General features: G+C 65.5%; 209 protein-coding genes and 3 pseudogenes (2 of these 212 cut by a window edge). 110 read left to right on the forward strand and 102 right to left on the reverse strand.

What is annotated here, in order from left to right; all coding sequences use genetic code 11:
* From AC1DHL_RS01185 to AC1DHL_RS01215, 7 genes are all read left to right on the forward strand, one after another.
* On the forward strand, positions 1–166 hold the end of the coding sequence (locus AC1DHL_RS01185; RefSeq protein WP_478159942.1) for a nuclear transport factor 2 family protein. Its footprint begins 236 nt before the window's first position; 166 of the gene's 402 nt are visible here — the last part of the coding sequence; its start codon lies beyond the left edge, outside the window; it ends in the stop codon at positions 164–166.
* Between the two features lie 15 nt (positions 167–181).
* On the forward strand, positions 182–1,600 hold the full coding sequence (locus AC1DHL_RS01190; RefSeq protein WP_478159944.1) for an NAD(P)/FAD-dependent oxidoreductase: 1,419 nt from the start codon (positions 182–184) through the stop codon (positions 1,598–1,600).
* Positions 1,601–1,612: 12 nt separating this feature from the next.
* Positions 1,613–3,052, forward strand: coding sequence for an amino acid permease (locus tag AC1DHL_RS01195; RefSeq protein ID WP_478159946.1), 1,440 nt, complete (start codon positions 1,613–1,615; stop codon positions 3,050–3,052).
* A gap of 168 nt (positions 3,053–3,220) precedes the next feature.
* Positions 3,221–5,044: a sulfoacetaldehyde acetyltransferase gene (gene xsc / locus AC1DHL_RS01200; RefSeq protein ID WP_478159948.1), complete on the forward strand. Its 1,824-nt coding sequence runs from the start codon at positions 3,221–3,223 to the stop codon at positions 5,042–5,044.
* A 30-nt stretch (positions 5,045–5,074) separates the two neighbouring features.
* Positions 5,075–6,082 (forward strand): bifunctional enoyl-CoA hydratase/phosphate acetyltransferase, encoded by a 1,008-nt coding sequence (locus AC1DHL_RS01205; protein ID WP_478159950.1) that lies wholly within the window; start codon positions 5,075–5,077, stop codon positions 6,080–6,082.
* Positions 6,079–7,059 (forward strand): AAA family ATPase, encoded by a 981-nt coding sequence (locus AC1DHL_RS01210; RefSeq protein WP_478159952.1) that lies wholly within the window; start codon positions 6,079–6,081, stop codon positions 7,057–7,059. The genes AC1DHL_RS01205 and AC1DHL_RS01210 overlap by 4 nt, the downstream gene beginning before the upstream one ends.
* The gene (locus tag AC1DHL_RS01215; protein ID WP_478159954.1) at positions 7,013–8,782 is read left to right on the forward strand and encodes a cobaltochelatase CobT-related protein; all 1,770 of its coding nucleotides are present in this window, start codon (positions 7,013–7,015) and stop codon (positions 8,780–8,782) included. Before AC1DHL_RS01210 ends, AC1DHL_RS01215 begins: the two co-directional genes overlap by 47 nt.
* A 3-nt stretch (positions 8,783–8,785) precedes the next feature.
* Here the strand turns inward: AC1DHL_RS01215 and pdxR are convergent, their stop codons facing one another.
* Positions 8,786–10,285, reverse strand: coding sequence for a MocR-like pyridoxine biosynthesis transcription factor PdxR (gene pdxR / locus AC1DHL_RS01220; RefSeq protein WP_478159955.1), 1,500 nt, complete (start codon positions 10,283–10,285; stop codon positions 8,786–8,788).
* A gap of 127 nt (positions 10,286–10,412) precedes the next feature.
* Between pdxR and tauA the strand changes: the two genes are divergently transcribed.
* From tauA to AC1DHL_RS01240, 4 genes are read left to right on the forward strand one after another with little or no spacing between them, the layout of a single operon-like run.
* Positions 10,413–11,444, forward strand: a complete 1,032-nt coding sequence (gene tauA / locus AC1DHL_RS01225) for a taurine ABC transporter substrate-binding protein (RefSeq protein WP_478096323.1) — start codon at positions 10,413–10,415, stop codon at positions 11,442–11,444.
* Positions 11,445–11,474: 30 nt separating this feature from the next.
* Positions 11,475–12,290, forward strand: a complete 816-nt coding sequence (locus AC1DHL_RS01230; protein WP_478160393.1) for a taurine ABC transporter ATP-binding protein — start codon at positions 11,475–11,477, stop codon at positions 12,288–12,290.
* A complete protein-coding gene (locus AC1DHL_RS01235; protein ID WP_478159957.1) occupies positions 12,283–13,149 on the forward strand; it encodes an ABC transporter permease subunit in 867 nt (288 codons plus the stop codon). The genes AC1DHL_RS01230 and AC1DHL_RS01235 overlap by 8 nt, the downstream gene beginning before the upstream one ends.
* Before the next feature lie 28 nt (positions 13,150–13,177).
* Complete coding sequence (locus AC1DHL_RS01240; protein WP_478159959.1) at positions 13,178–13,948, forward strand: TSUP family transporter; 771 nt, start codon at positions 13,178–13,180, stop codon at positions 13,946–13,948.
* Between the two features lie 134 nt (positions 13,949–14,082).
* Here the strand turns inward: AC1DHL_RS01240 and AC1DHL_RS01245 are convergent, their stop codons facing one another.
* The 3 genes from AC1DHL_RS01245 to AC1DHL_RS01255 form a co-directional block, all read right to left on the reverse strand.
* The gene (locus AC1DHL_RS01245; protein WP_478159961.1) at positions 14,083–14,964 is read right to left on the reverse strand and encodes a class I SAM-dependent methyltransferase; all 882 of its coding nucleotides are present in this window, start codon (positions 14,962–14,964) and stop codon (positions 14,083–14,085) included.
* Between the two features lie 86 nt (positions 14,965–15,050).
* Positions 15,051–19,088 carry a Pls/PosA family non-ribosomal peptide synthetase gene (locus tag AC1DHL_RS01250; protein ID WP_478159963.1) on the reverse strand — a complete coding sequence of 1,346 codons (4,038 nt, stop codon included), beginning with the start codon at positions 19,086–19,088 and terminating at the stop codon, positions 15,051–15,053.
* A 123-nt stretch (positions 19,089–19,211) separates the two neighbouring features.
* Positions 19,212–20,582, reverse strand: coding sequence for a hypothetical protein (locus AC1DHL_RS01255; protein ID WP_478159965.1), 1,371 nt, complete (start codon positions 20,580–20,582; stop codon positions 19,212–19,214).
* A gap of 697 nt (positions 20,583–21,279) precedes the next feature.
* On the opposite strand from AC1DHL_RS01255, the gene AC1DHL_RS01260 reads away from it, so the two are divergent.
* Both AC1DHL_RS01260 and AC1DHL_RS01265 read left to right on the forward strand, forming a co-directional pair.
* Positions 21,280–22,404 (forward strand): ParA family protein, encoded by a 1,125-nt coding sequence (locus tag AC1DHL_RS01260; RefSeq protein ID WP_478159967.1) that lies wholly within the window; start codon positions 21,280–21,282, stop codon positions 22,402–22,404.
* Between the two features lies 1 nt (position 22,405).
* Entirely contained in the window at positions 22,406–23,455 is a 1,050-nt protein-coding gene (locus AC1DHL_RS01265; protein WP_478096308.1) for a ParB/RepB/Spo0J family partition protein, read from the forward strand.
* 179 nt (positions 23,456–23,634) lie between these two features.
* Here AC1DHL_RS01265 and AC1DHL_RS01270 read toward each other — a convergent pair whose 3' ends face one another.
* Positions 23,635–24,429 (reverse strand): hypothetical protein, encoded by a 795-nt coding sequence (locus AC1DHL_RS01270; protein WP_478159969.1) that lies wholly within the window; start codon positions 24,427–24,429, stop codon positions 23,635–23,637.
* A 612-nt stretch (positions 24,430–25,041) separates the two neighbouring features.
* Here AC1DHL_RS01270 and AC1DHL_RS01275 point away from each other — a divergent pair.
* The 4 genes from AC1DHL_RS01275 (at position 25,042) to AC1DHL_RS01290 (ending at position 28,860) form a co-directional block, all read left to right on the forward strand.
* Positions 25,042–25,269, forward strand: coding sequence for a hypothetical protein (locus AC1DHL_RS01275; protein ID WP_478159970.1), 228 nt, complete (start codon positions 25,042–25,044; stop codon positions 25,267–25,269).
* 224 nt (positions 25,270–25,493) lie between these two features.
* The gene (locus tag AC1DHL_RS01280) at positions 25,494–25,769 is read left to right on the forward strand and encodes an antitoxin (protein ID WP_478159972.1); all 276 of its coding nucleotides are present in this window, start codon (positions 25,494–25,496) and stop codon (positions 25,767–25,769) included.
* Positions 25,766–26,182, forward strand: a complete 417-nt coding sequence (locus AC1DHL_RS01285; RefSeq protein WP_478159974.1) for a type II toxin-antitoxin system VapC family toxin — start codon at positions 25,766–25,768, stop codon at positions 26,180–26,182. Before AC1DHL_RS01280 ends, AC1DHL_RS01285 begins: the two co-directional genes overlap by 4 nt.
* A 440-nt stretch (positions 26,183–26,622) precedes the next feature.
* Positions 26,623–28,860, forward strand: a complete 2,238-nt coding sequence (locus AC1DHL_RS01290) for an NADP-dependent isocitrate dehydrogenase (RefSeq protein WP_478159976.1) — start codon at positions 26,623–26,625, stop codon at positions 28,858–28,860.
* Positions 28,861–28,897: 37 nt separating this feature from the next.
* Here AC1DHL_RS01290 and AC1DHL_RS01295 read toward each other — a convergent pair whose 3' ends face one another.
* Both AC1DHL_RS01295 and AC1DHL_RS01300 read right to left on the reverse strand, forming a co-directional pair.
* Entirely contained in the window at positions 28,898–29,503 is a 606-nt protein-coding gene (locus tag AC1DHL_RS01295) for a methyltransferase (protein ID WP_478159978.1), read from the reverse strand.
* A gap of 35 nt (positions 29,504–29,538) precedes the next feature.
* On the reverse strand, positions 29,539–30,549 hold the full coding sequence (locus tag AC1DHL_RS01300; RefSeq protein WP_478159980.1) for a GlxA family transcriptional regulator: 1,011 nt from the start codon (positions 30,547–30,549) through the stop codon (positions 29,539–29,541).
* Between the two features lie 85 nt (positions 30,550–30,634).
* Between AC1DHL_RS01300 and AC1DHL_RS01305 the strand changes: the two genes are divergently transcribed.
* Positions 30,635–31,624 (forward strand): fatty acid desaturase, encoded by a 990-nt coding sequence (locus AC1DHL_RS01305; RefSeq protein WP_478159982.1) that lies wholly within the window; start codon positions 30,635–30,637, stop codon positions 31,622–31,624.
* Positions 31,625–31,633: 9 nt separating this feature from the next.
* On the opposite strand, the gene AC1DHL_RS01310 is transcribed toward AC1DHL_RS01305, so the two are convergent.
* From AC1DHL_RS01310 to AC1DHL_RS01330, 5 genes are all read right to left on the reverse strand, one after another.
* Positions 31,634–32,959 (reverse strand): adenylate/guanylate cyclase domain-containing protein, encoded by a 1,326-nt coding sequence (locus AC1DHL_RS01310; protein ID WP_478159984.1) that lies wholly within the window; start codon positions 32,957–32,959, stop codon positions 31,634–31,636.
* A 109-nt stretch (positions 32,960–33,068) separates the two neighbouring features.
* Positions 33,069–33,392 (reverse strand): hypothetical protein, encoded by a 324-nt coding sequence (locus tag AC1DHL_RS01315; RefSeq protein WP_478159986.1) that lies wholly within the window; start codon positions 33,390–33,392, stop codon positions 33,069–33,071.
* Positions 33,393–33,503: 111 nt separating this feature from the next.
* On the reverse strand, positions 33,504–33,743 hold the full coding sequence (locus AC1DHL_RS01320; RefSeq protein ID WP_478159988.1) for a hypothetical protein: 240 nt from the start codon (positions 33,741–33,743) through the stop codon (positions 33,504–33,506).
* Positions 33,744–33,921: 178 nt separating this feature from the next.
* Positions 33,922–35,016: an AbrB family transcriptional regulator gene (locus AC1DHL_RS01325; RefSeq protein WP_478159990.1), complete on the reverse strand. Its 1,095-nt coding sequence runs from the start codon at positions 35,014–35,016 to the stop codon at positions 33,922–33,924.
* Positions 35,017–35,025: 9 nt separating this feature from the next.
* Positions 35,026–35,586 carry a hydrolase gene (locus AC1DHL_RS01330; protein WP_478159992.1) on the reverse strand — a complete coding sequence of 187 codons (561 nt, stop codon included), beginning with the start codon at positions 35,584–35,586 and terminating at the stop codon, positions 35,026–35,028.
* A gap of 89 nt (positions 35,587–35,675) precedes the next feature.
* Between AC1DHL_RS01330 and AC1DHL_RS01335 the strand changes: the two genes are divergently transcribed.
* From AC1DHL_RS01335 to AC1DHL_RS01350, 4 genes are all read left to right on the forward strand, one after another.
* Positions 35,676–36,290 (forward strand): TetR family transcriptional regulator, encoded by a 615-nt coding sequence (locus AC1DHL_RS01335; RefSeq protein WP_478159994.1) that lies wholly within the window; start codon positions 35,676–35,678, stop codon positions 36,288–36,290.
* A 157-nt stretch (positions 36,291–36,447) separates the two neighbouring features.
* Complete coding sequence (locus tag AC1DHL_RS01340) at positions 36,448–37,434, forward strand: tripartite tricarboxylate transporter substrate binding protein (protein WP_478160395.1); 987 nt, start codon at positions 36,448–36,450, stop codon at positions 37,432–37,434.
* Between the two features lie 28 nt (positions 37,435–37,462).
* On the forward strand, positions 37,463–37,936 hold the full coding sequence (locus AC1DHL_RS01345) for a tripartite tricarboxylate transporter TctB family protein (RefSeq protein WP_478096282.1): 474 nt from the start codon (positions 37,463–37,465) through the stop codon (positions 37,934–37,936).
* Positions 37,937–37,969: 33 nt separating this feature from the next.
* The gene (locus AC1DHL_RS01350) at positions 37,970–39,469 is read left to right on the forward strand and encodes a tripartite tricarboxylate transporter permease (protein WP_478096280.1); all 1,500 of its coding nucleotides are present in this window, start codon (positions 37,970–37,972) and stop codon (positions 39,467–39,469) included.
* 11 nt (positions 39,470–39,480) lie between these two features.
* Here the strand turns inward: AC1DHL_RS01350 and gcvA are convergent, their stop codons facing one another.
* The gene (gene gcvA, locus AC1DHL_RS01355) at positions 39,481–40,377 is read right to left on the reverse strand and encodes a transcriptional regulator GcvA (RefSeq protein ID WP_478159996.1); all 897 of its coding nucleotides are present in this window, start codon (positions 40,375–40,377) and stop codon (positions 39,481–39,483) included.
* Between the two features lie 100 nt (positions 40,378–40,477).
* Between gcvA and AC1DHL_RS01360 the strand changes: the two genes are divergently transcribed.
* The 4 genes from AC1DHL_RS01360 to leuB are packed head-to-tail and all read left to right on the forward strand — an operon-like array spanning position 40,478 to position 44,667.
* Complete coding sequence (locus tag AC1DHL_RS01360) at positions 40,478–41,467, forward strand: Bug family tripartite tricarboxylate transporter substrate binding protein (RefSeq protein WP_478159998.1); 990 nt, start codon at positions 40,478–40,480, stop codon at positions 41,465–41,467.
* A 36-nt stretch (positions 41,468–41,503) separates the two neighbouring features.
* On the forward strand, positions 41,504–42,922 hold the full coding sequence (gene leuC, locus AC1DHL_RS01365; RefSeq protein WP_478160000.1) for a 3-isopropylmalate dehydratase large subunit: 1,419 nt from the start codon (positions 41,504–41,506) through the stop codon (positions 42,920–42,922).
* A 21-nt stretch (positions 42,923–42,943) separates the two neighbouring features.
* On the forward strand, positions 42,944–43,546 hold the full coding sequence (leuD, locus tag AC1DHL_RS01370; protein ID WP_478160002.1) for a 3-isopropylmalate dehydratase small subunit: 603 nt from the start codon (positions 42,944–42,946) through the stop codon (positions 43,544–43,546).
* Positions 43,547–43,569: 23 nt separating this feature from the next.
* Entirely contained in the window at positions 43,570–44,667 is a 1,098-nt protein-coding gene (leuB, locus tag AC1DHL_RS01375) for a 3-isopropylmalate dehydrogenase (RefSeq protein WP_478160004.1), read from the forward strand.
* A gap of 32 nt (positions 44,668–44,699) precedes the next feature.
* Here the strand turns inward: leuB and AC1DHL_RS01380 are convergent, their stop codons facing one another.
* From AC1DHL_RS01380 to AC1DHL_RS01405, 6 genes are all read right to left on the reverse strand, one after another.
* Positions 44,700–45,617 carry an alpha/beta fold hydrolase gene (locus AC1DHL_RS01380; protein ID WP_478160006.1) on the reverse strand — a complete coding sequence of 306 codons (918 nt, stop codon included), beginning with the start codon at positions 45,615–45,617 and terminating at the stop codon, positions 44,700–44,702.
* A gap of 104 nt (positions 45,618–45,721) precedes the next feature.
* Complete coding sequence (locus AC1DHL_RS01385; RefSeq protein ID WP_478160008.1) at positions 45,722–47,251, reverse strand: TolC family protein; 1,530 nt, start codon at positions 47,249–47,251, stop codon at positions 45,722–45,724.
* Positions 47,238–49,130, reverse strand: a complete 1,893-nt coding sequence (locus AC1DHL_RS01390; RefSeq protein ID WP_478160010.1) for an FUSC family protein — start codon at positions 49,128–49,130, stop codon at positions 47,238–47,240. The genes AC1DHL_RS01385 and AC1DHL_RS01390 overlap by 14 nt, the downstream gene beginning before the upstream one ends.
* A gap of 94 nt (positions 49,131–49,224) precedes the next feature.
* A complete protein-coding gene (gene mdtN, locus AC1DHL_RS01395) occupies positions 49,225–50,274 on the reverse strand; it encodes a multidrug transporter subunit MdtN (RefSeq protein WP_478160012.1) in 1,050 nt (349 codons plus the stop codon).
* A 5-nt stretch (positions 50,275–50,279) separates the two neighbouring features.
* Positions 50,280–50,567, reverse strand: coding sequence for a YtcA family lipoprotein (locus AC1DHL_RS01400; RefSeq protein ID WP_478160014.1), 288 nt, complete (start codon positions 50,565–50,567; stop codon positions 50,280–50,282).
* Positions 50,568–50,702: 135 nt separating this feature from the next.
* A complete protein-coding gene (locus AC1DHL_RS01405; protein ID WP_478160016.1) occupies positions 50,703–51,194 on the reverse strand; it encodes an Lrp/AsnC family transcriptional regulator in 492 nt (163 codons plus the stop codon).
* A 64-nt stretch (positions 51,195–51,258) separates the two neighbouring features.
* Here AC1DHL_RS01405 and ilvB point away from each other — a divergent pair, with 64 nt between their 5' ends.
* The 5 genes from ilvB (at position 51,259) to AC1DHL_RS01430 (ending at position 56,372) form a co-directional block, all read left to right on the forward strand.
* Positions 51,259–53,046 (forward strand): biosynthetic-type acetolactate synthase large subunit, encoded by a 1,788-nt coding sequence (gene ilvB, locus AC1DHL_RS01410; protein ID WP_478160018.1) that lies wholly within the window; start codon positions 51,259–51,261, stop codon positions 53,044–53,046.
* Positions 53,047–53,139: 93 nt separating this feature from the next.
* Complete coding sequence (locus tag AC1DHL_RS01415) at positions 53,140–53,724, forward strand: acyloxyacyl hydrolase (RefSeq protein ID WP_478160020.1); 585 nt, start codon at positions 53,140–53,142, stop codon at positions 53,722–53,724.
* Between the two features lie 108 nt (positions 53,725–53,832).
* Positions 53,833–55,230 (forward strand): tetratricopeptide repeat protein, encoded by a 1,398-nt coding sequence (locus tag AC1DHL_RS01420; RefSeq protein ID WP_478160022.1) that lies wholly within the window; start codon positions 53,833–53,835, stop codon positions 55,228–55,230.
* A gap of 1 nt (position 55,231) precedes the next feature.
* Positions 55,232–55,522: a hypothetical protein gene (locus tag AC1DHL_RS01425; protein WP_478096254.1), complete on the forward strand. Its 291-nt coding sequence runs from the start codon at positions 55,232–55,234 to the stop codon at positions 55,520–55,522.
* Complete coding sequence (locus tag AC1DHL_RS01430; RefSeq protein ID WP_478160024.1) at positions 55,494–56,372, forward strand: alpha/beta fold hydrolase; 879 nt, start codon at positions 55,494–55,496, stop codon at positions 56,370–56,372. Before AC1DHL_RS01425 ends, AC1DHL_RS01430 begins: the two co-directional genes overlap by 29 nt.
* Here the strand turns inward: AC1DHL_RS01430 and AC1DHL_RS01435 are convergent.
* Positions 56,332–57,258, reverse strand: a complete 927-nt coding sequence (locus AC1DHL_RS01435) for a LysR family transcriptional regulator (protein ID WP_478160026.1) — start codon at positions 57,256–57,258, stop codon at positions 56,332–56,334. The two genes, AC1DHL_RS01430 and AC1DHL_RS01435, sit on opposite strands and share 41 nt — an antisense overlap.
* Positions 57,259–57,373: 115 nt before the next feature.
* Here AC1DHL_RS01435 and AC1DHL_RS01440 point away from each other — a divergent pair, with 115 nt between their 5' ends.
* The 5 genes from AC1DHL_RS01440 to AC1DHL_RS01460 all read left to right on the forward strand — a co-directional run bounded on the left by AC1DHL_RS01440 (position 57,374) and on the right by AC1DHL_RS01460 (position 64,920).
* Positions 57,374–59,236 (forward strand): arylsulfatase, encoded by a 1,863-nt coding sequence (locus AC1DHL_RS01440; protein WP_478160028.1) that lies wholly within the window; start codon positions 57,374–57,376, stop codon positions 59,234–59,236.
* Between the two features lie 8 nt (positions 59,237–59,244).
* On the forward strand, positions 59,245–61,557 hold the full coding sequence (locus AC1DHL_RS01445; RefSeq protein WP_478160030.1) for a tetratricopeptide repeat protein: 2,313 nt from the start codon (positions 59,245–59,247) through the stop codon (positions 61,555–61,557).
* A gap of 213 nt (positions 61,558–61,770) precedes the next feature.
* Positions 61,771–62,718: a DUF2628 domain-containing protein gene (locus AC1DHL_RS01450; RefSeq protein WP_478160032.1), complete on the forward strand. Its 948-nt coding sequence runs from the start codon at positions 61,771–61,773 to the stop codon at positions 62,716–62,718.
* A 60-nt stretch (positions 62,719–62,778) separates the two neighbouring features.
* Positions 62,779–63,537: an META domain-containing protein gene (locus tag AC1DHL_RS01455; RefSeq protein ID WP_478160034.1), complete on the forward strand. Its 759-nt coding sequence runs from the start codon at positions 62,779–62,781 to the stop codon at positions 63,535–63,537.
* A 108-nt stretch (positions 63,538–63,645) separates the two neighbouring features.
* Positions 63,646–64,920, forward strand: a complete 1,275-nt coding sequence (locus tag AC1DHL_RS01460) for a cytochrome P450 (RefSeq protein ID WP_478160036.1) — start codon at positions 63,646–63,648, stop codon at positions 64,918–64,920.
* Between the two features lie 18 nt (positions 64,921–64,938).
* Here AC1DHL_RS01460 and AC1DHL_RS01465 read toward each other — a convergent pair whose 3' ends face one another.
* On the reverse strand, positions 64,939–65,622 hold the full coding sequence (locus AC1DHL_RS01465; RefSeq protein WP_478160038.1) for a TetR-like C-terminal domain-containing protein: 684 nt from the start codon (positions 65,620–65,622) through the stop codon (positions 64,939–64,941).
* A 119-nt stretch (positions 65,623–65,741) separates the two neighbouring features.
* On the opposite strand from AC1DHL_RS01465, the gene AC1DHL_RS01470 reads away from it, so the two are divergent.
* Genes AC1DHL_RS01470 through AC1DHL_RS01480 form a run of 3 tightly spaced genes read left to right on the forward strand, consistent with a single transcriptional unit; the run spans position 65,742 to position 69,278 of the window.
* Entirely contained in the window at positions 65,742–67,181 is a 1,440-nt protein-coding gene (locus AC1DHL_RS01470; RefSeq protein ID WP_478160040.1) for a carotenoid oxygenase family protein, read from the forward strand.
* Between the two features lie 27 nt (positions 67,182–67,208).
* A complete protein-coding gene (locus AC1DHL_RS01475) occupies positions 67,209–67,769 on the forward strand; it encodes a hypothetical protein (protein WP_478160042.1) in 561 nt (186 codons plus the stop codon).
* 33 nt (positions 67,770–67,802) lie between these two features.
* Entirely contained in the window at positions 67,803–69,278 is a 1,476-nt protein-coding gene (locus AC1DHL_RS01480) for a cytochrome P450 (protein WP_478160044.1), read from the forward strand.
* Positions 69,279–69,293: 15 nt separating this feature from the next.
* Here the strand turns inward: AC1DHL_RS01480 and AC1DHL_RS01485 are convergent, their stop codons facing one another.
* Entirely contained in the window at positions 69,294–69,764 is a 471-nt protein-coding gene (locus AC1DHL_RS01485; protein WP_478160046.1) for a MarR family winged helix-turn-helix transcriptional regulator, read from the reverse strand.
* 106 nt (positions 69,765–69,870) lie between these two features.
* Between AC1DHL_RS01485 and AC1DHL_RS01490 the strand changes: the two genes are divergently transcribed.
* Positions 69,871–71,070 carry a 3-hydroxybenzoate 6-monooxygenase gene (locus tag AC1DHL_RS01490; RefSeq protein WP_478160048.1) on the forward strand — a complete coding sequence of 400 codons (1,200 nt, stop codon included), beginning with the start codon at positions 69,871–69,873 and terminating at the stop codon, positions 71,068–71,070.
* Positions 71,071–71,121: 51 nt separating this feature from the next.
* Positions 71,122–72,468 carry an MFS transporter gene (locus AC1DHL_RS01495; RefSeq protein WP_478160050.1) on the forward strand — a complete coding sequence of 449 codons (1,347 nt, stop codon included), beginning with the start codon at positions 71,122–71,124 and terminating at the stop codon, positions 72,466–72,468.
* Between the two features lie 22 nt (positions 72,469–72,490).
* On the opposite strand, the gene AC1DHL_RS01500 is transcribed toward AC1DHL_RS01495, so the two are convergent.
* The 3 genes from AC1DHL_RS01500 to AC1DHL_RS01510 form a co-directional block, all read right to left on the reverse strand.
* The gene (locus AC1DHL_RS01500; protein ID WP_478160052.1) at positions 72,491–73,153 is read right to left on the reverse strand and encodes an ATPase; all 663 of its coding nucleotides are present in this window, start codon (positions 73,151–73,153) and stop codon (positions 72,491–72,493) included.
* Between the two features lie 11 nt (positions 73,154–73,164).
* A complete protein-coding gene (locus tag AC1DHL_RS01505) occupies positions 73,165–73,539 on the reverse strand; it encodes a hypothetical protein (RefSeq protein WP_478096231.1) in 375 nt (124 codons plus the stop codon).
* A 69-nt stretch (positions 73,540–73,608) separates the two neighbouring features.
* Entirely contained in the window at positions 73,609–74,220 is a 612-nt protein-coding gene (locus AC1DHL_RS01510) for a LysE family translocator (protein ID WP_478160054.1), read from the reverse strand.
* A 246-nt stretch (positions 74,221–74,466) separates the two neighbouring features.
* Between AC1DHL_RS01510 and AC1DHL_RS01515 the strand changes: the two genes are divergently transcribed.
* Positions 74,467–74,763 (forward strand): hypothetical protein, encoded by a 297-nt coding sequence (locus tag AC1DHL_RS01515; RefSeq protein WP_478160056.1) that lies wholly within the window; start codon positions 74,467–74,469, stop codon positions 74,761–74,763.
* Here AC1DHL_RS01515 and AC1DHL_RS01520 read toward each other — a convergent pair.
* The 24 genes from AC1DHL_RS01520 to AC1DHL_RS01635 form a co-directional block, all read right to left on the reverse strand.
* Entirely contained in the window at positions 74,760–75,605 is an 846-nt protein-coding gene (locus AC1DHL_RS01520) for an amidohydrolase family protein (RefSeq protein ID WP_478160058.1), read from the reverse strand. The two genes, AC1DHL_RS01515 and AC1DHL_RS01520, sit on opposite strands and share 4 nt — an antisense overlap.
* Positions 75,606–75,619: 14 nt before the next feature.
* Positions 75,620–77,041, reverse strand: a complete 1,422-nt coding sequence (locus AC1DHL_RS01525; protein WP_478160060.1) for an MFS transporter — start codon at positions 77,039–77,041, stop codon at positions 75,620–75,622.
* Between the two features lie 50 nt (positions 77,042–77,091).
* Positions 77,092–77,526 carry a c-type cytochrome gene (locus AC1DHL_RS01530; RefSeq protein ID WP_478160062.1) on the reverse strand — a complete coding sequence of 145 codons (435 nt, stop codon included), beginning with the start codon at positions 77,524–77,526 and terminating at the stop codon, positions 77,092–77,094.
* Positions 77,527–77,536: 10 nt separating this feature from the next.
* Positions 77,537–77,938 carry a hypothetical protein gene (locus AC1DHL_RS01535; protein ID WP_478160064.1) on the reverse strand — a complete coding sequence of 134 codons (402 nt, stop codon included), beginning with the start codon at positions 77,936–77,938 and terminating at the stop codon, positions 77,537–77,539.
* 209 nt (positions 77,939–78,147) lie between these two features.
* Positions 78,148–79,074 carry an ATP-grasp domain-containing protein gene (locus AC1DHL_RS01540; RefSeq protein ID WP_478160066.1) on the reverse strand — a complete coding sequence of 309 codons (927 nt, stop codon included), beginning with the start codon at positions 79,072–79,074 and terminating at the stop codon, positions 78,148–78,150.
* 58 nt (positions 79,075–79,132) lie between these two features.
* Positions 79,133–79,837 carry a hypothetical protein gene (locus AC1DHL_RS01545; protein ID WP_478160068.1) on the reverse strand — a complete coding sequence of 235 codons (705 nt, stop codon included), beginning with the start codon at positions 79,835–79,837 and terminating at the stop codon, positions 79,133–79,135.
* Positions 79,830–82,769 (reverse strand): DUF6519 domain-containing protein, encoded by a 2,940-nt coding sequence (locus AC1DHL_RS01550; protein WP_478160070.1) that lies wholly within the window; start codon positions 82,767–82,769, stop codon positions 79,830–79,832. The genes AC1DHL_RS01545 and AC1DHL_RS01550 overlap by 8 nt, the downstream gene beginning before the upstream one ends.
* Before the next feature lie 19 nt (positions 82,770–82,788).
* Complete coding sequence (locus AC1DHL_RS01555; protein WP_478160072.1) at positions 82,789–84,771, reverse strand: hypothetical protein; 1,983 nt, start codon at positions 84,769–84,771, stop codon at positions 82,789–82,791.
* Positions 84,768–87,575: a putative baseplate assembly protein gene (locus AC1DHL_RS01560; RefSeq protein WP_478160073.1), complete on the reverse strand. Its 2,808-nt coding sequence runs from the start codon at positions 87,573–87,575 to the stop codon at positions 84,768–84,770. Before AC1DHL_RS01560 ends, AC1DHL_RS01555 begins: the two co-directional genes overlap by 4 nt.
* Complete coding sequence (locus tag AC1DHL_RS01565; RefSeq protein WP_478160075.1) at positions 87,572–90,040, reverse strand: putative baseplate assembly protein; 2,469 nt, start codon at positions 90,038–90,040, stop codon at positions 87,572–87,574. Before AC1DHL_RS01565 ends, AC1DHL_RS01560 begins: the two co-directional genes overlap by 4 nt.
* A gap of 350 nt (positions 90,041–90,390) precedes the next feature.
* Positions 90,391–90,750, reverse strand: coding sequence for a GPW/gp25 family protein (locus tag AC1DHL_RS01570; RefSeq protein WP_184527087.1), 360 nt, complete (start codon positions 90,748–90,750; stop codon positions 90,391–90,393).
* Positions 90,750–91,070: a hypothetical protein gene (locus tag AC1DHL_RS01575; protein WP_478096209.1), complete on the reverse strand. Its 321-nt coding sequence runs from the start codon at positions 91,068–91,070 to the stop codon at positions 90,750–90,752. Before AC1DHL_RS01575 ends, AC1DHL_RS01570 begins: the two co-directional genes overlap by 1 nt.
* Positions 91,070–91,567, reverse strand: coding sequence for a phage baseplate assembly protein V (locus tag AC1DHL_RS01580; protein WP_478160078.1), 498 nt, complete (start codon positions 91,565–91,567; stop codon positions 91,070–91,072). The genes AC1DHL_RS01575 and AC1DHL_RS01580 overlap by 1 nt, the downstream gene beginning before the upstream one ends.
* Positions 91,568–91,628: 61 nt before the next feature.
* Positions 91,629–92,765 carry a hypothetical protein gene (locus AC1DHL_RS01585; RefSeq protein WP_478160080.1) on the reverse strand — a complete coding sequence of 379 codons (1,137 nt, stop codon included), beginning with the start codon at positions 92,763–92,765 and terminating at the stop codon, positions 91,629–91,631.
* Between the two features lie 2 nt (positions 92,766–92,767).
* Positions 92,768–93,055: a LysM domain-containing protein gene (locus AC1DHL_RS01590; protein WP_478160082.1), complete on the reverse strand. Its 288-nt coding sequence runs from the start codon at positions 93,053–93,055 to the stop codon at positions 92,768–92,770.
* Positions 93,056–93,058: 3 nt separating this feature from the next.
* Entirely contained in the window at positions 93,059–93,730 is a 672-nt protein-coding gene (locus tag AC1DHL_RS01595) for a hypothetical protein (protein WP_478160084.1), read from the reverse strand.
* Positions 93,727–93,951 carry a hypothetical protein gene (locus AC1DHL_RS01600; RefSeq protein ID WP_478096201.1) on the reverse strand — a complete coding sequence of 75 codons (225 nt, stop codon included), beginning with the start codon at positions 93,949–93,951 and terminating at the stop codon, positions 93,727–93,729. Before AC1DHL_RS01600 ends, AC1DHL_RS01595 begins: the two co-directional genes overlap by 4 nt.
* Entirely contained in the window at positions 93,948–95,936 is a 1,989-nt protein-coding gene (locus AC1DHL_RS01605; RefSeq protein ID WP_478160086.1) for an ATP-binding protein, read from the reverse strand. The genes AC1DHL_RS01600 and AC1DHL_RS01605 overlap by 4 nt, the downstream gene beginning before the upstream one ends.
* Positions 95,933–97,150 (reverse strand): Pvc16 family protein, encoded by a 1,218-nt coding sequence (locus AC1DHL_RS01610; RefSeq protein ID WP_478160088.1) that lies wholly within the window; start codon positions 97,148–97,150, stop codon positions 95,933–95,935. Before AC1DHL_RS01610 ends, AC1DHL_RS01605 begins: the two co-directional genes overlap by 4 nt.
* Positions 97,147–97,932 (reverse strand): hypothetical protein, encoded by a 786-nt coding sequence (locus AC1DHL_RS01615; protein WP_478160090.1) that lies wholly within the window; start codon positions 97,930–97,932, stop codon positions 97,147–97,149. Before AC1DHL_RS01615 ends, AC1DHL_RS01610 begins: the two co-directional genes overlap by 4 nt.
* Positions 97,929–98,669, reverse strand: coding sequence for a hypothetical protein (locus tag AC1DHL_RS01620; protein ID WP_478160092.1), 741 nt, complete (start codon positions 98,667–98,669; stop codon positions 97,929–97,931). Before AC1DHL_RS01620 ends, AC1DHL_RS01615 begins: the two co-directional genes overlap by 4 nt.
* Before the next feature lie 30 nt (positions 98,670–98,699).
* Complete coding sequence (locus AC1DHL_RS01625) at positions 98,700–99,218, reverse strand: phage tail protein (protein ID WP_478096193.1); 519 nt, start codon at positions 99,216–99,218, stop codon at positions 98,700–98,702.
* Positions 99,219–99,228: 10 nt separating this feature from the next.
* Positions 99,229–100,782, reverse strand: coding sequence for a phage tail sheath family protein (locus AC1DHL_RS01630; RefSeq protein WP_478096191.1), 1,554 nt, complete (start codon positions 100,780–100,782; stop codon positions 99,229–99,231).
* Between the two features lie 123 nt (positions 100,783–100,905).
* Positions 100,906–102,351, reverse strand: a complete 1,446-nt coding sequence (locus tag AC1DHL_RS01635; RefSeq protein ID WP_478096189.1) for an eCIS core domain-containing protein — start codon at positions 102,349–102,351, stop codon at positions 100,906–100,908.
* A gap of 354 nt (positions 102,352–102,705) precedes the next feature.
* Between AC1DHL_RS01635 and AC1DHL_RS01640 the strand changes: the two genes are divergently transcribed.
* Positions 102,706–104,424, forward strand: a complete 1,719-nt coding sequence (locus tag AC1DHL_RS01640) for an eCIS core domain-containing protein (RefSeq protein ID WP_478160094.1) — start codon at positions 102,706–102,708, stop codon at positions 104,422–104,424.
* 5 nt (positions 104,425–104,429) lie between these two features.
* Here the strand turns inward: AC1DHL_RS01640 and AC1DHL_RS01645 are convergent, their stop codons facing one another.
* The gene (locus tag AC1DHL_RS01645) at positions 104,430–107,444 is read right to left on the reverse strand and encodes an adenylate/guanylate cyclase domain-containing protein (protein WP_478160096.1); all 3,015 of its coding nucleotides are present in this window, start codon (positions 107,442–107,444) and stop codon (positions 104,430–104,432) included.
* Between the two features lie 290 nt (positions 107,445–107,734).
* Here AC1DHL_RS01645 and AC1DHL_RS01650 point away from each other — a divergent pair, with 290 nt between their 5' ends.
* Positions 107,735–109,489: a winged helix-turn-helix domain-containing protein gene (locus AC1DHL_RS01650; RefSeq protein ID WP_478160098.1), complete on the forward strand. Its 1,755-nt coding sequence runs from the start codon at positions 107,735–107,737 to the stop codon at positions 109,487–109,489.
* A 253-nt stretch (positions 109,490–109,742) separates the two neighbouring features.
* Here AC1DHL_RS01650 and AC1DHL_RS01655 read toward each other — a convergent pair whose 3' ends face one another.
* Both AC1DHL_RS01655 and aspA read right to left on the reverse strand, forming a co-directional pair.
* Entirely contained in the window at positions 109,743–111,185 is a 1,443-nt protein-coding gene (locus AC1DHL_RS01655) for a cytochrome P450 (RefSeq protein ID WP_478160100.1), read from the reverse strand.
* Between the two features lie 7 nt (positions 111,186–111,192).
* Positions 111,193–112,614, reverse strand: coding sequence for an aspartate ammonia-lyase (gene aspA / locus AC1DHL_RS01660; RefSeq protein WP_478160102.1), 1,422 nt, complete (start codon positions 112,612–112,614; stop codon positions 111,193–111,195).
* Between the two features lie 120 nt (positions 112,615–112,734).
* Between aspA and AC1DHL_RS01665 the strand changes: the two genes are divergently transcribed.
* Positions 112,735–113,436, forward strand: coding sequence for a nitroreductase (locus AC1DHL_RS01665; RefSeq protein ID WP_478160104.1), 702 nt, complete (start codon positions 112,735–112,737; stop codon positions 113,434–113,436).
* A 6-nt stretch (positions 113,437–113,442) separates the two neighbouring features.
* Here AC1DHL_RS01665 and AC1DHL_RS01670 read toward each other — a convergent pair whose 3' ends face one another.
* The 3 genes from AC1DHL_RS01670 to AC1DHL_RS01680 form a co-directional block, all read right to left on the reverse strand.
* The gene (locus tag AC1DHL_RS01670; RefSeq protein WP_478160106.1) at positions 113,443–114,357 is read right to left on the reverse strand and encodes an ornithine cyclodeaminase family protein; all 915 of its coding nucleotides are present in this window, start codon (positions 114,355–114,357) and stop codon (positions 113,443–113,445) included.
* Between the two features lie 107 nt (positions 114,358–114,464).
* Positions 114,465–115,076 carry a M23 family metallopeptidase gene (locus tag AC1DHL_RS01675; RefSeq protein ID WP_478160108.1) on the reverse strand — a complete coding sequence of 204 codons (612 nt, stop codon included), beginning with the start codon at positions 115,074–115,076 and terminating at the stop codon, positions 114,465–114,467.
* Positions 115,077–115,471: 395 nt separating this feature from the next.
* Positions 115,472–116,656, reverse strand: a complete 1,185-nt coding sequence (locus AC1DHL_RS01680; RefSeq protein ID WP_478160110.1) for an amylo-alpha-1,6-glucosidase — start codon at positions 116,654–116,656, stop codon at positions 115,472–115,474.
* Between the two features lie 215 nt (positions 116,657–116,871).
* Here AC1DHL_RS01680 and AC1DHL_RS01685 point away from each other — a divergent pair, with 215 nt between their 5' ends.
* On the forward strand, positions 116,872–117,960 hold the full coding sequence (locus AC1DHL_RS01685) for a lipocalin family protein (protein WP_478160112.1): 1,089 nt from the start codon (positions 116,872–116,874) through the stop codon (positions 117,958–117,960).
* A 140-nt stretch (positions 117,961–118,100) separates the two neighbouring features.
* Positions 118,101–118,385: an ATP-binding protein gene (locus AC1DHL_RS01690; protein ID WP_478160114.1), complete on the forward strand. Its 285-nt coding sequence runs from the start codon at positions 118,101–118,103 to the stop codon at positions 118,383–118,385.
* 20 nt (positions 118,386–118,405) lie between these two features.
* Here the strand turns inward: AC1DHL_RS01690 and AC1DHL_RS01695 are convergent, their stop codons facing one another.
* Complete coding sequence (locus AC1DHL_RS01695) at positions 118,406–119,137, reverse strand: oxygen-binding di-iron domain-containing protein (RefSeq protein ID WP_478160116.1); 732 nt, start codon at positions 119,135–119,137, stop codon at positions 118,406–118,408.
* 143 nt (positions 119,138–119,280) lie between these two features.
* Here AC1DHL_RS01695 and AC1DHL_RS01700 point away from each other — a divergent pair, with 143 nt between their 5' ends.
* Complete coding sequence (locus AC1DHL_RS01700; RefSeq protein ID WP_478160118.1) at positions 119,281–120,213, forward strand: nucleoside hydrolase; 933 nt, start codon at positions 119,281–119,283, stop codon at positions 120,211–120,213.
* On the opposite strand, the gene AC1DHL_RS01705 is transcribed toward AC1DHL_RS01700, so the two are convergent.
* The 6 genes from AC1DHL_RS01705 to AC1DHL_RS01730 form a co-directional block, all read right to left on the reverse strand.
* A complete protein-coding gene (locus AC1DHL_RS01705; protein ID WP_478160120.1) occupies positions 120,214–120,909 on the reverse strand; it encodes a phosphoribosyltransferase in 696 nt (231 codons plus the stop codon). It lies immediately after the preceding gene.
* 7 nt (positions 120,910–120,916) lie between these two features.
* Positions 120,917–121,750: an ATP-binding cassette domain-containing protein gene (locus AC1DHL_RS01710; protein ID WP_478160122.1), complete on the reverse strand. Its 834-nt coding sequence runs from the start codon at positions 121,748–121,750 to the stop codon at positions 120,917–120,919.
* Entirely contained in the window at positions 121,747–122,760 is a 1,014-nt protein-coding gene (locus AC1DHL_RS01715; RefSeq protein ID WP_478160124.1) for an ABC transporter ATP-binding protein, read from the reverse strand. Before AC1DHL_RS01715 ends, AC1DHL_RS01710 begins: the two co-directional genes overlap by 4 nt.
* An 82-nt stretch (positions 122,761–122,842) precedes the next feature.
* On the reverse strand, positions 122,843–123,727 hold the full coding sequence (locus AC1DHL_RS01720; RefSeq protein WP_478160126.1) for an ABC transporter permease: 885 nt from the start codon (positions 123,725–123,727) through the stop codon (positions 122,843–122,845).
* Positions 123,724–124,701: an ABC transporter permease gene (locus tag AC1DHL_RS01725; protein ID WP_478160128.1), complete on the reverse strand. Its 978-nt coding sequence runs from the start codon at positions 124,699–124,701 to the stop codon at positions 123,724–123,726. Before AC1DHL_RS01725 ends, AC1DHL_RS01720 begins: the two co-directional genes overlap by 4 nt.
* A gap of 10 nt (positions 124,702–124,711) precedes the next feature.
* Positions 124,712–126,316, reverse strand: coding sequence for an ABC transporter substrate-binding protein (locus tag AC1DHL_RS01730; protein WP_478096163.1), 1,605 nt, complete (start codon positions 126,314–126,316; stop codon positions 124,712–124,714).
* A gap of 117 nt (positions 126,317–126,433) precedes the next feature.
* Between AC1DHL_RS01730 and AC1DHL_RS01735 the strand changes: the two genes are divergently transcribed.
* From AC1DHL_RS01735 to AC1DHL_RS01775, 9 genes and pseudogenes are all read left to right on the forward strand, one after another.
* Entirely contained in the window at positions 126,434–127,618 is a 1,185-nt protein-coding gene (locus AC1DHL_RS01735; RefSeq protein WP_478160130.1) for a M20 aminoacylase family protein, read from the forward strand.
* A gap of 53 nt (positions 127,619–127,671) precedes the next feature.
* Positions 127,672–128,097 (forward strand): annotated as a pseudogene (locus AC1DHL_RS01740) (cupin domain-containing protein).
* A gap of 57 nt (positions 128,098–128,154) precedes the next feature.
* A complete protein-coding gene (locus AC1DHL_RS01745) occupies positions 128,155–128,706 on the forward strand; it encodes a hypothetical protein (RefSeq protein ID WP_478160132.1) in 552 nt (183 codons plus the stop codon).
* 232 nt (positions 128,707–128,938) lie between these two features.
* Positions 128,939–129,415, forward strand: coding sequence for a type IV pilin protein (locus AC1DHL_RS01750; RefSeq protein WP_478160134.1), 477 nt, complete (start codon positions 128,939–128,941; stop codon positions 129,413–129,415).
* Positions 129,412–129,996, forward strand: coding sequence for a pilus assembly FimT family protein (locus AC1DHL_RS01755; protein ID WP_478160136.1), 585 nt, complete (start codon positions 129,412–129,414; stop codon positions 129,994–129,996). Before AC1DHL_RS01750 ends, AC1DHL_RS01755 begins: the two co-directional genes overlap by 4 nt.
* A gap of 3 nt (positions 129,997–129,999) precedes the next feature.
* The gene (gene pilV, locus AC1DHL_RS01760) at positions 130,000–130,431 is read left to right on the forward strand and encodes a type IV pilus modification protein PilV (protein ID WP_478160138.1); all 432 of its coding nucleotides are present in this window, start codon (positions 130,000–130,002) and stop codon (positions 130,429–130,431) included.
* Positions 130,428–131,609 carry a PilW family protein gene (locus tag AC1DHL_RS01765; protein ID WP_478160140.1) on the forward strand — a complete coding sequence of 394 codons (1,182 nt, stop codon included), beginning with the start codon at positions 130,428–130,430 and terminating at the stop codon, positions 131,607–131,609. The genes pilV and AC1DHL_RS01765 overlap by 4 nt, the downstream gene beginning before the upstream one ends.
* Complete coding sequence (locus AC1DHL_RS01770) at positions 131,606–132,259, forward strand: pilus assembly PilX family protein (protein ID WP_478160142.1); 654 nt, start codon at positions 131,606–131,608, stop codon at positions 132,257–132,259. Before AC1DHL_RS01765 ends, AC1DHL_RS01770 begins: the two co-directional genes overlap by 4 nt.
* A gap of 12 nt (positions 132,260–132,271) precedes the next feature.
* A complete protein-coding gene (locus tag AC1DHL_RS01775) occupies positions 132,272–136,420 on the forward strand; it encodes a PilC/PilY family type IV pilus protein (RefSeq protein WP_478160144.1) in 4,149 nt (1,382 codons plus the stop codon).
* A gap of 844 nt (positions 136,421–137,264) precedes the next feature.
* Here AC1DHL_RS01775 and AC1DHL_RS01780 read toward each other — a convergent pair.
* Genes AC1DHL_RS01780 through AC1DHL_RS01800 form a run of 5 tightly spaced genes read right to left on the reverse strand, consistent with a single transcriptional unit; the run spans position 137,265 to position 142,287 of the window.
* The gene (locus AC1DHL_RS01780; RefSeq protein ID WP_478160146.1) at positions 137,265–138,002 is read right to left on the reverse strand and encodes an amino acid ABC transporter ATP-binding protein; all 738 of its coding nucleotides are present in this window, start codon (positions 138,000–138,002) and stop codon (positions 137,265–137,267) included.
* 28 nt (positions 138,003–138,030) lie between these two features.
* Positions 138,031–139,146 carry an amino acid ABC transporter permease gene (locus AC1DHL_RS01785; RefSeq protein WP_478160148.1) on the reverse strand — a complete coding sequence of 372 codons (1,116 nt, stop codon included), beginning with the start codon at positions 139,144–139,146 and terminating at the stop codon, positions 138,031–138,033.
* Entirely contained in the window at positions 139,143–140,090 is a 948-nt protein-coding gene (locus tag AC1DHL_RS01790; protein ID WP_478160150.1) for an ABC transporter permease subunit, read from the reverse strand. The genes AC1DHL_RS01785 and AC1DHL_RS01790 overlap by 4 nt, the downstream gene beginning before the upstream one ends.
* 10 nt (positions 140,091–140,100) lie before the next feature.
* Complete coding sequence (locus AC1DHL_RS01795) at positions 140,101–141,150, reverse strand: amino acid ABC transporter substrate-binding protein (RefSeq protein ID WP_478160152.1); 1,050 nt, start codon at positions 141,148–141,150, stop codon at positions 140,101–140,103.
* Positions 141,151–141,186: 36 nt separating this feature from the next.
* Entirely contained in the window at positions 141,187–142,287 is a 1,101-nt protein-coding gene (locus tag AC1DHL_RS01800; RefSeq protein WP_478096145.1) for an aminotransferase class V-fold PLP-dependent enzyme, read from the reverse strand.
* A gap of 140 nt (positions 142,288–142,427) precedes the next feature.
* Between AC1DHL_RS01800 and AC1DHL_RS01805 the strand changes: the two genes are divergently transcribed.
* On the forward strand, positions 142,428–143,177 hold the full coding sequence (locus AC1DHL_RS01805) for a helix-turn-helix transcriptional regulator (RefSeq protein ID WP_478096143.1): 750 nt from the start codon (positions 142,428–142,430) through the stop codon (positions 143,175–143,177).
* Positions 143,178–143,194: 17 nt separating this feature from the next.
* Here the strand turns inward: AC1DHL_RS01805 and AC1DHL_RS01810 are convergent, their stop codons facing one another.
* Positions 143,195–143,758 carry a hypothetical protein gene (locus AC1DHL_RS01810; RefSeq protein WP_478160154.1) on the reverse strand — a complete coding sequence of 188 codons (564 nt, stop codon included), beginning with the start codon at positions 143,756–143,758 and terminating at the stop codon, positions 143,195–143,197.
* A 151-nt stretch (positions 143,759–143,909) separates the two neighbouring features.
* Between AC1DHL_RS01810 and AC1DHL_RS01815 the strand changes: the two genes are divergently transcribed.
* The 3 genes from AC1DHL_RS01815 (at position 143,910) to AC1DHL_RS01825 (ending at position 146,750) form a co-directional block, all read left to right on the forward strand.
* Entirely contained in the window at positions 143,910–144,833 is a 924-nt protein-coding gene (locus AC1DHL_RS01815) for a LysR family transcriptional regulator (protein ID WP_478160156.1), read from the forward strand.
* A 689-nt stretch (positions 144,834–145,522) separates the two neighbouring features.
* Complete coding sequence (locus tag AC1DHL_RS01820; protein WP_478160158.1) at positions 145,523–145,906, forward strand: hypothetical protein; 384 nt, start codon at positions 145,523–145,525, stop codon at positions 145,904–145,906.
* A gap of 82 nt (positions 145,907–145,988) precedes the next feature.
* Positions 145,989–146,750, forward strand: a complete 762-nt coding sequence (locus tag AC1DHL_RS01825) for a phosphatase PAP2 family protein (RefSeq protein ID WP_478160160.1) — start codon at positions 145,989–145,991, stop codon at positions 146,748–146,750.
* A gap of 44 nt (positions 146,751–146,794) precedes the next feature.
* On the opposite strand, the gene AC1DHL_RS01830 is transcribed toward AC1DHL_RS01825, so the two are convergent.
* Positions 146,795–149,839: an FAD-binding and (Fe-S)-binding domain-containing protein gene (locus AC1DHL_RS01830; RefSeq protein WP_478160162.1), complete on the reverse strand. Its 3,045-nt coding sequence runs from the start codon at positions 149,837–149,839 to the stop codon at positions 146,795–146,797.
* Between the two features lie 10 nt (positions 149,840–149,849).
* On the reverse strand, positions 149,850–150,545 hold the full coding sequence (locus AC1DHL_RS01835) for a GntR family transcriptional regulator (RefSeq protein WP_478160164.1): 696 nt from the start codon (positions 150,543–150,545) through the stop codon (positions 149,850–149,852).
* Between the two features lie 124 nt (positions 150,546–150,669).
* On the opposite strand from AC1DHL_RS01835, the gene AC1DHL_RS01840 reads away from it, so the two are divergent.
* The 7 genes from AC1DHL_RS01840 to AC1DHL_RS01870 all read left to right on the forward strand — a co-directional run bounded on the left by AC1DHL_RS01840 (position 150,670) and on the right by AC1DHL_RS01870 (position 158,659).
* Positions 150,670–151,911 (forward strand): pyridoxal-phosphate-dependent aminotransferase family protein, encoded by a 1,242-nt coding sequence (locus AC1DHL_RS01840; protein ID WP_478160166.1) that lies wholly within the window; start codon positions 150,670–150,672, stop codon positions 151,909–151,911.
* Positions 151,912–151,945: 34 nt separating this feature from the next.
* On the forward strand, positions 151,946–152,923 hold the full coding sequence (locus AC1DHL_RS01845) for a Bug family tripartite tricarboxylate transporter substrate binding protein (RefSeq protein WP_478160168.1): 978 nt from the start codon (positions 151,946–151,948) through the stop codon (positions 152,921–152,923).
* A 236-nt stretch (positions 152,924–153,159) separates the two neighbouring features.
* The gene (locus tag AC1DHL_RS01850) at positions 153,160–154,203 is read left to right on the forward strand and encodes a FecR family protein (RefSeq protein WP_478160169.1); all 1,044 of its coding nucleotides are present in this window, start codon (positions 153,160–153,162) and stop codon (positions 154,201–154,203) included.
* A gap of 58 nt (positions 154,204–154,261) precedes the next feature.
* Positions 154,262–155,134 carry a c-type heme family protein gene (locus AC1DHL_RS01855; protein ID WP_478096130.1) on the forward strand — a complete coding sequence of 291 codons (873 nt, stop codon included), beginning with the start codon at positions 154,262–154,264 and terminating at the stop codon, positions 155,132–155,134.
* A 14-nt stretch (positions 155,135–155,148) separates the two neighbouring features.
* Positions 155,149–156,648, forward strand: coding sequence for a serine/threonine-protein kinase (locus AC1DHL_RS01860; RefSeq protein WP_478160171.1), 1,500 nt, complete (start codon positions 155,149–155,151; stop codon positions 156,646–156,648).
* 17 nt (positions 156,649–156,665) lie between these two features.
* Positions 156,666–157,937: a type VI secretion system-associated FHA domain protein TagH gene (gene tagH, locus AC1DHL_RS01865; RefSeq protein ID WP_478160173.1), complete on the forward strand. Its 1,272-nt coding sequence runs from the start codon at positions 156,666–156,668 to the stop codon at positions 157,935–157,937.
* Positions 157,919–158,659 carry a PP2C family protein-serine/threonine phosphatase gene (locus tag AC1DHL_RS01870; RefSeq protein WP_478160175.1) on the forward strand — a complete coding sequence of 247 codons (741 nt, stop codon included), beginning with the start codon at positions 157,919–157,921 and terminating at the stop codon, positions 158,657–158,659. Before tagH ends, AC1DHL_RS01870 begins: the two co-directional genes overlap by 19 nt.
* Here the strand turns inward: AC1DHL_RS01870 and tagF are convergent.
* The 10 genes from tagF to AC1DHL_RS01920 form a co-directional block, all read right to left on the reverse strand.
* Entirely contained in the window at positions 158,623–159,210 is a 588-nt protein-coding gene (gene tagF, locus AC1DHL_RS01875) for a type VI secretion system-associated protein TagF (RefSeq protein WP_478160177.1), read from the reverse strand. The two genes, AC1DHL_RS01870 and tagF, sit on opposite strands and share 37 nt — an antisense overlap.
* The gene (tssM, locus tag AC1DHL_RS01880) at positions 159,204–162,527 is read right to left on the reverse strand and encodes a type VI secretion system membrane subunit TssM (RefSeq protein ID WP_478160179.1); all 3,324 of its coding nucleotides are present in this window, start codon (positions 162,525–162,527) and stop codon (positions 159,204–159,206) included. Before tssM ends, tagF begins: the two co-directional genes overlap by 7 nt.
* Positions 162,524–163,651, reverse strand: a complete 1,128-nt coding sequence (locus tag AC1DHL_RS01885) for a DotU/TssL family secretion system protein (RefSeq protein WP_478160181.1) — start codon at positions 163,649–163,651, stop codon at positions 162,524–162,526. Before AC1DHL_RS01885 ends, tssM begins: the two co-directional genes overlap by 4 nt.
* A complete protein-coding gene (gene tssJ / locus AC1DHL_RS01890) occupies positions 163,648–164,850 on the reverse strand; it encodes a type VI secretion system lipoprotein TssJ (protein WP_478160183.1) in 1,203 nt (400 codons plus the stop codon). Before tssJ ends, AC1DHL_RS01885 begins: the two co-directional genes overlap by 4 nt.
* A 149-nt stretch (positions 164,851–164,999) precedes the next feature.
* On the reverse strand, positions 165,000–165,608 hold the full coding sequence (locus AC1DHL_RS01895; protein ID WP_478160185.1) for an OmpA family protein: 609 nt from the start codon (positions 165,606–165,608) through the stop codon (positions 165,000–165,002).
* A 62-nt stretch (positions 165,609–165,670) separates the two neighbouring features.
* Positions 165,671–166,405: a GIN domain-containing protein gene (locus AC1DHL_RS01900; RefSeq protein ID WP_478096115.1), complete on the reverse strand. Its 735-nt coding sequence runs from the start codon at positions 166,403–166,405 to the stop codon at positions 165,671–165,673.
* 31 nt (positions 166,406–166,436) lie between these two features.
* Complete coding sequence (locus AC1DHL_RS01905) at positions 166,437–166,853, reverse strand: hypothetical protein (protein ID WP_478096114.1); 417 nt, start codon at positions 166,851–166,853, stop codon at positions 166,437–166,439.
* Positions 166,837–168,498, reverse strand: coding sequence for a DUF4384 domain-containing protein (locus tag AC1DHL_RS01910; protein ID WP_478160187.1), 1,662 nt, complete (start codon positions 168,496–168,498; stop codon positions 166,837–166,839). The genes AC1DHL_RS01905 and AC1DHL_RS01910 overlap by 17 nt, the downstream gene beginning before the upstream one ends.
* 27 nt (positions 168,499–168,525) lie before the next feature.
* Positions 168,526–168,849 (reverse strand): hypothetical protein, encoded by a 324-nt coding sequence (locus AC1DHL_RS01915; protein ID WP_478096110.1) that lies wholly within the window; start codon positions 168,847–168,849, stop codon positions 168,526–168,528.
* A gap of 75 nt (positions 168,850–168,924) precedes the next feature.
* Positions 168,925–169,497: a hypothetical protein gene (locus AC1DHL_RS01920; protein ID WP_478096108.1), complete on the reverse strand. Its 573-nt coding sequence runs from the start codon at positions 169,495–169,497 to the stop codon at positions 168,925–168,927.
* A gap of 140 nt (positions 169,498–169,637) precedes the next feature.
* Between AC1DHL_RS01920 and AC1DHL_RS01925 the strand changes: the two genes are divergently transcribed.
* Positions 169,638–170,597 carry an alpha/beta fold hydrolase gene (locus AC1DHL_RS01925; protein WP_478160189.1) on the forward strand — a complete coding sequence of 320 codons (960 nt, stop codon included), beginning with the start codon at positions 169,638–169,640 and terminating at the stop codon, positions 170,595–170,597.
* A gap of 5 nt (positions 170,598–170,602) precedes the next feature.
* On the opposite strand, the gene AC1DHL_RS01930 is transcribed toward AC1DHL_RS01925, so the two are convergent.
* From AC1DHL_RS01930 to AC1DHL_RS01945, 4 genes are all read right to left on the reverse strand, one after another.
* Complete coding sequence (locus AC1DHL_RS01930; RefSeq protein WP_478160191.1) at positions 170,603–171,442, reverse strand: caspase family protein; 840 nt, start codon at positions 171,440–171,442, stop codon at positions 170,603–170,605.
* A 5-nt stretch (positions 171,443–171,447) separates the two neighbouring features.
* Positions 171,448–172,065: an anti-sigma factor gene (locus tag AC1DHL_RS01935; RefSeq protein ID WP_478160192.1), complete on the reverse strand. Its 618-nt coding sequence runs from the start codon at positions 172,063–172,065 to the stop codon at positions 171,448–171,450.
* A gap of 283 nt (positions 172,066–172,348) precedes the next feature.
* Entirely contained in the window at positions 172,349–172,945 is a 597-nt protein-coding gene (locus AC1DHL_RS01940; protein ID WP_478160194.1) for an RNA polymerase sigma factor, read from the reverse strand.
* Positions 172,946–173,033: 88 nt separating this feature from the next.
* Positions 173,034–173,582: a DUF3455 domain-containing protein gene (locus AC1DHL_RS01945; protein WP_478160196.1), complete on the reverse strand. Its 549-nt coding sequence runs from the start codon at positions 173,580–173,582 to the stop codon at positions 173,034–173,036.
* A gap of 191 nt (positions 173,583–173,773) precedes the next feature.
* Between AC1DHL_RS01945 and AC1DHL_RS01950 the strand changes: the two genes are divergently transcribed.
* Positions 173,774–174,007, forward strand: coding sequence for a hypothetical protein (locus tag AC1DHL_RS01950; RefSeq protein ID WP_478160198.1), 234 nt, complete (start codon positions 173,774–173,776; stop codon positions 174,005–174,007).
* Positions 174,008–174,102: 95 nt separating this feature from the next.
* Here AC1DHL_RS01950 and AC1DHL_RS01955 read toward each other — a convergent pair whose 3' ends face one another.
* Genes AC1DHL_RS01955 through AC1DHL_RS01965 form a run of 3 tightly spaced genes read right to left on the reverse strand, consistent with a single transcriptional unit; the run spans position 174,103 to position 176,088 of the window.
* Positions 174,103–175,101 (reverse strand): aldo/keto reductase, encoded by a 999-nt coding sequence (locus tag AC1DHL_RS01955; RefSeq protein ID WP_478102361.1) that lies wholly within the window; start codon positions 175,099–175,101, stop codon positions 174,103–174,105.
* Positions 175,102–175,113: 12 nt separating this feature from the next.
* Positions 175,114–175,626, reverse strand: a complete 513-nt coding sequence (locus AC1DHL_RS01960; RefSeq protein ID WP_478160200.1) for a 2,4'-dihydroxyacetophenone dioxygenase family protein — start codon at positions 175,624–175,626, stop codon at positions 175,114–175,116.
* A gap of 18 nt (positions 175,627–175,644) precedes the next feature.
* A complete protein-coding gene (locus AC1DHL_RS01965) occupies positions 175,645–176,088 on the reverse strand; it encodes an ester cyclase (protein WP_478102357.1) in 444 nt (147 codons plus the stop codon).
* 303 nt (positions 176,089–176,391) lie between these two features.
* Here AC1DHL_RS01965 and AC1DHL_RS01970 point away from each other — a divergent pair, with 303 nt between their 5' ends.
* From AC1DHL_RS01970 to AC1DHL_RS01990, 5 genes are all read left to right on the forward strand, one after another.
* Complete coding sequence (locus AC1DHL_RS01970; protein WP_478102356.1) at positions 176,392–177,468, forward strand: LacI family DNA-binding transcriptional regulator; 1,077 nt, start codon at positions 176,392–176,394, stop codon at positions 177,466–177,468.
* A gap of 76 nt (positions 177,469–177,544) precedes the next feature.
* Entirely contained in the window at positions 177,545–178,084 is a 540-nt protein-coding gene (locus AC1DHL_RS01975; RefSeq protein WP_478160202.1) for a VOC family protein, read from the forward strand.
* Positions 178,085–178,089: 5 nt separating this feature from the next.
* Positions 178,090–179,109 (forward strand): quinone oxidoreductase family protein, encoded by a 1,020-nt coding sequence (locus tag AC1DHL_RS01980; RefSeq protein WP_478160204.1) that lies wholly within the window; start codon positions 178,090–178,092, stop codon positions 179,107–179,109.
* A 42-nt stretch (positions 179,110–179,151) separates the two neighbouring features.
* Positions 179,152–180,123, forward strand: a complete 972-nt coding sequence (locus AC1DHL_RS01985; protein WP_478102350.1) for a Bug family tripartite tricarboxylate transporter substrate binding protein — start codon at positions 179,152–179,154, stop codon at positions 180,121–180,123.
* 15 nt (positions 180,124–180,138) lie between these two features.
* Positions 180,139–180,918 carry an SDR family NAD(P)-dependent oxidoreductase gene (locus AC1DHL_RS01990; RefSeq protein WP_478160206.1) on the forward strand — a complete coding sequence of 260 codons (780 nt, stop codon included), beginning with the start codon at positions 180,139–180,141 and terminating at the stop codon, positions 180,916–180,918.
* A gap of 376 nt (positions 180,919–181,294) precedes the next feature.
* Here the strand turns inward: AC1DHL_RS01990 and AC1DHL_RS01995 are convergent, their stop codons facing one another.
* On the reverse strand, positions 181,295–181,534 hold the full coding sequence (locus tag AC1DHL_RS01995) for a hypothetical protein (RefSeq protein ID WP_478102346.1): 240 nt from the start codon (positions 181,532–181,534) through the stop codon (positions 181,295–181,297).
* Positions 181,535–181,675: 141 nt separating this feature from the next.
* Complete coding sequence (locus AC1DHL_RS02000; protein WP_478160208.1) at positions 181,676–181,870, reverse strand: LysR substrate-binding domain-containing protein; 195 nt, start codon at positions 181,868–181,870, stop codon at positions 181,676–181,678.
* Between AC1DHL_RS02000 and AC1DHL_RS02005 the strand changes: the two genes are divergently transcribed.
* Positions 181,869–182,036 (forward strand): hypothetical protein, encoded by a 168-nt coding sequence (locus tag AC1DHL_RS02005; protein WP_478102342.1) that lies wholly within the window; start codon positions 181,869–181,871, stop codon positions 182,034–182,036. The genes AC1DHL_RS02000 and AC1DHL_RS02005 overlap by 2 nt on opposite strands.
* A gap of 57 nt (positions 182,037–182,093) precedes the next feature.
* Here AC1DHL_RS02005 and AC1DHL_RS02010 read toward each other — a convergent pair whose 3' ends face one another.
* Positions 182,094–182,639 carry a hypothetical protein gene (locus AC1DHL_RS02010; protein WP_478160210.1) on the reverse strand — a complete coding sequence of 182 codons (546 nt, stop codon included), beginning with the start codon at positions 182,637–182,639 and terminating at the stop codon, positions 182,094–182,096.
* 164 nt (positions 182,640–182,803) lie between these two features.
* Complete coding sequence (locus AC1DHL_RS02015; RefSeq protein WP_478160212.1) at positions 182,804–184,486, reverse strand: sulfatase-like hydrolase/transferase; 1,683 nt, start codon at positions 184,484–184,486, stop codon at positions 182,804–182,806.
* A 268-nt stretch (positions 184,487–184,754) separates the two neighbouring features.
* On the opposite strand from AC1DHL_RS02015, the pseudogene AC1DHL_RS02020 reads away from it, so the two are divergent.
* Positions 184,755–184,981: pseudogene (locus AC1DHL_RS02020) on the forward strand (flavodoxin domain-containing protein); the annotation flags it as partial.
* Positions 184,982–185,008: 27 nt separating this feature from the next.
* Here the strand turns inward: AC1DHL_RS02020 and AC1DHL_RS02025 are convergent.
* The 4 genes from AC1DHL_RS02025 to AC1DHL_RS02040 all read right to left on the reverse strand — a co-directional run bounded on the left by AC1DHL_RS02025 (position 185,009) and on the right by AC1DHL_RS02040 (position 187,182).
* Positions 185,009–185,422 (reverse strand): GFA family protein, encoded by a 414-nt coding sequence (locus AC1DHL_RS02025; RefSeq protein WP_478160214.1) that lies wholly within the window; start codon positions 185,420–185,422, stop codon positions 185,009–185,011.
* A 40-nt stretch (positions 185,423–185,462) separates the two neighbouring features.
* Positions 185,463–185,927, reverse strand: a complete 465-nt coding sequence (locus tag AC1DHL_RS02030; protein ID WP_478160216.1) for an SRPBCC family protein — start codon at positions 185,925–185,927, stop codon at positions 185,463–185,465.
* The gene (locus AC1DHL_RS02035) at positions 185,924–186,250 is read right to left on the reverse strand and encodes an ArsR/SmtB family transcription factor (protein ID WP_478160218.1); all 327 of its coding nucleotides are present in this window, start codon (positions 186,248–186,250) and stop codon (positions 185,924–185,926) included. The genes AC1DHL_RS02030 and AC1DHL_RS02035 overlap by 4 nt, the downstream gene beginning before the upstream one ends.
* Before the next feature lie 92 nt (positions 186,251–186,342).
* Entirely contained in the window at positions 186,343–187,182 is an 840-nt protein-coding gene (locus tag AC1DHL_RS02040) for an MFS transporter (RefSeq protein WP_478160220.1), read from the reverse strand.
* On the opposite strand from AC1DHL_RS02040, the gene AC1DHL_RS02045 reads away from it, so the two are divergent.
* Both AC1DHL_RS02045 and AC1DHL_RS02050 read left to right on the forward strand, forming a co-directional pair.
* Positions 187,181–187,510, forward strand: a complete 330-nt coding sequence (locus AC1DHL_RS02045; protein WP_478102314.1) for a DoxX family protein — start codon at positions 187,181–187,183, stop codon at positions 187,508–187,510. The genes AC1DHL_RS02040 and AC1DHL_RS02045 overlap by 2 nt on opposite strands.
* Positions 187,511–187,611: 101 nt before the next feature.
* Entirely contained in the window at positions 187,612–188,592 is a 981-nt protein-coding gene (locus tag AC1DHL_RS02050) for a quinone oxidoreductase family protein (RefSeq protein WP_478160222.1), read from the forward strand.
* 19 nt (positions 188,593–188,611) lie between these two features.
* Here AC1DHL_RS02050 and AC1DHL_RS02055 read toward each other — a convergent pair whose 3' ends face one another.
* Entirely contained in the window at positions 188,612–190,327 is a 1,716-nt protein-coding gene (locus AC1DHL_RS02055; protein WP_478160224.1) for a carboxylesterase/lipase family protein, read from the reverse strand.
* Between the two features lie 120 nt (positions 190,328–190,447).
* The gene (locus tag AC1DHL_RS02060; protein ID WP_478160226.1) at positions 190,448–191,371 is read right to left on the reverse strand and encodes a LysR substrate-binding domain-containing protein; all 924 of its coding nucleotides are present in this window, start codon (positions 191,369–191,371) and stop codon (positions 190,448–190,450) included.
* Between the two features lie 207 nt (positions 191,372–191,578).
* Between AC1DHL_RS02060 and AC1DHL_RS02065 the strand changes: the two genes are divergently transcribed.
* The 3 genes from AC1DHL_RS02065 to AC1DHL_RS02075 are packed head-to-tail and all read left to right on the forward strand — an operon-like array spanning position 191,579 to position 193,593.
* Positions 191,579–191,836 carry a hypothetical protein gene (locus AC1DHL_RS02065; protein WP_478160228.1) on the forward strand — a complete coding sequence of 86 codons (258 nt, stop codon included), beginning with the start codon at positions 191,579–191,581 and terminating at the stop codon, positions 191,834–191,836.
* Entirely contained in the window at positions 191,787–192,749 is a 963-nt protein-coding gene (locus AC1DHL_RS02070; protein WP_478160397.1) for a PDR/VanB family oxidoreductase, read from the forward strand. Before AC1DHL_RS02065 ends, AC1DHL_RS02070 begins: the two co-directional genes overlap by 50 nt.
* Positions 192,750–192,771: 22 nt before the next feature.
* Entirely contained in the window at positions 192,772–193,593 is an 822-nt protein-coding gene (locus AC1DHL_RS02075; RefSeq protein ID WP_478160230.1) for an SDR family NAD(P)-dependent oxidoreductase, read from the forward strand.
* Here the strand turns inward: AC1DHL_RS02075 and AC1DHL_RS02080 are convergent.
* Positions 193,590–194,126 (reverse strand): MarR family winged helix-turn-helix transcriptional regulator, encoded by a 537-nt coding sequence (locus AC1DHL_RS02080; protein WP_478160232.1) that lies wholly within the window; start codon positions 194,124–194,126, stop codon positions 193,590–193,592. The genes AC1DHL_RS02075 and AC1DHL_RS02080 overlap by 4 nt on opposite strands.
* A gap of 296 nt (positions 194,127–194,422) precedes the next feature.
* Here AC1DHL_RS02080 and AC1DHL_RS02085 point away from each other — a divergent pair, with 296 nt between their 5' ends.
* The 13 genes from AC1DHL_RS02085 to AC1DHL_RS02145 all read left to right on the forward strand — a co-directional run bounded on the left by AC1DHL_RS02085 (position 194,423) and on the right by AC1DHL_RS02145 (position 206,915).
* Complete coding sequence (locus AC1DHL_RS02085; RefSeq protein WP_478160234.1) at positions 194,423–195,598, forward strand: ABC transporter substrate-binding protein; 1,176 nt, start codon at positions 194,423–194,425, stop codon at positions 195,596–195,598.
* A 37-nt stretch (positions 195,599–195,635) separates the two neighbouring features.
* On the forward strand, positions 195,636–196,505 hold the full coding sequence (locus AC1DHL_RS02090; protein WP_478102256.1) for a branched-chain amino acid ABC transporter permease: 870 nt from the start codon (positions 195,636–195,638) through the stop codon (positions 196,503–196,505).
* Positions 196,506–196,509: 4 nt separating this feature from the next.
* Positions 196,510–197,496, forward strand: coding sequence for a branched-chain amino acid ABC transporter permease (locus AC1DHL_RS02095; protein WP_478160236.1), 987 nt, complete (start codon positions 196,510–196,512; stop codon positions 197,494–197,496).
* Entirely contained in the window at positions 197,493–198,281 is a 789-nt protein-coding gene (locus tag AC1DHL_RS02100; protein WP_478160238.1) for an ABC transporter ATP-binding protein, read from the forward strand. Before AC1DHL_RS02095 ends, AC1DHL_RS02100 begins: the two co-directional genes overlap by 4 nt.
* Positions 198,274–198,969: an ABC transporter ATP-binding protein gene (locus tag AC1DHL_RS02105; RefSeq protein WP_478160240.1), complete on the forward strand. Its 696-nt coding sequence runs from the start codon at positions 198,274–198,276 to the stop codon at positions 198,967–198,969. The genes AC1DHL_RS02100 and AC1DHL_RS02105 overlap by 8 nt, the downstream gene beginning before the upstream one ends.
* 17 nt (positions 198,970–198,986) lie before the next feature.
* Positions 198,987–199,742, forward strand: coding sequence for an SDR family NAD(P)-dependent oxidoreductase (locus AC1DHL_RS02110; RefSeq protein WP_478160242.1), 756 nt, complete (start codon positions 198,987–198,989; stop codon positions 199,740–199,742).
* A 9-nt stretch (positions 199,743–199,751) separates the two neighbouring features.
* On the forward strand, positions 199,752–201,047 hold the full coding sequence (locus AC1DHL_RS02115) for a Rieske 2Fe-2S domain-containing protein (protein ID WP_478160244.1): 1,296 nt from the start codon (positions 199,752–199,754) through the stop codon (positions 201,045–201,047).
* The gene (locus tag AC1DHL_RS02120; RefSeq protein WP_478160246.1) at positions 201,044–201,499 is read left to right on the forward strand and encodes a bacteriohemerythrin; all 456 of its coding nucleotides are present in this window, start codon (positions 201,044–201,046) and stop codon (positions 201,497–201,499) included. The genes AC1DHL_RS02115 and AC1DHL_RS02120 overlap by 4 nt, the downstream gene beginning before the upstream one ends.
* Before the next feature lie 72 nt (positions 201,500–201,571).
* Positions 201,572–202,870: a Rieske 2Fe-2S domain-containing protein gene (locus AC1DHL_RS02125; protein WP_478160248.1), complete on the forward strand. Its 1,299-nt coding sequence runs from the start codon at positions 201,572–201,574 to the stop codon at positions 202,868–202,870.
* Between the two features lie 30 nt (positions 202,871–202,900).
* Positions 202,901–204,169 carry a Rieske 2Fe-2S domain-containing protein gene (locus AC1DHL_RS02130; protein WP_478102243.1) on the forward strand — a complete coding sequence of 423 codons (1,269 nt, stop codon included), beginning with the start codon at positions 202,901–202,903 and terminating at the stop codon, positions 204,167–204,169.
* Positions 204,170–205,003, forward strand: coding sequence for an SDR family NAD(P)-dependent oxidoreductase (locus tag AC1DHL_RS02135; RefSeq protein WP_478160250.1), 834 nt, complete (start codon positions 204,170–204,172; stop codon positions 205,001–205,003). It abuts the gene before it with no gap.
* Positions 205,000–205,998, forward strand: coding sequence for a TIM barrel protein (locus tag AC1DHL_RS02140; RefSeq protein WP_478160252.1), 999 nt, complete (start codon positions 205,000–205,002; stop codon positions 205,996–205,998). Before AC1DHL_RS02135 ends, AC1DHL_RS02140 begins: the two co-directional genes overlap by 4 nt.
* Before the next feature lie 23 nt (positions 205,999–206,021).
* A complete protein-coding gene (locus AC1DHL_RS02145; protein WP_478160254.1) occupies positions 206,022–206,915 on the forward strand; it encodes an alpha/beta hydrolase in 894 nt (297 codons plus the stop codon).
* A 29-nt stretch (positions 206,916–206,944) separates the two neighbouring features.
* Here the strand turns inward: AC1DHL_RS02145 and AC1DHL_RS02150 are convergent.
* Together AC1DHL_RS02150 and mhpA are read right to left on the reverse strand one after the other, a co-directional pair.
* Positions 206,945–207,228 (reverse strand): annotated as a pseudogene (locus AC1DHL_RS02150) (aldehyde dehydrogenase family protein); the annotation flags it as partial.
* On the reverse strand, positions 207,176–208,894 hold the full coding sequence (gene mhpA / locus AC1DHL_RS02155; RefSeq protein ID WP_478160256.1) for a bifunctional 3-(3-hydroxy-phenyl)propionate/3-hydroxycinnamic acid hydroxylase MhpA: 1,719 nt from the start codon (positions 208,892–208,894) through the stop codon (positions 207,176–207,178). The pseudogene AC1DHL_RS02150 and the gene mhpA, both read right to left, overlap by 53 nt.
* A gap of 36 nt (positions 208,895–208,930) precedes the next feature.
* Here mhpA and AC1DHL_RS02160 point away from each other — a divergent pair, with 36 nt between their 5' ends.
* Entirely contained in the window at positions 208,931–210,040 is a 1,110-nt protein-coding gene (locus tag AC1DHL_RS02160) for an alcohol dehydrogenase catalytic domain-containing protein (protein ID WP_478102234.1), read from the forward strand.
* Positions 210,041–210,054: 14 nt separating this feature from the next.
* Positions 210,055–210,600, forward strand: a complete 546-nt coding sequence (locus tag AC1DHL_RS02165; RefSeq protein ID WP_478102232.1) for a cupin domain-containing protein — start codon at positions 210,055–210,057, stop codon at positions 210,598–210,600.
* Between the two features lie 33 nt (positions 210,601–210,633).
* Here the strand turns inward: AC1DHL_RS02165 and AC1DHL_RS02170 are convergent, their stop codons facing one another.
* Positions 210,634–211,221, reverse strand: a complete 588-nt coding sequence (locus tag AC1DHL_RS02170; protein WP_478160258.1) for an NADPH-dependent FMN reductase — start codon at positions 211,219–211,221, stop codon at positions 210,634–210,636.
* 25 nt (positions 211,222–211,246) lie between these two features.
* Between AC1DHL_RS02170 and AC1DHL_RS02175 the strand changes: the two genes are divergently transcribed.
* The 6 genes from AC1DHL_RS02175 to AC1DHL_RS02200 all read left to right on the forward strand — a co-directional run bounded on the left by AC1DHL_RS02175 (position 211,247) and on the right by AC1DHL_RS02200 (position 216,140).
* Positions 211,247–211,960 carry a GntR family transcriptional regulator gene (locus AC1DHL_RS02175; RefSeq protein WP_478102377.1) on the forward strand — a complete coding sequence of 238 codons (714 nt, stop codon included), beginning with the start codon at positions 211,247–211,249 and terminating at the stop codon, positions 211,958–211,960.
* A 79-nt stretch (positions 211,961–212,039) separates the two neighbouring features.
* Entirely contained in the window at positions 212,040–212,606 is a 567-nt protein-coding gene (locus AC1DHL_RS02180; protein ID WP_478160399.1) for a VOC family protein, read from the forward strand.
* Positions 212,607–212,653: 47 nt separating this feature from the next.
* The gene (locus tag AC1DHL_RS02185) at positions 212,654–213,517 is read left to right on the forward strand and encodes a fumarylacetoacetate hydrolase family protein (RefSeq protein WP_478102228.1); all 864 of its coding nucleotides are present in this window, start codon (positions 212,654–212,656) and stop codon (positions 213,515–213,517) included.
* Between the two features lie 65 nt (positions 213,518–213,582).
* Positions 213,583–214,548 (forward strand): Bug family tripartite tricarboxylate transporter substrate binding protein, encoded by a 966-nt coding sequence (locus tag AC1DHL_RS02190; RefSeq protein WP_478160259.1) that lies wholly within the window; start codon positions 213,583–213,585, stop codon positions 214,546–214,548.
* 6 nt (positions 214,549–214,554) lie between these two features.
* Positions 214,555–215,133 carry an amino acid synthesis family protein gene (locus AC1DHL_RS02195; protein WP_478102224.1) on the forward strand — a complete coding sequence of 193 codons (579 nt, stop codon included), beginning with the start codon at positions 214,555–214,557 and terminating at the stop codon, positions 215,131–215,133.
* Positions 215,134–215,420: 287 nt separating this feature from the next.
* The gene (locus AC1DHL_RS02200) at positions 215,421–216,140 is read left to right on the forward strand and encodes an IS6 family transposase (RefSeq protein ID WP_478160261.1); all 720 of its coding nucleotides are present in this window, start codon (positions 215,421–215,423) and stop codon (positions 216,138–216,140) included.
* 78 nt (positions 216,141–216,218) lie between these two features.
* Here AC1DHL_RS02200 and AC1DHL_RS02205 read toward each other — a convergent pair whose 3' ends face one another.
* A complete protein-coding gene (locus AC1DHL_RS02205; RefSeq protein ID WP_478102220.1) occupies positions 216,219–217,001 on the reverse strand; it encodes a fumarylacetoacetate hydrolase family protein in 783 nt (260 codons plus the stop codon).
* 238 nt (positions 217,002–217,239) lie between these two features.
* Between AC1DHL_RS02205 and AC1DHL_RS02210 the strand changes: the two genes are divergently transcribed.
* The 7 genes from AC1DHL_RS02210 to AC1DHL_RS02240 all read left to right on the forward strand — a co-directional run.
* Entirely contained in the window at positions 217,240–218,088 is an 849-nt protein-coding gene (locus AC1DHL_RS02210; protein ID WP_478160263.1) for a branched-chain amino acid ABC transporter permease, read from the forward strand.
* Positions 218,079–219,818, forward strand: a complete 1,740-nt coding sequence (locus tag AC1DHL_RS02215; RefSeq protein WP_478102216.1) for a branched-chain amino acid ABC transporter ATP-binding protein/permease — start codon at positions 218,079–218,081, stop codon at positions 219,816–219,818. The genes AC1DHL_RS02210 and AC1DHL_RS02215 overlap by 10 nt, the downstream gene beginning before the upstream one ends.
* Positions 219,808–220,515: an ABC transporter ATP-binding protein gene (locus AC1DHL_RS02220; RefSeq protein ID WP_478160265.1), complete on the forward strand. Its 708-nt coding sequence runs from the start codon at positions 219,808–219,810 to the stop codon at positions 220,513–220,515. The genes AC1DHL_RS02215 and AC1DHL_RS02220 overlap by 11 nt, the downstream gene beginning before the upstream one ends.
* 19 nt (positions 220,516–220,534) lie before the next feature.
* A complete protein-coding gene (locus AC1DHL_RS02225; RefSeq protein ID WP_478160267.1) occupies positions 220,535–221,080 on the forward strand; it encodes a cupin domain-containing protein in 546 nt (181 codons plus the stop codon).
* A gap of 24 nt (positions 221,081–221,104) precedes the next feature.
* On the forward strand, positions 221,105–222,397 hold the full coding sequence (eno, locus tag AC1DHL_RS02230) for a phosphopyruvate hydratase (protein ID WP_478102210.1): 1,293 nt from the start codon (positions 221,105–221,107) through the stop codon (positions 222,395–222,397).
* A gap of 26 nt (positions 222,398–222,423) precedes the next feature.
* Positions 222,424–222,981, forward strand: a complete 558-nt coding sequence (locus tag AC1DHL_RS02235; protein WP_478102208.1) for an NADPH-dependent FMN reductase — start codon at positions 222,424–222,426, stop codon at positions 222,979–222,981.
* A 101-nt stretch (positions 222,982–223,082) separates the two neighbouring features.
* A protein-coding gene (locus AC1DHL_RS02240) for a VOC family protein (protein WP_478102206.1) crosses the window boundary here: on the forward strand, positions 223,083–223,940 show its 5' portion. It continues 153 nt past the right edge of the window; 858 of the gene's 1,011 nt are visible here — the first part of the coding sequence; it begins with the start codon at positions 223,083–223,085; the stop codon falls past the right edge of the window.

Below are 223,940 nucleotides of genomic sequence, written 5' to 3' on the forward strand. Positions count from 1 at the left end.
TTTCGTCTGCGGCGACCGAGGCGTGTCGGAATCCACCTTCCGCGGTACCAAGGCGGATGGCTCGCGCATCGAGGCGCGCATGGTCGACGTCTTCACTTTCCGCGATGGCCGCATCGCCGTGAAGAACGCCTATCGCAAGGATCGCCCGGCCGTACCGGCCGTGTGATCGCTGGAGTTCATCATGGAAATGAGCGCCCGGCACCTCTCGCCTCTCACCCCCTACGACCCGCAGTACGACCCGCTGGTGGCATCGAACCCGGGCCGGGGACGCAACTACGCGCCGACCTACTGGGTCGGCACGGCCGGCACGCCGCCGCCGGACGATGGCCCCATCCTGGGCGACGCTGACGCCGACGTGGTCATCGTCGGCTCGGGATTCACCGGCCTCGCCACTGCCCTCTTCCTGGCGCGCGAGCACGGTATTCGCGCAACGGTGCTGGAAGCCAACCAGAGCATCTGGGGCTGCACCAGCCGCAACGGCGGCCAGGGCCAGAACGCCAGCGGGCGGTTGTACCGCTCGCAATGGATCGAGCGCTGGGGCAAGCCAACGGCGCTCAAGCTCGACGCGGAGATCCGCGAAGGCTTCGAGACCTTCAAGAGCCTGGTGGCCCAGGTGCCCTGCGACGCCCAGTCCGGCGGCCACTTCTACGTGGCGCACCGCGAACACAAGATGGAGTTCCTGCGCAACGAGGCCAAGGTGATGCGCGAGGTGTTCGGCTACGACACGCGCATGCTCAGCGCCGAGGAATTGCGCGCCAGCTACTTCAACGAAGCCGAGGCTTGCGGCGCCATGCTCGAACCCGACGGCGTCGGTGTGCATCCGCTCAAGCTCGCGCACGGCTACCTGCGCATGGCGCGTGCCCTGGGCGTCAAGGTGCATCCGGCCAGTCCGGTGATCGGCATGGAAACGCGCAACGGCGTTCATTTTCTGAAGACGCCCACCGGCACCGTGCGCGCCCGCGCCGTCGGCCTCGCGACCGGCGGCTACACGAGCAACGGCCTGCACAAGAGCCTGGACTCGAAGATCATGCCGATCCTGTCGAACTCGCTGGTGACGCGTCCGCTCACGCCCGAGGAACTGGAAGCGACCAACTTCCGCACCACGACCTTCATCACGGACACGCGCACGCTGCGCTTCTACTACCGCAAGCTGCCCGACAACCGTGTGCAGATCGGCAGCCGCAGCGCCATCACCGGTGCGGACGCGCCCGATCCCCGCCACATGCAGATGCTCGTGTCCGGCTTGCATCGCAAGTTCCCGGCCTTGAAGGGCATCGACATCGACTACTCCTGGTGGGGCTGGGTGGATGTGAGCCACGACATGATGCCGCGCGTGATGCAGCCCGATCCGAAGGAAAGCGTGTTCTACGCACTGGGCTACGGCGGAAACGGCGTGAGCTTTTCCGCCCACGCCGGCCGTCGAATGGCCGAGCGCATCGCCGGCAAAAAGAGCAAAGTATTCGAGTTGCCGATCTACAACTCGCCGCTGCCCTATCCCAATGTGCTCAACCTGGTCGAGTCGCGCGCCTTTGCACCGTTTCGCCGGCTTGGCCAGCGCGCGCTCTACCACTGGTACCACGCACGCGACGAGCGGCGGTAGCAGGAGACATTGATGCAAGCGCACAAGGATCCGAAGTCTTCCTCGGGGCTGCAGTGCAGCCTCAAGCAAAGACACATGACGATGATCGCCCTGGGTGGCGTCATCGGAGCCGGCCTGTTCGTCGGCAGTTCCGTGGTCATCCAGTCGGCGGGCCCGGCCGCCATCCTCTCGTTCCTGATCACCGGCGGACTCGTTGTGCTGGTCATGCGGATGCTGGGCGAAATGGCGGTCGCCATGCCGGCCGTCGGCTCTTTCTACGAGTACGCGCGGCTCGCCTTTTCCGACCGGCCGTCGGGCGGCGCGCTGGCGGCCTTTCTCACCGGTTGGATGTACTGGTATTTCTGGGTGATCGTGGTGGCAGTGGAGACCGTGGCCGGCGCCAAGCTGCTCTCCTTCTGGCTGCCGGACGTGCCGCAGTGGATGCTGGGGCTGGGCCTGATCGTGCTGCTCACGATGACCAACCTGGCCTCTGTGAAGTCCTACGGCGAGTTCGAATTCTGGTTCGCCTCGATCAAGGTCGCGGCCATCATCGTGTTCCTCTTCCTGGGTACGCTCTTCGTGCTGGGGATGTGGCCCACGAATGTGACAGGCACCGTGTCGCCCGGCCTCTTCAACTTCACGGCGCACGGCGGCTTTGCGCCCAACGGCATCGTGCCGATCCTCACCGGTGCGGTGGCGGCCACGGGCTTCTACTTCGGCGCGGAGATCGTGACGATTGCGGCCGCCGAAGCGGCTGAGCCCGAGAAGGCCGTCGCCAAGGCCACCCATTCGGTGATCACCCGCGTGCTGGTCTTCTACGTCGGCTCGATCCTGCTGGTGGTCGCCATCGTGCCGTGGAACTCGCCTGCGATGGCGACGCCATATGTCAGCGCACTGGCCGCCATGGGCATCCCCGGCGCAGCAACGGTGATGAACGCCATCGTGCTCACGGCCGTGCTCTCGGCGCTGAACTGCGGCCTCTATGCCTCGTCGCGCATGCTGTTCGCACTGACCAAGCGCGGCGATGCGCCCAAGGCCTTGACCAAGCTGAGCCGCAACGGCGTGCCGGTGCGCGCCATCCTGGTGGGCACGGTGTTCGGCTACGCCTCCGTCGTCATGTCGTATGTGTCGCCCGACCGCGTCTTCCAGTTCCTGGTCGACTCCTACGGCACCGTGGCCATCTTCGTCTACGTGCTGATTGCCGTCTCGCAATTGCGCCTGCGTGCCAGGCTGGAGCGTGAGAGCCCGGAGCGGCTGCGTGTGCGGATGTGGTGCTACCCCTATCTGACCTGGGTCGCCATCGTCGGCATGGTCGGCATCGTGGTGGCGATGGCCTTCATTCCCGAGCAGCGCCAGCCCTTGCTGCTGGGTGTCGCCAGCCTGGGCGTGCTCCTTGTCGCCTACGGCGTGCGAGCCGTGTTCTGCCGCCGCCCCGCGGCGGCCGTGCCGATCGTCCCAGCGCTCGAGCGCTGAAACGCCCGGGGCCGACCCCGGCCTTGGCTCCATCGAAGGTTGCGCCCTGGCTCCACAGCGCCAGGGGAGGCCTCCCTAGCATCCAAGAACCAACCCGCGCTTCCCTTTCCTGGCGCGTCAGGCGCCGCTTTTCCCCAACCGACCCCGAGACCCATTGGAGACTTCAACATGACCAAGCAAGCACCCCGTGTCGACATCCGCAACGTTGCTGTCGGCCCCCAGAAGATGACGCCCTCCGAGGCCTTCGTCGAGACGATGGTCGCCAACGGCGTGACCGACATGTTCGGCATCATGGGCTCGGCCTTCATGGATGCGATGGACATCTTCGCGCCAGCCGGCATCCGCCTGATTCCCGTCGTGCACGAGCAAGGCGCCGGCCACATGGCCGACGGCTATGCCCGCGTCAGCGGCCGCCACGGCATGGTCATCGGCCAGAACGGCCCCGGCATCAGCAATTGCGTGACGGCCATCGCCGCGGCCTACTGGGCGCACAGCCCGGTCGTGATCGTCACGCCCGAAACCGGCACCATGGGCATGGGCCTCGGCGGCTTCCAGGAATGCAACCAGCTGCCGATGTTCCAGGAGTTCACCAAGTACCAGGGGCACGTGACGCACCCGGCGCGCATGGCCGAATACACCGGTCGCTGCTTCGACCGCGCCATGTCCGAGATGGGCCCGACGCAACTCAACATTCCGCGCGACTACTTCTATGGCGAGATCACCGCCGAGATCCCGAAGCCCCAGCGCCTGGACCGCGGCCCCGGCGGCGAGAAGACCTTGAATGAGGCGGCCGAGCTGCTGGCCACCGCCAAGTTCCCCGTCATCATTTCCGGTGGCGGCGTGGTGATGGCCGATGCCGTCGAAGAGTGCAAGGCCCTGGCCGAGCGCCTGGGCGCGCCGGTGGTCAACAGCTACCTGCACAACGACTCCTTCCCCGCGAGCCATCCGCTGTGGTGCGGCCCGCTGGGCTACCAGGGCTCCAAGGCTGCGATGAAGCTCATCGCGCAGGCTGACGTGGTGGTGGCGCTCGGATCGCGCCTGGGCCCCTTCGGCACGCTACCGCAGCACGGCATGGACTACTGGCCCAAGACCGCGAAAATCATCCAGATCGACGCGGACAACAAGATGCTCGGGCTGGTCAAGAAGATCTCCGTGGGCATCTGCGGCGACGCCAAGGCCGCGGCCATTGCGCTGACCGAGCGGCTCGCGGACAAGACCCTGGCCTGCGACGCCACCAAGGCCCAACGCGCCGACAGGATCGCCAGCGAAAAGGCCGCGTGGGAAAAGGAACTCGACGCGTGGACCCATGAGAAGGACGCCTTCAGCCTCGACATGATCGAGGAACAGAAGAAGGAAAAGACGCCCTTCGGCGGCAACTACCTGCACCCGCGCCAGGTGCTGCGCGAGCTGGAGAAGGCCATGCCCAAGGATGTGATGGTGTCCACCGACATCGGCAACATCAACTCGGTGGCCAACAGCTACCTGCGTTTCGAAAAGCCGCGCAGCTTCTTCGCCGCCATGAGCTTCGGCAACTGCGGATACGCCTTCCCGACCATCATCGGCGCCAAGGTGGCCGCGCCGCATCGGCCAGCGGTGTCCTATGCCGGTGACGGCGCCTGGGGCATGAGCCTGATGGAAACCATGACCTGCGTGCGCCACGACATCCCGGTGACGGCCGTCGTGTTCCACAACCGCCAGTGGGGCGCGGAGAAGAAGAACCAGGTCGACTTCTACAACCGCCGCTTCGTGGCGGGCGAGCTCGAGAACCAGAGCTTCGCGGAAATTGCCCGGGCCATGGGCGCCGAGGGCATCACCGTCGACAAGCTGGAAGACGTGGGCCCGGCGCTCAAGAAGGCCATCGACATGCAGATGAACGAAGGCAAGACGTGCATCGTCGAGATCATGTGCACGCGCGAACTGGGCGACCCATTCCGTCGCGATGCCCTGGCCAAGCCGGTGCGCCTGCTCGAGAAGTACAAGGACTACGTCTGACGCCGCAGGCACGCCCCAACGAAGCCCAAGATGTTCAATTCCTTCCTTCTGGACAGCGCAGCCGAGCCATTGGCCACATCGGCCACCGCGCCTGCCCATCCGCATCTTGCGGCGCTCGTCGCGCAGGCACGTGAACGCGGCCCCATCGCGGTGGCGGTGGCCTACCCCTGCGACGTGGCGTCGATCGAAGCGGCGCATGCTGCCGCGCAGGCCGGGCTGATCGAACCGGTGCTGGTGGGCCCGCGCACCCGCATCGAGGCCGCCGCCGCCAAGGCCGGTGTTTCGATCGCCGGCTACGCGCTGCAGGACACCCCCGACGATCCGAACGCGGCCGCCACTCGGGCCGCGCACCTGTGCCGCGACGGCCGTGCGGCGGCGCTCATGAAGGGCGCGCTGCACACCGACGAACTCCTCGGCGCGGCCGTCAGCCGCGATGCGGGGTTGCGCTCCGGCCGCCGCGCAAGCCATGTGTTCGTGATGGATGTGCCGGGCCTCGCGCGCCCGCTCCTCATGACGGACTGCGTGGTCAACATCGCGCCCGCGCTGATGGACAAGCGCGACATCGCCCAGAACGCCATCGACCTCGCCGTCGCGCTCGGCATCGAGGTGCCGCGCGTGGCGATCCTGTCGGCCGTGGAGACCGTGAACCCCGCCATCCCGGGCACCATCGACGCGGCGGCGCTTTGCAAGATGGCCGATCGCGGCCAGATCCGTGGTGGCCTGGTCGACGGGCCCCTCGCGTTCGACAACGCGATTTCGCTGGAGTCGGCGCGCAACAAGGGCATCGCGTCGCAGGTGGCCGGCCGACCCGACGTGCTGCTGGTGCCAAGCCTCGAGGCCGGCAACATGATCTACAAGGAACTCGTCTACCTGGCCGGCGCCGAATGCGCGGGCCTGGTGCTGGGCATGCGCGTTCCCATCATTCTCACCAGCCGCTCGGATTCCGTGGCCAGCCGCGTCGCCTCGTGCGCGCTGGCGGTGTTGACGAGCCGTGAGTCGGCGCCCAGTCGGCTGGCCTCGATGGAGCAAGCCGCATGACCGAACCGAGCGCCGCCCGACCCGACCGAATGATCTCCGTGCGCGAGGTGTTCGGCATCGACACCGATCTGCGCGTGCCGGCCTTTGCCGAGGGCGAAGATCACGTGCCCGAGATCGACCGCGCCTACCGCTTCAACCCCGACGTCACGCTGGCGCTGCTTGCCGGCTTTTCGCGCGACCGGCGCGTGATGGTGCAGGGGTTGCATGGCACGGGCAAGTCCAGCCACATCGAGCAGGTGGCGGCGCGCCTGAACTGGCCGTGCGTGCGCGTCAACCTCGACGGTCATGTGAGCCGGCTGGACCTGGTCGGCAAGGACGCGGTCGTGCTGCGCGACGGACAGCAAGTCACCGAGTTCCAGGAAGGCATCGTGCCATGGGCCTTGCAGCGCCCGGTGGCGCTCATCTTCGACGAGTACGACGCGGGCCGGCCCGAAGTGATGTTCGTCATCCAGCGTATCCTGGAGCGCGACGGAAAGCTGACGCTGATGGACCAGAACCGCGTCATCAGTCCGCATCCGGGCTTTCGGCTCTTTGCCACGGCCAACACGGTGGGGCTGGGCAACCTGAGTGGCCTCTATCACGGCGCGCAACGACTCAACCACGCGCAGATCGATCGCTGGAACATCGTCGCGACGCTGAACTACCTGCCGCGCGCCGAAGAGATCGCCATCGTCCAAGCGCGCGTGCCGAAGTTTGCCGACGCCACCGGCCGCAAGCTCATCGATTCGATGGTGGCCGTGGCCGATCTCACGCGCAAGGGATTTGCCGCGGGCGACCTCTCGACGCTGATGTCGCCGCGCACCGTCATCACGTGGGCGGAAAACATCGAGATCTTCCGCGACCCGGCGCTGGCGTTCCGGCTGTCCTTCGTCAACAAGTGCGATGAGGCAGAGCGTGCCATCGTGGCCGAGTATTTCCAGCGCTGCTTCGATGGCGAGCTTGACGAGTCGCACCAGCTTGCGATTCAGACGGGATGATCCGGTGAGCGGGACGCGGGCGGCGGCTCGGCACCAGCAGAAGGTCGATGAACTCTGTGCGGCATCGATACGGGCAGTGAGCGGCGACGCGGCATTGCACTTTCGCGGACGTCGGCTGTTTCGTGGGAACAAGGCGTTGCCTGTGCATGCGGCGCACCTGCATCCCTCGCCCGAACACGACGACTTCGGATCCTTCCGTGGCGCTGCGGACGGCATGGCGCTGCGCCTCGCGTTGTCCGATGCCGTCTTGCACAAGCACCTGTGTCCCGTCGACGCGGTCGCGCGGATGGTGTTCGAACTGCTGGAGCAGATTCGCGTGGAGGCGATGGCGCCCGTGGACATGCCGGGCCTTGTGCGCAACCTGCGGCACCGCCATGAGCAGTGGGCGCTGGCCTATCACCAGAGCGGCCTGACAGAGACGGCCAAGGGCATTCTGATCTACACGGTGGCACAGGTCTGCCGTGCCCGCGTGACGGCACAACCCGTGGTCGACGCCACCGAAAGCGTGATCGAGACCACGCGCATGGCCTTGGCGCCGCTGCTGGGCCATGACCTCGCGGGCCTTCGCCGTCATCGTGCCGATCAGGCCGCCTATGCGCAGCATGCGCTGGCCATCGCCCATGCGGTCGCGCAGGCCATCCATGAAGCCCGTGCCACCGACGAAGACAACGAAGCATCCGACCTCGATGGCGAAAAGGACGAGCGCAAACTCTTCGGCCTCTGGATGGACTTCGAAGGCGAACCCGACGACGGCGTGACGGCGGCGAGCAGCGGCCGCAGCCGCGTGCTCGAGGAAGCCGACGACGGCTACTGCGTCTTCACCACCGCCTACGACGTCGAAGTGAGGGCAGCGACGCTGGTGCGCGCCGCGCTCTTGAAGGAATACCGGGCGCGACTCGATCGCCGCATCGCGGCCCAGGGACTCAACGTTGCGCGGCTGGTACGCCAAATCAAGACCGTGCTTGCCGTCGACTCACGCAACGAATGGGAAGGCTCGCAGGAAGAAGGCAGCATCGACGGCCGGCGGTTGTCGCAACTCGTCGCATCGCCGACCGAGCGGCGCCTGTTCCGCATCGAGCGTCAGGAACCGGCGACCGATTGCGTGGTGAGCTTCCTCATCGACTGCTCGGGCTCGATGAGGCAGCACGTCGAAACGGTGGCCATGTTGGTCGACGTCTTCGCGCGAGCCCTCGAACAAGCGGGCGTCTCCAGCGAGGTGCTCGGCTTCACCACCGGCGCGTGGAACGGCGGCCGCGCACTGCGCGATTGGCAGCGTGCGCGCCGACCCGCGCATCCGGGCCGGCTCAACGAGGCATGCCACATGGTCTTCAAGGACGCCGGCACGCCGTGGCGCCGTGCGCGGCCCGAGATCGCCGCGCTGCTGAAGTCCGACCTTTTCCGCGAAGGAATCGATGGTGAAGCGGTCGACTGGGCATGTGCGCGATGGCAAGGCCGCAGCGAGGGGCGGCGCCTCCTGATCGTGATCTCCGACGGCAGCCCGATGGACAGCGCGACCCACTTGGCCAACGACGCGCACTATCTCGATCACCATCTGGTCGAAGTGGTCACCCGGCATGAGAAGCAGGGCGACACGGAGATCTACGGCGTGGGCGTGGGGCTGGACCTGAGCCCTTACTATCGCCGCAGCCTGGTGATCGACACGGCTGCCGCGCTGCGCAATGAAGTGTTCAGCGAAATCGTCGCCATGATCGCGCGGCGTTGAGTTTCAGCGCCTGTGCTCGAAGCCGCGCACCAGTTCGGCCAGCAGCTTGACCCCCGGTTCGATGGCCGCCGGAACGATGGACGAGTAACCCATCCGAAAGTGTTGCCGGGGCGGCGGGTCGGCCATGAAGAACACCTCACCCGGCTCGATCAGCACGCCTCGCTCGCGCGACTGCGCGGCCAGTTCCGAGGCATCGAAGCGCTGCGGCAAGGAGACCCAGCAGGAACCGCCGCCCGAGGCCGGCATCACCGTGCATTGGGGCATGTACCGGGCGAGCGCCGCGCGCAGCAGGTCGGAGCGCTCACGTTGCGCCGTGGCGAGTCGTCGCTGCAGCGCGTCGTAGTGCCCCAGCGATAGAAACAGGGCGAACGCGCGCTGGATCAGGGCGGGAGGATGGCGCAGCATCAACCGGCGCAGTGCGCGCAGTTCGGCGATCAGTTCCGCCGGGCCGACCACGTAGCCCATGCGCAGACCGGGTGCCAGCGTCTTCGACAGGCTGCCCACATAAATGACGCGGTTGCTGCGGTCCAGGCTCTTGAGCGCGGGAATCGGCTCGCCGTCGAAGCGGTTCTCGCTCTCGTAGTCGTCCTCGATGATGATGAAGTCGGCGTCGTCGGCCATCTTCAGCAAGGCCTCGCGGCGCGCCAGCGGCATCGTCACCGTGCTGGGGCACTGGTGGTTGGGCGTGGCGTAGACGAAATCAAGGTCGCGCAGCGCTTCCGTCACCGGCAGCCCTTCCGCATCAACCGCCAGCGGCTTCAGCGCCGATGTGCGGCTCGCGAAGATGTTGCGCGCATCGGGGTAGCCGGGTTCCTCCATGCCCACGCGCGTGCCTTCGCGCACCAGCAGGTCGGCAATCATGTAGAGCGCGTGCTGCGCGCCGACCGTGATGACGATCTCGTCGGCCGACGCCCACACGCCGCGCCGGGGCAGCACGCGCGTGCGAATCTGCTGCACCAGCGATTCGTCGTCGCGCGAGATCTGGTCAGGCGCCCAGTCGCGGATGTCCAGCACGCTCAGGCTCTTGATGCAGCACTCGCGCCAGTCGGCCGTGGGAAAGAGCGCGGCGTCGAACTGGCCGTACAGAAAGGGATGCGGGTACTTCTGCCAATCCGAGGGCTTGACGATGCTGCGCTGCCGCGAAGGACGCAGCCGGAAGCGCCCGGCCCAGTCCGTCGCCTGGGTCTCGTCCTGCGCAGGCCGTGCACGCAAGCCGAGCCGGGCGGCCACCATGTCGGTGTTCACGAAATGGCCGCTGCGCTGGCGCGATACCAGGTAGCCCTCGTCCGCCAGTTGCTGGTAGGCCAGCACCACCGTGTTGCGCGCAACGCCAAGCTGCTCGGCCATCTCCCGGCTCGATGGGATCGGCACGCCGGCGGGCACCTGCCCGTCGAGGATCGACGCCACCAGCATCTCGCGGATCTGCCCCTGCAGGCTCATGTTTTCGCGCGCCGAGCGTTGCAGCAACTGCTTCCACATGACGTCTTTCAGGTGTTGTGTCATTCGTTCGCCCCATTTCGTTCAAGGGTGCATGGTGCCTTGGTATCAGCGATTAAGCGCATCTGGCACCACTGGCCGCAAGCCCTGGTGAAGACACTGCCGTTGACCCCTCACCACAACGGAGACATCGATGCGAACCCTCAAGCAACTTTTCAGCCGGTGCGCCCTCGCCATCGGCATGGTATCGGCCGTGGGCGGCGCCGGCCCTGCGCTCGCGCAAACCCGCGAAGTGACCGTCGCCTACCAGCAGATCGCCGGCCCGATGATCGTGGCCATGACCAGCGGCACGATCGAGAAATCGACCGGCTACAAGATCAACTGGCGGCAGTTCGAATCGGGCGCCAAGGTGGCCACCGCCATGGCTTCGGGCGACGTGCAGATCGGCGTCATCGGCTCCAGTCCGCTGGCGGCGGCCGTGAGCCGCGGGCTGGACCTGCAGCTCTTCTGGATCCTCGACGACATCAACGAGGCCGAGGCACTGGTCGTGCGGAACGGCTCGGGCATCGACAAGCCCGCTGACCTCAAGGGCAAGAAGCTGGGCGTGCCCTTTGTGTCGACGACGCATTTCCACACCATGTTTGCGCTGGAGCAATGGGGACTCAAGCCCAGCGACGTGCAATTGCTCAACATGCAGCCCAACCAGGTCGCGGCGGCCTGGGAGCGCGGCGACATCGACGCGGCCTTCGTGTGGGACCCGGCGCTGGCGCGAATCAAGCAGACGGGCAAGGTGCTCATCACCTCGGGTGAGCTGAGCAAGAAGGGCAAGGCCACCTTCGACGGCATGGCCGTGAGCCGTCCCTTCGCCGAGGCGAATGCCGACTTCATGGCGAAGTTCGTCAAGGCCGTGGCCGATGCGGACGCAGCCTACCGCGCCAATCCGGCCGCGTGGGGCCCTGACTCGGCGCCCGCCAAGGCGATTGCCGGCAAGATCGGCGGCGATGCCAAGGCGAGCGCCGACGCGCTCAAGCTCTACGCCTATCCGAGCGCGGAGCAACAAGCGTCGCCCGCGTGGCTCGGCGGCGGACAGGCTGGCGGTGCCGCCAAGGCCCTGAAGGCGACGGCGGACTTCCTGCTCGAACAAAAGCGCATCGACGCGGTGTCCGGCGACTACAGCAAGTTCGTCACCGCGAAGTACGCCGAAGCGGCGCTGCGGCTCAAGTAAGCGGACACCGCAAGGAGACATCCCATGGCAATGGAACGACTCCAGGTCAAGGACGTGAGCGTCACCTACCCGGGGCGCACGCGCACCGAGCAGGTTCACGCGCTCGACCACATCGACCTGACCATCAACCGCGGTGATTTCGTCGTGGCGCTCGGCGCATCGGGCTGCGGCAAGACCACGCTCCTCAGCCTGATGGCGGGCTTCATCTCGGCGTCGAGCGGAGATCTGCTCCTGGGCGGCAAGGCGATTCAGGGGCCGGGTTCCGACCGCGGCGTGGTCTTCCAGAAGCATGCGCTGCTGCCCTGGCTCAGCGTGATGGAGAACACCGAATTCGGGCTCAAGCTGCAGGGCGTGCCCAAGGCCGAGCGGCGCGACCGGGCTGCGCGCAATCTTGCGCTCGTGGGCCTGCAGGACTTCCACAAGCACATGATCTACCAGCTCTCGGGCGGCATGCAGCAACGCGTGGGCATTGCACGCGCGCTGACGTGCAACCCGGCCATGCTGCTGATGGACGAGCCGATGGCTGCCCTCGATGCGCTGACGCGCGAGACCATCCAGGAACTGTTGCTGGACGTGTGGCAGAAGACGCAAAAGATGTTCTTCTTCATCACGCACAGCGTGGAAGAGGCGCTGTTCCTCGCCAGCCACCTGATCGTGATGTCGCCGCGTCCCGGTCGCATCACGCACCGCTACGAACTCGACTTCAACAAGCGCTTCCTGCAAACGCGAGATGCGCGGGCCGTGAAGTCCAGCCCTGATTTCATCCAGATGCGCGAGACAGTGCTCGGCATCATCTACGGCGACGAACGTGCCGGCGAAGCACACAAGGAGTTGAGCCATGTCTGACATTGCCATCAAGGCGCCGCACGGCGGCAGCTTCATCACGCGCACTTTTGCCAAGCGTTCGGTGCGCCCGGGCGAGCAGTTCGGTGCACCGGGACAAGGCCGGGCCGGCGCCATCGCCACGGGCACGGTGATCGTCACGCTCGCCCTGTGGGTGCTCGTCACCAACATGGGCTGGGTCAAGCCACTCTTCCTGCCGTCGCCGCAGGCGGTGTTCGCGAAGTTCATCCAGGTGGCGGCCGAGGGTTTTGCGGGCGCCACCCTGTTCGAGCACACATGGACGAGCCTGTACCGCGTGTTCGGTGCCTTCTCGCTGGCCTGTCTCACCGCGATCCCGATCGGCGTGATGATGGGCGTGAGCCGGGTCGCGCGCGGCATCTTCGATCCGCTGATCGAGTTCTACCGGCCGCTGCCGCCGCTGGCTTACCTGCCGATGGTCATCATCTGGTTCGGCATCGGCGAGTTCTCCAAGCTCTACCTGATCTTCCTGGCCATCTTCGCGCCGTTGGCGATTGCCGCGCGCTCCGGCGTGCGCTCGGTATCCACCGAGCAGATCCACGCGGCCTACTCGATGGGCGCGACGCGTTCGCAAGTGATCTGGCATGTGATCCTGAAGTCGGCCTTGCCCGAAATCTTCACCGGCATGCGCATCGGCATCGGCGTGGGGTGGACCACGCTGGTGGCGGGCGAGATGGTGGCTTCGAACCGCGGGCTGGGCTTCATGGTGCTCAACGCGGCGGAGTTCCTGGCAAGCGACGTGGTCATCATGGGAATCATCGTGATCGGCCTGTTTGCCTTCAGCTTCGACGCGCTGATGCGTCATCTCGAAAAGGTGCTGGTGCCCTGGAAGGGCAAGGTGTAGGGCAACCCGGGCGCCCCGGAGCAGCAGCATGGACACGATGCAGGTGGTGGTGTTCCTGGCGTGCGTGGGCGTTGCGACCTGCGCACAGGCGCTCACGGGCTTTGCCTTCGGCTTGATCCTGCTGGGGCTTGTCGGGGTGCTTCAACTCGCGCCCCTGGCCGATGCGGCCAACGTTGCCAGCGTGCTGACCCTGGTGCAGGCTTCGGTTGTGCTCAGGGGATCGCGCAAGTCCATCGACCTGGCGACACTGCGCGACACGGCGGTGGGCAGCGGCATCGGCGTGGTGATCGGGGTGTTCCTGCTGGGCTGGCTCAGCGGCAATGTCGTGCTGCTGTTGCGCGTGCTGCTCGGGATCACGATCCTCGCCTGCGCCACGGTTCTCGTGGTGCGTTCGGCGCCCCTGCGCGAGCGTTCGTCGCGCGCGAGCTTTCGTGGGTTTGGCCTGGCGTCCGGGTTGATGAGCGGGCTTTTTTCAAGTGCCGGTCCGCCGCTCGTGTACCAGTTCTATCGGCAACCCATGAATCCACTCGCCGTGCGGCAGACGCTCGTCATGATCTTCGCCTTCAATGCGCTGCTACGCCTGGCGCTGACGGTGCCGACGGGCCAGTTCAGCATTCATGCGGCTGGGCTCAGCCTGTTGGCGATGCCCGTGGTGCTGGGACTGACCTGGCTCATGAAGCGGCACCCGCCTGACTGGTCACCGCGTACCGTGCGCGGGCTGGTGTGTACGCTGCTGGTGCTGGCCGGGCTCAGCCTGGTCGTGCCGGTTGCTGCGATCTATGCGCGCAGCCTGAGCTGAATTCGCGGAAGCGTGGACAAGCGCCCTCGTATGCCACGGCCACACCGCGCGCTCGTGCGGCGGCGAAGATCTCGGTACCTTGCACCGCCAGCAGCGCCTTGTTCGCGCCTGGAATTCTTTTCGTGCCGATGCGCTCAGGGCTTGACGAACTTGAGCACGAACTCGTCCTTGGGTTGCGGCGGCTCCGGCGTGTTGCGGTCACGCGGGTCCGAAGGATTGCGCATGAAGTTGCCTTCGGCCGCGAGCTTGAACCCGGCCCGCTCGACCTCGGCGCGCAGGAACGCCTCCTCGATGCGGTGAAGCGTTCCCGATTCGGAGATGCCCGTGCCCGGTCGCCCCGAATGGTCCGCGATGACATACATGCCGCCCGGCTTCAGCGCGGCGAACACCGCGCGGTTCACGGCGACGCGGTCGACGCCAAGATGGCCGAAGTCGTGATAGTTGAACATCAGCGTGACAAGGTCGAGGCAGTTCGATGCGCATTCGGGCGGCGCCGGATCCTCGAAGGGCCGCACGACAGCGATGATGTTGCCCGCGTTCGGATTCTTCGCGCGTTCGGCCAGCGCGACGGGCGATGGCCGCGGGCCGGTGGCGGGACGAGCGGGAGCCGGAGCGCCCATCGGCGTTGGCGCCGCGGCGCCTTCCGGCTGCGCAGGCCGGCTCGTCCCCGGGCGCGGCGGGCTCTGCCCGTAGACGCGGCCCGCCGGGCCGGTCGCGCGTGCGATCAACTCTGTCGTGTAGCCGCCGGCTGCGCTCACATCGAGAGCCACCATGCCCGGACGCACGCCAATGAATGCCAACATCTCTTGCGGCTTGCGCCGCACGTCGTTCACACGGTCGGCTTCGCTGCGATCCGGGCTCGTGACGATTTCTGCATTGCGGGCGGGCGGCAGCACGGGCGCCTCGGGTGCGCGCGGGCCCGGGGCCGTGCATGCGGCGAGCGTCAGCGTGATGCCGGCAGCAATGGCTGCGCGCGCAGCCCATCGACGGAGAAAAACGATTCGGCGGATAGGCATGGGTCGGCCTCGCTGGCAACTGGATGATGGACTGCGTCCCGCGCGAAAAGCGCAGACGCCCGGTCGCCAGTCTATGCGCGCACCGCTCAGGCCGGCGCCGCGGGATTTCCGCTCCAGCGTGTCGCCGGCGGAATGCTCTCCCCTTTCATGACCAGCGTCATGGGCCCAAGTTGCGCCCCGTCGTTCACGGTCGCGCCGTACAGCACGATGCTGCGCGGCCCGACGTTCACCCGCGCGCCGATGTTCACGTGATGGATCTTCATCACGCGGTCCTCGAACAGATGGGTCTGCGGACAGGTCATTGCATTGAGCTCGCTGTAGTCGCCGATGCGCACGCAGTCGAACTCCGTGAAGTCGGTGGTGTCCAGATACACGCCGCGGCCGATGCGCGCACCCAGCAGATTGAAGGCGATCGGCAGCCAGGGCGTGCCGCGCAGGTAGTGCATGAAGTTAGGCACTGCGAGGCCTTCGTACAGGTTCGTCGCGGCTTCGGAGAGCCAGACGAAGGGCGTCCACATCGGCACCGCGAGCGGCCGGTAGCGCCGCAGGAAGAGCCACTTGAAGATCGCCACGAACACGAAGGTGGACAGGCCGAAGATCAATCCGTCGATGGTGAGATACCAGACCACCGAGCCCCAGTGTTCGGCCGCCGCCGAGGGCATCACCGCGAGCACGATGCTGTAGCCCGCCGCGATCACCATGGCGTGCGGCGCGACGATGCGAAAGGCCTCGACGATGCCGCGCCCCACGCGGCGCATCAGCGAAGGATTGAAGGTCAGCGATTCGGGGTGACCGGTGACAACTTCACGCGCCGGCAAGCGCAAGGCGGGCGAGCCGATCCAGGTGTCCCCGCTGCGAATCGCCCCCGGATCGGGCGCGCGACCGAGCACGCCGATCAGCACGTTCTCGGGCAAGGTCGTGCCGTCGGGAAGGTAGGCCCCGTTGCCGACGAAGCTACGCCGCGAAATGACGGTAGGCCGCATCGACATCCAGCCGCCGTCGATCTCCTCGTCGCCCAGCAGCACTGCATCGGCGATGAAGGTATCGTCGCCGAGCGTGAGCATGTCGGGCACCACGCCGAGCGCGGTCGATATCTCCGCGTTGCGGCCCACCTTGGCCCCCAGCAAGCGGTACCACATCGGCGCGAAAAGCGTCGCGTAGACGCCATGCAGCACCTGCAGGCTCGATTCCTGGATCTGGTTGACCAGCCATTTGCCGCAGTAGACATTGCTGTGCACAGGCCAGCTGCCGCTCTTCAGCCGCGGCAGCACGCTCCAGCGGATGCCCGCGGAGATCAGGGCCGTGAGCACGATCATCACCGCGCCCGCCGGCAGCGCCAGCACGAAGTACTTGAACAACTGCATTACGGTGGAGCTGGTTTCGAGCCAGGGGAACCGTTCGGTGTCGTCCAGCACGTCGATCAGCATGAAGGTCGGGAACACCGGCAGGAAGAACAAGGCCGCCACCAGCATGGCGCCGCCGAGGAAGAACACCCCCTCGCCTGCGAGCCGGCGTTTGCTGACCGGCGGGCGTGGCCGCAGCGTGGCGGTGTCGAAGGCACCCGTGTCGCGCGCCGGCGAGCCGCTCCAGATGCGCCCGGCCGGCACTGCCTGGCCGTCGCTGAGCGCCGACTGGCCGTCGAGGTGGCCCCAGTTCCCGACACGTGTGTTGCCTTCGAGTACAGCGTAGGAACCGATGTGGGCCTCTGCGCCGATTTCGATGCGACCGATGAGCAGTTCGCCACGCTGCACGCGCACGTTCTCGAAGTTCACCGCGTTGCCGATGCTTGCGCCGTCACCGACCGTGAACAGATCGGGTGCGCGCAGTTTGATCGAGCCGATGCTCACGTCGCTGCCGATGCGCGCGCCCAGCGCGCGCAGCCACCAGGCGTGCAGCGAGGAACCGCTGATGAAGTAGGTCGGCGCCGCATCGACCAGCCGATCGGCCAGCCACCAGCGGAAATAGGTCAGGCCCCAAAGCGGATAGCGGCCAGGCGCCAGCCGGCCCGCGATCAGCCACTTGCCGGCGATCGCCAGCACGAATTCGAGCAAGGTCGCCACGAGGAACACGACCATCGACATCGCGACCGCATACGGGATCGAATCCCCTGCCCCACCGGTGTAGAAGTGATAGGTGAAGAACGGCGCGAGCCACTGCATCATGCGGATGGCCACCAGCGCCGGGATCGCCGCGGCCTGCGCGAGCCCGCAGCGCCAGCGGCGCCACGCCGAAGGCGGCGTCCAGTCGGGCACCGGCGTCGCCTGCCGGGCGCCACAGGCATCCAGTGCGGCGGCGATGCCGCCCACCGTGCGGCGCTGATAGATCTCGCGCACCGTGATCTGGGCGAACCGCGGGTCGGCGCGCAGCAAGGACGCGAGCCGCGCCGCCAACAGCGAATGGCCGCCGAGTTCGTCGAAGAAGTCCGAAGCGCGCCGGATCGCGAGGCCGGGAAAGAGTCCGGCCAGGGCCGCGAACAACACGATCTCGGCCGGCGTCTCCGGGACATCCGATCCTTCGGACGGACCGGTCGCCTCGGCCAGCGGGCACGACTTGAGCGTCTTTCGGTCGATCTTGCCGGAACTCAGGCGCGGCATCTGCGGCAGCACCTCGAAGCGGCCGGGCACCATGTAGGGCGGGAGCCGAGCGCCAAGCGCGGAGCGCAATGAAGACGCCGATACGCCAGCAGAGCCCTCGGCCACCAGAAAGGCGATCAACTGGTCGACACCCTCGACCTGGCGCAGCACCACGGCTGCAGTGCCGACGCCCGGCTGCTGCGCCAGCACGGCCTCGATCTCGCCGAGTTCGACCCGAAAGCCACGAATCTTGATCTGGTCGTCGGTGCGCCCGAAGCACTGCACGCGCCCGGCTTCGTCGATGCGCGCAAGATCGCCGGTGCGGTAGAGTCGATCGTCGTGCGTGCCGCTCGACCACGGGTTGCGAAGGAATTTCTCGGCCGTCAGATCGGGCCGCCCGAGGTAGCCCGACGCGACGCCGGGGCCGGTAATGCACAGTTCGCCGACCTCGCCGCACGGCAGCAGTCTGAGGCCCTGCTCGACATCGGGCGCGATGACCAGCAGCGCGTAGTTGGGCAACGGCCGGCCGATGGTCACGGTCTCGCCCGCTTGCAGCTCGGCCATGCTGGCCGACACGGTCGCCTCGGTCGGGCCGTAGCTGTTGAAGACCTGCCGGCCGGCAACCGCCCAGCGTTCAACCAGCGATGTGGGGCACATTTCGCCGCCGAGGTTGATCAGGCGCAGCCCCGGCACATCGCGATCGAAAAGGGCCAGCAGCGTCGGCACGGCGTGCAACACGCTGATGCGCTGTTCGATCAGCGCCTTCGGCAGTGCTTCGGGATCGGATGCGATGGCCTTCGGTGCGATCCACAGCGTGGCGCCGACCAGATAGCTCAGCCAGATCTCTTCGAAAGACATGTCGAAGGCGGCCGAGAAGCCCTGGTAGACGCGGTCGTCCTCCCGCACACCCAGCACGGCGTTCTCGCTGCGAAGGAAGTGGCAGATGCTGCGCTGGGTGATGGCGATGCCCTTGGGCTTGCCGGTCGACCCGGAGGTGTAGATCACGTAGGCAGGGTGATCGGGCAGCGCGCCTTCGCGGCGGCGCAGCGGCGCTTCGGGGTCGCCACCCAGGAGCGCCTCGGCAGTCCAGAGGGTCCGCTCGATCGCCAACCGCCGCAGTCCGAGCGCTGCACATCCGACGACGCCGATGGCATCCGCATCGTCCAGGCACGCGGCAACGCGTTCGGGCGGTGTATCGGCATCGAACGGAAGCCAGGCAGCACCCGTCTTGGCGATGGCGAGCTGCATGACCAGGAGCTCGATGCCGCGCGGCAGCCACAGACCGACGATGTGACCCGGGCGAGCGCCGGCTTCGATCAGTTTCGAAGCGGCCCGATTCGCCTGCGCATCCAGTTCGCCGTAACCGATCTCGCGCTCGCCGAAGATCAGCGCGGTCTGGGCGGGAACCCTTTCGGCGGTGGCCTCGAACAGGTCGGCGAGGATTTCAGATTGAAGCAGGTCCGGCCGGTCAGGGCCGTGAATGATGTCAGGGGAGTCGGAGGGGGCGGCGGGGGCGGCGGGAGAATTGGTGTCGGGGTTCGGGCGAAACATCGGCAGTGCGGGGTTGGCAGCGCGGCAATCAGCAGCCGGCGACCGAACCCGCGATTGTCGTCCGGGCGCGGCCGGGACGCAGTCCTGTCCGGCGCAGATACATCTGATACCTATGACAACGCGTCACGCGTCGAATAGTTGACGGTCGACCTTCCAGTCAGGGCCGTAGGTCGCATCCGCATAGGCATACACGACGGCCGAGCCCAGCATTCCGTGGAGAACATCGCCCTGGGCGGCGCGCCGGCTGATGACCGCCGTCAGCGCGCCCTTGCGGGCCAGGTCCTGCAGGGCCAGGTCCACCCAGCGTTTCAATTGGGCAGGCTCCAGGGCAGCGACCTCCCTCTTCATGGCCTGGATCTGCTCGCGAAGCCAGGCGGCGTTGTCCACGTTCGGGGTCACTGGCGCGACGGGGGGAACGTCTGCGGGCGGCGCGTGCTGGCCGACCGGCGCAGCGGTCGGCCGAGGACCTTCGGTCGCGCTGTCTTGCACAGGCTCGTTGCGCAGCAATGAACGAAGGTAGGAGAAGGCGTTCTCGATCGTCCGCAACGACTTGTTGGCGGCGCGCCGCTCGAGCACCTCGATCTGCGAGCGCACGCGCTCGTCGCCGAACTCCTTGATGAGGCCTTCGAGCTTGATTTCGCGAATGCCGAGCGTCTCGGCGCGTAGCACCAGGGTGGCATCGACCGGCTCGCCCGCAAGCGGCCGGGGCGCCGCTGCCTGGCGCTTCTTGCGCACCGCGAACTGCACTTCGGTGATCACCCTGCCCTGCTTGTGTTCGATGAGATCGATGTCGAGGTCCGTCTCGGCGTTGATCTCCACGATCGCGTCCTTGACGCGCTCGTTCTTGAACTTTCGCCATTCGCGGCGGTCGGGACCCGGTCCGTTGCTCAGGGCATCGACCCACCAGTTCACGGGCTTGCGGCTGGTCACGCCGCTCGGATTCTCGCGATAGCGCGCACAGATCTCGTAGAGCGCGACCGCCGTGTAGGAGCCCAGCTTGGCCAGGACGTCGAGGTCGATCCTGGCCCAGCGCTGCGGCTCCCTGAGCGCCGCCATGATCGTCGGCGGATAGGACCAGCTCACCCAGTTTTCGCCGCGGCGCTGTTCCAGCGCCACTTCGGACAGCATGGAGAACCCGCGCCACTTGACGCCGTCACCGGGTGCGGTCGACTCCCAGTCGACTTCCAGGCTGCGCATCTCGATCAAGTATTTCTTCGCCGCGGTGCGTTCGCTGCCGCTGGAGCCGGTGGTCCTCAGGATGGCGGCGAGCGGCGCCTCGAACATGAAGTCGGCTGCAGGCATGGCCGGCAAGGCGACAAGTCGCGTCTGGGCGACCTGGAGCAACGCGCTATAGATACGCCGGCCAGTGAGGGTCACGCGCGCCGAGCGCGGCATCATCACGATCATCTCGTGCGGCTTGCGCAGTTCGAGGACCTCGTCCACGCCGGGGCCGATGGCCGGCTTGTCGACGGGGTTTGCGGCGGGCGTGCTCATGAGGGCTCGATCTTATGTCCAAGGTCGTTTGGACACAAGGCCGCCACGTGGAGCGAAGGGACGGCGATGAAAAGCTGGACAGTTTGGCCTCGTCGATCCCACGACGGCCGATTAAATGCTGGACGCTTCGCGGTTGAGGCATGCGGCGACAGCTTCAGCGCGGCGATCAAAACCCGGACATATGCACCGAAAGCGCTATTTCGGCGCCCTTCCAAGGCCCCCAAGACCCGATGAAATCCTGGACAGTTGCCTTATTTGCACCGCGAGGGTGCGGATCGAGCGCTGTGGATAACCTTTTGTCCGGCCCGATGAGGATGCGGACATCCGGCGATGGAAAGCTGGACGGATGCGATGGAAACCCGGACACAAGCGATGGAAGACTGGACATTCGAGATCGAGTTTGCCTTATAACTTATTGATTTCATTGAAGAAAATTCAATTCCTCGGCGGCTTAATCTCTTGAATGTATTCAAGATCCTCTCTTAATCTCGGAGGATTTCTGATCAAAAAGAGATCCCCAGGCGCCGATGGAGAGGACGGTTTTTGCAGTGTCGACTGAATTCTTCGTTTTTTGCGGAGTGATGGGCATAATCGCAAGACCGCAAAACTTTCAGGGTACACACGCGTGGACATCAAGCAAACCATCCGACGACAGAATCTCGAAGATATCGAACAGCAAGCGCAGAAGATAGCCGGCATGATGGACCGTATCCGCGCGGCGATGCTGGCGCCGACCGCCGTGAAGTCTGCTCCGACGCTGAAGGCGGTGCAACTGGCGGATCTGTGTGGCGTCGACAAGTCGAAGATCTCCTACCGGCTGACCCGCGGCGACCTGCCCGCCGGTGAGATCCATGGGAACAGCCGCGAATGGTCGATGGCCGACGCGCAGCATTGGGCGCGCGAGCTGCGATCCGAGCACCTGCGGCCGAGCGGCGCGGCCGGCATCACCATCACCGTCGCCAACTTCAAGGGGGGCGTTGCGAAGACCACTTCGGCCGTCACCCTGGCGCAGGGGTTGTCGATGCGGGGGCACAGGGTGTTGCTGGTCGACCTCGATCCCCAGGGCTCGGCCACCACGCTGTTCGGTGTCCTGCCCGATGCGGAGGTCGAGACGGAGCACACGGCCATGTCGCTGTTCACCGGTGAACAGGAAAACCTGAAGTACGCGGTTCGATCGACTTACTGGCCGAACATTGATCTGGTATGTGCTGCGCCGCTGCTCTACGGCGCCGAATTCCATCTGCCCGCACGCCAGGCCAGGGACCCGGGTTTCGAATTCTGGCGCGTGCTGGATCGCGGTCTGGACCTGCCGCGGGAGGAGTACGACGTCATCGTGATCGATACACCCCCTTCGCTGAGCTACGTGACCATCAACGCGCTGATGGCGGCGGACGGGGTCATCATGCCGTTGCCGCCCTCGGCCCTGGACTTTGCCAGCTCGGCCCAGTTCTGGGATCTGTTCTCGGACCTCTGCAACCAACTGGTTCGCAGCCGCGGCAAGGACAAGAGCTTTGAGTTCATCGACGTGCTGCTGTCGCGCGTGGAGGCGTCGGACACGGCGAGCTCGGTCGTGCGGCAGTGGGTGCTCGAAGGCTATGGCGACAAGGTGCTGCCGATCGAGATTCCGAAGACGGCGATCGCCGCCACGGCCAGCGCCGAGTTCGGCACTGTTTACGACCTGCCTCGAGGATCAGTGAACTCGAAGACTTTCTCGCGCGCCCGGGTTGCCTACGACCGGATGTGCGAATTGATCGAACAGCAAATCGAAGCCGTCTGGGCGCGCCAGGTGGCTGAACGGCAAGTTCTGGAAACGGCGGTTTGACATGGGACTCAAGGACAAAGCATCCAAGATCGACTTTGCATCGCTGATGCCGGTGTCGCCGCCGAACCCGGAAGCCGCGAAACCCAAGACCGCGCCGGGCGCGATGATGGCGCTGGCGAACGACCAGCGCTCGGAGCTCTTGCGCGAAAACGATGCGCTGCGTCAGCAAGCCGCGAAGGCTGTCGAACTTGAAGGACGTCTCAGCGAGGCGGTGACCGAGCTCAGCGCCTGGGACGGCGCCAAGGCCACGCGCTTGCTCGACCCGCATCTGATCCGGCGCAGCGATTACGCGAACCGTCATGAATCGAGTTTCCAGAGCAGGGCGTTCGAGGATCTGAAGCGCGAGATCAAGGAGGCGGGCGGCAACATCCAGCCGATCAAGGTGCGGGCGATCGCCAGCCCGGGCGAGGGCCCGAAGTACGAGATCGTGTTCGGTCACCGCCGCCATGAGGCTTGCCTGCAGCTGGGACTTCAGGTGCTGGTGTTCGTCGACAACCTGGACGACCGTGCGCTGTTCGAGGAAATGGAGCGCGAGAACCGCGAGCGTGCGGATCTGTCGGCTTGGGAGCAGGGCGTGATGTATGCGCGTGCGCTGGACCGCGGGCTCTATCCGTCCTTGCGTCAGATGGCCGCAGCGATCGGTGTTGATCCGACCAATCTGTCCAAGGCGCTGGTGCTGGCGCGATTGCCTGAGGGCGTGCTTCGCGCCTTCGCATCGCCGCTGGATCTGCAATTCCGGTGGTCGACGGCATTCAAGGCGGCGATGGAACGTGATGCGGCGGGCGTCGAGGCTCGTGCTGCCGAGATTGCTGTCGATCGAGGGGCGATGGGCGCGAAGGAGATTTTCGCGCGGTTGACGTCGCCGAACGAGACGGTGATGCGCACGCCGTCGCATCCTTCCATCCAATCCTTTGACAAAGGCGGGACCACGGTTGCCACGATGAAAGTCGACAAGGATGGGCGCGCTTCGATTCGGATCCACGTCTCGCTGAACGCCGCTCGCCAACTTGAGCTTGCGGGATTCTTGGAGCGCTTTGCGGCTGCCGGCTGAAGGAACTTCCCAGTTCAAAAAGAAAGGCGCCCTCGTGGCGCCTTTTTTTTTTGAGGGACGGACCGCCCTGTAGTACGGTACTACGGGCAAGTTGCAGCAGTCCTGGTCTCCATCGCAGATCATTTCTGCCCGTGTGCAGGTGTCGATGGGCGGGCCGTAGTACCGTACTACACCGCCGATCACCTTGATCGACCGGTCGCCTCCATCCGCTCCAACGCCGACAGGATCTGATCGATCGTCGACTTGAGAACGCCCATATCCCTGTCTCGTCGGGCTTCGACGATCGGATCGTTCGCTCCAGCTTCACTCCGCGACGCTGCGAGCAACGATTCCCTTGAACGGGCAACAACCTCATCAAGTCGAGTGATCAGGTTGTTCCGCAGGGCTGTGAATTGGGCCATCTCGCGCCTCAAATCCTTCACGTCCTGGCTCAATGTCAAAAGCATCTGCTCGACGCGCTGCTGCCACTTCTCGTGTGCACCGTGGGTCGCGGTGACGGGCTCGGAGGCGATTGCCGTGGATGAGGATGCGAGCGTCGGCGGCGATTCATGGATCAACGGCCGGATTGCAGCCGTGAGTTGGCGCGCGGTCCGAGCGACTGCTTGTTCAAAGACGGCCTTGGGGTCCGAATCCGCCAACTGTGGCCAGAGTTCATAGACCCGTGCAATGGCCTTGTCAGTGACCAGCTGCAGACCCGGGCGACCCGGCTTGGCATGCGTCGGCGCTCCTTTGCGCGTCACTCGTTCGGGATAACCTTCATCCTCAGGTGTCGGGCTGTCGCCGATCAGACATTCTCTGAACTCGCCGCTCGCGCTCCACTTCTTCAGCGTGGCGTCGGATGGGGCACTGGCGCCGTGCAGGATGACAAGAATGCGCCCGAGATCGGCAACGCTGCTGACCCGAGGCCACAAGACTTCCCTCGACGCAGCGTCTTCGTCAGGAAGCTGCCAAGCCTCCTCGTTTTCGGATGACATGAATGAAGATGTTTAGTTACTCAATAACCAAATTATGACCTCGGCCCGGAAATTGGAGTGCCGAGAAGCCACTTGCGTGAAACATTTCTGGCGTTGAATCAATATTGATTCATAACGTGTTGTTTTCATTGAAAAAATCTGAACATCGACCACAACTCCTTCGGAAAGAAGATGTTTCACGGCGCGCGCTTCACAGGACTGCGGCGTGACTTGCCGTGCGACAACATTTCCCCGCATCGCGAAATCTGCAGCTTTAGGGGTGGGCCGGTCGCCTGAATAACCGTGAGGACGGCTCGCGCCGCCATCTTTGCACTCAGCGGATGAGGCGACCCTGACATCCATGTATCTGGGACTTGGCTGTCTTGGCCCTCAGAGTTCAGCGCGGCTCGAAGCAGAAGACTCGAGCGCCGCACGCATGAAACTCTCGCTGCCGCAGATCAGGTTAGGGAGCCAAGGGCGCGCTCGCCCCGCGACTCGCAGAACGCGATTCAATGAATCTGAGGCGAAGAGGCGCCCCTCTTTCCATAGCCTTGGGACCTTCAGCCTGCGCTGACACGTGTGCTGGCACAGCAAATCAACTGTCCAGCTTTTAATCGGCTATCTTTGCTGTCGATGACCATCCTGCCCACGCCGTCCCAGCTTGCCAGTGTCGACGACGAGCGCCTGGAGCAACTCGCCGCGGCTTGGCGCGCGCAGGCGCTGCGCGGCGACAAAAGCGCGTTTGGCGTTGCGCACGCATTCGAAGTCGAACGCCGTCGGCGCCTGCGCGCGAGCGAACTGCAGCAGTTAGAGCCGCTGCAACCCATCGCGCCGTCCAAGCCGTGGTGGAAGTTCTGGTGACCAAGCAAGACTGGTCGGGACAAACCCCAAGAAGCCTTTCCGAAAGCGGAGCAGATTGGCGTCAATGAGGCGCCGGCCGCCCGGGACCCCGAGGACGGTTGAAACGTAGCGTCGAGAAGTACGGTGATCGACGCCATGTTTTTGGAATTTGACGAGGTGGCAGAGATGTAGATACATTAATAGCTACATCGGGAGCGTGCTTCCCGCCAATGAAGGGGATAACCATGCACACCGCGACGGCCAAACTCTTTGCCAGCGGCGGTAGCCAAGCCGTGCGACTGCCGGCGGAGTTCCGCTTTGAAGACGCCACAGAGGTCTACGTTCGCCGTGACGAGACCACGGGAGACGTGATCCTGTCTGCTCATCCTCCTGCGGACTGGGCCTCTTTCATGCGCCGACGCGCTGAGATCGGTCCTGCCGTACCCACTGACTTCCTCGATGAAGCGGAGCGAGGGCAGGGCAGGGAGGCACGCGACCCCTTCGAGGGCTGGAAGGAATGACCCTCTACATGCTCGACACCAATGCGGCCAGCGAAGCCATGCGCGGCCATCCCGCGTTTGATGAGCGGCTGCAGGCATTGGCGCCGGGCCAGTGGTGCATCTCGGCCGTGACCCGGTCCGAGATCCGCTATGGCGCTGCGCGCCGGCCCGAAGCCGTCCGGTTGCATCGCTTGGTCAGCGAATTCTTGGACATTGCGCCGGTCGTGCCGTGGGATGCCAAAGCCGCTGACAGCCATGGCACGTTGCGCGCCCACCTCAAAAACCAGGGTCTGCCGATCGGTGATTTCGACGAGATGATCGCCGCCCACGCGCTGGCACTTGGCGCTGTCGTGGTTACCGACAACACGCGACACTTCACGCGCGTGCCAGGCCTGGTGCTCGAAAATTGGCCCCGCGCCGGTGACAAGCATTGAAACCACAGCGCCCATGCCTCGCAATGGCCCAGATATCGATGCACTGCGCACACTTGGCGGCAACTACCTGACCGTCTGGGAGCCTGACCTTCGTTCCGGCGGTGACGTAAAGACCAGCCTCTACGATGCATTCGTCACCCAGCGAGATTTCGATGTGAATGCATACCTCGGCATTCGGTGCGGCATCGCGCCGAAGCGTGACCTCCGGTGGCGTGAAATCGGTTCGAACTGGCCCGGGCCGGCAAACCAGTGCAGTCACCAGCCGCGCACCCGGCGGAAATGTCCAGCTTTTAATCGCCTGCGCCCAGTAAAAAGCGCCCTCAAAATCCGAGCGTCGGAGACCCTCGCGTCAACTTGCTAAAGTTCGCGTCAGTTCGCAACCCCGTTTGCCATGCTGGCGGGTGGCATTGCGCTGTTTTTCAACCCATCTTGAGGCCGCTATGACCGCCGGAAAACCCCAGATCATCTACACCCTGACCGACGAGGCACCCCGCCTTGCGACCGCCTCGCTGTTGCCCATTCTCAAGGCCTTCGCCGCACCGGCGGGCATCGACGTCACGACCAGCGACATCTCGGTGGCCAGCCGCATCCTGGGGCAGTTTGCGGAGGTGCTGACCGAAGCGCAGCGCGTGCCCGACAACCTGGCTGAACTGGGCAAGCTGACGTTTCGGCCCGAAGCCAACATCGTCAAGCTGCCCAACATCAGCGCTTCCGTGGCCCAACTCAAGGCCGCCATCAAGGAACTGCAGGACAAGGGCTACAAGATCCCGGACTACCCCGAGAGCCCAAAGACGGATGAGGAAAACAACATCCGTGCGCGCTACAACAAGTGCATCGGCAGCGCGGTGAATCCTGTCCTTCGCGAAGGCAATTCCGACCGCCGTGCACCCAAGGCCGTGAAGGAATTCGCGCGCAAGAACCCTCACAGCATGGCCGAGTGGAGCCAGGCATCACGCTCGCACGTCTCGCACATGCACCACGGCGACTTCTATCACGGCGAAAAGTCGATCACGCTGGACAAGGCCCGCGACGTGAAGATGGAACTGATCACCAGGAGCGGCAAGGCCATCGTGCTCAAGCCGAAGGTCTCGCTGCTCGAGCGCGAGGTGATCGACTCCATGTTCATGAGCAAGAAGGAACTGGTCGATTTCTACGAGCAGCAGATCCAGGACGCCCACAAGACCGGCGTGATGTTCTCGCTGCACGTGAAGGCCACCATGATGAAGGTGTCGCACCCGATCGTGTTCGGCCACTGCGTCAAGATCTTCTACCGCGAGGCCTTCGAGAAGCACGCCAAGCTGTTCGAGGAACTGGGCGTGAACGTCAACAACGGGATGGTCGACCTCTACAACAAGATCGCCGCCTTGCCCGAAAGCACGCAGGACGAGATCAAGCGCGACCTGCATGCCTGCCACGAGCACCGCCCCGAACTGGCCATGGTGGATTCCGCAAAGGGCATCACCAACTTCCATTCGCCCAACGACATCATCGTGGACGCCTCCATGCCGGCGATGATCCGCAACGGCGGCAAGATGTACGGCGCCGACGGCCGCCTGAAGGACGTGAAGGCCGTCATGCCCGAGAGCACCTTCGCCCGCATCTACCAGGAGATCATCAACTTCTGCAAGTGGCACGGCGCCTTCGATCCCAAGACCATGGGCACCGTGCCCAACGTGGGCCTCATGGCGCAACAGGCCGAGGAATACGGCTCGCACGACAAGACCTTCGAGATCACCGAGGATGGCGTCGCCAACATCACCGACCTCAACACGGGCGAGGTGCTGCTCAGCCAGAACGTGGAAGCAGGCGACATCTGGCGCATGTGCCAGGTCAAGGACGCCGCCATCCGCGACTGGGTCAAGCTCGCCGTCACGCGCGCGCGCAACTCCGGCATGCCCGTGGTGTTCTGGCTGGACGCCTACCGCCCGCACGAGGCGCAACTCATCACCAAGGTCAAGATGTACCTGCACGAGCACGACACCACCGGGCTCGACATCCAGATCATGAGCCAGGTGCGCGCCATGCGTTACACGCTGGAGCGAGTGATCCGTGGCCAGGACACCATCAGCGCCACCGGCAACATCCTGCGCGACTACCTGACCGACCTGTTCCCCATCATGGAGCTGGGCACCTCGGCCAAGATGCTGTCCATCGTGCCGCTGATGGCTGGCGGCGGCATGTACGAAACGGGCGCCGGCGGCTCGGCACCCAAGCATGTGCAGCAACTGGTGGAGGAGAACCACCTGCGCTGGGATTCGCTGGGCGAGTTCCTCGCCCTGGCCGTGAGCCTGGAGGACTTGGGGCTCAAGAACAACAACGTCAAGGCCAAGGTGCTGGCCAAGACGCTCGATGCCGCCACGGGCAAGCTGCTCGACAACAACAAGGGCCCGTCGCCCAAGACCGGCCAGCTCGACAATCGCGGCAGCCACTTCTATCTGGCGCTCTATTGGGCACAGGCCCTGGCCGAGCAGACCGAAGACAAGGAATTGGCCGCTCACTTCAAGCCGCTCGCCGAGGCGCTGGCTGCCAACGAGAAGAAGATCGTCGACGAGTTGGCCGCCGTGCAAGGCAAGCCGGCCGACATCGGCGGCTACTACCTGCCGGACCCGGCCAAGACCGATGCGGTGATGCGACCCAGCGCGACGCTCAACGCGACGCTGGCGGCTGCGGCGGGCTGAGGGCCACCCTCGCAGGCGATTTGACTCAGCTTCGCAGTCACTCTGCCGCGTACTCCAGCGAGTACAGCGGCACGTCTGATCGCTGGCTGAGCCACACGCCGCCGCCAATCTCCTTGAACTGCCGAGACAACCCGCGCCGATACACCTCGGCGCGGTGGCGGAAGAGGTGCGGGTCGGTGAGGTCTTCGTCCACGATGCCGCGTTCGTAATCCTCACGCACTGCGACCTCCATGTACAGGGCACCGCTGCACAACACCCCCAGATTGCGCAGCGCGCGCTTCAGATCCGGCGGGCTCAGGTAAGCCAGCACGCCCTGGCAGATGACGAAGTCGAACGGCTCTCCAGCCTGGTAGTCCACGACCGAACCGCGTTCCCACCCGTAGCGCTTGCACAGGTACCCGCTGAACTCCACGCCGCGAAAGCTGGCTTGCGGGAAATGCTGCGCCACGATGTCGCGCCACAGCCCGACGCCGCAGCCCACGTCCAGCACCCGACGCACGGGGACGCGCAGGTATTTCAGATAGGCGCAGACGAAGGCCCCCAGGCGTTCGATGTGCTGCGGGTCCGCGACCTTCGTCTTCTTGTCGAAGTAATAGCGCTGGTAGTAGGACTCGTCGAAAGTGGCGGCACGGGCTGATTCCATGTGGGGATCCTTTTTGAACTGGCGGTGGCACCCGCTCATCGTCGCTGATGCCCGACCGCATGATCCAGCCGGTGGCGACGGGGAGCCTTGCCGCGGGCAGCGGCAAAGGCACGACTGAGGGCGCTGGCGCTCGCATAGCCGCACTCGCTCGCCACATGCGCGAGCGGCAGCCGGGTCGAGGTGAGCAGATGGTCCGCACGTTCAAGCCGCAGGCTCGCGACGTACTGGCGCACGTTGAAACCGACGGCGTCGGCGAATCGGCGTGACAGGCTGCGCTCGCTCAAGCCGACATGATGCGCCAGCGCGGCGAGGCTCGGTACCGGATCGATCTCGCGCTCGAGCATTTCCTGCACCGCCAGGACCTGCGTGTCGCCGTGTCCCTTGTGAGGGGCGCTCCACAGTGCGAGCTTGTTGTCGGCGGGCAGCGCCTCGGTGCTGGTGTGGCGCAGAAAGCGACGTGCGCGCTGCATGCCGAAGAATCGCTCGATCAGGTGCGCACAGGCGTCCACCGTCGGGCCGATGCCGCACACCGTCACGATGTCGGCGGCGGCGACGATCCTGCGCGAGGACTGGTAGCGGACCTCCGGAAAGCGGCGCTGGATGATCGCTCGCTCGCTCAGCAGACCGGTGGCCTCGCGCCCATCGAGCAGGCCCGACTTGGCCAGCAGAAGCGTGCCGCCGAAGCTCATCAGCAATGCGCCACTCGCGTGCTGCCTGCGCAGCCATCGGCCGTACGCCGCGTCGTCTTCGGTCGTCTCTGACGCGGGCGCGAACTGGGCAGGCACGACCACCACGCTGAAGTCACCGGCTCGGTTCAGCGTCAGGTCCGGCGCCAGTGGCAGGCCGCCGAAACTGATGACCGGCACTCTGCTGCGCGCCACCAGGCGCACGTCGAACAGCGCGCTCGCGGCGATGTCGTCATTGCGCGTCGCCAAGGTCCCCGCGGCCTGAAGCAGGTCGCGCACCAGGAGTACCGAGCCTGCCCACGGACGGTGGGGAAGCACGATGGCAACGCGCACCGGCGCGGCGGCCGTGCGTGCTTTCATGTCATGTATCTGGCGCTTCATGACAACAGATTCTGCGCTTGCCTTGCTCCAATCAGGACATCGAAATCAAGACCGGATGTTCCCCATGAATGACGTACGCAGATTGCTGGCACGCGAAGAAATGCAGGCGCTGCAGCGCAAGTCCAACTGGAAGGCGGCCTGGATGCTGCTGGTCAACTGGAGCCTGATCGCGGCCAGCTTCGCCCTTGTCATCGCCTGGCCGGGCGTCGCCACCGTGGCGCTCGCCATGCTGGTGTTGGCAGGGCGCCAGTTGGGACTGGGCATCCTGATGCACGAGTGCGCACATCGCTCCTTCACGCCCTCACGCGCGTTGAACGACTGGATCGGCCAGTGGCTGTGCGCCGCGCCGGTGTTTGCCGACCTGACGATCTATCGCAGCTACCACATGACCCACCATGTCAAGACCGGCACGGCGGACGATCCGGATCTGCCCAACTACCGTGGCTATCCCGTCAGCCGGGGGTCGTTGGCTCGCAAGGTCTTGCGCGACCTCGTGGGCATCACCGGCCTGAAGGCGGCTGCCACTCTGGCCGTGCTCTATGCGCACGCGGAGCCCGAGAAGCTGCGTTTTGGCTACGCCTACAAGAAGCAGAGCGCCGAAGCCGCAGCAGCGGGTGGCGATGGTCCCGGAAAGCGCAATGTGCGCCACCTGCTGTGGAATGCCCGCCGCATTCTGCTGGTGCACGCGATGGCGTTCGGCCTGTCATGGGCTTGTGGCCACGCGATGGCCTACCTGCTGTGGCCCGCGACGTGGCTGACCACCTACATGCTGGTCAGCCGCATCCGCAATGCCGCCGAGCACGGCGCGCTGCCCGGCACCATGAGCCAGGACATCTGGTCCAACACGCGCACCGTTCGTGCAGGGTGGTGGGAGCGCCTGCTGTTCGCGCCCAATTTCGTCAACTACCATGTCGAGCATCATCTGGCGCCCACCGTGCCCTCATACAACCTCCGCGGCATGCACGGTCTCTTGAAAGAGAAGGGCGCCTTGAAGCAAGCCCACGTCGCCGGAGGCTATGTGGAGGTCTTGGGCAGCCTCATCGCAAAACGTTGAGCCGACACCTCACTGCGCAACGGCAAACAACTGCCACTCATCGGGGACTCCCTTCAGGCGCTGGATTCCCCGATCCTGAAATGACAGTCCTGAACCCGCCACCAGATCCTTGACGGTGCTCGAAACAAGCACTTCGCCCGTCTGCGCATGCGTCGCCACGCGCGCGCCGGTATGCACGGCAATGCCCCCAACCTTGCCGTCTATCACTTCACACTCGCCGGTGTGCAGCCCGGCACGGATCTCGATCCCGAGCGCGCGTACCTCGCGAGAAATGGCGCAGGCGCAGCGTACTGCGCGGGCTGGCCCATCGAAGGTGGCAAGGAAGCCGTCACCCGCGGTGTCGATCTCGCGGCCCCTGAAGCGCTCCAGCTCGCGGCGAACCAATGTATGGTGACTCTCGAGCAAGTCGTGCCAGCCGCGATCGCCGAGGAAAGCGGCGCGTTCCGTGGACTTCACGATGTCGGTGAACATGACAGTGACCAAAAGCCGCTCGGGTTCACCCCCGAATCGAGTTCCAGTGAGGAACTCTTCAATCTCATCGAGAATGATGTCCCTGTCGCAGCCCCACGGGATGTGATCGATGCCGTGCAGTTCGACCAGCTTCGCTCCGGTGATGTGCTGGCTCATGTATTGGCTGGCACCGAAATCAATGACGAGATCGTTTCGGCTGTGCAAAAGCAGAGTGGGCACGCGCACGGCGGGCAGCACCTGACGGATGTCGATGTCCATGTTCATGCGCAACACCGCCGCTGCGGCCGCCGGGCTCGCACTGGAGCGCAGCCAACGCGCCCACCATTGACGGCATCGCTCGTCCTGGGCTTGGCTCGGCCACCGTTGCTCGATACCGAGAGGGCCGCCCCAGTCACGTTCCACCTCCTCGGCAAAGGCGAGGGATTGTTCCCTCGTCCTTCCCCAGGGGTAGTCGGGCGCCTGTATGCGTCGCGCGAAAGCGCCGCCCATGATGAGCGCCGAGGCGCGAGACGGATAGGTGGCGGCGAACAGCGCGCACATCGCACCGCCCTCCGAGTAGCCGAACAACGCCGCTTGCTGCGATCCGGCGGCGTCCATCACCGCACGCACGTCGTCCATGCGAACTTCAAGGCTGGGCATGTCGGTGACTCGGTCGGACAGACCCGTCCCCCTCTTGTCGAACAGGATGAGCCGGGAGAACGAGGCCAGCCGCTCCAGCATCCGCGCCAGCCCTGGCTCCTCCCAGAAGACATCGAGGTTCGAGACCCACCCCGGAACCAGCACGAGGTCTCGCGGGCCGCTGCCGACCGTCTGATAGGCGATGTTGACGCCACCGCTTTTCGCGTAATGGGTCGTAGGAAGCATGGAGGTTGCACCCTCGGAGCGCCGCCCTTGCGGCGTGTCCGCGGAAGCTTGCCACAAATCGCCGCAGCGGCAAACATGCAACCTGGCCTAGTCCTGGCCTAGTCCTGGCCTAGTACTTGATGGTCACTCCGGCCTTCACGCCAGCGTTGCTCTTTCCGTCGGAAGTCGCGCCGGCGGAAAACGAAGTCTTGCCGCCGGTGCTCGCGCCCAGCGAATAGCTCGGCCGCGGTCCGGTGGTATCGATACCTCCGTAGGCGCCAGCACCGTCCTTCTTCTCGACGCCAACGGTCATGCCGTTGGTTTCGGCCGAGCGCTCCGTGGATTGGACGTTGGGCGCCACATAGACCGTGCCCTTGTCGTCGCTTTCCACGGGAACCTTGACGGGATCCGCGAGGGCATTGGTACAGCAGGCGATCAAAGCCAGGGCAGTCACGATGGGGCTGTTCATCGAGTGGGAAGTTAACACCACGCCCGGGCTGGCGCATTCCCGGGATTCCGTTGGGTGATGTAAGGCTGCTCCTACGATTCAGCCGGGCGCTGGTCTTCAAGGCATCACCTGCCCGCCGTTGACCTCGATCACCTGCCCGGTGACGTAGCTGCTGGCGGCTGCACTGGCGAGGAACTGGACGATCGCGCAGCCGCGCAACTTGCACTCCGAGAGAGCCCATTCGAACATCTGTCGGCCGATGCCCGCATTGCCAGGGGCGAGGCCGGTCGGAGAGGAAGCGGAGGCGCAAGAAGAGGCCCAGCGGTGTTGCGCCGCTGGGCCAGGACTCCCTTTCATGCTGCATTTGCCTACGAGAGGCCGCGATTGCCTACGTGAGAGGCGCACAGGAAAGTCCCGCTTCAACTCTACGCTTCGAGGCCCGGCCTGTTGCAGGATTGATTGAATCGTTTCGTTTCAGCAAACACAAGGTGTTCGCCTCGTCCGCGGCCCGGGCCCGCCTTCGGCGTGCGCTTTCTCAGGCAGCGACGTCGCCGCTGGGTTCTCGCGGCCGGCTCGACATCCTTTGGGCAACCCAGCGCGCCAGCCGCGGCCCGAAGGCGATGACGACGAACAGCCGCACGGTCTGCAGGCACATCACGAAGGGCAGGTCCACCGGGCTCGAAGCCGCGATGATCGCCACGGTGTCCATGCCGCCGGGACTCATCGCCAGGTAGGCGGTGAGCGCATCGACATGCGCGACGCGCGCAAGCACCCACGAGAGCGCGCCGCAGATCGCGATCAGCGCCGCGATCGAGCCCAGGATGGCGGGCAAAGCGCGCAGTGAATAGCGCAAGGCCTCGCGTGTGAAGCGCAGGCCGATCGTCCAGCCGACCAGCGCGTAGGTTGCCACGAGCAGCAGCGGCGGTAGTTCGATGCGCAGCCAGCCGGCGAGGTGGAGCGCGGCGACGGCAAAGGCCGGCAGCAGCAGCGCGCCGGCCTGCACGCGCAGGCGCAAGCCCAGCCACGCGGCGGCGCCGAGCACGACCAGGGTTTCGGCGCACGCCACGATGTCCACGGGTGCCAGCAGCGCGGGCATGGGCCGCGCCACATTGCCCAAGTGCAACATGAAGTGCGCGATGCCCGCGGCAAACATGGCCACGCAGATCACCCGCAGGTACTGCATGAACGCGACCAGGCGCGCATCGGCGCCCCAGGACTCGGCCATCACCACCATCGCAGTCGCGGCGCCCGGTGTCACGCCCCAGATGGCCGTCGTGCCCGGCAGCACGCGCAGGCGGCTCAAGCCCACGCCGAGCATGCCGCTCGCCAGCAGCGTCGTCAGGATCGCGGCGAGGAAGATCGGCCAGTGGCCGAGAAAGGTCTGCGCGATCTCTGGTGTGATCGTCGTCGCGATCATGCCGCCGATCAGGGCCTGCGCGGCGATGTAGCCGGACGGGGGTACGCGCACGGCGGCGCCATGCGTGCCCAGCGCGATGGCGGCGAACATCGGCCCCAGCAACAGGGCCGCCGGCAGGCGCAGCGCGAGCAGGGCGGCGGAGATCGCGAGCGACAGCGTCGCGAGCAGCGCCCACTGCGCAGCGCGCGGCCAGCGGTGAAGGACGGAAGGCACGCCCGGCCTTCAGGCGAGGCGGAGGTCTGTCATCTTCACGATACGGCCGAGGCGCGGAAAGATATTCTTGAACGCGAACTCGTGCATCTCGGCTGAAGAGCCCGAGGTCGCGTCCTCGACGAGCACCACGTCGTAGCTGTGCTCATGCGCGCTGCGCGCCGTCGATTCGACACCGATGTTGGTCGCGATGCCGCCGATCACGACGGTGCGCACCCCGCGCCGGCGCAACAGCAAGTCGAGATCGGTGCCATGGAATGCGCCCCAGTGGCGCTTGGTGACGACGAGGTCGCCCTGGGCGGCAGGGTCGTCCGGGAAGTCGGCGAAGTCGGGTGGCATCGGTCCGCGCGTGGGCACGGCGTCGACCTTGCCCGGTGGGGCGTAGGCGCCGCCCGGACCAAAGTCCACGCGCACGCGGACCACGGTTGCCGCGGCCGCACGGAATCGCTCGGAGAGTTCGATGCCGCGCGCGAACACCTCGGCGCCCGAGTGCGGCGCGACAGGCAGGGCGACAATGCCCTTCTGCAGATCGATGAGGATGAGCGCGGTGGTTTTGGGGTCGAGTTCCAGCATGGGGGCTCCGGATTGGATGGACAGGAGGGGCCGTTCATGGAAACATGAGGAAGCCCTCGTGAAATAATAATATGAGAAATGCCTCACAAATGTCAAGTACACAGGAAGCCCTAGGTGCGCCGCGCGCCCCGCGGCGCAAGCGCGGCGAGCTTCGCGTTGCCTCGTTGCTCGAAGCGGCGGCGGCGGTGTTCGCCGAACGCGGCTATGCGGCGGCGACGATGACCGAGATCGCGGCGCGCGCGCAGGCGCCGATCGGCTCGCTCTACCAGTTCTTTCCGAGCAAGGAAGCACTGGGCACGGCGATGATGCAGCGCTACCTCCAACTTGCCGTGGCGGCGCTGGAGGCCATCGAGACGCAGGCGGCGGCCCTGTCGGCCGAAGCGCTGGCCGACGCGCTGCTGCGGGTCTTCACCGATCTCAGGGAGGAACGCGCGGCGGCGATCTCGATGCTCGACGTCAAGCCCGGCCACCGGCAGACAGGCACGGGCACATTCCGCACCACCGTGCTGGCGCATATCGTCCGCATCCTGAAGGTGCGCCGGCCTCGGCTGATGCCGCTGCGTGCCAGCGCGATGGCACTGGCCGTGCTGTTGCAGCTCAAGGCCGCAGTGGCGGTGGAATCACACGCTGCCGACACGAAGGCGGCCACGGCAGCCCTGCGCGAGTTGCGCACGATGCTGGCGCTGTACCTGGACGCGGGCTGACGCCGGTGCAGGCGATGGGCGGACCTGACCACAGCCTGAACGCGGCCGCAAGCGGTAATTTGCCCTAGTGCTCTTCAAGGCAAAGAGTGCGAGAAATGGTGTGACGCCGATGCACTCGCACGTGTGCAGGCCAAAGAAAGAGACAACCAAGATGACGATGCACGCCCGTTCGCGCCGTTCCTTTGTTCTGCACGCGGTCGCCGCCAGCGTGATTCTGATGGCCTCCGGCGCACCCGCGCTGGCGCAGACCTATCCCGCCCGGCCCGTCACGCTCATCGTGCCTTGGGGTGCGGGCGGCGGCACCGACGCCACCGCGCGCATCGTTGCGAGCCTGCTCGAGAAGGAGTTGAACCAGCCAGTCACCGTCGTGAACCGCACCGGCGGCAGCGGCGTGGTCGGCCATGCCGCCATCGCCTCGGCGCCGCCGGATGGCTACACCATCGGGCTTGCGACGGTCGAGATCGGCATGATGCATTGGCAGGGCCTGACCGAACTCAGCGGCGCGTCGTACACGCCCATCGGATTGGTCAACGCCGATCCGGCCGCGATCCAGGTCCGCGCCGATGCACCTTACAAGAGCGTCACCGAACTGCTGGCAGCCATCAAGGCCAACCCGGGAAAGCTCAAGGCATCGGGCACGGGGCAGGGCGGCATCTGGCATCTCGCGATCGCCGGACTCTTGCGCGACCAGAAGATCGATCCCGCGGCGGTTCCATGGGTGCCCAGCAATGGCGCGGCGCCGGGCCTGCAGGACATGGTGGCCGGCGGCGTCGACATCGCGCCGGTGTCCCTTCCCGAGGCGCGGTCGTTGATCGATGCCGGCAAGGTCAAGAGCCTGGCCATCATGAACGACAAGCCATCCTCGCTGTACCCGAACATCCCGACCCTCAAGTCCGTGACCGGCAGCGACTGGACGATGGCCGCGTGGCGCGGCATCGTCGCTCCCAAAGGGATTCCGCCCGAAGTGCGTGACCGCTTGGGAGCCGCAGTCAAGAAGGTGGCTGCGAGCAAGGAATACACCGACTTCATGGCCTCGCGCGGATTTGGCGTGGTCTATGCAGACCCGGAGGCGTTTGGAAAATACATGGCCAAGTCCGACGCCGAACTGGGTGCGACGATGAAGGCCGTCGGCATCGCGAAATGACCTGTTCGCGCTTCTGCCGGGTCGTCTCGTGAAGCTGAACGACGCGGTTTTCGGCTGCGTCCTTCTGGCGCTGGGCATTGCCGTGCTGCTGGTGGTGCAGGGCTATCCGCGAATTCCCGGCCAACAGGTCGGACCGGCCCTGTTTCCCGGGATCATCGCCGCCGCCCTGTGCGCGTGCGGCGCGGCCTTGACGATCAATGGCTGGCGCACGCGCCATGACAGTGCCTGGTTTCGCCCGGGCGAATGGGTGAAGTCGCCCAGGCACTTGCTGGCGTTCTGTGCTGTCATCGGGAGCGTCGTGTTCTACATGGTGGCCGTCGACAAGCTCGGCTTCCTGATCACCGCGACCGTGCTGCTGACCGCGGTGATGTGGGCGCTGCAGGTGTCGCTGTGGCGCTCATTGTGGGTCGCGGTCGTCGCGACACTGCTCATCCACGCGGCGTTCTACAAGCTGCTGCGTGTTCCGCTGCCGTGGGGCCTGCTCACCCCGTACGCCTGGTAGCCGGGCCACTTCAACGCCGAAGATCGAACGCACATGTCGACAGCTCTCGGGCAAGCCTTCGCGATGGTGTTCGATCCATACACCCTGGTGGTCATGATCGTGGCTTCGCTCTACGGTCTCTTCGTCGGCGCGGTGCCGGGACTGTCTGCCACCATGGCCGTGGCGCTGCTGGTGCCGGTCACCTTCTTCATGGCGCCGATTCCCGCGATCGCAGCGATGGTGACCGCCACCGCGATGGCGATCTTCTCCGGCGACATTCCGGGCTGCCTGCTTCGCATTCCCGGCACGCCTGCCTCGGCCGCCTACACCGACGAAGCCTTTGCCATGACGCGCAAGGGCCAGGCCGAGGTTGCACTCGGCGCGGGGCTGGTGTTCTCGGCGGTGGGGGGTCTCTTCGGCACGGCGGTGCTGATCGTCGCCTCTCCTGCACTGGCCGACTTCGCACTCAACTTCAGCTCGTTCGAATACTTCTGGCTCGTGCTGCTGGGCCTCACCTGCGCCGTCTTCATCACGTCGGACCGCCCGCTCAAGGGCGTCGTGACCCTCATGCTCGGATTGCTCGTGGCATGCGTGGGCCTGGGCAATCCGGCCGGCTTTCCGCGCTTCACCTTCGGCAACACCGAGATGACAGGCGGCATCGGCATGATCCCGATGATGATCGGAATGTTCGCGATTTCGGAGGTGATCCGTTACGCGGTCGACACGCTGCCGCCGGCCGAGTTGGTGGTCGAAAAGGTGGGCAGTGTCCTGTCCGGCCAATGGGCACTGGCCAAGAAATACCCCGTTCAGATTCTGCGCGGCAGTGCGCTGGGCACGCTCGTCGGCGCGTTGCCGGGCGCGGGCGCCGACATTGCGGCCTGGATGTCCTATGCGATGAGCAAGAAATTGTCGAAAGAGCCCGAAAAGTTCGGGACCGGTCATGTCGAGGGCATCGTCGAATCGGGGTCCGCGAACAACAGTGCCCTGGCGGGTGCGTGGATCCCCGCCCTGGTGTTCGGCATCCCGGGCGATTCGATCACGGCCATTGTGATCGGCGTGCTCTACATGAAGAACCTGAACCCCGGACCGACCCTGTTCACCACCAACCCTCAGAACATCTATGCGGTGTTCATGCTGTTCATCATGGCCAACCTCATCATGATCCCGCTCGGGATCCTGTGCATCAAGGTCTCCAAGCGCATCCTTCGTGTGCCGCGCAACCTGCTGATGCCGCTCATCCTGATCTTCTGCATCGTGGGCGCGTTCGCCATCAACAATTCGCTTTTCGATGTCGGCGTGATGCTGGTGGCCGGCGTCGTTGCCTACCTGCTCGAGGAAAACCAGTTCCCGATCGCTCCTGCCATTCTGGGCGTCGTGCTCGGTGGCATGCTGGAAGAAAACTTCATCACGTCGATGATCAAGTCCGACGGCAACCTCATGGGCTTCGTCTCCCGCCCGATCGCCGCTTCGCTGGCGGTGTTGTCGCTGGTGATCTGGGTGTTTCCGGTGCTGCGAGGACTGCGCCGCAGGCAGTCGCTGCGGACCGTCGCCTGACAAACCGGGGTTCAAGCCTCGCTCGCTGTCGCCTCGGCCGCGATCCAGCGTTCGAAATCGCGCACCCGCTGCGGCACTGGCCGGTCTGCGCGCCAAGCCATGAAATAGCCGCCTTCCGTAGGGACGCGTAAATCGAAAGGCGCCACCAGGCGGCCGCTGGCCAGGTCGTCGCGCACGAACGCGAGCAGTCCCACCATCACGCCCAGTTCCTCGGCCGCCGCCTGGTAGGCCATGGCGGCGTTTTCGAACTTCAGGCCGCGCTTCGTGTCGATGTGCGTCGCGCCGGCCGCCGCGAGCCAGGCCTGCCAGTCGTGAGGCCGATTGAGAGAGCTCAGCAGCGCCTGGTGCGCGAGGTCGGCCGGCTGCTTCAAGGGCGGTTCGCGCTTCAGCAGCGCTGGCGAGCACACAGGCAGCAGCGTTTCACGAAACAGCAATCGGTAGCCCGGGCCGACTGGCGGACTCGGCTCGGAATGAATGCTCACGTCGATGTCGTCGTGATCGAAGTCGGCCGGCTTGTGCGACGTGGTGATCTGTACCTCGATGCGTGGATGCATGGCGTGGAAGCGTGCCAGTCGCGGAATCAGCCAGCGGATGGCAAAGGTCGGCGGCAGTTTGACGCGCAGCAGCCATTCGTCGGGACTCTGCAGCAGCTGGCGGGTGCCATGCTCGATCTGGTCGAGCGCCACGCGCATGCTCGCGAAGTAGCTCTCGCCGGACGGCGTCAGGCGGATGCCGTGTCGTCCGCGCTCGAACAGCTGCACCTTGAGCCAGCCTTCCAGCGTGGCGATGTGCCGGCTGACAGCCCCTTGAGTCACGAACAGTTCCTGGGCGGCGCGCGTGAAATTGCCGCAGCGGGCGGCCGCCTCGAAGGCGCGAAGGGCATTGAGCGGAGGCAGTCGGCGCGTCATTAGGGATGAAGTTTACTCATGCCTGCATGCCTTTATTGTGGTTGCTGGCTCTGCGGGGTGAGGCATAGCATAGTAGCTATTCGAAGACAGGAGACATGTCATGAAAGCAATGAAGAAATTGCATGCCTGCTTGATGCTGGCCACGCTGTTCGGCATCCACGCGGCGGCTTCGGCCGACGATGAGGTGGCCAAGGGCTACCCATCCCAGCCGATCAAGCTGATGGTCCCGTGGCCGCCCGGCGGCGGCGTGGACACCACCGCGCGCATCGTGTCCGAGATGCTCGGTCATCGACTCGGCCAGCCCTTCGTGGTGGACAACCGCGCGGGTGCGGGCGGCAACATCGGCACTGAGCTCGCGGCGCGGCAGAAGCCCGATGGCTACAACCTGTTGATGTCCTCGATCAGCCCCAACGCGGTGAACATCAGCCTCTACAACAAGCTGGGCTTCGATCCCGTCAAGGACTTCGAGCCGATCATCTACGTCTCGGCCGTGCCCAACATCCTTGTCGTGCCGGCCGATTCGCCGTTCAAGACCGTCAAGGACGTGATCGATGCGGCACGCGCGAACCCGGGCAAGCTCAACTATGCGTCGGGCGGCATCGGTTCGTCGCAGCATCTGGCGGCCGTGCAGTTCTCCGTGGCCGCGAAGATCGACATCGTGCACGTGCCCTACAAGGGCACCGCGCCGGCAGAGGCCGACCTGGCGGCGGGCCACGTCTCCCTGATGCTCGATACCACGACCTGCCTGCCCTTCATCGCCAGTGGCCGCATGCGTGCGCTGGCCGTGGCTTCCAAGACGCGCAACCAGGCCTTGCCGGACGTACCGACTTTCGACGAAGTGGGCCTGAAGGGCGTCTACGCCTCCTCGTGGTACGGCCTGTCCGCGCCGGCCGGCACGCCGCGTCCCATCATCGACAAACTCAACGCCGCGGCCAACGCTGTCCTCAAGTCGCCTGAGCTGCAAAAGCGCATGGCCGCATTCGGTGCCGAAATCGGCGGCGGCACACCCGAGGAGTTCGGGCGCTTCATGGCCAGCGAGACCCAGCGTTATGCGGAGATCGTTCGCGTCTCCGGCGTGAAGCTCGACTGATCCCCTTCCTGCCAGGCCCTTCATTCATCTTCATTCATGCCCCTCGCACCCCGCACCCTCTTCGAAAAGATCTGGCAGCCGCATGTGGTCATGCAGCGCGACGACGGCCAGAGCCTGTTGTACGTCGACCGCCACCTGGTACAGGACGGCTCGGCGCCCGCCTTCGAAATGCTGCGCCAGCGCGGCCTTGTGGTGCGTCGGCCGGACCGCGCCTTTGCCACGCCCGACCACTATGTGCCCACCGGGTCGCGCGCGCTGGCCGACATCGCGGACCCCGAGAAGCGCGCAATGGCGCAGGCACTGAAGGACGACAGCGCGGCCGCCGGCATCCGCTTCTTCGGCCTCGACGATCTGCGCCAAGGCATCGTGCATGTGGTGGGTCCGGAGCAAGGGCTGAGCCTGCCGGGCAGCGTGATCGTCTGCGGCGACAGCCACACGGCCACGCACGGCGCACTTGGCGCGCTGGCATTTGGCATCGGCGCCTCGGAAGTGGCGCACGTGCTCGCCACGCAGACCCTGTGGCAGCGCAAGCCGCGCACGCTGCGAATCACCATCGACGGGCGCTTGTCCGAAGGCGTGTCGGCCAAGGACATCATCCTTGCAGTCATCGCGCGGCTCGGCGCCGCGGGCGGCACCGGCCACGCCATCGAGTACGCGGGTGAGGCGATCCGTGCGTTGTCGATGGCCGGTCGCATGACGGTGTGCAACATGTCCATCGAGGCCGGTGCGCGTGCGGGCATGGTGGCGCCCGACGACACCACGTTCGAATGGCTCGCCGGCCGGCCCGAGGCACCGCAAGGCGCCGCGTGGGACGAGGCGCTCGCGCGCTGGCGCCAATTGCCCGGCGACGACGGCGCGGTGTTCGACGCCGAGCTGCGTCTGCACGCCGACGACATCGCCCCCATGGTCACGTGGGGCAACAGCCCCGAGGATGCACTGCCGATCACCGGCCGCGTGCCGGACCCCTCCCTTGCCGCCACGGCCGACCGCCGTGAGGCCATCGAGCGCACGCTGGCCTACATGGGCCTGCATCCTGGCCAACCGCTCAATGAGGTTGCGGTCGACCGCGTGTTCATCGGCTCCTGCACCAATGGGCGCATCGAAGACATGCGCAGCGCCGCCGAGGTGGTGCGCGGCCGGCGCGTGGCCGAAGGCGTGGAGGCCTGGGTCGTCCCCGGCTCCGGTCTCGTGAAGCAGCAGGCAGAGGCCGAGGGGCTCGACGCCGTGTTCCTTGCGGCCGGCCTGCAGTGGCGGCACGCGGGATGCTCGATGTGCCTGGGCACCAACGGCGACCAGGTGGCTGCAGGCCAGCGCTGCGCCTCGACTTCCAACCGCAATTTCGTCGGCCGCCAGGGGCCTGGTTCACGCACCCACCTGATGAGCCCGGCCATGGCCGCTGCGGCCGCCGTGACCGGCCGGCTGACGGATGTGCGCAGCCTTCTTGCCCCGCACTGACAACCTGGAGTCGCAACCCCGATGGAAGCTTTCACACGACTCGACGCGGTGGCGGTGCCCCTGGCCCGTGCCAACGTCGACACCGACCAGATCGTGCCCGCGCTGTACCTGCAGAAGCCGCGCTCCGACAACTTCGGCGACTATCTTTTTCATGATGTCCGACACGATGCGCACGGCCGGCGTCGCGATGACTTCTTGCTCAACGAGCCGGCGTACGCGCAGGCACGCATCCTGGTGGCCGGCCCCAACTTCGGTTGCGGCTCATCGCGCGAACACGCGGTCTGGGCCCTGTACGACGGCGGATTTCGCGCGGTGATCGCGCCGAGCTTCGGCGACATCTTCTTCGGCAATGCGCTGAAGAATGGCCTGCTGCCGGTGCGCCTGCCCGAGGCCGTGGTGCAGGAAATGCTGGCCGAATTGTTCGCGAACCCCGGCGCGCGACTGCAGGTTGACCTGCGCGCACAGACCGTCACCGACCCGCGCGGCCGCGCGGAGCCTTTCCGCATCGACCCGTTCCCGCGTCACTGCCTGCTGGAAGGCATCGACGAGATCGACTACACGCTGACGCAGCAAGCCTCCATCGACGCATTCGAGCGAAGCCGCGAGCGCGGCACGGCTCTTTGAAGTGAGACCCAGAAAGGTTTGAAATGAAGATTGCAGTGATGCCGGGCGACGGCATTGGCCGCGAGGTCACGGCACAGGCCGTGAAGGTGCTCAAGGCCGTGGTGGGGCAGGTCCAACCCCTGGAGCTGGTGGAAGCGGCGATCGGACAGGCGGGCATCGACGCCGCCGGCGACCCGCTGCCCGCGGCCACGACCGAGATCGCACGCAAGGCCGACGCCATCCTGTTTGGCTCGGCCGGCATGCCGGGCGACGAGGAGATCCCGTTCATGATGCGGCCGGGCGCGAGCCTGCTGCGCCTGCGCAAGGGACTGGGATTGTTCGCCAACTTTCGCCCGGCCTTCCTGTTTCCCGAGCTGATCGGCGCCTCGACGCTGAAGCCGGAGGTGGTCGACGGGCTCGACCTGATGATCCTGCGCGAGCTCACCGGCGACGTGTACTTCGGCGAGCCGCGCGGCAGCGGACGCAATGCCAGCGGCGAGCGCGAGGCCTTCAACACCATGCGCTATTCGGAGCCCGAGGTGGAGCGTATCGCGCACGTCGCGTTTCGCACCGCGCGCACGCGCAACCGCAAGCTCTGCTCGGTCGACAAGGCCAACGTGCTGGAGGTGATGCAGCTGTGGCGCGAGGTGGTGACCCGCGTGGGCAAGGCGTACCCCGACGTCGAGCTCACGCACCTCTTCGTCGACGCCGCTGCGATGCAACTGATGCGCGCACCCAGGCAGTTCGACGTGATCGTCACCGGAAACATCTTCGGCGACATCCTTTCCGACGCTGCCGCAATGCTCACCGGCTCGATCGGTATGCTGCCCTCGGCGTCGATGGCAAGCGGCAGCTTCGGGCTGTACGAGCCGGTGCATGGCACCGCACCCGACATCGCGGGCAAGAATCTGGCGAACCCCCTGGCCTCCATTCTGTCGATGGCGATGATGCTGCGCTTCTCCTTCGATCAAGACGGCAATGCCGAGCGAGTGGAGAGCGCTGTACGGCGCGTGCTGGCCGATGGCCTGCGAACTGGCGACATCTTCCAGCCCGGCTGCATTCGCGTGGGCACCGAGGAGATGGGCGATGCCGTGGTATCGGCACTTGCAAGGCGCCTGGATGAAGTGGTCCGCACGGCATAGGAGTCTGGGCGGCAGAGTCCCTGGTCGTTGGCTCAGTTCGCGCTGCCGAGAAACTCGGTCACCAGCTTGACCGTCGCCTGCGGGTTCTCTTCCATGATCCAGTGGCCTGAACCCGGAACGATGCCTTCGGTGACGTTGTCGGCGGCGGCTCGCATCACGACCGCCATGGTGGGGCCGAACGACTTCTCGCCGCCGACGGCCAGCACCGGAACCGTGAGCTTGCCCTGCGCCAGGAAAGCCTTGTTGTCGATCGCATCCTGATCGAACGCGGCGAACTGCGCGAAGCCCGAGTGCATCGCGCCGGGGCGCGCGTAGAGCTTCGCGTAGTGCCGGCGAGAGGCTTCGTCGAACTTCTTCGGATCGGCCGAGAACTCGTTCCAGAAGCGGTCGAGGTAGATGCGCTCGCGGCCGGCCACGAGGCGCTCCATGTCCGGCCCGCCGAAGCGGAAGTGCCAGAGCAGGGGGTTCTTGAGGATCTCCTCCCACGGGCCGACGCCCGGCACGGGTGCATCGATCAGCACGAAGCGCCCGACGCGGTCGCGGTACTGCGCGGCGAAGGCAAAGCCGACCATGTTGCCGATGTCGTGCGTCACGAGGTCGGTCTTGGCGATCTTGAGCGTATCGAGCACCTGGGCGATGTCGACGGCCTGGTTCTTCTTGTCGAAGCCGCCGGCCGGATGCGCCGAAAGCCCCATGCCGCGCAGGTCGGGCACGACCACGGTGTGGTCCTTCATGAGCGCGGCCGCCAGCGGCGCCCACATGTCGCCGGTCTCGCCGTAGCCGTGGATGAGCGTCACCGCCGGTCCGTTGCCGCCTACGCGGACATGCAGCGTGGTTCCATTGACCGCGAGCTCCTGCGTTCGAAAGCCCGCCGGATAGGGCGGGACTTCCGCGTACGCGACGCCGGAAACAAGGGCGATGGCAAGCCATCGGAACAGGAACTTGAGCATGGGTTCTCCTCGTTGAATCGCTGACGGCAGCGACGAAGGCGCAAGTCTCAGGCCAAGAGGCGGTTCATGGCAAGGTTCGATGTGAAGATCGGGTGGTTCAGCGTCTATGGCCGCGAGCCGCCGAGCGCGCCGGCTGAAAGCGCAAGCGTGGCCGCTGCCGACAGCGCCGTGCTGTAGGCATCGGCGAATGCGTTCCTGGCCTGAAGGAGTTGCGTTTCCGCCAGCGTGACGTCGGTGACAGAGCCGACGCCGCTGCGATACGCGGCCAGGGCCGCATCGAAGGTCGTCTGCGCGGCCGACACCAAGACCTCCGATGCTTCGTGTGCGGAAAGGCTGGTGCGCAGGGCGTTGTCGGCGAGCACGATCTGACGCACCGCATCCTGTCGAACGCGCGTGAGCCTGGCCTCGGCGCTGTCGGCTTCGGCCTGGGACTGGGCCAGGATCGCATCGCGAGTGCCCCCGTCGTAGAGGGGAACGGTCACGCCCGCGAAAACCGCGGCGCCGAGGCGCTGGCCATTGATATTGACGGTCGGGGCCTGCTGGCCAACGGATGGCAGCGCCGTGACGTCCAGGTGGCCCGAGTTGTAGGCGCCGGTCGCCGAGACGAAAAACTTCGGCTTGAATGCCGCCTCCGCCGCGCGCACCTTCGCAAGGCTGGCTCTCTGGGCGGCGTAGGCGCTCAACATGTCAGGGCGACGCGACAGCGCGTCCGTGATGATGCTTTCAACAGATGCGGACATCGCCGGCGAGAGCTTGCGGTCCGAAACGTCGGCGACCTTGATCTTCGTCAATGGCGAGATGCCCATGGCCGTCAACAGCCTGAGCTGGGCGTCCTGAATTCCGCCCGTCGCCTGCACGAGGGCGAGATTGGCCTGCGCAGCCGCCTGGCGCGCCTGGGCCACCTCGATGACGGTGCCGATGCCGTGCCTGTAGCGATCTTCGGCGGCCGCCTGCACGGCCTTGGCGTTCTTCAGGGACTGCGTCGCCGTTGCGAGGCGCGTGCGCGCCGCGGCGTTCGCGTAGAAGGCCAGGCTGACGTCGTAGATGACCTGCTGATGGGCCGCGGTGAAGGCGATGTTCGAGATGAGGGACGCCTGCTTCGCCGCCTCCACGACGGCCGCTCTGCCACCGAAGTCGAACAGCAGCCATACGAGCGAGACCGCCGAGATGATTCCGCTGGCCGAATCGTTGCCGCTGCCGTTGATGCCGAGCACCGAGTTGTTGCTGCTGCTCGACTGGTAGGCGCCCACGACACTCGCGCTGATGTTCGGCAGGTAAGTGCTCTCCGCGATGCCTGCCGCGAGCGCGACGCGACGCGCGTCGTTCCAGGCGATCCGCGTCACCGGATTGCTGGATTCCGCGAGGTCGATCAGTTCGGGCAGCGTGTAGGCCCTGGTCTCGTCGATCGGTGGCGCTGGGGGGAAGGACGCGAGCGCCGGATTCGCGGGCAGCACGTAGCCGCCGGGCCTATCCGCGGGACCTTTCTGGTCCGCGACCAGTTCGCCTTCGGCGTTGATTGCCGGCGCCCAGGGGCGGTCGGGTCGTGACGGTGCCATCTCGAGCGCCGATGTCGCACAACCGGCCAGCCAGCCCACGCAGACGGCACACGCGAGGGCTGCCTCAAGCCGGCGCATGGTCAGCGCTCCCTTCCTGGCTTTCATCGGATCGCTGGATGAGGGCTTGCTCCAGATGCTCGAGTTGGGCATCGATGTGCCGGCGCGTCTGCGGCGCGGGTTCCTCGGTCACGCTCTCGTTGGCGCTGGGTGTTTGCGGGTGACCGTCGACGCCATCGGCAAGCCTGTCGAGCCGATCGGCGATCTTGTGGGCATGCGCAGGATCGAGGTTGGCGCTCATCAGCAGCGGGCCCTGGATCGCGGTGATCTCCTGGGTCGCACGGATTCGGCCGTTCAGCCAGTCGTTGCCAGGGCGGATGCTGGCCGGCTCATATTGCGCGAGACCTACGTCCTGTTCGAGCGCGCCCAGCGCCGCGTGGGCTTCGCCGGCGAGTGCGTAGCGGCTCGACCGGCCGGCAGCCGTCATCATCGCGCTCAGTCGCTGCAAGACAGCGGCGATGGCAGGATCGATGCGCCGCATGACGCTGACCGGCCAGACCGTCGTGAACATCACATAGATCACCAGGTTGCCGAACAGGATGCCGATGATCCGGTCGCGCGCGACCGTCATGTCGAATCCGGGACCGGCGCCCTGGATCACGCACAGGAAGAAGGCGAAGGCGATCTGGAATCCGGCGTACGAGATGCGAGGCTTGCCGCCGGCGACCCAGGCCGACGCGAGTGCCGCGAGGAAGACGATCGCCAACAGGCCTGCGATCGAGGTCACGTGGGGCATGAGAAAGACGATCGCCGCGAGCCCGGTGGTCGCACCCACCAGGCAGCCCACGATCCGCAGCGTCAGCTTTTCGACGGTCTCGGCCGCCGTGCCGAGGGAAACGATGTAGCAGGTGATCAGGCTCGTATGGATGCCCGGCCAGTCGAGCATCGTGTAGACGAAATAGCAGAACATGGCCGCCGCGGTGGTCTTGAGCGCGTACTGCACATGCTCCGGATTCGTGAAAGCGTCGGGCAGGAAGAAACCGCCGGCGCTCTTCGCCTGTTCCGGCTTCGGCTTCTGCGAGCTTGCCTCCGGCAGAGGAGGCTCGGCGAAGCGAACGAGCGCTTCCTTCATTTCCACCAGGATCGCGGCGCCTTGAGGCGGCAAGGGCCGACCGATGTCCTCGTCGTCGAGCGCGATGTCGACGGGGTATCCGCCGGCGCGCAGGATCGACGCCATCTCGTCGAGCGTGCGCGCCACGCGATCCCGCAGGAGGGCCGGCCAATGGCCGCCATCGTCGCGATCCAGCAAGTCGACAAGCAGGAGGATCTGCGTGACGGAAGCGGCAGCCTGCCGAAGGGCGGCGACGTCTCGTGCCGGGGATGACTTCTCGACGGCGGCCAGCTTCAACCAGGTTTGGATCTCGCCTGTCCCCTCCGACAAGACCTTGCCAAGGGCGCGCCGGGCACTGCGGTCCGGCGCCTGGAGCACGGCGATTGCGATGGCGAGGCGATGCGCCAAGGCGCGCTCCACCAGGCGCCGCGGTGCCGGGCCGATGAGCAGGTTGATCGCCACCGAAACGCCGACGGGAATGCCGACGAAGAGCCATGCGTAGAGGAGGGCGCGTGTTGCGAGTTCACCGATCTGGGCGTTGCTCAGGAGATCGAGCGCATAGGCCACGATCAACGCGAGGATTCCGCCGACCGGCCGCAGCTTGCTCCCGGAGGCGATGAAGAGCAGGCAGAACGAAAAGACGGCCATGGTGGTCACGCGCAAAAGCGGGTGGTCGATGACCACCACGGCGACGAGCATCACCACGCCGACGATTAACGTGATCAGGATCAGCATCGCAATGCTCATGATCACGCTCGTCGCGCGGTCGGGCTTGATGACGAAGAACGAAACGTAGGCGGTGAGCGCGGCCTCGGGCGTCTGATAGATCTCGACGACGAGCGTCGTCAAGGTGCATAGCAGCGCCAGCCTGAACGCGAACTCCAGCCTGCCTGGGGACGGCCCAAGGAGCTCGAGGAAACCCGCGAGAGATCCCCCATGTCGGTCACTTGCACGCGTGGCCATGCTGCACCTCGACAACGGCCGTCGCGCCCAGCCTCATGAGTCCTTGGGGCGGCTCCTCCAGGCGAATGCGCACCGGAAATCGCTGCGCGACTTTCACCCAGTTGAGGGACCGCTCGACATAGGGAAGCGAGCGTGGAAGATTGACCCGGCCGGTATCGAGCACGCCGGACCCAATGCCCTGCACGACGCCCTTGAGGGGCTGCCTGCGATCGATCATCGAGAACACCGTGGTGCAGTCGCCTTCGGCAATCGCACGAAGATCGTTCTCGCGGAAGTTCGCGACCGCGAACCATTCGTCGGTGTTGATCAGCGTGAACAGGGTCTGGGATGGCACGATCATCTCGCCGGGCGAGACGGTGAGGCCCACAACGCGCCCGTTGTGGGGCGCGCGGACCGTGGTGTCTTCGAGCGCTCGCCGCGCGATCCCAAGGGCGGCCTCGCGTGCGCGCACCGTGGCCTCGGCGCCTGCTTCCGTGTCCACCGCGCGCGCGGCCGCGGCTTGCTGTTCCTGCGCCTGCCGAAGCGAGGTTGCCGCATCGCGTTGCGCTGTCTGGGCCTGGTCGAGTTGCTGCACGGGCACGTAGCCCTTGGCGGCAAGCGGTTGAAGCCGTTCGACGGTTCGGGTCGCGTGTTCGAGATTGGTGGTCGCGCGCCTCGTCTGGTCGCCGGCGACGACCACCGTCGATCGCTGCGTCGACAACACGCGTCGCTGCGTCTCGAGCGTGGCCTTCGCGAGATCGAGATCCGCCTGCGCCTGCGCCACGGCGAGTCGGAAGGGCGCCGGATCGATCTGGAAAAGAAGATCGCCCTTGGTCACGCTGACGTTCTCCGCGACCGGAATCTCGATGATCCGGCCACCGACGGCCGAGGCGACGTGGACCACGTCGGCATCGATGGTCGCGTCATCGGACGACGGCAACGCCGAATGGCGACGCAGCGCATAGATGCCGAAAACGACGGCGACGACGATGATTGCCAGCGACACCAGTTTGCCCCAGAGGGGAGCGCGATGGATTCCTGCGGCCTTCATGCTGGCTATGCGAACCAGACGAACCAGACCAGGAGTGCGAAGCAGACCCCTATCGCCATGCAAACGAAGAGCTGGAATGGAAGGGCGTTGGAGAGCCCTGTGGCAACGAACACCGCGCGCACGCCGATCGAAGCGAATATCCCCAGGAATGCACAGAGCATCCAAGCGGGAAAGTAGGCGCCGAACAGCGCGAACGACGGAGCGCCCCGTTGCGCGCATCCGTTCAGCGTGAACGAAATCAGCGGCAACGGAAGCACTCGCGCATACCTGATCTTCCGGATCCTCGTTCGCATGGATGCTCTCTCCTCGGGAGCATGCTACGGCAGGCGCGCAGTGATCCGCAATATGAATATGGCCCGGGTTCGGGCGCAATGCAGAACCTGCGCATGGCTGGTGAACGGCAGTCGGATCATGAGGCGCACCCGCTCTCAGACCGGAATGCTCGCTTCCTTCAGCACACGCAGCACGAAGCTCGACTTGCTGTGTCGGATGCCCGGGATCTTGTAGAGCTTCTCGCGCAGCAGTCGCTCGTAGTCGCGGGTATCGCGCACCGCGATGCGGATGTAGTAGTCGTAGTCGCCCGAGACCAGATAGGCCTCTTGAATCTCGGGGATGGTGGCGAGCACGCGGCCGAACTCGTAGAGCGTTTCGTCGGTGTGGCTTTCGAGCGTGAGTTGAACGATGACGAAATCCTTGTAGCCGAGCTTGGCCGGATCGAGGTCGACCGTGTAGCGCTTGATCACGCCCTGGGATTCGAGCTTCTTGATGCGCGTCCAGCAACTGGTGGCCGACAAGCCCACGATCGCGCCGATCTCTTGCAGGGTCTTGCGCGAATCCTCACGCAGCACGCGCAGGATGGCCAGATCCACTTGCTCCGATGATTCTTCGGTTGAATGCGACTTTGAAAGATTGGTTTTCATGTAGTGGCCGAAATCAGGCAAAAAACAGAAGCCTATTCTGATCGATGCACGAAAAAATGGTGCCATGGAACTGCTTTCTCCCCAACGACTTTCGCCGGCCAGCCCCCCGGCCTCGCCACAACGCGTCCGCAACGGCGCGGAGGCGCTGCTCGACACGCTGATCGAATGCGGTGTCGACACCCTCTTCGGCTACCCCGGCGGGGCCGCGCTGCCGCTCTACGACGCACTGCATGGTGAGCCGCGGCTGCGTCACGTGCTCGTGCGCCACGAGCAGGCGGCGGTGCATGCGGCAGAGGGCTATGCGCGCACGACGGGTCGTGTCGGCGTGGTGCTGGTCACATCGGGGCCGGGCGTCGGCAACACCATCACCGGACTGCTCGATGCGATGAGCGACTCGATCCCCGTGCTGTGCATCAGCGGGCAGGTCGCCACGGCCGTCATCGGCACCAACGCGTTCCAGGAGAGCGATGCCCTGGGCATGTCACGCCCGGTGACCAAGTGGAACCACCAGCCCCGTGTGGCCGATGAGGTCCCGGACGTGATTCGGCGTGCGCTCGACATCGCCGCGTCGGGACGCCCTGGGCCGGTGCTGATCGATGTGCCGAAGGACGTGCAGCTGATGCCGCTTGGCTCGTCAGCCAAGGCGCCTGCCAAACCGATGCGCAAGGCGCGCGAAACCTGCATCCCTCCGACGAGCGCCTTGCAACGCGCTGCGGACCTGATGTCGACAGCACGTCGACCGATCGTCTATGGTGGCGGCGGGCTGGTGAACTCGGGCGCTGCGGCGTGCGCGGCCTTCACGCGACTGGTGCGCCGCCTCGATGCGCCCTGCACATTGACGCTGATGGGCCTGGGCGCATTTCCAGCGTCGGATGCGCGCTTCGTCGGCATGCTGGGCATGCACGGTGCGCTCGAAGCCAACCTGGCGATGCACGAGGCCGACCTGGTGATCTGCATCGGCGCCCGCTTCGATGATCGCGTGACCGGCGAGCTCGACGAGTTCTGCCCGCACGCACGCAAGATTCACATCGACATCGACCCGAGCAGCATCAACAAGGTGGTGAAGGTCGACGTTCCCATCGTGGGCGATTGCGGTGGGGTGCTCGAGGCCTTGCTTGCCATGCCCGAACTGGATGCATTGCCGACGCAACGACTGGCACCTTGGTGGGAGCGCATCGCGCGCTGGCGCGCAGAGCGCTGCTTCGATTTCGCGGTGCGCGCCGATGTGATCCTGCCGCAGCAGCTGATGGCTTCGCTCCAGCGGGCGGTGCAAGGGCGAGATGCCATTGTCTCGACCGACGTGGGCCAACACCAGATGTGGGCCGCGCAGTACCTGCGCTTCGAGCGACCCGGCCGCTGGCTCACCTCGGGAGGCGCAGGCACCATGGGCTATGGCTTGCCCGCGGCGATCGGCGCCCAGGTCGCGCACCCTGACGCATCGGTGGTCTGCGTGAGCGGCGATGCGTCGGTGCTGATGAACATCCAGGAACTGTCGACTGCGGTGCAGCACCGCACGCCTGTGAAGCTGGTGCTGTCGAACAATGGCTACATGGGCATGGTGCGCCAGTGGCAGGAGCTGAACCATGGCAACCGCCTGAGCCACAGCTGGAACGAAGCGCTTCCGGATTTCGTGGCATTGGCGAAGGCCTTCGGCTGGGGGGCGCGCCGCGTGACCGATCCGGCCGAACTGGATGCGGCGCTGGCCGAATGCCTGGCATACGACGGGCCATTCTTTCTCGATGTGCAGGTGGCCGCGCAGGAGAACTGCTTCCCGATGATGCCATCCGGGCATGGCCACCATCGTGTGCTGCTGGGCAAGGACCGATGGTACGAGGAGGAGCCGATCGCCTGATGGCCTGAAAACCTCGAACCAGACTCGCGGCTATGCTCCTGTGCTTGCCTGCAAGCAGGCCCCATCCTTTGTCTCAGCGACTGGAGGTCATCTTTGAGCAAGGTCACAAGCGGTATCGCCATCCGGAAATTCCTGGTCGCAATCGGCAGCATCGCCGGTTGCGTTGTCTGCGCGGAAAGCGCAAACGCACAGGGATTGATGCACCCGGAATCCGTTTTCTTTCAGCTGGGAAACGCCAACAGCACCAACAGTTTCACGGGTGGACTGACCTGGGACTGGGACCGAAAGTGGGACCTCGGCTCCGGGCAGTTGAGCGGGTTCTTCGAAGGCTTCCTTTCCGTTTGGTCGTATCCCGACGGAACCGCTCCGGGTCACACGCAGCTTGCACAGGTCGGCTTCACGCCGGTGTTCCGCTGGACCCCTTCGCACGGCGAGTCGCCATGGTTCGTCGAAGGCGGCATCGGGCTGACCCTCACGTCGAAGCTTTATCAGCCCACGGGCAAGCGCTTTTCGACAGCCTTCAATTTCGGCGATCAGATCGCGGTGGGGCGCAGCTTCGGCGAGCGTCGGCAGCACGAAGTTTCACTCCGGCTTCAGCACTTCTCGAACGGCGCGATCAAGCATCCGAATCCGGGCGAGAACTTCTACCAGGTCCGGTACGCGTATCGATTCCAGTGAGGGGCCTTTGGCGAACACCCCCGTAGCGACATGCGCGCGGGTGTGCCAAAACGCACATCCGGCCGGATGCGTCCCAGCAAGAATGGGGGCCCGGATTCGGAGAACATGATGCCGTGGCCTTCCATCGCCGAGCTCAGCCGACGTACTCCTTTGCCTGCGGGCTGCCGCTCCGTCGCGGTCTCCGGCGCCACGCCCGCGGCGGTGGCGGCGTACGAAAACGCGCTTGCTGCGACGCTGGCCTGGCGTACTGGCGCCAGCGCTCCGCTAGAGCGGGCGATCGCCGATGCGCCGGAGTTCGTGATGCCGCTCATCCTGCAGGCCTACACATTGCTGTGCAGTCGCGATGGCGGACGTGTTCGGTCGGCCCGGACGGTGCTGGAGCGCGCGGCCATCCTGCCGGCCAACGAGCGCGAGGCCGCGCACCTGGTGGCGATCGCCAGCGTGCTGGCGGACGACTACGACGCCGCCAAGCACGCGCTGACGGAGGTGTTGCGCCGGCATCCTCACGACGCGCTGGCCTTGCATGCGGCGCATGCCTTCGACTACCTGACCGGCGACGTCGAGCAGCTGAGCGGCCGGGTGGCAGCACTTCTGCCGGAATGGTCGAGCGACATGCCCGGCTACCACGCGGTGCTGTCGATGCACGCGTTCGGTCTCGTCGAGTCCGGTGACTATGACGGCGCTGAAAGCGCGGCCCGCGCAGCGTTGGCATCGAACCCGGCCGATGCACGGGCGCATCACGTGATGGCGCATGTCTTCGAGATGACCGAGCGCGCCGATGCGGGTGTGCAGTGGATGCATGAACACCAGGCGTCCTGGGCCGAAGACAACGTCGCAGCCACGCACTGCTGGTGGCATCTGGGGTTGTTCCTCATTGAAGCAGGCCGGGTTGCCGATGCGCTGGCGATTTACGATCACCGTGTGCGACTCGGTCGCTCGGACGAGGTTGCCGACCTCATTGATGCATCAGCGCTGCTATGGCGCATGCAGCTGCGCGGCCACGACGTCGGTGCACGCTGGGCGGAACTCGCCGAAGTCTGGTCTTCCCACATCGACGATGCGTTCTGCAGCTTTACGGATCTGCACGCGATGCTGGCCTTTGTCGGGGCGCGCGACTGGGCCTGCGCTCGGCGTCTCGAAGGCTTGCTGGCGGTCCGGGCTTCGTGGCCAACGCGTCACGGAAAGACCACGCGTCTGCTGGGCTTGCCGGCCTGTCGCGCCCTGATGGCGTTCGGGCGTGGTGACTACGCGCGTGCGATCAGCCTGTTCGCCAGTCTGCCCGCGTTGGCCCATCGCTTGGGCGGCAGCCATGCGCAGCGCGACGTGATGCACTTGACCTTGCTTCGGGCCGTCGAATGCGTTCGCCGTCCGATCCGTCGCCCCATCGAGCGCGAACGCGCCAGCAAGAAGCTCGGCCGCGCGATCGCCCATTGGGCAAGCCTGCTCTCTGAAAAGGGAGCGCCGAAGCGCTTCGATGTCGCGGCGCAGCCCACGCCAGGAGATTGAAATGTCCTCTTTTTTGAGTCGAATCCACTGGGCCTTTCCTTCGGTACTTGCGGATGGCGGAGCCGCCACGCGGAATCTTCGAGGCGCGTTGGTGGCCCTGGTCGTCGCCATCGCCGCCTTCGTGAGCGCGATCGTGGTTGTCCTGATTCCGCAACCGGTCCCCTATCTGACGCAGGCGCCGCTCGCCTGCAGGGTGGCCCAGGCGCACCCATCGCCGGATGTCGCGATGGCGCGGCCCGTGAGCCGTCTTTCAAGGAGCACCGATGACATTCCCACACCCTCATGTGCGTGAGGCAGGCGCCGGACCCGGTGTCGTGTGCGTCCATTCGAACGCGAGTACTTCGTCGCAATGGCGCGCATTGATGGATCGCCTGTCCCCGGACTTCCGCGTCTTCGCGCCGGACTCGCTTGGCGCGGGCCAAAGCCCTGCGTGGCCACGGGACCGCATCGTGACGTTGAGCGACGAGGTCGCGTTGCTGGAACCGGTCTTCGAGGCGGCTGGATCCCCGTTCTCTCTGGTCGGCCACTCGTACGGCGCCGCGGTGGTATTGATGGCTGCTCTGGCCCGTCCGAGCCGCGTTCGCGCGATTGCGATCTACGAGCCGACGCTCTTCGCGCTGCTCGACGAGGAAAGTCCCGGGCACGAAGCCGCGAGCGGCATCCGTTCTGCCGTGGCTGATGCGACCCGCGCCAACGAGGCGCACGATCACGCAGGCGCGGCTCAGGTCTTCATCGACTACTGGATGGGCCCAGGGACCTGGAGTCGCATGCCCGCCGCTCGGCAGGCGCCGGTCGCGGCATCCATGGTCAACATCGCAGGCTGGGCCCGCGCTCTGTTTTCGGAACCCACGCCATTGCGGGCGTTTCTCGCGTTGGAGATTCCAGTCCTGTACATGGTGGGCGGGAAGTCGCCCGCCTCGTCGCGCGGGGTGGCCAGGCTCCTGACGAACACTCTTCCCAATGTCGAGGTGCTCGAGTTCAGCGAACTGGGTCACATGGGCCCCGTGACGCATCCAGAGGTGGTCAACGACGCCGTGGCGGACTTTCTCTCGCGCAACGCGTTGGGTGATCCACTGCTAAGCGCAGTGCATACGATTCAGTTCAACCCCGCAGCCGAGTCGCGATCTGCTGCGCCAGGCTGACGGCGCGCAGCGCGGCAGGCGACATCGTTCGACCCTTGAGCCAGATCGCGTGGATGTTGACGACCACGGGCGCCTTGACCTTGATGTCGAGGCGGCGCAAGTCCAGCTTGTTCGCCTCGGCCATTCCATCGGGCAAGAAGCCCAGCACGTCGGTGTCGGCAACCAGGCGGCCGAGCAAATTAAGGTCATCGCATTCGACGGTCAACGGAAAGTCGTGCGCCGAGTCGAAGCCATAGCTGACGGCGATTTGTTCCATCATCGAGCGCGTTGCAGATATTGCGGCGATGCCGTAGCGTCGCAGGACTGCGAGGCCGATCCTGTTGCTGCCCTCGATCGGATGCCCGGGCCGGCAGAACAGGGCGCCGCCTTGCACGCCGACCAGCGCGCTGGCATAGCGAGCGCTGCGAGCCAACAGCTTGGGCTCGCCCAGGCAGAAATCGAGTTCTTGCGCTTCGAGTTTTTCGACCAGCCCCATCAGATTGCCGAGACGCACTCGGGTCACCAGTTGAGGGCTACTGCGGCCCAGTTCTGACAACAGACTCGGCATGATGGTCGCTGCCGGAATGGGCGCAGCGCCGATCGCGAGTTCGCCGGCATCCCCCTGCCTCATCAACTCGATGTCGCGCTGCAGGCAGCTGCTGTCGAAGACCAGGGCGCGCGCACGGTCGAGCACCATCTGGCCAGCCCGGGTCAGCGAGACCCGCTGGGCATCACGATCGAACAAACGCATTCCTACCTGGTCCTCGAGGCTTTTGATGCTGCGGCCGAAGGCCGCTTCGCTCAGGTGGACCCGCACCGCGGCGCGCGAGAAGCGTCCCTCTTCGGCCAACGCGATCAAGTGGGTCAAGCGGCGCAGGTCGGTTGCGAGCTTGGGGTCGGGTTGCATGAAACGCAATGTACTCGGGCTATTTTTGCGTTGGACACTTTTTTCCCTCGTCTTCAAACTCCCTCCCTGCGTTCGCCTGTCGGCGTTTCGCCGTTCAAAGACAGGAGACAAATAAATGACGAACAGAAGGGGCAAGGCCCGGAGTTTTTTGTGTTCGCTCGCAATGGCGGCGCTCTTGGTGTCGAGCGTCCAGGCAGCGACGCCGGGCGGCTCCGAAAAGGCAGGGCAGCCTCGCCCGAACATCGTGTTTGTGGTAATTGACGATGCAGGCTTCAGCGACTTCGGCGCCTACGGCAGCGAGATCCAGACGCCCAACATCGATGACATCGCCAAATCCGGCGTTCGATTCACCAATTTCCACACCGCTTCGACCTGCGAATCGTCGCGCGCCATGATGCACACCGGCATTGACCATCATCGGGCGGGCGCAGGCTCCCTGAGGCCGGTCATGGCTGACAACCAGAAGGGCCAACCCGGCTACGAGGGTTTCCTGAGTCCCAACGCGTACAGCCTCGGGCAACTCATGCGGGACGGCGGCTACGCCACTTACTTCGCTGGCAAATGGAACATGGGCGACGGCCTCGAGCATGCGCCGGGTGCGAAGGGGTGGGACCGCTACATCTCGCTCGAGCAGACGGGCGCCGACAACTTCGAGGCCAAGGTCTATGCGCCGCTGAACATGGAGGCCGTCTGGTGGGAAGACGGCAAGCGCGCGGTATTGCCCGCCGATTTCTACTCGACGCGGCACTACGTGGACCGGATGATCAGCTACGTCGAGGACGGCAAGGATGCCCACAAGCCCTTCTTCGCCGTGCTGGCCTTCCAGGCCGTGCACTCGCCGCTGCAGGCGCCCGAGGTGGACATCGACAAGTACAAGGATCGCTACACGCAAGGCTGGGACAAGCTTCGCTCCGAGCGCTACCAGCGTGAGGTCGACATGGGCCTGGTTCCGGCCGGGCTGAAACTGCCCGAAGCGGTGCTGCGCAAGAGTTGGGACAGTCTGGACCCGAAGGACCAGAAGCTCTACGCAAAGAAGATGTCCGTGTTCGCCGCGATGCTGGACAGCGCCGACCAGCACATCGGCCGGTTCCGCGACTACCTGAAGCAGACGGGTCAACTGGACAATACTGTGTTCATCGTGATGTCCGACAATGGCGCAGATCCGTTCGAGCTCAACACGCTCAACTTTCCTTTCAAGCTCTGGTATCGGGTCAACTACGCGCTCGGCATCGAGACGCTGGGGCAGAAAGGCAGCTATGTCCATTACGGCCAGGACTGGGCGGAAGTGTCCAACACGCCTTTCGCGAGCTTCAAGGGCACGTCCGCGGAAGGGGGTATGCGGGTGCCCTTCATCGTCAGCTACCCGCAGCGCATCAAGCCGGGCGGCATGACGGATCAGTTCGCCTATGTGACGGACTTCCTGCCGACCGTGCTGGACATCGCCGGCATTCCGATGCCCGGCGACGAGTACAAGGGCAAGAAGCTGATCCGCCCCACCGGCACGAGCATGCTGCCCTACCTCGAGGGACAGGCGCCTTCGATCCATCCCGCCGATTTCACGCTCGGCTTCGAAGCCACGGGGGCGAGCGCACTGTTTTTTGGCGACTACAAGATCAGCCGCAACGTTGCCCCGTTCTCGGACCACCAATGGCGCCTCTACAACCTCAAGTCGGATCCGACCGAGTCGCGGGATCTCAGCGCAGAGAAGCCTGAACTGCTGAACACGATGCTGGCCAGATACGACGACTACGAGCGGCAAAACGGAGTGATCAAGCCGCCGCCCGGCTACAACCCTCTTCTCCAGTTGCTGAAAAACAATTGGTCGGTGTTGCTTCGGCAGATGGCAGGCATTCTTGCGGGCGCAGCGCTGCTACTGGTCGTGTTGATCGCGGCCGCCGTCTTCGGCGTGCGCAGGTGGCGCCGACGCCATGCGACTGGCGAGCGGGCGATAGGCCCTCGCCGTCATGCTTCCACCTAGAGGCCGCCATGCGCATCCAGCAGCGGAAGCTTGTTGCGATCGCGCTGGCCTTCAGCGTCCTCGTCCTCTTCCTCTTGCTTGCGTGGCTGCTCCTTCGACCCGCAACAGCACCTCACCCAATCGCCTCGGGCGCCGACGCGCCATCGTCGGTCGCCAGGTTCGTCGGGTCCCAGGCGTGTGCCGCCTGCCACCAGACTGATTTCCAGGCCTGGCAGGGTTCACACCATGATCTGGCGATGCAGCACGCCACGTCCGCGACCGTGCTGGCTCCCTTCCATGGAGAGACTTTCACTGAGGCTGGCATCACCTCGCGGTTCCGGCAGCGCGACGGCAAGTTCTACGTCGAGACGCAGGGTCGCGACGGACGCGAACAAGAGTTCGAGGTGACTCACACCCTGGGCGTCTATCCGCTGCAACAGTTTCTGGTCCCGATGCCCGACAAAGGCATGCAGGCTCTGACCATGGCCTGGGACACGCGCCCGCTCGACAAGGGCGGCCAGCGCTGGTTCGACCTGCATGCCGGGCAAGACGTCAAGGCCGGTGACCCGCTGCACTGGACGGGCCGCCAGAACAACTGGAACTTCATGTGCGCCGAGTGCCATACGACCAACTTCAAGAAGAAATTCGATGTCGTCACGCGCACTTACGAGAGTACGTGGTCCGAAGGCAATGTCGGCTGCGAAAGCTGCCATGGGCCGGGATCGAGCCACGTGGCCTGGGCGGCCTTGTCTGGGGCGGCCCGGCTGGCGGACGCCACGATGGGCCTGGCGCAACTGCTGCGAGATCGCAAGGATGCGCACTGGACCATTGGCGCGGAAACCGGCAACGCAGCGCGCAGCCTGCCTGTATCGCCCGACCGCGCCGAAGTCGAGTTGTGCGCGCGCTGCCACTCGCACCGAAGCCAGATCTCCGACGACTATGTGCATGGCAAGCCGCTGCTCGACACGCATGTGCCTTCGCTACTCGACAAGGCCCTGTTCTGGCCCGACGGTCAGATGAAGGCCGAGGTCTACAACTACGCCTCGTTCCAGCAGAGCCTGATGTACCAGAAGGGCGTGACCTGCAGCGACTGCCATAACCCGCATTCGCTCAAGCTGCGCGCACCGGGCAACGCGGTGTGCTTTCAATGCCACGCGCCGGCCAAGTACCAGGCAGCGACCCACACCTTCCACGAGCTGAGTTCTGCCGGCAGCAGTTGCGTCGCCTGTCATATGCCGACGACCACTTACATGTCGATCGACCCACGGCACGACCACGGGATCCGGGTCCCGCGGCCCGATCTTTCGGTGGGCACGGGTGTTCCGAATGCCTGCAACAAGTGCCATGTCGACAAGTCGCCCGAGTGGGCGTCGCAGTGGGTGCAGCGCTGGTATCCGGGCATCAACGTGCGGCACCCCGCATTGCAGACAGCATTCGCCGCGTTCGACAAGGGCGACGAGAAAGCGTTGTCGCTGCTGTCCAAGGTCTTCGAGGACACCGATCAATCGTCGATTGCGCGCGCCAGTGCGTTGTCGCGGGCCGTGCCCGCAATGGGGCCGGAAGGGCTGAACCAGATCCGCAAACTGCTGCAGGACCGCGACCCGTTGGTAAGGCGAACCGCGGTGGAGGCGCTGGCTACTGCGCCGCCCGAGATCCGTTCCGAATGGCTGCGTCCATTGCTCGCCGATCCGGTCAAGGGGGTTCGCATGTCCGTTGCGCGCTGGCTGGCTGGCGTGCCGGTCGCGGCCTGGGACGCGAAGGACCAGGCGCAGCTCTCCGCGATCATCGATGAATACGTCAGGGTGCAGTTGTTCAACGCCGATCGACCGGAGTCCTATGACAACCTCGGCACCCTGTATGCGGACCAGGGCAAGTGGGCCGAAGCCGAGGCGGCGCTGAAGAAGGCCATCGACCTCGCCCCGGATCTCGCCGTGTCCTCGCTGAACCTCGCCGATGTCTATCGCGCCCAAGGTCGGGAAGACGATGCCCAGTCGCTCCTGCGGGATGTCGCGGCGAGATTTCCCGGCGATGCCACAACCCGGCACGCCCTGGGCTTGTCGCTGCTGCGCCAACGCCATCTCGATCAAGCGCTCGTGCCCTTGCGTCGCGCTGCGGAGCTTGCGCCGGACAACCCGCGCTTCGCCTATGTCTACGCGCTCGCCCTCGAGCGTGGCGGGCAGGACCGGCTGGCAGTCGCAACCCTGGAGAACGCACTGAAGCTCAATCCCACGGATCGGGATGCCGCCGCGGCCGTCGTCGCGATCTGCAACCGAATCGGCGACGCGTCCTGTGCGAGGCGCTACTCATCGCAATCGCAACATGGATCGCCCGCCACTCGATGAGCGAGATTCGACGGAGCACCGAGTCAACAATGGGCATCGACCACGCCTGGGATCAACACTGGCGTCCATCATGAGCTCGGTGATCGCCACACCCATCGCGATTTCGCGTACATAAGGATTCACAGCAATGAAACTCCCTGTTACGCTTTCCGCGCTTACCTTCGTCTGCTCCTGAAAGGACCGCTACCGATGTATTGCGCCGAATGCGGCACGTTGAACGCACCCACGCATGCGCTCTGTCCGGGCTGCGGCGCCAGCGTCAAGAGAGAACCCACCGGCCGCGGAGGCACGACGCAACGTCCGAGCCTGCTGGGTGGCCTCGACACCGGCCGCGATGCGAGGGAGGGATTGCAGGATCTCTACGCCGCGGCAGTCGGCCCCAGGAACCGGGATCATTACCTCGGGAAGTTCGCACTCTTCGATCATCGGCGCAGGACTTCGGCCGGATGGCACTGGCCGGCCTTCTTCGTCACCCTCTATTGGCTGCTCTATCGGAAGATGTGGGGCAAGGCGGCCCTCTATTTCTTCCTGCCCTACATGCTGCTGGTTCCGGCGGCGTTTCTGGGGCAGGCAGTGCCCAGTGCCGTGGCCATCGGCTATCTCGTCTACGTGCTCGCCATTTTCATCGTGCCGCCGCTCTTCGCGGACGCCGCCTACTACCGGCACTGCGAGCGCGTGATCGAGAACGCGCGGGCCGTGAACCGGAGCCAGGAAGGGCAACTTGTGCTCGTCGCTCAGAAGGGCGGGACCAGCAATATCGTGCTCATCCTGGCGTGCGTGCTGGGCGTTCCGATGGTCCTGGGCATCCTCGCTGCCATCGCGTTGCCGGCATACCAGGACTACACCCTTCGCGCGAAGACGACGCAGGCGCTGAGCTTCGGCCGTGCGGCCGCGCGCGCCGTCGGCACCTACTACGAGTCGAACCAGCGCATCCCCGGATCGCTCGCCGAGGCGCGGTTCGTGGAGCCCATCCCGACAGTGTTGCAGGACCTGCGGCTGAACACGACCGACGGCATGCTGCAGTTGGTCATGGCCCCGGGATCGCTCGCCGGAAAGACGATACGGCTCGTGCCTGCGACCGATGCGCAAGGGCACGTCATCTGGCAATGTCGGCCGGACCAGATCGCGCCCAGATACCTGCCTCCGGACTGCCGCCAATAGCGTCATCTCGCATCGCTAAGATCGCGCTTCACCGGTCATGACGACACGGAAGGAGGCGATGTGAACCTGAAGCAACGACTGACGCTGATCCTGGTTTCGATGCTGTCCCTGACCGCGGCGGCGGCTGGGATCGAAGGGACGACCTGGCGCCTCACCGGTGTGCAGGGACTCGATGCCGGCCTGCTGCCCTCCGGGCCGCAATCCGTCACCGCGCGCTTCGAGGGAGGCCGTGTCAGCGGCTTCTCGGGCTGCAATCGCTTCTTCGGTTCCTACACGGTCAAGCAGGACCGAATCGTCATCGCGCCGCTGGCCGGGTCGATGATGATGTGCGGCGACGCCGCGATGAAGGTGGAGAACGCGGTGAAGAAGGCGCTCACCGGCACCCTGCGCCCCGTGCAGACCGGCGATCGCCTCGCGCTGATGTCCGAGGCCGGGGACACCGTGATGTCGTTCAAGGCAGAGCCCGTCCCCACGCTCGAAGGCCTGCGCTCCAACATCACCGGCTTCAACAATGGCCGGCAGGCCGTCTTGAGCCCGATGTCGAACACCACGATCTCCCTGACCTTCAAGGGCGGGATCGTGAAGGGATTCAGTGGCTGCAATGCCTTCCGAGCGACGTACACCGCGCAGGGCGACCGCATCTCCGTAGGGCCGGTTGCGACCACGCGCCGGTCGTGCGACAGCGCCGTGATGCAACAGGAGCGCGAATTCCTGGCGGCATTGAAGTCGACCACCACCTGGACCTTCAGCGGCGCATTCCTCGACATGCACCGCCCCGATGGCGAACGGACCATGATCGGTAGCCGGGAATCCGACTGATCTCTTCCTCAAAAAGGAGGAGGGCCGCTGCGTCGCCCGAGTCTTGACAAGCCGGCGCCCGGGAAGGATTCTCGACCTAGCCCCGATCGAGGGCGCAAGGAGTCCACGATGGCGGCAAACGCAGAATTCATCGATGCCGCGCAGGCATCGAGAGCCAGCATCCGGTCGATGCCGCTGGAGGCTCTCAACCCCGCGGATCCGCAGCGGTTCGTGGACGACACGATCGGCGACGTCCTCGCGCGTCTTCGCCGCGAAGACCCGGTCCACCGTTCGCACAGTCCCATCGAAGGCGTCGGCGACTATTGGTCGGTCACGCGCTACCGGGACATCATGCACGTCGAGACGCACCATGAGATCTTCTCGTCGGACTGGTCGAAGGGCGGCATCACGCTGATGGACTTCCCGCCCGGCGAGCAGCAACTGCAGATGTTCATCGCGATGGATCCACCCCGGCACGACGAGGAGCGCAAGGTGGTGAGTCCGATCGCTGCGCCTTCCAACCTCGAAACCTGGGAAGGCCTGATCCGCGAACGCACGCGCAAGGTGCTCGACGGCCTGCCGCGCAACGAGACCTTCGACTGGGTCGACCGGGTGTCGATCGAACTSACSACGCTGATGCTGGCRACGCTYTTCGATTTYCCTCTGGAGGATCGGCGYCTGCTGCCGCACTGGTCGGACATGTCCACCGCKAACAAGCGCACCAACCCCGATGCGCCCGAGCCCGAGGTCCGCATGGCCGAGTTGCGCAACATGCTCGCGTACTTCACGCGGCTCTGGAACGAGCGCGTCAACGTGCCGCCGCGTCCCGACCTGGTGTCGATGCTGGCCCACAGCCCGGTCACGCGCGAGATGGGGCCGATGGAGTACATGGGCAATCTCGTCCTGCTCATCGTGGGCGGCAACGACACCACGCGCAACTCGATGACCGGCGGCCTGCTGGCGCTGCACCAGCATCCGGAAGAGATGGCCAAGCTGCGCGCCAAGCCCGCGCTGATCGACAGCCTCGTGCCGGAGATCATCCGCTGGCAGACGCCGCTGGCCTACATGCGGAGAACCGCGACGCAGGACACGGAACTCGGCGGCAAGCAGATCCGCAAGGGCGACAAGCTGGCCATGTGGTATCTCTCGGCCAATCGCGACGAGGAGATGATTCCGGACCCCGACCGCTTCATCATCGATCGCGAGCGCCCGCGCCAGCATCTGTCCTTCGGCTTCGGCATCCACCGTTGCGTGGGCAGCCGGATCGCGGAACTTCAGCTCAAGATCCTGTGGGAGGAATTGCTGGACCGCTTCAGCGCGATCGAGGTGATGGGCGAGCCGACGCGCGTGCGCTCGTCCTTCGTGCACGGGTTTTCGCGGCTGCCCGTGCGCGTCATCGCCTGACGGCGCCGGCGCGCTGCATCATCGCGGCGGGCGGGGTGCGTTGAACACCGCGTTCAGCAGCGTCTGCCAGTCGGTGCCCTGCGGCCAGCGCGACATCACCGCGTCGAGCCGGCCGTCGATCAGCAACATTGCAAAGCCGTGCACCAGCGACCAGGCTGCGATCATCGTCGCCCCCTGTTCGGGCGTGACTGGCGCATCCGCAGCTGGCGCAAGGCCCAGTCGTGCCGCCGCGGCGCCGGCCAGTGCCGCGCGCGCCTGTTCGACCGCATCGCGCAGGGCAGGGCGCGTCATGTCGAGGCGCTCGCCGCGGAACATGAGCAGGAACATGGCCGGATGCTCCCGCGCGAAGGCGACATAGGCGTGGCCGATGGCATCGAAGCGCGTGCCGGGGGATGCGCCGTCGCTGCTCGCGGCGCGCAACGCGTCGGCGAACTGTCGAAAGCCCACCGCGGCCAGTTCGCTCAACAGGCCGGTCAGGTCGCCGAAGTGGTTCTTCGGTGCGGCGTGCGAGACGCCGGCCGCGCGCGCCGCGGCGCGCAGTGTCAGCGCCTCGAGGCCCTGGCTTTCGACGATGTCCTGCGCGGCCGCGAGCAGGGCGGCATGCAGCGCGCCATGGTGATAGGGCGTCGAGGCTTCGGCGGCCTTGCGGCGGCTGCGCGGAGCCGGTGAAGCGGCGCGCCGGGGCTTGGGCGATGCAGGCATGAAGATCTTCAGGAGAAACGGGATTCGATATTGACGGCGTCAATTTTACTTGGCTTTCATCGCTGATCATCATTCAATACAGGTGTTGACAGCGTCAATATCAACTTCGAGGAATCGCAATGCCACCCGAAAAGTCGACCCCCGCGAATGTCTCGTCGCCGCCCCGGCGCGTGAACGGCAGCCCCATCTCCTTCGAGGCCGAAGCCGCCATCCTGCCGATCGTGGGCGAGTTGCCCGCCGCCCTCAATGGCACGCTGGTCCGCAACGGTCCCAATCCGCAGTTCCCGAGCGCCGATGCACACCTGTTCGGCGGCGACGGCATGTTGCATGCCTTCGAGTTGTCGAACGGACGCGCCAGCTACCGCAATCGCTGGATTCGCACGGCCCACTGGAAGGCGGAACACGCCGCCGGGCGTCGCCTGTTCGATGGGTTCGGCCGTCCCATGCGCGACGAGGGCCTGGCCGCCGGCGTGGCCGATGAAGGCGTCGCCAACACCCATGTGGCGTGGCACGCAGGCCGGTTGCTTGCGCTGGAAGAGGCGCACCTGCCGATCGAGATCGAGCCCGGCACGCTGGCTACGCGGGGCCCGTTCGATTTCGGCGGCGGATTGAAAGGCCCCTTCACCGCGCACCCGAAGACCGACCCGGCGACCGGCGAGCTGCTCTTCTTCGGATACGGCGCGACGGGTCCGCTGTCCAGCGGCATGACCTACGGCACCATCGATCCGAAAGGCACGGTGACGCGATTCGACCGCTTCGAAGCGCCTTGCGCGAGCATGGTGCACGATTTCGCGGTGACCGAGCGGCATGTGCTGTTCCCGGTGCTGCCGCTGACGGCGAGCATGGCGCGCGCCGAACGCGGCATGCCGCCGTTCGCCTGGGAGCCCGAACTCGGCGCGCGCGTCGGCGTGATGCCGCGCGATGGACGTATCGAGGACATCCGGTGGTTCGAGGGAGACGCAGGCTATGTCTTCCACGTGATGAACGCGTGGGAAGAGCAAAACGCGCAAGGTGGTATCCGCATCGTGGCCGACGTGATGCGCTATGACGAGCCGCCGCTGTTCCCGTATCCCGACGGCCGGCCGACCGATCCGCGGCGCAGCGTGGCAAGAATGTGCCGCTGGACCTTCGACCTCGCCGGCGCGAGCAACCGCTTCGAGCAGCAGCAACTCGACGACCTCGCCGGGGAGTTCCCGCGCATCGACGAACGCCGCACCGGTCTGTCCTATCGTCACGGCTGGTACGCCTGTCAGCGCGAGCCCATCTACGGCGCGGGCAACGAGGGCCTGGCGCATTTCGACGCCGTCACCGGCCGGCGCACGCTGCACTACCTGCCGCCAGGCGACCGTGTGTCTGAGCCAGTTTTCGTGCCGCGATCCGCCGATGCGGAGGAGGGCGACGGCTGGCTGCTGGCGACCGTCTACCGCGGCGCCGAATGCCGCAGCGATCTGGCGGTGTTCGATGCGCAGTCATTGGCCGACGGACCGATCGCGACCGTGCAGCTTTCGCACCGCGTGCCGTCCGGCTTCCACGGCAGCTGGCTGCCGGCCAGCCGCTGAAACTTCAATCCGGAATCAGGAGAGACCATGAGCATCCTTTGGAGCTTCTCGCCCTTCATCGTCTTTGCACTGTTGTCGCGTCAGGTGCCGGTGGTGGCGGCCCTGTTCGCCGCCGCCGCGGTGGCCATCGGGTTGATCGTTCGAGATCGCCTTCGCCATGCGGGCAGCCTCAAGATTCTCGACATGGGCACCGTGATTCTTTTTGCGGGCCTGGGCTTCTACGTACTCGGCACGGGCGGTGCCTGGAACATCGTCGAGGTGCGCCTTGCGGTTGACGGTGGCCTGTTCGCCATCGTGCTGATCTCCATCCTCATCGGCCAGCCCTTCACGCTGCAATACGCCCGCGAGCGGGTTCCGCCTGAAATTGCCGCGTTGCCGCAGTTCAAGACCATCAACTACCTTCTCAGCGGTATCTGGGCCTTGGCCTTCCTGGTGATGACGGGCGCCGACTTCGTGATGGCGCGCGTGCCTTCGGTGCCGTTGTGGGTCGGCGTCGTGGTGACAGTGGCGGCCTTGGTCGGCGCCGTCTGGTTCACGAACTGGTATCCGGAATACCGGCGCCGGCAAGCCCGCAACGCAGCGCTTTGAGCGCTTCGATCATCGCGCTATGCTGCCCGCACCATGGAACCCACCACCCTCGATCGCCCCGCAACCCCGGTGCCGTCAGGCACGCGCCGCCTTGACGACTTGCCGGGTCCGCGCGGCATTCCGGTGCTCGGCAATCTGCTGCAGATCGACGCGCCGCGCATGCACCGGCAGCTGGAAGACTGGTGCGCCGAATTCGGCCCCTTCTTCAAGCTGAAGCTCGGCAAGACTTCCATGCTGATCGTCGGCGACCATCAGGCCGTCGCGGCGATGCTTCGGGACCGGCCGGACGGGTTCCATCGCACCAGCAAGCTGGAAGGCATTGGCAAGGAGATGGGACTGAAGCCCGGCCTGTTCGGCGCCAAGGGCGATGACTGGCGCCGGCAGCGGCGCATGGTGATGGCGGGCTTCGATCCGGCGCATGTCAGGGACTACTTCCCCTCGCTCCAGAAAGTCGCCGAACGGCTCGGCAGGCGTTGGTCGAATGCGGCGCGCGAGGGCGTCGCCATCGACCTGCAGTCCGACCTGATGCGCTACACGGTCGACACCATCGCGGGACTGGCCTTCGGCGCGGAGGTCAAGACGCTGGAGTCCGACGGCGACGTCATCCAGAAGCACCTCGACAAGATCTTTCCGGCGCTGCTCAGGCGCCTGACGGCGCCGCTGCCGCTCTGGCGTGTGTTCCCGTCGGCCGCCGACCGCGAACTGGCGCGCGGCGTGGTCGCGGTCAACGCGGCCGTCGAGGGATTCATTGCCGAAGCGCGGCGCCGGATGGAGGCGAATCCCGATCTTCGCGTTCATCCGCGCAATCTGCTCGAAGCCATGATCGGCGCGGCGGACGAGCCCGACAGCGGCATCAGCGACCTGCAAGTGGCCGGCAATGTCATGACCATGCTGCTCGCCGGTGAGGACACCACCGCCAACACCATCGCGTGGATGATCGACCTGCTGTGGCGCCATCCGGCAGCGCTGGCCCGCGCGGTCGAGGAAGTGCGCCGCATCGTGCCTGATTCCGGTGTGCCGACCTTCGATCAGGCGGGGCAACTCGACTACATCGAGGCTTGTGCGCACGAGACCATGAGGCTCAAGCCTGTGGCGCCCCTGATCGGGTTGCAGGCTGCGCACGACACGGTCGTTGGCGATGTGCGGGTGCCGGCGGGGACGCCGATATTCAGCCTCATGCGCCGCGACAGCGTGAGCGACAGCTACGTGCCCGACGCGGCCGCGTTCAAACCGGAGCGATGGCTGGACGGCGGCGGCCCCGGTGCCATCGCCAGCAGCGCGAAGCGCACGTCGATGCCCTTCGGCGCCGGCCCGCGCATCTGCCCGGGGCGCTACCTGGCGCTGCTCGAAATGAAGATGGCGATGGCGTTGCTGCTGAGTCGCTTCGACATCGAGCGCATCGATACGCCCGATGGGCAACCGGCGCGCGAACTTCTCTCGTTCACGATGACGCCTGTCGGATTGAGCATGCGGCTGCGCGAGCGCGCTGCAACGACAGCCTCACAGTAGCCGTCTCCGCGCAGGTCAACCGTCGCTCGGCGCCCGGCTCAGTTCGTTGTTGGCGATGACCACCGAGCGGATCATGCGCATGAATTCCTGCTGATCCTTCTTGGACAGCGGCTCCAGGATGCGCTGCTGCGCGCGCATCATGGCCGGCTGGATCTCGTCGAGCAGGGCCAGCCCCTCGTCGGTGAGGCTCAGCAGGCGCACGCGGCGGTCGTCGGGCGAGGAACTGCGCACCATCAATCCACGGGACTCCAGCCTGTCGATGACGCCGGCGACCGTCGAGGTGTCGAGTCCGATCGACCGTGCCAGCGTTCGCTGGTCGATGCCCGGCGACTTGCGGACGGCCTGCAGGCCGGCGTATTGAACCGGCGTCACGCCGTGGGCCTCGGTTTCCTGCAGAAAGATCGCCACGGCGATCTGTTGCAGCCGCCGGATGTAGTGGCCGGGAAGAGTCTCCAGATCAACGGGTGTCGCGCTGTTTTTTTTCATGCAATCGAGTGAATAAGGGTTAACCCTTTGTGGTCCAAATTATTCTATCCCTATACTGATGCTAAGTGTGCTGATGATCAGTACACAAGTTCATCAGGAGATCCACATGAATGCAAAGCAATCCGCGCTTCCAGTCCTGGTTGCCGGTGGTGGTATCGGTGGCATCGCGACTGCCTTGGCGTTGGTGCGGCAAGGGTTCTCGGTCAAGGTGCTGGAACAGGCGGCTGAGCTCGGCGAGATCGGTGCGGGCATCCAGCTCGGGCCCAACGCGTTCGCGGCCTTCGATGCGCTGGGCATCGGCGAGATCGCACGAAGCCGTGCCGTCTACACCGACGAAATGGTGATGCACGACGCGCTCGACGAGACGCTGGTCGGCCGCATCCCGACCGGCGAGGCCTTCCGGCAGCGCTTCGGCAATCCTTACGCAGTGATCCACCGCGCCGACGTCCACATGTCGCTGCTCGAGGGCGCGCAGGCTTCGGACCGCATCGAGGTGCTGACGTCGACGACCGTGCAGCGCATCGAGCAGGATGCGGACGGCGTGACGGTTCACGATGCCAAGGGCAACATTCACCGTGGCATCGCTTTGATCGGTGCGGATGGCGTCAAGTCGGCAGTGCGTCGGCAATACGTGGGCGACGAGGCTCGCGTGTCGGGCCATGTCGTCTACCGCGCGGTGGTCGACAAGAAGGACTTCCCGGTCGATCTGCAGTGGAACGCCGCCAGCATCTGGGTCGGTCCCAACTGCCACCTGGTGCACTACCCCTTGCGCGGCGGCGAGCAGTACAACGTGGTCGTGACCTTCCACAGCCGCGAGAAGGAAGAGTGGAGCGTGCGCGAAGGCAGCCGCGAGGAGGTCCAGGGCTATTTCGAAGGCATCTGCGCCAAGGCCCGGCAACTGATCGACTTGCCCAAGGACTGGAAGCGCTGGGCCACGGCCGATCGGGAGCCCATCGGCCAATGGACCTTCGGACGCGTCGCACTGCTGGGCGACGCCGCGCATCCCACGCTGCAGTACCTCGCGCAAGGCGCCTGCATGGCGATGGAGGATGCCGTCACGCTGGGCGAAGCGCTGCGCGTGAACGGCAACGACTTCGGCAAGGCCTTCGAGCTTTACCAGCACTCGCGCGTTGCCCGCACGGCACGCGTCGTACTGTCGGCGCGCGAGATGGGCCGCATCTTTCATGCGAAGGGTGTCGAGCGCCTGGTGCGCAACGATCTCTGGAAGGGCCGCACTCCCGAGCGCTACTACGACGCGATGGAGTGGCTCTATGGCTGGACGGTCGACAACTGCCTGGCCGCCTGAACGCGGCCGAATCATCGCGATCCTCGAAATCCCGTTCCCAGGAGCCACCCCATGACATCGCCCCGGACCATCGACGTCCAGCACTTCATCAATTCGCACAAGCTGTCGCGGACGCAGACCGTCACGCTGCTGCTGTGCTTCTTCATCGTGGCCGTCGACGGCTTCGATACCGCATCGATCGGCTTCATCGCCCCCGCGATCCGCGCCGAATGGGGGCTGAACCCTGCGCATCTGGCGCCGGTCTTCGGTGCCGGGCTGGCGGGCTTGATGGCCGGCGCATTCCTGTTCGGCCCCCTGGCCGACAAATTCGGCCGCAAGACGATCCTGATGGTCTGCGTGGCGTTCTTCGCCCTGGCTTCGCTCGCCTCGGCGTATTCGAATTCGGTGGAGATGCTGATCGTGCTGCGCTTCCTGACCGGTCTCGGACTCGGCGGCGCCATGCCGAACTCGGTGACGCTCAGTTCCGAATACGCGCCCGAGAAGCATCGTGCGGTGCTGGTCACCACCATGTTCTGCGGCTTCACGCTCGGCTCCGCGCTGGGTGGCGTTGCGGCGGCGCACATCGTGGCCGAGCATGGATGGCGCGCCGTGCTGGTCCTCGGTGGCGTGCTTCCGCTTGCGCTGGTGCCGGTGCTTTCGCTCGCGCTGCCGGAGTCGGTGCGCTATCTGGTCGTGAAAGGCATCAAGACCCCGCAGGTGCTGCGGACGCTGCAGCGCATCGCGCCCGGCGAGGATCTCTCCAACGTGAGATTCGCGGTGCCGGAGAAGGCGCAGCCCGGCTTTCCGGTCAAGCACCTGTTCAAGCCCGAGCTTCGCCGCGGCACGCTGCTGCTCTGGCTGGCGTTCTTCATGAGTCTGCTGGTGATCTATCTGCTGTCGAGCTGGCTGCCCACGCTCATCAGCAGCACCGGGCGCTCGCTCAAGGATGCTTCGCTGGTGACTGCCATGTTCCAGGTCGGCGGAACAGCCGGTGCGATCGGACTGGGTCAGTTGATGGACCGGTTCAACCCGCAGCGCGTGCTGGCGGTGGCCTATGCCCTGGCCGCCGCGTTCACGGCGCTGATCGGCAGCAGCACCGGCAGCACCCTGATGCTCGTGCTCGCGGTCTTCGGCGCGGGCGTGTGCATCTCCGGCGCCCAGGTGGGTGCGAACGCGCTGTCTGCCGGCTTCTATCCCACGGCGAGCCGCGCGACCGGCGTGAGTTGGGCCAACGGAATCGGCCGCGTCGGGTCGGTGCTCGGCTCGATGGCCGGCGGCTGGATGCTGGCCCTGGGTTGGAGCCTGCCGACGCTCTTCGCGGTCATCGGCGTTCCGGCGGTGATTGCCGCCATCTGCCTGCTGGCCATGCGGCGATCCGATGAACCCCTGATCCCTGTGCGCGCGCAGCCGGGACATTGAGAAACGCCGCGTTCCGGCTTCTTCAGGAGCGCCGAGGTTTCGGCGCTTTTGTTTTTCTTTCAGTGACTTCGAAGGCCGCCGCGACGACGGCCTTCGCCCATTGAGGCACTTGCTCGAGGCCGATGTGGGAGACGATGCGGCCAGCCTCCATGTGCAGGACCAGGACGGGCTGCGGCCTCATGCCTGCCTTGGGGTCGCCGTCGATGCTGTTGTCATACACGCGAAGGCTCGCAAGATGCGGCAGCAGCTTGATGAGGTTGGCACGGCTGCTCGTGTAGCGCTCCCGTATCTTGGCTTCGGGGATGGCGTGGCCGCCGGCCTTCACGCGTTCCTGCACCCGCTCGATGTGCTTTTCGGGTGTGTCGAGGCCCGCATACCAGACATGGACCTGGGCGCCGCCCCGGGCCCCTGCCAGCAGCAGATCAGGAATGGTTCTCGCGCCGAGCGTCGTCTCGAAAGCGAAGTTGAGTCCTTCGGCGAGCGCGCGCTCCAGGCCGGCGCGCCCCATTTCCCAGGCCTGGGCGTTGGCAGCCTCGAGCGTGAGCGAGGAATTCGTGTCCAGCAGCGTGCGCGCCGCGAGATCGGGATTGAAGTAGGGAACCTTGCGTGCCTGGAGTGCTGCGCCTCCGATGCTGCTCTTGCCGGCGCCGTTGACGCCTGCGAGAACGAAGATGCGGGCGACCATCTACCGACCAACTACCTCTTGGCGGACTTGCCGCCGGCCGCGCGGACCGCGGCCTTGCCGAGTTCGGCCGGGGGCATCGCGAATGCGTCTTCCATGGCCTGGGCGGCCTGGTCGCCCTGCATGCGGGCGAACATGTCGTCGAACTGTTGCGTCAGGGCATCCAGGTCGGGCTCGGCCGCCTGCTCCAGCGCCAGGTAGCGGTCGATCGACATCAGCACCATGGCCGGTTCGTCATGGCGGGTGACCACCACGGCGCCGTGCGCCATGACCGCGCTGGTCACCTTTTGCATGCCGGCGACCAGCCGGGTGGCCGAGAAGGCGGGCAGGCCGCGCGTGAAGCGATCGATGGCTTCGGGCCTTGAAATGGCTGCACTGCTGCTGGACATGAGAAGCTCCGTTGAATGGCTGTTTTACCCAATTTGGGCATTTTAGCCATTTTGGGCAAAACCTGATGCTCAGGCGCGCAGAGGCAGCGCGACCCCGATGGCGACGAACACGCCGCCGCAAGCCTGGTTGAAGCGCCGCCCGACCCGCCGCAGCCACGGGCTGATGCGATGCGCCATGCTGGCGATGAGCAGCTCGGTCGCGATCTCGATGGCCGCGAAGGTCCCGGCCATGACGAGGAACTGCAGCCACAGGCTCCGCGCGGGATCGATGAACTGCGGCAGGAAAGCCGCGAAGAACAGGATCCCCTTGGGGTTGGTGAGCGCGGACAGCGCCCCTTGCCGGAACAGCGAACTACCGGGCCGGGCCGGCGTCGATTCACGCACCTCGATGCCGATCGGCGGAGCGCGCCAGACCTGGATGCCCAGCCAGACCAGATAGGCGCCGCCCAGCCACTTCATCACCGTCAGCCAGACGAGAGAAGCCTTGAGCAGCGCGCCGATGCCGAACATCGACAGCGCGATCACGATGACGAAACCCAGGGCGCCGCCGAAGATCGTGTAGAGCGCCTTGCGCCGGCCATGCAGGGCGCCGTGCGTCAGGGCCAGCAGCCCGTTGGGGCCGGGCGACAGCGAGAGCCCGACTGCGGCAAGCAGGTAGATGAGCCAAGTGTGGAGATTCATGGGGTCAATGCTCGCGGGCGCGGCGGTCCGGGTCAAGCGTGGGGGGATCGACGCGAGGGCGCGTGCGCCACGACGCCCGGTAGCGTGCGCCGATACTCCTCAACCGCAAGGGCGCAAGAGGGCACCGGCGTGGATAAATTGCCGGCCATGACATTGCCCATCTCCTTCACTTTCGGCACTCGGGCTTTCACGCATCCCGAGGATTGGGACGACACGCACTGACAGGAGCCGGCCGCAACGCGCCGAATGGATGATCCGGCGTCGCTGGAATGGCTCTTCTGGGGCTTCCTCTTGTGCATGGCGGTTGCCGCGCTTCCCTTGGTGGGCATCCGGTGGACGACGCCGGAGGGGGCGCAAATGGGCGCGGTGCTCGACGATGTCGCTCTGCTCGCGATTCCGGTGCTGGTCCCGTTGCCGTTCCTCTTCGCGGGGTGCGTGGGTGTGCTGGCTTCCAATGCCGCATCGCGCACGCCTTCAGCGCTGGCGAGTTTTGCCATGGCGGTGGCGATTGGCCTGGCAGGAATCCACGCAGCGATGGTTTAGACGACGCGTTCGCCGAAGCCGAACAGCCGCCGAGGCGTCTCCCACAGAATCGCGTTCCGGTCTTGTGCCGAAGGCACGCTGCGCTCGAACACGCGCAGCAGCGGCCCGTAGTCCAGGCGCCGCGTCGCTCGCAAATGCGGCCAGTCGGAGCCCCAGAGGCAATGCGACGGCCCGAAGGCCGCCAGCAGCGCCTGCGTGAAGGGCTGCGCGTCCGCGAAGGGCAGCGCGTCGTGCGCGAACTTGTCGTAACCCGACAGCTTGACGGTGCAGCGCCCGCTGTCGGCCATGCGGAGCAGGGCATCGAAGCCCTTGCCGTCGATGCCTTTGTCCACATCGGGCCGGCCATGGTGGTCGACAAGGATGTTCGCGCCGCTGCCCAGCAGGCGCGGCGCGAGGTCCGCCATCTGGTCGTCCTGCACCTGGATCTGCACGAACAGGCCGAGCGCGCCGAGACGCTCGAAGAGCGGATCGGCATCGGCGTAGTACGGCAGACCCAGCAGCGCCATGTTGAACGCGATGCCGACGATGCCCTGGGCCTGCAAGTCCTGCAACTGCGACATCGACGCGTCGTTGCCCACGACGGCGATGCCTTTGAAGCGTCCGTCGCCTTGGCGGATCGCGTCGAGCATGCAACTGTTGTCGGGGCCGTAGCCCGAGTTGGGCTGAACCAGCAGCGCATGCCTCACGCCGTACGCCGCCATGACCTCGACGAAGTAGTCGACCGAGGCAAGCTCGCCGCCCGTGGGGCGATAGAAGACGTCGGGCTGATACGGGAAGGCTGCGGGGTCGAAGAGATGGCAGTGGCAATCGATCTTCGGCGCGGCGTAGATGGTCGTGTCCATGCGGGTATCCTGGCTCAGTTTCGCTGCGACACTGCCGCTCCCGCCAGCGGATCGAGGCGCATCGTCATGAGGGTGGCCGCCGCCATCAGCAGGCCGATCGCGAACCACCCGTGCCGGAAATCGGTCAGCGACAGTGCGGAAGCATCGCGCAATGCCTGCGATGCCCCGAGCACCGAAGCGGCCAACGCCACGGCCAGCGCCATCGAGACCTGCTGGAGCATGGTGGCCAATGCGCTCGCGCCGGCACGCATGTCGTCCGGCACATCGGCGAAGGCGAGGGTCGTGATTGCGGTGAAGTTCATCGAACGCACCATGCCGGCGACGAACAACAGCACGCACACCAGCGGCAGCGGATCGCCCGGCGACAGCAGTCCGCAGGCAAACAGCGTGATGGTGCAGAGCGCGCCGTTGACCGACAGCACACGGCGGAAGCCGAAGCGGCGTAGCACCGGCGTGGTCGCGCTCTTCATCACCAGATTGCCGGCCATGTAGACCAGCAGCATCGAGCCGGCCTGGAAGGCATTCATGCCGAAGCCGATCTGGAACATCAGCGGCAGCAGGAAGGGCGAGGCGTTGATCGCCACCCGCGACATGAAGCCGGCGGTGGCGGAGGCGAGCGTGAAAGTCGGCACGCGGAGCGCCCGCAGGTCCAGCATCGGATGGGCGGCGCGCCGGGCATGGCGCACGGACGCCACCGCCGCCGATGCGCCGACGGCCAGAAGCGCCATGGTGAAACCGTTGCCGTCATGGACTTCTCCCAGGCGCGTGAAGCCTTCGACCAGCAGGCCCAGTGCGAGCGCCGTGAGGACGAATCCAGGCGCGTCGAAGCGCGCCTTGCTGTCGCCTGCGCGGCGCGGAAACAGTCGCAGGATCAGCCACACACCCACCAATCCGATCGGCACGTTGAGCAGAAAAATCCAGCGCCACGATGCATGGGTCGCGATCAGCCCTCCGAGCGGCGGCCCGATCACCGGCGCGATCAGACCGGGCCAGGTGATCATGCCGATGGCCTCGATGAGCCGGTGCTTGGGCGTCTCTCGCAGGACGACCAGACGCCCGACGGGCGACATGAACGCGGCCGAACAGCCTTGCAGCACCCGTGCGGCGACGAACACCGCAAAGGACGGTGCGAGCCCGCAGATGAGCGAGGCGACGGTGAAGATGCCGATCGCCGTGGCGAACACCGTGCGCGCACCGAAGCGCGCTGCGCACCACCCGGCGGCGGGCACGAACATCGCCATCGCGATGAGGTAGACCGTGACGCCCATGCTGGCATCGAGCGTGGTGATGCCGAACCCCGTGCCAATGGCGGGCAGTGCCGTCACGATGATGGTCGCGTCCAGCGTTTCCATGAAGAACGCGGCGGCCACTGTCAGGGCGATGCGGGAGGAAGTGGTGGCGGCCGGGTTGTCTTTTTCTTGCGCGCTGTCGTTCATGCCGACAGTGTCGTCGACCGGTGCAAAGCCTGCATGCGGGCCTTGGTGCGTCAGTCCGCGACGCGCGGCGCGGGCCGGGCGCCTGGTTCGATCGAGCCATCGGCTCGCCCCAGGAAGTAGAGATAGATGGCGTCGATGTTCTCGGCAATGAGCGGATTGCCTCGATAGCCCGGCATGCCCCGCGGCGGATTGCCGTCGAGCACCGCGCGCACAAAGGACTCGCGGTTTTGGGTGCGGGCGTAGTCAACGATGGATGGCGCGGCCAGGCCCTCGTAACCCTTGCCGTGGCAGCGCTCGCAATTGACGGTGCGTAGCGCTTGCCACGCGCTGGCGATGCGCGGATCGTCCATTGGACGGTGCGCTTCCTGCGCAGAGAGTCGGCCCCATGGTGCGAGTCCTGCGCAAAGCGCCACGGTCCAGGTTGCCGCGCAAAGCGTGATGCCGGAGCCGCCGATACGCACGAGTGCCGGCGCCTTTGATCGCATGTTGCGGTCGCTAGCGGCTCGCGCTGGCAATCTGCCCGACGAATTTCCAACCTTCGTCGAATACATAGATGAAGGTGAAGCCGGTCGGTCCGTCAATGAATACGGTGAGCGGACGCTCCAGTGGCGGTTGCTCGTCGGTCGGCATCGGGGGCGGATTGAGCGCAGTCTTCAGGGATTGCGCATCGGCGTCCAGCCCGGCATGAAGGCGCCAGCCGGCTTCCGCGGTATAGACCAGTGTCGAAGGATTGCCCGTGGGGCCACTCAGCAAGAGCGTGAGCGGCGCGCCCTGCACCTGAGATGAGGCGCGCGTTGTTTGGGCGGAAGCCAGGGATGCTCCGCCGGCCAGGGCGCTGGTGATAACGATGGCCACTGGCACGCGCCAGAACGAGCGCAACGCAGTTGACAACTTCATGATCGACTCCCGGTGAAACAAGGTTGAGTGCAAGGGTTCGCGCGACTTCGCTTCGAACTGTCTGGAATCGTAGGAAGACAGACGCTTTTGCGATGTGCCTTGGCGCACTCAAAAAGTTGGGAGCACCGTTTCTTGTCCCCAGAATGAGGGAGGCGGCCGACGAGTGAACATATCGACCATGCTGTGCCGCGCCCGGCTTGGCCCGACCATCAGGCCTCGCTGAGCAAGCGTGCCGCGGCGCGCGCGAGCGGCTCGTCATCCTCGTCGTCGTAGAAGGTGAATCCCGGCGAGGGATTGACCTCGAAGCAGACCCAGTCGCCTTGCGGCCTGCGACGCAGGTCGATCCCGGCCATGACGAGTCCCAGCGAAGCGGCCAGCGCGCGCAGGCGAGGCCTGAGTTCGTCGGGCACTTGCCAGGGCCGCAATCGAACGCCGGCCGCGCCCGCATAGCGGTAGTCGTCGGCGTCCGATTCGATGGCGTGGCCGTGGATCTCGTCGCCGATCACGTGCACGCGGTAGTCGGTTCCGGGCACGTATTCCTGGAACTGGGTCGGGCAGGTGGGCAGGTGCGCAAGCCGGTCGGCGTCGTCCGGCGACAGGCGCGAGACGATGCTGCGCACGCCGCTGCAGGACTTGTAGATGACGCTGCCATGGCGCTTCCAGAAGCGGCGCAGCGCGTCGGGGTCGTTCGTCACGAGCGTGTCGGGCACTGCGAGCCCGGCCTGCATGATCAATGCCGCCTGGTAGGGCTTGGAGCTGTTCGATCCCATTGCGGACAAACGGTTGACGACGAGCGCCGGCGTCAGCTCGAGCCAGCTGCCCAGGGCCTCGTCGATCGCGGCGGCGTGAAGCCTGGCGCCGGTGGCGCCCAGCGTCGATGCGTCCTCTGCGCGCACCGGGTCCAGGGGCCTCGCGTAGATCGACCGGATGCGGTCCAGCGCGCAGCGCTGGTCGCCAACCTGGATCCAGCCCGTGGGGACGCCATCGATCTCGATGTCGATCGACGTTTCGCCGGAGCGCGTCTGGTCGACGAGGAACATCGGCGTCCCGAGGCGGCTCAGCGCGGTGCAGACAGCGGCGATCGGGAGATCGAATGGAGAACCCCACAGCAGCACGGGGCCCGTCGCGGCGCTCATAAGCCAACCTCCGTGCTGCGCACTGCGGTGCGAGCGCCTTCGGGCGGCCGGACGGCGCTCATGGCACGCAATCCATCAAGGCATCGCCGATCGGCTCGTCGGAGAGATCGGGCCAGGGGTCGGCGCCGACGAAGCGTGCGTTGCCGTCTTCCGCATCGAAGAGCACGCCGAGCAGTGACATGCCGGCGCCATCGGCGAGCCGCCGTGCATGGGCGCGCAATCGCGGGTGCGCATGGCCGAGGATCGTCGGGCCGACGACGTCGAGGCGAACGCGCGCTTCAGGCAGGGCTTCCAGGCCCGGCATGGGCGCACCGGGCCGCAGCGCACGCCGCACCGGGGCCGCGGGCACCTCCAGGTCGAGCGCAAGCTTCACCCAGTGTTCCCTGCACCACGCCGGCCCCGACAGGGAAGGGACGAAGGGGCGGTTCATCACCGGGCATGTCAGCGCCGACAGCCAGGCGCCAAGGAAGGCAGTCATCTCGCTCGCCACGTAGTCGCGATCGGCCTGGGCCACGTGCGGCAGCTGCGCCGGCGCGATGGCGGCGAGCCGCGTGATCACCCCGCGAAGCACCGACCCGGGGATGGCGAGACCCTCCACGACGGCGACGGAAGCGGCCGGATCGTCCACGCGATGGCACCAGCCCGCGCACGAGAGGTCCGAGGGCTTCAGCAGGCGCGCGCCATCCTTGCGATGGCGTGCGACGAAGGCCTGCGCCGCGGCATCCCGCTCATCGGCGAGCACGAGCAGCGGCCGCTCAGCCACCGCCGCCCGTGCCCGGGTTGGTGGGCGCTGCCGGCGCCGCGGGAAGGCCGACGTCCGGCCGTTGCGCAGGAGCGATGAAGGAGCGCTGCGGGATCGCCGGCGAAGCGATCACCGCGGGGCCCGCGATCACGGGACTGGCCACGGGCGCGCGCACCACCACGTCGCTGACCTTCTCGGCGAGTACCACCTTGTCGATGCGCACGGCCTTGTCGACCGCGGCCTCCTTGTCCTTGTCCTTGTCTTTCCCCTTGACGCGCACCGTCACCGTGGCCTGGGCGCTTCGCCGCGGGTCGGCGGCGCTCGTCGCGACCACGTTGAACACGCCGGCCGCGCCCGGTGCCACGTAGTTGCCCGACGCGCTGATGGAGCCGCCATTGCAACTCCACGTCACGCCCGTGTCGACGCCGCCCGGGATGGCGACCCCGCTGCTGCCGACGCTGGCCGTGAACTGCTGCGAGGTGCCGGCGAGCAACAGCGCTGTCGGCGGAGACACGGCGACGCTGAGCACCACGACGGTGAAGTTCGTCGTGAGCGAGGTTGTCAACTGCGAATTCGGAATGGCCGGCACGCTGGCCGTCACGTTCACGACGCTGCTCGACGCCGGTGCCGTGACCGTGATCGGGAAGGTCGCGGTGGTTTGCCCCGCCGGGATCGTCAGGGGATTGCCGCCGTTCAGCACGACCGGGACGGTCGGCGAGCTGCTGGCCACCAGCGTCACCGTCACCGGCGCCTGTGCGACGCTGGCGAGCACGACCTGTCCGGTCACCGCGCCGTCGCCGAGCAGCACCGCCGCGTTGAGTCCGAAGCTGCGCAGCGAGACCGGCGTGGCGGCGAGTTGCAGGGTGAACCAGCTCTCGAAATCGCTGTAGCGGCGACCGCAGCCGGAGGGAAAGGCCAGGTCGGTGCGCAGGCTGTTGGTGCGCGATGCGCTCAATCCCGGTTGGCCGCGGACTTCGCCGTCGAGATAGAGCCGCTCCTGACCAAGGTCGCCCCAGATGAAGTTGCCCTTCATCCGCACGCGCACGCGCGCCTGCCCGCCGCTCAGTGCGTTGACCACGCTTTGCGCCGCGGGGCTGGGCACCCACAGGAGGGTGCTGGATTTCGCCTGCCAGCTGATCGGATTGCCGGGCAGCACCACCGGCACCGACATCGTCAACGCGGGCTGGGCATTGGCGGGCTGGTTCGGCACGGGGGTTGGAATCTCGACCGTGACGATCATCGAGTTGTCGGAAGCCGTCATCAGTGCCACGTTCGTCGGCACCGGCGTGCCGGTGCCCGGGTCGAGGTTGACCGTGTATTGCCCGATCGGCGCCCCATCCATCGAGATCGACAGGCCGGTGACGAACTGCGAGAGCTGCAGCACGTCGTCGTTCTGCCAGCTGATCCCGGTGATGTGGAGCGCGGCAGGCACGTCCGTCAGGGGCGCGAAGGTGGGGCGGCAATCGGTGATCAGGCTGCCCGCCGAGGTGCCCGCCCAGCGAAGCAGTCCGATGCGCGCGAAGTGATGGACGACGCCGCTCGGCGGCTGCGGCGCGGCATGGTTCCATTCGACGGTGGCCGTCGCGCCCGAACGCGCGGGAATGAGCCAGTAGTCGCCGGTCGCGTACCGGCCCGCGGTGAACTGCACCTGCACGCCGAGTTCGAGGTCCAGCCAGCCGCCGCCGCCTGCGGGCACCACGGTGGCGGTGCCGTCCCAGCGCCGCATCTTCGGTTTCAGGGATGCATCGATCGGCGTCGGCGACGCGGCGAAAGTCACCGTCGAGGTGGCAGGCTGGACAGTGGCGATCTGGATCAACTGCCCCGGCCTGCCGTGCAATTCGTCGGCATCGCCGAGGATCTCGACCCACTGGCCGTTCGCCAGGCCCAGCGCATCGTCCGGGCCGGTGCTGTCGACGGTCAGCGTGCTGCCGCTGAACGACTGGATGGGCGTGACGACGCTGCCGTTGTCACGCGACCATTTGAAGGTCGCGTTGCCGTCGGTGCCGGCGGTGTGGATCTCGACCCGGTAGAGCTGGTTCTCGAGCCCGCGATAGCCCCCGCCGGGCGGGATCAGGCAGGGGCCGGTCTGCCCCAGCGAAGGGGCCGCGCGAGCCGAGAGCGCGCCGCTGCCGCCGCCGGTCAGCGCGTCCCATTCGGGGAAGGCCGTGCCGCAGGCCGGCGCATCGGTCGCGGGCGGCGTGACGGCGAGCAGCTTCAGCTGGCAGACGGTCTTCGCGCGAACGGCCGTGTCCGGGCCGCCGAGCGCCGACTCGCGGATGGCGGGGTCGTCGAACGCGCTGACGAGGCGCTGCCAGACGTCCAGGTAGGCGACGTAGAGCCCCTTGGGTAGCACGAGTGCGGCCGCATTGGCGCCGGCCGCAGCCGTCGCGAAGTCGGGGTTCGGAAAGTCGGCTTGCGTCAGGTAGGTCGTGATTCGGCGAAGCACGCCGTTGAAGGCGCCGGTGGCCGGCGTCGGGGGCCGCGTGATCGCGGCAGCGAGCGTCAGCGTGAGCGCGCCGTCGGAGGCGGCCACGGTGGTGATGCGCAGGATCTGCGACGCATCCGCCGTGACGTTCAGCAGCACCCACTGGCCAACGTGGAAGTCCGCGAGATCGGAGCGCGGCAAGGCCACCTGCGCCTTGTTGTCGCCGGTGCTGCTGAAGGCAAGGGTCTGGCCCGGCTCGATCTCGCACGCAATACCGTCGACGTAGTAGCGGCCTGACGTGATCGTCAGGTCGCTGCCGTCGGTGGTGAAGCCCAGGCCGAAGCCCGGGTTGTCCTGCGGAGCGCCGCTCGGGCCGATCACGTCGATGCCGAGGCGCTCGCCGCGGTGGGCGTTGATGGCCTGCTGTTCGTTCCAGTCGGCGTCGACCTGCACCCGGCCCTGCTGCTGCAGCACGGCGCTGTAGTGCTTGCGCGGATTGAAGGTATTGCGGCTGAAGTCGGCTTTCATGTTGTTCCTCCTCTTTGGCTCAGTCGGCAAAAAGCAGGCCGCCGTCGAGACCGACGCGCAGGTACTCCGCCAGGCGCAGGCGCAGGTTGCTTTCGCGTTGCTGGGCCATCTGTTCGTGGTGGACGCCCATTTCGGCGCCGTCGTCGGCGCCCGTGCGGATCTCGTTCGCAGAGCGGCGGGCAAGTTGGCAATACGAAGCGTCGCCGTAGCGCAGCGAATCGAAGAGGGGCACGACGCGGCTCGCATCGGCCGCCGACGCGGGCTGGCAGCGGTAGCGACGCGGCACGATCGATTCGAGCGGCAGGTACGAGAAGCGCAGGCAACCTTCCTGCCGCCGCTCGGACCACACCGGTGCCGGCCACGGTGTGCCGCCGCCGGAGAGACTTGCACGCGCGTGGAAGATGCAGTTCGAGGCCGAGGCGATCGCCGTGCTGTGGACCCGGCCTATGAGCGTGCAGTCGGTGGCCTGGAGTGCGCCGCCCGCTGCGTCGCCGTCGACGGCCGCGAAGGCCACCGCGGCGGGGTCGCCGGCATCGACGATGCAGGTCGTCAGGCTCACGCTGCACTCCGCAGCGATGCGCAGCGTGCCGACGACGCAATGGTCCAGTTCGACCCGCGTGCCCTTGGTCTCGACGATCAGGCCGGAGGTCCCGGGAACGAGGGTGCAGTGCACCAGCCGCAGGGTGTCGGGCCCTTGTCCGTTGGCCGTGGCCGCGAGATGCAGTGCGCCGCCGCTGATGACGAGACCGTTGAGTGTCAGTTCGGAACCGGTCGCGCCGCTGATCTTCAGCTCGCCCGACAGTCGCAGGACCGGCCGCGTCTGGTCCGCGCCACGCAGCTCGACGACGGCATTGGCCGCGAGCGCGACGGAAGGCGTCTCGGCCCAGGTCGCGCTGCTCGGGAACTGCACCGCGCCACCGGATGCGACGGCGGTGAGGGCCGTCTGCACGCTGCCGCTCGCGGACTGGACTTCGACCACGGGTTGGAGGCCGAGCGAAAGCGTCGACAGCCGCTCGTATTCACCGCCGCCGATGTCCGATGCGCTGGCGCGATGGAACCAGACCTGCAGTGGTTTCGGCGGCGCCGCGGCGAATGCGATGCGCCCGCGCTGCGGATCGATCAGCACGCTGCCCGCCACGGGCACGTGGGCCCACTTCGTGCCGCCGGCATCGAGGTCCGACAGATCGGCGGACAGCAGCTCGGTGCCGGCGGGCAGGCCGCCGATGAACATCGACAGGTCCTGTCCGTAGAAGCCGTTCAGGTTGGCCGCCAGCGCGCGGCGGCTGATCGGCACCGGCAGATTCGATTCGCGCGCGAGCGGCGCGTCGCCCGGCAACGGCTGCGGGCGGTTGAAGAGCTGCGTGTCGGTGCCGAGCGGGTTGAAGAAGAAGCGCAGATCATCCAGTGCGAAAGCCGTGGCTTGTGACAGGCCGGTGCTTTCCTGGGTCCACAGGTGGATGCCGACGTTGGGCAGGTTCCAGCGTCCGCCGCATCCGAGCCCGCGCACTTCGGCAGTGTGGGCCGCACTGTCGAAGGGCGAACCGATGCGCTCGAGCACCGGCTGGCGCCGCATGTCGACCGTGCCGCCGGCGCCTGCGCGCACGTGCTTCACGCATTGGGTCACCGCGAGCCCGAGGAAGTACTCGACGACATGGGCATCCCAGCCCGTGACGTCGCGGGACAGCCGCTCGAGCACGGTGATCGTGCCCTTGCCGCGCCGCAGGTTGATCGTGTTGGCCACCTCGGCGCGCGGGCTGCTGATGGTCGCGGCCACGCCGTTGAGCTGCCTGTAGCCGATCAGGTCGCCGATGTAGGGCACGACCCAATCGGCGCAGGTCTCGATGAACTGGTCGTCGTAGAGCTGGGCCAGGTCTTCCTGCAGCACCTGCACCTGCTCGGCCAGCACGTCGAGCAGCCGCGCGAGCGCGCCGCCCTGGTCGGCATCGCGCAGCCTGTAGATCGCAGGCAGCAGTTGAAGGAGGGCGTCGCCGTCGAGTGTCATGGTGGGGCCTCCGCCCAGGTCGCGACCAGGTTCAACGGCCTCGGGTCCAACGTCAGCAACTCGGCGGCGAGGACGCTCGCGCCGGAGCCCACCTGGGGCAGCGCCGCGTCGATCTGCGCGTTTTCGCGCAGCACGGCGATGCGCGCAGCCGGCACGAAGAGCGCCGTGTCGGTGCGCCGCAGCGCCGAGACCTGCACCGCCACCACGCCCGGCACACCTTGCAGCAGCGCGATGATCTCGCTGCGCGTCACCGCCTGGCCGAAGCCGCGCCGCGCAAAGGAGAACGCATCGCGTGCGGCCTGCTGTGCTGCGGCCAGCACGGCATCCATGTCAAAGGCCGGATCGACCATGAGGTTCGCGCTGAAGGTGAAGGCGCCGCGCCGGTAGCTGCTGAGCCGCACCGGGACGTTCGGCTCGGCCGAATCGCCGATCGCGGTGAGCAGGTGGCCGAAGACCGCGCCGCCCGATTCCACGTCGGCGCCGTCGATGCCGGCGACCGTGAGGTAGACGCCGCGGGTCTGCCCAGACCAGGTCCAGGTGGCGAGCGCCTTGGCGATGCCGCCGAAGGCGCGGGCGAAGTCCTCGTAGTCCTGCAGCGAAACGATGCGGGCGAGCGTGCTCAGGCCGAGCGCTGCGTTCGTGCGGATGTCGTCGGCCGTCTCGGCATCGGTGCCTCCGGTGGCGGGCGTCGGATTGATGACTCCCTGCACGCCGAGCGGGCGCGTCTGCAGCAGCGTGAGCTGGCCCGAAGCAACATTGCCGACCGCGCCGATGCCCTTGCGGTAGCTGGCGACGATGTTCTCCGTGCCGGTTGCCGGCCGAGCGCCGTTGACGCCGTCGCCGAAGCTCAGGCTGGTGCTGCCGTCGTCATTGAGGCGGGCGATGTAGACGCGGTCCCTCGCGGCGCTGCCGTAGAAGTCGTGGACTTCGCTCCACCGCACGCCGTTCACGCGCAGTGCGAGGGTCGATGCGACACCGCTCGGCGTCGCCGCGCTGACGTAGGTGAGCGGCGATTGCCGCAGCGTGAGGCGTTGCGAAGGCAGGCTCGCATTGCCGCTGCCCAGCACTTCGTTCACGCCGCTGCCGTGCGTGGCGGACGCCACGTTGCCGTTGATCGTGACGGTCTTTCGCACATAGGCCTGTGTCAGTGCGCTGACCAGCGACAGCGTGGTGCCGCCGTCGGCGCCGATCGCATGCTCGACCGACTGGATCTGCACCATCTCGCTCGCGTAGTTGCCGGGCGAGTCGGCGAGTTCGCCCGTGACGATCAGCAGCTGGCCGGCGTAGAGGCCGTCGACCCAGGTGTCGAGGTCGATCTGGCTATCCGCTGGCAGCGGGTCTTCGTTCGGCAGGCGCGCCAGAGGCAGGGCTTCGCTCTCTGCTTGCAGGGTGGCGCCGCGGTAGTTGCTGAAGTTCGGATAGGAGACCGACACGGGCCCGCTGTCGCTCTGGCCGACCACCGACAGCCGAAGCTGGGTCACCTTGCCGCTCATCGTGTATTTCGCGATGCCGTGTTCGGCCACGCCGTCGACATTGGCGACGACCCAGTGCTCGCCCTGGCTGTCACTCCATCTCAGCGCCGCAAAGCTGGGCGCCGCATCGCCGCCCGGCGCGATGCGCGGGTAGGGGGCATCGAGCAGCGGGTCGAGCGTGTCGGAGGGTGGCTGCCAATCGCCGTCGGTCCCGCGGTCGTCCGAATACTGGCCCGCGATGGCGGCTGGCAGACTGCGCGGATCGGGCGCGTTGTAACCGAAGAGCGAAGCCTTCGTGCGCAACGCATGGACACTCGGCGCGACCGGTGGAGAGTACGCCGCGAGGGTCCTGAACAGTTGGGTGAGCTTGAGTCCGAAGCGCCAGCCGAAGACATTCAGGTCGTCGGCACGCGCGATGAAAGGCACGTTGGCGGCCAGCACCTGCTGCGTCACGAAGGACCAGTTGCGTGGGGCCGCGAACGTGGCCGCAACGTTCAGCGGCACCGTGTCGACGCGCAGCGAATCAATGGCGATCAACGGACGCAGCCTGTGCGGCGGCGGCGGCGCGGGAACCGGTACCTGGGCCCCGGAGATCGCCGGCCGCAGCGACACCCGGGTCTGCTGCTCGGCCGCCATCGGCGTCACGCCGGACACCGTGCGCAGCACCGGGCGGCTTCCCGGCTCGCTGGGTGTCACGACCACGCTGTCACCGGGCTTGAGGCCCGTCGACACGCCGCTCAGCAGGACGTCCGGCGTGTCGGCACCCACCGTCTGCGCAAAGCTCAGGCTCGGCCGGAACGCATTCCACTCGACCCTGGCCGGAACGGTCTCGATGGTCTCGAAGGTCTGCGGCAGGCCGCCGGGCAGCGGGATGCTCTGCACGCGCGTGCCCGCGGGAATGTCGACCGCCGTCGACGGCGTTCCGGGCGCCTGCATCATCGTGAATGCAAGCCAGGTGCTCGCGGCCACGCCGGGTTGCGGCACATAGCCGACCAGTTCCGCGAGGCCCGCGAGCGATCGTCGTTCGGTGGCGGTGCGCAGGAAGGATTCGTTGGCGATGCGCTCCTGGTAGAAGCTGAGCACGTCCGCCACGCTGGCCCAGGCGTCGATCAGCCCGAGCGTGAAGTCACTGGTGTCGCGTGTGCGGAGTTCGGGCAGCGTGCCGAGGCGCGCCTGCATGCTTTCCTTGAAAAGCGGCTGCGTTCCGACCCGGTAGCTGATCGACGACAGACCCGCGCGGTTGGCCACGACCCCCGGCGTCTGCGGCGACACGCCAGCGCATGCGCCGCAGGCGTCCAGCCCGCCCGGCGAGGGGTTGGAGGTGGTGCTCATTTCCCGCCCCTCACCACGAAGCTGAAGACGCCGCGTTCCGGAAAGTCCGGGTTGTTGTCCAGGCGCGCCACTTCGAGGCGCCCGATCGGCAGCACGCCCGCATCGAGCGCCGCGCGGCCCGCGTCGCCGCGTCGCTGGAAGGTCGTGATCTGCACCGACGCGACACCGTCGATCGCCATCGCCGCCGCATACAGCGGGCTCGAATACACGTCCTGGCCGATGCGGAAGTTGTCCGGGTGGAAGAGGCCAAGCCGCCCATCGGGCCGCACGCGGCTGTTGAAGACCTCCGACAGCGCCTGCGAGACCTCGGCACCGAAGTACTCCGGCCGCGCCGTGACCTGCATCGCGATCTCGAGCGGCACTGCGATCGGCGCCTCGATCTCCAGGTCATGGCCGGCCATGCGCAGGCTCTCGAGCGACTGAGCGAGCCGGGACTCCGCTGCCGCATCCAGCGCGCCGCCACCAAAGGGATCGACCGTGACGAAGACGCTGCGCCAACTCCCGGTCCACCGCATCGTGGCGGCCGCGCTCTGCACGCCGGGGAGCTTCGCGGCGAGGCGCGCGTAGTCGTCGGTCGTGACCGCGCGCTGCTGCGTGCGCAGCGCATACGGCGCCTTCGCGCGCACCGAGGCGATGCTTTCGGGCTCGGTGCCGCCACTGGCCGGCAGCGGCTGACGAATGCCGACGATGGCCGGGTCGTCCGTCACGATGCGCACCAGCGTTCCGGCGCCGACGTTGCCGGCGCTGCCCATGCCGACGCGGTAGCTGGCATTGAGCACCGTCTCGGACGCCGGGCGCCGTCCGTGCGTGCCATCACCGAAGCGCAGCCACGCCACGCCCGCGTCGTCGGGCTCGACGACGAAGTGCGGATCGTCCGCATGGCTTCCGAGCAGGTCCTGTTGCGCGAACCAGTCGACCGACTGTCCCTCGAGACTGCCGGCGAGCTGGATGGCGGGCACGGCGCTCGCCGCATCGGGCTGCTGCAGCGCCGCCGCCGAAGCGCCGAGGTCCGCGGGATCGAAGGGCACGGCCCAGGTGATCGGCGACTGGGTCAGCCGGGGGCGGAAGCGCGGCGGCACCGGCTCCCGCTGCGACGCAGTGCACATCGTGCCGCTCGCCACCGGCGCGCGATAGAGCGTCGGCTGGGGCACTTCGCCGATGACCTCGGCCGCCGCGAGGCGCTGCCCATGGTCGGTCATCACGATGTTGCCGCGGGCGATGCTGATGTCGCTCACGTCTGTCTCGGTGCTGTTCTTCGCGATGCGCGCAGACAGGCACAGCGGAAAGGCCAGCGCGTCGTCCGCGGCCCACGCGATCTGCGTGACGAGTTGCTTGTAGAGCGGGTCCTGGAGCGGTTGCCCCTTGGCGTCGTTGATCGTGACGCTGATCAGTCGCACCGCCTGGCGGTGGGTCGGGTCTGCATCAACGGGCAGTCCCGTCTCGGGCCCCAGCGCTTCCTCGAAGACCAGCACGTCGCCCGCCTTCAGTTGGGGAAAGCGCCCGCGCAGGGTCGCTTGCGTCGCGCCCCGGGGCAGCGCACAGCGGCGGTCGCCCCAGGTATGGAAGCCGATCTGCTGATGCGCCTGGAAGAGCGTCGCGGCCTGCGCCGTCTCGAACACGACGGGTTGGCCCGCCAACGTCGCGGCGTAACCGGCCTTCGCGACGACCGGCGTGGCGCCTGCCTTGCCGCCGAGGATCGGCGTATGCGCCGGCAGCACCACGTTGTCCGCCTGCACCTGCACCTGCACCCAGGCGCGGGCGCTGCAGCCTTCCTGCATGAAGTAGTCGACGAGGCGGGCATGTCGCCGCACCGAGGTGCGAAGGCGTGCCGTGCCCAGGTAGGCCTCGGTCGCCACGGCATCCTGCTGGTAGCTCAGGTAGTCGCCGACGTAGGCGAGCATCTCGACCAGCGCGACGCCAAGATCGGCCACGTGGGTTTCCTGCCAGCCGGGGACCTGCGTGGCGAGGCGGTCGAGCATGAGCTGCCGGAATCCCGCGTAGTCCTTCGCCAGGTAGTTGAGCTCCGGCACGGCGGCCACGGTGGGGGCGCAGGTCGCGGCCGGCTGGCAGTCGAAAGGCGAGGGGCAATCCACCTTGAACGAGAACTGCACCGACGACAGCACCGGGTCCATGCCCGCCATCGGCAGGCCGCTGCCGTCCGGCTGCACGAGTTGGAGCGTGTAGGTCGAGAAGTCACCGGGCTGATTGACGTGCAGCACCAGCACGTTGGCGTCGTAGGTGGGCGGCTGGTCGACCACGATGTCGGTGAAGCGCTCGCCGCCGCTGATTCGCACGTTGGCCGCGGAAATGCCCGCGGGCGCCGGGGCTCGCAGGAAGTGCAAGCGCAGACCCTGCTGAAACTGCGCCCCCACGTCGATGACCTCGACGAAGTCGATGCCGTTGAGCGTGGTCGAGTTCGCGACGTCGATGCGTCGCTGGGCGTCGCAGCAGATCGTCTGGTCCATCTCAGTCTTCCACCACGCTTCTGCGTGACCTGCTACGCATGGAATGCAGCTTGAATTCGGCGCAGGCGTCCGGGGCGCGTGGCGAGGACACCGGGTGATCCCCTCCGCGAATGTCCCCCGGCTTCGCCTCCTCCTTTATTTCGCTGCGGGGATCACCCGGCATCCTCGCCACGGGAACCGCTGTGTTGTGCCGGCCGATCAAGCACGACCGTGATGGATCACGACGATGGTGTGCTCTGCGCAGCGAAATAAAGGAGGAGGCCGAAGGCCGGGGGACATTCGCGGAGCAGAGTACGCCGTCGGCGTGAGCCCGCCCCATCCCTTCCGGATCTGAATGACTGGTCTTCATGCTAGCCCCCGCCCCGGGTGAATTCCGCGGACATGCGCTGCTGCGTTGCCAGCACCACGTACTGCACAGTCACCGTCACCGTGCTGTCCACACTCTCGACCTGCACGCCGGTGAACTTGATCAGGTCCCCGAGCCACTGCTGCAGCGCGCCCTGCACCAGGAACTGGGTCGCGGTCGCCAGTTCGGGGCTCGTGGGCGCGAAGAGCAGTTGCGCCAGCCCCGTGCCGAAGGTCGGGCGATTCACGCGCTCGCCCGGTGCGGTGAAGAGCACCTGCTCGATGAGATCGCGGATGTGATCATCGCCCGCGGCTTGCGCAGTACGGCCCTGCGCATCGAATCCGTAGGGATAGCCGAGCTGCATCACGTTCCCCTTGCACGGACCTGCGACGGCGCGACCAGCACGCCGGTGCCGTTGGGCACGCACTGCGCCTGGCTGTCCACCAGCAGCACCGGCGCGCCGCCGGCCTTGACGCGGGTCGCGACGGTCGTCCACATCGCGCTCACGCACGGGCTCGGTGCACCCGAGACATTGAAGGCGCAGGCCGAGACCATGTAGGCCGCGGCTTGGGTGACCACCGCCTGCTTGTTCAAGGTGACACGCGGAAACGGCGCCGTCGCCTTCGCCTGTCCCGCATGCATGCAGGTCACCATCGAAGTCTGGTCGAGCAGGAAGCCGGGCATCAGATGACCTCCAGCGCGCCATCGTTGATCGACACGCCCGTGGCTCCGATCGCGATGCTGAACGCGGCCATCGCGAGCTTGATGCCATCGGCATCGAGCGTGAGTTTGAGCGGCACCCCCACCGCCGGGGGACTGACCTCCAGGATGAAGCCACCCACGCCGGGAAGGTCGCTCATCTGGAGGCTGATGCAGTCGGTCTTGAACACCTTCATCTCCGCGACGGCCGGCATCGCGGGCACCTCGCCAGCGCCCCAGAAGCAGCCGCTCCAGATCGCCTGCTCGGGGTTGCCGCCCTCGAACTCGACCCAGATGTTGGCGCCGACCGGCGGCACGGCGAAGAAGCCCACGCCCGAGCCGCCGTAGGGCGCACAGGGCAGGGCCCACGACAGCGTGCCCTCTCCGAGCACCGCCGCCACGCTGACCTGCACGCGCCCGAGCATCATCGGATCGACGTTGTTCTCGACCTTGCCGCGGTACTTGCCGTAGAACGGATTCACTGGATGACCTCCGTGCTTCGCACTGCGGTGCGAGCTTGCTTGGGGCGGCCCGGCGCAGCGCTCATGGCCTCACCACCGGGACGGTCGATCCCCAGCCTTCGCGCGCGAGCGTGAACGACTGCGAGTAGTTTTCCTTGCGAATGCGGTGCCTCACGTTCTTCACGTACCAGAGCCCGTCGTGCAGGTAGCCCGCTCCGCGCACGCCCACGAGCCCGCGCGGCTGAAGGATGTCGCCGTAGCGCAGCGCATCGAGTTCGCCATTGGCGACCACCAGGTCCATCGAATCCTCCAGCAGGGCCTGCGCGCGCCCGTAGGCCTGCATCCCGTCGATGCCCGTCTCGCGGAACTGGGTGGTGCGGACGTTGGGCTGGTCCACGAGCCACGCAGGCAGTGCGGCGAGGGGCGGCCGCAGGCTCGCGAAGAGCCGGATCGGCAACGCCTGGTTGGTCAGGCGGTCCTGCACCTTGCCGCTCACCTGCGTCGGCCCGAGGCCGTTGCTGTGGACGCTGAAGTCCGAGACGTTGCTGTTCGGCCCCATGTTGACCGTGATCGCGCTCTGCGGCAGTCCGACGCGCACGGGCGGGCCCCAATAGGCCGTGTTGGTCATCGGCACGGGACCGGGCACGATGTAGAACACGTAGCCGTGGCGAAGCGCCAGGAAGCGCAGGTGTTCGAGGTCCGTGCGCATCTGCACCGGCACGCGGTCGATGGGCAGCGGCGGATCGATCACCGGCGGCGGGAGCCAGTCCGGAATGAGCCCGTACCCGGCATAGCTGCCGATGAGCTTCAACGCGACCAGCCCGTCGTCGAGGCCCACGTGCTCCGCGCTCTTTTCCTCCAGGTCCAGCTTGACGCTCACGTCGTCGCCCGTCAGCGTCACGAACGAGCGCCCGGGCTCGTCGCTCGCGGAGAACTCGCGTTGCGTCACGAAGCCGTCCATCAGAACGCGCGGCGTGGCATTGAAGGTGACGATCACGATCACGCGGTTCCAGGTCTGCAGCAAGGGACTGGCGAGCAGGGCGTAGTCGAGCAGGTCGGCCGGCCCGGAGCGCCCGACCTGGAACCGGATCTGGAAGCCCGACCGGTCGTCGCCGGTGTGGACCTCCACCTCCTCGAGCGCCTCCATCAGGTCCACAGGCGCCGGCAGCGGCACCGAGGGGCCGATCAGCAAGGTCAGGTGGATGCCGAGGAAGTCCATGCTCAGAACTGCGGTGATGCGATGCGCAGCACACGGCCGAGCGTCGAGGTGAGTTCGAAGGGGTCGAGCGCATCGTTGGCATCGCAGATGCGCCAGTACTGTTCCGGGTCGCCGAACGTGCGCGCGGCGATCAGGTCGAGCCGGTCGCCTTGCGTGACCGTGACGTTCATCACGAGCGGCATGCTGCTGCCCGGCGGCAGGAAGCGCCGGCTGAAATAGCTGACGGCGCGCCCGTCCGCGCCGATGTAGGTGAGCACGGGAAGGCTGGCATAGCGGCTTGTCGTGGCCATGGCCTACATCCCCGTGCTGACGCCGCCGCTGAACGACAGCGAACCCGACGCCGACGCATTGCCGACCGTGTTGAGCGTGGCCATCGTCTCCTTGGCCACCTGGTGTGCGAGGAAGAGCGCATAGCCGGGATGCGTGATCGGCAGGTCGTTGTAGCTGAGCACGCGAAGGCCGAGCTGCACTCTGGCGCGGGTCGGATTGAGATTGACGTCGTAGGCCTCCTCGGTGATCGAGAAGGTGCTGATGCGCACCGGCAGCACGCGCTGCGGCCCCCAGATGAAGAGCGTGAAGGGGGCAGCCGGCGGAATGATCTCGATCGTTCCGACAGCCAGCAGGATCGTGTTGGCAATCACGAGGCTGCTCTTCGGATAGACCAGCATTTCCAGCGCCGAGAGCTGCGGATAGATGCCGGAACTCACGGCGAGCGCGTTCGCCTGTTCGAGCTGGTCGGTGGCGTCGATCTCGACGTCGAGCGAGATGGTCTCGACCGGCGCGCCCTTCAGACGCAGCGCCTCGCCCCGATCGCCGTCATCTGAGCGCGTGGTCTGCGCCTCGATCTGGCGCGTCATCGTGTCCGGGTTGTATTGAAAGCTGATGATGCTCGCGAGCGGATTGAACGGATCGATGCCGACGATCGCGCCCTTCACGAGCCGTGGTGAACCGGGGAAGCTGCTCATGGCCGGCCTCCGCGCGGTGCGCCCGGGATGGCTTGATGCACTGCGGCGGCGATGCGGTGCGCGAGGGGCTGCCCCGACGCCGGGACGTGTTGCGCCGCCGTTCGGGCGTCCATGCGCTGCGCGAGCGCCTGCGACACCTCGCGCGCCAACCGTTCGCGATCGTGCGCGGCGCCGCTTGCCGCGTCGACGACCAGCCGGTCGATGTGCAGTTCGATCTTCATGCGTGCGCTCCTTGCACGGCCGCTGGCCGGAAATCCGCTTCGTTGATGGGCCGGCCGAGCTTGAGAAGCTCGCTGCGCGCAGCCTGGTAGACCAAGTCCATGGTCACGCTGCTGCCGCGGTGCGCGGCGAGGAAGGCGGCGTTCAGCGCGATGCTGTGGATGCTTCCGCCGGTGCAGTCGAGCCGCGCGAGTTGCACCGCATCGAGCCGTTCGGTCGGCGTGTCCGCCGGGAAGGCGCGCTGCCACATCAACGCACGCTCGCGCGGGCCGGGATAGGTGAAGGGCACGACGAAGCGCAGCCGCCGCATGAAGGCCGCATCGAGCGAGCCTTTCAGATTCGTTGCGAGGATCGCCAACCCCCGGAAGGCCTCGATGCGCTGCAGCAGATAGTTGGTCTCGATGTTCGCGTAGCGGTCGTGGCTGTCGCGCACCTCGCTGCGCTTGCCGAACAGCGCGTCGGCCTCGTCGAAGAAGAGGATGCCGCCCCCGTCCTCCGCGGCATCGAAGATGCGCTGCAGGTTCTTCTCGGTCTCGCCGATGTACTTGCTGATCACCGCCGAGAGGTCGATGCGGTAGAGGTCGAGCTCGAGCGCGTTCGAGATGACTTCCGCCGCCATCGTCTTGCCGGTGCCGCTCTCGCCATGGAAGAGCGCGCTGAGGCCGAGGCCGCGGCTCATCTTGCGCTCGAAGCCCCAGTCGCCGTAGACCCTGCGACGCAGGGCGACCTGGGCCACGATCTGGTGCAGCAGCGACAGCGAATCCGCAGGGAGCACGATGTCGTCCCAGTCGACCTTGGGCTGGATGCGTTGCGAGAGCAGGTCCATCTTCGAGTGCGCGCATTGGCGGCAGGCGGTCCAGAGCGCCGTGGCGACTTCGCCAGGATCGTTTCGGCTCGCGAGTCCCGCGCTGCGTGCCATGGAAGCGATCTGCGGCAGGTTGAAGTTGAACTGGCTCGCCAGCCGCGACGCGAGCGTGTCGCGCTCGTCACCGGGCAGGCCGAGCAGGTCGAGCCAGGCCTGCGTCTGTTCGGTGGCCGTGGGCCTGTCGATCGACGTCACGAGGAGGCCCTCGCGGCCGCCGGCGCCGAGCGCGTGCGCGTCCCGCGTCGCGACAAGGGCCAGCGCCTGCAGCCGGTCGAGCACACGCCCCAGCACGGCGGCGCTCGCTTCCGTCGACTCTCCCGGCGCCACATCGTGCGCGTCGATGTAGAGCGCCAGCGGCATCAGCAGGCTTTCGCGCCGCCAGATCCGGCACCAAGCGTCGAGATCGACGGTTTGCGCGGGCAGCGCGGAAAGCCCGATGCGTTCGAGGCGCAACCCCAGGCTCGCCGCAACGTGGCCTGCCACCAGTTGCTTGCTCGCCGAATCAATGCCGGTCAGCTGCAGGGTGGGCGCGAGCGCCGCGTCGTCGGACCTGTGCACGAATGCGAGCAGGGAATCCACTGCCGACTGCTGCGAGGGCGGGAGCGGTTGCAGGTCGTCCGTGGCGATCGGCAGCAACGCGGGCGCGATGCGTTCGTCCAGGCGATTGAGGCCCTTGATGTAGTCGACGATCCGGTCGTCCGCCCTCAGCGCGCTCATCGTCAAGGGCGTCGCACCGCTGGCGTGCACGTCGACCAGGTGCCAGTAGCGCAGGGGCCGGTCGGGCGAGAGGGCCTCCCACGCGGGATCGTCGAACAGGACCATCGCGAGCGCAAAGCTCGGACTCGACCGCGAAGGCTCGTCGAGCGCCTGCGCGCACAGTGCACCGATGCGCGTGTCGAGCGCCGCCGCGACGCACAGCAGCAAGACGTTGCGCTCGAACGTCGAAAGCCCCAGCCGCTGCTGAAGCGCGGCGAGTGTCGGCACGGGAACGAGGTCTTCCCCTTCACCGTCAACCGGAGGCTCCCTCCGATCAGCCAGCCGCTGCAGGCGTTCGCGAAGCCACGCGAGCGCTGTGCCGAGCGCGAGCTCGTTGCTCTGCAGGGGTGTGGCGCCGGCGTTCATGTGAGTGTCACCGTCGGGCCCACGAACTGGTTGAAGGTCGGGCTTGCGGGCGTGGTGTCCGTCACCAGGGCGCTGCACGCGCCGTCGATCATCACGCGGGCCAGGTAGCTGCGCGCGACGAAGGCCGAGGGAATCGGGAACGAGACCGTGCCGCTCGTGTCCGGGTCCCCGGGTGCATGCGGCGCCGATGCGACCTGCTGGTCGTCCAGCAGCAGCACGGCGCGTTGACTGCGGCCGACCGGCGGCGCCACGGCCAGTTGCAGCACCGCACCGCGCGCGACGCTGATCGGCGAGGCCGTGGTGATGCTCGGACTGAGCATGAAGGCCGCGGCGTTGGACTCGAAGCCCACGCCCGGATGCACCACCGGCGGCGATCCCAGAGGCACTTCCTGCACTACCTGCACGGTGTTCACGCCGGCCGGAACGCCCGCGGGCAGCGTGAAGGAGAGCGTGCGATCGCCGATCGTCGACGGCGTCACCCGCAGGCCGGCCACGACCACCTGTGTCGTCGCTGCGCCGAGATTCGATCCCGCGAGCGTCATCGTCGCGCCGGACGCGGCGACTTGCGGCGTCACCTGGTCGATCGTCGGCGTACGGAACGGCGCGACGACGATGCTTGCAGCGCGCACCGGCGGCGCGACCTTTGCGGGCCGGGCGCTGTCGATGAGGACCACGGAGGCCTCGTACGCGGCAGAGAGGCGGTATTGCGTCTGGTAGGCCATCCAGAGCTTCGACATTTCCTCGAAGCCGAGCGAATGCGGCGTGATGCGAACGCGCTCGATCTGGTCCTGCACGTCGGCCGCGCCCAGGGCGTCGGCGAGGTCGGACGGCATCAACAAAGGGTTGTCGTGCAACGCCAGCATGGCGCGGCCGAGCAACAGTTGCGCGATGAGCTCGTTGTCGTCCTGCCCGAAGGCCGTGAGCATGTAGTGCAGGTTGAGCGCAAGCGGCGGTTCGCCGCCCGCGGGGCCGCCGCGCGGAGGCATGCCGTTGCTCAGTGCCGGGTTGGGCACCGTGCTGTAGAGGTACAGGTTGAGCAGATTGCCGTTCGCCGAGAAGGTGCGCACCTTGTCGAGCGGCAGCGTCGTCACCTGGATCTGCGTGGTGGGCACGGTGTCGGCCGGAAGGTTGGCGGGCAGGGGCGCCTGCAAGGCCTGGTTGACCAATGCGCGCAGGCCACGCGTCACGCTGGCGATGGCGAGCGCATTGCTCATCTTGCGCGGCCTTCGGTGCGGCGCTGAAGGTAGTCCTGCAGGCTCATGCGCGGCGCGGCGCGCGTCGGCTTCGCGATGGGCCGGCGCGGCGTCTCGGGCGCGCGGACTTCGAGCCTTCCGATCGTGACCTGCACGACGGCGGGCTTGTCGTCGGGTGCTGCTCCTGCCTTGCCGTGTTGCTGCGGCTTGGCAGTGGGGATGGGACCTTGCGTCGCCGTGCGCGTGTCGGTCGCAGGCTCTGCAGGCCGTTCGGTGGGAGCGCGCCAGGGGGCGATGCGGTCTTCGAATCCTGGAAGCTCGATGGCGTCTTGCGGCGGCGGCTGGGCTGCGAACGAAGCGGGCATCGCAGCGGGGATGGTGGGAACCGCTGCGGGACGACGCGCCGGGGGCGCCTCGAACGGCTCGGCCATCGGCGAGGCAAGGTCGTGGCGTGACCGCGCGCGAACGTCGCGTGCTTCGGCAGTCGAAGCATCGCGGGCGGAGGGCGCAGCGGTGATGTCGTTCGCATTCGTGGCGGAAGCCGGGTGCGGATCTGCATGGGTCGCCGCCGCTTCGGTGGGCAGCGGCGGCGTGGTCGACGCGACCTGCCGGACGACGTCGCCTCGATCGTCCGCGGCACGCATCGGCTGTGTGCGCAACGTGTCGCCTTCGCTGGCCATGCCAACCTCTTCCACCCACGTGGCGGGCGCATCGGCAACCTCGAAGCGCGACAAGGGACGCGGCCTGATGTGGCTCCGAGGCTCGACGAGTCGCGCCGCGAGCCGGTCGAGGTAGCTGGTCACGACAACACCATTCCGAGATAGGCGTCGCGCCGGACGCGGCTCATCGCGAGGATGTCTGCCTCGCTCCAGCCGTAGCGAGACGCCAATGCATGGACTTCGGCGAGCAGGCGCGGCGCGCGGGTCTCGACCTCGGCCCAGCAGAAGGCCGCGAGATCGAGCGGTTCGTTCAAGACCGTCTCGCACGAAGGGCAAGGCATGGAAATCATGAGCTCCGCAGCGGGGTTAGCGGATTCCATTCGCGCGGCCGCTTCCTGCAGCAGCGGCGGGGGCAGCGCGTCCGGCGCGACGGCCTCGCCCGCTCGCGTCGTGCAGGCCAGGCAGCGTTCCAGCAGCGTCCTGTAGGCCTGCAGGGCGTCGTGGCCGTCGCCGACCACGATGCTGTCCTCCACGGTCGGCAGCCTCATGTCGATGCGATAGTCCTGTGTCTCGATCGACTGCGGTTGCGCCACCTCGGCCGGCGCAGGCCATCCGGTCGAGAGGGCGCGGACATCGAGTTCGAATTCAAAAGTCTCGCCGCATTGCGTACAGTCCGCCACGCAGGACAGCAGTGGCCCAAAGCAGCGCGCATGCAGATCCAGCAACCGGCGCTCCCGCTCGCCCAGGGTCATGCCGGCCAATTGACTGTGCGACATGTCCGGTGTCGCCATGGCGAGCAACGCGGCCGCGCGGCGCGGGAGTGTCTGCCGCCGCATGGTCTCCCACACGTGGAGCAGGTCGGAATCGGCCAGGGTGTGCATGGCAGAGGCGCTGCGAAGCGAGCGTCCTCGTCAGACGTTGACGGTGGGTTCGGTCGGTTCGGTGACGGACGTGTCGCGCGCCCAGCCCTCGTTCTCCAGCTTCAGGTGCTGGATGGCGATGGCATTCGCGTTCGCGTCGAGATCGGGCAGCGCCTGGAACTCGGACACCCAGCAGCGGTACACGTTGTAGGCCAGCACCTTCTGGCCCGCCTCGTTGTAGACCTCGATGATGATGTCCTTGCGGAAATCCTTGAGCGAGACTTCCGCCCCGAGGCCGCCGCCGAAATTCCAGACCTTGCTGGCCCACTGCTCGAACTCGGGGTCGTGCGTGACGCCGCGCTCCAGCGTGATGGCGTCGAACTCCGTGCGTCCCGGCGACTTGTGCGACGTGCTGGGATCGCCGCCGTCGCGGTGCTTGACCACCTCCGTCGTCTTCTTGAGCATGCCGACCTTGCTCACGCCGGCGACGTACTTGCCGTCCCACTTGACCCTGAACTTGAAGTTCTTGTAGGGGTCGACGCGGAAGGTGTTGACGGTGAACTGGGCCATGGTCTTCTCCTCAGGCGGCGATCTGGCCGGCCAGTTGCTGCAGGCGGATCACGACGAACTCGGCTGGCTTGAGCGGCGCGAAGCCGACAAGGATGTTCACGATGCCGAGGTTGATGTCGTTCTGCGTCGTCGTCTCGCTGTCGCACTTGACGAAGTACGCCGCCGAGGGTGTCTGGCCCTGGAAGGCGCCCTGGCGGAAGAGGTTCTGCATGAAGGCGCCGACGTTGAGCCGGATCTGTGACCACAGCGGCTCGTCGTTGGGCTCGAACACGACCCACTGGGTGCCGCGATAGAGGCTCTCCTCGATGTAGAGCGCGAGCCGGCGCACGGGCAGGTACTTGTAGTCGTCGGCCAGCAGGTCTGCGCCGCGCATCGTGCGCGAACCCCAGACCACGCGCCCCGAAACCGGGAAGGAGCGCAGGCAGTTGATGCCGAGCGGGTTCAATACGCCGTTGTCGCCGTCGCTCAGGTTGGCCTGCAACCCCTGCACGCCGTTGAGTGCCGCATCGAGGCCGGCCGGTGCCTTCCACACGCCCCGCGTGCCGTCGGTGCGCGCGATGATGCCGGCCACCACGCCGCAGGGTGCGAAGACGTCGGGTTGCCCGTTGAGTTGCGGATCGGACTTGATCACGCGCGGAAAGAAGATCGCGGCATTGCGCGCCGCGTCGCCGGTCAATCCGAGGCTGGCCACGCCCGTGTTCGGATCGGAAGCCTTCGCGGCCGCGGTTTCCTTGACCTGTCCCCAGGCGGCCAGCGGATCGACGAGCAACACCGCGCGGCGCGTCGCGCAATAGGCCATCGCCGCCTGGTAGACGGCCGCGGGCGTGTCGCCGCCACGCGTGTCCGGCGGAATGCACATCAGGTTGAAGAGATCGGCCTTGTCGAGCGCGAAGATGCCTGTCTTCAGGCTCGCGGAGCCGAGATAGTCGGCGTTCGCCAGGTGGGCGCTGTCGACCCCGCCGGCAAACGAAACGGTGCCGGGCAGGGGTCGCGTCGCAGGTGCGATCCAGTGGCCGCTGCTGTCCAGCGCCACCTTCGCGAGGAGCGAGCTGCTGTCGAGCACGCGCGGCACGAAGCGGGGACTGGCGCTGCTGGAGGAGACGTTCAGGAACTTCTCGGTGGCGCCGCCGGCCTGCGTGATCGTGAGGTTGTAGAGCGTGGTGTCGGTCGGGTCGCGCGTCGCGTCGTCGACGACGGCTTTCAACGCATTGCCCCATGTCCCTGGACTCGACGCAACGAGGTCGAGCGCCTCGCTGTTGGCACCGCCAGTGACGAGCGCTGCCGCAGCGGCCGCGGCGCCCGACTGCAGCCGCACGATGACGGCCTGGCTGCCACCGTTGAGGTAGAAGTCCTGCACCGCATAACTCAGCGGATAGTCCATTTGGACACCGCCGAACAGCCGCTCGAAATCGCCGAAGCTGGTGATCAACGCCGGCTCGCTCACGGGTCCCTGCGATGTCCTGCCGATGAACGCGGCGATGGAGGTCGCCACGCCGGTGATGGTGCGCACCCCGCTTGGCACTTCCTCGATATAGACGCCAGGGGACAGCAATGCGGAAGGCATGGTCGACTCTCCTTGTTTCGAATCAGGCCGATCGATCGACATGAAAAAGGGGAGCCGACATTACCCGCGGGAATGGCGGACCGCAATAGAACGAGGGCCATAGACATAGCCACTCGCACTGGCTCAGGGAGGCACGTTGGCCGGATCGAGACTCTTGCGCGCGCCGATGCATTTGTTGCGATCGGCGCCTGCGGGAAATGCCACCGCGCAGACATCTTCGGCCAGGAGCGGGTTGTTGTTGTAGGCCATCTTGCTGTAGAGGTCGCGCGCGCCGGCCGTCTTCTTCATCTGCTCGACGAACCAGTGCAGCCGCATCTCGGGGTTCATGTCGGGATTGCCCGCGTGCGATTCGATGTAGTCGTAGCGGTCCGCGAGACCCAGCGCGTGATGGACCTCGTGCGAGAGCGTGACCGGGCTCGAAGCCCAGTTGCCCGAGTTCGGCCATTCGCAGAACTTCACAGTGAACTCGAACACGTCCGGGCCGGTGCTGTTGACGAACACGATGTCGACGTAGTAGCCCTTCGTCGTCATGGAGATCGAGCGCTCGATCGCATCCTCGAGGCCCTTGACCTTGGAAACCTCGTCGGGTGCGCCGTTGAGCTTGACCTTGATCTTCACGCGGATGTTCATCGGGTCGCTACGGTCCACCTTGTACTTCTTCCCCTGTTCGCCGGTCCTCTCGACCATGCGCGTTGCCGTGGCGACCGCTAGCTCGTCGACATCGTTGTAGGCACCGCCCCAGCGCTCTTCCTCTTTCAGGGCGTCGTCGACAACCTTGCGGTTCTTCGTCGCGGTGTCCGGCGAGCAGCCGTAGCCCGATCCCGTCGTGGTCCCGTGATAGGGCGTCGTGATCGCTTTCAGCAGCTTGTTCAGGTAGTAGAGGCGCTGGCTCTTGGCATCGCCGAGCGGCTTCGTCCTGGCCTGCGCGATGATCCAGGCCACGTTGCCCTTGGCCTCGCCGTTCAGGGCCTTGTATTCGGACGTGGCCAGGATCCGGGTTTCGAGCGCGGTCGCGTCGGATTGCCATTCGGCATTGGTCTTGCACTGCACGAGCGAAACCCCGTGGCCCTGCTGCAGCGTGTGCACGAGTTCATGCGCGAGCAGCAGCCGGCCGGCGTGGTGATCGGGATCGAACTTGCCGCTGCGGAAGTGGATGTGATTGCCGATCGTGAAGGCCTGCGCGTTCAACTGGCGCGCGTGCTCGTTGTCTTCGGCGTTGGCGTGAATGCGCACGGCGGAGAAGTCGGCCCCGAACCGTCGTTCCATGAAGACGCGTGCGGCTGGCGGTAGCGCGCGGCCGCCGCCGGATGTACCGAGGCCGCGCGCGAGCGTCTCCGTGACGGCTTCGCCCGGCTCGGACGACCGCTGCAGGAGTCTTTCCTGCTCTTCCTCGCGCTCGCAGTGGGCGCATGCGCGGCTGATGCGAGGTGGCGCGCGGGTGAAGGAGAGCTCGCTGTCGGGTGATCGCATCACCTTCTCGGCAATGCTGTCGGCCTCGTGTTCGAGCGGATCGTCGACCGACCCGATCGTGAGCTTGCGCTGGATCACGCCTCGCAGCGGCGCGGACATGACAGGCGGTGTCCGGCCCGCAGAGCTTCTTGTCCGTGCCCTGGCGATCTGTGGCGCGTACATGGATCGATCCCTTCCTCTTCGAAGTGGCGGGCGACGAGAAGAACGGTTGGCATATTAGCCCTGTGGTTGCCGCTTGGGGATAGTCCGAAGGTCGGGGGTCCATCGATCCAACGGCAGGTCGCGGCCCCCGACCCTTGCGAGGCAACGCGGATCGGCGCACCATCCGATGCACACCCACGCAGCAAGCAATGACGGTGCTTGCACGGGATTCGTCATTCGCCGGGGGTCCGCTCCATGCATCGCGCAAGTCCTTTGTTGGAAGCTCCGCGTGTGGCGCCTGCAAGGCGGCCCGTGCCCGCACGGGTTGCGGCGTTCGAACCCTCGCAGGTCGAAGCGCCGGCGAGCGTGCATCAAGTTCTGCAGGGCCCGGGAAGCCCTATCGAACCCGCCCTGCGACGCGACATGGAACGGCGCTTCGATGCCGACTTCTCGTCGGTCCGGATTCATTCCGGTCCTGCTGCCGAGGCGTCGGCGAGCGAGGTCGACGCCCAGGCCTACACGGTGGGCCACAGCATCGTATTCGGAGCGGGCCGGCGTGCGGGCGATGTGGGCGAAGGGCGGCGATTGCTTGCGCATGAACTGACCCACGTCGTTCAACAGCGCGGCGCGTCTCCTGCGGGCGTGCAACTGCAGCGGAGACCGCGCGATCCCGACGAGGCCGCCGCGATCACCAAAGAGGAAACGGCGCTCGCGGCGCTGGCCAAGCGCGCCCTGGCTTCCGGCAAGCCGGAGTTTGCCGTGCACGAGGTCGTGTGGCGGCTCATCAATGCCTACGGGCTCGACATGCACTTCGAATTGAACGGGAGCCGATACGACAAGGGCCGCAAGGGCGTGCTCGTCGATTTCAAGGGCAGCGGGCCGAGGACCACGGGCACGATCGTCGCGGGCCCCGACGTATTGCAGCGCATTGCCAAGGGTGACGCACCGGCGGTCGCCAAGGAAATCGAAGCGCAGATCGGGCGGGTCGACACGGCCCGCGGTGCCATCGACTACGTCTTCATCATGGGCAAGGACGTCAAGAAGAGCGACAACAAGTTCTATACGGAGGCGAAGAAGTTCTTCAAGGCCGAATATCCCGGCGCGACGCTGGTGGAGGACGTGCGCGACCTCGACGGCATCAACCAGCGCGTCAACGACGGGGGCAGGCCGGTGGCGGATCTGATCATCGTCTCGCACGCGCACCCGGATGGAACCCTTCAGTTCTCGCTCGATGCGCACGACGCGACGCCGGGCAAGGTGGAGTACGGTGAACTGAAGAAGGCCAACGAGGCTGGCAACATCACGAAGCCCCAGTCGGACCTGGTCGGCTTCTGGACCAACGTCCTCATCAGGGGCTGCAACCTCGGGCGCAGCGAGGAAATGCTGGGCGAAGTGCGTACCGCTTTCGGCGGCAGCGCGCGCGTGATTGCACCGACGCACGGCCAGCGCTATGGCGGCGGCACCGAATCACTGGCTGATCCGTTCTACGAGGAGCCCGGCGCGAGCAAGCTGTCTGACGAGGACGCCTTCAAACAGATGAAGGCCAAGCCCGAGTACGCCTTCATCACCGACTGGGCTGCGATGCGAAAGAAGCTCAGGCGCACCACCGACCAGAGCCATGAGGTAGCGTTCGACGGCATGTTCCCGCAAAGGGGCAAGGAGATGGATCTGCTCAAGGCCCGGGCGAAGAAGCTCAACGTGAAGGACTTCACTTTCGGTTCCAGCCGCGTCGTCGGGAAGGACACGGTCTTCACCTTCACGCCGAAGGACGAGTTCAAGAACGGCCCGGTCGACATCACGGCGGAGACCCCTCCCACTGACAGCGAGGCGATCGCGATGGCGAAGGAGAGCATCGCGCGCCCGTCCGCCTACACGTTCACGGTCAGGCGGATTCCTTCGGGCGTGAACCTGAAGGTCGTCGTCGATGTCGTGCGCACCGAATGGGAACTGCACCACGCGGAGATCCACAAGGGTGGCAAGGGCTTCAACCCGAGACCGGGTTCCAAGCCCTGGTTCGGCGACACGGACTGACAAGACTAGAGGCTGATCGCAGTGGCGGCGCCATTGCTCAGGAGTTCGGCCTTCTGGGCAACGAGAAGACTGCGGAAGACGTTCTCTCCACTGAGATTGATCCGCTCGATCTGATGCTCGATGTCGCGTAACGCTTCCTCGCCGCGGCCGAGTTTCATCAGCACTTCGGCCCTGAGGCTCGCAAACCAGGATTGCCAGTTCTCGAAGCCGGTTGCTTGCCACAGTCGAATGCCTGCCTCCATGTCGTCCAGGCCGGCGGCGAGTTGACCTTGGCGTGCGGTGGCCCATCCACGCGCGATACGCGCCATCCCGACAAATTCGGAGAAGCCCAAGCGCGAGGAGAAGTCTATGCACTGTTCGGCAAACTGAAGAGCGAGCGCCGGCTGATCGCGCATCAGTGCGATCGTGCAATTGGCCACCATTGAAAAACCCAGGGTGTGCGGTTGATTCAGGCGACCCGCCAGTTCGTAGGCGTCGCGCGCATGCATGCTTGCACGCTCCTCGTCGCCCGTGATCAAGGTGGCCACCGCCAGATAGAAGCGACCGAAGACGCCGAAATCCATCAGATAGATCGGATAGAGCGCGACGTCACGCTGCGGGTCATAGCGCGCCACCGAGCGCTCCAGATGTGCGCGCGCCGCCTGCGCGTCGCCCAAGCTCAGCTTGATCATCCCCATCATCGTGTTGGCCGCCATGACCGCCTCGGCATCATCGTCCTTCGATTGGGCGACTCTGAGAAGGTCTGATGCCAGCACGCGTGCAGTCTCGAGCTCGGTGCGGCCCCAGTGGTAGAGGCACAGACCATAGGTGATCGGAAACTGACGCGGCGCGCCGGGCAACTCATGGCACAGCGCAAACGCGCGCCTCTGAACGTCGTGGAACTGTTGGCTACCCGGCCCTTTGAGCACCATCGTGGTCGGCCCGAGTACCGAGAGCAGCGCAAGCTCGGACTCGCTACGTTCCAGGCCGCGTGGCTCTGCGGAAAGGGTCGCCACTCCATCTGACAGGTGCGCGGCGGCCTCGCGTGGGGCGCCACGGTCAAGGGCTTGCTTGCCTGCCTGGAGGAATTGGCGGCTCGCTTCGAGGTACCTGCTGGCTCTCGACAGATGGCGCGCGGCAAGCTCGGGCTGGCGCGCCATGTCCTCTGCGAATTCGCGCACCAATACGTCGGCGACGCGCCCGTGCAACGCGGTCCGGGTCTTCGGAACAATCGACCCGTAGGCGGCGTCTTCAATCAACGCGTGCCTGAAGGCGAACCGCTCGCCGGTGTTGTCGCCCGGCAGGATGAGACTCGCATCCAGCATCGCATTCAATGCTTCGTCGAACGCGACGCGATCCATGTCCGCGGCGGCAAACAACAAGCGCCGGCGGAACTCGTGACCGATCACCGCACCCACCTGAGCCAGCCACTTTGCCGCGCCCAGGCGATCCAGGCGCTCCATCAGAAGGTCCACCAGCGTGTCGGGGATGTCGGTCAGGCGCAGGTCCGCGCCGCCGCCGAGGCCGCCGTGCGAATCCATCACCATCCGCGTCATTTCCTCGACATACAACGGCACGCCATCGCTGCGCTGAATGATCGTGTCGATCGCCGAATCCGGGAGTCCGATCTCGGCGGCCACTCTCATCGCGATCGCGCGTGAGGCCTGATCATCGAGGCGGCCAAGCGGGATGACCCTCGGGTCCGTCTTGAGTGCCGGTCTTGACTCGGGTCGAGAGGTCATCAAGAGCAGGATCGGCGCGGTCTGAGGTCCGGCCAGGATCTGGTCGATGAGTTCCAGGGACGTTGGATCGATCCAGTGCAGATCCTCGACGATCAGCAGCAGCGGCGCAGGCCTGCCGTCTCCCATCGCGGATGGCCCACAGGCGAGCCCCACGAAATACCGCTGCAATGCATCCTTGGTCATTTGTAGCTGTGCCGGAGGCGGCAAGCTGACTGGCGGATAGCGATCTGCGCTGCGAAGACCCACCAACGACGCCACAAGACTCAGATCCAGGTCCGCCGCGACGCCTGCAATTGCCAGCTGCGCTTCCAGTTTCTCGAGTTGCATCAGCGACGTATCCTCGCGCGCAAAGCCTGCGGCCAGCGCCAGATGCTGGACCCATGGATGCAGCACACTGTTGGCGTGAAAGGGCGAGCACTGAAGCCGCATGGTCGTGTGCACGATCGAGCCCAGCTGCCGATCGAGCTCAGTGGCGAGCCGCGATTTGCCCAATCCAGCCTCGGCAACGACCAAAGTACCCGTGATTTGCGGTGAGTTTGCGAGATTCCAGCAATCCAGAAGCGCCGCCAACTCGGCGTCGCGCCCGACCAATGGGGATTCGGCGTCGTGACCTCTCCAGGCCGAACGGCTGTTCATCGCACCGGACCCCATGACTGCAGTCAGGCGAACAGGCTCGTCGAACCCCTTCAACGCGAAGATACCCAGATCCTGATACTCGAACTGGCTGCCCGCGATACGCCGCGTGCTGGGCGAGATGACGACCTGTCCCGGTTGTGCCTGCGCCTGAATGCGCGCTGCCAGGTTGGGGGTGCCCCCGGCGATTGCCAGCGTCTCCTGCACACCAACAGCGACCAGCCCCGTGGCAATGCCAACCCGGACCTGCACCGCGGATGCAAGTTGGGCCGCTTCCTTCAGATGCGCTGCTTCCTCGACAATCGCAAGGCCGGCATGCACAGCGCGCACTGCATCGTCCTCGCTGGCCATGGGGTAGCCGAAATAGACGTCGGCCCCATCGCCGACGATTCTCGCGACCAGTCCTCCCAAGCGGGCGGCTACCCGCCTGACCAGATCGCCGTAAGCCGACAAGACATCGAGCAGATCCTCGGGATCGATCCGCCCGGCCAATTCGGTCGAGCCGACCAGGTCACAGAACAGCACCGTCATCTGGCGTCGCGTCATGCGCGGATTGCCGCCTGGGCCCAGTGGCGCGGGTGCAAGCGAGAGCCCGGCACCGCATTCACCGCAAAACTTCCGGCCGAGTTCATATTCCGCCTTGCACGCGGCGCAGACAGCTTTCATCGATGCCCTCCTCGAGGCGTGCGGCCGGTTGGCGAGGATCATTCTTTGGCGCAGCCCGTCCTTGCGGCCCGAGAAGACGCTGATGAATTGCCGATATATCGCCGATGGATGCCCCGGCCGCACGATGCGCCGGGGCGGCCGGAACGCGCAGAGGACCTTTTGGCGCCCGGGGGCGGTGCTGAAAACTGACAAATTCGTCCCGCGCGCGTTTCGAGAGGCACAAAATGTCGGAGCGCGACCGCCGTCGCAGCCCCAATGCCGGCGCCGCTGCAACTCCGAGGGGTGGAGGAATGAGCGACGAGCCATCGACGATCAGTCGAGGAATCGGGAATGCGCTGGCGTTCGGTGAGCCGGGCGCTGGAGGCGGTGCGCTCCGCTTTGCGGGCTTCGAGTTCGATCTCCTGCGCGATGAGCTGTGCAAGGGTGGTGTCCCGATCGCCCTTCGGCCCAAGCCGCGCTCGATGCTGCGTTACTTTCTGCGGCATCCGGGGCGGCTCCTCAGCAAGGATGAACTGATCACCGCCATCTGGGGCGGCGTGGTGGTGACCGACGATTCGCTGGTGCAATGTGTTGCCGAGCTGCGCGCCGCGCTGGGGGATCGGGATCAGCGATTGATCAAGACGCTGCCGCGCCGCGGCTACATGTTCGACACCGCGATCGATGAGGCGCGACCAGAGCCTGGCACGAGGCCGACCACGCAAGCCCATCGTGCGCGCCGCCGGCCGATGCTGGCGTGGTGGCTGGTGGGGAGCCTTTGCGTCTTCTTGCTGGCCATTGCCGGCGCCGCTTGGCGGATGAACGCGGATCCGCCGCTTCACATCGATGCCGAGATCGCCAAGCGCCGCGCCGTTGCGGTATTGCCGGTGATCGTTCCTGATGAAGTCGAAGGTGCGCTGGCCCTTGGTAATGCACTGGGCAGTGACATTGCGACCCAGATCTCGCTGCGCCAATGGATGCGGGTGATGGGTCCGGGCGCTGCCGCGCCCTACGACGCGGCGAAGCCCGACATCGCTCGCATTGGCCGCGAACTGAAGGTGCGCTATGTGCTTGGCAGCCGCGTGGTTCGCGACGGCAGCGGCATCGCCGTCGACTCGGAGTTGACTTCGGTCGAGACGGGCGAGGTGATCCGGTTGAACCGCTCCACGTTTGCGACGGCCGGCGACGCGGTGCGCTCGAATCTGGCCCAGCGGATCGCCAGCATGCTCAGAGTGCGCTACTACGAGATCGAGAGCGCGCGCGCCAGCCAGCCCGGTCACAAGCCCGATGCGGTCGATCTCACGCTGATGGGCTGGCGGGACCTGAACCGGTTCACGACGCGAGACGAGGTACTGAGGGCCCGCGGCCGCTTCGAGGCGGCATCGCGGATCGACCCCACATCCGTGGCGGCCGCGCAGGGACTTGGCTCTTCCTATCTCATAGAGCTCGGCAATTCATTCAACGCCAATCCGCAAGACCTGCTCGACCCATGTGAGCGCACGCTCAAGCGTGCGCTCGACCTCGGGCCTGATGTCCCGGAAAACCTGGTGCCATGGGGCGAATTGCTGATGATTCGCGGACAGACGACGGCGGCGATAGAGGTGTACAACAAGGCGCTCGACATCAACCCGAGCTACGCCACCGGCCACATCGACCTCGCACGCGCGCTGATCAGGCACGGCCAGTTCGAGGAAGCGCAACGGCACATCGACAAGGCGCGCGGGCTCAGCCCGACGGACACGCGCATGCTCTACATGTTCTACGCTGCCTCGGCAGAAGCCGCCTTCGCGCAAGGGCGCGACAGCGAGGCCTACGGCTGGTGGCAGAAATGGGCGGCCGAGTATCCGAACAGCGGGCTTCCCTACGCGATGATGGCTGCCATCGAGGCGCTGCGCGGTGACAATGCCGAGGCGGCTGCGCACATGGTGAGGCACCGCGAGCTGCTGCCCAACGACAGGATGAGCTCGTTCCTGCTGCTGACTCACGGGGACGCCCCCGGCTACCTGAGCCAGCGCGCTCGGCTGGCCGAGGGACTCCGCAAGGCGGGCCTGCCGGAATCCGTTCAGTGATTTGCGGGGCAATGCCAAGGACACGGGACGACCGGCGCCGTCGCCTGCGGCTCAATCCACCGTGAATCGCGTGCCGGTTATCTTGCCGCCAATGTGTTGGAGCAACGTGGTCTCGTCTGTCGCATATTGATCGATGGTGAAAGTACCCTCAAAGCTGTTGAGCGAGTGGCCCAGCGTGACCGTCTGCCGCTGGTGGGGCAAAAATCGAGAGATCGTCGAAACGTCGGCGATCGCTCGGCGAAGCTTCGCCGCTTCAGCGAGCGGCCAGGCGCATGCGCAAGCCGACAGGATGCATCGTGAACGCCAGGGTTTCTTCGGGCGCAGCCCGGCCCGGCGTGGCGACCTCCAGGAGTTCGAAGTTTCGCGCAAGCATCCCCAATACCAGGCTCATCTCGAGCATCGCGAGGTAGCGCCCCGGACAAAGTCGGGGTCCGGCGCCGAAGGGCATGGAGACGCGCTTGGGCGACTGCGTCGACATGGCACCCTCGCCTCCCAGCCAGCGCTCCGGCCGGAACTCGCTTGCATGCTCGACGTTTGCCTCGTCGACCGCCGCCGGGCGCATCACGCAGAAAACGGTGGTGTCCTTGGGAACGGCCACGTGGCCGACCTGCGTGTCGTGCACCGCATCGAGGAACAGCACCGGCGCCACCGGTCGCAAGCGCATCGCCTCGTTCGCGCAGGCCTCCGCATAGCTCAGTGATCGTGCCTGTTCAAGATCTTGCGGTACCGTCACTTCGTGCAGGATCGTGTCGGCTTCGTCGACCAGCCGTTTCCAGGCGGCCGGGTGGGTGCGCAGAAGGTAGATCGCCCAGGCCAGCGAATTGGCGGTGGTGTCCTGAGAAGCGCTCAACATTGTGAACACATTGCCGGTCACTTCGTCCTCGGTCAGCGTGCTGCCGTCGGCATCGCGCCCCAGGAGCATCGCTTCCAACAGATCGGTGGGTCCTTCGCCTTCCTTCGAGCGCTGCGCGAGTCGATCGCGCGCCTTTGAGACCAGCCCTTCGATGGTTCGATGGATCTCCACCTTGTGTCGATCGTAGGTGCGATCGAACGGAAGGCGCATGTAGCGCCAATACGGAAATGGCATGTTGATTCGGCGCATGAGCATCGGAAAGACGCTCGCCAAATGCTCGTGCAGTTCGCTGCGCTCGTCCTCGATCGTGTTGATGTCCACCCCGAAAGAGAGATTGGACGCGGCGTCCACCGAGAAGCACATCAGCTCGGTCTGGAGGTCCATGTCGATGCCGGCGCGAGCGGCGCGACCCCATCGATCGCGAAGGCGCTCCGTGACGCGGACCAGGGATGGCATGAAGCTGCGCAGGTGCGCCGGATCGAATGCCGTCATCACCATGCGCCGTTGGCGGCGCCAGTCGTCGCCTTCTGCACTGAACAGTCCGTGGCCGCCGGACTCTCGGAAGATCGGCTCGAAGTTCCGCGGTCGTCTCCACGTATCGGGACGCACCCGCAGAACCGCCGAAATCGCCGCCGGATCCGAGATCACGAGGACGTCGCGGCTCAATAGCTTCAGGCGAAACAGCGGTCCGAACTGCGCCGCCCATTCTTCCAACTGGAGGTGCAGACGCGGGAGGTCCAACTGCAGCAGGTTTCCGACGAAGGGTGCTCGCTTCGGGCCGGGCAACGATTCGATGGCACCGGGGCGCGTCGGCGTCGCAGGCGAAGGTGCGGGGATGGTCATCGGAGGGTCAGGCCCCGCGCCGCGCCTCTTCATACACGCGCGGCTGCGTCAGCACCTCATGGCGAAGCGCGTGCTCCAGCTCCGCCTCGGTCATGAGCTTGCGCCGCAGCACGACTTCGCGGACGTTGGTTCCGTTGGCATAGGCTTCGGCCGCGACCTCGGTCGCTTCCTTGTAGCCGATGATCGGATTGAGCGCCGTGACCAGCGCGATCGATCGCTCGATGCTTTCCTTCAGGCGATCGGGATTGGCGGTGATGCCTTTCACGCACAGGTCGGCCAGGGTCATGCAGGCGTTGGTCAGGTGCTTGAAGCTGCGGAACAGCGCGTTGGCGATGATCGGCTCGAAGGCGTTGAGCTGCAATTGCCCGGCCTCCGCCGCGAAGGTCACGGTCACGTCATTGCCGAAGACCTCGAAGGCCACCTGGTTGACCACCTCGGGGATCACCGGATTCACCTTGCCGGGCATGATCGACGAGCCGGCCTGCATGGGCGGCAGGTTGATCTCGCCGAAGCCCGAGCGCGGTCCGCTGGAGAGCAGCCGCAGGTCGTTGCAGGTCTTCGACAGCTTCACCGCGATGCGCTTGAGCACGCCCGAGAGCTGCACGAAGGCGCCGCAGTCCTGCGTGGCCTCGATGAGGTTCGGCGCGGTGGACAGATCCAGTCCGGTGATCTCGCGCAGCGCGGCGAGCGCCTTGCCGGCGTATTCCGGATGCGCCGTGATCCCGGTTCCGATGGCGGTCGCGCCGAGGTTGATTTCGCGGATCAGCGCCGAGGCTTCGGTCAGCCGCGCGATGTCTTCTTCCACCATCACGGCGTAGGTTGAGAACTCCTGGCCCAGCGTCATGGGCACGGCATCCTGCAACTGCGTACGGCCGATCTTCAGCAGATGCGCGAACTCTTCCGCCTTGACGGCGAACGCCACGCGCAGATGTTCCATGGCCTTGAGCAGCCGCTCGATCGCAAAGCAGGTGGCGATGCGAATGGCCGTCGGATACACGTCGTTGGTGCTCTGCGCCATGTTGACGTGCTCGTTGGGGTGCAGGTATTGGTACTCGCCGCGACGGTGGCCGAGGATTTCAAGCGCGCGATTGCAGATCACCTCGTTGGCGTTCATGTTGGTAGAGGTGCCCGCGCCACCCTGGATCACGTCGACGACGAACTGGTCGTGCAGCGAGCCGCGCCGGATCTCGCGACAGGCGTCGATGATCGCGTCGCGCAGGTTCTCGGGGAGAAGGCCGAGCTCGGTATTGGCCTGCGCCGCTGCCTGTTTCACCGAGGCCAGTGCGCTGATCAGTTCGGGATAGGCCGAGACGGTCGTGCCGGAGATCTGGAAGTTCTCCTTGGCCCGCAGCGTGTGTACGCCGTAGTAGGCATCGTCGGGAACCTCGCGGTCGCCGAGCAGGTCGTGTTCGATCCGTACGTTGCTCATATCGTCTCCTGGTCATGGATGAATGAAAGCGCAATTCGAAAAGACCAGGGCCATCGTAGCGCGGGCCGCGCGCGCTGGCGAAGAAATGCGATTCGATGGGCTCCCTAGAATGGCCCGACCATGGATGACTCAGCCCCTGACACCGAACCTGCCGTGGCGTCGGCATTCGACGCCATTCTCGATGCACGCTACAGCTGTCGCGGCTATCTGCCGCAACCGGTGCCGCGTGAAACCGTCGAGGCGATCCTGCGCAGCGCGCAGCGCACGGCTTCGTGGTGCAACTCCCAGCCCTGGCAGGTGGCGGTGACCAGCCCGGCCGCCACCGATCGGCTCCGCGAGGCGATGGCATCGCCCGAAGGTCTGGCTGACCAGGGCTTCGACATTGCGCCGCCGGCCGAATACCGCGGCGTCTATCGCGACCGACGACGTGAATGCGGCTTCAGCCTCTACGACAGCGTGGGCATCGCGCACGGCGATCGGGTCGCTTCCGCAAGACAAGCGGAACTGAACTTCACCTTCTTCGGCGCGCCGCACATGGCGCTCATCACGACGGAAGCCGCGCTCGGCGCCTACGGCGTGCTCGACTGCGGCGCCTATGTCAGCAACTTCATGCTTGCCGCGCGCAGCCGCGGCGTAGCCTGCATTGCGCAGGCGGCCGTCGCCTCGCGCGCGAAATTCCTGCATCGGTGGTTCGACGTTCCGGACGACCGGCAAGTGGTGTGCGGCATCGGGTTCGGCTACGAGGACCCGGAGCATCCGGCCAACCGCTTTCGGACCTCGCGCGCGAGTCTCGCGGAGGCCGTGCGCTGGGTCGAGGACTGATCGGCCTCAAGGCTGCGCAGGTGGTTTGTCTGCATCCGCCAGTTGCCGGTACACCAGCCCGGCGCTGGCGATGTCTTCGACGGCAACGCCCACCGATTTGAAAAGCGTGATGTCGTCGGGGTGCCGCCTGCCCGGATGGGTGCCTTCGATGACTTCGCCGATTTCCGCAAAGATGCTTCCCGCGGCGATCACGTCGCCCGATTCCCGCGAGGCTGCTTCGCGAGATTCGACGTAGAGCCTGCAACGGGCCAGCACCTCGTCGTCGAGTTCCCGCCAGTCGGGCCTCGGGGCGCCCACCGCGTTGACGTGCACGCCGGGTGACAGCCATCGCCCCGACAGCACCGGCTTGCCCGAAGTCGTCGCGACGACCACCACATCGGCGCCGCGGACCGCGTCCTCCGCGGATGCCGCCGAGCGCACGCCGTGTTCTTGCGCGAAGGCGGCGGCGTTGTGCGGACTCCAGACCCGAACGTCGTCGAAATTCCGAACCAGCCGCATCGCCTCCAGATGGCTCCGGGCCTGTACGCCGGATCCGAGGATCGCCAGGGAAGAGGCGTCGGGCCGAGCAAGGAGCTTGGTCGCCGCGGCGGAAACCGCTGCGGTGCGCATCTCGGTGATCAGGCGACCGTCCATCACCACCAGGGGTTCACCCGTCTCGGGCCGGAACAGCATGATCAGCGCGTGATGCGTCGGCATGCCCTGGTTCCTGGGATAGAAGGTGACAAGCTTGGCACCCAGATGACCCGATACATAAGCGGGCATCGACAGAAAGAATCCTCCATGCGCATCGATGGGCAGCACATTGCGCAAAGGCTGCATGGCGCGTCCGGAAGACAGCAAGTGCAAGGCTTGTTCCATGACCGGGATCAGCGCGTCCATGCGCAAGACCCGGTGCACCGCCTGCTCGTCAACGAATTTCATGAGGTCGAAGTTGGCGCCGGCTGGATCGCAATGTCAAATACACCGTCCATTTGGCGGAGCGCGTCTCTCCAACTCCCCGGCCGCCGCAAGGGCGAATCAGCTTGATATCACGCGGAGAGATCTCGACTGCCGGAATCCTTGGCGAACACGTCCAGATACGAAGTCGGATCGATGTATGCGCCGTTCTCCAGGAGCTCGAAGTGCAAGTGCGGGCCGGTCGAGCGACCTGTCGATCCGACGTCCGCGACATGCTGGCTCGGCGACACCCGATCACCCTTGCGCACGATCAGGCGCGATGCGTGACCGTAGCGCGTGACAAGTCCGTTGCCGTGATCGATCTCGACGAGGTTGCCGTAGCCGCGCTTTTTCCCGGCGAAGCTGACGCGGCCGCTGGCGGTGGCGCGAATCGGTGTGCCCTTGTTGGCGACGAAATCGATGCCCGAATGAAAGCGCACGCGGCGCTTGAATGGATCGACGCGATTGCCGTACTTCGAGCCGATGCGGGCGTTGTCGACCGGCAGGCGCCCGGGAAATGCTGCCCAGGCGACGGTCTGTGCCTTTGCCCCCTGCTCGTGAGAAGCCAGCGACGTGTTGATCAGCCTGGCCGGCAACTCGGGACCCCCGCTGCCCTCGTGAGCGGCGTGGTCGGAGTGATCTTCCCCTTCATCTTCGTCGCACACATGCTCGTGATCGGCGTGATGCTCGGAATAGTCAGCCACGGATTCCGCCGTGGCGAGTCTGAGGCCGATCGCGATGCCTGATGCAAACGCGATTGCCGAGATTCCAACCGTGACCGTGATTGCGATCGTCAGGGCCGAACGGCGCTTTGCGAATCGAATCGATCGGCGAACGCGACGACGAGTCTTGAACGTGAACAGGCGGCGTTCTTGCATAAAAACCTCCGGGAAAATTCTGTGCGGCTGAAGTGGACGAGGTGGGCGCTCAGGCGCCAAACCTGTCAACCTCTCAATGAGTGAACGGCGGCATGCGTGCTGATGCCCCGCTGTCTCGATTGTTCGCGGTCACTGCGATGCGAGACATGGGAAAGTTCCGAAAGGCTTCGGAAGCGTCTTACGCAATAGGGAAAATTCCACAAGCGCCCGAGGGCGCGGTGTCACCAAGCCGTGCCGTCGCCCAGCAGGGCGCGCCGGGCGAGCAGGAAAGTCGCAGCATTCCAGCTCTGGCCGGCCATCCCCATCGGTGCCAGCGATCGACCTTGAAACCACTCGGTGAAGCGCCAGTCGTCGAGTTCGTTGGCGCGCGCGAGTTTCGCAAGCTCGGGCCAGGCCAGTTCGCGCATGCCCAACTGGGCCAGCGCCATCACCCAGAAGCCACCGACGAAGGGCCAGATGCCGCCGTTGTGGTACTGATGCACGAGGTTTTGCTGATGGCGCGCCATGTAGGGCCGCCACAGCGGATCCTGACGCGTCAATGGATGCAGCACCACGCGCACTGGAAAGGGCTCGCAGGCATGTGCAGCGACGATGGTCTTGACGATGCGCGCCGCCATGGAAGCATCGGCCAGCCCGCTCTGTATGGCCAGGACGTTGCCGAACACATCGCCCTCGTCGCCGACGACCGAGAGATTGACGAAGCTGAGGTACATGCCGGGATCGCGACGGCCGCGGCGCGCATAGTGCTGAAGCAGTCGGGCGCGGTGGTATTCGGGCAAGTCGCGCTGGAACGGGTTGAACAGGTGATTGAAGTGGCTCCGCGTTGCCTCGGCATCGTCGAGCGCGTAGCGGCGCTTGACGTCGTACCAGAGCGCATTGGTGTACAGCACATAGCCTGAGCGCGGCATGATGTCCGCCCAGTCACTGGCCTCGTTCTGTTGCAGCAGCCGGAAGTGCTGGTGCTCCTGCGCGAGCAGCCATCCGATCGCACGCTTCACCTCGCTGTCCCAATGCGACAGACCGACACGTCCGTGGCGTCGCACATGGTCCACCGCGATCAGCCACCACAAGGTGGCATCGATGCAGCCCAGGTACCAGAAGTCGGCATCGAGACCCTCGGGATCGACGTACTTGGGTATCTGCCCGTTGGCTGCCTGCTGCGCGGCGAGCGCGTCGAGACTGGCCACCGCTCCTTGCTCCAATGCGGGCACGCCGCTCCCGCACATCGCCATCACGCAGATCGCCGCATCGCGTCCGAAGATGCGCGTGTAGCGCCGGGCCTCGGCTGCTTCGGTGCGGCTGGCGGCCAGGATGCCGTGCGGCGTGAGGTTGCGCTCCAGAAGATCGAGCGAGGCCTGCGCGCAGGTGTCGGTGAGTGAAAGGGCAGGGGCGTCGAGGGTGGTCATGAGTGCGTCTATCGTCGCGCAAGAATGCCGTTGGTTCCAGCTAGTACGATTTTCCACAGTGCGTCGCTAAGATGTCCGCCGATCCAGTACAGGCCGCAAGACGAAAGGACGCCCTGAACATGAACGCCAACGACCCCGCTCCCCGGCGCCACAGCCACAGGCATTACGCCTCGGGAAGTTCGCGCTCCCGTCGGAGGCGCTCGCGAAAGGGATTGATGGTGTTTTTCGCAACCGTGGTGGTTGTCGGGGCCGCCATCGGCGCGGGCGTGTTCTATCTCTCGGACACCGAGCCGATGCCAATTGCAGCTGCAGCCTCCGGACCGGAAAGCCGCAAGCCGGTGGAGCGAACGGCGGCACTTCCGCCGCTCAACTTGCCGGCCGACGACGCGCCCCACGGCTCCGCGATGGAATGGTGGTACTACAACGGCATCCTCGACGCGAAGAACGGCCCCCGCTACGCGTTTCACATGGTCGTCTTCGTCGCCAACGGGCTGGTCAAGCACACCGCCATGCACGCGGCGCTGACCGATCTTCAGACTGGCAAACGCTACGTCAGCCAGACCCGTACCGCCGGCATCCCATGGTCCAACGTCCCCAACGGTTTCGACTTCAAGCAGGAGGGATGGCAGGCGACGTCGTCGCCTGCCTCCCAAGTGGTGCGCGCCAGCTTCGACGATGCCTCGATCGCGGTCGACTTGAAGGATTCCGGCCCGACGGTTGCACATCGCGCGCCCGGCTCCGAGACGCCGGGCGTGCTCGATTTCGGCAAGAGCGGAATCAGCTACTACTATTCGCGCCCCCGACTTTCGGCGCAAGGCACCATTGCCGTCGGAGGGAAGTCGCTTCCGGTGAGCGGTGAGGTGTGGTTCGATCACCAGTGGGGCGAATTCGACGTCCTGTCGCTCGGCTGGAACTGGTTCGCGCTGCACCTGTCGGATGGATCCGACCTGATGCTTTATGAGCTTTTCGACATGGACCAGCGGAAAGTCATGACCGCGGGCACGATTTCGACTGCAAAGGAGTCCGTGCCGATCAAGCCGGGTGAGGTCGAACTGGTGCCCGGCGCCACGTGGACGAGTCCGAAGACGAACATCAATTACGTGGTCGAGTGGGGCATCAAGCTTCCATCGGGCGTCCTGAACGTGAAACCCTTCCTGCCCAACAGCGAATTCGATTCGGGCGGGACGACCGCGAATGTCTATTGGGAAGGGCCCGTGAAGGTGACGGGCAGCCTCGACGGCCAGGGTTTCCTCGAGCTGAGCGGCTATGACCGCTTGAGTGCCAAGCAGGCGAAAGGCAAATGAAGGGCAAGTGAAAGGCGAGCGCCTGCGAAGCTTCAGCGAAAGAACTCGCTCGCAGCCCGAACGGCGCGCGACAGGCTTGGATGCTACCGCTACGATCCGCCTCTTTGTTCCTGTATCGCGCGACGTTCCGCGCCCACGCCATGTCTTCGACTGCCACTGCCCGCGCTTCCGCCGTTCCAGCCGCATCATCATCATCGAGCGCGGCTCGGCCGGGTTGGCTGCCAGCGGTCGACACCGCGCATTGCACGGGCTGCGGATGGTGCGTCGCCGCGTGCGACCTCCATCTGCTCAGCCTTGAAGTCGTGCAATGGAGAAAAGCCGCCACGCTGCACAACGCAGATCAATGCACGGGCTGCAGCGATTGCGCCGTGAAGTGCCCTTTTCATGTGATCACGATGCGGAAGAGGGCTGACGCATCGCCCTGATTGCACCCGGTTGGCAGTGATCAAGCTGTCTCCGACAACGCCTCCGAAAGCTGGCGGAGCAGCGATGCGCCATCGCCCTGCCACGCACTGCCGTGCATGCATGCGAAGGTACGGGGTTCCTGCTTCGCGAGTCCGGCCAGCAAGGTGGCGGTCTGCGGCGCATGCGCGTAGTAGTCCATCTGGTGCCGGAACGCCTCGCTGGGGCCCAGGATGTCGGTCTCGATCAGCGCCTTCTCGCTGTTGCCGGGCTGCGTGAAGAGGTCGCCGCAAAAGAAGGTACGCGTGAGCGTGTCCATCATCAGGCCGCATTCCCACCCATGCGGGAGATGGGGCGTGTCGAACCAGCGGATGGTGTGGGTCCCGAGCGTCAGTTCTTCGCCATTGGCGAGGGCGCGCGGCGGCCGATCGGCCAGATCGCCCATCGAGATCATCGCCGCGAGGCTGCCGCACAGCGGCACCGCCTCCGGCGCCGCGGCGAGAAACAGGTTCATCGCGCCGCACTCGTCCGCCTCGACATGGGACAGGCCGATATAACGCAGACGTTCCAGAGGCATCACGCTCGCGACGGCCTCGCTCACGAGCGGGAAAAGCTGGCGCAGCCCGGTGTGGAAAAGCAGCGGCTGGTCGTCGACCACGAGATATTGGTTGAAACTGAACAGGTTGCCGTCGGGCAGCGGCACCGGCGTATTGATGCGGAAGATGCCCGAAGCAATTTCCTGCACGTTGGTTCCGGATTGCGGATTCGTGATCATGCGCGTCTCCCAAAGGCCGACGGGGCGGCGACAGGTGTCGCCGGGGCGCCAAACCTTACTCCGAATTGAAGAGCCAGAGAAGCCGCCCCCATCGGGAGCGATGCAGGGACAATACGCGTCAGCCCAAACCTATGACCCACCCCATGAACAGCATTTGGATCGACACCGACATGGGCTTCGACGACCTCGCGGCCGTGCTGACAGTCACGCATACGCCGCCTTGGTGCGTCGCCGGCATGTCGCTCGTCGCCGGCAACGCGCCGCTCGAAGTGGTGATCGACAACGCGTTGCGCTCGGGCGCTTTCTTCCGGTGGGGCTTCCCGATCCACGCAGGCAGCGCCAAGCCGATCGCCAGCGAACTGGTCACGGCACAGTACGTCCTCGGGGCGGATGCCATGGCCTCCGCCGGTCGCAGCCTGCCCAAGGCGCGCGCGGAACTGGCATCGACCGATGCGGTGGCTGCGCTCATCGACCATCTCGCCTCGTCCGCTGAGCCGGCCACCTTGCTCGCGCTGGGGCCGCTGACCAACATCGCGATCGTGCTGCAGACGCTCCCCGACCTCGCAGCGCGCATCGGGCGGCTCATGTGGATGGGCGGCAGTGCAGGGCCGGGCAACCACACGGCGGCGGCGGAATTCAATGCGGCGGTCGACCCGGAAGCGATCAACGTCGTGCTCGACGCAGGCGTGACGCTGCACATGGTCGGTCTCGATGCCTGCCGGCAGGTGCGCGTACACGCAAGCGATGCGGAAGCGCTGCGTGCGCTCGGTTCCGACAGGGCGGACGTGCTGGCCGACCTGCTGCTCGGCTACGTGCGCATTGCGAGCCCTGTCGGCGCGCTGCCGATGTCGCTCTACGACCCGACCGCCGCGGCCGCGTTGGTGGCGCCGGAAGGAATGAGCTTCAGGCCCGCGTACGTGGTGGCCGAATGCAAGGGCGAGCACACGCGCGGCATGACGGTGGTCGAGTGGCGTGTGCCGAAGCGCGCCAAGGCCAACGCGCAGGTAGCCTGCGTGGCCGACGAGCCTCTGCTGCGGCGCGTGGTGCTGGACGCACTGGCGCGCGCCGCGGGCTGATCAGTCGCGCAGCACCCAGCCGTCCGGCACGACCTTCAGCAAGGGACTCTCGAACACGCCGACGACCCGCGAGGCGCGTTCTGCGCCGAGCGCGTCGAGCCAGCGGCGGCCCTGCAGCATGGCGACCCCGCAGGCCACCACGTTGCCGCCGAGCGACTCGATCAAGTCCCACGCCGCGAGAAGCGTAGTGCCGGTGCTGATCGCGTCGTCGACCAGCACGAGGCGCTTGCCGTCCAGCAGCGGTCGGAGGTTGGGGTCGAGGTAGATGCGCTTGCCCGGTGTCGGCGAGGTAATCGAATGCACCGGGGTGGACAGCGCCTCGTCGTACCAGAACTTTCGCGAGTAGCCCATCGGCACGTAGCGTGTGTGGCCCAGTGCACGTGCGACCACGGGCGCCAGCGCGAGCCCCAGTGTGGGCAAGCCGATCACCAGATCAGGTGCCTCCGCAGACAGGCGCTGCGCGAGCATGGCGCCCAGCGTATCGACCACGTCGAGCGACGCGTGATTGACCATCAGCGAAGCCACGGCATGCGATGGTTCGTTCGCGAGCTGCCTGATCGGCAGCATGAGCACGCGCCCGTCCGGCAGGCGTGCCGGGTAGCCGAACTGCCAGGGCGCTTCCGGCCGCTCGACTGCGTCGGCTGCGACGATGCGCTGCCAGTGGTCGGTGGTGGGTTCGGTGAAATGACGGGTCATCGTCGGGTCATTGCGCTTCGAGCTGGCGCGACGGGTCGGGAACGGGCGTGGCGGCCAGCAGCCGCTGGGTGTAGGGATCGCGCGGCGCGTTCAGCACCGCGTCCGCATCGCCGCTTTCGACCACGCGGCCCTGGTGCATCACCATCACGCGATCGGCCATGGCCCGCACGACGCCCAGGTCGTGCGTGATGAAGAGGTAGGAGAGCTTTCTATCCCGCTGCAGGTCGAACATCAGCTTGAGAATCTGCGCGCGCACCGAGACGTCGAGCGCAGACACAGGCTCGTCGGCAATGATCAGCGCCGGATTCGATGCCATCGCACGCGCGATGCCCACGCGCTGGCGCTGACCGCCGGAGAGTTCGTGCGGAAGCCGGTCGCGAAAGTGCGCGGCCGGCAGTCCGACCTGGTCGAGCAGCGCATCGACCTCGGCCGACGCGGCGCGCCGGTCGAGTCCGCGGTGATAGGTCAGCGGAAGCCCGACGCTCTGGCCGATGGTGCGCCGTGGGTTCAGCGAACCGCCGGTGTCCTGGAACACCACTTGGACTTCGCGGCGAAAGCTGCGCGCCGCTTCGCCGGAGCGCGTCGCAATGTCCATGCCCTTGTAGAGAATGGTTCCCTCGCTCGGCGCGGTGAGCCCCAGCAGCATGCGGCCGAGCGTGGTCTTGCCGCTGCCGCTTTCGCCGACCAGGGCCAGGACTTCGCCGGCACGGATCGACAGGGACACGCGATCCACCGCGCGCTGCATCTGCCGGGCGCGGAACAACCCTCCGCTCGCGCGCACGGGAAAGAGCCGGCTCAGGTCCCGGGCTTCGAGAAGCGGCGTGGTCGTGGCGGTGTTCATGGGGACGTGGCCTCGTTGCGCTGCCACGCGTCGGCGGCGATCCGTTCATCGCTCAGGTGGCAGCGGTCGGCGCCGGTTCCGTGGGCTCGCAGCGCCGGCGCGGTGCTGTCGCAGACACCGGCACGGGCGATCGGGCAGCGTGGATGAAAGCGGCAGCCGTCCGGCCAATGGCCGGCGATCGGTACGTTGCCCGGAATCGAGAACAGCGAATGCGCCCGCGACTGTGGGCTCAGGATGCTCCCAAGCAACCCCTGCGTGTAAGGGTGACGCGGCGCCGCGAAGAGCGGTCCGACATCATTCGACTCGACCACCTGGCCTGCGTACATCACGTTGACCCGTTGGCACGTCTCGGCCACCACCGCGAGGTCGTGGGTGATCAGCAGGATGCCCAGATCGAGCTCCTTGCGCAGCCGCATCAGCAGCTTCAGGATGCCCGCTTGCACGGTGACGTCGAGGGCCGTCGTCGGTTCGTCGGCGATCAGCAGCGCCGGCCGCATCGCGAGGGCCGTCGCGATCAGGATGCGCTGGCGCATGCCGCCGGAGAGTTCGTGCGGATACTGGCGAGCGACCCGTGCGGCGTTCGGCAGCTCCATCATGTCGAGCAGTTCGAGCACGCGCGCCTCCAGTCCCTCTGTGCGTCCGTGCGCGCGCAACGGCTCGGCGATCTGGCGTCCGACGGGCATCAGCGGATCGAGGTAGCTCGTCGGGTCCTGGAAAACCATGCCCACGCGCGCGCCACGCACTGCTCGCAGTTCGGCGGGCTTCAACTGCGCGAGGTCCTGGCCTTCGAGCAGGATATGCCCCGCTGCGACCTGCGCCAGGGGCGAGGGGAAGAGATTCATGATCGCGAAGGCAGTCATCGACTTGCCCGAGCCCGATTCGCCAACGAGGCCCACCGCCTCGCCGCGGCGCACTGTAAGAGAAAGGTCGTTCACCACGCGCAGCGCAGTCGCGCCTTGGCGGATGTCGACCGACAGGCCGCGCAGGTCGAGCAGCAGATCGGCGTTCATCTCGGCCCCCACGCTCGGCACTTCGTGTCCTCGCTGCCCCCCGAGGGGGCGCGAGCTTGCTTGGGGCGGCCCGGCGCTGCGCTCATTTCGCCCCCCTCGGGTTCAGCGCGTCGTTCAGCGCGTCGCCGAAGACGTTGAACGACAGCACCGTGAGCGCGATCGCAAGCCCCGGAAAGGCCGACATCCACCACGCGCTGCGCAGGTACTGCTGCGCGTCGTTGAGCATTGCGCCCCACGATACATGGTTGGGATCGCCGAGTCCGAAGAAGCTCAGGCTGGCCTCGATCAGGATCGCCATCGCGATGTCGAGCGAGCCGAGCACAATGATGGGCGCCGCCACGTTGGGCAATATCTCGCGCACGATGATCGCGCCGTGGCCCATGCCCGCCACGCGCGCCGCGTCGACGAACTGCGATTGCGCGAGCGCTGCGACCGAGGCCCTGACCACGCGTGCAAGCTGCGGCCACGAGAGCGCCGCGATCACCACGATCATCTTGAAGACACTGGTGCCGAAAAGAGCAATCACGATCAACGCCACCACGAAGCGCGGCAGCGTCTGGAAGAACTCGGCAATGCGCATCAGCAGCGTGTCGAGCCAGCCGCCGAAGTAGCCCGCCAGCGCGCCGACGATGACGCCGACGACGACCGCGCACAGCGCGCTCAAGACGCCGACAGTGAGAGAGATGCGCGTGCCGAAGACCACGCGCGCCCAGATGTCGCGGCCCAGGTCGTCAGTGCCGAGCCAATGGCCGGGCGAGAGCGGTTCGAGGAGCGAGCTGTCGCCGCCGCCGAGCGGGTCGTAGGCAGTGACCAGCGGCGCGAAGACTGCCAGCGCGAAGAGCAGCGCGAGGAAGGCCAGCGCGAGCAGCGTCGTCGGCCGCCGGAGCAGGCGGCGCCAGAAGCCGGCCTTGCGAAACGGCGTGCCGACTGGAGGGATCGTGATCGGCGTCAGCGTTGCGTCGGTCATGAGCGTTCGATCCGCGGATCGATCAGTCGGTGAATGATGTCGGTGACCAGGTTCGCAATCACCACCGTGACCGACACCATCAGCAGAATCGCCAGCATCACCGGATAGTCGCGCTTGGAGATCGATTCATAGAGCAGCCGCCCGATGCCGGGCCATGCAAACACCGCTTCGATCAATGCCGAACCCGCGAGCACGAAGCCGACGTTGTAGCCAATGACGGTCAGCACCGGTGCCGCGGCATTGCGAAGCGCATGCACCACGACGACCGTCCATTCCGACGCGCCGCGCGAACGCGAAGCCAGGATGAAGTCGGCATTCATCACCTCGAGCATTGCGGCGCGCGTGATGCGCGTGATCAGCGTGAGGTAGCGCAGCGACAACGCGAAGGCCGGCAGCACCAGGTAGGACAGGTGCTGCACGAAGCCATCGAAGCCGGGGAGCGTGCCGCGCACGGGGTTGTTGCCTTGCGAAGGAAGCCATCCGAGCCAGATCGCGAACACGAGAATCAACAACTGGCCGAGCCAGAAATCCGGAATCGAATAGCCCGCCGACGAAACACCCTGGATCGCCGAGTCGACCAGCCCGCGACCCGAGCGTGCGGCCGAACGGGCCGCGACGACGCCGAAGACGATCCCGAGCACACTCGCGAACGCGAGCGCGGTCATGGTGAGTTCCAGCGTGGCGCCCAGCCGTTCGAGAATCAGCGTCGCCACCGGCTGCTGGTTGGCGAACGAATAGCCGAAGTCGCCCTGGACCACCTTGCCCAGATAGCGCAGCAGCTGGATCCATACCGGCTGGTCGAGCCCGAACTCGCGGCGCATCTGATCGAGGTATTCGGGCGGCGCGGGAAAGTCGCCCACCAGCAGCGTGATCGGATCGCCCGGTGTGAAGGCGATCAGCAGGAAGTTGAGCACCACCACCGCGAGCAGCAGCGGAATCGCGTGCAGCAGGCGCCGCAGGATGAAAGAAGACATTGAATGCCGGTTAGTCCGTGCGTCGCACGCCGGCCCACTGGTCGCGTGCATCGAGCGCGGGGAAAACGCCGGTGAGCTTCTTGCTCGCCGTGTCGACGGTCTCCTCATCGAACAACACCAGCGTCGGAAGGTCCTCGTTGAGGATCACCTGCAATTCCTTGTAGAGCTTGGCGCGGAGGTCGCGATCCGTGGCTGTGGCGGCGCGGCCCAGCAGGTCGTCGACCTTCGGATTCGAATAGCCGCTGGCGTTGGTGTTGGGCGAGGTGCCGGTGTAGGTGTTGTACAGGCGCGTGTAGCCGATGGCCGGATCGCCGGCCGAGAAGTACGAGCCCAGCATCATGTCGTAGTCGCGCTTGGCAAACACCCGGTCGTAGTACACCGAGCGCTCCAGCGGTTCGAGCTTCACTTCGATGCCGATCTGGCGCAGGTTGTCCTGGATGATCTGCGACTGCGCGCGCATCTGCGCACGGCTCGCGTCGAAGGGCATGCGCACCGTCGTGCTGCCGGATTTGACGCCGGCCTTTTCGAACAGGGCCTTGGCGCGTGCCGGATCGAGCGGGTACTTCTTCGCATAGCTCACGTCGTCGTTGAAGAGCCACTTGAAGCCGTCGCCGAAGGCGCCCGCGCCCGGCCGCGCAATGCCGTTCATGGCCTGCTTGACGAGCCGTTGCCGATCGATCGCCAAGGCTGCCGCATGGCGCGCTTCCAGCTTCGAGAACAGCGGCGACTGCGTGTTGAACATCAGGAAGTACACCGCCGGGATGTTCACGCCGCGGCGCGGCGCCAGGTTCTTGTCCGCAAGGATGCGCGGGACTTCGGGCTTGGGCGTGTAGAAGTCGAGCAGCTCGTCGATCTCACCCGTCTGCAATGCGGGCACGCGGTTGGCCGCCTGCGGGATCACCTGGAAGATGATCGATTCGAGAAAGGGCTTGTCGCCGTCCCAGTACTGGTCGTTGCGCACGAGCTTGATGCTGGCGCCGCGCTTCCATTCGCCGAACTTGAAAGGACCGGTGCCGACCGGCTTCTGGTTGGCCGGGTTGGTGCCGATGTTGCTGCCTTCGTAGAGATGGCGCGGCAGCATCGGTGCGTCGAACACCGTCATTTGCGACAGCAAGGGCGCATAGGGCTTCTGCAACCTGACCACCACGGTCAGGGCGTCGGGCGTGTCGACCTCGATGCCGAGGGTCTTGAACACCGGGGCGGCGCGCGGATGCAGCTTGCCCACGACTTCGGTCAAGGTGTACTTGACGTCGGCGCTCGTGAAGTCCTTGCCGTCATGCCATTTCACGCCGGGGCGCAATGTGAAGCGGTACGTCTTTCCGTCGGGCGAGATCGTCCACGCGGTGGCGAGCGAGGGCTTGGGGTTGTATTGCGGGTCGAGCCACACCAGGCCTTCCAGGATCTTGGCCGAGACGTCGCCGGCCGCGAAGTCGGTGGTCGTGCCGAGGTTCAGCGTCGGCGGATCGGCGTCGATGGCGAGCACGGCGGTGCCCTTGCCGGTGGCGGCACGGCCGTAGCGCGTGGTGGCGAGGCCGCCGGCCGCGGCGAGCGCGCCGAGGGTCAGTTGGCGCCGGGTCAGGAAGGGGAGGGTGGGGTTCTGGAAGTGGTGAGTCATCGTCGGAGGTGAGGCCTTCGGAGGCAGCCGCTTCTGGAAGCAATATCGAGGCCATCGCGGCAGGCTCCATTATTGGCGTGGAAAATGCGAAGCCAGTGCTTTGAAGGCGGCCTCCCGATGATTTCAGTTCCCATCCATCCCGGCATCCAGGCCTCGACCGAGGAGATGGTCGGGCTGCGGCGCCGGATCCACGCAAACCCCGAACTCGGCTACGAGGAGTTCCAGACCAGTGACCTGGTGGCCGAGCGTCTCGCGCGATGGGGCTACTCGGTGCATCGCGGCCTTGGCGGTACCGGGGTGGTCGGCACGCTCAAGGTCGGCGATGGCGCCAGGCGGCTGGGGCTGCGCGCCGACATGGATGCGCTGCCGATGACCGAGACCACCAACCTCTCATGGGCCAGCCGCAAGCCCGGCGCCATGCACGCCTGCGGGCACGACGGGCACACGGCCACCCTGCTCGCCGCGGCGCAGTTGCTGGGGGTCACGAAGGCGTTCAACGGCACGCTCAACCTCATCTTCCAGCCGGCCGAGGAAGGCTTGATGGGCGCGAAGAAGATGGTCGAGGAGGGCCTCTTCGAGCGCTTTCCGTGCGACATGGTCTACGCGTATCACAACGAGCCCGGCTTCCCGGCGGGGCAGTTCGGCTTCCTGCCGGGCGTGATCTACAGCTCGTCGGACACCGCCGTCATCACCATCGAAGGCAAGGGCGGACACGGCGCGATGCCGCACACCACGGTCGATCCGATCATGGTCGCGGCGCACCTGATCCTCGCGCTGCAGACGCTGGTGTCGCGCGAGGTCGACCCCAACGACATGGCGGTCGTCACAGTGGGCGCGATGAGCGCCGGCAAGGCGCCCAACGTGATTCCCACGAGCGCCGAACTCAAGCTGTCGATCCGGGCGCGAAAACCGGAAGTGCGCGCATTCCTGCGCGACCGCATCATCGCGATGGCGCAGGCCCAGGCCGCCGTGCATGGCGCCAGCGCGACGGTGGACTACCAGTGGAAGATGCCGCCCTGCGTGAACGACGATGCCGCCACTGCCTTCGCGCGCCAGGTGGCCGTCGAATCCATGGGCGAAAAGGCGCTGATCCCCGACATGGCGCCCCTGCAGGCCAGCGACGATTTCGCATTCATGCTGAATGCGGTGCCGGGCAGCTACTTCATCGTCGGCAATGGCGACGGCAAGCCGGGGAGCGGTCCGGGCTGCATGGTGCACAACACCGGCTACGACTTCAACGACGAGATCCTGCCGAGCACCGCGAGCTACTGGGTCGCGCTGGTGCAGGCCTACCTGCGTTGAGCGGCTGTCAGCCCAGCCGCCCACGGATCAACCCAAGTGGAGCACGCATCGCCATGAACCCGAGCACACCTGCAGTCCAAGGCCTTCGTCCCGACCGAGAAGTCATGACGAAGCAGCGACTTCCCTACTTCGTCGGCATTTCCGGCCAGACGGTGAACGCGTCGGGCTGATCCATGCACCTGGTCGTCATCCCGCCCGGCGCCCGTGCGGAGCCCCACGTCCATGTGGGCTACGAGACGGGTATCTACGTGCTGGAGGGGACCGTCTGCACGCGGTGGGGTGCCGAACTCGAAAACGAAGTCGTCAGCCAGGCCGGCGACTTCCTCTTCGTGCCGCCTGGAGTGCCGCACGAGGCCATCAATCTGAGTGCGACCGATCCTGCCCGCGCCGTCGTCGCAAGGAATCATCCGGCGGAGCAAGACTTGGTCGAACCGTACGTGCGGCCTGCGAAGACAATCAAGAATTCCAGGAATCGGTAGCGGCGCTCTCGCGGTCGCTGGCGACGCGCGATATCGGCAAACAAGGAGGAGGACGCCATGACCGAACCAACACTGCAGAAGGAAGAGTACGCAGCGCTTCACAACGAAGCGACGAGATGCATGGCGGAACTGGCCCTGCTCGAGCGTTCATGCGTCGTCGGTGCTTTCGCCGTCTTTGCATGGGTGGCGATCAACGCCGAGGTCCTGGTCGGCTTTGCCGGACTCGTGTGGCTGCTCCCCGTCACGATTGCGGTGTACGGAAGCCTGAAGGCGCTGGCCATCCGCAGGCATATCGCGGTACTCGGGGGCTACCTCGAGGAACTGGAGGGCGAAACCACCGCCCCCGACAGGTTGCAGAAGCATTTCGGGCGCCGATGGAGAGCACGCCGCTGGCCGTCCGCGGCGGCATGGGTGTTGTTTCTGGGCCTGACAGTGGTTGGCAGCACTTTGGGATTCGTGCAGTTTCGTTCGGAGTGCCCTGGTCCCTTGATGAACGCGTGCAGTCAGGACGACAGCGACGATGACCAGGACCAAGACCAGAATCAGGAAAGCCTGAAGCACGGCACGACCCTGAGGGCGGGTATCGCCGCGCCACGAACGAAGGGATGAGCCGGCGAAACAGCCGTGGTGGGGTAAAAAATAGGAGTGTGTACTGACACTCTGATAAAGGCTTGCTAGCACTCGAATTCAGCAAAATACGGGAATTCCCGCCTGTAACCAAAAAGGTGATAAACGGTAAAAAGTAACCGATAAGCGGTAACCTTGGTAAGTAACATATGGTCACAATCGGCGTCGACAGACACCCGCCGATGCGGTCCTTTTTATTACCAGGTCCCCGCGCATGTCCCACGAAATTTCTGGCAAGTCGACGAAACCGAGCCGAACGCGTGGCTTCACGCTGATCGAGTTGATGATCACCGTGGCGATCGTCGCCATCCTCGCTGCGATCGCAATGCCCGCCTATCGGGACTATGTGTTGCGCGGCCAGATCACGCAGGCGACCAATGCCTTGTCGACACTGCGCGCGAACATGGAACGGCAGTTCCAGGACAACCGGCAGTACACGACGCCGGCGACCGCACCGGCGGGCAAATTCGTTTCGCCCTGCGATGCGCCGGCGCCGGCAGGCAGCTTCACCGTCACCTGTCCCACGCTGACGGCGAGCACCTTTACCGCCCAAGCCCAAGGCAGCGGCGGGACTGCTGGCTTCACTTTCACCATCGACCAGCAAAACACGCGTGCGACACCGAATGCCGGTGCCGGGTGGAGTTCATGCGCGACCGCATGGGTGACGCAGAAGGGCATGGCGTGCCCATGACGCGCCGTGCTCTTGTCAACGGCTTCACCTTGATCGAACTGATGATCACGGTGACGTTGCTCGCGATCTTGCTGGCGCTCGCGATGCCTTCCTTCATGACGTGGATCAAGAACAGCAGTGTGCGGGCGACAGCCGAGGCCCTGCAAAACGGACTGCGGCTGGCCCAGACGGATGCACTTCGACGCAGTCGCAAGACGGTGTTTTCGCTCACCAACAGTGCATCGCCTCAAACCAGCCCGACAGCGGTGTTGACCGGCAAGTATTGGTCGGTCAACACGATCGCCATTCAAGGCGAGACGACCGATGTCGCCGAGTTCGTCGAGGCGGGCGTGCTGGGCGGCGCGGGCAACGGCGTCCAGATCACGGGTACCGCAGCATCCATCTGCTTCAGTTCGCTGGGCCGAATGATCGCTGTCCCGACACCCGGCACCGGATCTGCCTGCCCCGGTGGTCCGGCCTCCTACAGCATCACGCTGGCGGGCGCCGATCGCAACCTGCAGGTCAATGTGGCTGTCGGCGGTCAGGTCCGCATGTGCGACCCGAACAAGACGCTCTCGGCCAGCACGCCGGACGGGTGCTAGCACATGACAAAGTCCCCTTGCTCCATACGCCGGCCACAGCAGCAACGCGGCGTGGCGATGATCGAAGTGCTGGTGGCGGTGCTGCTCTTTTCTTTGGGCATCCTCGGCCTGGTGGGCTTGCAGGCCCAAGCCATCAAGTATTCGGTCGAGGCTGAGGACCGCAATCGCGCGGCGTTGCTGGCCAACGAGATCGCGAGCGCGATGTGGCTCTCCAACAATGTGGTGATCGATCCCGACGCCGGCACGCCTTCGTGGAACGACCGCGCCGCCGCCCCGCCCTACTCGCTTCCCCAGGGGTCGGTCGCCATCGTGAAGGAAACCACGGTGACCAACAGCGCGAACATCACGATCAGCTGGAAGCCGCCGCAGCGCACCACGACCGAGTCGGACACGAGCCAGCTCACGACGCGCGTCACTCTTCCTCCGCCGCCATGAACCGTACCCAGCAAACTCCTTCGCCTCGCCAGCGTGGCTTTACGCTGATCGAATTGCTGGTGGCCATCGTCATCGGCCTGCTCGTCGTGCTGGTCGCCACCAACGTGGTGGTGATCGGCGAAGCGCACAAGCGAACCACCAACAGCACGAACGATATCGGCCAGAGTGGTGCCTTCGCCGCCTACGCGCTGGACAAGGCGATGCGCAGCGCCGGCTCGGGCTTCGCGCAGGCATGGGACCAATCCGTTTTCGGTTGCAAGCCGAGTGCGTCGTCCACGACCGTCGGCGCAACGATCCTGCCGCGCACAGGCGCATTCCCGGCGCCGTTTCAAGGCTTCCTCGGTGGCACGGGCAGCGCGCTCGGCCTGGCTCCCGTGTTGATCGGCCAGAACCAGTCTGCAGGCGGCTCCGACGTGATCATGGTCGTGAGCGGCAATGGTTCGGCCGGCGACATCGCGCGGCCGATCCGCTCCTCTGTAGCGGGCACCAACCTGCGACTGGACAACACTGTGGGATTGCAGGACGGCGATATCGGCCTGGTGACCCAGCCCGGCAGCGCGACCTGCTTGCTCGATCAAGTTGCAGTCACGGACCCCACGGCGTTCAACGCCGCGGGCAACGATGTGCTTCCGATGGGTGGCAAGTACGGCAACACCGTCGCTATCAGCGCCATGGCCGACAGCGGGACCGCTACCTTTTCGGTGCTTGGCAACGTCAACGCCAGCAACCTGCAGTTCCAACTGTTCGGCGTCGACACCCATCGCACGCTCGTCGCTTACGACCTGCTTCGCGGCGCGGCGGTCGCGGGCAACCTGGATCCGATCCAGCCGCTGGCCGACGGGGTGGCCGAGATTCACGCGATGTATGGCGTCGACACTTCGCACGACAACATCGTCGATAGCTGGCAACTGCCCGCAGGCGCGTGGGACATCGGCCAGGTGGTGACGCAGCCCACGCTGATGCGGCAGATCGTGGCTGTTCGAGTCGCCATCGTCATGCGCTCCTCGAACTACGAGAAGGAAGACGTGACCCTGGAACGGCCAGAGCTGTTCACCGATACGGCCACGCCAATCGCCGCAGTGCCTTATGCCGCGGGCGACGACAACCGCCACTTTCGCCTGCGCGTCATCGACACGACCATCCCGCTGCGCAACATGCTGTTGCTGCCCACATCATGAAGCGTCCTTTGCGTCCTCCTCGCGCCCACGTGACGTTGCGTCAACGCGGCGTCGTCCTGCTGTTCTGCCTGATCATCCTCGTCGTCCTTCTTGCCGCGGGCGTCGCTGTGGTGCGGTCGATGAACGCTTCGATGTTCAGCGCAGGCAACCTGGCCTTTCGGCGAGACCTGGTCAATCAGGGCGAGCAGGCCGTCTCCCAAGTGCTGCAATCGTTCGCCGGTGGCGCCGCTCTGGATGGCGCCAAATATCCGAACGTGACGGCGACGAACCTTCCGTCCGCCAACTACAGCGCGATTGAACTCCAGACGAATTCGCAGGGCATCCCGAAGGTGCTCTTGCAGAACAGTGCCACCCCTAGCGGACCGGACGTCACCGGCGCCACCTTTACGCCAACAGCCGGCGACATCACGGGCCGCGACGGAGTGACGATCCGCTACGTGATCGACCGCCTGTGCAACACGACCGGCACTTTCGCATCGCTGGGCAACGGCCGTTGCGTCTATTCGCCCGTCAGCGCTGCGGCCGGCGGCACCGCCGGTGAAGACCGTCCTCCGGTGACCTCGCCGCCCCTCTATCGCGTCAGCGTTCGAGTCAATGGTCCACGCGAAACGCAGGTTTACCTGCAGTCGTCCTTCAGCAAGCCCGAATAGCCGAGGCCTTCCATGAACAAACGGATTCGACAAGGCGGTCTGGTTTTGCTGCGCTGGGCGCTGGCCACCGCAGTGGGCCTGTCACTGGGTGCCTCGATGATCGCGTCGGCCGCATCGCTGGCCGACCAGCCGGTGTTCTCGACATCGAGCGTGCCCGGCAACCTCGCACTGACGCTCTCGGTCGAGTGGCCAACCGCCTCGCGGACAGCGCATACCGACAGCTACAGCAGCGCAAGCACTTTCCTGGGGTACTTCGATCCGAACAAGTGCTACCTCTACTTCAGTGACCCGACACCCAATGGCGTCACGACAATCGACAAGGGCGACTCCAGCTACTTCTATCCGACAGGTGCCGCAACCAATCGCCAGTGCGCCAATGCATGGAGCGGGAATTTCCTGAACTGGGCATCCACGCCGACCATTGACCCGTTCCGCTGGGCGATGACCGGTGGATATCGCGTGGTCGACACGGCCGACAAAACGATCCTGCAAAAGGCGTATCACGCAGGGCAAGGCTTGTTTGACGACCGGATGCTGACGCCAGGCGAAATCGCCGGCGCAACGCCTTTCAGCTCAGCCACCAGCCTGAACGTGTCGATCAACGGCCGGGGCTTCATGATGGAGTTGACGGCCGGCGCGCCGAGCACCGGACGATCGTTCACGGCCACCTACTACCAGAACTCGAACTACAAGACCGTCGGGGGAACGCCTGTCGCGATCGTCTCCAACGACTCCCTGAACCACATCTGGAACGGGGCAAATCCGGCGCCCGGTGTGAACGGAACGAACTTCTCGGCGGTGTACACCGGAACATTCACCGCCCCGGAAGACGGCACCTACTACTTCCAGACAACCTCGGACGACGGTGTCCAGGTGTCGGTCAACGGCACCATGGTGATCAACAATTGGACGGACCATGGGGCTACGACGGATACCAGCTCTGCCGTCACCCTGAGCAACGGCCAGAGCTTCTCGGTTGTCGTGAACTTCTACCAGGGCGGTGGTGGCGACCAGATCCAGTTGTTCTGGAAGAAGCCTTCTTCCAACGCCTACACCCTCTTCACCAGCGACTCCTCGGTCAACGACTACACGATGCGCGTGAAGGTGTGCGACCCGTCTCTGGGCGTCGCATTGCTCGAAGCCAACTGCAAGGCATATGGAAGCAACTACAAGCCCGAGGGCTTGATCCAGCAGTACTCCGACAAGATGCGCTTCAGCGCATTCGGCTACCTGAACGACAGCAATGGCCAGCGCGACGGCGGTGTGCTGCGTGCGCAGCAGAAGTTCGTCGGACCTACCTATCCGGTCCCAGGCGCACTGCCTGCGACCAATGCCGCACAGGAATGGAGCTCGGTCGACGGCACGATGACTCAGAACCCCGACGCAGCCGACGCCACGAGGACGTCGTCCGACGCTGGCGTCACTGTCAGCGACAGTGGGGTGATGAACTATCTCAACAAGTTCGGGCAGCTGATTCCGGGTCCGTACAAGAACTACGACCCGGTCAACGAGTTGTACTACGCCGCGCTCCGCTATTTCCGCAACCTTGGCAACGTTCCGGAATGGAGCGACACCAGCACCACCAGCGACACGAATACCAGGAAGACCTGGATCGATGGCTTTCCTGTGATCAAGGCCTGGAACGACCCCATCCAGTACGCCTGCCAGCGCAACTTCATTCTGGGCATCGGCGACATCTACACGTGGAATGACAAGAACGTCCCGGGCAATACGCGCACGGATGCGGAGCCGACGATGCCCGCGAAGGTGAGCGCGGACACCACCGTCAACGCGATGACGGCGACTGATGCGGTCGGTGTTTTGCAAGGCATGGGTTCCAACCTGTCGGCTGCGGCAACAGGCGCAGGCGGCTCGAGCTACTACATGGCCGGCCTGGCCTACGACGCCAATACGAAGGACATTCGGCCGGACCTGACGGGCGTGCAGACTGTGCAGACCTACTGGGTGGACGTGCTGGAGCAACCCTTCCAGACCAACAACAAGTTCTACCTTGCGGCCAAGTTCGGCGGACTGAACCAGAAGAAGCTTCCGGCCGGGTTCGACCCCTACACGTTTGCCGGCACTATCCCGCTGGATTGGTGGTCGACTAGCGGCGACAAATTGACCGATCCGCGCACCGGCGGTGTGGTGGATCGCCCCGATAACTACTTTGCGGCAGGGCGGCCTGACACGATGCTGGCGGGCTTGACCCGGGCGTTCCAGCGGATCTCGAACGAAATCGATGCCTATACGACGTCGTTCTCGCTGTCGACCGTGCAAGTCCAGTCGGCGGGCGCGGCGTCTTACGGCGCGCAGTACGACGCCACGACCTGGACGGGTGTGGTGAGCGCGAGCGACATCGTCTTCGACGCCTCGGGCAATCCATCGAGCGTCACCCAAAATTGGACGAGCTCGACCACCCTCGAGAATCAACTCACCGGAACCGGCTGGGATACCAACCGTCGCGTCGTGACGTGGAACGGTTCGACCAAGACCGGAACCCCGTTTCGCATCGGTAGCCTCGTCAAGCCTAGCGACCTCGACACTCCGTATGTCTCAGGCGACGACAGTGCCAACTACTTGAACTATCTGCGCGGTGATCGCAGCAACGAAAAGTCCAATTCCGACGCCACCAAGCCCTATCGGCAGCGCTCACTTTTGCTGGGCGATATCGTCGACGCCAAAGTGACGCCGGTCGGGTCGCCGAACAAAACCTTCTCGGATGCCGTCAATCCGGGCTATGCGGCATTCAAGACCGCCAAGGCCAACCGCTCCACCATGGTCTACGTGGGCGCCAACGACGGCATGCTGCACGCCTTCAACGGTGCGCTGACAGGCCAAACGGCTGGTGTCGAGCAGTTTGCCTATGTCCCGAGCGCTGTAATGAGCGGACCGAGCGGCACACCGCAAGTCGACGGTCTCGCGCAACTCGGCAGCCCCAACTACCAGCATCACTACTACGTGGATGCGACGGCCAAAGCCTTCGATGTCGACTTCAACATGACATCCGGCAGAAACTTCGCGACCACGTCCGCCGCGACTTCCGATTGGCACTCGATCCTGATCGGCGGCCTGGGCAAGGGCGGCCGGAGCTTCTATGCCATCGACATCACCGATCCGGCCAACATGACGACCGAGAGCGCTGTCGCGGGCAAGGTTCTTTGGGAGTTCACCGATCCGACGATGGGCTTCAGCTTTGGAGCGCCCAATGTCATCAAGACCCAGAAGTACGGATGGGTCGTGGTGCTGACCTCAGGCTACAACAACACCGGCGGCGGTGGGAAGAGCTATCTCTACTTCCTCGATCCGAAAACAGGCACGCTCTTGGAGCCGCCGGTTCCCACGGGCTCCGCTTCCGATGGCATGTCGGAAGCCTCAGCCTACGTCCAGGACTTCACGGACAACACAGCAGACGCCATCTACGCTGGCGATCTCAACGGGCAAATGTGGCGCTTCGACGTGACAGCGGCCAAAGGCAGCAGCTCGGCATATCCGGCAGGCACCAAGCTCGCTGTGGTCACGGACAGTGCGTCCAACACGCAACCCATCACGACGCCGCCATTGATCGAAATCCAGCCCCGAACTCAACAGCGCTTCGTACTGTTCGGCACGGGTCAACTGCTGGACGCGGTGGACATCGGTTCGACCAGGCAGCAGGACTTCTACGGCATCCTCGACGGCACGGCGACTTCGTTTGCGGCGGCGAGCGCAAGCATGCCGATTGCGCGATCCCAATTGACGCCGGTCACGGACGTACTGGCCGGCGCGACGATGACGAGTTCCTCGCTCGGTTGGTATGTAGACCTGGGTGTCGATACGGCGACGGGCATTGCCTGGCGGGTAGTGAACAACTCGACGACCTACAGCGGCATCGTGGCGTTTGCACCGCTATTGACGACAGCCGATGCGTGCAGCCCTTCGGGCCAAAGCCGACTCTATGCCTTGAACTTTGCGACGGGACAGTCGGTTCTGGCGCCGACCGGAACTGCATACGTCTCATACCCGAACGCGCTCACGGACATCAAGTTCCTGGCCGTCGACGGCACGCCGCGGCTGGTGACGGGTGACGTCAAGGCAAACCTCAAGAAGCAGGATTTCACGATGCCGGCCGGTCAAGGAATCCGCTTGCTGAACTGGCGCGAAGTGCCGACAGTCGACTGAGGCACGGCCTGTCACAACCTGCCAGGCTGAGCGCTCGCCGCGAGATTCAAAGCACACGCACCAGCGCAAAGACCGCCGACATCAGCACGACGACGATCCCCGTGGCAAGGGCCAGCCGGTTGGCAAACAAGCGGCGCATCAGGACCTCCTGCTAGATGTGGGAACGCGGCGAACATTTTCAGTGGCTTCCCAGGGATGGCCGCGTTCTCACGCAACTATAGGCCAGGCCGATGCCGCCGAAAACTGTTCATGCACTCGTTGATGCCAGGGGGAGGGCAGACTGGAACGTCGTGCTGCGCCTCTACGGCTCCTTGGAATCGCGGTTCGACAAGACTTGCAAGCCGGGCGAATTCGAACCGATGAACTGACGCGGAGTCGGCTCCTCGACTCTCGTCATGCGGCCCAAGGCGAGCCCAGGTGAGAATTGGACTGGGTCACCGAATGGAGCTGTCATGAGTTGGGTCACCATAGTTTGGGCCATGGTTGGGTCCGCATGCCTCATGCTGACTGCCGTGCATTTGCCGGTGTGGGTGAAGGACCGGGTAGCCTGGCCGAGTTTGTTCTTTTCGATCCTGGCGGCGGCGACCGCTGCACTTGCCTTCTGCGAGCTCGTCCGCTCGCGTGGCGATGACCGTAGCCCGCATGCATGCGCCAGCGCGCGGCACAGAAGCCGGCCTCCATCCAGATCGACACGTCCCGGGAAGGTTCTTCGTTGAGTCATTGAGCGTTCCTCCGGAAGCTACGCGTGGTCCGTCGCTTCCTCAAGCTCAAGCGCGCGCGAGTCCCATCCGCACTGTGGACTTGCAGGGCGTTCGCTGTCTACTGCCCGAAGGGGAAGGTGCGGTCAGTGGCGAAGAACGTCGCCCAGAAAGGCCTGGGCTCGCTCATGCTTCGGTGCAGCGAAGAATTCGGCAGGCGTTGCCACTTCGAGAATCTGTCCGGCGTCCATGAAGACGACGCGGTCGGCGACCTCGTGTGCGAAGCCCATTTCGTGGGTGACGCACACCATCGACATGCCTTCGCCCGCCAGATTGATCATGGTGTCGAGCACTTCTTTCACCATCTCCGGGTCGAGCGCCGAGGTGGGCTCGTCGAAAAGCATGAGGCGGGGCCGCATGCACAGGGCTCGGGCAATGGCCACGCGCTGCTGTTGTCCGCCGGAGAGTTGCGCGGGGTATTTGTGTGCATGTTCGGCAACACGCACGCGCGTCAGCAATTGCATGGCGACGTCGTTTGCCTCGCGCGCGCCCATTCGGCGTGTGGACGTCGGCGCCAGTGTGCAGTTTTCGAGCACCGTCATATGCGGGAACAGATTGAACTGTTGGAACACCATGCCGACTTGCTGGCGCACCGTCGCCAGGTCACCCGAGGCCGGACCGATGCTCACGCCGCAGACCTGGAGTCGACCGGTGTCGAAGCCCTCCAGGCCGTTGAAGCAGCGAATGAGCGAAGACTTGCCGGAGCCCGAGGGGCCGCAGATCACGATGCGCTCGCGCTCGCCAACCTCCAGGCTGATTTCGCGCAGCGCGTGGTAGTCGCCATACCACTTGTTGAGTGCGTCGGCGCGCACGATGGGGGGCATGGAAGGCTGCGTCAAGGACATGGCGGTTTCAGTGGTGCCGCCCCGCATCGAGCGAGGCATGCAGGCGGGCGCTGTAGCGGGACATCGCAAAGCAGAAGACGAAGTAGATGGCACCGACGAAGAGGTAGATCTCCGTGCCGAAACCCTGCCACTGCGCATCGGCAATGGCGCGCTTGGCGGCCGTCATCAGGTCGAAGATGCCCACGATCACCACGATCGAGGTGGCCTTGAAGAAGGCGATGAACACGTTGACGAGCGCCGGCAGCACGGCGGTGAGCGCTTGCGGCAGGACCACCCGCAAGGTGGTCACACGCCGGCTCAGGCCCAGCGCCGCCGCCGCCTCGTACTGGCCGCGCGGCACCACTTGCAGCCCCCCGCGGATCACCTCGGCCAGATAGGCCGCGGTGAAAAGGGAGAAGGCCACGAACACGCGAAACAGCTTGGACAGGTCAGTGCCCTGCGGCAGGAAGAGCGGGATCATCACGCTGGCCAGGAACAACACCGCCAGCAGCGGCACGCTGCGCGCGATCTCGATGTAGGCCACGGCCAGCGCCTTGCCGACTCCGGGACGGCTGGAATGACGCAGCAATGCCAATGCCACCGCCAGCGGAAACCCCGCCGCCAGGCCAAGGGTTGCCAGGATCAGCGTGACTGCCAGGCCGCCCCATTGGTCGTCGGGCACGAAGGGCATGCCGAGGATGCCGCCCCACATCAACGCGCCGAAGCCGGCCAGCGCCACGGCCCAGGCGACGGCCAGGCGCTGGTTCCACCAGGTGCGCCGTGTGGAGAGCACGTACATCACCACCAGGATCGCCATCGCCAGCGCCGCGCGCCACTGCTGGGCATAGGGATAGATGCCGAAGACGATGAGCCGGAATTTCTCGCCGATGACCGCCCAGCAGGCGCCGGCGCCCGTCACGCGGCAGGCATCGGGGCCCCGGCCGTGGGTGTTGAACACGGCGTGGAGCAGGCCCCAGTCCATGAGCTTCCAGAAGAACGCAAGGAACAAGGCGGCCAGCACCAGCGTGACGGCGCCGGTGGCCGGCGTCGGAAAGAGCCCCGCCTTCATGCGGTGCATCCAGTCGCGCCGCGCCGCGGGCGGCGGCGCAGCCTCGATGCGGGTGCTGGCCACGTACCGGGTCAAGCGAGCCCCCATCGGCGCTGGCGCTGCTCGAACGCGTGCATCGCTGCGCTCACCAACAGGCTCACGCAGGCGTAGAACAGCATGACGATGGCCATGATCTCCACGGCTTGGCCGGTGTCGGTGAGCATGGTCTCGCTCACTGCCATGAAGTCCTGGTAGCCGATGGCTACGGCCAGCGTGCTGTTCTTGAAGATGCCGATGTATTCGCTGGCGAGCGGCGGCAGGCCCACCCGCAACGCCTGCGGCCCCAGCACGCGGCGCAGCGTGGCGGCGCGTGACAGGCCCAGCGCCGAGGCGGCTTCCCATTGGCCGCGGGGCAGGGCGCCGACAGCGGCCCGCACGATCTCCGCGATGAAGGCCGCGGTGTAGAGCGAGATGCCGACGAGCAGTGCCGCGAACTCGGGCGACATGGAGACCACGCCGTGCACGTCCAGGCCGTCCACCGTGGGCAGCAGGAAGATGCCGCGGTTGCTGGCCAGCAGCAGCGAGCCCGCGCTGTCCGATGCCGGCGGCAGCTCCAGCAGCAGGCCATACCAGAAGGCGATGTGCAGCAGCACCGGAATGTTTCGCATCAGCTCCACGTAAGCCCTGGCCAGAGAGCGAGCGAGCGGGTTGTGCGCCAGCGCGCCCAGCCCCACCAGCAGGCCGAGGCTGCTGGCCAGCACGATGGATGAAGCGGTGAGCTTGAGTGTGTTGAGCGCGCCGGCCACGAAGGCCGTGGCAAAGGTGTCGACGCCGGGCTCGAATTCGAGCGGCGAATTGAACACCGGGGTGATCGCGGGTTTGCCCAGGAAGTCGAAGCCGGTGTGCACGCCGCGGGCATGCAGGTTGGCTCCCGTCACCCGGAACATCAGCACCAGCAGCCCCGCCAGCACCGCAAAGGCGGCCGCTTGTCGCAGGACGGCGCTCCACTTCCAGCGGACCGGCGGCGCGGGACGGTTCATGCGGGCAGGTTCAGCGCATCGGTACGGCGTAGAGCAGGCCGCCCTTCTCGGCGAGCCGGTTCTGCGCGCGCGGCATGCCGCTGGCAGCAAAGGCGCGGTCGAAGGTCTCGCCGTAGTTGCCCACTTGCGAAATGACGTTGGCCGCCCATTCCTTGTCCAGGCCCATCGACGGGCCCAGGTCGCCTTCGGTGCCCAGCAGGCGCTTCACGTCGGGGTCGGCGGAGGTGGCGAAGGTCTTCAGGTTCTTGGAAGTCACGCCGAGCTCCTCGGCGTTGATCATGGCGTTGAGCGTGTAGCGCACGATATCGAACCAGCGGTCGTCGCCCTTGCGCACCACGCCCGCCAGCGGCTCGCGGGCGTGCGTCTCGGGCAGCAGCTGGTAGTCGGCCGCCTGTGCGCCCAGCGTGCCCTTGAAGGTGGCGAGGGCCGACAGGCTGTGGAAGATGGCGTCGCAGCGCTTTGCCAGGAAGGCCTTGCGCATCTGCTCGCCCTCTGAGAACGGTACCGGCTTGTAGCGCACCTTGATCTTGCCGAAATACTCGGCGGCGTTGGTCTCGCCGGGACCGGTGATCATGCAGACGCTGGCGCCGTTGAGCTTGGTGGTGCTTGCCTCCTTCAGCGCGTTGGGCACCATGACGCCGTAGGTGTCGAAGAAATAGGTCCCTGTGAACTGCACGCCCGACTTGGATTCGCGCGCCAGCGTCCAGGTGATTTGCGAGAAGGACAGATCCACCTCGCCCGACTGAACTGCCACCAGGCGCTGGGCCGGCGTGAGGTTGATGAACTTCACCTTGTTCGCATCGCCCAGTACCGCGGCGGCCGTGGCGCGGCACAGGTCCGCATCCAGGCCGCGCATGACGCCGGTGCTGTCGGGCAGCGAGAAGTTGGGCGAGCTTCCGATCACGCCGCAGTTGAGTACGCCGCGCGCCTTGACCGCTGCCAGCGTGGGCGAAGACGCCGGCGCCGGCGCTGGAGCCGCTGCTGCCTGCGCGAAGGCAACGTGGCCGGCGGTGAGCAGCAGGCTGGCCAGTGCAAGGCGGCGGGCGTGCGGGTGGGGCATGGTGAGACTCCTCGAGATGTCGAAGGCGATGCTGGTTCAGGAGGCCGCGAGCACTTCTGCCAGTGCGGCAGCGCATTGCTCGATGTCCTGGCTGCTGTTGTAGAAATGGGGCGAGACACGCACGCCCTCGCCACGCGCGGAGACGCTGATGTTTCGCTCGGCCAGGCGCAGCCGCGCCGCTTCGCCGTCCGGCGCGCGAAAGACGAAGATGCCCGCGCGCTGCGCACGCGGGGTGACGAGGGAAAGGCCAAGCCGATCGGACTCGGCGATGAGCTGGTCGCCCAGCGCCCGCACGCGCGCATGGATGGTGTTCCAGCCGATTTCCTCGAGCAGGTCCAGCGTCGCGTCGAGTCCGTACAGTGCGGGCGTGTTGACGTGCGCGTACTGCAGCTGCCGCGCATCGTCCATGTTGGCGTAGCCCTGCCAGGCCGGTGCCATGGCCTCGCGGGCGCGCGGCGAAGTCACCAGGATGCCGAAGCCGAAGCCGGAAAGCATCCACTTGAAGAAGGACGATGCGTAGATGTCGACATCGGCCAGGTGGGTGGGCACCGCGCCCAGGGCCTGGATGCCGTCTACCATGAGCAGCGCACCGCGCTCGCGGCAGTGCCGGCCAAGCGCTGCCAGATCCAACGTGGTGCCGGTGCTCGAATGCGTGTGCGAGACGACGAGCACGCGCGTGCCGGCGCTCACCGCGTCCATCAGGCGGGCCTGCCGCTCATCCTCGCGCGGGATGGGCACGTGCATCACCTCGGCCCCTTCGCGCTCGGCGGCCTTCCAGATGCGGATGACGGAGGGGAACTCGTCCTGTGCGCACACGATGCGGTCGCCGGCGCGGAACTCGATGCTGTTCGCCGCCAGGTTGAGCCCCTCGGTGGTGTTGGAGACGAAGGTGATGTCTGTCGGTGTCACGCCCAGCCACTGCGCAAGCCGCGCGCGAACCTTGTTCGTCCTGGCCCACCACTCGGGTCGCGCGTCGTAGCCGCGGCTCTTCACGTCTTCGTAGAAGCGCGCCACGGCCGCGCCGTGGCCCTTCCAGCAGAGTCCCGCGGCGGCCGTGTCGAGGTAGACGCGCTGCGCGACATAGGGAAAGAACTCGCGTATTCGAGCGCTCGAGTCGACGACTGAGATGGGCGCCATACTGGGTTGATCTGGGTTGATCTGGGTTGATATTTAGTTGAAACGAATCAACAAGCTGTTTAAGATGCAATTTAAATGCGAGCACCACGGGTGTCAAGCCAATCCAGGGAAAGAAAAGACCGCATGGAGAACTTCGAGGGATGAGCAAGCGCGCGCCCAGACTTCCGCCCGAGGTGCAGCGTGAGCGCGAGGTGATCCTGTCCGCACTCGGCACTGTCGTGCCTATGCTGGGCGCCATGGTGGGCGATCACATCGAGGTGGTGCTGCACGACCTGACTCGGCCCGAATGCTCGGTGCTGCGCATTGCCAACGGCCATGTCACCGGGCGCGGGCCCGGCAGCCCGGTGCTGGCCGGGCCGGGCAACGACAAGGCCCTGGCCATCCTGGCCAATGGCAAGGCGCTGGCGCAGCCGGCCGAGCACGTGTCGGTGTTTCCCTATCCGACCTTTGCGCGCGACGGTCGCTCGCTAGTGTCTGCCACGGCGATGTTCCGCGATTCGCTGGGCCACACCTTTGCCGCCCTGTGCCTGAACGCGGACTTTCACAGTATCGAGACTGCGCGGGCGCTGCTCGCGCGCATGTTGCCCTCGAGGAACGACACCGAGAAAGAGCCCAAGGTCGAAGTGCTCGACACCGAGGCGTTGATGCTCGACATCATCTCCAGCGCGGTGCGCCGCTATGGCAAGCCCGTGCAGAAAATGGACAAGGAGGAGAAGACGGCGGCCGTCGAGATGATGCTCGAGCGGGGACTCTTCATGGTCCGCGGCGGTGTCGAACGCGCCGCTGCTGCCCTTGGCGTGACCCGCTTCACCATCTACAACTACCTGGATGGCGTGAAGGCGCGCCGGGGCGAGACGACTGGGGTGAATGGTCGTGGAGGAAGAGGCTGAGTCCGGAGATGCAGCAGTCAACACGGCAACGCCGAGCATGGCGTCCCGAACGTCCAGACGCCGTCCCGCTCCACGAACCTCGCTACGCGGTGTTCCTCCTTGTCCTCCTTCTTCAAGTCTCGCTCCGTGAAGCGGAACAGGAGCGCGCGCTCCGTCATGCACCGCGTGTCATGGATATCGCCTGGCAGATACACCTGGACTTGTCCCGGTCGCATCACGCTCGAATCACGTCTCACCAGTCGAACGCTGCCGTCCGGGTTCACCACGCGGCCATAGGTTGTCATCTCGATTTCACCGTGTTGAATCGCGTACATGACCCATCCTCGGCCGTGGTCGTGCGGCGGCCTGTAGAGCCCTGCGTACTCCGTGTGCGCCAGGAGCACGAATCCGTGCGTCGCGTCCCGATACAACTCCTTGTTGGCCTGAGCTTCCCGATGCAACGCCGCCAACCACTCCTCCGTGCCGGGCGCCTGGAGGAGGTTCTCCAAGTGCCGGCGACAACCGGAAATCACCTCGTCGCCGAGAGGTCCCCAGACCGACTTGATCCCTTCGATCGATGCTTCCAACGTATGGGTGGCCATGCTTGATTCCTTCGGTTTCAGCTCGAACGAAAAACTGTTCGAGCACGTGAGGGGAACGATAGAACTTCGCCTGAAATAGCGGAAGACGCAGCGGTTGCAACTTATTCGTGCGTCTGACGCCATGTCATGCAGTTGGTGCTAGGGTCCGGGCATGTCCGCGCCCGACCTGAATCTGCTTGTCACCCTGCATGTCCTGCTTGCCGAAGGCAGCGTCGCGCGCGCGGCCCGGCGCTTGCGGCTGAGTTCATCGGCGATGAGTCGCGCGCTCGCGCGACTACGGGAAACGACGGGAGACCCGCTGCTGGTCCGGGCCGGACGCGGCTTGGTGCCCACACCCCGCGCGCTCGAATTGCGCGAGCGCGTGAGTCGCCTTGTTCAGGATGCCGAGGCGGTCCTGCGCCCTGCCGAGGCGCTGAATCTCAAGGAGCTCGTCCGGACGTTCACGCTGCGGACCAGCGAAGGCTTCGTCGAGACCTTCGGCCCCGGCCTTCTCGAGCGGGTCGCTGAGGAAGCGCCCGGTGTGCGCCTGCGTTTCGTGCAGAAGACCGACAAGGAGAGCACCTCCCTTCGGGACGGCACTGTTCAACTGGAGACCGGCGTCATCGGTGAGACGACAAGCCCCGAAGTGCGTGTGCAGGCGTTGTTCAGGGATCGCTTCATTGGCGTCGTGCACTTCGGGCATCCGCTGTGCCATGGAGAGATCACACCGGAACGCTACGCGGCTGGAAGGCACGTTCTCGTATCGCGGCGCGGATTCGACAAGGGCCCGATCGACGAGGCACTGAAGCCATTCGGCCTCGAACGGGAAATCGCGACCGTCGTCGGCGGCTTCTCGACGGCATTGGCACTGGCGCGGGCCTCTGACTTGATCGCAAGTGTTCCCGAGCGCCACACCGCAGGCCTGCGCGGAGGGCTGCACAGTTTTCCGCTCCCATTCTCCGGACCGGAGGTCGCTGTGTCATTGCTTTGGCACCCGCGAATGGACGGCGATCTTGCGCATCGATGGCTGCGCGGCCGCGTGAGGGATGCTTGCGCAGACATCACGGAATCGCGACGGGTCAAAGGTGCGCCTTGACGATCGTTTCGCTGCGCGTCGGGTCATCGCCGCCCTATACCCAGGCTTTCTCGCCAGCCCAGTCCACCGCCATTGCCGCCCATTTGGATACCGATTGCCGTCGTACCGCTGGGACTACCGCCGAGGGTGATGGTCGCGGCCCCACTCTGAGTGCCCACCCCTGCACCTGAAGGAGCGAGCGGCGAGGCAAGGCCAACAGCACTAACCGCGCTCCCCGCACCGTTGCCGGACAACGCCGGACCAAAGTCGACAGCACCGGGCGACCCGCTTGGCGCTGTGCCAGAGCCACTCGCGAGATCCGCGGGACGCGTCGGCCAGTCCTGAGCAGCGCACGGGGCGACCCATCCAGCCGTTGTCATTGCAATCAGCATCAACACTGCGCCTTGGAATTCTTGTGTCATTTGCGCCTCTTGGAAGGAGTCCGGACGATCCGGCGCAAAGTGTACAAATCGTTCTCCAAAAGGTCGCCAAGGGAATCGCAACGAATGGTTGCACCGCCGCTTGTCACCTCGATAAATGGGCACTCACTGACAGGCGAATTGCGGCGCGGGCCCATCAGCAGATTCTTGCGAACCTGATTACCTGTTCAGGTACGTCCGAAAGGTGCCTTGCACAATGCAAAAGTGGAACTCGCTCGCTTTCGTCGCCGTGTCGCATCGCACTTTTCATGGTGGTGCTTTGCGGGCCTCTTGCTGTCTGTCCTCCAGCCCTTTTTGTTCATCCATTTCCAGCGCGACGGGTGGGAGGACGAGCCCGGCTTCCGTGTTCGCAACGTAGAGGCGATGGCGTTGTTTTCGCCAGATGTCAGGGCCGAGCACAGTCTCGATCTCGAAACCACGCTCTATGCACCGGCAGGCGCGCACATCGATGTTCCTGACACCTTCACGCATGGCCTCGATGCACTGATGGCGCTGGTCCTCCTGCTGCTGCCGTTGACGGTGGCCTTGGGCAGGATTCTGGTGCCGTCGGATTCGATCGTCCATGAACGCATTCTGTTCACGAGCGGCGCCCCGCCGCCCAAGGCGCCCTGGCGAAGGCAACCGCCCGAGACTGCTCCTCCCCTGACGGCCTGACAAGCGACGTCGCCTGACGTCGAGTCCCTGCTGCGCCCAGGCGCAGCTGGATTCCTTGTTCCAGGTCAAAAAGGGGGTATCCATGTCTTCATTCCTTGCGCGTGCCCTGGGCTGGGCGAACGCGTTTTTTGAGCAGTCGCGCGCGCGTGCCGCCCGTTGGGCGAGAGCCTCGCATTGGCCGATCGCGTTGCTACACGTCCCGGCCCGTGCGGGCCGTATCAAGGCCGCTCCGAAGCGGGCCTTGCTGATCCTGGCTTTCGCGCTTTGGGGCGGTACAGCGGGCGCTGGAGGGGGACCGCTTGGAATCGATCACGTGTTGGCCTTCGACCAGAGTGGCATTTGGGCGCGTCGCTACCAGACAGGCCTTGCATACGGTGTTGTCGTCTTCGAGTTGGCTGGTGCCGTGTGGCTCGGCAACGACGACGAATTCGGTCACGTGCTCTGGCAATCCGTGGATGCGTCCGTCGCATCTGCGGTGGGAGTGGAAGCTCTCAAACTCGCAACGGGGCGGCCGCGGCCCATCACAGGCGAGGGCCCGGACGCTTGGTTCAAGGGTCGCGGCAACCAGAGCTTCCCGAGCGGAGAAGTGGCGCTACAGGCGAGCTTCATCACGCCGATCATCGTCAACTATGCGGATCGATACCCGTGGGTCTGGGCGCTGGAGGTCCTGCCTCTCTACGATGGGGTCGCGCGGATGAAAAGCCAAGCCCATTGGCAGACGGACGTGCTGGCAGGTTGGGCGATCGGCAGCGCGGTGGGCTACTGGATGACGCTCCAAGACACGCCCTTTTCGGTGATGATCTTGCCGCGGGGGCTGACGATCGGATATTCCAAGCGGTTTTAGCCGCGGTGAGGAATGTCCTGGCAAGCCGGAGCGAGTAGCCCGCATCAGGCGAGCTGCGCGTCGAGCAACCGCGCCACGTGAACCGCTTCGCGCTGCGCTCCGTCGGCGATCTGGTGACGGCAGCTGGTGCCGTCGGCCACCACGATGGCGTCGGGGTTCTGGCGCACAGCGGGCAGCAGGGTGGCTTCCGCCATCTGCATCGAGACCTCGTGGTGAGAAGCCTCGTAGCCGAAGCTGCCGGCCATGCCGCAGCATGAACTTTCGATCAACTCCGGCTTGGCGCCGGGGATCAGCTTGAGCACGTCGAGGATCGGACTGACTGCGCCGAAGGCCTTCTGGTGGCAGTGCCCGTGCAAGAGGATCGGCTTGTCGACCGCTTTGAGCGCCACCTGGAAGCGCCCGGCCTTCGCCTCACGGGCGATGAATTCCTCGAACAGCAGCGCCTGGCCTGCGACTGTCTCGGCCTTCGCGCCCAGGCCCATGACCAGCGTCTCGTCGCGCAAGGTCAGCAGGCATGAGGGTTCGAGCCCCACGATCGCGATGCCTGCATCGGCCAACGGCAGCAGTGCGTCGATCAACGCACCGGCCCTGGCCTTGGCCTCGTCGACCATGCCATTGGCGAGATAGGTACGACCGCAGCAGTGGTGGCCTCCATCCTTCCGCACTGTGTGCAGCGAGTAGCCGGCGGCCTTGAGCACGCGCGCGGCAGCCAGCGCGTTTTCGCTCTCGAAGGTTCCGTTGAAGGTATCGACGAAGAGCACGGCAACCTTGCGACCTTCGCGCGCCGCGGCAAGCGCCTGTTCACGGCTCGCGAACATCGAAGGATCGCTGGCGCGCCAGAAGGTGTCGCTGCGCCACTCGGGCAGCGAGCGCTTCGCGGAAAGCCCCAGCACCTTCTCGCCCAGCCAGCGCGCACCCGGCACGGTGTTGCGCAGGTTGAGCAGCCACGGCACGCGGCTGGCCACGTGGGCGTAGTCCGGCAGCCGGGCGATGAGCTTGTCCCTGAGCGTGTGGCCGTGCTTCTTCTTGTAGTGCGACAGGAACTCGATCTTCATCTTCGCCATGTCGACGCCCGTGGGGCAATCGCGCTTGCAGCCCTTGCAGCCGACGCACAGGTCCATCGTCTCGTGCATGGCTTCGCTGGTGAAGGCGTCGGGCCCGAGCTGGCCGGAGATCGCGAGGCGCAGTGTGTTGGCGCGGCCGCGCGTGAGGTGCTGCTCGTCGCGCGTCACGCGGTAGCTCGGGCACATCGTGCCGGCGTCGAATTTGCGGCAGTGGCCGTTGTTGTTGCACATCTCCACGGCCTTGGCGAAGCCACCCGTGATGTCGCCGCCGGTGCCTGGGGCCGTTGTCACTTCCGTCACCGGGTCGGCCTGCACGTTCCATGCGGACCAGTCGAGGACCGGCGTGAGCGGGATGCGCTTGTAAGGCCTTGGCGCAGTCGCCGGCGCAAAGCGGAACAGCGCGCCATCGTCCATCTTTGGCGGATCGATGATCTTGCCGGGGTTGAAGAGATTGATCGGGTCGAGCTTCTGCTTGATGGAGCGGAAGGCTTCATTGATGGCCGGACCGAACTGCCACTCGATCCATTCGCCGCGGCACAGGCCGTCGCCGTGTTCGCCGCTGAAGGCGCCCTTGAACCTTCGCACCAGCGCGCTTGCTTCCTCGGCAATCGCGCGCATCTTGGCCGCGCCGTCGGTGCGCATGTCCAGGATCGGCCGCACGTGCAGCGTGCCCACCGAAGCGTGCGCGTACCAGGTGCCGCGGCTTCCATGCTTGGCGAACACTTCGGTGAGCCCGTCGGTGTATTCCGCCAGATGCTCCAGCGGCACCGCGCAATCCTCGATGAAGCTCACCGGCTTGCCGTCGCCCTTGAGGCTCATCATGATGTTGAGGCCCGCCTTGCGCACCTCCCACAGGTTCTTCTGCGGCGCGTCGTCGCGCATCTCGACCACGCTTCCCGGCAGGCCGAGTTCGCCCATCAGGTCGACGAGATCCTTCAGCTTCGGCAGCAGCGATGCCTTGTCACTACCCGAAAACTCGACCAGCAGGATCGCGGCGGGATGGCCGATCAACGCGGTCTCGACGGTGGGCCGGAAGGCGGGGTTGGCAAGGCTCAGCTCGATCATCGTGCGATCGACCAGCTCCACCGCGCTCGGGCTGAGCTTCACGATGTGCTGCGCCGAATCCATCGCGGCACGGAAGCTCGGGAAGTTGACGACGCCCAGCACCTTCGCGCGCGGCAGTTCGGAGAGCTTGAGCGTCAGGCTGCGCGTGTAGGCCAGCGTGCCTTCGGCGCCGATCAGCAGGTGCGCGAGGTTGACGCTGCCGTCCGCCGTATAGGGCTTCTCGCTCTGGTTGTCGAAGATGTCGAGGTTGTAGCCGGCGACGCGACGCAGCACCTTCGGCCAGTTCGACTGGATCTGGCTGCGGTGCTGCACCGCCAGTTGCTTCACGTGCAGCGCGATGTCGCTCGCCCGCGCGCCCAGCTTCGACACCGGCCCGAAGTCCACCAGTTCGCCGTCGGACAGCCATGCGCTCGCGCCTGCCACGTTGTGCACCATGTTGCCGTACGCGATGGAGCGCGAGCCGCAGGAGTTGTTGCCCGCCATGCCGCCGAGCGTGGCCTGCGCGCTGGTGGACACATCGACCGGATACCAGAGGCCGTGCGGCTTGAGTTGCGCATTCAGGTGATCGAGAACGATGCCCGGCTCCACCGTGACGGTGCGGCCTTGGAGATCGAGATCGAGCACGCGCCGGAAATGCTTGCTGTTGTCGATGACCAGCGCGGCGCCGGTGGTCTGGCCGCATTGGCTGGTGCCACCGCCGCGTGCCAGCACCGGCACCTTGAGGTCGCGCGCCACGTCGATGGCAGTCGCGATGTCGCGCTCGGTCTTCGGCACCAGGACGCCGACCGGCATGATCTGGTAGATCGACGCATCGGTCGCATAGCGGCCGCGTGATGCGTCGTCGAACAGCACCTCGCCTTGCGTCTCGGCCACCAAGCGTCTTGCCAGCGCCTCGCAGGTCTCGTTAGGGGGCAGGACGGTGCCGGCTGGCTGGAGATGGCTCGCGGGCTCGATGCGCATGGGTGGGACTTCAGGTCTTGGCCGCGTTGGACCGTGGATAGATTTCGCCGGCGCGCAGGAGCTCCAGCACGGTGTCGCGCTTGCGGTTCAGGTGCTCGATCAGCACCTGGCGCATCGCGGCGGGGTCGCGGGCACCGAGGGCTTCGATCATCCGTTCGTGCTCGGCCACCGCACCAGCCCACTTGGCTTCGTTCTGGTTGGTGCGAAAGCGCAGCGACTGCACGCGCGCGTTGATGGACCGGTAGGTGCTCGTCAGCACCGGGTTCTTGGCCGCGTCGTTGATCGCGGCGTGAATGCGGGCGTTGATGCGGTAGTAGCCGGAGAGGTCTCGGCGCGCGAAGCAGGCCATCATTTCGTAGTGCAACGCACGCAGCTCGGCCAGCTCTTCGTCGGTGACGCGCTGCGCCGCCAGTTCGCCGGACAAGGCTTCGAGCGTCGAGAGCAGTTCGAAGGTATTGACCACATCCGCCTCGGTCAGCTTGACGGCGACCGCGCCCCGGTTGGGCAAAAGGTCGACCAGTCCCTCCGCGGCCAGCAGCTTGATCGCTTCGCGCAACGGCGTGCGCGAGACGCGCAACTGCTCGCACAACTCGCGCTCGTTGAGCTTGGCGCCGGGCGCGATCTGACCTTCGATGAGCATCGTGCGCAGCCGCGACGCCACCTGGTCATGCAGCGCGAGACGCGAGATTTCGATGATTTCCGCCATGGGTTCATTTCCTTGAGTTGCATTTTGAATGCAAAGTTTTGGCCCCTCAAGCGATTGGCTTAGGGGATAACCATCATCCACATTTGTCTTTTGAATGCAAAACTGCCGGCGAAAGGACGGCCACATGCTTCAACTCGACTCTCATCCCACCGGTAGGCATTTCCTGCAGATTCCGGGCCCGAGCCCGGTGCCCGACCGCATCCTGCGCGCGATGAGCCTGCCGACCATCGACCATCGCGGGCCCGAATTCGGCGCGCTCGGCCGACGGGTGCTGACGGGCATCCGGAAGATCTTCAAGACGCAGCATCCCGTGATCATCTATCCGGCGTCCGGCACCGGCGCCTGGGAGGCCGCGCTGTCGAATACGCTGAGCCCCGGCGATCACGTGCTGATGTACGAGACCGGCCATTTCGCCTCGCTGTGGCAGAAGATGGCCACCCGACTGGGCATCTCGACCGAGTTCCTGGCCTTCAACGGCACTGACGAGCAACTGCCGCAGGCACCGGGTTGGCGCCGCGGCGTGCAGGCCGATCTGATCGAGGCGCGCCTGCGCAAGGACACGGAGAAGAAGATCAAGGCCGTGTGCGTGGTGCACAACGAGACCTCGACCGGTGTCACCTCCGACATCGCCTCCGTGCGCCGCGCCATCGATGCGGCGGGCCACCCGGCCCTGCTGATGGTCGACAGCATCTCCGGCCTCGCCAGCGCGGACTTCCGCCACGACGAATGGGGCGTGGACGTCACCATCAGCGGATCGCAAAAAGGGCTGATGCTCCCGCCGGGCATCAGCTTCAACGCCATCTCGCCGCGCGCCCTCGAAGCCGCGAAGAGCGCGAAGCTGCCGCGCTCGTTCTGGGCTTGGGACGAGATCGTCGAGATGAACAAGGACGGCTACTGGCCCTACACGCCCAACACCAACCTGCTCTATGGCCTCTCGGAGGCGCTGGACATGATCCTCGGCGAGGGCCTGAACAACGTCTTCGCGCGCCACCAGCGGTGGGGCGCCGGCGTGCGCGCAGCGGTGAATGCATGGGGACTGCCGATCCAGTGCGCCGACCCGGCCGTGTACTCGCCGGTGCTCACCGGCGTGATCACGCCCGAAGGCGTCGATGCGGACGCGGTGCGCCGACTCATCCACCAGCGCTTCGACCTGTCGCTGGGCACGGGGCTGGGCAAGCTCAAGGGCCGCATGTTCCGCATGGGCCACCTCGGCGACAGCAACGACCTGACGCTGGTCGCCATGATCGCCGGCGTCGAGATGGGTCTGAAGCTCTCCGGCGTGAAGCTCGCCGGCAGCGGCGTGCAGGCCACGATGGACTATTTCGCCGGCCATGTCGCGCCGGCCGCCCTGCAGAAGGCGGCCTGAGCGCAGGCGCGTTCATTCAAAAAACGGAGACAACATGCAACGACGTTCCTTCATCCAGGCCGCAGGCGCGGCCGCAGCCACCCTCGGCGTGCCCAGCGTGTTCGCGCAGGAGTGGCCCTCCGGCCCCGTGCGCATCGTGGTGGGCTTTCCGCCGGGCGGCGGCACCGACGCACTGGCCCGCGTGGTCGCTCAGAAGCTGTCCGTGATGTGGAACCAGTCTGTCATCGTCGACAACAAGGGGGGCGTCGCAGGCGTGCTCGCGGCCGAATACGTGGCGACGCAGCCGGCCGACGGCAGCACGCTGCTGATGGCGCACATCAACAGCCATGCGCTGGCGCCCAGCCTGCAGCCCAAGCTGCGCTACAACGTCGAGCGCGACTTCGTTCCGATCGTGCTGGTCGGCGTCACGCCCAACCTGCTGATCGCGAGCCCCACGCAGAAGGCCTTGACGGTGAAGGACATCGTCTCCCTGTGCGCCGCGGAGCCCGGCAAGGTGAGCTTCGGCTCGGCCGGGGCCGGTTCCGCGCAGCATCTGGCGCTGGAAATGTTCAAGCTTCAGGCCAAGGTCGACGCGCTGCATGTGCCCTACAAAGGCAGCGGGCCCTTGCTGGCCGACCTGATGGGCAGCCAGATCCAGTACAGCTTCGAGACGATGACGGCGGCCACGCCGCACGTGAAGAGCGGCAAAGTGATCGGCGTCGCCCAGACGCGGCTCAAGCGCGCCAAGGGCCACCCGACCATTCCGACCATGCAGGAGCAAGGCTTCGACGGCTTCGAAGCGACCACGTGGTACGGCCTCGCCGGCCCCGGCAAGCTGCCCGCCGGCATCGCCGACAAGATCAATCGCGACGTCAATACGGTGCTTGCCATGCCCGACGTGCAGGAGCGGCTCGACACTTACGGTGCCGAGGACGGCGGTGGCTCGCGGGAGAAGTTCGCCAAGTTCATTTCGAGCGAGATCGACAAGTGGGCGCGCGTCGTCAAGGACGGCAAGGTGAAGGTCGACGCATGACCGACCTGTCCGGCCGGAATCCAGGGTTGCATCGCGACGATCGGTGTATGCCGTCTCGCTTTGATCCTGGCAACTGACTCGCGCACCCAGTCAAATGGAATACGCCTGACAGGGGCTCCTAGGCCGAAAAAGACGGCCACTGCACGGGGGAGGGTGAGTAATATGGAAGTTGTTTGCAGCCAGATTCCACGATGCCCGATGCCAGCGGAGTTACCTCTTTGCGGCGCACAAAGATCTTGTTCAGGTTCCTGCTGCTGTGCGTCGCGAACCTGTTCGTCTCGTCGTTTGCCTGCGCGCAATCTACCGACGCCACGTCGGCCTGGGCGCGGTCCAACAGCGTCGTCGGCATCGTCGAGGGCGACGTTGCGCTGATCCGCCAGACCACGCGCTACTCGCTCGCCGAGGGCGTGGTCTTGAATGAGCAGGACATCATCGAGTCAGGACCCGGCGCATTTGCCCAGATCGAACTGCCCGGCGGCGTCCTTGTCGGTATTGGTGAATCGACGCGGCTGATGCTGCGGCCTCGCGTCGGCAAGGGGCTGACGGCGCCGCCGCTCTATCTGCTCGAGGGCTGGCTCAAGACCAGCGCCAACGGGGCCTTCGGCTACGTCGGCCCCAGCGTCGAGGTCGCGACCCAAGCCGCCACCACCGTCATCCACACCAAGGGCGCGCAGTACGAACTGTTTGTCGAAACCGGCAGCGCCAAGCTGACGCTGCGTGATGGCACGCAGACGATTGCGCAATTGGCCAGCGGCGATTTCGCGCAGCGGCGTGAAGGGAGCAGTCCGACGGTCGGCGCGCGCGCCACGCCCGAATTCCTGAGCAAGGTGCCGCGCCAGTTCCGCGATCGGCTGCCCGCACGCGGTGAGCAGTTCGCCAAGCGCAACGTCGCACCCAAGCCGCGCGGCGATGTCACGTACGCCGATGTGGCCGCGTGGCTGCGCACCGAACCGGCGCTGCGGCTGCAGCTGCTGCCGCTGTGGAAGTCGCGCGCGGCCGCCGACCTGAGCTTCCGTGCGGGCGCCAAGGCGGACTTGGCACAGCACCCCGAATGGGAGCCCTATGCCGACCCGGAGGGTTATGCGCGCCGCCTGGCCGAAGAGGCCGAACGTCGCCGTGCGCGGGAGGCCGCGGCTGCAGCGGCGCGGGCCAACCGGGCAGCGGCAGCCGCCGCCGCAGCCGCAGCAGCCGCTGCGGCCGCACCTGCGGCTTCAGCCGCACCCACACCTGTACCGGCAGCCTCGGGCGGCACCAGCGCCGGGCGGGGCAAGTCTCAGTGAACCGTCCCACGTCGTGCCGCAACTCAACGACCAGTGACAGCCAGGACTGGAGAATCCCATGAGCCTTCTATTCAAGTTCAATCTGATCTTCCTGGTGGTCTTCGTCGGCGGCGTGGCCGGCGCGGGCAAGATTTCCCATGACCTGCTTCAAAGCAACGCCAAGCAGGAAGTGCTCAACCAATCGCGCCTGACCATGGAAAAGGCGCTGGCGATTCGCGCCTACACCAATGACCAGATCCGCCCGTTGCTTGAAACGCAGATGAAGTACACCTTCCTGCCCCAGACAGTGCCAGCCTATTCCGCCACGGAAGTGCTGGCGACGCTGTCCAAGAGCTTCCCCGACTACACCTACAAGGAAGCGACCCTCAATCCGACCAACCCGCGCGATCGTGCGGTCGACTGGGAAGCCGACATCGTGAATCGTTTTCGCAGCCAGGCCGATCAGAAGGAGTTCGTTGGTGAGCGCGAGTCGGGCACCGGGCGGGCGCTCTACATTGCGCGCCCGATCCGCATTACGAACGCTGCCTGCCTGGCATGCCACAGCACGGTCGAGGCGGCGCCGCACACCGTGATCGACAAGTACGGGCCGGCCAACGGCTTCGGCTGGCAGATGAACGAGGTGATCGGCGCGCAGGTCGTTTCGGTGCCCATGTCGGTGCCGCTGGCGCGCGCCGAACAGACTTTCAAGGTCTTCATGGGTTCGCTCATCGGCATTTTCGTGGCCATCGGCATCGTGCTGAATGTGATGCTCTACCTGCTCGTGATCCGACCGGTGACGGCGCTGTCGAAGGTGGCCAACCGCGTCAGCCTGGGCGAATCCGATGTGCCGGAATTCCCGACGCGTGGCCGCGACGAAATCGGGATCCTGGCGAATTCGTTCACGCGCATGCGCCGCAGCCTCGATCAGGCCATCAAGATGATCGACACCTGAGGTCCGTCACCCGTATGTCGCCGCCCACCCATGTCGGTCCATACCCGATCCGTGGCGTGATCGGCTCGGGCGCGATGGGCGTCGTGTACCTGGCGCACGATCCGGGGATCGACCGTGCGGTGGCGATCAAGACGATCCACCGCCGCCTGCTCGAATCGGGCGACGACCTGAGCGTGGCGGCGCGCTTTCGCGTGGAAGCCAAGGCGGCGGGGCGGCTGAACCACCGCAACATCGTCCCGATCTACCAGTTCGGCGAAGACGACGACTGCGCGTACATCGTCATGGAATACGTTGCCGGACGAAACCTGCGCGACTATGTCCAGGCGCCGCGCAAGCTCGAGGTGCCGCAGGTGCTGTGCGTGATGATGCAACTGCTCGACGGCTTGCACTACGCCCACGAGCGCGGCATCGTGCACCGGGATATCAAGCCGGCGAATCTCCTGATTGCTGATGATGGGTGCCTCAAGATCACCGATTTCGGCATAGCGCGAACCGAAACGTCGAATCTGACGCGCGCCAATTCGATCGTCGGGTCGCCCGGCTACATCGCGCCCGAGCAGTACACGGACCGCGAGATCGACCGCCGCGTCGATGTTTTCTCGGCGGGCGTGCTGCTCTATCGGATGCTGAGCGGGACGACGCCATTTGTCGGCACGGACGACGCGATCATGTACAAGATCGTCTACGAGCCACACAAGCCGCTGAGCGAATTGACGAACGACCCCGTGCACAAGCCGTTCGATGCAGTGCTGGACCGGGCGCTGGCGAAGGATCCGGCGCAACGCTATCCGAGCGCGATGGCGATGCGAACGGCGCTGGTGGCGCTCGCCACGGAGACGTTGCCGGAGGTGCTCCCGGCCCATATGCTGATGCCGCCTCTCCTCGAAGGCCAAGAGGCGAGCCCGGCCCCCCCGAAGGTGCGCGACGCGTCCGACATCCCCGCGCCCAATCTGCCATTCGTGCCGACGGTGCCCGACTCGACGCGGATCCCCCTGGCACCCTCGAAGTCGCAGCCCGGCACAAGCCCGCCTTCGATCCCCCCGCCCACCGGATGGGACACCGCCGCGCTGGCCGGGGTCGAACGCGAACTGGCCGAGCACGTGGGCGCGGTGGCGCGCGTACTGGTGCGTCGTGCCGCGCGCGGGTTGTCCTCGCTGGCGGAAGTGCGCCATGCCGTTGCCGGTGCGATCGTGGACATTGAAGCGCGCGAGCGCTTCCTGGCCAAGGCCGGCGCGCCGCCGACCCATGGCGCGGTTTCGGCAGCTGCCCCTGGTTCCCAGGCCTCGAGAGTCGACGGCGCAGCGCTGAGCGGCGCGCCGATGCGCGAAGGCGATGTCGACAAGGCAGCGGCCGCGCTGCTTTCCTCGATGGGTCCCATTGCGCGGATCGTCGCGAAGCGCTGCGCCGCGAAATCGACCACCCGCGAGCAATTCGTCTCCAGCATCATGGAACAGCTCGCGCCAACCGTCGATGCCCGCCGTGTGCTGGCCGACCTGTGGCGAGCCTTGGGCTGAATTCGAACGGACCTACCGTGATCGCGCTGCATGTCATGCGCCGCCCCGGCGCCACCGAGCCCGATGCGACGGCGCTTCCGCTACCGCCCGAGGGCCTCATCATCGGCCGTTCTCTCGAATGCGACCTGGTGCTGGCCGACCCGCTGCGCGGGGTCTCGCGCCAACACGCACAAGTCGCCATGGTCGGCCAGGACGCGCGCGTGCGCTGCATCAGCAGCACCACCCCCTTGTGGGTGAACGGCACGCAGCTTGCCCCGGGTGACCAACTGGCCCTGTCGGTGGGCGATCGCCTGCGCATCGGCGGATTCGAGCTCGCTGTCGAGTCCGTCGCGGCGCCCGCTGCGCCGCGCGCGCGTCTGGATCGCTGGTTCGATCTGGACGACGCGCTCGATCCGCTCGCCGCGCAATCGCCGCTGCCCGCCCTGGCGCCGCCGCCCGAGGCGGCGTCAGCGAGCGCGGTCGTGTCCTGGAAGACGAGTGGGCTGTCCGTGCGAACCGGCACACCGATTGTGAACAGCGCGCCCTCGATGCCGCCGGCTTCGCCGCCCGTGCAAGCCGCTGTATCGGCCGTGCCGGGGCCACCCACCGCTGTGGCAGCCGAATCGACGGCGCCGGCGCCTCTTTCGTCGACTTCGGCTTTGGCTGCCGAGGGCGGGTCGCGGGACCTGACCGAACTTGCAGCGGCATTCGCTCGCGGCGCCGGACTTGACGCCGCCCAAGTCCCGCTGTTGACGCTGGACTGGATGGAACATCTGGGCGCGCTGCTGAGGGCGACCGCCGAAGGCACGCTCGCGTTGCTGCAAAGCCGCTCGATCGCGAAACGCCACATGCGCGCCGAGGGTACGGTGATCGCGCCGCGCCACAACAACCCCCTGAAGTTCTCGCCGAACGCAACCGAAGCATTGACCCGCATGCTGCAGCGTGACCCGAGACCCGGGTTCCTCGACCCCGTGGCAGCGTTGCAGGACGCGAATCGTGACTTGCTGGTGCACCAGGTGGCGATGGTCGCCGGCATGCGCGCCGCGGTGTTCGAGCTCTTCTCCCGCCTGGGTCCCGAGGCCGCCGAGAACGCGGAGGGGCCGCCGCGCGGTCTTCATTCGCGCCTTCCCAGGCTCCGCGCCGCGGCGCTCTGGGAACGCCATCGCCTGCAGCACGCCCACCTGCTCGAGCACCTCGATGACGACTTCGAGACCATCTTCGGACGGGAATTCCTGCGCGCCTATGAGGCCCAGTCGCGTGTCAACGCCGACGATCCACCGCCGGAGCCTCCATGGCCCAACGCGCGTTGAACGTTTCGGTCGCGGCGCTCTCGCAAACCGGGCGGCGCGAGTGCAATGAAGACGCCTTCGGCTATTGGCTGGGCGCCGACTCCCTCGTCGCCGCCTTGTGCGACGGTGCGGGCGGGCACGGCGGCGGCCAGGCGGCCTCGCGCGCAGCCGTGACGCATGTGCTCGAAGCCTTCGCGCTCCAACCCGAGGTCAGCCCGAACGCGCTGAAACGGCTTGTCCGAGGGGCCAACGACGCAGTGGTCGCGCAGCAGGTTGCCGGCACCCTGACGGCCGACATGCGCACCACCATCGTCGTGCTGCTGCTCGACCTCCGCAGCGGCGCGGCGCTCTGGGCCCATGCCGGCGACTCGCGCCTGTACCGCTGGCATGACGCCCGATTGCTCGGGCGCACGCGTGATCAGAGCCTCGCGCAGAGCTTGCGCGATGCCGGGCTGAATGCGACCGACGCCGCCCCCGGGCAGTTGACTTCGGCGCTCGGCTCGCCCGAAGGCTTCGACTTCGAGGTCCTGGAGACGCCGCAGATGCTCGCTTCCCGCGATGCCCTGCTGCTGTGCAGCGACGGCCTCTGGTCGGCCTTCGACGATGCTGCCATGGCGAGCAGCCTGGCTGGCTGCAGCGGCGTCCAGGCCTGGCTCGATCGCCTCGAAGCGGGTGTGCAGCGAGCCGATCGCAGCGACCAGGACAACTATTCCGCGCTCGCGATCTGGTGCGAGGCCGGTTGAACACCGAGCAGTTCGAGCAGAAGTGCCGGCTCCGGTGGCCAAGCCGCAGGCCGCGCAGCGACATCGTGTGCGGCGGCGAGCGGCCACCAGAGGCTGGCCGGCTCCGGCGGCCAGGCCTCGGCAAGTTTGAATTCCCGCTCCGGACGGGGCGGCAAGGCGGCGATCGCAGCCTCGAGCGCTTCGGGTCCTTCCGAGACCGCGTCGAGCAGCGACGCGAGGCGTGCGGCGCTTTCGTCCGGTGAAGGCGCCGCGTTGAAGCGTTCCGCCAACGTCAGCGGAAAAGCGCGTCCGACACGATCGTGCGACGCCGTGATGATGCCGCACCAGATCTCGCCGGGCGCCGGCAGCGCCAGATAGCGCCATGGCGCGAAGGTACAGAGGCGTTCGCGCAGCGTGGTGGCGTCCAGCGTGGTCGCGGCGAGGGCGAGGCCGCGCTGCAGCCAGCCATCCCAGTCACTGCGCCAGCGTGCAGGCAGGCCGCGGCCGACGAAGTCTCCGCGCGCGGGTAATTTGCCATACCAGGACACGCGACGCGATGACGACTTCACCATGATGCCTGCGGACAATGGAAACCTGCCAGCTCCCGGAGGGTCCAGACATCGGCGTCGGGCGCCCCGGCTGCGCTCGCCTCGACGTCGAGGGTGCGTGTGTCGACGACGAAGGTCAGCCGCGCCGGTGCGCCGCGCTCGCCCTTCCAGTCGCCGTGCAGCAGCACCCGAAGCCAGGCGAACGGACCTTCATGGATTTCGGCGCCGACCCCGGTGGGGCCAGGCGGCAACACGCGCATCAGCACTTTTTGCGTCGAAGCCGGTCCCGGCCAGGCCAATTCCTTGGCACGCGGCGGGCCGTTTTCGAATCGCAAAAGCTGGCCATCGACATCGATGCTGAACTGCAGCAGCTCGGCATCCATGCGCTGCGGCGTGAGGCGCAGCTTGAGCTCGGGCATCGGTTCACCTTCGGGAAAGAACAGGCTGCCGATCGCCGCCGCCCGCTCGAATGCTTCCGAATTGCTCGCATTGGCGCCTGCGCTGCGCGCTTTCCACGGCCGGCTCGACGTGTCGACGCGTTCGGTCAACTGGTTGCGCCGGAATTCGTCGAACAGGCCGCCGGGTCCGAACAGGCGCGCAAAGTCGGACGGCGCCATGTCCCGCGCCGCGTTGGCACTGAACGGAAAGCGCTCACGCGTCAACGCGCTGCAAGTCTGCGCGAGTTCGACCAGGGCGGCGTCGAAACTCGGCTTGGCGCCGCCGCGCGAGCGAATCAATGTCCCGAGGTCGAGGTAAGCCTTCCGCAGCGCCGCCGGCGCGCCGGCAGCCTCGGTGCGCAACGTCGCGTCGAGTTCGGCACCGCCGGTCTCGTCGCGCTTGCCGGTGACCAGGGCGTGAAGGCGGTCAAGCGCTTGGGGTCCAGGCCCTGCCGCGTAGTCCCCGAGGGAGCCGAAGCGTGCACGCAGCGTGCCTTCGAAGGCGACCTCCGCCGCGCTACCGCCCTGTGAGGTCGCGCTGAACTCGTCGGCCAGGCGTGTCAGGAGGCGGCGCAGCGGCGAATCGGGCGCCGTGAGATCTGTTGCCTGGCGCGAGGCTTCACCCGCGTCGCTGCGGGGCGCCAGCACGAGGGCATCGAGTTGACGCGACCAGGCGGCGATCACGCGTTCGGCCTGGCGCTTGCCGACCTGCGCGGCGATTTCGTCGCGCCAGGCGCGGTCCTTCTGCAGTCGTCGAACTTCGCCGCCGGTGTCGCCGAGCACCCAGTCTGCCTCGCTCGCGAGCTCATCGAACGTCCCCTCGAGCGCCGGCACCAGATTGCGCCGCCAGTCGCCGGCGCTCGAATGCGCCGGCATCGGTCCGGCGCTCGAGGCTGCGAACACGAGAGCGCTGGCCGCGCCGAGGCGTGTCGGCAGATCCTGCGGCGGCTCGGGATCAGGAACGCGTCGCAGCAAGCGCTCGTGCACGCGTTGTGCCAGCGGCAGCGCCGCGAGGGCGCTGCGCGCCGCGCGCACGCCGGCATCGTCGGGGCGCATGGCCTCGGGCAACCCGTTGCGCTCGAGCAAGTTCTCGACATGGCGCGCCAACTCGCCGCGTTCACCAGCGCCGCTCGTTTGTGCCAGCGTCTGCTCGACCCAGCCGCGCAACTCGCCGCGGACCAGCCGTGTCGGGTTGGCGAGCATCAATGAGGCGCGCAGCGCCTCGTAGCGTGTCGCGCTGTCCTCGGCCTCGCGCAGGTCGCTGCGCAATCGCTCGATGAGCAGCGGCGCCAGACTCCGTTCGAGCATCTCCCGGTAGACCTGTTCCGCCGAGCGCGCCAGGCGCGGTCCCTGGAACAGGCCGAAGCCGAAGCCGGCGGGCGGTTGATCCGGGTCGATGCCGTCGTTCGCGGCCAGGTGCTCGAGCAGCGAATAAAGCGGCAGCACCTGCTCAAGAGCTGCCGATTCCAGGGGACCGATGCGCCGGGTCAACTGCTCGACACGCGCGCGCACGGCGTCGACATAGTCGAGGTTTCGTCGATAGCTCTGCCACCACAGGGCAGAGGTGGCGAGCAGCGCGGCACTGGCAAATGCGGCGCCGAACATGATGGCGCGCCGACGCAAACGCAGCCGCTGCAGTCGCTGACCTGCCAGGGGCGCCTCCGCGATCACCAGCCGCTTGAGCAACGCGCTCAGGAAAAACGACTTGCCACCGGCATCAGGGCGCGGCAGCGGCTTCAGCGCCAGGCCGTGACTGCGCGCGAGTTCGCCGATGACCCGATCGATCGGATTGCCCTCCTGTGTGCCACTCGTCAACGCGATCGAACGCAAGCGTTGCGCCGGTTCGGCTGCAATGTCCGCGAACGCCTCGCGCACGAATCCTTCGAGGGGCCCGAGCAGCGCCTTGAACTGTGCTGCAAACGCGTAGATCGGCAGACGGCGCTGCGGCGTCCGTTCATGCTGCAGCAACTCGGGACTGCGCTGTGTCAAGCGCTGCGCGAGGTCGTCGAGGCGCGTTCCGAGATCGGCCGGGAGGCCTGCAACATCGGCGTCGAACACCGCGCCCCAGAACTGCTCGCGCTGTGCGGCATCGAGATCGCCAAAGGTTTCGACAAAGCCGGAGAGCAGGTCGGCCTTGGTCACCAGCAGGTAGATCGGAAAGGTGAGATCGAGCTCGCGGCGCAGTTCTTCCAGGCGCGATGCGACGGCTGCCGACTGGCGCGCGAGTTCTGCGCCGCCTTGCAGCAGGTCGGGCACGCTGACGCTGACGATCACGCCATTGATGGGCTGCACGGGCCGGTGTCGGCGCAGGAGCGCGAGGAACTGCTGCCATTCCCCGGCGTCGACCGCGGCGTCGCTGTCCTGTGTCGTGTAGCGTCCTGCCGTGTCGATGAACACGGCGTCCTCGCTGAACCACCAGTCGCACTGGCGCGTTCCGCCGATCCCCGCGAGCGGGTCGCGTCCGAGCTTTTCGGCGAGCGGAAAGTGCAGGCCCGAATGCAAGATTGCGGTGGTCTTGCCGCCCCCGGGCGCGCCGATGATCAGGTACCAGGGCAGTTGCTGCACCTGTCGCCGGCGCTGCCACCAGCGACGCGTGCCTTGCGCCCCGACTCCCTGCCGCAGCATCGCGAGCGCCTCGTGGAAACGCTGGCTCAGCTCAACGCCGGCATCGCCGGATTCGAGGCCCTTCAGCAGCCGCTCGTTGCGCCGCCGGGCCAGCAACGCCCGCAGCCCGCTCAGGCCGACCAGCAAGAGCGCCACCAGCACCAGCAAGGCCACGCGCGCACGGGTGCCGTCGAAGGGGTGCCAGCTGCCGAAGGCGAACAGCGGTGCCGCAAACCACAACAGGGTGCCTGCCGCACCGAGGTTGACGGCGCGTTGCACGAAGCGTGGCGACGCCTTCATTGCGGGAACAGGACGATCTCGACGCGTCGCGGTGGCGCGCGGCCCGCGGTGTCGACACGGGCCTCGACCGCCAGCCGCTCATCGCCGAGTTGCGGCCGCAAGACGTCGGCGGCACCGCGCGCCCATTCCATCGCCTGATGCCAAGCCGACGGCGTGCGAGCCGTCGGGGGATCGCTGCCATCGGTGTAGCCGACGACAAGAACCTTGCCCGGCAGCTTCTTCAGCGCTTCGCCCAGGTGCGTCAACGGCGCGGTGGCATCGCCGAGCGCATCGGCGTCGACCACGACCACGCTGCGCAGCGCCTCGTCGCGCACGGACAACCGGCCCGCATCGATGTCGCCACGCAGGCTCGAGGCCAGCCGCGGCGGCGCCGTCGCCGCGCCCGCGACCGGCTGCACGGCGACGGTGGGTGCCGGTACGAGTCGCTGCAAGGATGCCAGCACGCCGTCGACGCGCGCTGCAAGCTGAAGTTGGCTGGCGCTGTAGATGCCCACGGCAAGCACGCCGAGCAGCAGGACCGCCGGCAACGCGACGCGTGGCGCCCGCGGTGGGCTGGCCGCGGCAGCCGCGCAGTGCCACGAAGGCACCAACGCCGGAGCCGGCGCCACCTGTTCGAGCGCGAGGTGCACCCGTGCGCGCAGCATTTCATGCTCGCGGCTGTTGGGGGCCATGCCCGCGCGCAGACCGAGACTCAGGCAGGTATGGAAGAGTTCGAGCAGCGCGCGATGCTCGCGCGGCTTTTCGGCCAGCCGCGACAGCAGGCGCAACAGCTTGTCGCCGCCGTCGGCCTCGCCGTGAAAGCGCTGCAGCAGTCCGGCGCCTCCCGTACCGAACGGCGCGGCGCCAAACTGCTCATCGCCCCAGGCACAGAGTACGTAGCTCGCGGCCGCGACGCTTGCCTCGTCGACACCTGCGACGCGCGCATTGGCTTCGAAATGGGCCACCACCGCGGCCAGCGTGCGGCGCAATTCGGCCGGGTCGACCGACGTCGCGTCGTGCAAGCGTGCCACCAGGGCAATGAGGGGGAGGGCCTCGGCGCGCAGCGCGCGCGCGGCAGCCGGCTCGTCGACGCCATCCGAAGCACCGGAAGCCGGCGACCCAGGCGCGGCGCCGGGTTGCATCATTTGGCCCACCCCAGTTGCAGTCGGCGCGCCTGCGCATCGAGGCGCGCACGCGGCGCCAACGATCCAACCGGCAACGGCAGCACGGCACGCCACTCCGAGCGCTCGATCTCCCGAAACGCACCGAACACCGCGACGGCACGCGCGTCGCCGCGCAACTCGAGGTCCAGCTCGCGCGCTTCGCCGGGGCGGAGGTACAGACTCTGGCGAACGAGCATATTCGACCCGAGGGTCGCTTCGTCATCGTCGTAGAGGCTGTCGAAACTCGCCTTTTCGAACCCGCTCGCATCACTCAGCACGTAGATCCGCAGCGCCAACGAGGCCGACGCATCGCGCGCATCGGTGTTCAGGCTGCGCTGCGCTTGTACGAGCAGCTGCAGGTTGCGTTTTGGCCCGGCCAGCGCCGCTGCAGGACCTGGGTTGAACATGAAATTCACGACCATCGAGGTGTTGACCCAGGGGATCTGGCGCTCCGCGGTGTCGCGCAGCACCTTGATGCGTACGGTCTTCATCATTTCCTCGACATCCACGCCACGGGTTCGCATCTCGGTGGCGAGATAGCGCGTGTAGATGCTGTTGCCGCCGACCGGGCCGTCCTCGGCGACGCGACCGGGCGCGGCGGAGAAGGCAATGAGGGCGCCCGGCGCCGCCATCTCGGCCAAGCCGTTGGCGTTGCGCGAAGCGTCACCGCGCGCCGCGAAGGGGTCGTTGCGGCAAGCGTCGATGATGAAAATGCGGGCGCGCGGACGCACCCGATCCACATGCGTGAGCAGCGCTTCCTGCATGTCGATGGCCTCGTCGCGCACTTCGGCCTCATCGCGCAACGCGATGTCGACCGGCAGCAGGAAGTTGCGCCCGCCGATCTGCACGCCGTGGCCGGCGTAATAGAAAACCGACGCGACCTGATCGTCGTCCATGCGGCGCGCGAATTCCCGCAGCACGCGCTTGAAGTCGCGGGCATTGAGGTTGAGATACTCGCCGACCTCGAAGTTGAGGCTGCGCAACGTCTGCGCGACCAGGCGAGCGTCGTGCTCGGGATTGTTCAGCGGGAGTTCGGGGTACCGCGCGTTGCCGATCACGAGTGCGACACGGCGTTGCCCAGGCGAGTCGACCATGGCCTGCGCTTGCGCGTGGCCGGCTCGGCTCCACCACACGGGCACGAAACCGAAGCCAAGGCAGGCGAGCAGGCGACGGCGAATCATGGTACGGCCGGATGAATGGATGCTGCGGACCTCTGGGACTCCACTGGCGATCGCATCCCATTCTCGGCGGTGCGCTGCGGCGGCACAAGGGGAAGGCGGGGCCGCCGAAATTCGGTCATGGCCCCGCCGTGAGCACTCGCAAGGACTGATCAGGCGCCGCGGAATTGCACCCGACGGTTGATGGCGGCGTACGGGTCGGTGTCTTCGAGCGGCCGGCCTTGGCCGTAACCGACGGTCTTCAGGCGTGCGGCGTCGATGCCGTGGTGCACGAGATAGTCACGCACGGCGCGGGCCCGGTTGCGCGACAACTCGAGGTTGTAGGCCGCGCTGCCCGCGGCGTCGGTGTGCCCTTCGATCGTGACCTTGCTTCCAGGCGCCATCAGTTCGATGCCCTTGGCGAGGGCGTCGAGCTGGGTCCGTGCGGCCGGGAGGATCTCGGCGGAATCGAAAGCGAACCGCACCGGCAAGGACAGCGCCGAGGCGGCGGCTTTCGAGTCATTGCGCGCGACATGTGCGGTTTCCGAGGGACGCGCCGATGCATTGACCCGGGAGCTCGCCGCCACCGCCGTGGTCTTCGCCGGGGCTGCGGGCGGATCGTCGAGCAGGCGGATCGAACGGTTCAGCACGTCCGCCACGTCCTGCGGGACCACGAGTTGGCCTTCGTGGTAGATCACGACCTTCTCGGCCCTGGCGGCGGGGGCGATCATTGCAGCGGCGGCGGCGAGGGCGAGGGCGAGGGTGCTGAGGTAGCGGATCATTTGAGGGCTCCTTGGGCGTTGGGTCGTCGATAACCATGGGTTGCGCGCGCCGCCTGCCCGGTTCAATCTTTATCGACCGTGCCGATGCCGCGGATGGAGCGTGTCACCGCCGGGTCGCCGTGATAGCGCACGTGACCGACACCGCCGATGCGCACCGCCAGCGTGTTGCTGGCGGCGAGCTGCGCTTCACCGTTGCCATCGATGGCCACGTCGGCGCGCTCGCTGGCGAGCTTGGGTGCGGAATAGGTGCCAACGCCGGTGATGGCGAGTTGCTGCGCCGTCACTTTGCCGCCGCCAACCGCGACATCGCCGGCACCGGTGATCCGCACGTCGAGGTTGCGCGCGTTTTCCAGGCGATCGACGCGGATCGAGCCGCTGCCTGCCAGCACCAGGGTGAGCGTATCGCTGCGCAGCGCGCCGATGGTGATCGCACCGACGGCGCGCGACTCGAAGGCTCGCAACGCCTGGACGCCGAGCTTCATCCGGATCGGCTGCTGCGTCTCGACCCGGCCAGGCGCAAGGCCGATGACCAGGCGCCGACCGTGGACCTCGGTCGTGATCTTGCTCAGCACTGCAGGCTCGGCCTCCAGGGTCAGCGACTCACGGGGTCCCTGTTCGACGCTGACGTCGCCGGAGACGGTAGACACGACTTCGTCGAAGTCGGCGACGCTGCGGGGTTCCGTGGCGGCCTGTGCGGGCCCGGAAGGGGCCGCGGCAAGAACCGCGGCACAGCCGGCGGCAAGGGCCGCAACTCGGAGCGACGGCGGTACCGGGAAGGCTTGGATGAACCAGTTCATGATGGGGCTCCAGGCTGGGGCGAGGGTGGGCTCAGCGCGGCAGCGCGAGGCTGGGCGGGGGTGGGGCAGGGCGCGCCAGGCAGGTCGTCCCGTTGAGATCGGCGGTGACGATCAAGTCTCTGCCATGGCGGTCGATCGCCACCATCTTTGCACCCTGCCGCGCTTCGGCGCCGAGGGTGACCGGCGCTTCATCGAACAGCAGGAAACCGTTCTGCCAGCAGCGGAGTTGATAGGTGGCGGGTGCCTTCCTGCTCGCGGCCCGTGGCGCAGGCGCGACTCGGGAAGCGACACGGTCGTCGCCACCGATTGCGCCGGCGCCTGCGGTCGCGCCGCGGGGCAACTGCAGGACCAGGCCGGTCACGGCGGCAAGGGCCACCAGGGACACCGCTGCCAGGCGGGCGCCGCGCTGCTTCTGGTGATCGGGATGGAAATCACTTGGCTTGTACATGGAAGTTCTCCTGGGCGAGCGTGCCGCCGCTGGCTTTGGCGAAGGCGGCGTGGATCATGTCGAGCGAGGCGCCGGGCAGGGGTTCGAAGTCGATGCCGACCAACGCCTGGGGCAGTGAAGGCATCACGTCGCGCGGCGTGGCGAAGCAGGAAACCGTCTCGGGCACGCCCTTCGAATTCATCGAGAGCTGGAAGCGCATCGGGCCGGGCAACGTGAGCGGCTTGGCCGCAGCGATGCGTGAGTCGCGGGTGAACCGGTTGGGGAAGAAGCGGACGATCTTGCCGTCCTCATCCTGCAGATAGCAGTAGACATGCGCGTCCTGCGACGGCGCAAGGGCGAGGCTGATCGCTTCGCCGCGGGCAAACCGCGTCTGCTGGTTCGGGGCCGACACTGACAGCTTCAGCGGCGCCGCCTGCGATGCGGGGGTTTGTGCCGCCGCTGCCGCTGCCGCTGGCGCCGCCGCCGCAGCCGCCGCCGACGACGACGACGACGACGACGATGCTGGGGCTGTCGCAGCCGCCGGAGATCCGAGCGTGGTGGCAAGCGTGCCAGGCGCAACGTAGCGTGCCGGTTGGGCCGGTCGCTGGATCTTGCTGTGGTCTGCGGCGAGGAAGGCACTGAAGAATTTCTCGTCGAGCTTGGGCTCGCGGCTGAGGCCGAGTTGGGCGCGATAGTTGGAGATCGCCTCGTCGATGGCAGGATTGAATTCCCCGTCGATCGGGCCGTCGTAGAACCCGCGCTGCCTCATCTGGTTCTGGAAGTAGGCGATCAGCTCGACGCGCGTCGCAGCCATCGCGCCGTACCAATCCAGCATCTCGAGACGCGTTTCCTCATTCGCTTTCGGGTCGCTGACGCCCAGGCAGGTCCAGTAGGGGGTCTTCGTCAGCTTGCCGATGAGTTCCACCACCGCCAGTTCGACCAGCCCGCGCAGCGCCTGCGACTGGCCTTCCGAACGCGCCAGGTTCATGCTGTAGTTGATGCCGAACTTGTGATACGCGGCATCGCCGTCGATGCCTCTGCCTTGTTTCATGATCACCACGGCATTGCGCGACGTGACGCCCGGCAATACCCCCATGTCGCTGGTCGTCAGCATGCTCAGGTCGAGCGCCAGCATGCTGGTGGACGCATCTTTGGCAACGCCGAGGTTGAGGTACGGGAAGTAGCCAACACCCAGGTCCTTCTGGTTCTTGATCAGGTTCTCGTCGAACTGCGACACGGAGCCCTTGATGTCGTACCGCGGAATCGCCTGGTAGACCGCCGTGGTTTGCGCCGCCGAGAGAAAGCTGACCACGTTCAGCGTGTCCTTGCCGAACGCGACCAGACGCACCGCGCGGCTGCGCCGCGACATGTCCGACACCGCCGAGATCAACATGTCGCGCGTTCCGGCGTTCAGCTTCTTCGTTTCGTCATTGATTTCCTCGGTCAGCATCGTCACGTCGTGCACGCCGTAGTCGATCATCAGCGTGTCCATGCAACGCAGTGCCGGCGAAAAGCCCGTGATCGAGCGCTGCGGCAGTTGCTCGGGGCCGACGCGGATCTCGGCGGTCTGCTCGACCGTTTGCTGCTTGACCTCGAGCGTCTGGCAGCCCGCGAGTGCTGCGAGTGCGGCAAGCGCTATGAAGCGCGCGATGCGGGGCGGTTTCATGACATCTCCGATGTGTGGGAATTCAGTTCACTGGCAACCGCCGCGGCCGACGATGTTGATGGCATTGGGTGCGAACACGAACACCTCGCGCGGCGCGGCGCCGATGCGTCCGCCGGTGTCGATGTTGCCGATGCTCTGGCTCCCGCAGCTGCCTTGGTTTGGATCCGCGGACTTCCCTTGTTCTTCAGCCTTGCGCTCCTGTGCGCTGATGCGGACCTTCTCCTTGGCGATCTTCGCGCGGAACCGCGTGTCGACGTCCAGCAGCTCCTGTCCCGCGAAGGCATGGGCGCAGGCGCCCAGCGTGACGGCGACAAGGACGATGCGGGAGGTGCGAACGAGGGTTGCATTCATGGTGAGTTCTCCTTGCTGAAAAGACCGCCAGCGCCGGTGGCGCTGGCGGACGCGGGGCGAAAGCACTGCGCGTGGTTACTTGGCGACTCCGATGGACTGCGAGGCGCTGGACAGGAAGCCGCTTGCGCTGTTGTTCGAGCCCGTGGCGATGACGGTCGAGTTGGTCAGCTTGCCGTTGCCTTGTGCGCCGCCGATCTGCTGGGTGGCCGAGGACAGGAAGCCGGAGGCGGAGTTGCTTGCACCATTGGCGAGCACCGTGCTGTTGGTGACCGTGCCGTTGCCCTTGGCGAAGCCCACTTCCTGCGTGGCGCTGCTGAGGAAGCCCGAAGCAGTGTTGTTCAGGTTCGTGCCGAGAACCGTGCTGTTGGCGATCTGGCCATTGTCCTGGGCGTGGCCGACGTTTTGGGTCGCCGACGACAGGAAGCCCGAGGCGGTGTTGTTTGCGCCATTGACGAGCACCGTGCTGTTCGAGATCTTGGAGTTTTGCTCGGACACACCGATATTCTGGGCCGCCGAGGCCAGGAAGCCGGACGCGTTGTTGTTGGCGTTGGTCGACAACACCGTGGTGTTTGCGATTTCGCCGGCCATCGCGCCACCGAAGGCGAAACCGAGGGCGATGAGGATGGATGCTTTGCGAACGATTTGCATGATGATCTCCAGAGAGTGATGACAGGGGTTGAGGTCGGGCTTGCCGAATTGCTTGCCTTCCCGCCCTTGGGTTGCGACCCGTCCGGATTCGGTTCAAACAGATTTCGGATGAAGGGCGCACCGGGGTAGGATCGCCCGCGATGCCCGACAGCGCGCCGCCTGATCCGCCTCCACGCCCCGCACGCCTGACGGGCTTGCGCGGCGCCTTCGACGCGCTGCGCAATTTCGGGCTGATGGGCCTCGGCACGCCCGGAGCGAGCGACTACGACAGCTTCACGGCCAGCGACGGCCACGTGGTTCCCGTGTGCGTGCTCGGCGGCGGGTCGCCGCTGATACTGGTGCATGGGTTCGGATGCACGCATCGCGACTGGTTGCCCGTAGCCCGGAGGCTGGCGCGGCGCCATTGCGTGCTCGCCTGGGACGCACGCGGCCATGGCAGTTGCCGGTCGGTGAATGGCAGTATCACGCTGGCGCGACTGGCGACCGACCTGGCCGAGGTACTCGACCACTTCGGGCTACAGCGTTCGATCCTGGTCGGGCATTCCATGGGCGCGCTGACGCTGATGCAATACCTGCGTCTGCACGGCACGCAGCGGGTCGCTGCGGTGGCGCTGGTCGACCAGTCGCCGCGCATCGTGACGGACGACAGCTGGCGACTGGGGCTGTTCGGCGGCTGCAGCGCGGCGATGCTGTCCGGGCTGCTCGCTGGCGCGCGCCGCGATTTGGCCGGCATGTTGTTGAACGAGGTCGGCGCGCTCGGAGGCGCCTGGTTGCAGCGGCAGCTGAGTGTCGAAGCACCACTTGGACGGATGCTGCGCCGCCGTCTGGGCCGCATCGATGTCCGGCCGCTGCTCGACCTCGCCGAGTCGATGGCGCAGGCCGACTTCCGCACTTCGCTGTCGCGCCTCGACGCGCCGCTGCTTGTCGTGCTCGGGGCGCGCAGCCCGCACTACGCCGGTGTGCCGCTCGATGGCTGGTATCGCGACACGGTGAAGCACGCGCAGATTTCGATCTACCCGCATGCAGGCCATTCGCCGCATGTCAGCGAGCCGCTGCGCTTCGCGCGCGAGCTCGAGCGCTTCATCGACGACCACGCGTGAGCGGCTCAGCTGCCGCAGCGTCCCTTGTCGTCCGATTTGAAGCAGAAGTCGGCGGTCAGGCTCGAGGACTCCCAGGGTACCTGCACGCGGCCGGTGTCTTCGGCGACGCCGATGCGCACTCGCTTGAAGAGTTGCTCGATCTGCAGCCCCGGCATCGCCATGTTGGCCAGCAGGTGACGTGCATAGACGCTGTGCTCGCTGTTGGCGCTGTCGAGGGCCACGCCGTTCGGCGCGGTCGAGAAGGCCACCAGCGTGCCCACGGGCGCATCGAGCGTCGCCAGGCCACCCGGCGTCGCGCCGCGGAATTTCAGGCGCCGTCCATCGGGGCCCACGATGACGCCGCCCGCGAAGGGGTTCACACGGCAGGCATCGAGCACCACGATGTTGGCACCGGTGCCAATGGCGCTGAGTCGGTCGACGAACTCGCCGACGTCCGCACTTTGCCGCTGGATGTCCTCTTCGGACTGCGGGTCGGCATCGATCGGCACCAAGTAGTTGCGACCCTTGACCTGAACCCCGTGACCGGCATAGAACAACACGCGAACCGCCGCCTTCGGCGCACGCATCGAAAACTCGCGCAGCGATTCGATCAGTTCCGGCAGTCGCGTGTTCTGACGCAGGCTCACCTCGTACCCAAGGCCGCGCAGCGCCGCCGCGACGGCAACGGCATCGCCCGGCGGGTTCTTCAGCGGTGCACTTCGGTAGGCGCCGTTGCCGATCACCAATGCGATGCGCGACCCTGCGTCCTTGGCATCGGCCGGGGCGCCTATGGCGGGACCGAAGGGCAGGGCTGCGGCACCCAATGCACCGCGCAGCAGCAGGCGACGGGTCAGCAGTGTGGCCATGGCGGCTACTCCCGGGGCGGCACGCCGGGCGCGAGCACCGCGGCCTGAACGATCGGGGCGGCCTGCACCCGGGCGAGCGCCGCCGCTTCGCTGCCGGCCGGCACACGCAGGTAGTAATCGCCGAGCTGGCCAGGGCCGCCGGCCAGTTCGCCATGAATCTGGATCATGAGCATGCGGATATCGGTTTCCTTGGCGTCCGGCGCGAAGCTGACCTTCAGCATCGGGCCCTCTTCCACGCGAACCGAGTGCAGCGCGCGGATTTCGTCGGCGCTGTCGCGGGCGTCGCCGAGCAGGGCCACGATCAAGCCACCTTGAACCGCCATGACCGCCAGCGCGCCCAGCGCATAGCTCGGGCGCATGCCAAGGTTGCCGAAAAAGGCGCTGATGCGCTCGGCCAGGGTCGGACGGTCGCCCTGGATCAGGCGCATGGTGCGGGCCAGGCCGATCGTTGTCGGCACGGCCGGCACGTTTTCCTGCACGCGTGCCTGCAGCGAGCGATACCAGTCCAACTCGCTGCGGGCCTCGGGATGCTGTTCCATGTATGCGTCGACCCAGGCGCGGTCTTCGGCTCCCAGCGAGCCGTTGGCGTACCAGGGGAGCAGTTCTTCGAAGCGTTCGTTCATGATGACCGTGCTCCGGCGGCAACGGTCGCACTATTGCGGCGCAGCAGCGATGAAAAGATTTCGACCATGATGACCACCAGAATTCTTCGCCTCTCGCGAACCTGTGACTGACCCCGATCGCTGTCCCGAATGCGGCGTGCGCACACCCTATCAGCTCGTGCGACCGACCGCACCGAGACCCCGATCTACCTGCACGGGACAAACCCGTGTCGGCTCTGGGTTGCGCGAGCTCGGCGAACGGTTCAAATATATTTTCGCGCGATGGCCAGGCACGCCACAAGCTTCAGGATGCGAGAGCGCCTCTGGCATCAGGGGCACCACCCTCGCTGCGCAGCAGCGCCTGCAGGCAATTCTTGATCTTCTGGCGGGCGTGGAACAGGCGCGTCTTGACGGTGCCCTCGGGACAGTTCTGTACCTCTGCCACCTCAGCCAGGCTCATGCCCTCGTAAAACACCAGGTGCAGACATTCTCGATGCTCGTCCGACAGCTTGCCCATGCAATGTTGCACGCCTTCACGCCGTTGCTTTCCAGCCAACTCCGCGTAGGCGTCGGGCGTGTCGGATGCGGTGGTCTCGGCGATGTCTTCGAGATCTCCATGCACCTCGTCAGGCCGCCGCGCACGGTAGACCATCAGCGCCTTTCTGCGCGCAATTCCGATGAGCCACGTGGAAAACTGCGAATCGCCGCGAAAGCGCTCGGGATGGCGCCAAACTTCGTAAAACGAGTCCGCCAGGACTTCCTCGGCTCGCGCATGGTCGCTCAGCATGTTGAACACATACGCGTACACCTTGCGGCTGAACGCCTTGTACAGCTGACGAAACGCTGCCTGGTCTTCGCGGCCGATGCGTACCAGCAACTGGTTGACCTCGTCGTTGTCCATGCGGGCGGAGGGTGCGGGTGGCGGTGAAGAAATATAGCGTTTCTGTCCGATTCATAGCGAATCTCGTGAAAGTCGACTCCCGGGCGGTCTACGGCGCGGCGCGATAGAAGTAGTAACTTGCCGTGTACGGCACGCGTGCCGACTGCGTGGCGTTGGCGGCGCTGCAAGGCTGGGTGGGGGCAAGCCCACCCATTGTCTTGATGCGCTGGATGCTCTTCGTCGGGCCGAACACGCCGGCGCCGGCGGATGCCTTGGCATTGAGAAGCAGCCATGGGATGGCGGTCGGATCCGGGCCCGGATCGCGAGCCTTGACCTCGCCGACCACCGTATTGCCGTCGGTCGATTCCCATGTCGGACCGGCGTAGTGTTTGCCGAGTGGGCGACCTTGCCGATCGGCGAGCGATGCCTCAGGCGCGCGGAACGCCCACTCGTAGGCGGAAGGTTGATCTGCCTTGGGCGCGCACTCGTAGATCTGGACCCCGGAGGCGAGCGCCTCGAGAAACATGACCTGCCCCGCGGGCGGACGAAGGTTGGCCGGAACTTCAGGCGGGGCAGGGGGAGAGAACTTGCTCGCACAGGCGGTCGCGACGAGAACCGCGATCGGCAGAGTACAGGCGGATGCAAGGGACGATCGCATGAGTTGCCCTTTCAAATGTTCGATAGCCGTGAACTCGCGGGCCTGCTGCCAGCGCCGCCTCCAGGCTCGCTCTATTAGACGTCAGGCAGACCGTTGCGTTGCTGCCAGCGTGGCTCGGGCGCTGTTTTGCCAATCAAGCTGAACCCATTCAGAGGTTGCTGCAACTCAGTGCCAGACACAAGGAGAACGACATGGAACACGATCTTCGCCCCATCAACGTCATTCGTGCCGAGCTGGCCCGCGCCAAAGATGTGCTTGCTGCCTTGGGCTCCGACAACATCGGGGGCACCGTCCATTTCTTCGCCCGCAATCGCGTCAAGCGCTTGACCGACGAGCTCGGCGTCGCTGAGGCCATCGCCGAGCGCCTCGCAGAGGCGGTTGCATTGAAGTGGATTTCTCGCTATGCCCGCGTAGCAAGCACCTGATGTTGAAGTCCAGGGAGGGTCGGGAGCGCGCAGATGCTTGTCGAGTTGGCGCGGGATGCCGGAGTTGATGTCGGTTGAGCTCACTCAGACGGGCGTTACGCGCGGTCGAGCATCTTCATCATCGAAGCGTGGTAGCGATCACCGCTGATCTGCCCGGGAGCGAACATATTGTCGATCTGCCGGATGGTCTCCTTGTCCAGAGGAATGCGTAGCGCGTCCAGGTTTTCCTCGAGAAAGTCCAGCGTGTCGCAGCCGCAGATCGCCATCATTCGGGGGTTGCGGTTGAAGAGCCAGGCAAGGGCCAGTTGGGACAGACTGCAGCGCAGTCCTTGCGCGACGTCACCCAGACGGTCGACCAGGGCCACATTCTTGGGGAAGTTCTCTGGCGAAAACCGTGGGTACTTCCGACGCACATCGTTCGGCTCCAGCTGATCGAGGCTGCGGACCTTGCCCGAGAGCATGCCGCGCGCGAGCGGCGAGAAGGCCATGAGCGTCACGCCGAGTTCGTCGTAGACGTCAAGCATGTGCTCCTCCAGGTCCCGGGTCCACAGCGAGTATTCGGCCTGGACCGCGGTGACGGGGAAGACCGTGCACGCACGGCGCAGCGTGGTCTCGGATACTTCGCACAGCCCCAGGTAGCGGACCTTCCCTTCCTTGACGAGGTCGGCCATCGCGCCGACCGTGTCTTCCACCGGCACGTTGGGATCAAGACGATGCTGGAAGTACAGGTCCAGGTAGTCTGTGTTCAGGCGCTTCAAGGATGCTTCGCACGCCTTGCGTACATAGGATGGCTCACCGCACACGCCGAAAGTGGCGCCTTCCACCGGGACGTAGCCGAACTTGGACGAAAGCAGAACTTCGCTGCGGCGTCCGCGCAGGGCCGAGGCCACCAGTTCCTCGTTGTGTCCCCAGCCGTAGAAGTCGGCGGTGTCGATGACGTCGATCCCCTGATCAACCGCGCGCTGGATCACTTGAACGGATTCGGTGTCCGAACGCTTGCCATAGGCATTGCTCATGGAGTAGCAGCCCAGCGCCATGCGCGTCACGCGAACGCCTGTCTTGCCCAGTTCGCCTTGGTGAAGTTCGCTTCGCATATCGCCAACCGTCTAGCTGGTCGCGCGATGCTTGAAGCCGGATGCCTTCGGCGCGATGTATGCCGGGATCGGCAGGTTCCGGTCGCGCAGGTAGCCCAGGATCCCATCCTCGATGGCCCCTGCGTCGCGAACATCCAGGAATTGGTCATCTTCGAAGTTGACATTCGCTCCCTGCACGACCATGAAGCCCTCGGCGGGTCCTGCCGCATCCTCAGGAACGGAGAATGTGTGGATGGACCCGGCGGGCTCGTAGAGATAGCTGCCCTCGGTTTGGGGGTTGTCCGGGTGCTCCAGGTAGGCCCACTGTCCCTTCGTCGTGAAAAAGTGAACCGTGCCCGTGTGGAAGTGCGTCGGCAGCCGGGTGCCGGGCGCAAACTTGCCATACAGCACCCAGATGCCGTTCTCGCGGTCCAGGAAGAGGGGGATGACTTCCGAACCTGGCGCTGCGCCAGGCACGTATGTCATGTCATGGATGTTCACGGTAAGCAACTCGTCTTGCCGGGTGATGGAACTGGGGGAGGGCATGTCGTGCTCCTTCCGGTCTTAGTCCAGGCCCAACTGCTGGAGCTTCAGATCAGGCGACGTGTAGGGGCGCTCGCAGATGATCTTGGAAGAGCCGGGTCGGAACTGGAAGGACGCCGCCATGCGGACCTTGAACGACCGTCCCGACGCGGGGTAGGTCTTGCCCTTCAGCTTGAATTCGCCCAGGTGGGTGCCGGTCAGATAGAACTCCACGAGCACGGAGTGGGCCGCGTCATCAGCCGCCAGCGAGATGATTTCATTCTTCTGGTCGGGAAATGCCGTGCGCGAGGTGTTGAAGTACTTGCGGACTTCCTCTTCGCCATCGTGAACCTGGCCGTTCCCGTACATCTCGTAGCGGGGATGCTCGAAGGTGTCGATGACGCCATCCCAGTCCTGCTCGCACTCCAATGCCATGTGGTCGCGAACGGTCTGCAGTCGGGCCTGCCTCAGTTGGTCTTCAGTCATGTGGATACTCGTAGGTGGTGGAAACGTTTCCGCAATTCTGGATTGTTCTGCCTTGCTTCATATGCGGGTCTTCCCTAGGTCCTTGGGCCGTCGGCTGCAGTCCTTACTGCTTGAGATGACTTCATCGCTGGGGCACTCCACATCGGCAAGCCCGTCGAGATCCCAACTAGGTGCTTCCCCTAAGTAGAAACGTTTCCACAAAAAACCTAGGATCCAACCCATGTCGAAAACCACAAGCCCCTTTGCGAGTCCGCCCTCCCATGTCCAAGCCCTCATGGATACCGCACACGAGGGGACCAAGGCATGAAGGCGCGCGCAACCATCCGTGATGTCGCAAAAGCCGCGGGCGTTTCTCTCGGCACGGCGTCTCGCGCCCTCAACCGTGCCGGCAGAGTGAGCGAAGACGCCATCGCGGCCGTGACGAAGGCCGCGCGGCAACTCGGCTACGAACCCGATGCCGTGGCGCAGAGCATGCGCACCCGCTCCACCGGCGTGATCGGTCTCCTGGTCTCTGACTTCGCCAACCCTCTGTACGCGCGGATCATTACCTCGGTGGAAGCGTCCATGCAGGCCGCGGGCTACACGCTCCTGCTGGCCAACACACACAACGATCGCAAGCGCGAGAAGGCGTTGGTTGAGACCTTTCGCGGCCGCCGGGTCGACGGCCTCATCCTCGGCCCGTGCGAAGGCGAGGCGCCGGAATTCCTGGAGCGCCTGGATGCAGACCTGCCTGTGGTGGCGTTGGATCGCGACTTCTCCGCCTCCGGCACCGGTGTGCATGTGGACCACTATCACGGCGCTCTCCAGGCCACGAGGTACCTGCTGAACCTTGGTCATACGGAGATCGCGCTCCTGACGCCCGGCAGCGTTCTGCGCCCGGGGCGCGATCGCATCGCCGGCTTCGAGGACGCCTTCCGCGAGCGTGGCCTGACGCCCAATCCCAAGTTGATTCGCGCGGAGCGGTCCGCGATGGACTACGCCTTCAGCGAAGCGCTCGGATTGCTGTCAGCCCCGCAGGCGCCCACCGCCTTCATGTGCCTGGGAACGCGCATTCTCTCGGGCGTCTTGCAGGCGCTGCGCCACTCGGGTCGTTCGGTGCCGGACGATGTCAGCGTCCTCAGCATCGGCGACACGGATCTATCGCAGTTGTTCAGTCCCGCGATCACTTCGCTGACCTGGGACTTCGAAGCGGTAGGGACTGCGCTGGCTCAGTTGATTCTCAAGCGACTCGACCGCGATGTGAAAGCGGAACCCGAGCGTGTCTTGCTGACGACCCAGATGGTTCTGCGCGAGTCGTGCGCATCTGCACAAGTGCTCAAGGGCAAGGCGGCCGGCGCAGGCGCGCGAAAGGCGACCCAGAAGGCGGATCGGTCCGGCTGAAGAGGTGCGACGAGCCTTGCGGAGAAGCCGACTTCGCACATCCATATTTCAAACAACTGGTTGAAAGGATTTCATCATGAGTTCCATTTTTGGCGGCGTTCGCCAGATCGGGTATGTGGTCAAGGACATCGAGAAGGCGATGGACCACTGGGTCAAGCTGGGCGTCGGCCCGTGGTTCTACAAGGAGGATGTCGGGTCGACCGAGTTCCGCTACTACGGCAAGGATTCGAGAATCCCGAAGCTGTCCATCGCGTTGGCCAATTCGGGAGACCTGCAGATCGAGCTCATCGAGCAGCATGACGACGCGCCCTCGCTGTACCTCGACTCGCTGAAGAAGAACGGGGAGGGGGCCCAGCACGTCGCTTACTGGACCCCTGACCGTTTCGACGAGATCTGCAAGCACCTGCTGGAACAGGGCTATGTGGAAGGCCACAGCGGGCGCATGGGGGCCAACCGGGGACCGTACGCCTACTTCATTCATCCCGACCTGCCCAGCGGCATGTTCGAGATCTCCGACTCCAGCGGCGGGAAGGCCGAGTACTTTGCCGAGGTGAAGCGCGCCGCCGAGAACTGGGACGGCAAGGACCCCATCCGGCGTATTGGTGCGCCGAAATGAGCGCAATGTCTTCAGTAGTCGCGAGTCGGACGCCGGTGATTCCAGAGCGCATGAAGGGTGCGGCGCTGACGCCGCAAGGCATTGCTCTTCAGGAATTGCCCGTTCCCCGGCCTGGCGCCAACGAGTTGCTCATCAAGGTACGGGCGAGTTCACTCAATCGCGCCGACCTGTTCCTGGCGGAAGGGAAAGCGCACGGCGGCCACGGCGGGACAGGGACCCCGCTGGGCCTGGAGTGGTCCGGCGACGTGGTCGCGACCGGTGCCGATGTCACCGCCTTCAAGGTGGGCGATCGGGTCATGTGCTCCGGCATCGGAGGGCTCTCCGAATATGCCGTCGCGGACTGGCGGCGCACCTTTGCCTTCCCGCAACGCGATCTCGGCTACGACGCTGCTGCGTGCTTGCCCGTATCGCTGCGCACGACGCATGTGTCCATCGCCACGACGGGCAGGCTCCAGAAGGGGGAATCGGTTCTGGTCCTGGGCGCCTCGTCGGGGGTCGGCCTCATGAGCCTCCAGGTGGCGAAGCTGCTGGGCGCGGGCCTGGTGATCGGCACATCCACCAAGGCCAATCGGCGAGCGAAGCTCGGCGAGTTCGGCGCAGACTTCGCCATCGACAGCAACGATGCCGATTGGGCCGATCAGGTGGTCCAGCATACGGAGGGCCGCGGTGTCGATCTGCTGATCGACTTCCTTGCCGGTCCGCTGATCAACGACAGCATGCGGGCCGTGAAGGTGGGGGGGCGCATCGTCAATGTGGGACGGATGGCGGGCGAGTCCGGTCCTTTCGACTTCGACTTGCATTCGATGCGGCGAATCCAGTACCTGGGGACCACCTTCCGCACGAGGACGGCCGATGAAGTCCACGTGATCCAGCAGCAGGTGCAGGCCGATCTCTGGCCGGCGCTGGAAGCAGGGCGCCTAGGCGTTCCGATCGACGCGACGCTGCCGATCGAGCGCGTCAAGGAAGCCTTCGACCTCATGAAGGCCAATGGCCACTTCGGAAAGATCGTGGTCACGCAGCCATAGATGGCTCCACGCAAATTCACCCACGGATCAAGGAGACATGACATGAATGCATTCGCCAAGCTCGGACTCGTCGCTGCGTTGTTGATGGCAGGCGCCGCCGGCTATGCACAGCCAGGCGCCGACTACCCCAACAAACCCATCAAGTTCATCCTGCCTTCCTCACCGGGCGGCGGCGGCGACATGGTCGGGCGGTTGATTGGAGACGGTCTGTCCAAGCGCCTTGGTCAACCGGTGATCATCGAGAACAACGCCGGCGCCTCGGGGACTATCGCCATCTCCCAGTTGTCCAAGGCCCAGCCCGACGGCTACACGATCGGCCTGGGCACGATGACGTCGACGACGCTGGCCCCGACCGTGTATCCGAAGCTGCCCTACGACCCGGTGAAGGACCTGACCACCATCGCCGGGATCGGGACGTCGCCCATCGTTCTCCTGGTGAGCAACGATCTGCCGATCAAGAATCTGAAGGAGTTCCTGGACTACGCACGCAAGAGCCCGGATCCCGTGCAGTACGGAAGCTGGGGACTGGGCTCGACGGGTCACTTCTGTGCAGAGGTTCTGAGCCAGAAGACCGGCGTCAAGCTCAGCCATGTGCCCTACAAGGGGTCGGCGCCGGTCATGACGGCAATGCTCGGTGGCGAGATCAAGGCCGCCTGGCTCGACATGGCGACCGGCACCGCCGCCGTCCGTAGCGGCAAGGTTCACCCCGTGGCGCTGTGTACCCGGCCCACCGCCGGCTTCCCGGACGTCGGCACCTACAAGGCTCAAGGCGTCGACTTCGACCAATGGACCGGATGGGCCATGTTCGCGCCGCCGAAGATGCCCAAGCCGGTTCTGGACAAGCTTGCCAAGGCGGTCAAGGACACCATCAGCGATCCGGCGGTTGCGACGAAGCTGCTCGATTGGGGCATCACGGCCGAGTTCATTCCCGGTGAGCAACGCAATGCGGACAACGCCAAGGACATCCAGGCCTGGCGCAAGATTGCCGTCGATGCCGCCATGAAGTTCGAATGAGTCCAGGAGATTGGCATGGGACAGTTTGAGGGGTTCGTAGCATTGATCACGGGCGGCGCGGGTGGCATCGGCGCCGCGACGGCTCGTCTTCTGGCGCAGCGCGGCGCTACGGTCATCGTCGGCGACTTGCGGGAGCCTGAGAATTTCGCTGCGGAGGACCCGCACCTTGCATTCCTTCCGCTTGATGTCACTTCGGAGCAGAGCTGGGTTTCCGTCGTGGCGCACATTGTCGAGCGGTATGGAAAGCTGGACTTGCTCGTGAACGCGGCGGGCATCGTCGGCGACGTGGTGTCCGGAACGCTCGAGCGCACCACGCTTGCCGAATGGCGCAGGGTGATGGCGGTCAACCTCGACGGCACCTTCCTCGGCTGCCGAGAAGCGATGACCGCCATGGCCAGGCTGGGCAAGGGCGCGATCGTCAACGTGTCGTCGGTTGGGTCCTACTATCCCACCACGCAAAGCGTTGCGTACGGCGCGAGCAAGGGCGGCGTCACGCAGCTGACCAAGTCGGTCGCGTTGTTCGGCAGCCAGGGCGGAAAGCGCATTCGCTGCAACTCCGTTCATCCTGGGCGGACCGATACGGCGATGCTGGACAGCATCGTTACCCAGCGCGCGCAACGCGCCGGGGGCACTGGCAGCGGCGAGGCGCAAGCCTCTGCCCAACGCATTCCGCTCGGCGCCACTGGCACGCCCCAGGACGTCGCGAATCTGATTGCATTCCTGGCGTCCGACGAGGCGGGCTACATCACCGGGGGCGAGTTCGTCGTGGATGGCGGATGGAAGCTGCTTCGCTGAGGACGGTCGTGAGGTATCTCGCTGATGGATCGATCTTGGAGATCGACTCCCGGGCAGGACGTGAGCGCGTTCATCTTCGACGTTTGCGCAATGCCACGGTGCTGGACTACGGTCTTGCCGAGTTCACCCCTGCCTGAGGCAATGTGCGGGCGCAGCGATGCACCGTGAACCCACAAACTTGTCTCGCAGGCAGTCTGCTGATGGTCGATGGTGGCATGAGCGCCTGAGTGCTTCGTCCCCATTCATCAAAGATCCCGCTCAGGGTCATGCCGTCTTCGGCATGCTCCGTCGCTCGGTCGAAAGATAGGCCTCCACCTTGTGCAGGAACAGCGTGACCTCGTCGAGCAGGCACTCACGTCACAACGCCGCCCGCCGTTTAGCCTTCAGATCCGCCACCTTCCCTCAGAAATGAGAGAACGTGCACTTGGATGTCCTGCAACTGCTTGTCGGTCAGGCGGTGATGAATCAGCAAGTCTGGAAGCTTCGGCGCCAGGTTTCTCAAGTCCTGACGCACCTGTTCCGGAGAAACGTCCAGCAGGTGCGCCACGACAAGCCCGATCGCAATCTGCTGGGCCTCCAATTTCTGAAGGATCGTTCTGAGTTCTTCCTCGTTCATGGGTCCCCCTTTCAAAGCAAAGGCCGTTGGTGTGAAGGAAATCCATTGTCGATTCTGCGCGGGTATCCCGTCCACGCCGGGCCGCGCGCGCCTAGCCTCCTTGCGATCCCGTTAGACCGGTCGACGAAATTTCGAGCATGCCTAGGCTCTCAGCGCTTGCTTGCAGGTCTCCAAAAATGCCAGCGATGCCGGCGGCAGTGTTCGCCCCTTCTTCTTGATCAGCGCAATTGGCCGTGCGAAGCTGGCATCGTCGATGGGGCGGGCCGTCAGGGTCGGCTCGGCGGCGATCTCACGCGCCGAGCCCGGCAGGATCGTCATGCCGATCAGCCACGACATGTTCTTCCCGCTCGCGGACTGCCAGGCCGAACAGGAACTGATCCCCGGGAGCGAGTTCCGTCCCATCGCGAGCATCGACGGCCATCTGGCTCTTTTTGGAACAGACCCGGACTTTTTGGCGCAGGTCGATACGCACTTGCGAGCGCTACTTGCGAATTCCGATTGACCCGGAAAGTTTCACGTCTCATGGTCAGGATCTGGCGCGCGGTCACGCCGCGCCTGCTCAAGCTCCGCACCGAATCGCCTTGCGCTTGACCAGCTCCGCATACCGGTTCGGAACCAAATCGATCCGCGCCGCCGAGTAGCGTGACATCAGGTCACCCGATCCTTCTGGCATCACCTTGTGCAGCTTCAGCGCACGGAGGCGCTGATCCTCGGCGCTGGTGATCACCGCGCGCACGGTATGCGCGCGCAGAATCCCGGCGATCGACTCCTCGGTCGCTGGGTGCTCCTCGTGCTCCTTGAAGACCAGTTCGTTCAGTCGGCTGACCGGAACAACGTGCTCCGCGATGAGCCCCGTCGTATCGCCGGCTTCCATCTGTGCCTGAGCGTCCACGCTCATGTACTGCGCTGAGTGCTTCGCGCTGCCTGGCCCGAAGGCGACATGATTCGAGGCTTCGCGCACAGCCTCCCGGATGTGGTGCTCGACTGACGGGTGCTTGCGATCCGCTCGATTCACGAGCAACGCCGCAATTTCGCAGTGCTCCAGGAAGTGCTTGTGGTGGTGAAACTCTCGTTCCACGGCCTTGGCGCCAGGGGCGACCGACATGGGATCGTCTTCCTGGTTCAAGGGGCGTGCGCAGATCGAACAGTTCATCGTTGGGGTTGGCATTCGGTTCCGGACCATGGAATGTACCGGCGCCGTGTGCATGGACGAAACACGAGAACGCCATATACGTTTGGCCCGCGATGCTGCCTTCGTGGCTCCCGCGCCTATTGCCGTCCGGGTTGTACTTGGCGCAGTTGATCGCCATCCACCTTCTCGCCGAGACGTCGCATGACCCACCGGGTTCTATCAGCAGCCGGTGACATCGCTCCGAGATCGATAGCCACTTGCCGCTCGTCGACATACCTGATGGCCGCTGAACTGAGCAGGGTCGGCACAAGGTCGGCATGCATCGCCTTCGCTTCGTGATTGGCGCGGAGCCGCTCCCATCGCGCGGAGTTGCTGGCGCGCCAATCATCGCTCGCCCACATGACGGCCGGGACTCTCGTGTCCCAGCGCGTCGGATCCTTCAGCGCGTGCTGAAAGAGCTTTCGTCCGTCGTCAAGCAGGTTCTCGCCATGGTCAGCCGTGTACATCACGAAGGACGAGCCGCCCGCCTGCGCCGCCTCCGAGATCACAGCATCGACGAATCGGAGGGATTCGGCTACGGCGTTGTCGTAGGCGCGGATGAAATCCGGCAGCGTGGAATCATCCGGGAGTTCAGAAAGCTTCGAGCAGTCGGCTTGGAAAGCGGCTATTGCAGGGTCATAGCGATCGCAGTACGAAAAGTGTGCGCCGTAGGCATGCAGCACGATCAATTTCTTGGGCGCGTTCTGCGCGAGCACCCATCTGAGCGATGGCAGAAGACTTTCTCGATCGGTCCTCTTTGTTGTGACGAACATGTCGGTGTTGGCGTCAGGCCACGCAATGCCTCTTTCCTGGACGGCAAGCCAATAGGTGTGAAATCCAGCTTCCTCGAAAGCCTTCAGGAATGTTGCGTCCTTGCTCACCCGAAATGCACCGCCAGGCATTTCGCGCGAGACGAGCAGGGGGACCGACGTATGCGTGCTGCTGGATCCGGACGTCACATCGCAATAGATGATCGCGTCTTGATGGCTGATGCCGACCTGCTTTTGGCCACCGCATGCGCCGAGCCGGTCGGCACGCACTGTTTCCCCGATGATGAGGATGTATGTTTCGTTCTTTGGGTGAAGGCCCGGCAACCGCGAGGCGCCCCAACTCGCGGACGCCGACCGAGGATTGATGGGCGCATAAGGCAACGCCGTCGAGATGAAGTCGTCACGGCCGATCGCAGAAGCCACGGCCACGGAAATCACATTCAGCGGCCACGCGCGCAGCGCAGTGTCATGAAAGACGGCGCCGCATGTGACTGCGGCGACAGTGAGTGTCGCAAGGGTGGCCGAAGGCCACTTCCCGCGCGCCGTCCGGGTTGACGGAGTGCGAAACAACACCCAGATCGGCGCGGCGAGCAGGACCGCGGTCAGGGCTATCCACTGGGCATGAGGCTGAATCATTGGCCACGCTTCGTGGGGGTCCGGCCGGATCAAGGCCGCCTCGAGAAGATTGACATCGCGTAGAAGATTGGCTCCCACGGCCAAGACGCCGAACAGCGCCGGGACGTAGGTGAGCACCAGGAATACTCGAAGCCCCAGGATTGCCCGAAGCAAGCCAAAGAACACGGCGGTTGCGGCAAAGAGGTAGGCGGCCCCGAGGTCCCAGACGTGCGTGGATGAAAAGATCGTCAGGGCTGGGATCAGCAGGATGGCGCCCCAAACATAGTCGATCAAACCGACGACGCGGTGCCGTCTGTTTGCCATTGGCGCGGATGCGACGCGCGCCTCCTGTGGATCGCTATGCTGCTCCATGACCTTCCACGCAGATTGCGCCATTCTAGATTTCTGCCGCACCCCCGGTGGGTCAAAGTTCAATCGGCGCTGACAGGCAAGGAGGGAGCTTCATCGGTCGAGCGCCGCCCAACCATCGGCTCTGACGATAGATGCCATCGAAACAAACAGGCTTCCGCGAGAGATGGCGACCTCATAACCTTCAGACATGCCATCGCCTCACGCAGACCCACCGGCACTCGCCGGGTCCTCGGCAATGACGTCAGCCCGCGGCCGCTGAATCGGGGCGCATTCTGAAACTTGGGAAATCATCATGAGCAAAGTCCTTGTCCTGTACTACTCGTCCTATGGCCACATCGAGAAGTTGGCCGAAGCTGTCGCTGAGGGCGCGCGAAGCGCCGGAGCACAGGTCGACATCAAGCGCGTACCCGAGACGGTTCCGACGGAGATCGCCAAGGCAGCCACTTCAAGCTCGACCAAGCGGCTCCTGTGGCCACCATCGCCGAGCTCGAGAACTACGACGCAATCGTCGTCGGAAGTAGTGTGAACAGGCCCTAAGCTCTCCGCTCATGCCGGCGGCATCTTGTCGAACGCCGGCAGTTCGGGGTCGAGGTGGTCCCACGCGAGGGCGCGCATGCGATAGGTCACCGCCTGCGGCTTGTAGCGGCTCGGATCGTCCAGGCTTGCCGCGTGGACGGTGAAGATCTGCGGCATGGCCGAAAAGCGCAGGTAGACCGGTGAACCACACCGCGGGCAGAAGCCGCGGGTCTTCACATTGCCGCTGTCGGCGACCATATCCCAGTGAGTTGCTTCGCCGGTGAGCTTCACGCCGTCGGCGACGAAGGTCAGGTAGGAGCCGTGGCCGGTGCCGCTCTTGTGCTGGCAGTCGCGGCATTGGCAGTGGTTCATGAAAACCGGTTCGCCGGGGATCTCGTAGCGGATGGCGCCGCAGGCGCATCCGCCGGTGTAGGCATCGCTCATGTTCTCTCTCCTGTCTTGGGTTGGTGTTCGCTGTCGCTCGTCAGTGCGGCCCGTTGGCGAAGTTGCCCAAGTTGGGAATGATCTTGCGCCAACCGTCGTTCATGTTCTGGAAGGCGGTGTCGTTGATCGGCGTCACGAAGCCTGAATGCACGAGCTTCAGTCGTGTGCCTTCCGGAACCTTGGTCAGCGTGAACGCGACCACGGTGTCCAGCTGCGAACCGTATCCGTTGTTGCTCTCATGGCCGCCCTTCCAGGCGTAGACGAAGCGCTCGTTCGGCACGACCTCCAGCACTTCGCAGTGGATGGTGCCGTCCCAAGCGCCGGCCGGCTTGGTCTGGTAGGTGAAGCGCGTGCCCTGGACGGCCGCGAAGCCGCGCGGCTCCATCAGCCAGCGCGCGATCAGCGCGCCGGTGGTGAGGGTCTTCCAGATGGTCTCGGGGGCATGAGGGAAGACTTCGTCCACCACGATGTCTTGGGTGGCGGATTTCAAGGCGGCGTCGTTCATGGGTCGATTTCTTTCAAGAGTGTTCGGAGATTGGCAAAGCGCTTGCGCCAGAACACGCCGTAGTGGCCCATCCAATCGGCAAGCGGCGCCAGGCCCTTGGGGTCGGCGCGGTAGAAGACGTTGCGGCCCTGCGCGCGGTCGACGACCAAGCCCGCACGCTTGAGCGAGCCCAGGTGCTGCGAGATGGCGGATTGCGAGACCCCGCTGCCCTCGGTCAACTCGACCACGCTGATTTCGTGTGCATGCACGATCCGCTCGAAGACGGCGCGCCGCGTGGGGTCGGCGAGCGTGCGCATGACGGTGTCGAGGGGGGCGGTTTGCATGACGGGATTCACATTAGCCGATGCTAATCAATAAGTCAATGCTAATTTGATTGACTTCTACCGCGCGCGGCAGGCGATGCGTCAAGCGTCGTTCAACGCTGCCGCGCGGGCGCTGTTTCCTTGAGTGCCAGGATCACGACCACGCCGATCGTGAGGGCCCAGAGCGGCATGGTCACGGCGTGCCGAATGCCGATGTTCTTGGCGATGTAGCCGGCCAACGCGGGAGCAAGTCCGCCACCGAAGATCTCTCCGATGCCGATCACCATTCCTGAACCGGTGGCCATGAGCTTCGCGGGAACTGCTTCGGCAGTGATGGGGCCGACGGTCAGCGTCAAGAGGCTGTAGAGGCAGCCCATTGCCGTCAACAGGCAGAAAAACAAGGTTGTCGTTTCCGGTCCGGTGCGCAGGAAGATCCAGAACGCTGCGAAGGCGCCCACTGCCGATAGCAGCATGACGGGCTTTCTGCCGATGCGGTCCGACAACGCCGGCAAAGTCAGCGCGCCGATGGCGCCTCCAAAGCCGAGCGAAGACAAGACGAACCCCATCTGGTCCATGCCGAGATGAAGATAGTCGACCAGGTAGCTGGGAAAGAGCGCGGCCACGACGACGATGCACGTCAGCCAGAACAACTGGCAGAGAACCGCCAGGGGAACGTTGCGGTACCTGAAGACCTCATGCCAGCGGTGCTGCCCCGCGTCGTGGGTCATGCTGTGCGCGGCGATCTGGCGTGGTGACGGCTGGCGCAGCACCTTTTGCGACAGCAGTGCGACGATCAGTCCCGGAACCGCGACCAGGAGAAAGATCCAGGGCCAGTCCATCACCTTCAGAAGCTGCGTGACGGCGATGGGCGCGAGGCCAAGGCCGAAGAGCGCAGGCATTGTCTGTTGAATGCCGACGTTGAGTCCATGCCGATGCGGCGGCGAGGCATCCATGGTCGCGATGATGCTGGCCGGCGTGAAGGCGCCTTCCGCGCCGGCGCCGATGCTGAGCTACCTCGCCGCGATCGCGATTGAACTGGGCGGCGGCGTCCTGTTGCTGGTGGGCTACCGCACGCGACTTGTCGCGGCCGGCCTCGCCGTGTTCTCTGTTGTCTCGGCGCTGATCTTCCATCACGCGCTCGGCGATCAGAACCAGCTGTTCCATTTCCTCAAGAATCTGGCGATAGCAGGCGGCTTGCTCCAGGTCGTGGCATACGGAGCAGGTGCGTACAGCTTCGATCACAAGACTCCCAAAGCCGCTCGCGCTTTCGTCACTCAGTAAACGGTCTCGTCACGGCGGGCAGGCTTGTAGTCCCGTTCATGGCGATAGGCATCGCCCACGGCCTTGTGCTGCTCGTCCAGTAGCAAACAGGAGAGTTACCAATGAGCACAGTCATTCGTTTTCACGCGTACGGCGGACCCGAGGTCCTCCATGTGGAGAGTCAGTCGATCGGCAAGCCGGGCCCAGGCCAGGTGCATCTGCAGCACGATGCCATCGGCATCAACTTCATCGATACGATCTTTCGCCAGGGGATCTATCCGGTTGCATTGCCTTCGGTTCCGGGCGTCGAAGGAGCCGGTGTCGTCAGGGCGGTCGGCCCTGGCGTCGAGAAGTTTGCAGTGGGCGACCGTGTGGCCTATTTCCTGGCGCCAGGTAGTTACGCGGCCGAGCGGTTGATCGACGCCGATGCGCTCGTGAGACTGCCCGATGACGTCTCGACCGAACAGGCCGCCGCGGTGCTGACCAAGGGCCTGACCGCCTGGGCCGCCTTGAACGGATTCCATCGGCTTCAGGCCGGCGAGACGATTCTGGTGCAAGGTGCGTCCAGCAGCGTCGGCGTGTTGCTCGCGCGATGGGCAAGAGCCCGAGGCGCCATGGTCATCGGCACCGCAGGCTCGGACAAGCGCGATGCGCTGCGGGCCGACGTGGACCACGCACTGGTCTCGAGCGACAAAGACCTTTCGGCGCAGATTCGCAGGATCGCGCCGCAGGGCGTCGACGTCGTCTACGAGTTCGTCGGCAAGGCGACCTTCGCGGCATCGACAGAGGCCGTTCGCGACGGGGGCACGATCGTCAACATCGGTGCGGCTTCAGGCTCGCCCGACATCGATGCGACGTCGCTCGCAGCCCGGGGCGTGAAGTTGCTCGGCGGCCCCATGGCGCAGCACCTGAAGGGCGACGCGCTGACCGAGGCGACGACGGCGGTGTTCGACGCGCTTCGAGCCGGTACTTTCGGGCAGATCGGCATCACGCGGTACCCGCTGTCCGCGGCAGCGCGTGCGCACGAAGACATTGCCGCTCGTCGTCGCTCGGGCTCAGCCATTCTGGTGCCTTGGCTCAGCGCGGCGGGCAGCTACGTCTGATCGTGATCGCGCCTCGGATTCAATAGCCCAATAGCCCGTCCCAGACGCCCATCTGTGCCAGCTTCGGGACGGGCCCCGCGACAACATCGCCACTGTCCCCGCCGCCTATCAGTGCGGACGTGCTCATGTCAGCGCTCAAGCGGGGCCACGCAAGACCCGATGCGAAACGCACGTCGGACGCATCCCTGGCAAACGAGGCGATGGCGCTGCCGAGGTTGTTGGATAGCTGCGCCTCGGCCATGCCGGCGCCGACCTTGTCCTTGTAGTAGTCCAGACCAAAGGTCCCGAATACCAGAGGCAAGTCGGCGCAGTGCGGTACGCCGCGTCCCGGCGCTTTCACTGCGTGCATGTAGGTGCCGTAGCGAACGTTGACCCCGGTGCCGGACAGTTGTTTCGCATACCTCGTTCCGTAGTTGCGCAGCAGGCGGTCGCCGAAGATGTCGATCCACAAGTCCCCCGGATCCGTCGAACGCCCCTCGCGCTGTGCGGCTTGTGTGTAGGCGTCGATGACCGCTGCTGCGCTTGTCGCCGAACCTCCTACCTGGGGAATGATGGCGGCCGTGAGTGCCGCGCTGCTGGTGGGCAGCGGCGGGGTCAGGCGTGCATGGGTCGCGGGGTCTACGAGATCCTGGAAGAAGGCCCCCTCGTCGTGGGTGTAGGTGATCATGACGGGAAGATCCGCCGGCCAGGCACTTCGGGTCCAGTCGGCGCGATAGATCTGGCCGTCCACCATGGGCGCGAGCTTGAACCCGAAGCCGGAGGTGAATCCCGCCGGCAAGGGCAATGCGTTCAGTGCGAGTTCGGCGGCGTGGAGCGCCTTGGCGTCCACATCCCGCAGTCCGCGCGGCGTTGTGCCCAACCGGCCGGCGACCAGCGCGGTATAAGCCGCGGCATCCGTGAGCGTCATGGCACTCGGTGGGGCCACTGTTGGCGGGCTCAGCAAGATGACCTTCTGGAATGTCGCACGCACCGCGGGCTTCTGCGCAAAGATGGCGGCGCTCATCGCGCCGCCCGATTGCCCCATGAGGCAGACGTTGGCGGGGTCGCCGCCGAACGCGGCGATGTTCTGCTTCACCCACTGCAGCGCTGCCGCCATGTCCTGCTGCTGCCAGTTGGCCATGCTTCCGTTGCCGGCGTCGGTCAGGTCGGGATGCGACAGCAGGCCGAGTGCACCGAGCCGGTAGTTCACCGTCACCACGACCACGCCGCGTTCGGAGAGCGATTGGCCATTCATGAGCGGCATGCTCGTGGCGCCGGTACGAAATCCGCCGCCATGCAGGAACACGATGACAGGTGCCTTGCCTTTCTGGTCAGGCGTCCAGACATTGAGCGTCAGGCAGTCCTCGCTCTGCACGGTGGGCGTGGGATAGATCCAGCTTGTGTTCGGCGGAATGGTTTGAATGCTGGCTGCGCCGAAGGCATCGGCGTTCACCACGTCGCTGCGGCCTTGATAGGGCTGCGGAGCGCGGAATCGCAGTGCGCCGACTGGTGGTTGCGCATACGGCACCCCCAGATAGCTCACGACCGAGCCGCTGGCCTGTCCTTTGAACCGACCCGAAGTCGTCTCGACAATCAGGTCCGCGGACGGGGCAGGCACGATTCCAACAGCCGGACCACCGCCACCGCCACCACCACCGCAACCAAGCAAAGGCGCTGCGGCTGCCGCGGCCGCGGTGAAAAGGAAGCCGCGGCGACTCGGTGTCGACTGCCTGGAGGCGTGGAAATCTTGACTCATGGGCGATGGCTCCTGTTGGACGCTGGGACCTTTGACAAGGCCAGCGCATGCTAGGAGTCACCCACTGCTGACGAAAGCGGCCGCGGCGCAACGCAGCTTTCTGAAAATGCGTTGAATGATTCAGGCGGGCGTTCGCCCCAGGACGAGAAATGCCTGGGCCAACATTTCGAGAAAGGTACGCCCGCCGGGCGTCAGCACGCGACGGGATGGGAACAGCGCATGAATCGTGATGGTCGGCGGTGCCCATCCCGGGAGAACCACCTGCAGGCGCCCGGCCCGCAGGTCCGCATCGCACAGCACTTCGGGCAACTGCGCGACGCCGACACCTGCCAGCGCCGCATCCCGCACAAGCATCAGGTTGTCGGTGGTCAAACGTGGTTCGACGACCACTTCGGCCGTCCCGTGTTCCGGATGCGCCAAGAGCCAGCGGGACGATGGCGTGATGAACGTCCAACCAATCACGGGGCAAGCACCGAGGTCCGGCGGTACGGAAGGCGCGGGCAGCGCGTCGAACAGCGCGGGCGATGCCACGAGCAGGTAGTGGCTGTCCACCAGCTTGCGGGCGACAAGGCTCGAATCGGGCAGCGTCCTGGCGCTTGGCTGAATGAGCAGATCCACAGGGTCGCTGAAAGCGGAAGTGCGCCCGTCCGTCGTCACCAGCGTCACCGAGGCGCGCGAGTACTTGCGAACGAACTCGATGGACAACGACCCTACGAGGCTTGCACCGAGTGCCATCGGGCACTGCACGCGCAGGTGGCCTGTGGGCTCGTCGAGGCTTTCGCGGGCAATCGTCACCGCGTTCTGGGCCTGCGCGCGCATCGAGATCCCGTGTTGGTAGATGCGCTGTCCCACTTCTGTAACCTGGAATTTGCGCGCGTTGCGCGAAATCAAGGTCACGCCCAATTGATGTTCGAGGGCCGCGACGCGACGGCTGAGGCGCGAGACGGGGATGTCGAAACGCCGACTTGCGGCACTGAAGCCACCGGCGTCAACCACGGCCACCAGAGCCATCAAGTCGTCAAACACGCCGGTGAGTGTTTCCATGGTTGGAGAAGAAGGTTGAGCAGCGCGGGGATTATGTATGCCGGCCCCGCGGTAGCCGAAACCGCGGGGACGCAAGGTCGCCATATCGGCCAACCGCCGACCGCCTCAGTCGAGTGGGCAGCGACGCCCCAGCCCGCTGTTGCCGCGACATGCGCCTGCGTCCTGTCCCCGATGGTGGGTGGGCTCCGATGAATCATCGGGACTTCCATGGAAGATAATAACAAGATAAATCCGATGGTTGAGAAGGCTTCCATTCATCTGAAAGACCTCATTGTTCATAGGAAATATTGGATTTTCTCTGCATTCAACAGATCTTGGCAAATAATACTTCCATGGAAGAAATATTATTCACAGCGCAGCGATCCTTGCCGCCCCGCGCCGGAGCCGTCGCGCATCAACCCGTTGGAGTTCAATGATGGAAGTGCTTATGCGCGTCAAGGTCAGCGCCTGTTCGGAGCTGGCTGAAGGGACGTCCGGGTACGAACTGGCCGCAGCCGACGGAAGCGCACTGCCGCCGTTCGAGGCCGGTTCCCATATCGATGTCCATCTGCCGGGAGGACTTGTGCGCCAGTACTCCTTGCACGACCTGCCGAGCGAACCTGCGCGGTACCGCATCGGCGTATTGCGTGAACCGCAATCTCGCGGAGGCTCCGCCGCACTCGTGGATGGCGTGAAGGTCGGTGACGAGATGGAGATCAGCGTTCCCCGCAATCACTTCGCGCTGGACAAGCGTGCAGGGCGATCCATCCTGCTGGCAGGCGGCATCGGCATTACGCCGATCCTGTGCATGGCGGAGCAACTCACGCAGGAAGGGCGCCCCTTCGAACTGCACTACTGCGGGCGGACGATCAGCCGCATGGCATTCGTCGATCGACTGCAAGCCAGCGCCTATGCCGACGACGTGCACATTCATGTCGACGACGGGCCGAAGGCGCAGATGCTGGACACCGCTGTCGTGATCGGCCCGCCCCATTCCGACACGCATCTCTACGTGTGCGGTCCCGCTGGTTTCATGGACCATGTGCTCCAGACAGCCCGCGAGCTCGGCTGGAAGGAGCCGCAACTGCATCGAGAGTACTTCGCAGCCGCGCCGATCGACCATTCGGCCGACGGACCTTTCGAGATCGAATTGAAGCGCAGCGGCCAGGTCATCAAGGTCGACGCCGACAAGAGCGCCGCCGACGCGTTGAGGGATTCCGGCGTCGCCATCACCGTCTCTTGCGAGCAGGGCGTTTGCGGCACTTGCGTCACGCGCGTGCACGCCGGCGTGCCGGATCACCGCGACTTGTACCTGACGGATGCCGAGCATGAGCAGAACGACTGCTTCACGCCCTGTTGTTCGCGTGCGCGCACACCGCGGCTCGTGCTGGATCTCTGACACTCCACTGAAAGGAACTCGAATGCAGACGGCACAGACGCCCGACTACAGCGTCCCTGACTACCTCCAACAGCTTCGGCTGGCCGGCAAGAATTTCGTCGTGCTCGGCGCCGGGCAGGGCATCGGCGAGGCCACGACCCACGCTCTTGCGCAGGCAGGCGCCCGCGTGTTGTGTGTCGATCGCGAAGAAGACCTGGCCGTGCGGATCGCCAAGGCGGTGGATGGCGTGCACTTTGCAGGCGATGTCACGTCGCGCGACGCCATGCAGCGAGCTTTCGACACCGCAGTCCACAGTTTCGGCGACATCCACGGTGTCGTCGACATCATCGGCATGGCCGATCTGCGGCCGCTGGTGGAGTTTGACGATGCCGCGTGGGATCGGCAGTTCGACGTCGTCGTCCGCCATGCGTTCCTCGCCGTCCAGATCGGTGGTGAGTTGATCGCGAAGGCCGGAGGCGGAACGATTACCTTCGTGGGATCGGTGGCCGGGGACCGCATCATTCCCCGCGAAACCGCGTATACCAGTTCGAAGGCAGCACTCCATCACTTCGTTCGCGGGGCTGGCGCCGAGTACGCGCCGAGGGGCGTTCGCGTGAACGCTGTGTCGCCTGGATTCGTGAGAACGCCTCGCTTCGACCAAATGCTCGGCGACGAGGCATGGCGTGTGGTGGGCGAATCGATTCCGATCGGCAGGGCGGCGATGCCGGCCGAGGTTGCGGGTCCGATTCTTTTCCTGGCGTCGAATCTCAGCGCCCACATGACCGGTCAGATCGTCGTGGTCGATGGCGGCTCGACCAATCTCACGCCGTTTCCGAAGGTCTTCGGGGCGCCGAAGAAATCCTAGCGCTTGCGGCCCTTGTGCATGCGGGCCTCGGGCGGGTCAATCTCATCCTCGAGTCCCATTTCCGAGCTTTCCAGCGTGGAAAGGACTCGCAATGCGAACTGGGTCCCGCGCTCGCGCTCTTCAGGAGATAGCTGGGACATGGCCGGAGCCAGTGCGGAGTGGTTGGCCAGGTGTTCAACCGCCAATTCCACGATCTGCAGGCCTTTCTTCGTGAGGTGGACCAGGAAGCCTCCGCTGTGACTCGGGTCGTGAAGGCGCTCCACGTAGCCGGCCTCTACGAGTCGATCGACTTTCTTCGTGATTGCGCCCGAGGTCACCAGCAGCGCACGAAACAGATCTGTCGGCCGCTTGACGTAGGGAGGGCCGCTGCGCCGAAGGGCCAACATCAGGCGCATGTCTCCGCCGTTGATGCCGTATTCCTTCTGGCAGTGGCGGTCGTAGGCACGGTCGACCAGGGTGCCGAGGCGCATGAAGTAGATCGCCAGAAGGAAGTTCTGCAGATCCAGATCTTGCCGCTCGGTCTGCCATTGCATGGTGACGAGTTCACTGATGCTGGGCCTCGCGGGTCGTCCCTTGCGTGAGCCATTGTTCCCGGGCGCGGCATCGAGTGGATCGGTTGTGTATTGATCTTCCATAGAAACATACTTCCTCGAGGCCGCCATCTTACGCGCAGTTACCCGTGAATGGCGAAGAGGCGAATGTTCCGTACGAATCTAGTGGTTTGCCCTATGGAGATTCCGCTGCGGCGCATCTATCTTCCATGGAAGATGATTTCGATGAACGCGACATTCTTCCTGTCGCTCAATCTCTTCCCCACGAGGTGAAACCAATGAAAAAGACATTTGCCCGTCTGCTGGGACTTGCCGCTGCTGTCGCTTTCTTCAGCGCTTCGGTCGCAGCGCAGGAGCCCATCAAGATCGGCTTTGTCGGCCCCTACACCGGCCCGTTCGCGGTGGCAGGCCAGTCGTTCCGACAAGGCATCGAGGCGTACGTGGCCCTCCATGGCGCAAGTGTCGGCAACCGAACGGTGGAAGTGATCTACAGGGACAGTGCAGGCGCTGACGCCACGCTCGCCAAGCGCCTGGCGGAAGAACTCGTCGTCAAGGACAAGGTGGCCATGCTGGGCGGCTTCTACCTGAGCCCGGAAGTGGCCGCGACCGCCCCTGTTGCAAACGCCGCCAAGGTGCCCTTGTTCATCGTCAATGCCGCGACGCCTTCGCTGATGAAGATGTCGCCGTACTTTGTCCGCATGGGCCAGTCGATCAACCAGCCGGCGGAACTGGCTGCCACCTACGCCCGCCAACAGGGCAAGTCACGGGGCTTCGTCGCGGTCGGAGACTACGGCCCGGGGCACGTCGTGGAGCAGGCCTTCATGGCCAGGTTCTCGGCGGAAGGCGGACAAATGGTCGGCAACGTGCGCGTGCCGCTGAACACCACCGACTTCGCGCCTGTCGCAGAGCGCATCGCCAACGCCAACCCCGACGTGCTGGAGATCTTCCTCCCGCCCGGCGCTGCCTCCGTGGGCTTCAACAAGGCGCTGGCTGCGCGCGGGCTGACGCAGAAGGTGTTGATCATCGGCCAGGGCGAAGCCGAGGACAGCGACCTGCCACTGTTCGACGACTCGATCGTCGGCTTCAAGTCCATCATCTACATCGACGCGAACGCCAGGAACGCGGAGAACACGGCCCTTGCCGGCTGGCTGCTGAAGAATGTCGGGCCCACTGCGCGTCCCAACTCCTTCAGTATCGGCGCGTACGACGCCATGCACCTGGCCTACAAGATGATTCGCGACCAGGCGGGTAAGCCGTTCAACGGCGAGGCGGCCGTCAAGTCGCTGGCCGGCTATACGTGGAAGAGCCCGCGTGGCAACGTGACCATCGACCCGGCCACCCGCGAACTGGTGCAGAACTTCTACTTGCGCGAAGTGGTGAAGGACAGCGACGGCACGAAGCGCAACAAGGTCGTGAAAACCTGGGAGCAGGTGAACCCCGCGACGCTGAACTGAAGCAGCGCCTTCGAAGACTCCCATTGATCGGACGCCCGTGGACACCATCGCCTTCATCCTCCTGTACGGGCTGTCGTATGGCCTCGTCCTGTGCCTCATCGCACTCGGCCTTGTCGTCACCATGGGCCTGATGCGGGTCGTCAATCTCGCGCATGGTGCCTTCGCCGCCATTGGCGGGTATTTGGCGATCAGCCTGATGCAGCAGCAGGGTTGGCCCTATGCGGTCGCGGTGCCGGCGGCGGTGCTCGCGGTGGCCGCTTTCGGCGTCGCCGCCGAGCGCCTGCTCTATGTGCATCTGTACAAGCGCAGCGACCTCGATCAGGTGCTGGTGACGATCGGCTTCAACTTTGTCGTCATCGCATTGCTGACCATGTGGTTCGGACCGAACGTCACGCCCCTCGATCTCCCCGCATATCTCAAGGGCAACATCGATCTCGGGATCCGCGAGTTCGAGGTGTACCGGGTCGTCTCGGCTGTCATTTGCCTGGTGATCATCGGCGCGCTGTGGTGGGTGTTCGAGCGCACCAGCACTGGCGCACGGCTTCGTGCCGCGGTGGACAACCGCGGCATGGCCCAGGCCATGGGCATGAACGTACCGTTGCTCTTCTCGGCGACCTTCGCGCTGGGGTGCGGCCTCGCCGCGCTCGGCGGAGTCCTGGCGGCGCCCATGTTGCCGATGGAGCCGATGTGGCCGCTCAAGCACCTGGTGCTGGTACTGGTGATCGTGGCGCTTGCCGGGCACGGACAGGTGACGGCCTCGGTTGCTGTCGCGGTGATCGTCGGTCTTGTCGAGACAGCCGGCCGCTACCTCTTCCCGCAGTCCGGCGCCTTTCTCATCTACCTGCTTCTCATCGGGCTGATCGTGTGGCGGCCCGACGGCCTGCTCGCCCGTGCCCGGACGGCTTGACATCATGAACCCTGTTCCACGTCATTCCATCCTCGGCCGCCATCACTGGCGCGTTGGAGAGTTCCTCTGGCTGGCCGTCGCGGTGGCTTGCTATTTCCTGTTTCCGCAATACCTGTCGCTCGGTACCTCGGTGCTGGTCATGGTGCTGCTGGTACTGTCGTACGACCTGCTGCTGGGATTTTCCGGCGTGCTTTCCTTTGGCCACGCGGTCTTCTTCGGTCTCGGTGCCTTCACCGCAGGCTGGCTCTCCCTGGCAGGGTGGACGGAGCCTTTCAGCGTGGTACTGGTGGCCGGCATCGCAGCGGCCGTTCTGGCCGCGCTGGTGGGCTCCTTTCTGCTGCGGCTGACCGGCCTGCCGTTGCTGATGGTCACGTTGGCGCTCGGTGTGCTGGTGTTCGAGGCGGCCCACAAGGCCACGAACATCACGGGTGGCGACGATGGTCTGGCCGGCATCCAGTTCGCACCCATCCTGGGTTGGTTCGAATGGGGGCTGGGTGGCAGCGCGGCCTACTTGTACGTACTGGCCTGGCTGGTGGTGGTGTTCGTGCTGCTCAAGCGGGTTGTGGCCTCGCCTTTCGGAGTGATGCTGCAGGGCGTGCGCGAGAACCCGGCGCGCATGCGCCTGATCGGCAACCGTGTGTTGCCGCATCTCACCCTGGCCTACACCATCAGCGCCGCTGCGGCTGGCATCGCCGGTGCCCTGTTCACCCAGGCGAACGCCTTCGTTGGAATCGGAGTCCTCGCGCTCGACACGTCAGTGGATGTGCTGGTGATGCTGGTGCTCGGCGGCATCGGCACCCTCTACGGTGCATTCATCGGTGCGCCCGCCTACATGCTGCTGAAGCACTTCTCCTCTCAATGGAACCCGTACTACTGGATGCTGATCATCGGCGTCCTCCTGATTGCGGTGGTCATGCTCGGTCGCGGCGGATTGGTGGGACTGGGCCGAACCGCCATCGACAAGCTTCGCGGGCGGGAGGGCCGGTCATGAGCGCCGTCGTCTGCGCACTACAGGCCAGCGGACTGAGCAAGCACTTCGGTGCGCTGCACGTCACGCAGGATGTCAGCCTCGCACTCCCCTGCGGCACCCGCACGGCCCTGATCGGTCCGAACGGCGCCGGCAAGACCACCCTGGTCAACCTGCTCACCGGCGTACTGAAGCCCGATGCGGGAAAGCTGCAACTGTTCGGGGAGGAGGTGACGGGTACCTCGGCAGCCGTCCGAACGCGCAAAGGCCTGGTTCGCACATTCCAGATCTCGAGCCTGTTCTCGCAACTCACCGTCTTCGAGAACGTCTTCATCGCCGTCACCCAGGCGGCGGGGCGAAGCTTCCATCTGTGGCGTCCGGCCGGACGCGAGCGCGACCTGCTGGAGCGCACCGAGGCGCTGATCGTGCAACTCAAGCTGCAGGACGACCGGCACTGCAAGGTGACGGAGATCGCCTATGGGCGCCAACGGCTGGTGGAGATAGCGATCGCCCTGGCACTGCGGCCCAGAGTGTTGCTTCTGGACGAGCCAGCGGCCGGCATCCCCAGCAATGAACTCGACCTGCTGCACGGCGCCATCGCCAGCCTGCCGGTGGACATCGCCGTGTTGATGATCGAACACGACATGGAGATGGTCCGCATGTTCGCCTCCGAGGTGGCGGTGCTGGTGAATGGCGCTTTGCTGATGTCCGGCAAACCGAGGGACGTGATGTCGCATCCCGAGGTTCAGGCGGTCTACCTCGGCTCGGCCGGGAAAAAGCGCTTCGAGGGAGTCGCCGCATATGCTTGAAACCAGGAAACTGACTGGCGGCTGGGGGCCTACCCTGGTGGTGGAAGACCTGAGCCTGCACGTCGCTGCGGGCGAGACGGTCGCGATCATTGGCCGCAATGGTGTGGGCAAGAGCACGTTGCTCGAGTTGATCATCGGGCGCGCCCAACGTCGCGGCGGCAGCATCGTCCTGGACGGAGGCGACCTCGCGGCGCTGGCATCGCACGAGCGCGCGCGCCGCGGGTTGGGCTATGTGCCGCAAAGCCGCGAGGTCTTTCCCAGCCTCACGGTCGCCGAACACCTGCAGATCGCGCAGAGGCCGGGCGACTGGACCGTACAGCGTGTGCTGGATCTGTTCCCGCGCTTGGGCGAGCGGCTCGCAAGCCACGGCAACCAGCTCTCCGGCGGTGAACAACAGATGTTGGCCATCGCCCGCGCGCTCCTGGGAAACCCCCGGGCGCTGCTGATGGACGAGCCTTTCGAAGGACTCGCGCCGATCATCGTGGAACACCTCGTGCAAAGCATCCGGAAGATCGTTCAGGCCAGCTCGCTCGCATTGCTGCTCGTCGAGCAGCGGGTCGACATCGCGCTCGATCTTTCGCACCGTTGCATCGTCATGGACCGGGGTCGTGCTGTCTTCGAAGGTGCTTCCGATCAACTGGCCGGAGACGAGGGGCGCGTCGCCACTCTGATGGGCTTGAGCCACTGATGATGGAGAACAAGGCAATGAAATTCGCGGACAAGGTAGCCATCGTCACCGGCGCGCAGACCGGTATCGGCCTGGCGATCGCACAACGCCTGGCAGGTCAGGGCGCAGCCGTGGTGCTGGCAGACATCGCCGATGCGATGCCGCAGGCGCGAGAACTGCAAACGGGTGGTGCCCGTGTGCTGGCGCTCAAGGTCGATGTGGCCGAGGAGCAATCCGTCCATGGGATGGTCGAGCGAACCCTTTCGGAGTTCGGTCGCGTCGACATCCTCGTGAACAACGCTGCGATTGCCGCCAGCATCAAGTTGCGTGCCTTCGAAGAGATCTCGGTGCCCGAGTGGCGCCGCATGCAGGACGTGAATGCGATGGGGCCGTTCCTTTGTACTCGCGCGGTGGCGCCACACATGCGGCGCCAACAGTCCGGCCGCATCGTCAACATCACTTCCGGCACGGCCTTCAAGGGTGCTCCCTTCATGCTGGACTATGTCGCGAGCAAGGGGGCGCTGATGACGATGACGCGCTCCCTCGCGCGGGAACTCGGGCGCGACTTCATCACCGTCAACGCGGTGTCGCCGGGCTACACACTCAGCGAAGGCAATCTGGGCAACAAGGAGTTTCTCGCCAGCTATCGGGAGTCCGCCATCGCCACCCGGGCCGTGCCGCGCGACGGCTGGCCGGCGGACATCGTCGGTGCCGTCGCCTTCCTGGCGAGCGACGACGCATCCTTTGTTTCCGGGCAAATCCTGGCAGTCGACGGCGGGTCCGTCTATCACTGATGACACATCATGCTGAACACGCAATCCAATGATCGAATTTGCCGCGTCGGCGCGAACCAGCCGATGGGCGTCGCCTTGCGCCGCTACTGGCTTCCGGTGCTTCTCTCCTCAGAGCTCTTGCCCAACGCGGATCCCAAGGGGATCGAGCTCCTCGGTGAGCGCTTCGTCGCGTGGCGCGACGAAGCTGGACGCGCCGGCTTGTATGCCGAGGCCTGCCTGCACCGTGGCGCTTCGATGCGCCTCGCTCGCGCGGAAGGCGATGGTCTTCGATGCATCTATCACGGCTGGAAGTTCGCCGTGGATGGTGCCGTCCTCGACACGCCGAACGTCGCCGACCCACGGTTCAAGCATCGCATCAAGGGCCGCACGTACCCGGTACGCGAAGCGGGGGGGCTGATGTGGGCGTATCTCGGTCCGCGCGAAATGGAGCCCGATTTCCCGCAGTGGCCCTGGATGGATCTGCCGGACGCCAATCGGTTGGTTACGCGCCACGTGGAGGAATGCAACTTCGTTCAGGTGATCGAAGGGCTGGTGGATTCTTCGCATCTCGGCTTGCTGCACCTGAACGGCCTGCGCCGGTCGGGGAGCGCGGACCTCGAATTCGCGGAGAAGGTGAACTCGATGCAACAGAACCTGGCGCCACGGCTGGAGGTGGAGGAAACCCCGTTCGGCTTCTACTACGCGGCGCTTCGCGACATCACCGACGAGAGCGGCCACCGCACCGAGGCGAGGATCGCCGCCTTCGTCGCGCCGTGCATCGTCCTCAATCCAAACGGAGACATCGCGACCTTCGTGGTGCCGATGGCGGATACGAGGACGGCGTTCATCCACGTGTTCTGGAGCGCGACCCGGCAGCTCAATCGGGAGCCGTTGCGCAGCCGTCATCTGGAATTCATCGGCTTGACGCCCGAGGTGCTGGAGGGCTTCGGGCTGACCGACGAGACCCTCGGCAGCGAGGACAAGCCAGGACCCCGGAACAACTTCATGCAGGACCGCGACGCAATGCGCAGGGGGGAGAGCTGGAGCGGGTTGCCGGGCCTGATCGAGGAAGACGTGGCGGCCTCGGTCTCGGCCGGGCCGCTGCGAGATCGTGCCAGCGAGGTGCTCTCGTCGTCCGACATCGGCATCAGCCGCCTTTACCGGGCGCTGCTCGCGTGTGCCGATGCCGCGGAGAAGGGTGAAGACCCGCTGGGCATCCAACGCGGGATCGATGGGTCCCGCGTGGCCGGCATCAACGATGTGCTGGATGGCCGCGAATGGCGCGAATTGTTGCCGCGAACCACTGGCGAAAAGGAGACTGCATGAGTGCGAAACCCGATGTGACGGAAGCGTTCACCTGGCACGACGACTTCGCCGTCGGCCACGAGGCCATGGACGAGACCCACCACGAGTTCGTGCAGTGCGTCGACGCCATGTTGCGGGCAGAAGAATCCGAGCTGTCGGCCAAGCTCGAAGCCTTCGCCGATCACGCGCGTCGTCATTTCGACGAGGAGGACCAGGCCATGCGGGAGACTGGCTACGGGTCGTCCGGCTGCCACGTCGATGAACATTCGGCCGTTCTGAAATCCGTGGACGAGGTGCGCGCTGCGCTGGCTCTTGGGCACGGGCACGTGGTCCGTCGCTTTGCCCATGCACTGGCCGAATGGTTCCCCCGACATGCAACGGTGATGGACATGGGTCTCGCACGCTGGCTGGTTCAAAGGCGCCTCGGCGGATCCCCGGTGGTGATCCGTCGGCGCGAGGCGGCGACCGTCTGATTGGCGCCCCTTTTTTTTCTCTTTACATCTTCCAAGGAAGACATTTCGGACCACTTCAACCAAAGGACCCACATGCTGAGCAATCAAGACAACGAGCTGATGTGCCGAACCGGACGCGGCACGGCCATGGGAGACGCGATGCGTCGCTTCTGGCTGCCGGTGATGCAACTGTCCGAGCTGCCCGCGGCGGGCGGGGACCCCAAGACCATCGAAGTCCTCGGTGAAAACTTCATCGCCTGGCGCGATCAGCAGGGCCGGGCGGGACTCTACGCGGAGCATTGCCTGCACCGCGGCGCTTCCCTGCAGCTCGCGCGCGCTGAAGGCGACGGTCTCCGCTGCATCTACCACGGTTGGAAATTCGCGGTCGATGGCCAGGTGCTCGACACGCCCAACGTCGCCGATCCCAAGTTCAAGGACCGCATCAAAGGGCGGACGCACCCGATGCGCGAGGCGGGGGGCCTGTTGTGGGCTTACTTGGGACCCGCGGACAAGCAGCCCTCGTTCCCGACCTGGCCCTTCATGGAGCAGGACGACGCCCATCGCATCAATGCGATGGCGGTGGTCAACTGCAACTACGTGCAGGTGATGGAGGGTCTGGTGGACTCCTCGCACCTGACGGTCCTGCACGCTTCCGGGCTGGCCAAGACCAATGGCGCGGAACTGGACTTCGCGAAGAAGACCACGCACATGCAATTCGACGCATCACCAGCCATCGAGGCTGACGAAACGGACTTCGGCTTCCACTACGTCGCCATGCGCAAGGCCGGGGACAAGCGCATGGCGCGCATCGCCTCCTTCGCGTCGCCGTGCTTCGTGGCGAACCCGAACGGCGACCTCTGGTTCGCCGTGGTACCGGTCAACGATGAACGCTGCAACTTCTTCCATGTTTGGTGGAACCCGGAAAAGGCGATCGGGCTGGAACCGCTGCGGACGCAGCAGCTTGCGTTCGTTGGTCTGGACGAACCCACCCTGGCCAAGTACGGCATGACCGCTGCGACCTGCGACAGCGATCAGACCATGTCCTGGCGAAACGGCTACAGGCAAGACCGCTCGCTGCAGCGCGCGGGACATTTCACCGGCTTCGACAGCTTCACGCAGGAGGATGCCGCATGCAGCGTATCCAGCGGTGCGCTGCGCGACCGCTCTCAGGAAATGCTGTCGGCTGCGGATATCGCCATCGCACGCCTGTATCGCAGCTTGCTGGCGTGCGCCAAGGCCGCTCGCGACAAGCAGGAGATTCCTGCGTTGCAGGTGGAGGTCCGGAAAGCGATCGGTATCTCTGCGGAGATCGGGTTGGACCAGGACTGGCGCACGCTGCTACCTCACCAGACCATCGTTTCCGAGTCGGGCGCCCAGGGCATCCGCCAATAGCAGCCCAATCACTGAACACAGGAGTTTCAAATGTTGAATCGTCAAGACAATGAACTGATTTGCCGCGTCGGCCCGGGCACCCCCATGGGGAACATGATGCGCCGCTACTGGCATCCGGTCTGCACGTCCGCACAACTGGACAAGCCCGATGCGCCGCCACTGCGCGTGCGCCTGCTCGGAGAGGACTATGTGGCGTTCCGGGACACGCACGGCAAGGTCGGCGTGATGGAGGAGCTCTGCATGCACCGCGGGGCCTCTCTCGCGCTCGGGAGAGTCGAGGAAGGCGGCATCCGCTGCCTGTACCACGGCTGGAAATTCGACGTGACCGGCGCCGTGCTGGAAACGCCGAACAACAGCGACCCGAAGTACCGCACGCGGATGAAAGCGCCGGCCTTTCCGGTGCGCGAGGAAGGGGGCATCGTCTGGGCCTACGTCGGGCCGAAGGAACTGCAGCCCGACTTCTCGCGCTATGCCTTCATGGACGCCGACCCGGCACATCGCGTGGTTCTCCGAATCAACGTGCACTGCAACTACCTGCAGTTGGTCGAGGGTGGGGAAGACTCCTCGCATGTGGGCGTGCTGCACACCAACATGGCACGTCCCGGATGGAAGGACGGTGAGTTCGAGCCGAACCCTGACGTCGTCAACCCGGCGGCGCTGTCTTCGAACGACCTCGAACCGACCCTGAAGATGGAGGAGACAGCATTCGGGTTCCAGTACGTGGCCTTGCGCAAGACCGGCAAGGCGGGCGTGTCGAATGCCCGCGTGGTCCCCTTCATCGTGCCCTACGGTCGCGTCATTCCGGCGCCCGCGTTCCAGTTCACGGTGCTGGAGGTTCCGGCCGACGACACGCACACAAGCACCTACATCGTGGTGCACGGCGATGCGCCGGTGTCCGAAGACAAGATCATCGAGTTGCTGGGCCTGGACGACACCCGGTACTACGACCGCCAGGCCTGTGCCTTCACGGCCTCGTGGGCCGATGCCTTCGGCCAGAACCGTGAGCGCATGCAGGAGAGCTGGACAGGCTTGCGCGGCGTGGAAGTTGAAGACGCCGCCATCGCCTTGTCGCAAGGCGCGTTCTATGACCGTTCCAAGGAACATCTCGTACCTGCCGACCAGGCGGTGATGCGAGTGCGTCGCGTACTGCTCGACTCCGTCAAGCGCGTGATGGACGACAAGCCACCGGTAGGCGTTGGAATCGATCTTCGTGGGGTCGGCGCCTGCGACGCGGAGCTGGCGGACGGTGCGGCATGGCAGGCCCTGTTGCCCTCGCACCGCGAAGCGGTGGAGGCCTGAATGGCATCCACGAGCAATCCCGGCGGCGGTGCAACAGCGGACTACCCCTCCCTGCTGCGCCTCGACGGCCGCGGCTTCGTGGTCCTGGGCGCCGGCCAGGGCATCGGTGAGCAAGCGGTGCACGCACTCGCCCAGGCCGGTGCCCGCGTGCTGTGCGTGGACCGCGACGAGCAACTCGCACGCAACGTCGCCGAGTCGGTGGGCGGTGTTCCTTGCGCTGCCGACGTCACGTCTCGCACGGACATGCAGCGTGTGTTCGAAACGGGTCGACGCAGCTTCGGCCGGGTCCATGGCCTGGTCGACATCGTCGGTGTCGCCGGCATCAAGCCGTTCTCCGAAGTGGATGACACGGCATGGAACCTGCAGTTCGACATCGTGCTGCGCCATGCCTACCTGGCCATCCAGGTCGGCGGCGAGATGATGGCAGCCGACGGCGGGGGAAGCATGGCTTTCGTCGGCTCGATGTCGGGCAACCGCGCGGTGCCGAACCAGACGGCCTATGCGGTTTCGAAGGCGGCGTTGCACCACCTGGTGCGCTGCGCGGGCGCGGAGTACGGGCGACGCCAGGTGCGGATCAATGCCATTGCACCCGGCTATGTGAGAACGCCGCGCTTGAACCAGCGGCTCGGCGACGAAGCCTGGAATGCGATCAGCAAGGTGATTCCCATCGGCCGACCGGCTACTCCGGCCGACATCGCCGGGCCCTTGCTGTTCCTGGCGTCGGACCTCAGTGCCCATATAACGGGCGAGGTGATTGCCGTGGACGGCGGCGCAGGTGTGATGGCGGCCTTTCCCGACGTCAAGTTCGGACCCGCAGCGAGCATGACGCCTTGACCGCCTTGGAACACGCGCATTCAAGCGCGTTAGGCGATGGGGATCATGCTGCTCCGGGCGCTGGCGCGTTGGCTCGAGGAACGGAAACCCTCGGACAACTGCCTCAATCCCTCCACACTTCAGGCGAGGGCTTCCGCATGACCTGGTCGCTGCGTTACGCGCCCCATCTCGGCTACCGGCCCCCGTTTCAACCGCTGTTCGCCGCAACGGTCGGATCGGAGGATCCCCTGGAACACATCAAGTTTGCGGCCGACAACGGCCTTGCCGGCGTCCTCTATGCGGCCGCACGAGCGCGTGCAGCGGCAGAGCAGCAGAGGGTCGGCGACGCATTGGCCGCGCACGGACTGGAAGCAGGCTGCATCCTCTACACCACCTTCGAGCAGCTTCGCAACACAAGCTGGGCCAAAGATGGCAAGGAAGCTCGCGAGTGGATCGCAGGCGAACTCGCGCAAGCCATGGAGGCCGCGCATCGTGTCGGTGCGACGCGACTGGCCGTGCTGGGCGGCGCCGATCCGCAGCGTCCCATCGCCTACCAGCACGCCGCCCTCGTGCAGAACCTGCGCTATGCCGGCGATATTGCCGCGCGCGCCGGCCTCACGCTGTGCCTGGAGACCCTCAGCCGCAAAAGCATTCCAGGGATGCTGCTGCAGCACATGCCCGATGCGGTGGCCGTTGCGAGAGCCGTGGATCATCCCGCCGTGCGCCTGATCTTCGACACGTCGCACGTGCAGGTGATGGACGGTGATCTGCTGTTCCACCTCGAGCAGGCCTGGGACCATATCGAGATCGTGCAACTGGCCGACAACCCGGGGCGCCTGGAACCCGGAACGGGAGAGATCAACTTCGAAAGCCTGCTGCGGCTGTTGTCGAGGCGCGGCTATCGCGGCTTGGTCGAGCTGGAGTACGGTTGGCGGCTACCCGGGCTGGAAAGCGAAGGCCGGGGGCTTGCGATGCTCCACCACCTTGATGCCGCAGCGAGTGCCCCCTGTGAATGACTTCAACTTTCTGGAGCCCATGAATGGCAACCAATGATCCCACTGCTGCTTCGAACATTGCGCTGCAAATCCGCGCACTCGGTTCGAGGTTCGATCCTGAAGTGCTTGCTGCGACGCGAGCGATCTACCGGCCTGTTGTCGATCTCAGCGAGGCAGCCGACGAGCAGGTCGACGTTGTCTACGGAAGCCATGTGCGCCACCGGCTGGATATTTATCGCCCTGCAAGCCGACCGCGGGCGATCGTGGTCTACGTCCACGGTGGCGGCTTCGTCGCCGGAGACAAGAACGGGGATGGCGTGTTCTATCGGAACGTCGGCCGTTGGCTCGCTCGCCAAGGCTTCCTGGCGGTGCTGCCGAACTACCGGCTCGCTCCGGCGGATGGATGGCCGGCCGGCGCGAGGGATGTTCAAGCGGTGTTGCAGTGGATCAGCGAGAAGCGCGAAGGATTGGATGCGAGCAAGGCTCCGCTGGTGCTTTGGGGCCAGTCGGCCGGCGCCAGCCATGTGGCGACCTGGTTGTTCGACGACAGCGCACGCGGTGGCGAAGCTGCACGCGTGGACGGCGTCATGCTCATGAGCGGGTTCTTCAGTGCGTCCGCGCCGCTGCCGCCCGGGCCGCGCGCCTACTTCGGCGAGGATATTTCCCTGTATGACCGGCGTTCCCCGCTCACGCATGTGCGGACCATCGAAACGCCCATTTGGCTCGGTGTCGCGGAGCTTGACCCAGGCTGGATCGCCCAGCAGACCTACGCAATGGCCGGGGCGCTCACGGTGGCCATGGGTAGCAGCCCGAGTTTTCATTTCTTTCGCGATCACAACCATGTGTCGACAGTCCACAGCCTCGGTTCGCCGCAGCAGGATTGCGGCGACGAGGTGCTTCGTGTCCTTGACGCCGTGATCGCGCGGGCATCTCGCTAGCAATGCATGTGCCGACGCGCTCGCTCTCAGATCTCCGCCAGCGCCCAGGCGCAGCCCGGCACGAGGTCGGCAGGCTTCAAGACCACGCAGTTGCCGAAGGCCAACGCGGGCGCGATCTTCCACGCCGGAACCTCTTCGCGCGCGAGCAAGGTGCCGAGCTCTTCCTTGCGCGCGAGGATTTCATTGCCGATCTTGTCGAGTGCTCTTCGGAGCGGGCCTGGATGCCGCTCGTGGACCAGGCGGGGAAGGCGGTGAGGTTGTCATGGCGTGCACTCCGCGACGGCGGTCGCCCGCGTCGGGCCCAACTGCCGACAGGCGCGTGTCAGGAGAGGGCCGATCTCGGTTGAATCGCCGGCCACGCCGAAGACGATGTGGTCGGGCCGCACCAGTGCAGCCGCGCATCCGTTGCGCGCGAACCAGCCCGCAACCACGTTGTCCGATTCGATCAGGTTCAACACGCTGTGCGCGTTCGCCTTGCCATTGATGCAGACGATCTGGACGCCGAGCCTGAGCAACGAGTCCTCCCACTGTTGAATGTGGTCAGCATCGGGCGCGTCGCGCAGGACGAGAAGGAACCCGTTCGGAACCAGGTCGTCCAGCATCTGCGCTTCGGCATCTGCATCGAGCCGTCCGACAGGCTGGGGAAACGGAGTTCCCGCCGGCGCGACGTCGCGGTCGATCAGTCCGTGGTGGACACCTGGCAGCAGACTCTGGCGCAACTGCATCTTGACTTGTCCTCCTTGTTGCTCGCGCAGCTTGCGGTCGCGCTCTTTGGCCTCCACCAGGTCGCGCTCGCAAATGATGTGGCCAAGTCGCTTGACTGTCGCGGTAACGTCCTGGACCTGGGGGCCGCGTTCATCGCCATAGCTGTCCAGCAATCCATCGGACGCACGGCCTGTCAGCACCCAATCCAGCTTCCAGGCGAGGTTGGTGGCGTCACGCAGGCCTTGGCACATCCCCTGGGCGAGGAATGGAGGCATCTGGTGAGCGCTATCGCCAGCCAGCAAGATCGGCCCCTTGCGCCACTGTTCGAGGACGACCGCATGGAAGCGATACGTGGCAGCACGCCAAATGCGTGCTTCGCCCGGCGAGAGCCAGGGCGCCAGCAACTTCCAGATCGCCTCATGCGGCATCTCGCGCTGCTCGGCTTCGTCGGGAAGCAGCAAGAACTCCCATCGCCGATGGGTGCCCGGTCCCACGACGTAGGTGCACGGCCGCGCCGGATTGCAGTATTGAATGTTCGTGGCAGGCAACTGAGAAAGTTTGGACTCCTCGATATGCATGTCCACCACGATCCAAGGCTCGTCGAACTCCAGGCTCTTGAGCTGCAGGCCCAAGCGCTTGCGCGTCGGGCTGGTCCCCCCGTCACATGCAACGACGTAGCGCGCGCGGACTTGGCACTCCGTGTTGTCCCTTTCGCGGACCGTCAACACCGCACCTTCTTCTGATTGTCGAACGTCGACCACCTCGCAGCCGAGGCGCACTTGCACGTTCGACAGGGACCCGACCGCACGTCGCAGCGATGCTTCCAGGGCAGGTTGGTTGAAGGTGTACGAGGGCGCCCACGCGAGCGGATATGGCGAAGGGCCCATGTCGAAGTGCTGAATTGGCTGGCCGTCACTGCCTTGATAGATCGTGGGGCGATATGGCGTCATGTGGGGCGCCAAGGTGCCGGCAATGCCAATCTCCTGAAAGGTCCTCATGGCTTCATGGTCAAGCGCGAAGGCACGGGGTAGCGGATAGATGGACTCGGACTTGTCGAACACCGCGACGCGTCGCCCACGCTGCCCGAGCAGTGCAGCGAGCGATGCCCCGACAGGACCGAAGCCGACGATGGCAACGTCGAGAGAATCGTGGATTTCTGAAGGCATGGGTTGAGTTTGGTGTGCGGGAACACTACGATTGTGCATAAAACGATGAATCATGCACCAAGGGTTGATCCCGATGGCCGTCGAGCAAAGTGAAGTCGTGTAATGCATAACCGTCTGTTTTATGCATTTTCACAAGGAGATGAGATGTCGATGATGAAAGCGGCCCGCCTGCACAAGGTAGGTGCCCCGATGGAGATCGAACAACTGCCCATTCCGCAACCTGCGGCCAACGACGTGCAGGTGCGCGTCCATGCCTGCGGCATCGTGCCGAACCTGGGAAACATCCTGGCGAACTGGACCACCTGGTTTCCCGAGCTTCCCCTGCCGCCCCTGCCTGCAATCTTCGGTCTGGACCCTGCCGGGGAAGTCACGGCTGTCGGCTCCCACGTCCATGCGTGGAAGCCTGGCGACAGGGTGTACGTGAACCCGAGCCTGTACTGCGGCGGTTGCCGGGCTTGCCGCAACGGCGACCTCATCAACTGCACGCACTATGCGTTCAGCGGTTACTTCGGCTTCTCGCAAAACTCGCTCAAGTTGTACAAGAACTACCCCTACGGCGGCCTGAGCGAGTACATGATCGCGCCGCAATACGCCTTGGTGAAGCTGCCGGACAGCGTGACGTTCAACCAGGCTGCGCGCTTCGGCTACCTCGGAACGATGTACTCCGCGATGCGCAAGGCGAAGGTGGGGCCAGGTCGCAGCGTGCTCATCAACGGCATCAGCGGCACGTTGGGCATCGGCGGTGCTCTGTTCGGCCTGGCCATGGGTGCCACCCGCATTCTCGGCACGGGTCGCAACCAGGAACTGCTGAATCGGGTCAAGGCGCTGGCCCCCGACCGCATCGAGGTGTTCTCGAACGCCAATGGCGAAGCCATTGACACCTGGGTCAAATCACGCACCGAAGGCCTCGGGGTCGATACATTCATCGACGCACTCGGGCCGGGCGCCCCGCACGAGACGTTGCAGCAGGGCATTCGCGCACTGAAGCGCGGTGGCCGCGCCTACAACATCGGCGCAATCGCCGGCATGGTCGGGCTGGATCTCCACACCATGATGGACGAGCAACAGGCCATCGAAGGCTCGGCATGGTTCACCGCCGGCGAAGGACAGGATATGGCCGATATGGCCGAGGCCGGAACGCTCGATCTCTCCGTATTCGAGCACGTGTGCCACCCGCTCGACCAGGTGAACGAGGCAATTTCCGGGATTGCCAGCCGCAATGGCGGTTTCAGCAATTTCGTCATCAACCCTTGAGAACGAGGAAGATCATGCAGATCAGACGAGTTGTGACGAGCACAGGCGCAGACGGGAAGGCGCGTGTGGTCACGGATGCCGCTGCTCCCCGCGGCGTCGAGTTCACGACGGTGCCGGGCTTCGCGACGTCGCTGGTGTGGTCGACGAGCGCGGCCGAGGTGGTTTCGCGTGGCGCGGAGATTGCCGACCGTACGGGCGACGTCGGCTTCGTCCCGCAGGAAGGCGAGTCGCGGCTGATGTTCGTGACGTTTCCACCCGATGCAGTGATGATGCGGGCCGATTTCGATGGCGCCGCCTTCGGTGCGGAGTTTGGCAAGTTGGTCCCCGGCCTCGCCGAGACCTTCGAGCCCGACCATCCAGGCATGCACACCACGGACAGCATCGACTACGACATCGTGTTGGACGGCGAGATCACCCTGGAGCTGGACGATGGCAAGCAGGTGCTGCTGCGCAAGCACGACGTGGCCGTGCAGCATGGAAACCGGCACGCCTGGCGCAATCTCAGCGACCGGCCAGCCACCATGCTGTTCGTGCTGCTGGGCGCCAGAAGAAACGGATAGGCCGGCACCCATCCCACCGTCATGCCCATACGATCAGCACTTCGCAGCAGCGAGTATTTTGATTTCATCCAAGAGGTCTTGCAGCGCCGAGTGGATGAAGTCGAGCGTCGATTCGTCGACCAGGCGCCCCTCGCGGATTCGCGTGGTGACGCTTGCGATGGCGACGTGTTGACGAACCACCGGCCGCGCCAAAGTGGCGGCCAGGGCGTCGCGGATCTGCGCTTGGGCTCGGACGCCGCCGGCTGTGCCGGGGGAGGCAGTCATGACGAGTGCCGGCTTGCCCTTGAGAGGCGAAGCGAACCCCGGGCGCGACGCCCAGTCGATCGCGTTCTTCAGGACACCGGGCATCCCGTAGTTGTACTCAGGCGAGCACACCACCAAACCGTCTGCTTCGGCAATTGCCTTCTTGAGGGCCGCCACCGGTGCAGGAGGGGTGTCGCCGTCGAGGTCGGCGTTGTAAAGCGGGATCTCGTCGAGAGGAAACAAGTGGCAGGTGATCGAGGCTGGCAGCAGCGGCGCGAGGCTTCGAAGCACGGCTGTGCAGTTCGACTCACGTCGGATGCTGCCGGAAATGGCCAGCAGACGGATAGTGGATGGAGTGGTGTTCGCGAGCGAATTCATGAGCCTCTTTCAAAACCGAAAGTTTATGCATAAAATCGCAGTCATGCACAAAGAAGAAATTCAACTCCGCTCGCCGCCCTTGGCTGACCAAGCGTTCGCCAACCTGCGTCGTGACGTATTGGCAGGCACCTTCGGCGCTGGCGCGAAGCTCAAGGTCGATGAACTGCAGGCCACCTACGGCCTGTCGAGCAGCCCACTGCGCGAGGCACTCAGCCGTTTGGCCCAGGAAGGCTTGATTCGCGCGGATGAGCGCCGCGGTTTTCGCGTGGCCCCCATCTCGGTGGAAGACTTGGCGGACATCACCCGGATGCGTTTGCTGCTGGATGTGCCTGCTCTGCGCGAAGCGATCGCCCAAGGTGACGACGCCTGGGAGGGTGCGGTGGTCTCTGCATACCATCGGTTGGAAAAAGTCGAGTCCCGTTTGAGCGATGGCCCGGTGGTGCTCGACGAGAACTGGTCTGAGCTCCATCGAGAGTTTCATCTGGCGCTTCTGTCCGCTTGCCCCTCCGAGAGGCAGCGTTTGTGGGGTGCCAGCCTGTTCGACCAGGCCGAGCGGTATCGCCGCTTCTCAGCGCGGTATCGAAAGACCGGCCGGCGTAAATCCAATGAGCACCGCAAGATCATGGATGCAACCTTGCGCCGCGATGTCGACACGGCGTGCGCCCTGCTTGAGGAGCACATCCTGAGCACGCAGCGCAATGTGACAGCCGCCCTCAAGCTGGCCACCGAAGCCGAATAGCCGCCTCCAACCGTGCCCGCCCATGTTGACCTCTATGGGTCATAGGGTGGGCTACAGCAGCCTAACTTCCGGAGACATCATGCTCAAGGTCAATCGACCAACGCCTTCTCACTTTGGCATCTTCGTGACCGATCTCGAGCGGATGGTGGCGTTCTATACCGAAACCTTTGAATTGACCATCACGGACCGGGGCGAGGGTCGAACCTTCAAGAACCAACTCGTGTTCACCAGCGCGAGCCCGGACCAGCATCATCAGTTGGTCCTGGCATCGGGGCGGCCGGCCGAGGCCAAGTTCAGCACGGTCATGCAGATCTCATTCGTCGTTCCCAGCATTCAGCACCTGCGCGATGTCTCGGCGCGCGCGGTTGCCCGAGGTGCAACGAACGTTCGTGGGCTGAATCACGGGAATGCGCTGTCGGTCTACATGCTCGACCCCGAAGGAAACACCGTGGAGATCTACGTCGACACCCCGTTCTACGTGGCGCAGCCGCATGGGGATCCTCTTGATCTGTCCAAGGACGACGAGACGCTGATGCGCGAAACCGAAGCGATCTGTCGGCAGGACCCGACCTTCATGCCTTTGGGACAGTGGCGAGAACAGTTCGAGGCCAAGTCGCCTGCCGGCGCAACTCCTCCTTCAGCCTAGTCGATTGCCTGTCGACCTTCTTTCTTCTTTCCCATTCTGGAGCTCAAATGAAACTGTTGTCTTTCGTTCATCAAGGTCGCGAAACATGGGGCGCCGTCGTGGGCGACGGCGTCGTGGATCTCGGCAAGGCCCGCCCTCGGCAAGCCACATTGGCCGACTACATCGCAGCCGGGGACTACCTGCAGGCGGCACAGCACGTCGAGGGTCTGCCCGTCGACGCCAAGCTGGCTGAAATCACCTTCCTGCCGGTCATCCCGCGGCCCGAGAAGATCGTCTGCGCGGTGCGCAACTACATGGATCATCACCAGGAAGTTCTTGCAGCCGGCATGAATCGCGAACTGTCGGAGCAGCCCCCGATCTTCTTGCGAGTTTGGCGGTCCCAGTGCGCACACAACCAGGCGATCGTGCGTCCGCACGTGTCGGAATCGCTGGATTGGGAAGGCGAACTTGCCGTCATCATCGGCAAGGGAGGTCGCAACATCCCCGAATCGGAAGCGTTTGATCACGTCGCAGGCTACTCTTGCTACAACGACGCCAGCGTCCGCGAATGGCAGTTTCACGCCAAGCAGATCGCGTCGGGCAAGAACTTCGAATCGACAGGCGGCTTCGGCCCCTGGATGGTGACGGCCGACGAGATCGACCCGACGCGGCAACTCAAGCTGGAGACGCGTCTCAATGGCGAGGTCGTCCAGTCCAGCCACACGGGACACATGATCTTCAGCATTCCGAAGCTCATCAACTACGCCTCGACGATCTTCACGCTCACCCCGGGCGACGTGATTGCCACGGGCACGCCGGCTGGGGTGGGTTGGAGTAAGAAGCCTCCACGCTTCATGAAACCGGGCGACGTTTGCGAGGTCGAGATCGAAGGTATCGGCGTCCTTCGCAATCCGATTGTTCAGCAGGACTGAGAAGCCGGCGAACAACAGGGCGCCGCGTGGACCGGCGCTCTTTTCTCAGAATCAGGAGACAACAGATGCGGCGCAGTAGTCTCGCCGCAGGCCTTGCGTTGGCCTGCGGAATCTCTCTTCCGTCCTTTTCCCAGCAGTACCCCGACAGGCCGATCAAGGTCTATCAGGGCTTTGCGGCGGGCGGCAATGCCGACACGATCGCACGGGTCGTGAGCGCCGAGATGACGAAGACTCTGGGCCAGCCCTTTGTCATCGAGGCACAGGCCGGGGCAGGGGGCACCATCGCGGCGACCACTGTCGCTCGTGCGAAACCCGACGGGTACACCCTGTTGTTGGCGACGGGCGGGCACGCCGTGGCCGGAGCGCTGTACAACAAGCTGAACTACCAGACCGTGTCGGATTTCCAAATGATCTCGACTGTCACCTACTTCCCGTTCCTGGTAGTGGTTCGGGCCGACTCACCCTACCGCTCCTTCTCTGAGTTGCTCGCGTCGGCCCGGTCTGACGCGCGTAGCGTGTCCTACGGCTCGGCTGGCATCGGATCCACTCACCACCTGGCAGGTGAACTGATGGTGAAGAGCGCGAAGGTGGACATGCTCCACATTCCCTATCGAGGTGACGCCGCATCGGTCACAGCTCTGCTCGGAGGTGAGGTCCCGGTGATCATCGCGCCGCCTACGGCTGTGATGCAGAACATCAAGGCGGGCAAGTTGAGAGCTTTGGCGACCACCGGCGCACAGCGTTGGAGTGCCATGCCGGACCTCGCGACAGTGGCCGAGCAAGGCGTGCCGGGCTACGACGTGACTTCCTGGGCCGGCTTGATGGTGCCAGCTGGTACCCCGCGTCCGATCGTCGATCAGCTGAGGACTGCCACGCTCAATGCCTTGAAGAACCCGAACGTACGCGCGCGGCTGGAGGATATGGGAGGGGAGGCGCGTGGCAGTACCCCTGAAGAGATGGCGTCGATGGTGAGCACTGAACTGAAGAAGTGGACCACGGTCGTCAACGATGCACACATTCCTAGGCAATGAGGTTCTATGTCCTTGATTGAAATCCGAAAACGCAGTCTCAACGTCGAAACGATCTATCACGAGGGTGGACCGCCACCGGCGGTTCCTTTGAAGTTGGCCGCCGCCTGCGCGGTCATCCGAAACCCCTACGCGGAGCGATATGAGCCGGACCTCCTGCCTTTCATGGCGGAGCTTCGTTCATTGGGTACGCTGCTGGCGACAGAACTCGTCGAATTGCTTGGACGCGACAAGGTCGAGGTCTACAGCAAGGCGGCAATCGTCGGCGTCAACGGCGAAATGGAGCATGGCGCCGTGTGGCACGAGGCCGGTGGCTGGGCCATGCGCGAGGTGCTCGGCGAGCCCAAGGCGATGGTGCCGGCAGCGAAGGCCGTCGCAGCTACCGGCTACCGACTCATGGTTCCGCTGCACTACATCCACGCCTCGTACGTGCGCAGCCATTACAACAGCATGGAAGTGGGAATCCAGGATGCACCACGGCCGAACGAGATTCTCTTCGCCTTGGTAATGGGCACCGGGGGGCGCATCCACTCGAGGCTGGGCGGACTCACCAAGGACAAGGTATCCGTGCACGATGGTCAGCGATGACCATCTGACGGCGCGACCCTTCGCCCCGGGAGACAGCAATGAACCACGTGCGGCGGTGCTGCGTGGAATTTCGACCGCAAGGGTTCATGGCTTTTGAGCCGCAAAAGTCGACGACGTTCTGGTGGATGCGTGCCTTGCCACGCCAACGGCCGGACTGAAAGGCTGAAAAATGGTGAGTTCAATGCGTGCGGTGCAGATTCACAAACCCGGCGGACCTGATGTTTTGGAGGGCTCTGGTGCAAATCGCGCCTCCGGGAGGCTACGGCCTTTGAGTTGAAGGCGTATCGATGGCGAAGAGGCTGCAGTGCATGGACGAACTGTTCAAGGGACGCCACTTCGAGAGCGAGATCATCGTTCTGTGCGTTCGCTGGTACCTGCGCTTCAAGTTGAGCTTGCGCGACCTGACGGAGATGATGGCCGAGCGCGGCTTGTCGATGGCCCACACGACGATCATGCGCTGGGAACAGCGGTTCGTGCCCGAGTTCGAGAAGCGCTGGAATCGACTCGCTCGCACGGCTGGTCGATCGTGGCGCGTCGACGAGATCTATGTGAAGATTCGCGGCAAGTGGAGCTACCTCTACCGGGCCGTCGATCGCGAGGGGCAGACCGTGGATTTCCGCCTGAGTATCAATCACGATGTGAAGGCGGCGAAGGCGTTCTTCCGCAAGGCGCTGCAGACGCAAGGTCGCGCGCCGCTGAGCATCACATTGGACGGTTACGCCGCCTCGCACCATGCGGTGCGAGAACTGCCAGCGCTGAGCACGCGTTGGAAACACACGCGGCTGCGATCATCCAAGTATCTCAACAACATGATCGAGCAAGATCATCGGGGCGTGAAGTCGCGCATCAACCCCATGCTCGGCTTCAGGGTCTTCGATCAAGCGGCGGTGACGATCGCCGGCGTGGAGTTGCTGCATCGCATCCGCAAGGGCCAATTCAATCTCGGCCGGCTGCGCCTCCGAGGCCAAGCTGCGCCCGCGATCTGGAGCGCGGTGCTTTCGGCCTGACCGGCGCAACACACTCGTCGAAGTCGTTCGGCCGCGCGAAAAATTCGCACCAGAGCCCCCGGGGCCGTTGACGGATCGTCACCGCGCTTCGGCCACGACCGGATTCCGCAGCACGCCGATGGCCGGAATTTCGACCTCGATCACATCGTCGACGCTGATAGGTCCGACTCCGGCCGGTGTGCCAGTCATGATCAAGTCGCCCGGCAGCAGTGTCATGTATTTGGACAGGTAGGCGATCAAAAACGGCACGGAAAATACAAGGTCCCGGCTGTTGCCGTCCTGGCGCACGGTGCCATTGACCCGTGTGATGATCCGCTGGTCCGCCGGATCCAGGCCCGTCACGATCCACGGGCCGATGGGGCCGAAGGTGTCGTAGCCCTTTCCGGCCAGGAGGCAGCCGAAGCTGCTCTCACGCCTTTGAAGCACGCGATCGCTGACGTCGTTGCCGCAGGTGTAGCCGAAAACGTGGTCCAGTGCATCGGCCTCCGCGACGTGACGCGCCGTCTTGCCAATCACTACCGTGAGCTCACCCTCGAAGTGAATGTTTTCACCGTGGGGCGGATACACAATCGCGTCCTCGTGGCCGACGACGCACGTGCTTGGCTTCATGAAAACGACCGGGATTTCAGGCACTGCTTTTTGCGATTCTTGCGAATGAGCCTTGTAGTTGTAGCCAAGGCCGAAGATGCGCGGTTGTGCCACCGGCGGCAGCAGGCGAACCGCGTCAAGGCGGTCCCGCTCTCCGCTTTTGACGATTCCCTCGAAAGGGGAACCAACCAGGCGTTCTAACACGCCGTCTGCCAGAACGCCGTAGTGCGCTTGGCCTGCTCTTTCGTATCTCACGACAGTCAGTGAATCCATGTCAACTCCTATGCAAACGTTGGCATTTTCATCCTCCGCCGGTCGTCATGGAGACTAGGGTAAACCCCTGATCATCTATTCCATTGACAAACAAAATGACAGCGGCAACAATTGCGCTAACGTTAGCACTGGAGACAAAACACATGCTTCGAGACCAAACAGCGGCGGGCCATCACGCGGTCAGCTGCGCACAGCACGTGCACTTCTCGCGCCGGCCGCGCGCTAAGGGAGCAAAAGGGTGAGCGCTTCGCTGCTGCTCCAGTCGGCCGTTGGGGGCTTGCTGCTCGGCGGTATCTACGGACTTCTCGCAATGGGGTTGAGCCTCAGCTGGGGTCTGCTAAGGCTGGTCAACCTGAGCCACTTTGCCCTCGCGTTCTTGGGCGCGTACCTGACCTATCAATTCGGCGCCCAGTTCGGCTGGCCGGCGTACGCCTCGTTGCTCATCATCGCTCCAGGTTTCTTCCTGGTCGGACTGGCGCTGCACACAATATTCGTCCGCTTCGACGTCAGCGAGTTCGCTTCGATGCTCGTGACCTTCGGCATCACTGTGCTGATCGAGTCCCTGATCCAGTGGATCTGGTCGGCGGACTTTCGGAAGTACGAGACTCCCTACGCGCAGGAGTCCATCCGGATTGGGTCTCTGTTCGTTCCAGTGCTCGAACTCACGGCGTTTGCCAGCGCGGCGCTGCTCGCGATCTCCGCCTGGCTGGCGCTGCACCGCACGTTGCTCGGGCGAGCATTGCGTGCCTCTGCGCACGACGGTCCAATCGCGGCAGCCTTCGGCATCAATGCCCGTCAGCTGTCATACGGCTTGGCCGGACTGTGTTCCGCCTCTGCTGGCGTGGCTGGCGTGTTCATCGCCCTGACCTCCACGTTGGCGCCGTCGCAGATCGAGGCTTGGATCGGCGTGGTTTTTGCCGTCGTGATCATCGGCGGCCTCGCAAATCCCCTCGGCGCACTGGCAGCGGGCATGCTAATCGGCGTTGCGGAAGCCCTCACCATGGCCACGGTAAATCCAGCCTGGGCGCCATTGGTCGCGTTCTCCATCCTTATCGCGTTGCTGCTTTGGAAGCCGAAATGGCTGTGAACTCCATGACTGTCAAAGCGGCCGTCGGCCTTCTTGCCGCAGTGCTGATCGCGCTGCCTTATGCAGGAGCCCCTGACTTCTACTTGTCGTACTTATACGTCGTCTTCTTCTGGGTGGCTTTGGCCACTAGCTGGGGAATCCTGAGTGGCTACGCCGGCTACTGGAGCTTTGGCCATGCGGCCTTCTTCGGCACTGGCATCTATGCGGCAGGCGGGCTGTCCGTCAAGCTGGGGGTGCCCTACCTTCTGACCATTCCGCTGGCGGCAGCGCTGGCCGCTGGGCTGGCTGCATGCATCGGCGCGGTGGTGTTTCGCATCCACACGCTGCGTGGCGAATTCTTTGCTCTGCTATCGCTGTCAGTCACGTACGTCCTGGCTGCTATTGTCTCGAACACGCCGATCGATGGCGGTGCAGGCGTGAACCTCAGCGGCGTCTCGATGCCGACATTCGGAACCTCGGTTTCCGGCGCGATTTACTTGCTGGGTTTGGCAGTGGCGGTGATCGCTCTGCTGGTGTCGCGCGGCATTCTGTATTCGCGTTTTGGCCGCGGTCTGCTGGCCATACACGACGATGAGGACGTGGCCGAGGTGAAAGGCGTGCCCACATTCCGCTACAAGGTCGGCGCATTCGCCATCTCGGCCGCCATCGCCGGCGCTGCAGGTGCCGTGCAAGCGGGCTACGTGGGCTACGTCACCGTTGGCGAGACGTTTTCGATCACGGTGCCCCTCTACGTAGTGCTGATGAGCATCTTGGGCGGCGCCCGGCATTGGGTAGGGCCGGCAGTGGGCGCGACCCTGATTACCGTCGCGCTCAGCCTGTTCGTCGGCGGCAGTCACGCCGAGCTGGGCCGCGCCGGGGTCGCCCTCGCATTGATCTTAGTCATTCTGCTTTTGCCTGAAGGCATCGCGCCACGACTGCTCCAGAAGTTTCGCAGCCGTCCTGAACCGGCGGTGGCGCCAGTCGCGGAGCCACCGATACAGGCCATCGACACCCGTGCGCCGAGCGGTACGCTGCTCGAGTGCGAGAACGTCACCAAGCTTTTTGGCGGTCTTCGGGCGCTCGGCGGAATATCCCTTTCAGTGCGCCGCGGCGAAATCCTGGCGCTGGTTGGCCCCAATGGTTCGGGCAAATCGACACTGATCAACATGATCAGCGGTCACTTTCCGATGACGTCTGGGAGCATCCGCCTGGATGGACAGTCTCTTGAGGCGCTAGAGCCGCACATGGTCGCGGCACGCGGCATTGCGCGTACCTACCAAATCCCGCGCCTGTTCGAGCACATGACGGTGCTGGAGAACGTGCACCTGTGTGCCGCGTTTGGCCAAGACGTCAAGGCGCCCAATGCAGTGGACTCCGCGTTGCACTGGCTCGACTTTATGGGCTTGGCCGAGAAGGCACACGAACTGCCTGCGTCCCTCAACCTCCACGAGCGCAAGTTCGTCGAGTTCGCGCGAGCCCTGGCGGCCAAACCCAAGCTGCTGCTGCTCGATGAGGTGCTTTGCGGTTTGACGCCAACTGAAGTCGACCATGCCATCGACATGATCCGTCGCATCCGTGCCGCCGGAACCACCATCGTGTTCGTGGAACACGTGATGCGGGCGGTCGTCGCGCTCGCCGACCGGGTGGCTGTGTTAGACCAGGGGCGGCTGCTGGCCCTCGGTCAGCCCGAAGAAACAATGCAGGACGCCAAGGTCATCGATGTCTACCTGGGAGTTGCACATGCTGCTTGATCTTCTCAATGTGCACGTTTCGTATGGCGACGCACCCGCAATCTGGGATGCCAGCATGCAGATCGATGCCGGTCAAGTGGTGGCGGTGGTAGGCCCTAACGGTGCCGGCAAGAGCACGCTCATCAACGCCATCGCAGGCATCCTTCGGCCCCGCCAGGGGAAGGTGGTCATTGGCGGCGTCGACATCACGGCAGCACCTAGCCATCGGGTGTGCGACCACGGTATTGCCATCGTGCCCGAGGGCCGACGCCTGTTCGCTGACATGACCGTGCAGGACAACCTTGAGCTTGGCGCCTATCGCAAGGGTGCGCGGGCATCGAGCCGCGAGACGATGGAAGAGGTGTTCTCGCTGTTGCCGGTGTTGAAGGATCGGCGCCAGCAGATCGCCGGCTCGATGTCCGGCGGGCAGCAACAGATGGTCGCGATCGGGCGGGCACTCATGGCGCGACCACGCGTGCTGCTGATGGATGAACCTTCGCTGGGCCTCTCGCCGCTGATCGTTTCGGAGATGTTCAAGATCATCCGACGCATCAACGAACGCGGCATGGCAGTGATGCTGGTCGAGCAGAACATCCACCAGGCGTTGGAGGTGGCGCATCACGCGTACGTCATCGAGCAGGGTCGGATCGTGACCTCCGGCAAGCCCAGTGCCTTGTTGAATGACCCGAAGATTAAGGAGGCATATCTTGGCGTCTGATAGTTCCAACCAAGGTCACGTGCCGTCCGCCTTGAATCGCATAGTGACGGGGCAGCGAAAGGACGGCGGCAGCCAGGTTGCCATGCACTCAGTGCCGCCCCGCACTGACGTGTTCAAACATATCCCGGGCATGGTGTCGCGTTTGGTCTGGGCGACACCCGCCGCGCCGGCGCTTCCCTTCGACGGAGCAGATCCGACTGCCGACGTCGCAAGCCTTGTACCCGCCCCGGGCGAAACGCGGCTGCTGGTCGTCACGTTCCCACCAGATAGCGTCTTCGCCGCCGCGGATTTCAACGGCCAAGCCGCGTTTGAAGAGAACCTCGCGGTCAGCCCCGGCTTGGCGGAGCGATTCGAGCCCGACGGCATGCACGAGACCCCAACCGTCGACTACGGCATCTTGCTCGACGGAGAGCTGTGGCTGGAACTCGACGACGCGGCGCAGACCCGCCTGAAGCCGTTCGACGTCGTCGTCCAGAACGGTACACGCCACGCATGGCGCAACAAGTCCGACCGACCTGCGACCATGGCTTTCGTGCTCATCGGTGCGCGCAAGGCGGTCGAGTAACACCAAACAACATCAACGCAACCAATGAACGATACAACAATCGAAAGCGTCCACGGCCGACGCATGTGGGACTCGCGCGGCCGACCGACCGTCGAGGCGACTGTACGGCTGCGTGGCGGCCTGAAGGGGCGCGCGCTCGCGCCTGCTGGCGCCTCGATGGGCAGTGGCGAGGTGGTCGACCTGCGCGATGGCGGAGCACGCTTCGGTGGGTTGGATGTGCAATCGGCCTGCCGCGCGATCAACGAGGTATTGGACGGCGCCCTTGCGGGGCGCGATGTCAACGACCAGGGGGCGCTGGACCAACTGATGGTCCGGTTGGACGGAACACCCAACCGGAGCCGGCTCGGGGGCAATGCGCTGGTGGCGACATCCATGGCGATAGCGCACGCCCGGGCGGCCGCGGCTGGTGTGCCGCTCTGGCAACTGCTGGCGGCCGGGCAGCCGGTTCGGTTGCCGCTACCTGAGATCCAGATCTTCGGGGGCGGCGCCCACGCTGAGCGGCGTGTTGATGTCCAGGACTTCATGGTGATGTGTCCCGCCGCCGCCAGTTTTGGCGAAGCGCTGGAGTGGACTGCCGAAATCTATCGCGCCGCGGGAGCGCTGCTACGGCGCACCGGGAAGCTCCAAGGAGTGGCCGACGAGGGCGGCTACTGGCCCGCGTTCACCTCGAACGAGCAGGCGTTGGATACGCTGATGCAGGCCATCAACGATGCGGGACTGAAGCCAGGTGCGCAGGTCGGAATCTCGCTCGACATCGCAGCCTCCGAATTTGGCTCGAACGGTCGCTACGAACTGGCCCTGGAGAGCCGCGTGCTCGACACGGACGCCATGATTGAAATGCTGGGGCGTTGGCTCGACAGCTATCCCATCATGTCCATTGAGGACCCATTGGCCGAGGACGACGCAGAGGGCTTCACGCGCTTCAGTTCGAAGTACGCATCGCGATGCCAGATCATCGGTGACGACTTTCTCGTCACCAACGCCGAACGCGTCCGCGCTGCCGCGGCGGTGTCGCAATTGAACGCCGTCCTTATCAAGCCAAACCAGGCGGGCACTTTGACCGAAACCTTGGCCGCCTTGCAGGCCGGGAAGGATGCACGGTTCGGCACCATTGTGTCGGCGCGTTCGGGCGAAACCGAGGACGTCACGATCGCCCACCTGGCGGTGGGGTGGAACGCCGGACAACTCAAGGTCGGCTCCTTCGCTCGCTCGGAGCGCATGGCGAAATGGAACGAGGTGCTGCGCATCGAGGAATCCATGGGCGGCGACGCGCGCTACTGGGGCTGGGACGCGTTGCCGTTCCGGGCCAGTCACTGATTTCTTGCCACCAAAGGATTCCCAGCATGATTCGCCTCCTCGGCCTCTCCGGCAGCTTGCGCCACGCTTCGAGCAATACGGCCGTCCTGCGCACCCTTCAACTACGGATGCCCGAGGGGATCGCCCTCAAGTTGCATCCGCTCACGGACCTCCCACTGTACAACGGCGATTTCGACACCGAGGAGCCTCCGGTCGCGGTGGCGCGCTTGCGCGAGGCGATCCGGCAGGCGGACGGCCTCGTTCTGTGCACCCCGGAGTACAACGCCGGTACTTCGGGCGTGATGAAAAACGCGCTCGACTGGGCGTCACGCCCGCCGCAGACTTCACCGCTGCGGGGCAAGCATGCACTCATCATCAGCGCCTCACCTGCTGTCACCGGTGGTGCTCGGGCGCATGCGCAATTACGCGAGGCGCTCGCAAGCACGTTGTCTCGGGTGACGGTCCATCCCGCTGTCGTCATCCCCCAGGTGTTCGAGAAGCTGAAGGACGGGCTGCTGACGGATGAGTCGAACATCCAGTTCGCGTTCGCCGCCATTCGGGCATTGACCACCGAGATTCGCGCCAGCAGGGCGTTAACCGAGTAGGGCGAAGTTACTTCGGCTGCACCACCGGAAATCGAGCCTCAAGCCCTGTGCAAACCGGTCTCGTTCGCTCACCTTCAAATCAACCCCACAGGAGATTTGCCATGTTGCCCACCGTCGACCTGCGCCCGCCCTTCAACATCAGCCGGGCGAGTCACATAGTGCTGGAGGTCAAGGATCTCCAAAAGAGCCGAGACTTTTACGTGAAGATCGTGGGCCTGGTGGTCTCCGACGAGACGCCGACCACCTGCTACCTGCGCGGTCTGTCGGAAGCAGCGCACCACAGCCTGGTGCTGGTGCAGACGGAGGGAGCCCCCGCCTGTCAGCGGCTCGGCTTTCGCGTATATCTGGACGAGGACCTCGACAGCGCCTACGCCTGGTTTACCAGGCGCGGTCTGCCGGTGAAGTGGATCGAGGTGCCCTACCAAGGGCGTACGCTGCATTGCGAGGACCTGTACGGCACCAAGCTCGAGTTGTGCGCCCACATGGAAGTGCGCGAGCGGATGTTCCTCAAGTTCGAGCTGTTCACCGGCGCGCACGCTCAGCGCATCGATCACTTCCAGATCTTTGCGCCCGATTGCTGGAAAGCCTGCGAGTTCTATAGCCAACTTGGCTTCCGCAACTCGGAATACCTCGCGCACGGTGACAAGTTGCTGGGCGCCTTCATGTTCCGCAAAGGGACTTGTCTTGATCTCGCGATTGTGGAGAACGTGGGGCCGAAGATGCACCACTTCGCCTACATCGTTCCGGAGTCGCACCTGATCTTCGCAGCCTGCGACCTTGCGGGCAACTATGGCTACGGCGCCTCGGTGGATCGCGGGCCAGGCCGACACGGCCCTGGCGGGATGCTGTACGTCTACCTCCTGGACCCGGACGGACATCGCGTCGAATTATGCGACGGCCACTACCAGACCATCGACACCGAGGTCGAGCCGGTGCGCTGGGAGGCTGGCTCGCTAAGC

Source organism: Variovorax sp. 10L426, assembly GCF_056395305.1.

What these genes read in the sequence shown, in the direction of transcription:
- AC1DHL_RS01190 (WP_478159944.1), top strand. Translation starts at nt 182, where the DNA reads ATGGAAATGAGCGCCCGGCACCTCTCGCCTCTCACCCCCTACGACCCG.
- AC1DHL_RS01195 (WP_478159946.1), top strand. Translation starts at nt 1,613, where the DNA reads ATGCAAGCGCACAAGGATCCGAAGTCTTCCTCGGGGCTGCAGTGCAGC.
- xsc (WP_478159948.1), top strand. Translation starts at nt 3,221, where the DNA reads ATGACCAAGCAAGCACCCCGTGTCGACATCCGCAACGTTGCTGTCGGC.
- AC1DHL_RS01205 (WP_478159950.1), top strand. Translation starts at nt 5,075, where the DNA reads ATGTTCAATTCCTTCCTTCTGGACAGCGCAGCCGAGCCATTGGCCACA.
- AC1DHL_RS01210 (WP_478159952.1), top strand. Translation starts at nt 6,079, where the DNA reads ATGACCGAACCGAGCGCCGCCCGACCCGACCGAATGATCTCCGTGCGC.
- AC1DHL_RS01215 (WP_478159954.1), top strand. Translation starts at nt 7,013, where the DNA reads ATGGCGAGCTTGACGAGTCGCACCAGCTTGCGATTCAGACGGGATGAT.
- pdxR (WP_478159955.1), bottom strand. Translation starts at nt 10,285, where the DNA reads ATGACACAACACCTGAAAGACGTCATGTGGAAGCAGTTGCTGCAACGC.
- tauA (WP_478096323.1), top strand. Translation starts at nt 10,413, where the DNA reads ATGCGAACCCTCAAGCAACTTTTCAGCCGGTGCGCCCTCGCCATCGGC.
- AC1DHL_RS01230 (WP_478160393.1), top strand. Translation starts at nt 11,475, where the DNA reads ATGGAACGACTCCAGGTCAAGGACGTGAGCGTCACCTACCCGGGGCGC.
- AC1DHL_RS01235 (WP_478159957.1), top strand. Translation starts at nt 12,283, where the DNA reads ATGTCTGACATTGCCATCAAGGCGCCGCACGGCGGCAGCTTCATCACG.
- AC1DHL_RS01240 (WP_478159959.1), top strand. Translation starts at nt 13,178, where the DNA reads ATGGACACGATGCAGGTGGTGGTGTTCCTGGCGTGCGTGGGCGTTGCG.
- AC1DHL_RS01245 (WP_478159961.1), bottom strand. Translation starts at nt 14,964, where the DNA reads ATGCCTATCCGCCGAATCGTTTTTCTCCGTCGATGGGCTGCGCGCGCA.
- AC1DHL_RS01250 (WP_478159963.1), bottom strand. Translation starts at nt 19,088, where the DNA reads ATGTTTCGCCCGAACCCCGACACCAATTCTCCCGCCGCCCCCGCCGCC.
- AC1DHL_RS01255 (WP_478159965.1), bottom strand. Translation starts at nt 20,582, where the DNA reads ATGAGCACGCCCGCCGCAAACCCCGTCGACAAGCCGGCCATCGGCCCC.
- AC1DHL_RS01260 (WP_478159967.1), top strand. Translation starts at nt 21,280, where the DNA reads ATGATGGACCGTATCCGCGCGGCGATGCTGGCGCCGACCGCCGTGAAG.
- AC1DHL_RS01265 (WP_478096308.1), top strand. Translation starts at nt 22,406, where the DNA reads ATGGGACTCAAGGACAAAGCATCCAAGATCGACTTTGCATCGCTGATG.
- AC1DHL_RS01270 (WP_478159969.1), bottom strand. Translation starts at nt 24,429, where the DNA reads ATGTCATCCGAAAACGAGGAGGCTTGGCAGCTTCCTGACGAAGACGCT.
- AC1DHL_RS01275 (WP_478159970.1), top strand. Translation starts at nt 25,042, where the DNA reads ATGACCATCCTGCCCACGCCGTCCCAGCTTGCCAGTGTCGACGACGAG.
- AC1DHL_RS01280 (WP_478159972.1), top strand. Translation starts at nt 25,494, where the DNA reads ATGCACACCGCGACGGCCAAACTCTTTGCCAGCGGCGGTAGCCAAGCC.
- AC1DHL_RS01285 (WP_478159974.1), top strand. Translation starts at nt 25,766, where the DNA reads ATGACCCTCTACATGCTCGACACCAATGCGGCCAGCGAAGCCATGCGC.
- AC1DHL_RS01290 (WP_478159976.1), top strand. Translation starts at nt 26,623, where the DNA reads ATGACCGCCGGAAAACCCCAGATCATCTACACCCTGACCGACGAGGCA.
- AC1DHL_RS01295 (WP_478159978.1), bottom strand. Translation starts at nt 29,503, where the DNA reads ATGGAATCAGCCCGTGCCGCCACTTTCGACGAGTCCTACTACCAGCGC.
- AC1DHL_RS01300 (WP_478159980.1), bottom strand. Translation starts at nt 30,549, where the DNA reads ATGAAAGCACGCACGGCCGCCGCGCCGGTGCGCGTTGCCATCGTGCTT.
- AC1DHL_RS01305 (WP_478159982.1), top strand. Translation starts at nt 30,635, where the DNA reads ATGAATGACGTACGCAGATTGCTGGCACGCGAAGAAATGCAGGCGCTG.
- AC1DHL_RS01310 (WP_478159984.1), bottom strand. Translation starts at nt 32,959, where the DNA reads ATGCTTCCTACGACCCATTACGCGAAAAGCGGTGGCGTCAACATCGCC.
- AC1DHL_RS01320 (WP_478159988.1), bottom strand. Translation starts at nt 33,743, where the DNA reads ATGAAAGGGAGTCCTGGCCCAGCGGCGCAACACCGCTGGGCCTCTTCT.
- AC1DHL_RS01330 (WP_478159992.1), bottom strand. Translation starts at nt 35,586, where the DNA reads ATGCTGGAACTCGACCCCAAAACCACCGCGCTCATCCTCATCGATCTG.
- AC1DHL_RS01335 (WP_478159994.1), top strand. Translation starts at nt 35,676, where the DNA reads ATGTCAAGTACACAGGAAGCCCTAGGTGCGCCGCGCGCCCCGCGGCGC.
- AC1DHL_RS01340 (WP_478160395.1), top strand. Translation starts at nt 36,448, where the DNA reads ATGCACGCCCGTTCGCGCCGTTCCTTTGTTCTGCACGCGGTCGCCGCC.
- AC1DHL_RS01350 (WP_478096280.1), top strand. Translation starts at nt 37,970, where the DNA reads ATGTCGACAGCTCTCGGGCAAGCCTTCGCGATGGTGTTCGATCCATAC.
- gcvA (WP_478159996.1), bottom strand. Translation starts at nt 40,377, where the DNA reads ATGACGCGCCGACTGCCTCCGCTCAATGCCCTTCGCGCCTTCGAGGCG.
- AC1DHL_RS01360 (WP_478159998.1), top strand. Translation starts at nt 40,478, where the DNA reads ATGAAAGCAATGAAGAAATTGCATGCCTGCTTGATGCTGGCCACGCTG.
- leuC (WP_478160000.1), top strand. Translation starts at nt 41,504, where the DNA reads ATGCCCCTCGCACCCCGCACCCTCTTCGAAAAGATCTGGCAGCCGCAT.
- leuD (WP_478160002.1), top strand. Translation starts at nt 42,944, where the DNA reads ATGGAAGCTTTCACACGACTCGACGCGGTGGCGGTGCCCCTGGCCCGT.
- leuB (WP_478160004.1), top strand. Translation starts at nt 43,570, where the DNA reads ATGAAGATTGCAGTGATGCCGGGCGACGGCATTGGCCGCGAGGTCACG.
- AC1DHL_RS01380 (WP_478160006.1), bottom strand. Translation starts at nt 45,617, where the DNA reads ATGCTCAAGTTCCTGTTCCGATGGCTTGCCATCGCCCTTGTTTCCGGC.
- AC1DHL_RS01385 (WP_478160008.1), bottom strand. Translation starts at nt 47,251, where the DNA reads ATGCGCCGGCTTGAGGCAGCCCTCGCGTGTGCCGTCTGCGTGGGCTGG.
- mdtN (WP_478160012.1), bottom strand. Translation starts at nt 50,274, where the DNA reads ATGAAGGCCGCAGGAATCCATCGCGCTCCCCTCTGGGGCAAACTGGTG.
- AC1DHL_RS01400 (WP_478160014.1), bottom strand. Translation starts at nt 50,567, where the DNA reads ATGCGAACGAGGATCCGGAAGATCAGGTATGCGCGAGTGCTTCCGTTG.
- AC1DHL_RS01405 (WP_478160016.1), bottom strand. Translation starts at nt 51,194, where the DNA reads ATGAAAACCAATCTTTCAAAGTCGCATTCAACCGAAGAATCATCGGAG.
- ilvB (WP_478160018.1), top strand. Translation starts at nt 51,259, where the DNA reads ATGGAACTGCTTTCTCCCCAACGACTTTCGCCGGCCAGCCCCCCGGCC.
- AC1DHL_RS01420 (WP_478160022.1), top strand. Translation starts at nt 53,833, where the DNA reads ATGCCGTGGCCTTCCATCGCCGAGCTCAGCCGACGTACTCCTTTGCCT.
- AC1DHL_RS01425 (WP_478096254.1), top strand. Translation starts at nt 55,232, where the DNA reads ATGTCCTCTTTTTTGAGTCGAATCCACTGGGCCTTTCCTTCGGTACTT.
- AC1DHL_RS01430 (WP_478160024.1), top strand. Translation starts at nt 55,494, where the DNA reads ATGACATTCCCACACCCTCATGTGCGTGAGGCAGGCGCCGGACCCGGT.
- AC1DHL_RS01435 (WP_478160026.1), bottom strand. Translation starts at nt 57,258, where the DNA reads ATGCAACCCGACCCCAAGCTCGCAACCGACCTGCGCCGCTTGACCCAC.
- AC1DHL_RS01440 (WP_478160028.1), top strand. Translation starts at nt 57,374, where the DNA reads ATGACGAACAGAAGGGGCAAGGCCCGGAGTTTTTTGTGTTCGCTCGCA.
- AC1DHL_RS01445 (WP_478160030.1), top strand. Translation starts at nt 59,245, where the DNA reads ATGCGCATCCAGCAGCGGAAGCTTGTTGCGATCGCGCTGGCCTTCAGC.
- AC1DHL_RS01465 (WP_478160038.1), bottom strand. Translation starts at nt 65,622, where the DNA reads ATGCCTGCATCGCCCAAGCCCCGGCGCGCCGCTTCACCGGCTCCGCGC.
- AC1DHL_RS01470 (WP_478160040.1), top strand. Translation starts at nt 65,742, where the DNA reads ATGCCACCCGAAAAGTCGACCCCCGCGAATGTCTCGTCGCCGCCCCGG.
- AC1DHL_RS01475 (WP_478160042.1), top strand. Translation starts at nt 67,209, where the DNA reads ATGAGCATCCTTTGGAGCTTCTCGCCCTTCATCGTCTTTGCACTGTTG.
- AC1DHL_RS01480 (WP_478160044.1), top strand. Translation starts at nt 67,803, where the DNA reads ATGGAACCCACCACCCTCGATCGCCCCGCAACCCCGGTGCCGTCAGGC.
- AC1DHL_RS01485 (WP_478160046.1), bottom strand. Translation starts at nt 69,764, where the DNA reads ATGAAAAAAAACAGCGCGACACCCGTTGATCTGGAGACTCTTCCCGGC.
- AC1DHL_RS01490 (WP_478160048.1), top strand. Translation starts at nt 69,871, where the DNA reads ATGAATGCAAAGCAATCCGCGCTTCCAGTCCTGGTTGCCGGTGGTGGT.
- AC1DHL_RS01495 (WP_478160050.1), top strand. Translation starts at nt 71,122, where the DNA reads ATGACATCGCCCCGGACCATCGACGTCCAGCACTTCATCAATTCGCAC.
- AC1DHL_RS01500 (WP_478160052.1), bottom strand. Translation starts at nt 73,153, where the DNA reads ATGGTCGCCCGCATCTTCGTTCTCGCAGGCGTCAACGGCGCCGGCAAG.
- AC1DHL_RS01505 (WP_478096231.1), bottom strand. Translation starts at nt 73,539, where the DNA reads ATGTCCAGCAGCAGTGCAGCCATTTCAAGGCCCGAAGCCATCGATCGC.
- AC1DHL_RS01510 (WP_478160054.1), bottom strand. Translation starts at nt 74,220, where the DNA reads ATGAATCTCCACACTTGGCTCATCTACCTGCTTGCCGCAGTCGGGCTC.
- AC1DHL_RS01515 (WP_478160056.1), top strand. Translation starts at nt 74,467, where the DNA reads ATGGATGATCCGGCGTCGCTGGAATGGCTCTTCTGGGGCTTCCTCTTG.
- AC1DHL_RS01520 (WP_478160058.1), bottom strand. Translation starts at nt 75,605, where the DNA reads ATGGACACGACCATCTACGCCGCGCCGAAGATCGATTGCCACTGCCAT.
- AC1DHL_RS01525 (WP_478160060.1), bottom strand. Translation starts at nt 77,041, where the DNA reads ATGAACGACAGCGCGCAAGAAAAAGACAACCCGGCCGCCACCACTTCC.
- AC1DHL_RS01530 (WP_478160062.1), bottom strand. Translation starts at nt 77,526, where the DNA reads ATGCGATCAAAGGCGCCGGCACTCGTGCGTATCGGCGGCTCCGGCATC.
- AC1DHL_RS01535 (WP_478160064.1), bottom strand. Translation starts at nt 77,938, where the DNA reads ATGAAGTTGTCAACTGCGTTGCGCTCGTTCTGGCGCGTGCCAGTGGCC.
- AC1DHL_RS01540 (WP_478160066.1), bottom strand. Translation starts at nt 79,074, where the DNA reads ATGAGCGCCGCGACGGGCCCCGTGCTGCTGTGGGGTTCTCCATTCGAT.
- AC1DHL_RS01550 (WP_478160070.1), bottom strand. Translation starts at nt 82,769, where the DNA reads ATGAAAGCCGACTTCAGCCGCAATACCTTCAATCCGCGCAAGCACTAC.
- AC1DHL_RS01555 (WP_478160072.1), bottom strand. Translation starts at nt 84,771, where the DNA reads ATGACACTCGACGGCGACGCCCTCCTTCAACTGCTGCCTGCGATCTAC.
- AC1DHL_RS01560 (WP_478160073.1), bottom strand. Translation starts at nt 87,575, where the DNA reads ATGAGCACCACCTCCAACCCCTCGCCGGGCGGGCTGGACGCCTGCGGC.
- AC1DHL_RS01565 (WP_478160075.1), bottom strand. Translation starts at nt 90,040, where the DNA reads ATGGACCAGACGATCTGCTGCGACGCCCAGCGACGCATCGACGTCGCG.
- AC1DHL_RS01570 (WP_184527087.1), bottom strand. Translation starts at nt 90,750, where the DNA reads ATGCAGCTCGGCTATCCCTACGGATTCGATGCGCAGGGCCGTACTGCG.
- AC1DHL_RS01575 (WP_478096209.1), bottom strand. Translation starts at nt 91,070, where the DNA reads ATGCCCGGCTTCCTGCTCGACCAGACTTCGATGGTGACCTGCATGCAT.
- AC1DHL_RS01585 (WP_478160080.1), bottom strand. Translation starts at nt 92,765, where the DNA reads ATGGACTTCCTCGGCATCCACCTGACCTTGCTGATCGGCCCCTCGGTG.
- AC1DHL_RS01590 (WP_478160082.1), bottom strand. Translation starts at nt 93,055, where the DNA reads ATGGCCACGACAAGCCGCTATGCCAGCCTTCCCGTGCTCACCTACATC.
- AC1DHL_RS01595 (WP_478160084.1), bottom strand. Translation starts at nt 93,730, where the DNA reads ATGAGCAGCTTCCCCGGTTCACCACGGCTCGTGAAGGGCGCGATCGTC.
- AC1DHL_RS01600 (WP_478096201.1), bottom strand. Translation starts at nt 93,951, where the DNA reads ATGAAGATCGAACTGCACATCGACCGGCTGGTCGTCGACGCGGCAAGC.
- AC1DHL_RS01605 (WP_478160086.1), bottom strand. Translation starts at nt 95,936, where the DNA reads ATGAACGCCGGCGCCACACCCCTGCAGAGCAACGAGCTCGCGCTCGGC.
- AC1DHL_RS01610 (WP_478160088.1), bottom strand. Translation starts at nt 97,150, where the DNA reads ATGAGCAATGCGCTCGCCATCGCCAGCGTGACGCGTGGCCTGCGCGCA.
- AC1DHL_RS01620 (WP_478160092.1), bottom strand. Translation starts at nt 98,669, where the DNA reads ATGCACACCCTGGCCGATTCCGACCTGCTCCACGTGTGGGAGACCATG.
- AC1DHL_RS01625 (WP_478096193.1), bottom strand. Translation starts at nt 99,218, where the DNA reads ATGGCCCAGTTCACCGTCAACACCTTCCGCGTCGACCCCTACAAGAAC.
- AC1DHL_RS01630 (WP_478096191.1), bottom strand. Translation starts at nt 100,782, where the DNA reads ATGCCTTCCGCATTGCTGTCCCCTGGCGTCTATATCGAGGAAGTGCCA.
- AC1DHL_RS01635 (WP_478096189.1), bottom strand. Translation starts at nt 102,351, where the DNA reads ATGTCCGCGCCGCTGCGAGGCGTGATCCAGCGCAAGCTCACGATCGGG.
- AC1DHL_RS01645 (WP_478160096.1), bottom strand. Translation starts at nt 107,444, where the DNA reads ATGAAAGCTGTCTGCGCCGCGTGCAAGGCGGAATATGAACTCGGCCGG.
- AC1DHL_RS01650 (WP_478160098.1), top strand. Translation starts at nt 107,735, where the DNA reads ATGAGCGACGAGCCATCGACGATCAGTCGAGGAATCGGGAATGCGCTG.
- AC1DHL_RS01655 (WP_478160100.1), bottom strand. Translation starts at nt 111,185, where the DNA reads ATGACCATCCCCGCACCTTCGCCTGCGACGCCGACGCGCCCCGGTGCC.
- aspA (WP_478160102.1), bottom strand. Translation starts at nt 112,614, where the DNA reads ATGAGCAACGTACGGATCGAACACGACCTGCTCGGCGACCGCGAGGTT.
- AC1DHL_RS01665 (WP_478160104.1), top strand. Translation starts at nt 112,735, where the DNA reads ATGGATGACTCAGCCCCTGACACCGAACCTGCCGTGGCGTCGGCATTC.
- AC1DHL_RS01670 (WP_478160106.1), bottom strand. Translation starts at nt 114,357, where the DNA reads ATGAAATTCGTTGACGAGCAGGCGGTGCACCGGGTCTTGCGCATGGAC.
- AC1DHL_RS01680 (WP_478160110.1), bottom strand. Translation starts at nt 116,656, where the DNA reads ATGACCACCCTCGACGCCCCTGCCCTTTCACTCACCGACACCTGCGCG.
- AC1DHL_RS01685 (WP_478160112.1), top strand. Translation starts at nt 116,872, where the DNA reads ATGGTGTTTTTCGCAACCGTGGTGGTTGTCGGGGCCGCCATCGGCGCG.
- AC1DHL_RS01690 (WP_478160114.1), top strand. Translation starts at nt 118,101, where the DNA reads ATGTCTTCGACTGCCACTGCCCGCGCTTCCGCCGTTCCAGCCGCATCA.
- AC1DHL_RS01695 (WP_478160116.1), bottom strand. Translation starts at nt 119,137, where the DNA reads ATGATCACGAATCCGCAATCCGGAACCAACGTGCAGGAAATTGCTTCG.
- AC1DHL_RS01700 (WP_478160118.1), top strand. Translation starts at nt 119,281, where the DNA reads ATGAACAGCATTTGGATCGACACCGACATGGGCTTCGACGACCTCGCG.
- AC1DHL_RS01705 (WP_478160120.1), bottom strand. Translation starts at nt 120,909, where the DNA reads ATGACCCGTCATTTCACCGAACCCACCACCGACCACTGGCAGCGCATC.
- AC1DHL_RS01710 (WP_478160122.1), bottom strand. Translation starts at nt 121,750, where the DNA reads ATGAACACCGCCACGACCACGCCGCTTCTCGAAGCCCGGGACCTGAGC.
- AC1DHL_RS01715 (WP_478160124.1), bottom strand. Translation starts at nt 122,760, where the DNA reads ATGAACGCCGATCTGCTGCTCGACCTGCGCGGCCTGTCGGTCGACATC.
- AC1DHL_RS01720 (WP_478160126.1), bottom strand. Translation starts at nt 123,727, where the DNA reads ATGACCGACGCAACGCTGACGCCGATCACGATCCCTCCAGTCGGCACG.
- AC1DHL_RS01725 (WP_478160128.1), bottom strand. Translation starts at nt 124,701, where the DNA reads ATGTCTTCTTTCATCCTGCGGCGCCTGCTGCACGCGATTCCGCTGCTG.
- AC1DHL_RS01730 (WP_478096163.1), bottom strand. Translation starts at nt 126,316, where the DNA reads ATGACTCACCACTTCCAGAACCCCACCCTCCCCTTCCTGACCCGGCGC.
- AC1DHL_RS01735 (WP_478160130.1), top strand. Translation starts at nt 126,434, where the DNA reads ATGATTTCAGTTCCCATCCATCCCGGCATCCAGGCCTCGACCGAGGAG.
- AC1DHL_RS01745 (WP_478160132.1), top strand. Translation starts at nt 128,155, where the DNA reads ATGACCGAACCAACACTGCAGAAGGAAGAGTACGCAGCGCTTCACAAC.
- AC1DHL_RS01750 (WP_478160134.1), top strand. Translation starts at nt 128,939, where the DNA reads ATGTCCCACGAAATTTCTGGCAAGTCGACGAAACCGAGCCGAACGCGT.
- AC1DHL_RS01755 (WP_478160136.1), top strand. Translation starts at nt 129,412, where the DNA reads ATGACGCGCCGTGCTCTTGTCAACGGCTTCACCTTGATCGAACTGATG.
- pilV (WP_478160138.1), top strand. Translation starts at nt 130,000, where the DNA reads ATGACAAAGTCCCCTTGCTCCATACGCCGGCCACAGCAGCAACGCGGC.
- AC1DHL_RS01765 (WP_478160140.1), top strand. Translation starts at nt 130,428, where the DNA reads ATGAACCGTACCCAGCAAACTCCTTCGCCTCGCCAGCGTGGCTTTACG.
- AC1DHL_RS01770 (WP_478160142.1), top strand. Translation starts at nt 131,606, where the DNA reads ATGAAGCGTCCTTTGCGTCCTCCTCGCGCCCACGTGACGTTGCGTCAA.
- AC1DHL_RS01775 (WP_478160144.1), top strand. Translation starts at nt 132,272, where the DNA reads ATGAACAAACGGATTCGACAAGGCGGTCTGGTTTTGCTGCGCTGGGCG.
- AC1DHL_RS01780 (WP_478160146.1), bottom strand. Translation starts at nt 138,002, where the DNA reads ATGCCCCCCATCGTGCGCGCCGACGCACTCAACAAGTGGTATGGCGAC.
- AC1DHL_RS01790 (WP_478160150.1), bottom strand. Translation starts at nt 140,090, where the DNA reads ATGAACCGTCCCGCGCCGCCGGTCCGCTGGAAGTGGAGCGCCGTCCTG.
- AC1DHL_RS01795 (WP_478160152.1), bottom strand. Translation starts at nt 141,150, where the DNA reads ATGCCCCACCCGCACGCCCGCCGCCTTGCACTGGCCAGCCTGCTGCTC.
- AC1DHL_RS01800 (WP_478096145.1), bottom strand. Translation starts at nt 142,287, where the DNA reads ATGGCGCCCATCTCAGTCGTCGACTCGAGCGCTCGAATACGCGAGTTC.
- AC1DHL_RS01805 (WP_478096143.1), top strand. Translation starts at nt 142,428, where the DNA reads ATGAGCAAGCGCGCGCCCAGACTTCCGCCCGAGGTGCAGCGTGAGCGC.
- AC1DHL_RS01810 (WP_478160154.1), bottom strand. Translation starts at nt 143,758, where the DNA reads ATGGCCACCCATACGTTGGAAGCATCGATCGAAGGGATCAAGTCGGTC.
- AC1DHL_RS01815 (WP_478160156.1), top strand. Translation starts at nt 143,910, where the DNA reads ATGTCCGCGCCCGACCTGAATCTGCTTGTCACCCTGCATGTCCTGCTT.
- AC1DHL_RS01825 (WP_478160160.1), top strand. Translation starts at nt 145,989, where the DNA reads ATGTCTTCATTCCTTGCGCGTGCCCTGGGCTGGGCGAACGCGTTTTTT.
- AC1DHL_RS01830 (WP_478160162.1), bottom strand. Translation starts at nt 149,839, where the DNA reads ATGCGCATCGAGCCCGCGAGCCATCTCCAGCCAGCCGGCACCGTCCTG.
- AC1DHL_RS01835 (WP_478160164.1), bottom strand. Translation starts at nt 150,545, where the DNA reads ATGGCGGAAATCATCGAAATCTCGCGTCTCGCGCTGCATGACCAGGTG.
- AC1DHL_RS01840 (WP_478160166.1), top strand. Translation starts at nt 150,670, where the DNA reads ATGCTTCAACTCGACTCTCATCCCACCGGTAGGCATTTCCTGCAGATT.
- AC1DHL_RS01845 (WP_478160168.1), top strand. Translation starts at nt 151,946, where the DNA reads ATGCAACGACGTTCCTTCATCCAGGCCGCAGGCGCGGCCGCAGCCACC.
- AC1DHL_RS01855 (WP_478096130.1), top strand. Translation starts at nt 154,262, where the DNA reads ATGAGCCTTCTATTCAAGTTCAATCTGATCTTCCTGGTGGTCTTCGTC.
- AC1DHL_RS01860 (WP_478160171.1), top strand. Translation starts at nt 155,149, where the DNA reads ATGTCGCCGCCCACCCATGTCGGTCCATACCCGATCCGTGGCGTGATC.
- AC1DHL_RS01870 (WP_478160175.1), top strand. Translation starts at nt 157,919, where the DNA reads ATGGCCCAACGCGCGTTGAACGTTTCGGTCGCGGCGCTCTCGCAAACC.
- tagF (WP_478160177.1), bottom strand. Translation starts at nt 159,210, where the DNA reads ATGGTGAAGTCGTCATCGCGTCGCGTGTCCTGGTATGGCAAATTACCC.
- tssM (WP_478160179.1), bottom strand. Translation starts at nt 162,527, where the DNA reads ATGAAGGCGTCGCCACGCTTCGTGCAACGCGCCGTCAACCTCGGTGCG.
- AC1DHL_RS01885 (WP_478160181.1), bottom strand. Translation starts at nt 163,651, where the DNA reads ATGATGCAACCCGGCGCCGCGCCTGGGTCGCCGGCTTCCGGTGCTTCG.
- tssJ (WP_478160183.1), bottom strand. Translation starts at nt 164,850, where the DNA reads ATGATTCGCCGTCGCCTGCTCGCCTGCCTTGGCTTCGGTTTCGTGCCC.
- AC1DHL_RS01895 (WP_478160185.1), bottom strand. Translation starts at nt 165,608, where the DNA reads ATGATCCGCTACCTCAGCACCCTCGCCCTCGCCCTCGCCGCCGCCGCT.
- AC1DHL_RS01900 (WP_478096115.1), bottom strand. Translation starts at nt 166,405, where the DNA reads ATGAACTGGTTCATCCAAGCCTTCCCGGTACCGCCGTCGCTCCGAGTT.
- AC1DHL_RS01905 (WP_478096114.1), bottom strand. Translation starts at nt 166,853, where the DNA reads ATGTACAAGCCAAGTGATTTCCATCCCGATCACCAGAAGCAGCGCGGC.
- AC1DHL_RS01910 (WP_478160187.1), bottom strand. Translation starts at nt 168,498, where the DNA reads ATGAAACCGCCCCGCATCGCGCGCTTCATAGCGCTTGCCGCACTCGCA.
- AC1DHL_RS01915 (WP_478096110.1), bottom strand. Translation starts at nt 168,849, where the DNA reads ATGAATGCAACCCTCGTTCGCACCTCCCGCATCGTCCTTGTCGCCGTC.
- AC1DHL_RS01920 (WP_478096108.1), bottom strand. Translation starts at nt 169,497, where the DNA reads ATGCAAATCGTTCGCAAAGCATCCATCCTCATCGCCCTCGGTTTCGCC.
- AC1DHL_RS01925 (WP_478160189.1), top strand. Translation starts at nt 169,638, where the DNA reads ATGCCCGACAGCGCGCCGCCTGATCCGCCTCCACGCCCCGCACGCCTG.
- AC1DHL_RS01930 (WP_478160191.1), bottom strand. Translation starts at nt 171,442, where the DNA reads ATGGCCACACTGCTGACCCGTCGCCTGCTGCTGCGCGGTGCATTGGGT.
- AC1DHL_RS01935 (WP_478160192.1), bottom strand. Translation starts at nt 172,065, where the DNA reads ATGAACGAACGCTTCGAAGAACTGCTCCCCTGGTACGCCAACGGCTCG.
- AC1DHL_RS01940 (WP_478160194.1), bottom strand. Translation starts at nt 172,945, where the DNA reads ATGGACAACGACGAGGTCAACCAGTTGCTGGTACGCATCGGCCGCGAA.
- AC1DHL_RS01945 (WP_478160196.1), bottom strand. Translation starts at nt 173,582, where the DNA reads ATGCGATCGTCCCTTGCATCCGCCTGTACTCTGCCGATCGCGGTTCTC.
- AC1DHL_RS01950 (WP_478160198.1), top strand. Translation starts at nt 173,774, where the DNA reads ATGGAACACGATCTTCGCCCCATCAACGTCATTCGTGCCGAGCTGGCC.
- AC1DHL_RS01955 (WP_478102361.1), bottom strand. Translation starts at nt 175,101, where the DNA reads ATGCGAAGCGAACTTCACCAAGGCGAACTGGGCAAGACAGGCGTTCGC.
- AC1DHL_RS01960 (WP_478160200.1), bottom strand. Translation starts at nt 175,626, where the DNA reads ATGCCCTCCCCCAGTTCCATCACCCGGCAAGACGAGTTGCTTACCGTG.
- AC1DHL_RS01965 (WP_478102357.1), bottom strand. Translation starts at nt 176,088, where the DNA reads ATGACTGAAGACCAACTGAGGCAGGCCCGACTGCAGACCGTTCGCGAC.
- AC1DHL_RS01970 (WP_478102356.1), top strand. Translation starts at nt 176,392, where the DNA reads ATGAAGGCGCGCGCAACCATCCGTGATGTCGCAAAAGCCGCGGGCGTT.
- AC1DHL_RS01975 (WP_478160202.1), top strand. Translation starts at nt 177,545, where the DNA reads ATGAGTTCCATTTTTGGCGGCGTTCGCCAGATCGGGTATGTGGTCAAG.
- AC1DHL_RS01980 (WP_478160204.1), top strand. Translation starts at nt 178,090, where the DNA reads ATGTCTTCAGTAGTCGCGAGTCGGACGCCGGTGATTCCAGAGCGCATG.
- AC1DHL_RS01985 (WP_478102350.1), top strand. Translation starts at nt 179,152, where the DNA reads ATGAATGCATTCGCCAAGCTCGGACTCGTCGCTGCGTTGTTGATGGCA.
- AC1DHL_RS01990 (WP_478160206.1), top strand. Translation starts at nt 180,139, where the DNA reads ATGGGACAGTTTGAGGGGTTCGTAGCATTGATCACGGGCGGCGCGGGT.
- AC1DHL_RS01995 (WP_478102346.1), bottom strand. Translation starts at nt 181,534, where the DNA reads ATGAACGAGGAAGAACTCAGAACGATCCTTCAGAAATTGGAGGCCCAG.
- AC1DHL_RS02005 (WP_478102342.1), top strand. Translation starts at nt 181,869, where the DNA reads ATGTTCTTCCCGCTCGCGGACTGCCAGGCCGAACAGGAACTGATCCCC.
- AC1DHL_RS02000 (WP_478160208.1), bottom strand. Translation starts at nt 181,870, where the DNA reads ATGTCGTGGCTGATCGGCATGACGATCCTGCCGGGCTCGGCGCGTGAG.
- AC1DHL_RS02010 (WP_478160210.1), bottom strand. Translation starts at nt 182,639, where the DNA reads ATGTCGGTCGCCCCTGGCGCCAAGGCCGTGGAACGAGAGTTTCACCAC.
- AC1DHL_RS02015 (WP_478160212.1), bottom strand. Translation starts at nt 184,486, where the DNA reads ATGGCGCAATCTGCGTGGAAGGTCATGGAGCAGCATAGCGATCCACAG.
- AC1DHL_RS02025 (WP_478160214.1), bottom strand. Translation starts at nt 185,422, where the DNA reads ATGAGCGATGCCTACACCGGCGGATGCGCCTGCGGCGCCATCCGCTAC.
- AC1DHL_RS02030 (WP_478160216.1), bottom strand. Translation starts at nt 185,927, where the DNA reads ATGAACGACGCCGCCTTGAAATCCGCCACCCAAGACATCGTGGTGGAC.
- AC1DHL_RS02035 (WP_478160218.1), bottom strand. Translation starts at nt 186,250, where the DNA reads ATGCAAACCGCCCCCCTCGACACCGTCATGCGCACGCTCGCCGACCCC.
- AC1DHL_RS02045 (WP_478102314.1), top strand. Translation starts at nt 187,181, where the DNA reads ATGGTCGCGATGATGCTGGCCGGCGTGAAGGCGCCTTCCGCGCCGGCG.
- AC1DHL_RS02040 (WP_478160220.1), bottom strand. Translation starts at nt 187,182, where the DNA reads ATGGATGCCTCGCCGCCGCATCGGCATGGACTCAACGTCGGCATTCAA.
- AC1DHL_RS02050 (WP_478160222.1), top strand. Translation starts at nt 187,612, where the DNA reads ATGAGCACAGTCATTCGTTTTCACGCGTACGGCGGACCCGAGGTCCTC.
- AC1DHL_RS02055 (WP_478160224.1), bottom strand. Translation starts at nt 190,327, where the DNA reads ATGAGTCAAGATTTCCACGCCTCCAGGCAGTCGACACCGAGTCGCCGC.
- AC1DHL_RS02060 (WP_478160226.1), bottom strand. Translation starts at nt 191,371, where the DNA reads ATGGAAACACTCACCGGCGTGTTTGACGACTTGATGGCTCTGGTGGCC.
- AC1DHL_RS02065 (WP_478160228.1), top strand. Translation starts at nt 191,579, where the DNA reads ATGGAAGATAATAACAAGATAAATCCGATGGTTGAGAAGGCTTCCATT.
- AC1DHL_RS02070 (WP_478160397.1), top strand. Translation starts at nt 191,787, where the DNA reads ATGGAAGTGCTTATGCGCGTCAAGGTCAGCGCCTGTTCGGAGCTGGCT.
- AC1DHL_RS02075 (WP_478160230.1), top strand. Translation starts at nt 192,772, where the DNA reads ATGCAGACGGCACAGACGCCCGACTACAGCGTCCCTGACTACCTCCAA.
- AC1DHL_RS02080 (WP_478160232.1), bottom strand. Translation starts at nt 194,126, where the DNA reads ATGCAATGGCAGACCGAGCGGCAAGATCTGGATCTGCAGAACTTCCTT.
- AC1DHL_RS02085 (WP_478160234.1), top strand. Translation starts at nt 194,423, where the DNA reads ATGAAAAAGACATTTGCCCGTCTGCTGGGACTTGCCGCTGCTGTCGCT.
- AC1DHL_RS02095 (WP_478160236.1), top strand. Translation starts at nt 196,510, where the DNA reads ATGAACCCTGTTCCACGTCATTCCATCCTCGGCCGCCATCACTGGCGC.
- AC1DHL_RS02100 (WP_478160238.1), top strand. Translation starts at nt 197,493, where the DNA reads ATGAGCGCCGTCGTCTGCGCACTACAGGCCAGCGGACTGAGCAAGCAC.
- AC1DHL_RS02105 (WP_478160240.1), top strand. Translation starts at nt 198,274, where the DNA reads ATGCTTGAAACCAGGAAACTGACTGGCGGCTGGGGGCCTACCCTGGTG.
- AC1DHL_RS02110 (WP_478160242.1), top strand. Translation starts at nt 198,987, where the DNA reads ATGAAATTCGCGGACAAGGTAGCCATCGTCACCGGCGCGCAGACCGGT.
- AC1DHL_RS02115 (WP_478160244.1), top strand. Translation starts at nt 199,752, where the DNA reads ATGCTGAACACGCAATCCAATGATCGAATTTGCCGCGTCGGCGCGAAC.
- AC1DHL_RS02120 (WP_478160246.1), top strand. Translation starts at nt 201,044, where the DNA reads ATGAGTGCGAAACCCGATGTGACGGAAGCGTTCACCTGGCACGACGAC.
- AC1DHL_RS02125 (WP_478160248.1), top strand. Translation starts at nt 201,572, where the DNA reads ATGCTGAGCAATCAAGACAACGAGCTGATGTGCCGAACCGGACGCGGC.
- AC1DHL_RS02130 (WP_478102243.1), top strand. Translation starts at nt 202,901, where the DNA reads ATGTTGAATCGTCAAGACAATGAACTGATTTGCCGCGTCGGCCCGGGC.
- AC1DHL_RS02135 (WP_478160250.1), top strand. Translation starts at nt 204,170, where the DNA reads ATGGCATCCACGAGCAATCCCGGCGGCGGTGCAACAGCGGACTACCCC.
- AC1DHL_RS02145 (WP_478160254.1), top strand. Translation starts at nt 206,022, where the DNA reads ATGGCAACCAATGATCCCACTGCTGCTTCGAACATTGCGCTGCAAATC.
- mhpA (WP_478160256.1), bottom strand. Translation starts at nt 208,894, where the DNA reads ATGCATTACACGACTTCACTTTGCTCGACGGCCATCGGGATCAACCCT.
- AC1DHL_RS02160 (WP_478102234.1), top strand. Translation starts at nt 208,931, where the DNA reads ATGTCGATGATGAAAGCGGCCCGCCTGCACAAGGTAGGTGCCCCGATG.
- AC1DHL_RS02165 (WP_478102232.1), top strand. Translation starts at nt 210,055, where the DNA reads ATGCAGATCAGACGAGTTGTGACGAGCACAGGCGCAGACGGGAAGGCG.
- AC1DHL_RS02170 (WP_478160258.1), bottom strand. Translation starts at nt 211,221, where the DNA reads ATGAATTCGCTCGCGAACACCACTCCATCCACTATCCGTCTGCTGGCC.
- AC1DHL_RS02175 (WP_478102377.1), top strand. Translation starts at nt 211,247, where the DNA reads ATGCATAAAATCGCAGTCATGCACAAAGAAGAAATTCAACTCCGCTCG.
- AC1DHL_RS02180 (WP_478160399.1), top strand. Translation starts at nt 212,040, where the DNA reads ATGCTCAAGGTCAATCGACCAACGCCTTCTCACTTTGGCATCTTCGTG.
- AC1DHL_RS02185 (WP_478102228.1), top strand. Translation starts at nt 212,654, where the DNA reads ATGAAACTGTTGTCTTTCGTTCATCAAGGTCGCGAAACATGGGGCGCC.
- AC1DHL_RS02190 (WP_478160259.1), top strand. Translation starts at nt 213,583, where the DNA reads ATGCGGCGCAGTAGTCTCGCCGCAGGCCTTGCGTTGGCCTGCGGAATC.
- AC1DHL_RS02195 (WP_478102224.1), top strand. Translation starts at nt 214,555, where the DNA reads ATGTCCTTGATTGAAATCCGAAAACGCAGTCTCAACGTCGAAACGATC.
- AC1DHL_RS02200 (WP_478160261.1), top strand. Translation starts at nt 215,421, where the DNA reads ATGGCGAAGAGGCTGCAGTGCATGGACGAACTGTTCAAGGGACGCCAC.
- AC1DHL_RS02205 (WP_478102220.1), bottom strand. Translation starts at nt 217,001, where the DNA reads ATGGATTCACTGACTGTCGTGAGATACGAAAGAGCAGGCCAAGCGCAC.
- AC1DHL_RS02215 (WP_478102216.1), top strand. Translation starts at nt 218,079, where the DNA reads ATGGCTGTGAACTCCATGACTGTCAAAGCGGCCGTCGGCCTTCTTGCC.
- AC1DHL_RS02220 (WP_478160265.1), top strand. Translation starts at nt 219,808, where the DNA reads ATGCTGCTTGATCTTCTCAATGTGCACGTTTCGTATGGCGACGCACCC.
- eno (WP_478102210.1), top strand. Translation starts at nt 221,105, where the DNA reads ATGAACGATACAACAATCGAAAGCGTCCACGGCCGACGCATGTGGGAC.
- AC1DHL_RS02235 (WP_478102208.1), top strand. Translation starts at nt 222,424, where the DNA reads ATGATTCGCCTCCTCGGCCTCTCCGGCAGCTTGCGCCACGCTTCGAGC.